The sequence below is a fragment of the Streptomyces cinerochromogenes genome, from assembly GCF_014648635.1.
GTDB classification, from domain to species: Bacteria; Actinomycetota; Actinomycetes; order Streptomycetales; family Streptomycetaceae; genus Streptomyces; species Streptomyces cinerochromogenes.
In genome coordinates, this window is the sequence record NZ_BMRM01000008.1 from 57,672 (window position 1) to 281,178 (window position 223,507).

The 223,507-nt window shown below is 73.5% G+C and carries 206 protein-coding genes and 4 pseudogenes (2 of these 210 only partly in view); 111 read left to right on the forward strand and 99 right to left on the reverse strand.

The genetic code is table 11. The features are described from left to right. From IEZ20_RS16950 to IEZ20_RS16960, 3 genes are all read right to left on the reverse strand, one after another. Nucleotides 1–7,148, reverse strand: partial view of a non-ribosomal peptide synthetase gene (locus IEZ20_RS16950; protein ID WP_189299299.1) — the beginning only. 11,464 nt of this gene lie to the left of the window's left edge; the window shows 7,148 of its 18,612 coding nt (coding positions 1–7,148); the start codon lies at nt 7,146–7,148; its stop codon lies off the left edge, out of view. A 485-nt stretch (nt 7,149–7,633) separates the two neighbouring features. Continuing rightward, nucleotides 7,634–8,995, reverse strand: a complete 1,362-nt coding sequence (locus tag IEZ20_RS16955) for a serine hydrolase domain-containing protein (protein ID WP_189299301.1) — start codon at nt 8,993–8,995, stop codon at nt 7,634–7,636. Between the two features lie 101 nt (nt 8,996–9,096). Then, the gene (locus tag IEZ20_RS16960; RefSeq protein ID WP_189299303.1) at nt 9,097–10,305 is read right to left on the reverse strand and encodes a cytochrome P450; all 1,209 of its coding nucleotides are present in this window, start codon (nt 10,303–10,305) and stop codon (nt 9,097–9,099) included. Nucleotides 10,306–11,819: 1,514 nt separating this feature from the next. Between IEZ20_RS16960 and IEZ20_RS16965 the strand changes: the two genes are divergently transcribed. After that, the gene (locus tag IEZ20_RS16965; RefSeq protein WP_189299305.1) at nt 11,820–13,952 is read left to right on the forward strand and encodes a SpoIIE family protein phosphatase; all 2,133 of its coding nucleotides are present in this window, start codon (nt 11,820–11,822) and stop codon (nt 13,950–13,952) included. Nucleotides 13,953–14,164: 212 nt separating this feature from the next. On the opposite strand, the gene IEZ20_RS16970 is transcribed toward IEZ20_RS16965, so the two are convergent. Continuing rightward, nucleotides 14,165–15,631 carry a S1 family peptidase gene (locus IEZ20_RS16970; protein ID WP_189299863.1) on the reverse strand — a complete coding sequence of 489 codons (1,467 nt, stop codon included), beginning with the start codon at nt 15,629–15,631 and terminating at the stop codon, nt 14,165–14,167. 259 nt (nt 15,632–15,890) lie between these two features. On the opposite strand from IEZ20_RS16970, the gene IEZ20_RS16975 reads away from it, so the two are divergent. The 5 genes from IEZ20_RS16975 (at nt 15,891) to IEZ20_RS16995 (ending at nt 22,920) form a co-directional block, all read left to right on the forward strand. Then, nucleotides 15,891–16,304 carry a PaaI family thioesterase gene (locus IEZ20_RS16975; protein WP_189299307.1) on the forward strand — a complete coding sequence of 138 codons (414 nt, stop codon included), beginning with the start codon at nt 15,891–15,893 and terminating at the stop codon, nt 16,302–16,304. Between the two features lie 452 nt (nt 16,305–16,756). Then, the gene (locus tag IEZ20_RS16980; protein WP_189299309.1) at nt 16,757–16,975 is read left to right on the forward strand and encodes a type A2 lantipeptide; all 219 of its coding nucleotides are present in this window, start codon (nt 16,757–16,759) and stop codon (nt 16,973–16,975) included. Nucleotides 16,976–17,076: 101 nt separating this feature from the next. Further along, complete coding sequence (locus IEZ20_RS16985; RefSeq protein WP_189299311.1) at nt 17,077–17,883, forward strand: HlyD family efflux transporter periplasmic adaptor subunit; 807 nt, start codon at nt 17,077–17,079, stop codon at nt 17,881–17,883. Further along, a complete protein-coding gene (locus IEZ20_RS16990) occupies nt 17,880–20,102 on the forward strand; it encodes an NHLP family bacteriocin export ABC transporter peptidase/permease/ATPase subunit (RefSeq protein ID WP_189299313.1) in 2,223 nt (740 codons plus the stop codon). Before IEZ20_RS16985 ends, IEZ20_RS16990 begins: the two co-directional genes overlap by 4 nt. 1 nt (nt 20,103) lies before the next feature. Then, nucleotides 20,104–22,920, forward strand: a complete 2,817-nt coding sequence (locus tag IEZ20_RS16995; protein WP_189299315.1) for an NHLP bacteriocin export ABC transporter permease/ATPase subunit — start codon at nt 20,104–20,106, stop codon at nt 22,918–22,920. Here the strand turns inward: IEZ20_RS16995 and IEZ20_RS17000 are convergent. Next, nucleotides 22,917–23,738 (reverse strand): YhjD/YihY/BrkB family envelope integrity protein, encoded by an 822-nt coding sequence (locus IEZ20_RS17000; protein WP_189299317.1) that lies wholly within the window; start codon nt 23,736–23,738, stop codon nt 22,917–22,919. The two genes, IEZ20_RS16995 and IEZ20_RS17000, sit on opposite strands and share 4 nt — an antisense overlap. A 188-nt stretch (nt 23,739–23,926) precedes the next feature. On the opposite strand from IEZ20_RS17000, the gene IEZ20_RS17005 reads away from it, so the two are divergent. Then, on the forward strand, nt 23,927–25,036 hold the full coding sequence (locus tag IEZ20_RS17005) for an MGDG synthase family glycosyltransferase (RefSeq protein WP_229896111.1): 1,110 nt from the start codon (nt 23,927–23,929) through the stop codon (nt 25,034–25,036). 420 nt (nt 25,037–25,456) lie between these two features. Here the strand turns inward: IEZ20_RS17005 and IEZ20_RS17010 are convergent, their stop codons facing one another. The 3 genes from IEZ20_RS17010 to IEZ20_RS17020 are packed head-to-tail and all read right to left on the reverse strand — an operon-like array spanning nt 25,457 to nt 28,075. Continuing rightward, the gene (locus tag IEZ20_RS17010; protein ID WP_189299319.1) at nt 25,457–26,224 is read right to left on the reverse strand and encodes a polysaccharide deacetylase family protein; all 768 of its coding nucleotides are present in this window, start codon (nt 26,222–26,224) and stop codon (nt 25,457–25,459) included. 7 nt (nt 26,225–26,231) lie between these two features. Then, nucleotides 26,232–27,221 carry a DMT family transporter gene (locus tag IEZ20_RS17015; RefSeq protein ID WP_189299867.1) on the reverse strand — a complete coding sequence of 330 codons (990 nt, stop codon included), beginning with the start codon at nt 27,219–27,221 and terminating at the stop codon, nt 26,232–26,234. A gap of 14 nt (nt 27,222–27,235) precedes the next feature. Further along, nucleotides 27,236–28,075 carry an SDR family NAD(P)-dependent oxidoreductase gene (locus IEZ20_RS17020; protein ID WP_189299321.1) on the reverse strand — a complete coding sequence of 280 codons (840 nt, stop codon included), beginning with the start codon at nt 28,073–28,075 and terminating at the stop codon, nt 27,236–27,238. Nucleotides 28,076–28,294: 219 nt separating this feature from the next. Between IEZ20_RS17020 and IEZ20_RS17025 the strand changes: the two genes are divergently transcribed. The 5 genes from IEZ20_RS17025 (at nt 28,295) to IEZ20_RS17045 (ending at nt 32,193) form a co-directional block, all read left to right on the forward strand. Beyond that, on the forward strand, nt 28,295–29,800 hold the full coding sequence (locus IEZ20_RS17025) for an MFS transporter (protein ID WP_189299323.1): 1,506 nt from the start codon (nt 28,295–28,297) through the stop codon (nt 29,798–29,800). A gap of 139 nt (nt 29,801–29,939) precedes the next feature. Beyond that, nucleotides 29,940–30,158 (forward strand): hypothetical protein, encoded by a 219-nt coding sequence (locus tag IEZ20_RS17030; RefSeq protein ID WP_189299325.1) that lies wholly within the window; start codon nt 29,940–29,942, stop codon nt 30,156–30,158. 78 nt (nt 30,159–30,236) lie between these two features. Further along, nucleotides 30,237–31,292: an iron-containing redox enzyme family protein gene (locus tag IEZ20_RS17035; protein WP_189299328.1), complete on the forward strand. Its 1,056-nt coding sequence runs from the start codon at nt 30,237–30,239 to the stop codon at nt 31,290–31,292. 33 nt (nt 31,293–31,325) lie between these two features. Continuing rightward, on the forward strand, nt 31,326–31,967 hold the full coding sequence (locus IEZ20_RS17040; protein WP_189299870.1) for a HemK2/MTQ2 family protein methyltransferase: 642 nt from the start codon (nt 31,326–31,328) through the stop codon (nt 31,965–31,967). Beyond that, the gene (locus tag IEZ20_RS17045; protein ID WP_373303939.1) at nt 31,948–32,193 is read left to right on the forward strand and encodes a CDGSH iron-sulfur domain-containing protein; all 246 of its coding nucleotides are present in this window, start codon (nt 31,948–31,950) and stop codon (nt 32,191–32,193) included. Before IEZ20_RS17040 ends, IEZ20_RS17045 begins: the two co-directional genes overlap by 20 nt. Before the next feature lie 208 nt (nt 32,194–32,401). Here IEZ20_RS17045 and IEZ20_RS17050 read toward each other — a convergent pair whose 3' ends face one another. After that, nucleotides 32,402–32,836 (reverse strand): protease inhibitor, encoded by a 435-nt coding sequence (locus IEZ20_RS17050; protein WP_189299330.1) that lies wholly within the window; start codon nt 32,834–32,836, stop codon nt 32,402–32,404. 430 nt (nt 32,837–33,266) lie between these two features. On the opposite strand from IEZ20_RS17050, the gene IEZ20_RS17055 reads away from it, so the two are divergent. Beyond that, the gene (locus IEZ20_RS17055) at nt 33,267–34,445 is read left to right on the forward strand and encodes a lactate 2-monooxygenase (RefSeq protein ID WP_189299332.1); all 1,179 of its coding nucleotides are present in this window, start codon (nt 33,267–33,269) and stop codon (nt 34,443–34,445) included. An 18-nt stretch (nt 34,446–34,463) separates the two neighbouring features. On the opposite strand, the gene IEZ20_RS17060 is transcribed toward IEZ20_RS17055, so the two are convergent. The 4 genes from IEZ20_RS17060 to IEZ20_RS17075 form a co-directional block, all read right to left on the reverse strand. Continuing rightward, nucleotides 34,464–36,002 carry an RICIN domain-containing protein gene (locus IEZ20_RS17060; RefSeq protein ID WP_189299334.1) on the reverse strand — a complete coding sequence of 513 codons (1,539 nt, stop codon included), beginning with the start codon at nt 36,000–36,002 and terminating at the stop codon, nt 34,464–34,466. Between the two features lie 337 nt (nt 36,003–36,339). Then, entirely contained in the window at nt 36,340–36,717 is a 378-nt protein-coding gene (locus IEZ20_RS17065; protein WP_041666033.1) for a toxin Doc, read from the reverse strand. Between the two features lie 3 nt (nt 36,718–36,720). Beyond that, a complete protein-coding gene (locus tag IEZ20_RS17070; protein ID WP_189299337.1) occupies nt 36,721–36,960 on the reverse strand; it encodes a hypothetical protein in 240 nt (79 codons plus the stop codon). A 79-nt stretch (nt 36,961–37,039) separates the two neighbouring features. Beyond that, complete coding sequence (locus tag IEZ20_RS17075) at nt 37,040–40,132, reverse strand: glycoside hydrolase family 2 TIM barrel-domain containing protein (RefSeq protein WP_189299339.1); 3,093 nt, start codon at nt 40,130–40,132, stop codon at nt 37,040–37,042. Between the two features lie 277 nt (nt 40,133–40,409). Between IEZ20_RS17075 and IEZ20_RS17080 the strand changes: the two genes are divergently transcribed. Then, a complete protein-coding gene (locus tag IEZ20_RS17080; RefSeq protein WP_189299341.1) occupies nt 40,410–42,809 on the forward strand; it encodes a SpoIIE family protein phosphatase in 2,400 nt (799 codons plus the stop codon). Between the two features lie 15 nt (nt 42,810–42,824). Here the strand turns inward: IEZ20_RS17080 and IEZ20_RS17085 are convergent, their stop codons facing one another. Next, the gene (locus tag IEZ20_RS17085; protein WP_189299343.1) at nt 42,825–43,373 is read right to left on the reverse strand and encodes an RNA polymerase sigma factor; all 549 of its coding nucleotides are present in this window, start codon (nt 43,371–43,373) and stop codon (nt 42,825–42,827) included. 46 nt (nt 43,374–43,419) lie between these two features. On the opposite strand from IEZ20_RS17085, the gene IEZ20_RS17090 reads away from it, so the two are divergent. The 5 genes from IEZ20_RS17090 (at nt 43,420) to IEZ20_RS17110 (ending at nt 48,996) form a co-directional block, all read left to right on the forward strand. Further along, nucleotides 43,420–44,838 (forward strand): serine/threonine-protein kinase, encoded by a 1,419-nt coding sequence (locus IEZ20_RS17090; RefSeq protein WP_189299345.1) that lies wholly within the window; start codon nt 43,420–43,422, stop codon nt 44,836–44,838. Nucleotides 44,839–44,999: 161 nt separating this feature from the next. Continuing rightward, nucleotides 45,000–45,704 (forward strand): DUF4232 domain-containing protein, encoded by a 705-nt coding sequence (locus IEZ20_RS17095; RefSeq protein WP_189299347.1) that lies wholly within the window; start codon nt 45,000–45,002, stop codon nt 45,702–45,704. 197 nt (nt 45,705–45,901) lie between these two features. Further along, nucleotides 45,902–47,143 carry a polysaccharide deacetylase family protein gene (locus IEZ20_RS17100; protein WP_189299349.1) on the forward strand — a complete coding sequence of 414 codons (1,242 nt, stop codon included), beginning with the start codon at nt 45,902–45,904 and terminating at the stop codon, nt 47,141–47,143. A gap of 63 nt (nt 47,144–47,206) precedes the next feature. After that, entirely contained in the window at nt 47,207–48,460 is a 1,254-nt protein-coding gene (locus IEZ20_RS17105) for an SLC13 family permease (RefSeq protein WP_189299875.1), read from the forward strand. A gap of 17 nt (nt 48,461–48,477) precedes the next feature. Beyond that, nucleotides 48,478–48,996: an adenine nucleotide alpha hydrolase family protein gene (locus IEZ20_RS17110; protein WP_189299877.1), complete on the forward strand. Its 519-nt coding sequence runs from the start codon at nt 48,478–48,480 to the stop codon at nt 48,994–48,996. A 1-nt stretch (nt 48,997) separates the two neighbouring features. Here IEZ20_RS17110 and IEZ20_RS17115 read toward each other — a convergent pair whose 3' ends face one another. Beyond that, nucleotides 48,998–50,947 (reverse strand): RICIN domain-containing protein, encoded by a 1,950-nt coding sequence (locus tag IEZ20_RS17115; RefSeq protein ID WP_189299351.1) that lies wholly within the window; start codon nt 50,945–50,947, stop codon nt 48,998–49,000. Nucleotides 50,948–51,170: 223 nt separating this feature from the next. Here IEZ20_RS17115 and IEZ20_RS39725 point away from each other — a divergent pair. Beyond that, nucleotides 51,171–51,278, forward strand: a pseudogene (locus tag IEZ20_RS39725) (phytanoyl-CoA dioxygenase family protein); the annotation flags it as partial. A 76-nt stretch (nt 51,279–51,354) separates the two neighbouring features. On the opposite strand, the gene IEZ20_RS17120 reads toward IEZ20_RS39725, so the two are convergent. Beyond that, nucleotides 51,355–52,323: an aldo/keto reductase gene (locus IEZ20_RS17120; RefSeq protein ID WP_189299353.1), complete on the reverse strand. Its 969-nt coding sequence runs from the start codon at nt 52,321–52,323 to the stop codon at nt 51,355–51,357. Between the two features lie 140 nt (nt 52,324–52,463). On the opposite strand from IEZ20_RS17120, the gene IEZ20_RS17125 reads away from it, so the two are divergent. Next, nucleotides 52,464–53,315, forward strand: coding sequence for an endo alpha-1,4 polygalactosaminidase (locus IEZ20_RS17125; protein WP_189299355.1), 852 nt, complete (start codon nt 52,464–52,466; stop codon nt 53,313–53,315). 64 nt (nt 53,316–53,379) lie between these two features. Here the strand turns inward: IEZ20_RS17125 and IEZ20_RS17130 are convergent, their stop codons facing one another. Continuing rightward, on the reverse strand, nt 53,380–53,580 hold the full coding sequence (locus IEZ20_RS17130) for a ferredoxin (protein ID WP_189299357.1): 201 nt from the start codon (nt 53,578–53,580) through the stop codon (nt 53,380–53,382). A 12-nt stretch (nt 53,581–53,592) separates the two neighbouring features. Then, nucleotides 53,593–54,822, reverse strand: coding sequence for a cytochrome P450 (locus tag IEZ20_RS17135; protein WP_189299359.1), 1,230 nt, complete (start codon nt 54,820–54,822; stop codon nt 53,593–53,595). A 239-nt stretch (nt 54,823–55,061) separates the two neighbouring features. Here IEZ20_RS17135 and IEZ20_RS17140 point away from each other — a divergent pair, with 239 nt between their 5' ends. Beyond that, nucleotides 55,062–55,511, forward strand: a complete 450-nt coding sequence (locus tag IEZ20_RS17140) for a nitroreductase family deazaflavin-dependent oxidoreductase (protein WP_189299361.1) — start codon at nt 55,062–55,064, stop codon at nt 55,509–55,511. Between the two features lie 79 nt (nt 55,512–55,590). Here the strand turns inward: IEZ20_RS17140 and IEZ20_RS17145 are convergent, their stop codons facing one another. Beyond that, nucleotides 55,591–56,505, reverse strand: coding sequence for a cation diffusion facilitator family transporter (locus tag IEZ20_RS17145; protein ID WP_229896127.1), 915 nt, complete (start codon nt 56,503–56,505; stop codon nt 55,591–55,593). 299 nt (nt 56,506–56,804) lie between these two features. On the opposite strand from IEZ20_RS17145, the gene IEZ20_RS17150 reads away from it, so the two are divergent. Then, on the forward strand, nt 56,805–57,821 hold the full coding sequence (locus tag IEZ20_RS17150) for a glutathione S-transferase family protein (protein WP_189299365.1): 1,017 nt from the start codon (nt 56,805–56,807) through the stop codon (nt 57,819–57,821). A gap of 28 nt (nt 57,822–57,849) precedes the next feature. After that, nucleotides 57,850–58,152: a DUF4235 domain-containing protein gene (locus IEZ20_RS17155; RefSeq protein WP_189299367.1), complete on the forward strand. Its 303-nt coding sequence runs from the start codon at nt 57,850–57,852 to the stop codon at nt 58,150–58,152. A gap of 78 nt (nt 58,153–58,230) precedes the next feature. Here the strand turns inward: IEZ20_RS17155 and IEZ20_RS17160 are convergent, their stop codons facing one another. The 3 genes from IEZ20_RS17160 to IEZ20_RS17170 all read right to left on the reverse strand — a co-directional run bounded on the left by IEZ20_RS17160 (nt 58,231) and on the right by IEZ20_RS17170 (nt 59,936). Continuing rightward, on the reverse strand, nt 58,231–58,623 hold the full coding sequence (locus tag IEZ20_RS17160) for a VOC family protein (protein WP_189299369.1): 393 nt from the start codon (nt 58,621–58,623) through the stop codon (nt 58,231–58,233). 84 nt (nt 58,624–58,707) lie between these two features. Continuing rightward, nucleotides 58,708–59,172 (reverse strand): pyridoxamine 5'-phosphate oxidase family protein, encoded by a 465-nt coding sequence (locus IEZ20_RS17165; RefSeq protein ID WP_189299371.1) that lies wholly within the window; start codon nt 59,170–59,172, stop codon nt 58,708–58,710. Nucleotides 59,173–59,204: 32 nt separating this feature from the next. Beyond that, a complete protein-coding gene (locus IEZ20_RS17170) occupies nt 59,205–59,936 on the reverse strand; it encodes a TetR/AcrR family transcriptional regulator (RefSeq protein ID WP_189299373.1) in 732 nt (243 codons plus the stop codon). Nucleotides 59,937–60,062: 126 nt separating this feature from the next. On the opposite strand from IEZ20_RS17170, the gene IEZ20_RS17175 reads away from it, so the two are divergent. After that, on the forward strand, nt 60,063–61,565 hold the full coding sequence (locus tag IEZ20_RS17175; protein WP_189299375.1) for an APC family permease: 1,503 nt from the start codon (nt 60,063–60,065) through the stop codon (nt 61,563–61,565). Between the two features lie 18 nt (nt 61,566–61,583). Further along, nucleotides 61,584–63,209, forward strand: coding sequence for an amidohydrolase (locus IEZ20_RS17180; protein ID WP_189299377.1), 1,626 nt, complete (start codon nt 61,584–61,586; stop codon nt 63,207–63,209). A gap of 12 nt (nt 63,210–63,221) precedes the next feature. Here the strand turns inward: IEZ20_RS17180 and IEZ20_RS17185 are convergent, their stop codons facing one another. Both IEZ20_RS17185 and IEZ20_RS17190 read right to left on the reverse strand, forming a co-directional pair. Further along, nucleotides 63,222–64,070, reverse strand: coding sequence for a hypothetical protein (locus IEZ20_RS17185; RefSeq protein WP_189299380.1), 849 nt, complete (start codon nt 64,068–64,070; stop codon nt 63,222–63,224). A 69-nt stretch (nt 64,071–64,139) separates the two neighbouring features. Then, the gene (locus IEZ20_RS17190) at nt 64,140–65,108 is read right to left on the reverse strand and encodes a GlxA family transcriptional regulator (RefSeq protein ID WP_189299382.1); all 969 of its coding nucleotides are present in this window, start codon (nt 65,106–65,108) and stop codon (nt 64,140–64,142) included. 71 nt (nt 65,109–65,179) lie between these two features. Here IEZ20_RS17190 and IEZ20_RS17195 point away from each other — a divergent pair, with 71 nt between their 5' ends. The 3 genes from IEZ20_RS17195 to IEZ20_RS17205 all read left to right on the forward strand — a co-directional run bounded on the left by IEZ20_RS17195 (nt 65,180) and on the right by IEZ20_RS17205 (nt 67,389). Further along, a complete protein-coding gene (locus IEZ20_RS17195) occupies nt 65,180–66,130 on the forward strand; it encodes an NADP-dependent oxidoreductase (protein WP_189299384.1) in 951 nt (316 codons plus the stop codon). 155 nt (nt 66,131–66,285) lie between these two features. Then, the gene (locus tag IEZ20_RS17200; protein WP_189299386.1) at nt 66,286–66,666 is read left to right on the forward strand and encodes an anti-sigma factor antagonist; all 381 of its coding nucleotides are present in this window, start codon (nt 66,286–66,288) and stop codon (nt 66,664–66,666) included. Between the two features lie 60 nt (nt 66,667–66,726). Next, the gene (locus IEZ20_RS17205; RefSeq protein ID WP_189299388.1) at nt 66,727–67,389 is read left to right on the forward strand and encodes a DUF4230 domain-containing protein; all 663 of its coding nucleotides are present in this window, start codon (nt 66,727–66,729) and stop codon (nt 67,387–67,389) included. On the opposite strand, the gene IEZ20_RS17210 is transcribed toward IEZ20_RS17205, so the two are convergent. From IEZ20_RS17210 to IEZ20_RS17235, 6 genes are all read right to left on the reverse strand, one after another. Beyond that, on the reverse strand, nt 67,390–69,153 hold the full coding sequence (locus IEZ20_RS17210) for a complex I subunit 5 family protein (RefSeq protein ID WP_189299390.1): 1,764 nt from the start codon (nt 69,151–69,153) through the stop codon (nt 67,390–67,392). Next, complete coding sequence (locus IEZ20_RS17215; protein WP_189299392.1) at nt 69,153–69,500, reverse strand: sodium:proton antiporter; 348 nt, start codon at nt 69,498–69,500, stop codon at nt 69,153–69,155. Before IEZ20_RS17215 ends, IEZ20_RS17210 begins: the two co-directional genes overlap by 1 nt. Before the next feature lie 8 nt (nt 69,501–69,508). Then, nucleotides 69,509–70,270 carry an MnhB domain-containing protein gene (locus tag IEZ20_RS17220; RefSeq protein WP_189299394.1) on the reverse strand — a complete coding sequence of 254 codons (762 nt, stop codon included), beginning with the start codon at nt 70,268–70,270 and terminating at the stop codon, nt 69,509–69,511. Further along, on the reverse strand, nt 70,267–70,527 hold the full coding sequence (locus IEZ20_RS17225) for a Na(+)/H(+) antiporter subunit B (RefSeq protein WP_189299396.1): 261 nt from the start codon (nt 70,525–70,527) through the stop codon (nt 70,267–70,269). Before IEZ20_RS17225 ends, IEZ20_RS17220 begins: the two co-directional genes overlap by 4 nt. Before the next feature lie 231 nt (nt 70,528–70,758). Continuing rightward, complete coding sequence (locus IEZ20_RS17230) at nt 70,759–71,211, reverse strand: MrpF/PhaF family protein (RefSeq protein WP_189299398.1); 453 nt, start codon at nt 71,209–71,211, stop codon at nt 70,759–70,761. After that, on the reverse strand, nt 71,208–71,399 hold the full coding sequence (locus IEZ20_RS17235) for a hypothetical protein (RefSeq protein WP_189299400.1): 192 nt from the start codon (nt 71,397–71,399) through the stop codon (nt 71,208–71,210). Before IEZ20_RS17235 ends, IEZ20_RS17230 begins: the two co-directional genes overlap by 4 nt. 248 nt (nt 71,400–71,647) lie before the next feature. Here IEZ20_RS17235 and IEZ20_RS17240 point away from each other — a divergent pair, with 248 nt between their 5' ends. Both IEZ20_RS17240 and IEZ20_RS17245 read left to right on the forward strand, forming a co-directional pair. Continuing rightward, nucleotides 71,648–72,202, forward strand: coding sequence for a VanZ family protein (locus tag IEZ20_RS17240; protein ID WP_189299402.1), 555 nt, complete (start codon nt 71,648–71,650; stop codon nt 72,200–72,202). A 98-nt stretch (nt 72,203–72,300) separates the two neighbouring features. After that, nucleotides 72,301–73,536 (forward strand): lectin, encoded by a 1,236-nt coding sequence (locus tag IEZ20_RS17245; RefSeq protein WP_189299404.1) that lies wholly within the window; start codon nt 72,301–72,303, stop codon nt 73,534–73,536. 18 nt (nt 73,537–73,554) lie between these two features. On the opposite strand, the gene IEZ20_RS17250 is transcribed toward IEZ20_RS17245, so the two are convergent. Then, nucleotides 73,555–73,800: a hypothetical protein gene (locus tag IEZ20_RS17250; RefSeq protein ID WP_189299406.1), complete on the reverse strand. Its 246-nt coding sequence runs from the start codon at nt 73,798–73,800 to the stop codon at nt 73,555–73,557. A gap of 64 nt (nt 73,801–73,864) precedes the next feature. Then, nucleotides 73,865–74,653: an SDR family oxidoreductase gene (locus IEZ20_RS17255; protein WP_189299408.1), complete on the reverse strand. Its 789-nt coding sequence runs from the start codon at nt 74,651–74,653 to the stop codon at nt 73,865–73,867. 185 nt (nt 74,654–74,838) lie between these two features. Here IEZ20_RS17255 and IEZ20_RS17260 point away from each other — a divergent pair, with 185 nt between their 5' ends. From IEZ20_RS17260 to IEZ20_RS17275, 4 genes are all read left to right on the forward strand, one after another. After that, entirely contained in the window at nt 74,839–75,927 is a 1,089-nt protein-coding gene (locus tag IEZ20_RS17260) for a PHP domain-containing protein (RefSeq protein WP_189299410.1), read from the forward strand. A 13-nt stretch (nt 75,928–75,940) separates the two neighbouring features. Continuing rightward, on the forward strand, nt 75,941–76,612 hold the full coding sequence (locus IEZ20_RS17265; RefSeq protein WP_189299412.1) for an HAD family hydrolase: 672 nt from the start codon (nt 75,941–75,943) through the stop codon (nt 76,610–76,612). Nucleotides 76,613–76,988: 376 nt separating this feature from the next. Next, nucleotides 76,989–78,020 (forward strand): SDR family oxidoreductase, encoded by a 1,032-nt coding sequence (locus IEZ20_RS17270; RefSeq protein ID WP_189299414.1) that lies wholly within the window; start codon nt 76,989–76,991, stop codon nt 78,018–78,020. 24 nt (nt 78,021–78,044) lie between these two features. After that, a complete protein-coding gene (locus IEZ20_RS17275; protein WP_189299416.1) occupies nt 78,045–78,284 on the forward strand; it encodes a hypothetical protein in 240 nt (79 codons plus the stop codon). A 94-nt stretch (nt 78,285–78,378) separates the two neighbouring features. Here the strand turns inward: IEZ20_RS17275 and IEZ20_RS17280 are convergent, their stop codons facing one another. Together IEZ20_RS17280 and IEZ20_RS17285 are read right to left on the reverse strand one after the other, a co-directional pair. Beyond that, on the reverse strand, nt 78,379–79,668 hold the full coding sequence (locus IEZ20_RS17280; RefSeq protein ID WP_189299418.1) for an ROK family transcriptional regulator: 1,290 nt from the start codon (nt 79,666–79,668) through the stop codon (nt 78,379–78,381). A gap of 457 nt (nt 79,669–80,125) precedes the next feature. Then, a complete protein-coding gene (locus IEZ20_RS17285) occupies nt 80,126–83,305 on the reverse strand; it encodes a cytochrome P450 (RefSeq protein ID WP_189299428.1) in 3,180 nt (1,059 codons plus the stop codon). Nucleotides 83,306–83,782: 477 nt separating this feature from the next. Between IEZ20_RS17285 and IEZ20_RS17290 the strand changes: the two genes are divergently transcribed. The 5 genes from IEZ20_RS17290 (at nt 83,783) to IEZ20_RS17310 (ending at nt 88,961) form a co-directional block, all read left to right on the forward strand. After that, entirely contained in the window at nt 83,783–84,424 is a 642-nt protein-coding gene (locus IEZ20_RS17290) for a PAS domain-containing protein (protein ID WP_189299441.1), read from the forward strand. Between the two features lie 118 nt (nt 84,425–84,542). Beyond that, complete coding sequence (locus IEZ20_RS17295) at nt 84,543–85,037, forward strand: FBP domain-containing protein (RefSeq protein WP_189299443.1); 495 nt, start codon at nt 84,543–84,545, stop codon at nt 85,035–85,037. A 79-nt stretch (nt 85,038–85,116) separates the two neighbouring features. Continuing rightward, on the forward strand, nt 85,117–86,370 hold the full coding sequence (locus tag IEZ20_RS17300; RefSeq protein ID WP_189299445.1) for an aromatic acid exporter family protein: 1,254 nt from the start codon (nt 85,117–85,119) through the stop codon (nt 86,368–86,370). Between the two features lie 46 nt (nt 86,371–86,416). Further along, nucleotides 86,417–87,520 carry a hypothetical protein gene (locus tag IEZ20_RS17305; protein ID WP_189299447.1) on the forward strand — a complete coding sequence of 368 codons (1,104 nt, stop codon included), beginning with the start codon at nt 86,417–86,419 and terminating at the stop codon, nt 87,518–87,520. Nucleotides 87,521–87,725: 205 nt separating this feature from the next. After that, nucleotides 87,726–88,961 carry a lactonase family protein gene (locus IEZ20_RS17310; RefSeq protein ID WP_373303940.1) on the forward strand — a complete coding sequence of 412 codons (1,236 nt, stop codon included), beginning with the start codon at nt 87,726–87,728 and terminating at the stop codon, nt 88,959–88,961. On the opposite strand, the gene IEZ20_RS17315 is transcribed toward IEZ20_RS17310, so the two are convergent. Continuing rightward, nucleotides 88,929–89,654 (reverse strand): DUF2470 domain-containing protein, encoded by a 726-nt coding sequence (locus IEZ20_RS17315; RefSeq protein ID WP_189299449.1) that lies wholly within the window; start codon nt 89,652–89,654, stop codon nt 88,929–88,931. The genes IEZ20_RS17310 and IEZ20_RS17315 overlap by 33 nt on opposite strands. A gap of 108 nt (nt 89,655–89,762) precedes the next feature. Beyond that, nucleotides 89,763–90,371, reverse strand: a complete 609-nt coding sequence (locus IEZ20_RS17320) for a TetR/AcrR family transcriptional regulator (protein ID WP_189299450.1) — start codon at nt 90,369–90,371, stop codon at nt 89,763–89,765. Nucleotides 90,372–90,492: 121 nt separating this feature from the next. On the opposite strand from IEZ20_RS17320, the gene IEZ20_RS17325 reads away from it, so the two are divergent. Continuing rightward, nucleotides 90,493–92,109, forward strand: a complete 1,617-nt coding sequence (locus IEZ20_RS17325; RefSeq protein ID WP_189299461.1) for a cytochrome P450 — start codon at nt 90,493–90,495, stop codon at nt 92,107–92,109. A gap of 40 nt (nt 92,110–92,149) precedes the next feature. On the opposite strand, the gene IEZ20_RS17330 is transcribed toward IEZ20_RS17325, so the two are convergent. The 5 genes from IEZ20_RS17330 to IEZ20_RS17350 all read right to left on the reverse strand — a co-directional run bounded on the left by IEZ20_RS17330 (nt 92,150) and on the right by IEZ20_RS17350 (nt 97,228). Continuing rightward, nucleotides 92,150–92,893 (reverse strand): PIG-L deacetylase family protein, encoded by a 744-nt coding sequence (locus IEZ20_RS17330; protein ID WP_189299463.1) that lies wholly within the window; start codon nt 92,891–92,893, stop codon nt 92,150–92,152. Between the two features lie 87 nt (nt 92,894–92,980). Further along, on the reverse strand, nt 92,981–94,282 hold the full coding sequence (locus IEZ20_RS17335) for an alpha/beta fold hydrolase (RefSeq protein WP_189299465.1): 1,302 nt from the start codon (nt 94,280–94,282) through the stop codon (nt 92,981–92,983). 109 nt (nt 94,283–94,391) lie between these two features. Then, nucleotides 94,392–95,423 (reverse strand): LacI family DNA-binding transcriptional regulator, encoded by a 1,032-nt coding sequence (locus tag IEZ20_RS17340; protein ID WP_189299467.1) that lies wholly within the window; start codon nt 95,421–95,423, stop codon nt 94,392–94,394. Between the two features lie 55 nt (nt 95,424–95,478). Next, a complete protein-coding gene (locus IEZ20_RS17345) occupies nt 95,479–96,891 on the reverse strand; it encodes a BNR repeat-containing protein (RefSeq protein ID WP_189299469.1) in 1,413 nt (470 codons plus the stop codon). A gap of 16 nt (nt 96,892–96,907) precedes the next feature. Beyond that, nucleotides 96,908–97,228 (reverse strand): L-rhamnose mutarotase, encoded by a 321-nt coding sequence (locus tag IEZ20_RS17350; protein WP_189299471.1) that lies wholly within the window; start codon nt 97,226–97,228, stop codon nt 96,908–96,910. Nucleotides 97,229–97,466: 238 nt separating this feature from the next. Here IEZ20_RS17350 and rhaI point away from each other — a divergent pair, with 238 nt between their 5' ends. From rhaI to IEZ20_RS17390, 8 genes are all read left to right on the forward strand, one after another. Continuing rightward, nucleotides 97,467–98,627: an L-rhamnose isomerase gene (rhaI, locus tag IEZ20_RS17355; RefSeq protein ID WP_189299473.1), complete on the forward strand. Its 1,161-nt coding sequence runs from the start codon at nt 97,467–97,469 to the stop codon at nt 98,625–98,627. Nucleotides 98,628–98,736: 109 nt separating this feature from the next. Further along, entirely contained in the window at nt 98,737–100,776 is a 2,040-nt protein-coding gene (locus IEZ20_RS17360; protein ID WP_189299475.1) for a bifunctional aldolase/short-chain dehydrogenase, read from the forward strand. After that, nucleotides 100,773–102,239, forward strand: a complete 1,467-nt coding sequence (locus tag IEZ20_RS17365) for a rhamnulokinase (protein ID WP_189299477.1) — start codon at nt 100,773–100,775, stop codon at nt 102,237–102,239. Before IEZ20_RS17360 ends, IEZ20_RS17365 begins: the two co-directional genes overlap by 4 nt. 72 nt (nt 102,240–102,311) lie before the next feature. Continuing rightward, a complete protein-coding gene (locus tag IEZ20_RS17370; protein ID WP_189299479.1) occupies nt 102,312–103,067 on the forward strand; it encodes a (Fe-S)-binding protein in 756 nt (251 codons plus the stop codon). Between the two features lie 25 nt (nt 103,068–103,092). Beyond that, nucleotides 103,093–104,571, forward strand: a complete 1,479-nt coding sequence (locus IEZ20_RS17375) for a LutB/LldF family L-lactate oxidation iron-sulfur protein (RefSeq protein WP_189299481.1) — start codon at nt 103,093–103,095, stop codon at nt 104,569–104,571. Continuing rightward, complete coding sequence (locus IEZ20_RS17380; RefSeq protein ID WP_189299483.1) at nt 104,568–105,209, forward strand: LutC/YkgG family protein; 642 nt, start codon at nt 104,568–104,570, stop codon at nt 105,207–105,209. Before IEZ20_RS17375 ends, IEZ20_RS17380 begins: the two co-directional genes overlap by 4 nt. 95 nt (nt 105,210–105,304) lie before the next feature. Further along, a complete protein-coding gene (locus IEZ20_RS17385) occupies nt 105,305–106,306 on the forward strand; it encodes a zinc-dependent alcohol dehydrogenase family protein (protein WP_189299485.1) in 1,002 nt (333 codons plus the stop codon). Between the two features lie 69 nt (nt 106,307–106,375). After that, on the forward strand, nt 106,376–107,530 hold the full coding sequence (locus tag IEZ20_RS17390; RefSeq protein WP_189299487.1) for a betaine/proline/choline family ABC transporter ATP-binding protein: 1,155 nt from the start codon (nt 106,376–106,378) through the stop codon (nt 107,528–107,530). Nucleotides 107,531–107,561: 31 nt separating this feature from the next. Here IEZ20_RS17390 and IEZ20_RS17395 read toward each other — a convergent pair whose 3' ends face one another. The 4 genes from IEZ20_RS17395 to IEZ20_RS17410 are packed head-to-tail and all read right to left on the reverse strand — an operon-like array spanning nt 107,562 to nt 110,603. After that, on the reverse strand, nt 107,562–108,503 hold the full coding sequence (locus IEZ20_RS17395) for an ABC transporter substrate-binding protein (protein ID WP_189299489.1): 942 nt from the start codon (nt 108,501–108,503) through the stop codon (nt 107,562–107,564). After that, entirely contained in the window at nt 108,500–109,171 is a 672-nt protein-coding gene (locus IEZ20_RS17400) for an ABC transporter permease (protein WP_189299491.1), read from the reverse strand. The genes IEZ20_RS17395 and IEZ20_RS17400 overlap by 4 nt, the downstream gene beginning before the upstream one ends. 28 nt (nt 109,172–109,199) lie before the next feature. Then, the gene (locus IEZ20_RS17405) at nt 109,200–109,970 is read right to left on the reverse strand and encodes an ABC transporter permease (protein WP_189299492.1); all 771 of its coding nucleotides are present in this window, start codon (nt 109,968–109,970) and stop codon (nt 109,200–109,202) included. A 60-nt stretch (nt 109,971–110,030) separates the two neighbouring features. Next, a complete protein-coding gene (locus IEZ20_RS17410) occupies nt 110,031–110,603 on the reverse strand; it encodes a TetR/AcrR family transcriptional regulator (protein WP_189299494.1) in 573 nt (190 codons plus the stop codon). A gap of 153 nt (nt 110,604–110,756) precedes the next feature. Here IEZ20_RS17410 and IEZ20_RS17415 point away from each other — a divergent pair, with 153 nt between their 5' ends. From IEZ20_RS17415 to IEZ20_RS17425, 3 genes are all read left to right on the forward strand, one after another. Then, nucleotides 110,757–111,614 (forward strand): AAA family ATPase, encoded by an 858-nt coding sequence (locus IEZ20_RS17415; RefSeq protein WP_189299496.1) that lies wholly within the window; start codon nt 110,757–110,759, stop codon nt 111,612–111,614. After that, nucleotides 111,611–112,993 (forward strand): vWA domain-containing protein, encoded by a 1,383-nt coding sequence (locus tag IEZ20_RS17420; RefSeq protein WP_189299498.1) that lies wholly within the window; start codon nt 111,611–111,613, stop codon nt 112,991–112,993. Before IEZ20_RS17415 ends, IEZ20_RS17420 begins: the two co-directional genes overlap by 4 nt. 129 nt (nt 112,994–113,122) lie before the next feature. Continuing rightward, nucleotides 113,123–114,097 carry a D-cysteine desulfhydrase family protein gene (locus tag IEZ20_RS17425; RefSeq protein WP_189299500.1) on the forward strand — a complete coding sequence of 325 codons (975 nt, stop codon included), beginning with the start codon at nt 113,123–113,125 and terminating at the stop codon, nt 114,095–114,097. Nucleotides 114,098–114,318: 221 nt separating this feature from the next. Here the strand turns inward: IEZ20_RS17425 and IEZ20_RS17430 are convergent, their stop codons facing one another. The 3 genes and pseudogenes from IEZ20_RS17430 to IEZ20_RS40885 all read right to left on the reverse strand — a co-directional run. Further along, the gene (locus IEZ20_RS17430) at nt 114,319–114,675 is read right to left on the reverse strand and encodes a cupin domain-containing protein (RefSeq protein WP_189299502.1); all 357 of its coding nucleotides are present in this window, start codon (nt 114,673–114,675) and stop codon (nt 114,319–114,321) included. Between the two features lie 159 nt (nt 114,676–114,834). After that, on the reverse strand, nt 114,835–114,969 hold the full coding sequence (locus tag IEZ20_RS40385) for a hypothetical protein (RefSeq protein WP_256464651.1): 135 nt from the start codon (nt 114,967–114,969) through the stop codon (nt 114,835–114,837). A 106-nt stretch (nt 114,970–115,075) separates the two neighbouring features. Beyond that, nucleotides 115,076–115,135 (reverse strand): annotated as a pseudogene (locus tag IEZ20_RS40885) (hypothetical protein); the annotation flags it as partial. Between the two features lie 80 nt (nt 115,136–115,215). Between IEZ20_RS40885 and IEZ20_RS17440 the strand changes: the two are divergent. Beyond that, nucleotides 115,216–115,815: an HD domain-containing protein gene (locus tag IEZ20_RS17440; RefSeq protein WP_189299504.1), complete on the forward strand. Its 600-nt coding sequence runs from the start codon at nt 115,216–115,218 to the stop codon at nt 115,813–115,815. 2 nt (nt 115,816–115,817) lie between these two features. Next, entirely contained in the window at nt 115,818–116,384 is a 567-nt protein-coding gene (locus IEZ20_RS17445; protein ID WP_189299506.1) for a GNAT family N-acetyltransferase, read from the forward strand. Between the two features lie 49 nt (nt 116,385–116,433). On the opposite strand, the gene IEZ20_RS17450 is transcribed toward IEZ20_RS17445, so the two are convergent. Then, nucleotides 116,434–117,414: a LysR family transcriptional regulator gene (locus IEZ20_RS17450; protein ID WP_189299508.1), complete on the reverse strand. Its 981-nt coding sequence runs from the start codon at nt 117,412–117,414 to the stop codon at nt 116,434–116,436. A 126-nt stretch (nt 117,415–117,540) separates the two neighbouring features. On the opposite strand from IEZ20_RS17450, the gene IEZ20_RS17455 reads away from it, so the two are divergent. From IEZ20_RS17455 to IEZ20_RS17485, 7 genes are all read left to right on the forward strand, one after another. Then, nucleotides 117,541–118,506 (forward strand): pirin family protein, encoded by a 966-nt coding sequence (locus IEZ20_RS17455; RefSeq protein WP_189299509.1) that lies wholly within the window; start codon nt 117,541–117,543, stop codon nt 118,504–118,506. 906 nt (nt 118,507–119,412) lie between these two features. Continuing rightward, nucleotides 119,413–119,961, forward strand: a complete 549-nt coding sequence (locus IEZ20_RS17460) for a DUF5994 family protein (RefSeq protein ID WP_189299511.1) — start codon at nt 119,413–119,415, stop codon at nt 119,959–119,961. 223 nt (nt 119,962–120,184) lie between these two features. Beyond that, nucleotides 120,185–120,430 carry a hypothetical protein gene (locus IEZ20_RS17465; protein WP_189299881.1) on the forward strand — a complete coding sequence of 82 codons (246 nt, stop codon included), beginning with the start codon at nt 120,185–120,187 and terminating at the stop codon, nt 120,428–120,430. 94 nt (nt 120,431–120,524) lie between these two features. Continuing rightward, nucleotides 120,525–120,794 (forward strand): hypothetical protein, encoded by a 270-nt coding sequence (locus tag IEZ20_RS17470; protein WP_189299513.1) that lies wholly within the window; start codon nt 120,525–120,527, stop codon nt 120,792–120,794. Nucleotides 120,795–121,100: 306 nt separating this feature from the next. Continuing rightward, the gene (locus IEZ20_RS17475; protein ID WP_189299515.1) at nt 121,101–122,072 is read left to right on the forward strand and encodes an STAS domain-containing protein; all 972 of its coding nucleotides are present in this window, start codon (nt 121,101–121,103) and stop codon (nt 122,070–122,072) included. A gap of 202 nt (nt 122,073–122,274) precedes the next feature. Next, on the forward strand, nt 122,275–122,736 hold the full coding sequence (locus IEZ20_RS17480; protein ID WP_229896113.1) for a DUF5994 family protein: 462 nt from the start codon (nt 122,275–122,277) through the stop codon (nt 122,734–122,736). Nucleotides 122,737–122,875: 139 nt separating this feature from the next. Next, on the forward strand, nt 122,876–124,069 hold the full coding sequence (locus tag IEZ20_RS17485) for a PP2C family protein-serine/threonine phosphatase (RefSeq protein ID WP_189299517.1): 1,194 nt from the start codon (nt 122,876–122,878) through the stop codon (nt 124,067–124,069). A 30-nt stretch (nt 124,070–124,099) separates the two neighbouring features. Here IEZ20_RS17485 and IEZ20_RS17490 read toward each other — a convergent pair whose 3' ends face one another. Further along, the gene (locus IEZ20_RS17490; protein WP_189299885.1) at nt 124,100–124,582 is read right to left on the reverse strand and encodes a DUF5994 family protein; all 483 of its coding nucleotides are present in this window, start codon (nt 124,580–124,582) and stop codon (nt 124,100–124,102) included. Nucleotides 124,583–124,881: 299 nt separating this feature from the next. Between IEZ20_RS17490 and IEZ20_RS17495 the strand changes: the two are divergent. The 3 genes and pseudogenes from IEZ20_RS17495 to IEZ20_RS17505 form a co-directional block, all read left to right on the forward strand. Beyond that, nucleotides 124,882–125,010, forward strand: a pseudogene (locus IEZ20_RS17495) (pirin family protein); the annotation flags it as partial. A 626-nt stretch (nt 125,011–125,636) separates the two neighbouring features. Continuing rightward, the gene (locus IEZ20_RS17500; protein WP_229896114.1) at nt 125,637–128,501 is read left to right on the forward strand and encodes a LodA/GoxA family CTQ-dependent oxidase; all 2,865 of its coding nucleotides are present in this window, start codon (nt 125,637–125,639) and stop codon (nt 128,499–128,501) included. Then, nucleotides 128,498–129,667 (forward strand): tryptophan 7-halogenase, encoded by a 1,170-nt coding sequence (locus IEZ20_RS17505; protein WP_189299519.1) that lies wholly within the window; start codon nt 128,498–128,500, stop codon nt 129,665–129,667. The genes IEZ20_RS17500 and IEZ20_RS17505 overlap by 4 nt, the downstream gene beginning before the upstream one ends. Nucleotides 129,668–129,686: 19 nt before the next feature. Here IEZ20_RS17505 and IEZ20_RS17510 read toward each other — a convergent pair whose 3' ends face one another. From IEZ20_RS17510 to IEZ20_RS17520, 3 genes are read right to left on the reverse strand one after another with little or no spacing between them, the layout of a single operon-like run. Then, nucleotides 129,687–130,619: a DUF6895 family protein gene (locus IEZ20_RS17510; RefSeq protein WP_189299521.1), complete on the reverse strand. Its 933-nt coding sequence runs from the start codon at nt 130,617–130,619 to the stop codon at nt 129,687–129,689. After that, on the reverse strand, nt 130,613–131,212 hold the full coding sequence (locus IEZ20_RS17515; protein WP_189299523.1) for a hypothetical protein: 600 nt from the start codon (nt 131,210–131,212) through the stop codon (nt 130,613–130,615). Before IEZ20_RS17515 ends, IEZ20_RS17510 begins: the two co-directional genes overlap by 7 nt. A 12-nt stretch (nt 131,213–131,224) precedes the next feature. Then, nucleotides 131,225–131,548: a hypothetical protein gene (locus tag IEZ20_RS17520; protein ID WP_189299525.1), complete on the reverse strand. Its 324-nt coding sequence runs from the start codon at nt 131,546–131,548 to the stop codon at nt 131,225–131,227. A gap of 176 nt (nt 131,549–131,724) precedes the next feature. Between IEZ20_RS17520 and IEZ20_RS17525 the strand changes: the two genes are divergently transcribed. Continuing rightward, entirely contained in the window at nt 131,725–132,357 is a 633-nt protein-coding gene (locus IEZ20_RS17525) for a class I SAM-dependent methyltransferase (RefSeq protein WP_189299527.1), read from the forward strand. Here IEZ20_RS17525 and IEZ20_RS17530 read toward each other — a convergent pair. Genes IEZ20_RS17530 through IEZ20_RS17545 form a run of 4 tightly spaced genes read right to left on the reverse strand, consistent with a single transcriptional unit; the run spans nt 132,344 to nt 137,009 of the window. Continuing rightward, nucleotides 132,344–135,541 carry a lantibiotic dehydratase gene (locus IEZ20_RS17530; protein WP_189299529.1) on the reverse strand — a complete coding sequence of 1,066 codons (3,198 nt, stop codon included), beginning with the start codon at nt 135,539–135,541 and terminating at the stop codon, nt 132,344–132,346. The genes IEZ20_RS17525 and IEZ20_RS17530 overlap by 14 nt on opposite strands. A 1-nt stretch (nt 135,542) precedes the next feature. Continuing rightward, nucleotides 135,543–136,439 carry a cupin-like domain-containing protein gene (locus IEZ20_RS17535; protein ID WP_189299531.1) on the reverse strand — a complete coding sequence of 299 codons (897 nt, stop codon included), beginning with the start codon at nt 136,437–136,439 and terminating at the stop codon, nt 135,543–135,545. After that, entirely contained in the window at nt 136,402–136,590 is a 189-nt protein-coding gene (locus IEZ20_RS17540; RefSeq protein ID WP_189299533.1) for a hypothetical protein, read from the reverse strand. Before IEZ20_RS17540 ends, IEZ20_RS17535 begins: the two co-directional genes overlap by 38 nt. A 17-nt stretch (nt 136,591–136,607) precedes the next feature. Next, the gene (locus IEZ20_RS17545) at nt 136,608–137,009 is read right to left on the reverse strand and encodes a hypothetical protein (RefSeq protein ID WP_189299535.1); all 402 of its coding nucleotides are present in this window, start codon (nt 137,007–137,009) and stop codon (nt 136,608–136,610) included. A 212-nt stretch (nt 137,010–137,221) separates the two neighbouring features. Here IEZ20_RS17545 and IEZ20_RS17550 point away from each other — a divergent pair, with 212 nt between their 5' ends. The 4 genes from IEZ20_RS17550 (at nt 137,222) to IEZ20_RS17565 (ending at nt 140,674) form a co-directional block, all read left to right on the forward strand. Continuing rightward, on the forward strand, nt 137,222–137,545 hold the full coding sequence (locus IEZ20_RS17550; protein ID WP_189299537.1) for a hypothetical protein: 324 nt from the start codon (nt 137,222–137,224) through the stop codon (nt 137,543–137,545). A 482-nt stretch (nt 137,546–138,027) separates the two neighbouring features. Further along, nucleotides 138,028–138,672 carry a hypothetical protein gene (locus tag IEZ20_RS17555; protein WP_189299539.1) on the forward strand — a complete coding sequence of 215 codons (645 nt, stop codon included), beginning with the start codon at nt 138,028–138,030 and terminating at the stop codon, nt 138,670–138,672. A gap of 5 nt (nt 138,673–138,677) precedes the next feature. Continuing rightward, on the forward strand, nt 138,678–140,000 hold the full coding sequence (locus IEZ20_RS17560; protein WP_189299541.1) for a tetratricopeptide repeat protein: 1,323 nt from the start codon (nt 138,678–138,680) through the stop codon (nt 139,998–140,000). A 215-nt stretch (nt 140,001–140,215) separates the two neighbouring features. Then, nucleotides 140,216–140,674, forward strand: coding sequence for a hypothetical protein (locus IEZ20_RS17565; protein ID WP_189299543.1), 459 nt, complete (start codon nt 140,216–140,218; stop codon nt 140,672–140,674). Nucleotides 140,675–140,822: 148 nt separating this feature from the next. On the opposite strand, the gene IEZ20_RS17570 is transcribed toward IEZ20_RS17565, so the two are convergent. Together IEZ20_RS17570 and IEZ20_RS17575 are read right to left on the reverse strand one after the other, a co-directional pair. Continuing rightward, nucleotides 140,823–141,467 carry a LysE family translocator gene (locus IEZ20_RS17570; RefSeq protein WP_189299545.1) on the reverse strand — a complete coding sequence of 215 codons (645 nt, stop codon included), beginning with the start codon at nt 141,465–141,467 and terminating at the stop codon, nt 140,823–140,825. 260 nt (nt 141,468–141,727) lie between these two features. Then, on the reverse strand, nt 141,728–142,174 hold the full coding sequence (locus IEZ20_RS17575) for a hypothetical protein (RefSeq protein ID WP_189299547.1): 447 nt from the start codon (nt 142,172–142,174) through the stop codon (nt 141,728–141,730). A 417-nt stretch (nt 142,175–142,591) separates the two neighbouring features. Here IEZ20_RS17575 and IEZ20_RS17580 point away from each other — a divergent pair, with 417 nt between their 5' ends. Then, on the forward strand, nt 142,592–142,732 hold the full coding sequence (locus IEZ20_RS17580) for a hypothetical protein (protein ID WP_189299549.1): 141 nt from the start codon (nt 142,592–142,594) through the stop codon (nt 142,730–142,732). A 284-nt stretch (nt 142,733–143,016) separates the two neighbouring features. Further along, nucleotides 143,017–144,231 (forward strand): cytochrome P450, encoded by a 1,215-nt coding sequence (locus tag IEZ20_RS17585; RefSeq protein ID WP_189299551.1) that lies wholly within the window; start codon nt 143,017–143,019, stop codon nt 144,229–144,231. 14 nt (nt 144,232–144,245) lie between these two features. On the opposite strand, the gene IEZ20_RS17590 is transcribed toward IEZ20_RS17585, so the two are convergent. Next, entirely contained in the window at nt 144,246–145,220 is a 975-nt protein-coding gene (locus tag IEZ20_RS17590) for a phosphotransferase family protein (RefSeq protein WP_229896115.1), read from the reverse strand. A 220-nt stretch (nt 145,221–145,440) separates the two neighbouring features. On the opposite strand from IEZ20_RS17590, the gene IEZ20_RS17595 reads away from it, so the two are divergent. Both IEZ20_RS17595 and IEZ20_RS17600 read left to right on the forward strand, forming a co-directional pair. Continuing rightward, nucleotides 145,441–146,430 carry an NAD-dependent epimerase/dehydratase family protein gene (locus tag IEZ20_RS17595; protein WP_189299553.1) on the forward strand — a complete coding sequence of 330 codons (990 nt, stop codon included), beginning with the start codon at nt 145,441–145,443 and terminating at the stop codon, nt 146,428–146,430. Between the two features lie 39 nt (nt 146,431–146,469). Continuing rightward, nucleotides 146,470–146,916, forward strand: coding sequence for a GNAT family N-acetyltransferase (locus IEZ20_RS17600; protein ID WP_189299555.1), 447 nt, complete (start codon nt 146,470–146,472; stop codon nt 146,914–146,916). Here IEZ20_RS17600 and IEZ20_RS17605 read toward each other — a convergent pair. Next, nucleotides 146,888–148,003, reverse strand: a complete 1,116-nt coding sequence (locus tag IEZ20_RS17605) for a sensor histidine kinase (protein WP_189299557.1) — start codon at nt 148,001–148,003, stop codon at nt 146,888–146,890. The genes IEZ20_RS17600 and IEZ20_RS17605 overlap by 29 nt on opposite strands. 1 nt (nt 148,004) lies before the next feature. After that, nucleotides 148,005–148,799: a response regulator transcription factor gene (locus IEZ20_RS17610; RefSeq protein ID WP_229896116.1), complete on the reverse strand. Its 795-nt coding sequence runs from the start codon at nt 148,797–148,799 to the stop codon at nt 148,005–148,007. A gap of 115 nt (nt 148,800–148,914) precedes the next feature. Here IEZ20_RS17610 and IEZ20_RS17615 point away from each other — a divergent pair, with 115 nt between their 5' ends. From IEZ20_RS17615 to IEZ20_RS39735, 3 genes are read left to right on the forward strand one after another with little or no spacing between them, the layout of a single operon-like run. Further along, nucleotides 148,915–149,628, forward strand: coding sequence for a glycosyltransferase family 2 protein (locus IEZ20_RS17615; protein WP_189299559.1), 714 nt, complete (start codon nt 148,915–148,917; stop codon nt 149,626–149,628). Next, complete coding sequence (locus IEZ20_RS17620; RefSeq protein WP_189299561.1) at nt 149,625–150,254, forward strand: TIGR04282 family arsenosugar biosynthesis glycosyltransferase; 630 nt, start codon at nt 149,625–149,627, stop codon at nt 150,252–150,254. Before IEZ20_RS17615 ends, IEZ20_RS17620 begins: the two co-directional genes overlap by 4 nt. After that, complete coding sequence (locus tag IEZ20_RS39735; RefSeq protein ID WP_229896117.1) at nt 150,251–151,270, forward strand: class I SAM-dependent methyltransferase; 1,020 nt, start codon at nt 150,251–150,253, stop codon at nt 151,268–151,270. Before IEZ20_RS17620 ends, IEZ20_RS39735 begins: the two co-directional genes overlap by 4 nt. Before the next feature lie 313 nt (nt 151,271–151,583). Here IEZ20_RS39735 and IEZ20_RS17635 read toward each other — a convergent pair whose 3' ends face one another. Next, nucleotides 151,584–152,819, reverse strand: coding sequence for a molybdopterin-dependent oxidoreductase (locus IEZ20_RS17635; protein ID WP_229896118.1), 1,236 nt, complete (start codon nt 152,817–152,819; stop codon nt 151,584–151,586). Between the two features lie 113 nt (nt 152,820–152,932). Between IEZ20_RS17635 and IEZ20_RS17640 the strand changes: the two genes are divergently transcribed. Continuing rightward, entirely contained in the window at nt 152,933–154,498 is a 1,566-nt protein-coding gene (locus IEZ20_RS17640) for a hypothetical protein (protein ID WP_229896119.1), read from the forward strand. 144 nt (nt 154,499–154,642) lie between these two features. On the opposite strand, the gene IEZ20_RS17645 is transcribed toward IEZ20_RS17640, so the two are convergent. Then, nucleotides 154,643–155,359, reverse strand: a complete 717-nt coding sequence (locus IEZ20_RS17645; protein WP_268253065.1) for a chaplin — start codon at nt 155,357–155,359, stop codon at nt 154,643–154,645. Nucleotides 155,360–155,628: 269 nt separating this feature from the next. Here IEZ20_RS17645 and IEZ20_RS17650 point away from each other — a divergent pair, with 269 nt between their 5' ends. The 3 genes from IEZ20_RS17650 (at nt 155,629) to IEZ20_RS17660 (ending at nt 157,465) form a co-directional block, all read left to right on the forward strand. Then, nucleotides 155,629–156,189, forward strand: a complete 561-nt coding sequence (locus tag IEZ20_RS17650; protein ID WP_189299566.1) for a DUF2243 domain-containing protein — start codon at nt 155,629–155,631, stop codon at nt 156,187–156,189. Beyond that, the gene (locus tag IEZ20_RS17655; protein ID WP_229896120.1) at nt 156,189–157,055 is read left to right on the forward strand and encodes a cytochrome c oxidase assembly protein; all 867 of its coding nucleotides are present in this window, start codon (nt 156,189–156,191) and stop codon (nt 157,053–157,055) included. The genes IEZ20_RS17650 and IEZ20_RS17655 overlap by 1 nt, the downstream gene beginning before the upstream one ends. A gap of 62 nt (nt 157,056–157,117) precedes the next feature. Then, complete coding sequence (locus IEZ20_RS17660) at nt 157,118–157,465, forward strand: tetratricopeptide repeat protein (protein ID WP_189299904.1); 348 nt, start codon at nt 157,118–157,120, stop codon at nt 157,463–157,465. Between the two features lie 60 nt (nt 157,466–157,525). On the opposite strand, the gene IEZ20_RS17665 is transcribed toward IEZ20_RS17660, so the two are convergent. The 3 genes from IEZ20_RS17665 to IEZ20_RS17675 are packed head-to-tail and all read right to left on the reverse strand — an operon-like array spanning nt 157,526 to nt 160,338. Next, nucleotides 157,526–158,455 (reverse strand): M56 family metallopeptidase, encoded by a 930-nt coding sequence (locus tag IEZ20_RS17665; RefSeq protein WP_189299568.1) that lies wholly within the window; start codon nt 158,453–158,455, stop codon nt 157,526–157,528. Nucleotides 158,456–158,461: 6 nt separating this feature from the next. Beyond that, nucleotides 158,462–158,872: a BlaI/MecI/CopY family transcriptional regulator gene (locus IEZ20_RS17670; RefSeq protein ID WP_189299570.1), complete on the reverse strand. Its 411-nt coding sequence runs from the start codon at nt 158,870–158,872 to the stop codon at nt 158,462–158,464. 50 nt (nt 158,873–158,922) lie between these two features. Beyond that, nucleotides 158,923–160,338: a PepSY-associated TM helix domain-containing protein gene (locus tag IEZ20_RS17675; RefSeq protein ID WP_189299571.1), complete on the reverse strand. Its 1,416-nt coding sequence runs from the start codon at nt 160,336–160,338 to the stop codon at nt 158,923–158,925. 151 nt (nt 160,339–160,489) lie between these two features. Between IEZ20_RS17675 and IEZ20_RS17680 the strand changes: the two genes are divergently transcribed. Beyond that, nucleotides 160,490–161,134, forward strand: a complete 645-nt coding sequence (locus tag IEZ20_RS17680) for a peptide deformylase (protein ID WP_189299573.1) — start codon at nt 160,490–160,492, stop codon at nt 161,132–161,134. Nucleotides 161,135–161,142: 8 nt separating this feature from the next. On the opposite strand, the gene IEZ20_RS17685 is transcribed toward IEZ20_RS17680, so the two are convergent. After that, a complete protein-coding gene (locus tag IEZ20_RS17685) occupies nt 161,143–162,573 on the reverse strand; it encodes a dihydrolipoyl dehydrogenase family protein (RefSeq protein WP_189299576.1) in 1,431 nt (476 codons plus the stop codon). 142 nt (nt 162,574–162,715) lie between these two features. Here IEZ20_RS17685 and IEZ20_RS17690 point away from each other — a divergent pair, with 142 nt between their 5' ends. Further along, on the forward strand, nt 162,716–163,093 hold the full coding sequence (locus IEZ20_RS17690; protein WP_189299578.1) for a thioredoxin family protein: 378 nt from the start codon (nt 162,716–162,718) through the stop codon (nt 163,091–163,093). 25 nt (nt 163,094–163,118) lie between these two features. Here the strand turns inward: IEZ20_RS17690 and IEZ20_RS17695 are convergent, their stop codons facing one another. Beyond that, nucleotides 163,119–164,132: a LacI family DNA-binding transcriptional regulator gene (locus tag IEZ20_RS17695; RefSeq protein ID WP_189299906.1), complete on the reverse strand. Its 1,014-nt coding sequence runs from the start codon at nt 164,130–164,132 to the stop codon at nt 163,119–163,121. A 137-nt stretch (nt 164,133–164,269) separates the two neighbouring features. Between IEZ20_RS17695 and IEZ20_RS17700 the strand changes: the two genes are divergently transcribed. Both IEZ20_RS17700 and IEZ20_RS17705 read left to right on the forward strand, forming a co-directional pair. Continuing rightward, nucleotides 164,270–164,962: a TetR/AcrR family transcriptional regulator gene (locus IEZ20_RS17700; protein WP_189299580.1), complete on the forward strand. Its 693-nt coding sequence runs from the start codon at nt 164,270–164,272 to the stop codon at nt 164,960–164,962. Next, a complete protein-coding gene (locus IEZ20_RS17705; RefSeq protein ID WP_189299582.1) occupies nt 164,959–166,107 on the forward strand; it encodes an FAD-dependent oxidoreductase in 1,149 nt (382 codons plus the stop codon). The genes IEZ20_RS17700 and IEZ20_RS17705 overlap by 4 nt, the downstream gene beginning before the upstream one ends. Before the next feature lie 188 nt (nt 166,108–166,295). Here the strand turns inward: IEZ20_RS17705 and IEZ20_RS17710 are convergent, their stop codons facing one another. After that, entirely contained in the window at nt 166,296–166,976 is a 681-nt protein-coding gene (locus IEZ20_RS17710) for a TetR/AcrR family transcriptional regulator (protein ID WP_189299584.1), read from the reverse strand. Between the two features lie 99 nt (nt 166,977–167,075). Between IEZ20_RS17710 and IEZ20_RS17715 the strand changes: the two genes are divergently transcribed. From IEZ20_RS17715 to IEZ20_RS17735, 5 genes are all read left to right on the forward strand, one after another. Then, nucleotides 167,076–167,633 (forward strand): NAD(P)H-dependent oxidoreductase, encoded by a 558-nt coding sequence (locus tag IEZ20_RS17715; protein WP_189299586.1) that lies wholly within the window; start codon nt 167,076–167,078, stop codon nt 167,631–167,633. A 316-nt stretch (nt 167,634–167,949) separates the two neighbouring features. Continuing rightward, nucleotides 167,950–168,918, forward strand: a complete 969-nt coding sequence (locus tag IEZ20_RS17720; RefSeq protein ID WP_189299588.1) for an alpha/beta hydrolase — start codon at nt 167,950–167,952, stop codon at nt 168,916–168,918. 128 nt (nt 168,919–169,046) lie between these two features. Beyond that, nucleotides 169,047–170,480, forward strand: a complete 1,434-nt coding sequence (locus IEZ20_RS17725) for an amidase (protein ID WP_189299590.1) — start codon at nt 169,047–169,049, stop codon at nt 170,478–170,480. Nucleotides 170,481–170,506: 26 nt separating this feature from the next. Then, a complete protein-coding gene (locus tag IEZ20_RS17730; RefSeq protein WP_189299592.1) occupies nt 170,507–170,725 on the forward strand; it encodes an NfeD C-terminal domain-containing protein in 219 nt (72 codons plus the stop codon). A gap of 133 nt (nt 170,726–170,858) precedes the next feature. Beyond that, nucleotides 170,859–172,346: an SPFH domain-containing protein gene (locus IEZ20_RS17735; protein ID WP_189299594.1), complete on the forward strand. Its 1,488-nt coding sequence runs from the start codon at nt 170,859–170,861 to the stop codon at nt 172,344–172,346. Nucleotides 172,347–172,405: 59 nt separating this feature from the next. On the opposite strand, the pseudogene IEZ20_RS39740 reads toward IEZ20_RS17735, so the two are convergent. Next, nucleotides 172,406–172,615, reverse strand: a pseudogene (locus tag IEZ20_RS39740) (hypothetical protein); the annotation flags it as partial. Between the two features lie 75 nt (nt 172,616–172,690). Continuing rightward, the gene (locus IEZ20_RS17740) at nt 172,691–173,356 is read right to left on the reverse strand and encodes a helix-turn-helix transcriptional regulator (protein WP_189299596.1); all 666 of its coding nucleotides are present in this window, start codon (nt 173,354–173,356) and stop codon (nt 172,691–172,693) included. 103 nt (nt 173,357–173,459) lie between these two features. Here IEZ20_RS17740 and IEZ20_RS17745 point away from each other — a divergent pair, with 103 nt between their 5' ends. Both IEZ20_RS17745 and IEZ20_RS17750 read left to right on the forward strand, forming a co-directional pair. Then, nucleotides 173,460–173,906, forward strand: a complete 447-nt coding sequence (locus IEZ20_RS17745; RefSeq protein ID WP_189299598.1) for a cupin domain-containing protein — start codon at nt 173,460–173,462, stop codon at nt 173,904–173,906. A 65-nt stretch (nt 173,907–173,971) separates the two neighbouring features. Further along, nucleotides 173,972–174,418 (forward strand): type II toxin-antitoxin system PemK/MazF family toxin, encoded by a 447-nt coding sequence (locus tag IEZ20_RS17750; RefSeq protein ID WP_189299600.1) that lies wholly within the window; start codon nt 173,972–173,974, stop codon nt 174,416–174,418. Between the two features lie 91 nt (nt 174,419–174,509). On the opposite strand, the gene IEZ20_RS17755 is transcribed toward IEZ20_RS17750, so the two are convergent. Beyond that, the gene (locus IEZ20_RS17755) at nt 174,510–175,361 is read right to left on the reverse strand and encodes a TIGR02452 family protein (RefSeq protein WP_189299602.1); all 852 of its coding nucleotides are present in this window, start codon (nt 175,359–175,361) and stop codon (nt 174,510–174,512) included. A gap of 280 nt (nt 175,362–175,641) precedes the next feature. Here IEZ20_RS17755 and egtA point away from each other — a divergent pair, with 280 nt between their 5' ends. From egtA to egtD, 4 genes are read left to right on the forward strand one after another with little or no spacing between them, the layout of a single operon-like run. After that, nucleotides 175,642–176,985, forward strand: a complete 1,344-nt coding sequence (gene egtA / locus IEZ20_RS17760) for an ergothioneine biosynthesis glutamate--cysteine ligase EgtA (RefSeq protein ID WP_189299604.1) — start codon at nt 175,642–175,644, stop codon at nt 176,983–176,985. Continuing rightward, a complete protein-coding gene (gene egtB / locus IEZ20_RS17765; protein WP_189299606.1) occupies nt 176,982–178,328 on the forward strand; it encodes an ergothioneine biosynthesis protein EgtB in 1,347 nt (448 codons plus the stop codon). The genes egtA and egtB overlap by 4 nt, the downstream gene beginning before the upstream one ends. Further along, nucleotides 178,328–179,107 carry an ergothioneine biosynthesis protein EgtC gene (gene egtC, locus IEZ20_RS17770; RefSeq protein WP_189299608.1) on the forward strand — a complete coding sequence of 260 codons (780 nt, stop codon included), beginning with the start codon at nt 178,328–178,330 and terminating at the stop codon, nt 179,105–179,107. The genes egtB and egtC overlap by 1 nt, the downstream gene beginning before the upstream one ends. After that, complete coding sequence (gene egtD, locus IEZ20_RS17775; protein WP_189299610.1) at nt 179,104–180,066, forward strand: L-histidine N(alpha)-methyltransferase; 963 nt, start codon at nt 179,104–179,106, stop codon at nt 180,064–180,066. Before egtC ends, egtD begins: the two co-directional genes overlap by 4 nt. Nucleotides 180,067–180,145: 79 nt before the next feature. Here the strand turns inward: egtD and IEZ20_RS17780 are convergent, their stop codons facing one another. Beyond that, nucleotides 180,146–181,402 carry an extracellular solute-binding protein gene (locus IEZ20_RS17780; protein WP_189299612.1) on the reverse strand — a complete coding sequence of 419 codons (1,257 nt, stop codon included), beginning with the start codon at nt 181,400–181,402 and terminating at the stop codon, nt 180,146–180,148. Between the two features lie 217 nt (nt 181,403–181,619). On the opposite strand from IEZ20_RS17780, the gene IEZ20_RS17785 reads away from it, so the two are divergent. Then, the gene (locus tag IEZ20_RS17785; RefSeq protein WP_189299614.1) at nt 181,620–181,835 is read left to right on the forward strand and encodes a dodecin; all 216 of its coding nucleotides are present in this window, start codon (nt 181,620–181,622) and stop codon (nt 181,833–181,835) included. Between the two features lie 41 nt (nt 181,836–181,876). Here the strand turns inward: IEZ20_RS17785 and IEZ20_RS17790 are convergent, their stop codons facing one another. Continuing rightward, nucleotides 181,877–182,368 (reverse strand): phosphatase domain-containing protein, encoded by a 492-nt coding sequence (locus IEZ20_RS17790; protein WP_189299616.1) that lies wholly within the window; start codon nt 182,366–182,368, stop codon nt 181,877–181,879. A gap of 160 nt (nt 182,369–182,528) precedes the next feature. Between IEZ20_RS17790 and IEZ20_RS17795 the strand changes: the two genes are divergently transcribed. The 3 genes from IEZ20_RS17795 (at nt 182,529) to IEZ20_RS17805 (ending at nt 186,159) form a co-directional block, all read left to right on the forward strand. Next, complete coding sequence (locus IEZ20_RS17795) at nt 182,529–183,536, forward strand: LLM class flavin-dependent oxidoreductase (RefSeq protein WP_189299618.1); 1,008 nt, start codon at nt 182,529–182,531, stop codon at nt 183,534–183,536. Nucleotides 183,537–183,611: 75 nt separating this feature from the next. Further along, complete coding sequence (locus IEZ20_RS17800; RefSeq protein WP_189299620.1) at nt 183,612–183,800, forward strand: antitoxin; 189 nt, start codon at nt 183,612–183,614, stop codon at nt 183,798–183,800. 28 nt (nt 183,801–183,828) lie between these two features. Beyond that, nucleotides 183,829–186,159, forward strand: coding sequence for an ATP-binding cassette domain-containing protein (locus tag IEZ20_RS17805; RefSeq protein WP_189299622.1), 2,331 nt, complete (start codon nt 183,829–183,831; stop codon nt 186,157–186,159). 23 nt (nt 186,160–186,182) lie between these two features. On the opposite strand, the gene IEZ20_RS17810 is transcribed toward IEZ20_RS17805, so the two are convergent. The 6 genes from IEZ20_RS17810 to IEZ20_RS17835 all read right to left on the reverse strand — a co-directional run bounded on the left by IEZ20_RS17810 (nt 186,183) and on the right by IEZ20_RS17835 (nt 192,496). Next, nucleotides 186,183–187,079, reverse strand: a complete 897-nt coding sequence (locus IEZ20_RS17810) for a lysophospholipid acyltransferase family protein (RefSeq protein ID WP_189299624.1) — start codon at nt 187,077–187,079, stop codon at nt 186,183–186,185. Beyond that, on the reverse strand, nt 187,079–187,849 hold the full coding sequence (locus IEZ20_RS17815; protein ID WP_189299626.1) for a GNAT family N-acetyltransferase: 771 nt from the start codon (nt 187,847–187,849) through the stop codon (nt 187,079–187,081). Before IEZ20_RS17815 ends, IEZ20_RS17810 begins: the two co-directional genes overlap by 1 nt. A 144-nt stretch (nt 187,850–187,993) precedes the next feature. Then, a complete protein-coding gene (locus IEZ20_RS17820) occupies nt 187,994–189,022 on the reverse strand; it encodes a hypothetical protein (RefSeq protein ID WP_189299628.1) in 1,029 nt (342 codons plus the stop codon). A 105-nt stretch (nt 189,023–189,127) separates the two neighbouring features. After that, a complete protein-coding gene (locus IEZ20_RS17825; RefSeq protein WP_189299630.1) occupies nt 189,128–189,877 on the reverse strand; it encodes a succinate dehydrogenase/fumarate reductase iron-sulfur subunit in 750 nt (249 codons plus the stop codon). Further along, nucleotides 189,874–191,823, reverse strand: a complete 1,950-nt coding sequence (locus tag IEZ20_RS17830; protein WP_189299632.1) for a fumarate reductase/succinate dehydrogenase flavoprotein subunit — start codon at nt 191,821–191,823, stop codon at nt 189,874–189,876. The genes IEZ20_RS17825 and IEZ20_RS17830 overlap by 4 nt, the downstream gene beginning before the upstream one ends. A 1-nt stretch (nt 191,824) precedes the next feature. Next, nucleotides 191,825–192,496 (reverse strand): succinate dehydrogenase, encoded by a 672-nt coding sequence (locus IEZ20_RS17835; protein ID WP_189299908.1) that lies wholly within the window; start codon nt 192,494–192,496, stop codon nt 191,825–191,827. A 120-nt stretch (nt 192,497–192,616) separates the two neighbouring features. Between IEZ20_RS17835 and IEZ20_RS17840 the strand changes: the two genes are divergently transcribed. Then, the gene (locus tag IEZ20_RS17840; protein ID WP_189299634.1) at nt 192,617–193,501 is read left to right on the forward strand and encodes a LysR family transcriptional regulator; all 885 of its coding nucleotides are present in this window, start codon (nt 192,617–192,619) and stop codon (nt 193,499–193,501) included. A gap of 86 nt (nt 193,502–193,587) precedes the next feature. On the opposite strand, the gene IEZ20_RS17845 is transcribed toward IEZ20_RS17840, so the two are convergent. After that, a complete protein-coding gene (locus IEZ20_RS17845) occupies nt 193,588–194,478 on the reverse strand; it encodes an NAD(P)H-binding protein (protein ID WP_189299636.1) in 891 nt (296 codons plus the stop codon). A 140-nt stretch (nt 194,479–194,618) separates the two neighbouring features. Here IEZ20_RS17845 and IEZ20_RS17850 point away from each other — a divergent pair, with 140 nt between their 5' ends. Next, the gene (locus IEZ20_RS17850) at nt 194,619–195,578 is read left to right on the forward strand and encodes a LysR family transcriptional regulator (protein ID WP_189299638.1); all 960 of its coding nucleotides are present in this window, start codon (nt 194,619–194,621) and stop codon (nt 195,576–195,578) included. Here the strand turns inward: IEZ20_RS17850 and IEZ20_RS17855 are convergent. The 4 genes from IEZ20_RS17855 to IEZ20_RS17870 form a co-directional block, all read right to left on the reverse strand. Next, nucleotides 195,515–197,659, reverse strand: a complete 2,145-nt coding sequence (locus tag IEZ20_RS17855; RefSeq protein ID WP_189299641.1) for a putative bifunctional diguanylate cyclase/phosphodiesterase — start codon at nt 197,657–197,659, stop codon at nt 195,515–195,517. The genes IEZ20_RS17850 and IEZ20_RS17855 overlap by 64 nt on opposite strands. Further along, nucleotides 197,656–198,468, reverse strand: coding sequence for an SAM-dependent methyltransferase (locus tag IEZ20_RS17860; RefSeq protein ID WP_189299643.1), 813 nt, complete (start codon nt 198,466–198,468; stop codon nt 197,656–197,658). Before IEZ20_RS17860 ends, IEZ20_RS17855 begins: the two co-directional genes overlap by 4 nt. A 274-nt stretch (nt 198,469–198,742) precedes the next feature. Then, nucleotides 198,743–199,708, reverse strand: coding sequence for an SCO0930 family lipoprotein (locus IEZ20_RS17865; RefSeq protein WP_189299645.1), 966 nt, complete (start codon nt 199,706–199,708; stop codon nt 198,743–198,745). 376 nt (nt 199,709–200,084) lie between these two features. Next, on the reverse strand, nt 200,085–200,357 hold the full coding sequence (locus IEZ20_RS17870; protein ID WP_189299647.1) for a hypothetical protein: 273 nt from the start codon (nt 200,355–200,357) through the stop codon (nt 200,085–200,087). 28 nt (nt 200,358–200,385) lie between these two features. Between IEZ20_RS17870 and IEZ20_RS40390 the strand changes: the two genes are divergently transcribed. Beyond that, nucleotides 200,386–200,514, forward strand: a complete 129-nt coding sequence (locus IEZ20_RS40390) for a hypothetical protein (RefSeq protein WP_268253066.1) — start codon at nt 200,386–200,388, stop codon at nt 200,512–200,514. A 32-nt stretch (nt 200,515–200,546) separates the two neighbouring features. Next, nucleotides 200,547–201,311 carry a bestrophin-like domain gene (locus tag IEZ20_RS17875; RefSeq protein ID WP_189299648.1) on the forward strand — a complete coding sequence of 255 codons (765 nt, stop codon included), beginning with the start codon at nt 200,547–200,549 and terminating at the stop codon, nt 201,309–201,311. Between the two features lie 176 nt (nt 201,312–201,487). Here the strand turns inward: IEZ20_RS17875 and IEZ20_RS17880 are convergent, their stop codons facing one another. Then, complete coding sequence (locus tag IEZ20_RS17880; RefSeq protein WP_189299650.1) at nt 201,488–202,420, reverse strand: hypothetical protein; 933 nt, start codon at nt 202,418–202,420, stop codon at nt 201,488–201,490. A gap of 332 nt (nt 202,421–202,752) precedes the next feature. Here IEZ20_RS17880 and IEZ20_RS17885 point away from each other — a divergent pair, with 332 nt between their 5' ends. Beyond that, on the forward strand, nt 202,753–203,424 hold the full coding sequence (locus IEZ20_RS17885) for a class F sortase (protein ID WP_189299652.1): 672 nt from the start codon (nt 202,753–202,755) through the stop codon (nt 203,422–203,424). A 25-nt stretch (nt 203,425–203,449) separates the two neighbouring features. On the opposite strand, the gene IEZ20_RS17890 is transcribed toward IEZ20_RS17885, so the two are convergent. Continuing rightward, complete coding sequence (locus IEZ20_RS17890) at nt 203,450–204,286, reverse strand: polysaccharide deacetylase family protein (protein ID WP_189299654.1); 837 nt, start codon at nt 204,284–204,286, stop codon at nt 203,450–203,452. 368 nt (nt 204,287–204,654) lie between these two features. On the opposite strand from IEZ20_RS17890, the gene IEZ20_RS17895 reads away from it, so the two are divergent. Both IEZ20_RS17895 and IEZ20_RS17900 read left to right on the forward strand, forming a co-directional pair. Then, complete coding sequence (locus IEZ20_RS17895; RefSeq protein ID WP_189299656.1) at nt 204,655–205,125, forward strand: universal stress protein; 471 nt, start codon at nt 204,655–204,657, stop codon at nt 205,123–205,125. A gap of 127 nt (nt 205,126–205,252) precedes the next feature. Further along, nucleotides 205,253–206,677: an amino acid permease gene (locus IEZ20_RS17900; protein WP_189299658.1), complete on the forward strand. Its 1,425-nt coding sequence runs from the start codon at nt 205,253–205,255 to the stop codon at nt 206,675–206,677. 12 nt (nt 206,678–206,689) lie between these two features. Here IEZ20_RS17900 and IEZ20_RS17905 read toward each other — a convergent pair whose 3' ends face one another. Next, a complete protein-coding gene (locus IEZ20_RS17905; protein ID WP_189299660.1) occupies nt 206,690–207,838 on the reverse strand; it encodes a CapA family protein in 1,149 nt (382 codons plus the stop codon). 216 nt (nt 207,839–208,054) lie between these two features. On the opposite strand from IEZ20_RS17905, the gene IEZ20_RS17910 reads away from it, so the two are divergent. The 3 genes from IEZ20_RS17910 (at nt 208,055) to IEZ20_RS17920 (ending at nt 210,064) form a co-directional block, all read left to right on the forward strand. After that, complete coding sequence (locus IEZ20_RS17910) at nt 208,055–208,603, forward strand: sigma-70 family RNA polymerase sigma factor (protein WP_189299662.1); 549 nt, start codon at nt 208,055–208,057, stop codon at nt 208,601–208,603. A 143-nt stretch (nt 208,604–208,746) separates the two neighbouring features. Next, nucleotides 208,747–209,259: a hypothetical protein gene (locus IEZ20_RS17915; RefSeq protein ID WP_189299664.1), complete on the forward strand. Its 513-nt coding sequence runs from the start codon at nt 208,747–208,749 to the stop codon at nt 209,257–209,259. Between the two features lie 151 nt (nt 209,260–209,410). Beyond that, complete coding sequence (locus IEZ20_RS17920; protein WP_189299666.1) at nt 209,411–210,064, forward strand: zf-HC2 domain-containing protein; 654 nt, start codon at nt 209,411–209,413, stop codon at nt 210,062–210,064. A gap of 16 nt (nt 210,065–210,080) precedes the next feature. Here IEZ20_RS17920 and IEZ20_RS17925 read toward each other — a convergent pair whose 3' ends face one another. From IEZ20_RS17925 to IEZ20_RS17935, 3 genes are read right to left on the reverse strand one after another with little or no spacing between them, the layout of a single operon-like run. Next, on the reverse strand, nt 210,081–210,944 hold the full coding sequence (locus tag IEZ20_RS17925) for an Fpg/Nei family DNA glycosylase (protein ID WP_189299668.1): 864 nt from the start codon (nt 210,942–210,944) through the stop codon (nt 210,081–210,083). Nucleotides 210,945–210,978: 34 nt separating this feature from the next. Next, nucleotides 210,979–213,048 (reverse strand): SpoIIE family protein phosphatase, encoded by a 2,070-nt coding sequence (locus IEZ20_RS17930; protein WP_189299670.1) that lies wholly within the window; start codon nt 213,046–213,048, stop codon nt 210,979–210,981. A 28-nt stretch (nt 213,049–213,076) separates the two neighbouring features. After that, nucleotides 213,077–214,111 carry a DUF6777 domain-containing protein gene (locus IEZ20_RS17935; RefSeq protein ID WP_229896121.1) on the reverse strand — a complete coding sequence of 345 codons (1,035 nt, stop codon included), beginning with the start codon at nt 214,109–214,111 and terminating at the stop codon, nt 213,077–213,079. A gap of 126 nt (nt 214,112–214,237) precedes the next feature. Between IEZ20_RS17935 and IEZ20_RS17940 the strand changes: the two genes are divergently transcribed. Beyond that, nucleotides 214,238–215,659 (forward strand): lipase maturation factor family protein, encoded by a 1,422-nt coding sequence (locus tag IEZ20_RS17940; RefSeq protein ID WP_189299672.1) that lies wholly within the window; start codon nt 214,238–214,240, stop codon nt 215,657–215,659. Here the strand turns inward: IEZ20_RS17940 and IEZ20_RS17945 are convergent. The 7 genes from IEZ20_RS17945 to IEZ20_RS17975 are packed head-to-tail and all read right to left on the reverse strand — an operon-like array spanning nt 215,647 to nt 223,181. Next, the gene (locus tag IEZ20_RS17945) at nt 215,647–216,486 is read right to left on the reverse strand and encodes an amidohydrolase family protein (protein WP_189299674.1); all 840 of its coding nucleotides are present in this window, start codon (nt 216,484–216,486) and stop codon (nt 215,647–215,649) included. The genes IEZ20_RS17940 and IEZ20_RS17945 overlap by 13 nt on opposite strands. Further along, on the reverse strand, nt 216,483–217,466 hold the full coding sequence (locus IEZ20_RS17950; protein WP_189299677.1) for an aldo/keto reductase: 984 nt from the start codon (nt 217,464–217,466) through the stop codon (nt 216,483–216,485). The genes IEZ20_RS17945 and IEZ20_RS17950 overlap by 4 nt, the downstream gene beginning before the upstream one ends. Beyond that, nucleotides 217,463–218,236, reverse strand: a complete 774-nt coding sequence (locus IEZ20_RS17955; protein ID WP_189299679.1) for an SDR family NAD(P)-dependent oxidoreductase — start codon at nt 218,234–218,236, stop codon at nt 217,463–217,465. The genes IEZ20_RS17950 and IEZ20_RS17955 overlap by 4 nt, the downstream gene beginning before the upstream one ends. Then, nucleotides 218,233–219,573 (reverse strand): L-fuconate dehydratase, encoded by a 1,341-nt coding sequence (locus IEZ20_RS17960; protein ID WP_189299681.1) that lies wholly within the window; start codon nt 219,571–219,573, stop codon nt 218,233–218,235. Before IEZ20_RS17960 ends, IEZ20_RS17955 begins: the two co-directional genes overlap by 4 nt. A 35-nt stretch (nt 219,574–219,608) precedes the next feature. After that, the gene (locus IEZ20_RS17965; RefSeq protein WP_189299682.1) at nt 219,609–220,634 is read right to left on the reverse strand and encodes an ABC transporter permease; all 1,026 of its coding nucleotides are present in this window, start codon (nt 220,632–220,634) and stop codon (nt 219,609–219,611) included. After that, nucleotides 220,627–222,117: a sugar ABC transporter ATP-binding protein gene (locus tag IEZ20_RS17970; RefSeq protein ID WP_189299685.1), complete on the reverse strand. Its 1,491-nt coding sequence runs from the start codon at nt 222,115–222,117 to the stop codon at nt 220,627–220,629. The genes IEZ20_RS17965 and IEZ20_RS17970 overlap by 8 nt, the downstream gene beginning before the upstream one ends. Beyond that, nucleotides 222,114–223,181: a sugar ABC transporter substrate-binding protein gene (locus IEZ20_RS17975; protein WP_189299687.1), complete on the reverse strand. Its 1,068-nt coding sequence runs from the start codon at nt 223,179–223,181 to the stop codon at nt 222,114–222,116. The genes IEZ20_RS17970 and IEZ20_RS17975 overlap by 4 nt, the downstream gene beginning before the upstream one ends. Nucleotides 223,182–223,344: 163 nt before the next feature. On the opposite strand from IEZ20_RS17975, the gene IEZ20_RS17980 reads away from it, so the two are divergent. Next, nucleotides 223,345–223,507: the start of a FadR/GntR family transcriptional regulator gene (locus tag IEZ20_RS17980; protein WP_189299690.1), read on the forward strand. Its footprint extends 539 nt past the window's final position; the window shows 163 of its 702 coding nt (coding positions 1–163); its start codon is at nt 223,345–223,347; its stop codon lies beyond the right edge, outside the window.

The window sequence follows — 223,507 nt, forward strand, 5'->3', positions numbered from 1 at the left end:
TGCCGGGCCAGCAGCAGTGCCCAGGCGCCCTGCACGAGCGTGTTCAGGGTCAGGCCGGACGTCCGCGCCAGCTCCTGGAGCGCCCGGCTCGCGTCCGCGGGCAGCGTGGTCCGGACCGCGTGCGTGGACTCGGCGCGGTGCGCCTCGCGCGGCTCGCGGTCGTACGGCAGCGGTGTGGCCTCGGCCAGGCCGGACAGGCGCTGCCGCCAGTGCCGTTCGGCGGCGGCCGGGTCGCGCTGCCGCAGCCAGGCGACGTAGTCGCGGTAGGGCGGGCGGTCCGGGAGGGCGTCGGGGGCCGTTCCGGCGTGGTGGGCGAAGACGTCGGAGAGGACCTGGAACAGGCTCCAGCCGTCCAGGAGCAGATGGTGGAAGGACCAGACGACACGCACCGCGGTGTCGGAGACCCGGGCCAGGAACAGGCGCTGGAGCGGGGCCCGCCCCAGGTCGATGCCGTCGGTGCGGTCGCGGGCCAGCACGTCGTCCAGCCGGGCGCGGCGCTCCTCGTCGGTCAGGTCCCGCCAGTCCAGGTGGGTGACCGGCACGGCCGCGTGGCGCTGGACGACCAGCAGGGGTTCGGACACGTCCTGCCAGACGGCCCGGCCGCGCAGGACCTCGGTGCGGTCGGTGACGTGCTGCCAGGCGGCGGCGAGGGCCCGCGGGTCGGGGACGCCGTCCAGGACGAACGTCAGCTGCTGGAAGTAGACCCCGCGGTCGTCCTGGGAGAGGCCGTGGAAGAGCATGCCGGCCTGGGTGGGGGTGAGCGGGTACACGTCGGCGACCGCCGCCGGGTCCGCGCCCGTGATCCGGTCGACGGCGGCCTGGTCGAGGCGGGCCAGCGGGAAGTCGGAGGGGGTGCGTCCGGCGGCGCCGGGCCGGGCGGCGTAGCGGGCGAGGTCGGCGAGCGCGTCGGCGAAACGGCCGGCCAGGTCCGCGACCGTGCCCTCCCGGTGCAGCCGGTCCGAGGAGAACCAGGTGAACTCCAGGCAGTCGCCGTCCAGCCGGCCGACGACCTCCAGGGCGTGCGGGCGTGCGGCAGCCGGGTCGGCGTCCAGCTCCAGGGGCCGGACCGTGCCCCGGTACAGGCCGTCGGGGTCCTCGGAGAACCCCATCCGGCCCAGGTAGTTGAAGCTGATCTGCGCGGCCGGGGTGCGCGGCCCCGCCTGCGGGCCGGCCAGGTGGCGCAGCGCGTCATGGCCCAGGCCGTGCCGGGGTACGGCACGCAGCTGCTCCTTGACCCGCTTCAGTACGGCGTCCCAGCCGGCGTCCTCGGGGACGGCGAGCGCGACGGGGTGCCGGGTGGTGAACCAGCCGACCGTGCGGCTGAGGTCCAGCTCCGGGAAGAGTTCCTCGCGGCCGTGCCCCTCGACGTCGACCACGACCCGGTCCCGTCCGGTCCCGGCGCACAGGGCCCGGCCGAGGGCGCCGAGCAGGACGTCGTTGGCCTGGGTGCGGTAGGTGTCGGGCAGGGTGCGCAGCAGGGCCGCGGTGTCCTCGGCGCCGAGCCGCACGGTCACCGCGCGCTGTCCGCCGTAGGTGTCGGGGCCCGCGGCCGGCACGGCGGGCTCCGTCTCCGGGACCGCCCGGGCCCAGTACTCCCGTTCGTCGTCGAAGCCGCCGTCGGCCGCGTGGGCGTTCAGCCGGCGGGTCCAGGCGCGCAGCGGCGAGGACTTCGCGGGCAGGGCCGCCGTGCCGTCCTCGCCGGCGCGGCGGGCCCGGTAGGCGCGGTCGAGGTCCTCCAGCAGCACCCGCCAGGAGACGCCGTCGACCACGAGGTGGTGGACGGCGAGGTGGAGGACGGGAGGCCGGCCGGCTCCCCGGTCGTGCAGCACGGCCCGCAGCAGCGGCCCGTGCGCGAGGTCGAAGGGCCCGAAGTGGGGGGTGTCCGTGTCCGGGCCGGTGTGGCGGGCCAGGCGGAGGCGGGGCGCCCGGTCGTCGATGTGCCAGCGGACGCCGGGGGCGGCGCCGTCGGGGACGAAGCGGGAGCGCAGGGCGTCGTGCTGGGCGACCAGGTCGTTCAGCGCGTCCTCCAGCGCGGCGGCGTCCAGGTCGTCGGGCACCTGGACGGACAGCGCCTGCGCGTAGTGTCCGGCGCGCTCGGCCAGGGCGTCGAAGAACCAGCGCTGGATCGGGGTCAGGGGGGCCGTGCCGGTGGCGGCCTCCGGTGCGGGGGCGGCCTGGCGGGGGCCCTGGGCGGCGTCCGCGCAGCGGGCGAGGGCGGCGACCGTCTGGTGCCGGTAGACGTCCCGGGAGGTCAGCGGCAGGCCCTCCTGCCGGGCGCGGGCCACCACCTGGATGCTGAGGATCGAGTCGCCGCCGAGTTCGAAGAAGTTGTCGTCCACGCCGACGCGTTCGGCCCGCAGCACCTCGGCCCAGATGGCGGCGAGGGTGCGCTCGGTGGGGGTGCGGGGGGCGACGTGCCGTACGGCGCGCACGGCGGGGCCGGGGTCGGGGAGCCGGCCACGGTCGAGCTTGCCGTTCGGGCTGAGCGGCAGGCTGTCCAGCACCAGCACGGTCGACGGGACCATGTAGTCGGGCAGTGTGCGGCCGAGTTCGCGGCGTACGGCCTCGGGTTCCACCCGCTGCCCGGCGGCCGGGACGACGTACCCGGCCAGGCGGCGGTGGCCGTCGCCGTCCGTGGTGGCGGTGGCCGCGGCCTCGGCCACTCCGGCGCAGCCGCGCAACGCCTCCTCGACCTCGCCGAGTTCGATGCGGAAACCGCGCACCTTGACCTGCTGGTCGATCCGGCCCACGTACTCCAGGGCGCCGTCGGCGCGGCGGCGCACCAGGTCGCCGGTGCGGTACATGCGCTCCCCCGGCGCGCCGAACGGGTCGGCGACGAACCGGGCCGCGGTCAGCCCGGGCCGGTTCAGGTATCCGCGGGCCAGGCCGCCGCCCCCGAGGTACAACTCGCCGGTGACGCCCGGGGGTTGTGCCCGCAGGGAGCGGTCCAGGACGTAGGCCCGGGTGTGTGCCACCGGCCCGCCGATCGGCGGGGCCTGGTCCGGCAGCCGGTCGCCGGCGAACCAGCCGGTGGCGTACACGGTGGCCTCGGTGGGCCCGTAGATGTTGGCGATCCGGCACCCGGGCAGGGCGGCGCGCAGGTCGTGCAGTGTCTGGGCGGGCAGGGCCTCACCGGCGAGGACGACGGTGTCCGCGGCCACGGGTGCCGTACCGCCCGCGATCAGGCGGGAGACGACGGACGGCACTCCGCTGAGCAGACCGGCCCGCCGGGGGCCGGTGCCGTCGGCGAGGGCCGGCAGGTCGGCGACCACCTCGACGGTGCCGCCCGCGGTCAGGGGGCACAGCAACTCGAAGACGGAGACGTCGAAGTTGAGGGAGGTGGAGGCGATCACGTGGTCCAGCCCCGCGGCAGCGAACCGTTCCTCCGTCCACGCGGCCAGCGCGACGACACTGCGGTGGGTGACCACGACCCCCTTGGGGCGGCCGGTGGAACCGGAGGTGTAGATGACGTACGCGGGGTGGTCCGGCAGCAGCGGGCGGGGCCGGTCGGCGTCGGTGAGGTCGGTGTCGGTGAGGTCCGTGTCGGGTACGGCCGGGGCGGCGCAGTCCTCCAGGATCAGCGGGTCGCAGTCCGCGGGCAGGGCGGAGGCGGTCTCCCGGGTGGCGATCACGAGAGCGGGCCGGGCGTCGGCGAGCATGAGACGGACACGCTCGGCGGGATAGGCGGGGTCGACGGGGAGATAGCCCGCACCGGAGGTGAGCACCGCCCACAGCACCGGCACCAGGTCGGCGGTACGCGGCAGGCACAGCGCGACGAGGGTCTCCGGGCCCGCCCCGCGCGCGAGGAGCAGCCGGGCCAGCCGGTTGGCGCGCCGGGCGACCTCGGCGTAGTCCAGGCGGACCGGACCGCAGATCACGGCGGTTCGGTCGGGGGTGCGGGCCGCCTGGGCGTGGAACAGGCCGGGCAGCGTTGCGCCGCGGGTGTCCCGGGCCCGGCGGGCGGGCGGGTTCCAGGTGTCCACCAGGGTGCGCTGCTCCTCGGCGGAGAGCATGGGCAGCTCGGCCAGCCTGCGCCCCGGGCCGTCCGCCATGCCCTCCAGCAGGCGGTGCAGATGGGCGGCCATGCGGGCCACGGTGGGGGCGTCGAACAGGTCGGTGTTGAACTCGGCGGTCAGCACGCAGCCGCCGTCCGTGTCCGGGGTGAACTCCAGCACCAGGTCGAAGCGGGCGGCCGGGCGGGGCAGCGGGTGCTCGGTGAAGCGCACCCCGCCGGAGAGCGGCGGCTCGGGGAGCGCGGTCTGCTGCACGACGAGCGCCTGCACCAGCGGGGTGCGGCTCGGGTCGCGGGGCGGGGCGAGCTCCTCCACGACCCGGTCGAACGGCACCCCGTCGTGGGCGAAGGCGTCCAGCACCGTCGTCCGCATGCTCTCCACGAACCGGTCCACGGTCGCCCGCTCGTCCACCTCGCCGCGCAGCACCACCGTGTTGGCGAAGAACCCCGGCACGTCCTCCAGGTCCCGCCGGCCGCGGCCGGTGGTGACGGTGCCGAACGCGACGTCCCGCTGGCCGGAGTACCGGGAGAACAGCAGCGCGCAGGCGCCCGCGAACAGGGTGAACACGGTGGTGCCGCGCCCGGCGGCGAGCTGCCGCAGCCGGCTCACCAACTCCGCGGGGAGCAGGTGCCGGTGGGCGGCTCCGGCGGTGGTGCGGACGGCGGGACGGGGCCGGTCGGTGGGCAGCTCGAGCTGCTGGAGGTCCGCCAGGTGCCGTTTCCAGTAGGCCAGATCGGCGCGGTCGGCGTCACCGCCCCGCTGCCGCCGCTCCCACACCGCGAAGTCGGGGTACTGCACGAGGAGTTGGGGCAGGCCGTCGGGCTCGCCGGTGGTCTCCGCGTGGTGGAGGGCGGCGAGTTCCCGGGTGAGGACGCCCACGGACCAGCCGTCGGTGACGATGTGGTGCTGGGCGAGGAGCAGCAGGTGGTCCTCTTCGGCGAGCCGGACGAGCAGGGCCCGGCTCAGCGGGCCGGCCGCCAGGTCGAAGGGGCGGCTCAGCTCCTCGGTGAGCAGCGCCTCGGCGGTTTCGGTGCGGCGCGCCTCGGGTACGTCGGTGAGGTCGGCGGTCCGCAGCGGCAGGTCCGGTTCCGGGGCGACACGCTGGACGCCCTGGCCGTCGGCGGTGGCGAAGGTGGTGCGCAGGGAGGCGTGGCGGGCCGCGAGGCGGTGCAGGGCGCGGCGCAGCGCGTCCGCGTCCAGGGGGCCGCGCAGCCGCAGGGACAGGCCGGTGTTGTACTCGGTGCCGCCCGGGTTCAGCTCGTCGAGGTACCACAGCCGCCGCTGCGCGCTGGACAACGGCAGGGTGCCGTCCGCGGGTGCCGGGGGTATCGGCTCCGGCGGTACGGCGGCCGACGGGTCGCCCAGCAGCGGGGTCAGGCCGGCGACCGTCCGCGCGGTGAACACGTCCCGCACCGTCAGCCGCACGCCCAGCTCGTCCCGGATCCGGGCCAGGACACGGGCGGCGAGAATCGATTCACCGCCCAGCTCGAAGAAGTCGTCCGTCACCCCGACCGCGTCGACACCGAGGGTCTCGGCCCAGATCTCCGCGAGCGCCCGCTCCTCGTCCGACCTGGGAGCCACCTGCCCGCCCGGGACGGCCCGCTCGGGCACCGGCAGCGCCCTCCGGTCGATCTTGTTCTGCGGGGTGAGCGGCATCCGCTCCAGCACCACGATGGCCGACGGCACCATGTGAGCGGGAAGCAGAGCGGCCAGCGCGGCACGGAGGGCCGCGGGGTCCAGGGGGCTTGGGGAGGGGGCGGGGGTGACTGCGGGGGCCGGGCCGGTGACGGGGGGAGCCGACGGGGTGACGTAGGCGACGAGGCGCTGGTGGCCGGGCTCGTCCTCGCGGACCACGACCACCGCCTCGCCCACGCTCCCGGCGCCGGCGCGGCGCAGGGCGGCCTCGATCTCCCCCGGCTCGACACGGAAGCCGCGGATCTTCACCTGCCGGTCCAGCCGGCCCAGGAACTCCAGTTCCCCGTCGGCCGTCCAGCGCGCCCGGTCCCCGGTGCGGTACAGCCGGGCGCCGGGCGGGCCGAAGGGATCGGCGACGAAGCGGGCGGCGGTCAGCCCCGGGCGGCCCAGATAGCCGCGGGCCACCGCGTCGCCGCCGACGAACAGCTCACCGTCCGCCCCGGGCGCGACCGGACGCAGCGCGGCGTCGAGGACGTACACCCGGGTGTGCGGCAGGGCACCGCCGATCGTCGGGGTACCCCGGCCGGCGGTGAGCGGTCCGGTCCAGGTCGAGACGATGGTGGCCTCGGTCGGGCCGTAGGAGTTGATCATGCGGCGGCCGGGTGCCCAGCGGTCGACCAGCCCCGCCGGGCAGGCCTCGGCGCCCACGATCAGCGTGCGCAGACGGCGCGCGGTGCCCTGCGCCGGGTCGGGCAGGGTGGCCAGCGCGGCCGGCGGGATCAGGGCGTGGGTGATGCGGTGCTCGTCCAGGACCGCGGCGAGTTCGTCACCCAGCCAGGGACCGTGCGGCGGTACGACGAGTGTGGCGCCGGACAGCACGGAGACGAACAGCTCCAGCACGGAGGCGTCGAAGCTCGGCGAGGAGAACTGGAGCACGCGGTCGCCCGGACCCACCGCGTACCGTTCCGCGGCGGCCGTGGTGAAGCCGCCGATGCCCCGGTGGGTGACGGTCACGCCCTTGGGGGTGCCGGTGGAGCCGGAGGTGTAGATGACGTAGGCGGCGTGGTCGGCGTGGACCCGGGCCTCGGGCACCGCCCCGTCCGCGGCCTCCAGCAGCTCGCGGACCCGGTGCGGGTCGTCGAGGGTGACGGCGGGCGCGGCGTCGGCGAGCATCAGCGCGCGGCGCTCGGCGGGGTAGGCGGGGTCGACCGGGAGGAAGGCGGCGCCCGCCCGGGCGACGGCCAGCTCGGCCGCTATCAGCTCCATGGAGCGCGGCAGGACCAGGGCGACGATCCGGTCCGGGCCGGCCCCGCGTCTGGCCAGGTGTACGGCCAACCGCTCGGCCCGGTCGGCCAGTTCGCGGTAGGTCCAGGTCTGCCGGCCGTCGGTGAGGGCCGGTGCGTCCGGGGTGCGGGCCACCCACGCGGTGAACAGCTCGCCGAGCGTCGGATGCGGCGGCAGGGAGGACGCCTGTGCGGGCTTGTCGTGCAGGTCCGTCATGGGTGAAGTCCTTCGGAGAGCGGAACGATGCGGCGTCGGGGCCCGGCAAGGGGGCGGTGCACTGGATCGGGGTGGCACACCGGATGCGCGTGACGGTGCGGTGGTACGGCGGTGCGGGGCGCCCTGCCGGGGGCGGCGACGGCGACCCGGCGCGGGCGGGCGGGCGGGCGACGGGTGACGGGTGACGCGCAGAGCGGGTGGAACGGGGGAGGAAAGCCGGCAGTGACGGCCGGGCGGAGCCGACCGCGGGACCGGTCCGGCCCCCTGTTCGGGGCGCCCGCTCCGCCCGCGGAGGCGACGAGGCGATCCGGCCCGGCCCCACGCCGGGTGACGACCACCGTCCCGGGCAACCGGAGCGAGCCGAGCCCGGCCGAGCCAGACCGAACCGACCGAACCAACCGAACAAAGTCCAGCCAAGTCCAGTTCGGGCAAACCCAGCCGGCCGGCCGGCGACGGCCACCCCCGGCGCGTCCGCACCCCCCGGCTCAGCCGTCGGCCACCCGGCAGGCCATGCGCCCGGAGATCTGCACCCGGTCCACCCGGCCGGAGGCCGGATCGCGGTGGAAGCGTCCGCCGGGTTCGACACGCCCGGTGTCCGGATCGAGCAGGTCGCAGGAGAGGTCGGCGTAGCAGACCAGCGGGATGGGAAGGTCGCCGTCCACCGACAGGGCCGGCGAGCCGTCCGGTCCGGGCGCGACGCGGTACGTCATGGCGCCGTTGCGGTAGGTGCCCATGCAGTCGGGCGGCGCGACGGGCCGGCCCCGGTCAGCGGAGCGCGCGCCGGCGGGTACGGCGGGCACCCGGACGCCGGCCAGCCGGTCCAGTTCCCCGGCGAGGTCGCGCCACAGCGCGGTGGCGCCCGCGGAGTTGCCCGTGAAGGCGACCACGACCCCGCTCTCCGGGTCGGCCCGCAGATGGCAGGACGTACCCTGGGCGTTGCCGTCGTGCCCGCACCACACGCGGTCGTCCCGCTGGTACAGGGCGACTCCGGCGCCCCAGCCGTCGGCCAGTGCGCCCGGGCGGGCGGCGGTCTCGGCGCGGCGCATCTCCTTGGCGACGGCGGGCGGCAGCAGGTCCGCGCGGCCGATCAGCGCGGCGCCGAACGCGGCCAGGTCCCGGGCGCTCGCGAGCAGCGCACCGGCCGGGGCTTCCAGCGGCGCCAGGTTCTGCCGGGCCGGCAGGGCCTGCCCGGTCGCGGTGTTGACGGCGTGCCCGGCGGCCACGGGGCGGGTGGGCGCGCTGTCGCCGGTGAACGCGGGTATGACACCGAGGGGTTCGAGGAGCAGCGTACCGACCGCCTCGGTCCACGGCATGCCGGTGACCGCCTCGACCAGGCGCCCGGCGGCGACGTAACCGGCGTTGGAGTAGGAGAAGTCGGTGCCCGGCGCGAACAGCGCGTCGCGGGCGGTGCAGACGGCCGCGAGATAGCGGGCGGCGGTGGACGTGGCGGCGGTGTCCGAGTCCCAACCGGTGGGTAACCCTCCTGTGTGGCTCAGGAGTTGTCGGACCGTCACCTCGGGTGTTCCGCTCAGCTCCGGGAGGTGCGCGGCGGCGGGCTCGTCCGGGTCGAGGTCGCCGTCGTCGGCCAGGAGCATGACGAGTGCGGCGGTGTAGGGCTTGGTGAGCGAGCCCAGCGGGACCGCCGTGTCGGCGGTGAAGGGGGCGCCGGTGGCGGTGTCGGCCGTGCCGGTGTGCACGGAGAGGACGTCCGTGCCGGTGTCCAGGGCGAGTTGGGCGCCGGGTACCCGGTGGGTCCGGGCGAGGGCGTCGAGACGGTGCTGCAGTTCCCGGTGGAGCGGGGACGGCGTCCGGGAGGCGGCCGGAGCTGCGGGGATGGTGTACGGCATGAGAAGGGGACTCCCGTTGGGTGGGTCTCATGTGCGGGTGCGCCGGCCCGGCCCCGCACGAGCGGTGTGGGGGCCGGCCGGGGGCGCAGGCGGCGCCCGGGCTACGGTCTGCCGACCTCGACGGGCAGGTGCCGTACGCCGATGATGACGGCCGGGTTCTGGTAGGCGATGTCCTCGTACGAGGGGATCGCCAGGATGCGGAATCGTTCATGCAACATGCGCAGGGCGATCCGCGCCTCCAGCCGGGCCAGCGGCGCGCCGAAACAGAAGTGGATGCCGTGCCCGAACGTCAGATGGGGGTTCGGGTTCCGGGTCGCGTCGAAGGCGTCGGGCGTGTCGAAGCGGGCGGGGTCCCGGTTGGCGGCGCCCAGGTGCGCCATCAGAAGGGCGTCGGCCGGGAGGTCGTGGCCGCCGAGGGTCACGGGCCGGGTGACCCGGCGGCCCAGCTCCGGGAAGGGCGGCAGCCAGCGCAGCACCTCCTCGACGGCGGCCGGGATCCGTGCGGGGTCGGCACGCAGCGCGGCGTCGGCGCCGGGGTGCCGGTCGAAGGTGACGACGGCGTTGCCCAGCAGCGCGGTCGTGGTGATGTGCCCGGCGACCAGCAGCAGGGCCACGAACCCGACCATCTCCTGGTCGGCGAGGCGGACGCCGTCCACCTCGGCGGCGATGAGCCTGCTGGTGAGGTCGTCACCGGGGTGGGCGCGGCGGGCGCGGATGTGGTCGAGCATGTAGTCGTTCATCTCGCGCACGGTGGGGGCGATGGCCTCCAGGGCCCGCTCCAGGTCGGCCATGTCGGGCGCCTCGCCGAGCTGGTCGCCGCCGAACAGGACGCTCGCCCACTCCTGGAAGAGCCGGTGTTCCTCGGCGGGGATGCCGAGCAGTTCGGCGATCACGATGATCGGCAGGGGGTAGGCCAGCGCGTCGACCAGGTCGAAGCGGTCGCGGTCGGCGACCTCGTCCAGCAGCCGGGCGGTCACGGCCTCGATGCGCGGGCCGAGCCCCTGGACCACCCGCGGGGTGAACGCCTGGCTGACCAGGGTGCGGAGCTTGCGGTGTTCCGGCGGGTCCATGCCGACGAAGTTGCCCTGCCGGAAGGTCTCGAAGTCGGACTGGGTCGGAGCGAGGGCGGACAGGTCCGAGGAGTACGTCGCCGGGTCGGCGAGCACGGTGGCGACGGTCTCGTGGTCCAGCACCTGCCAGACCCCCTGCTTCTCGTCGTACCGCACCGGCCCGGCCTCGCGTAAGCCCCGCCAGCGGTCGGGTAACTCCTCCAGGAGAAGCCGTTCGCCGGTCGGTTGCCTGCTGGTCACCTTGTCTCCTTGCTAGCGAGTACGGGCATGGAGGAGTCGCACACCGGGGGCTGCCACAAGCCGGTGCGGCACGGCCGGGGCCGTGGCTGGTTCCGGGCACGGTGATGTCCCCGCTGCCGGGGCATCCGGACCTACGGCGCGAGCGCGCGACCCGTGTGGCCTCGTCGTGCGCGGCGGGACGGACGGTCGCCGTCGGTCCGCCGTCGGGGTGGGCCCGAGGCCTCAGCACCGGGACTGCTGGAGCCTCAGCACGTGAGGCGCCTCGACACGTGGTGCGTCAGCACATACGGCGCATCGGCACATGGAGCCTCAGCACATGGAGCCTCAGCACATGCGGTGAAGGACGCGGCAGCCACGCGGCCGGCCACGGCCCCGCAGCGAGCCCGGTCGTGCGGCGCGCCAACCCGACATAACCCATCCCCTCGGCGATACCTCCCGCGCGGCATGCGCACGGGACCCTCCCGGCTCGTGGAAGGACAGCGGGGCACGCGGCCCCGGGTCCTGCGAACGAGGTGTGAGAATACGCAGTCGCAGCGCATGCCGCCCCGCGATTGGCATGATGCGCACTCGGCAACACCTTCGTTTCGATGGAACTCGGCCACAGTCTTCACGGTGCGTCACGCGCAAGCAACCCCCTGAAGTTGAACGCAGCGTATTCCGACGGTGCTTTTGCGTCACAGTCCGGCCACTTCTCGATGCCGCTCGCGCGCACGAGACCACGGCCGGATCGCCGCCCCCGCGTGTGCCCCGGCGCTCCGTCCGCAAACCAGGCTCGCGGCAGAAATGTCGCCGCCGGGCGGTGGCCGACGGTCCGTCCCCGCGTCGCGCCTTCGTTCGCCGACGCGGGGCCCCGCTGTTCGGCCGGCTGGCCGGACTGCCCCTGATCTGGGGGGATGATTCGGCCAGCGGGCACCTTGGGACCGCCGCCCGGCACCCCGACGACACGCGCGGCGCGCCGCCCCGGCCCACCGCCGACACGCCCGGACCACCCTTCGGCCTCCGTTCCGGTACCCGCCCCCCGCACCGGCCGGACGGCCGGGAACCTCGCCCCGTGGGTATGAATTTGGCCATCCCGGCGCGACAGGGGCGCACACGAGAAACCCGTACACCACCCGTGCTTCCGCACCGAGCGCGGCACGTCCGGCGAGAGGCGCCGGAGAGCCGAGGCCGGACAGCCGCGCCCGCGGAGCCGCGCCCGGACAGCCGCGCCCGCAGAGCCGGCAGGACGGCGCCGCCGGTCCGGGCCGGCCCCGTCCGCCTCCCCCGCCCTCCCCTCCGACGGCTCCGGCCACTCCCGCGACTCCGGCGACTCCCGCGGCTCGGGTGACTCCTGCGGCTCCGGCTGCTTCGGCGGCTCCGGCGCACGGACACCGCATGGGGACGCCGGACCGGGGTATTCGGAGCCATCCGAGGCGCAGGGCGACCGGCGGAGTCCCGTGCACGCTCGCCGTGCGCCGGGCGCCGCCGCGAGGGAGTCTTGTGCCCGGGTATGCGACGCGCGGCCGTACGAGGAGGTGGTCGGCGTGTCCGACGGGCCAGGGCCCAGGCGGGCGGCGTCGCCCGGGCAGCCGGTGCTGTCGCTCGCGCTGACCGCGCTGCTGGAGGAGGTGGGGGCGCACTCCGGCGCGGTCTACCTGCTCAGGCCCGAGGAACCGGTCCTGGAGATGGCCGTGATGGCGGGCATGCCGCGGGCCTTCGCGGCCCCGTGGCAACGGGTCGGGCTGAGCGCGCCGATCCCGGTGGCGGAGGCGGCGCGCGAGAGACGGCTGGTGTGGGTGAGCGGCGAGGAGGAGATGGCCCGCCGCTATCCGCGGATCTCGGTGGTACTGCCGTACCCGTTCGCACTGGCCGCGGCGCCGGTGGCGACGGAGCCCACGGTGTACGGCGCGGTGTTCGTGACCTGGCCGGGCGCGCATCCCCCGCAGCTGTCGGACCGGGAGCGGGACCATCTGACGGCGGCCTGCGAACGGCTGGCGCTGCGGCTGGAGCGGGCCGCCCGGGAGGAACGGCCGCTCGGCCACGAACCGGACGTGCTCGCGGTGCCGGTGTCGGGCGTGGCGGGTGACCTGGGCACGGTGGAGGCGGCACGGCTGGTGTCCCGGCTGCCGTACGGTCTGTTGTCGCTGGATCTGCACGGCCGGATCGGCTTCGCGAACCCGGCCGCCTGCGAGCTGCTCGGCCGGCCGGCCGGGGAACTGCTGGGCACGCTGCCCTGGGTCTCGGTGCCCTGGCTGAACGACCCGATGTACGAGGACCGGTACCGCGCCGCGCTGATGAGCCAGCAGGTCACCTCGTTCGTGGCGCTGCGTCCGCCCGGTGAGTGGCTGTCGTTCCGGCTGTACCCGAGCACCACCGGGCTGAGCGTGCGCATCAGCCGGGCGCGGGCGGTGGCGGACATGGCGCGCGGGACTCCGCAGGCGGGGCCGGGTCCGTCCCGGCTGGTGACGATCTCCCAGGTGCTGAGTCTCGCGGGCGCGCTGACCGAGGCGGTCGGGGTGCAGGACGTGGTGCAGCTGGTGTGGGACGAGGTGGCACCGGCCGTCGGCAGCCAGGCGGTGGTGCTGCTGCGGGCGCAGGGCGGCCGGCTGCACGTGCTGGGGCACCGCGGTTACCCGGACGCGCATGTCGTGCGGCGGTTCGACGGGCTGCCGCTGTCCGAGCGGACCCCGGGCACCCGGGCCCTCAGCAGCGGGGTGCCCGCGTTCTTCGACTCCCGGGAGCAGCTGGAGCGGCTGTATCCGGACCGGCAGGAGACCCCGGACGGCTTCGCGGCCTGGGCGTACCTGCCGCTGATCGCGTCCGGACGGCCGGTCGGCACCTGTGTGCTCGCCTACGCCGAGCCGCACGCCTTCCCCGCCGACGAGCGCGCGGTGCTCACCTCGCTCGGCGGACTGATCGCGCAGGCCCTGGAGCGGGCCCTGCTCTACGACGCCAAGCACCGCCTGGCGCACGGACTGCAACAGGCCCTGCTGCCCAGCTCCCTGACACCGCCGCCCGGCATCGAGGCGGCGGCCCGCTATCTCCCGGCCACCCACGGCATGGAGATCGGCGGCGACTTCTACGACCTGGTGCCGTCCCGCCCGCTGGCGGCGGCGGTGATCGGGGACGTGCAGGGGCACAACGTGACCGCGGCGGGCCTGATGGGCCAGATCCGCACGGGCGTGCGGGCGTACACCACGGTGGGGCAGGCCCCGCACGAGGTGATGAGCAGCACCAACCGGCTGCTGATCGATCTGGGTGCGGACCTGTTCGCCAGCTGCCTGTATCTGCGGCTGGACCCGGCGCGGGGGCGGGCCGTGATGGCCCGGGCGGGGCATCCGCCGCCGCTGCTGCGCCGGCCGGACGGGCGGGTGCGGGTGCTGGACCTGGCCGGGGGGCCGCTGCTGGGAATCGAGGCCGAGGCCGTGTACCCGACGACCGAGGTGCCCCTGGCTCCCGGCGCGGTCCTGGTCCTCTACACCGACGGACTGGTGGAATCACCCGGCGTCGACATCGAGGACGCGCTGGCCGGCCTCGGCGCGCTGCTCGCGGACGTGGGCCACCAGCCGCTGGAGTGCCTGGCGGACGAGGTGCTCCGGCACAGCGTGGCGGCGCGGCAGCGGGTGGACGACGTGGCGGTACTGCTGCTGCGGGCCCACGACGCCTGACACCCGCGTGACACCCGCCTGACACCCACGAACGCCTCGCCGCCCGCCCTCGCTCATCCGCGATCCGGCCGCCCGGCCCGCTCACCCGCGGATCGGACCGTCCGTCCCCGCTCAGCCGTGGTCCGGCCCTCCCGCCGGAGGGCCGGACCACTCCCCGGCGGCCGGGACCGAGGGGGAGGCCGGCCGGGGAGTCTCAGGGTGTGGCGGTCCGCTCAGCGCGTGCCGGTGAGGGACGACGATCCGTCGTGCGCCGCGCCGGAGCCGGAGGCGTCGGACGGTGCGGACGGGTCGGCACCGCCACCGATCTGGTCGCCGCCGGCCCCTGCCTCGTCCCCGGCACCGGACTGATCCCCGGCACCGGACTGGTCACCGGCACCGGACTGATCGCCGGCACCGGCACCGGACTGGTCACCGGCCCCCGCCTGGTCACCCGCGCCGGACTGGTCACCCGCGCCGGACTGATCGCCGGCGCCCGCGCCGGACTGGTCACCGGCCCCCGCCTGGTCACCCGCGCCGGCCTGGCCGCCCGCTCCCGCGCCGCCGTCGCCGAGCGTGGCGCCGGTGGCCTGCAGGGCGGTGGTGACCGGCTGGAAGAAGGTCTCGCCGCCGTTGGTGCAGTCGCCGCTGCCGCCGGAGGTGAGGCCGAGGGCGCTGCCGTCCTGGGTGAACAGCGAGCCGCCGCTGTCGCCGGCTTCGGCGCACACGTTGGTCTGGATGAGGCCGGTGACGGTGTCGACGCCGTTCGGGTCGGTCTCGCTCTGGAAGTTGACGGTGGCGTCGAGGCCGGTGACCTGGCCGTCGTGCAGCCCGGTGGTGGAGCCCATGCGGAACACGGTCGCGCCGACGGTGGCGTCGGCGGCCTGCTTGATCTGCACGGTCCGGCCGTTGCCGACGTTGACCTCGCTGGGCGCCTGGGTGTTCGGGTCGTTGTACTTGACGAGGGAGAAGTCGCCCTGGCCCGGGAAGGTGGCCTGGTCGACGGTGGCGATGGGCTGGCCGTTCTGCGAGTCGGACCAGTCCTTGGCGGCGACACCGCAGTGACCGGCCGTCAGGAAGGCGGGGCTGCCGTCGGAGGCGGTGACGTTGAAGCCGAGGGAGCAGCGGACGTTGCCGCCCTGCACCTGGGAGAAGATGGCATCGCCGCCGGAGACGAACGTCTTGAAGGTGCCGGAGGACTTCTTCAGGGTCGCCATGTCCGCGCCGAGGCTCTTCACCGTCGACTGCAGTCTGTCCCACTTGGCGCCGGTCACGGTGGAGTCGGCGGTGACGAGGACCTTGTCGGTGCGCGGGTCGACGGCCCAGGAGGTGCCCGGGATCGTGGCCTTGGTCTTCAGCGTCCGTGCGGCGGCCTTGAGTTCGGCGGCGCTGTTCTCCACCTGCCGGACGATCGCGCCGGCCTTCTTCGCCTGGAGGATGACGTTGTTGTCGCCGCTGACCACGTTGACGACGAGCTGCTGCTTGCCGCTGTCGTAGTACGACCCGGCGAAGGCGTCGCCGAGGATCTTCTGCAGCTGGGCGGCGAGGCCGGAGGCGTCCGCGGCCTTCAGGGTCTTGGCGCTGCCGGTGGTGCCCGACGCCTGGTTGTCGTCCTGGGACGCGTTGGCGTTGGGCAGCAGGAGGGCCGCCGCTCCGAGCGCCGCGACACCGCCCACCGCTATCGCGGCCTTGCGCTTGGGCATTCGCTTGTGACTCAAACTTCTCGACCTCCTGGGACGGGGGGTCTGCCGTTCAACGGGCAGTTCGTGAGGGGGGGATGGGACATGGGGGGATGGGACATGGGGGGATGGGACATGGGGGGTGGGTATCGCGGCGCCTGGATGGCCGTAGGTACGCGCCGGCCGCGTGGTGTGTTCAATTCCGGTTCCGTACGGCCGTATCCGGGTGGCGAATCGGCCACGCCGGGCGTGTCGCGGCGGGCGGGCGGGAACAATCCCCCATATGACGATGACCACCGTCGAAGCCGACAAGATCCTCTTGGCCAACTTCGCACCCTGGGTGCTCGATCTGGGGCTGACCGTCGAGGCGGTGGGCGAGGACCGGGCGGTACTGCGGCTGCCCTGGTCGGAGCGGCTGGCCCGGGAGGGCGGCGGGCTGTCCGGGCAGGCGCTGATGGCCGCGGCCGACACGGCGACGGTGATCGCGGTGTCCGCCGCGCGGGGCGGGTTCGTGCCGATGACGACGGTGCAGCAGTCGACCTCGTTCCAGCGCGCGGTGACCGGTACGGATGTCCGGATCGAAGCGGTCCTGACGAAGCTGGGCCGCCGGATGGCTTTCGCGGACGTCACGTTGAGCGATGCCGCCTCGGGCGCTCTCGCCGCCCGGGCGAGCACGGTCTATGCGATTCTCGGCTGACACGGACAGCTACCGATCGGTAACAGTCAGTTCCGAACAAGAAGCGGAATCCCCCCTTCAGCGAATCTGCACATCCACTACTCGGCCACCTCACCGGCCCCCGGGCTTCTGCACATTCGCGCGCCCCCTGACACGCCTTTGGCGAGGAGTGCCGGATTCGCGGTCCGGCGGGCAAGGCAGCCGACGCGACGATGCCGTGCGGCATGTGAAGGAGTCGCCGACACCCCGTGCGCACGCCTGCACGGATGAACCCCTTCGTGAGGCAAGTTCCCAGGTGAGGGCCCTCGTTGGATTGGAAGCGCGCCCCGCGTGCGTGCTTTGATCCATCGCACCGCGGGGTCCGGCGGGCCCGTCGCAGACGGCGCCCGGCGCCCGCGGTCGCGGCCGTCCGTCTGTCCCCAGAGGGGGCCGCTCCCCCCTTGTGAAATATCCATACGAAGGGAAGTTCCACCATGAACTCCACCCCCCAGGTTGAGACCGTCGAGATCTCGGACGCCGAGCTGGACAACGTCTCCGGTGGCCTGTCCTCCAACACCCTCAACAGCACCCTCGGCACCGTGAACGAGATCGCCCCGGGCGTGACCGGTCTGGTCAACACGGTCGTCGGCACCGTCGAGGGCGTCTCCGGCCTGAACACCGCCCCGATCAACGGCCTGGTCGCCGGTCTCTGATCGCACCCCGGTGTCGCCGAAGTCCCGGAGCCGTCCCTCGGCTCCGGGACTCTCGGATGCCCTGAACCCCATGCGCCCGACCCCCAGGTGAGGGAAGTTCCGTGCAGTTCCGCCAACAGGCCCTCGCCAAGCTCCAGTCGCCGGAAGAGCTGGACCTCCCGGTGCGGCTCGCCCGCCCGCAGGGCTGGCTCGCGCTCGGCGTCACCGTCGTCGTCATGGCCGCCGCCTCCGTGTGGGCGGTGACCGGCTCGGTCGCCTCCACGGTGAGCGCACCCGCCATCCTCACCCACGGCCAGGGCAGTTACGTCCTCCAGAGCCCGGTGGCCGGACAGGTGACGGCCGTCCTCGCCCGGCAGGGCCAACGGCTGCCCGCGAACGCGCCCGTCCTCAAGGTCCGTACGGAGCGAGGCGACACGGTCGTCCGGACCGTCGCCGCCGGCCGCGTCACCACACTCGCCGCGACCATCGGCCAGATCGTCCAGACCGGCACCGACGTCGCCGCGGTCGAGAAGGTCGCCCACGGCTCCGACCCGCTGTACGCGACCGTGTACGTGCCCGCCGAGAACGCCGCCGCCATCCCCGCGCACGCCTCGGTCGACCTGACCGTCTCCTCCGTCCCGGCACAGCGGTACGGCGTGCTGCGCGGCGAGGTGAAGTCGGTGGACCGCACCGCGCAGTCCGCCCAGTCGATCTCCGCGTTCCTCGGCGACAGCCAGCTCGGCGAACAGTTCACCCGCAAGGGCCGGCCGGTGGCCGTCCTGGTGGAACTGGACAAGTCGTCGTCCACCAGGAGCGGTTACCGCTGGTCCACCTCCGACGGGCCGCCGTTCCGGCTCGACTCCATGACCCTCGCCACCGGCTCCGTCCGGCTCGCCGACCAGCGTCCCGTCGATTGGCTGCTCCCGTGACCACCGCCCAGGAAACCCGTGGCCGCAGACGGGCGGCGCCCGCCAAACGGCCCGCCCCGAAGTCCCGCACCGGCACGGTCCGTACCCCCACCGTGCTCCAGATGGAGGCCGTCGAGTGCGGCGCCGCCTCCCTCGCGATGGTCCTCGGCCACTACGGCCGGCACGTCCCGCTGGAGGAGCTGCGGATCGCCTGCGGTGTCTCCCGCGACGGCTCCCGCGCCTCCAACCTGCTCAAAGCGGCCCGCAGTTACGGCCTGACGGCCAAGGGCATGCAGATGGACCTGGCCGCCCTCGCCGAGGTGCGGGCCCCCGCCATCCTGTTCTGGGAGTTCAACCACTACGTCGTCTACGACGGCATGGGCCGCCGCTTCGGCCGGCGCGGGGTGTACGTCAACGACCCCGCCAAGGGCCGCCGTTTCGTGCCCATGGAGGAGTTCGACGGCAGCTTCACCGGTGTCGTGCTGGTCCTGGAACCCGGTGAGAACTTCACCAGGGGCGGGCGCAGGCCCGGTGTGCTCGGCGCGATGCCGGCCCGGCTGCGCGGCACCGCGGGCACCCTGCCCGCCGCCGTCCTGGCCAGTCTGCTGCTGGTCGCGGTCGGCGCGGCCGTGCCCGCGCTCAGCCGCACCTACATCGACACGTTCCTCATCGGCGGCCAGACCTCGCTGCTGGGCGTGCTGTTCACGTCGATGGCCGCCTGTGTGCTGCTCAGCCTGGTGCTGACCTGGCTCCAGCAGGCCAACCTGCTGCACGGCCGGATCATCTCCTCCACCCTCTCCAGCGCCCGCTTCCTGCGGCACCTGCTGCGGCTGCCGGTGACGTTCTTCGCCCAGCGCTCCCCCGCCGACCTGGTGCAGCGCCTGCAGTCCAACGACCAGGTCGCCGAGACCCTGGCCCGCGACCTCGCGGCGGCCGGCGTCGACGCGATCGTGGTCGTGCTGTACGCGGTCCTGCTCTACACCTACGACCCGCAGCTGACGTTCGTCGGCATCTCCGTGGCCCTGCTGAACGTGGTCGCCATGCGGCTCGTCGTACGGCTGCGCGCGACCCGGACGGCGAAGCTGCGCGCGGACACCGCGCGGCTCACCAACACCTCGTACACCGGCCTGCAGCTGATCGAGACGCTCAAGGCGACCGGCGGCGAGGACGGCTACTTCCGCAAGTGGGCCGGGCAGCACGCCACCACGCTGGAGGAGCAGCAGCGGCTCGGTGTGCCGAGCGCCTGGCTCGGTGTGGTCGCGCCGACGCTCGCCACCTTCAACAGCGCGCTCATCCTGTGGATCGGCGGGCTGCGCGCGGTCGAGGGGCACATCTCGGTCGGACTGCTGGTCGCGTTCCAGGCGCTGGTCACCCGCTTCACCGCGCCGCTGACCCGGCTCAACGGTGTGGCGGGCCGGATCCAGGACTTCGCGGCCGACGTGGCCCGGCTGAAGGACGTGGAGAACTTCCAGGCCGACCCGCTGTACGCCCGCCCCGGCGAGGGCGAGTCGACCCGGCGGCTGCACGGGCACGTCGAGCTGGAGAACATCACCTTCGGCTACAGCCCGCTCGACAAGCCGCTGCTGACCGACTTCGACCTGACCGTCGGCCCCGGGCAGCAGGTGGCGCTGGTCGGCGGCTCGGGCAGCGGCAAGTCCACGGTCTCCCGGCTGATCTCGGGCCTGTACGCGCCGTGGGACGGGGTGATCCGCATCGACGGCCGCCGGCTGGAGGACATCCCGCGCGGCGCGCTCGCCGCCTCCGTCTCCTTCGTCGACCAGGACGTCTTCCTCTTCGAGGGCTCGGTCCGCGACAACGTCGCCCTGTGGGATCCCTCGATCCCCGACGAGGCCGTGGTGGAGGCGCTGAAGGACGCGGCGCTGTACGACGTGGTGATGCGCCGGCCCGGCGGCATCCACAGCAGGGTGGAGCAGGACGGCCGGAACTTCTCCGGCGGGCAGCGCCAGCGCCTGGAGATCGCGCGGGCGCTGGTGCGCCGGCCGAGCATCCTCGTGCTGGACGAGGTGACCAGCGCGCTGGACGCGGAGACCGAGCAGGTCGTGATGGACAACCTGCGCCGGCGCGGCTGCGCCTGCGTGGTGATCGCGCACCGGCTGAGCACGGTCCGCGACAGCGACGAGATCGTCGTCCTCCAGCACGGCACGGTGGTGGAGCGCGGGCGGCACGAGGAGCTGGTGGCGCGCGGCGGCGCGTACGCGGCGCTGGTCAGGGAGCGGTGAGATGACCTCCGTACACGAAGGGGACCTCGTCCTCGGCGCGCTCGGCTCGCTGGGCACGCGCCTGGACTGCACCGGTCTGGGCCGGCTGGACCTGGAGGGTCCGCAGGTGCTGTGGCTGGTCGCGGCCGGCGCCCTGGACCTGTTCGCGGTGGACGCCGCCCAGCAGGGCCACTGGCACCACCTCGGCCGGCTGGAGGCGGGCACGCTGCTGCTCGGCCCGGTCGCGGGGCCCCAGCACACCCTGGTGGCCCGCCCGGTCCGGGACTGTGTGGTGCACCGCGTCAACCTGCGCGAGCTGTACCAGCCGGCGCAGACCCAGACCTGGTCGTACGACGAGTACGGCAACCCGCAGTACGTGCCGCCGACGTCGAGCCCGCTGGAGTACGCGCTCGCCCTGGGCGTCGGCCGCGGCCTGTCCGTGCTGTTCCAGGCGCCGATGGCCGAGGAGCGGGCCGAGGCACCGGGCGACGACGACGTGTTCTGGATGCAGGTGCCGCCGGGCAGCGTGCAGTACGGCTCGTTGTACGGCGCGGAGGCCGCCGCGGACCTGCTGATGGACCCCGCGCTGTGGCAGAGCATGGTGGACCAGCAGTACCGGCTGCTGACCGCGCTGGACCGGTGGATCGAGCAGTTGGAGCGCACCCACGAGACGCGCACCGCCGCCGGGATCAAGGCCGGTGAGGCGGTCCGCGCCCAGGCCGACCGGACCCTGCTGGCCGCCATCGGCAAGCGCTCCTCGCGCCGCACGACGGCCGCCGACGCCGACGCCACCCACGCGGCCTGCCGGCTCGTCGCGGAGGCCGCCGGGATCCGGCTGGCCGAGCCGGCGCAGAGCGGCACGGAGAGCGACCGGCTGGACCCGGTGGAGCGGGTCGCGCTGGCCTCCCGGGTCCGCACCCGGGCCGTCCGCCTGGACGGGCGCTGGTGGCGGGAGAACGTGGGCCCGCTGGTCGGCCACCGGGCGCTGTCCGGGGCACCGGTGGCGCTGCTGTGGCGGCGCGGCGGCTATGTGGCCGTCCACCCCGGGACGGGGCGGGAGACGCCCGTCGAGAAGGCGAACGCGGAGGAGTTCGAGCCGCGTGCGGTGATGTTCTACCGGCCGCTGCCCGACAAGGGCCTGGGACCGCTCGGGCTGCTGCGGTTCAGCCTGCGCGGCACCCGCGCCGACCTGCTGGGCCTGCTGCTCGCGGGGCTGGTGACGGTGGCGATCGGCGCGCTGGTGCCGATCGCGACCGGCAAGGTGCTCGGCGAGTACGTGCCGAGGGCGCAGGAGGGCCTGATCGTCCAGGTGTGCCTGGCGGTCATGGTCAGCGGGGTGGTCGCGGCCGCGTTCACCCTGCTGGAGAACCTGTCCATCCTGCGTCTGGAGGGCCGGATCGAGGCGGCGCTCCAGCCGGCCGTCTGGGACCGGCTGCTGCGGCTGCCCACCCGCTTCTTCACCCAGCGCTCCACCGGTGAGCTGGCCAGTGCGGCCATGGGCATCAGCGCGATCCGCCGGCTGCTGGCGGGCGTCGGCCCGGTCGTCGCCCAGTCGGTGACGGTCGGCGCGATGAACCTCGCCCTGCTGTTCTGGTACAGCCCCGCGATGGCGATGGCGGCGATCGGGATGCTCACCGTCATCGCCGCGGTGTTCGGCGGGCTCGGGCTGTGGCAGGTGCGCTGGCAGCGGCGGCTGGTGACGCTCGGCAACAAGCTGAACAACCAGGCGTTCCAGACCCTGCGCGGGCTGCCCAAGCTACGGGTGGCGGCGGCCGAGAACTACGCGTACGCGGCCTGGGCGCGCGAGTTCGCGCGCAGCCGGGAACTCCAGCAGAAGGTCGGCCGCATCAAGAACCTGACCACGGTCCTCGGCGCGGTCTACCTGCCCGTGTGCACCCTGCTGATGTTCATGCTGCTGGCGGGACCGGCCAAGGGGGCGATGTCGGCGGCGGACTTCCTGGCCTTCAACACGTCGGTGACCATGGTGCTGACCTCGGTCACCCAGCTGACCGGCGCGTTCGTGTCGGCGGTGGCGGCGCTGCCGCTGTTCGAGGAGATCAAGCCGGTGCTCGAGACCACGCCCGAGGTGCGCACGGCCAGCACCCGCCCCGGCCCGCTGTCGGGCGCGCTGGAGGCCCGCCGGCTCTCCTTCCGGTACGCCGACGACGGCCCGCTCGTCCTGGACGACGTGTCCTTCGCCGTGCGGCCGGGCGAGTTCGTGGCGGTCGTCGGCCCGAGCGGCTGCGGCAAGTCCACGCTGCTGCGCCTGCTCATCGGCTTCGACCGGCCGGTCTCCGGCAGTGTCCTGTACGACGGCCAGGACCTGGGGGCGCTCGACCAGTCGGCGGTGCGCCGGCAGTGCGGGGTGGTCCTCCAGCACGCCCAGCCGTTCACCGGGTCGATCATGGACGTCATCTGCGGTGCGGAGCCGTACACGCCGGAGGAGGTGATGGCGGCGGCCGAGCTGGCGGGGCTCGCGGAGGACATCCAGCGGATGCCGATGGGACTGCACACGATCGTCGCGGGCAACGGGGCGATCTCCGGTGGCCAGCGGCAGCGCCTGATGATCGCCCAGGCGCTGATCCGGCGCCCGCGGATCCTCTTCTTCGACGAGGCGACCAGCGCCCTGGACAACGACACCCAGCGCATCGTCATCGACAGCACCCGCAAGCTGAACGCCACCCGGATCGTCATCGCCCACCGGCTGTCGACCGTCCTGGACGCCGACCGGGTGATCGTGATGGAGGACGGCAAGGTCGTCCAGCAGGGCACCCCGGCCGAACTGCTCGCGGACACCGGGGGCCGGCTGCACGAGCTGGTGCGCCGGCAGCTGGCCTAGGGCGTCTCCTCCCGCTCCCCCGGCTCGTCGTGGTGGTGGGACGGCATCCAGTGGTGCTCGGTGAACCAGCGGCCGAACATGGCGCCGCCGTAGATGACGAACCCGACGCCGATGAGCCAGGACTCGACGACGAGGACGGTGCCGACGGCGCCGTAGCTGAGCGCGTTGGTCACGATGAGCGGGGTGAAGACCAGGTAGGAGAAGGCGCGCAGACCGGCCAGGCCGATGACGGTGGCCACCGCGCCGGGCAGCAGTGAGCGCCAGTGCACCTGCCCGCCGAGCAGGAAGCGCTGCCCCCACCAGAAGAACAGCACACCGCTCAGCGTGGACAGCGTGATCCGCTGCGCGCCGTGCAGCGTCGACTTCGTCGCCACCTCCTGGTAGAGGTACGCCGTCAGCACCACCAGCCAGGTCGCCTGCCGCCACACCCGGTGCCAGGGGCCGGAGGCCAGGCCCCAGATCCGCTCGTAGGCGTTCTGCACGCTGCCGCCGAAGGACACTCCGAACACGGCGAGCAGGACGCCACCGAAGACGCTGGTGGTGCCGATGACCTTGCGCGGGGGGCTGACGACGTCGGTGATCACGTGGGCGGACCGGCCGGACAGCCCCATCCCGTCGGTGAGCCAGGAGGCGAAGCCGCCGCGCACCAGGGGGTCGGCCGCCGCGACCACGATGAGCAGCGGTGCCAGCGTCACCAGGGCCAGGGTGGCGAACCCCATGGCCCGGTGCATCAGCTCCAGCTCGCGACCGTGCTCGAACAGGGCCCGCAGGCGTACCCACTCCCACGCGCGGTGCAGGCCGCGCCGCAACCGCCTCACGGCTCCTCCCGTGCTCGCCGCCCACACGCTGTGCTGTGATGCATCCAGCCTGGCACGCACCGGGCGCCTCGCAGCCCGAGGAGGGCCAGGGACGCGGCGCGCTGCTGCGCACGGGTGACCGCCGGGTGCGGCGACACGACGGGGCGGGTCCGCCGTTTGCGGCCGGGACGAGCGGAGAATCGGGCTCCGTGCCTACCACCGACCCTCACGCGCCGGGCGGCCGGCGGCGGACGCTGATCGTGAGCGCGAGCATGGGAGCCGGCCACGACACCGTGGCCGCCGAACTCGCCCGGCGGGCCGCGGCCCGGGGCCACGAGGCCCATGTGATCGACGTACTGCGACTGCTGCCGTGCGGCCTGGGCTCGGGGCTGCGCCGCGGCTACCAGGCGTCGGTACGGCATCTGCCCTGGGTGTACGCCGGGATCTACGGCGCGTTCCTGCGCGGCGGGCCCGGCCGGCGGCCGAGCGGGGTCCCGCTGGCCCGGCTGGCCGGGGACCGGCTGGCGGAACTGGTGGAGCGGACGGACGCCGACGTGGTGGTGCCGGTGTTCCATCTGGCGGCACAGCTGACCGGCCATCTGCGGGAGCGGGGCGCGCTGCGCGTGCCGAGCGCCGTCTTCCTGCTGGACTTCGCGGTGCACCGGCAGTGGCTGCATCCGGGCAACGACCGGTACCTGTGCCTCACGGACGCGGCGGCGCGGGAGGTGCGCCGGTTCCTGGCCGTGCCGGTGGTGACGACCGGCCCGGTGGTCGCGCCCGCCTTCCGCGCGCCGGCCCCCGGGGCGGCCCGGTGGCGGGAGCGGTTCGCCGCGCGGGCGCCCGGCCGTCCGCCGGTGCTGCTGTCCGCCGGCGCGTGGGGCGCGGCGTCCCGCCCGGCCGCCACCGCCCGGCTGCTGGCGGCGGCCGGGTACCTGCCGGTGGTGCTGTGCGGCCGCAACGAGCGGCTCCTCGCCGGCCTCTCCCGGGAGCCGGCGGGGCTCCCCCTCGGCTGGGTCGACGACATGCCCGGCCTGCTGGCCGCGTGCCACGCCCTGGTGGACAACGCGGCCGGCCAGACCGCCGTCCAGGCCCTCGCCACGGGCCTGCCCGTCATCGGCCACCGTCCGCTGCCCGGCCACGGCACGGACGGCGTCCGCCGCATGGCCGCCCTCGGCCTGTCCGAACTCGCCCCGGACGGCCCCGCCCTGCTGGCGGCGCTCGGCCGGCTCGACGAGAACACCCGGGAACGCGACGAACGGGTGGCCCGCGGCAAGGCCCTGTTCCGCCGCGACCCGCTGGACTGCGCGACGGACCTGTGAGCCGGCGAGGCCTGCTGCGGCCCGGGCCGGAAGCCTTGGCCGGGGCGGGGCGGGACGGCGTACGCACCGCGCGGGACGGCGGCTCCCCCCGCTGGCAGCCGTGTGCGGCACCGGGCCCGACCCGCGACCGCCGTGCGCGACACCGGCCCCGGCCGCTCGCCCTCGGCCTGTGCGCGGAGTCGCGGCGTGCCCGCCACGCCTCCACGACGGTCCCTGCGGCCTTCCGGGCCCCGTCCCTCACGCGCCCCTGTCGCACCGGTCGCCCCGGTCGCGCCCGTACGCCCCGTGCGGCAGCCGCTCGCCCTCCCGCCCGGTGACGGCCAGCGGCGCACCCGCCACACCTCCACGACGGTCCGTACGGCCTTCCGGGGCCCCGTCCCTCACCCACCCCGTTCGCCCCGGTCACCCAGGTCACCGCGGTCACCCCGGCGCGGCAGCGCTCCCGTCCGGCTCCGGGATCGGGCCGTGCTCGCGGAGCGGGCCGACCGTGAGGCCCGCCTCGCGGCAGTCCTGGACGATGGCCGGCAGGGCCGCCAGGGTGGCGTGCCAGCAGTCGGGGGCCGAGTGGCGGTCGGAGTCGTGCAGCAGGATGGTGCCGCCGCCGCGGAGGTCCGCGGCGACCCGGGCCCGCACGGACTCCGGTGTGGCGTCGGCCGTCCAGTCCCTGCCCCACGCCGACCACAGCACCGTCCGCAGTCCGGCCCGCCGGGCGGCCAGCCAGCGGCTGGTGGTGAGGATGCCGTACGGGGGGCGGTACCACTGCGGGCGGTGACCGCTGAGGTCGTGCACCGTGCGGACCGTCCGGGCGATGTCCTCGGCGTCCCGGGCGAACGCGGGGCGCCAGGGCCGGTCGTGGGTCCAGCCGTGCACGCCCAGCTCGTGCCCGCGCCGTACCGTCTCCCGGACCACGCCGGGGTGGCGGAGCGCGTGCCGGCCGAGGACGAAGAAGGTGGCCCGCACCCCGAGCGCGTCCAGCGCGTCGAGGAAGCGCGGGGTCGAGGCGGGGTCCGGTCCGTCGTCGAAGGTGAGCGCGATGTGCCCGGGGCGGCCGGTACCGGCGAGGCCGGGGAGGAGCAGCAGCCGTACGCCCGGGAGCCAGCCGGCCGCCGGGCCGATGTGGGCCAGGACGACACCGGCCGGCAGCAGGACGGCGGCCGTCCGCCGGGCGCGGCCGGACACGGAGGACATCGGTGACCTACCTCCTCGGGGTGCGTGGCACGGCGGGGGCGGATCCGGGGGACGTCCCCGGGTCCGTGGCGTCCCACTCCCCGCCGACGGACGAGGCGTGGGCCAGGCCGATGCTGCCCGCCCCGATCAGGGCGACACCGATCGCCTCCGGCAGCACGTTCAGGCCCAGGCGGATCGACTCGGCGAACAGCACCCAGCCGAGGACGACGCTGGTGAGCGCGTCGCCGAGGGTGAGCGCGGGCTGGGAGGCGGTCAGCGAGCCGGCCCCGAACGCGCCCTGGAGCAGCAGGAAGGCGACGAGCCCGGCGGCCCCCGTGGCGTACAGCGACCAGTGGCCGAACATCGCCGCGGGGCCCTGCCCGAGCCGTCCCACGGCCTCCTTGAGCAGCGCGGCGGTGAGGGCGAAGGACACGGCGGAGGCGAGACCGAGCAGTGCGGCCCGGGAGGCGCCCCGGGCCGGGCGCGCGACCGTCACGAGCAGTACGACGGTGCCGAGCGCCCCGCCGCCGCCGAGCAGCCAGTCCCCCGGCCGCGCGGTGGGCCGGCCCGGGGACGGCGCGGCGGCGAGCAGGAACAGGGCGAGCCCGCCGCCGAGCGCGGCGAACGCCAGCCAGGTCCGGCCGTCCGGGCGGCGCCGGAAGACGACGCTGCCCACGGCCAGGGTGAACAGCAGCTCGGCGGCGAGCAGGGGCTGGACCAGCGACAGGCTGCCCACGGCCAGCGCCCCGGCCTGCAGCAGGCTGGACAGGGCCAGCAGCCCGGCGCCCGCCAGCCAGTAGGGGCGGCGCAGCAGATGGGCGTACCGGCGCACGGCGGACCGCTCCGGGCCGGCCGCCCCGCCGGCCGGCTCCGGCCCCTGCCCGCGCCCCTGCCCGCGCCTCTGCTCGTGCTCCTGCTCTCGCTCCTGCTCCTGTACGGCGGCCCGGCGCTGGAGCACCGAGGCGGACGCGTTGGACAGGGCGGCGAGCAGGGCGAGCAGCACCGTGAGGGCGGTCATGGCGGTCATGACGGTCATCCGAAGCGGGCGGCGAGCCGCCGGTACAGCCCGGGCACCGCACCGCGCACCCGGACGGGCAGCCGTAGCCACCCGGGGACGTACACCTCGTCCTTGCCGTGCAGGGCGGCGGCGCAGACCGCGGCCGCGACGCGTTCGACGGGGACGGGCCGCGGCCAGGCGCGGGTGTAGGGGGTGCCGCGCCGGTCGAAGAAGGGCGTGTCGACGACGCCGGGGACGACGAGGCCGACGCCCACCCCGGTGCCGCGCAGCTCGTAGCGCAGGGAGTCGGCGAAGGCGGCCAGGGCGGCCTTGGCCGCGGAGTAGACGGCCTCGCCGCGCACGCCCACGCTGCCGGCGAGGGACCCGATGAGCACGACGCGTCCGGAGCCGGCGGCGACCATGTGCGGCAGCACGGTCCGCACCAGGTGCACGGTGGCCAGCAGGTCGACGCCCACGACCTCGTCGATGCGCGCGGCGGGCATACCGGTGAACTCCCCCGCCCAGCCCACGCCGGCGCCCGCGACCAGCAGGTCGAGTCCGCCGAGGTGGTCCAGGGCGAGCGCGGTGAGCCGGCGGCCGGCGCCGGGGCGGGTCAGGTCGGCGGGCAGCGGGATCGCTCCGGACTGGGCGGCCACCTGCTCCAGTCGGGTGACGTCGCGCCCGTTCAGCGCCAGCCGCCAGCCGCCCTCGGCGGCCAGCCGACGGGCCACGGCCGCGCCGATGCCGGAGGAGGCACCCGTCACCAGGGCGGTGCCGCCCCGGCCGGGGCGCGGGGCGGTGGCCGCCGTTCCGGCCGGGGCCGGGAGCGGCCGGGTGTCGTTCGACGGACCTGCGGGGGACGGGGCATGGGACATGGTGACGACCTCACTGCGACGGCGTGCACGGGCTCGCGAATGCCGGGGCCGAACCTTCGCGGTGTTTCCAGGGCGCCACACCCTGAAACGCCGCGCACGGCGGAGAGGGCCGCAATAAAGAAACGTTGCCGTTTCGCTCGCGGTGACCTAGGCTCGATGTGTACGAAACAGTTTCGTTTACGAGCTGTTTGCCGTCCCGCTTCCCCGGAGTGGTTCCGCATGCCCGAGAAGACCCTGGCCGAAAGCTCCCGCACCGGAGCGGCGGCCACAGCGCACGCCGAGGCCTCGCCCAAGCGCTGGTGGATCCTCGCGGTCATCGCCATCGCCCAGCTGATGGTGGTGCTGGACGCGACGATCGTGAACATCGCCCTGCCGTCCGCCCAGACCGACCTCGGCTTCTCCGACGGCAACCGCCAGTGGATCGTGACGGCGTACGCCCTCGCCTTCGCCTCCCTGCTGCTCCTCGGCGGCCGGATCGCCGACCTGTTCGGCCGCAAGCCCGCCTTCCTCGTCGGCGTCGTCGGCTTCGCCGCGGCCTCGGCACTCGGCGGCGCCGCGAACGGCTTCACCATGCTGGTCGTCGCCCGCGCCCTGCAGGGGGCCTTCGGCGCGCTCCTCGCCCCGGCGGCGCTGTCGCTGCTGAACACCACGTTCACCGACGCCCGGGAGCGGGCGCGCGCGTTCAGCGTCTACGGCGCGATCGCCGGCGCCGGCGGCGCGGTCGGCCTGCTGCTGGGCGGTGTACTGACCGACGCGCTGGACTGGCGCTGGACGCTGTACGTCAACGTCGCCATCGCGGTCGTCGCCTTCGCGGGCGGCTGGATTCTGCTGGGCAACCACCGCGACGCGGCGAACGCCAAGCTGGACGTGCCGGGCACGGTGCTGGTGGCCGCCGGTCTGTTCGGCCTGGTCTACGGCTTCTCCAACGCCGAGACGCACGACTGGGACTCCCCGCTGACCTGGGGCTTCCTGATCGCGGGCGGGGTACTGCTGGCAGCCTTCGCCTGGTGGCAGACCCGGGCCGCGCACCCGCTGCTGCCGATGCGCATCCTGCTGGACCGGGACCGTGCGGCCTCCTTCCTCGCCGTGCTGATCACCGGCGCGGGCATGTTCGGCGTGTTCCTCTTCCTGACCTACTACCTCCAGCTCATCCTCGGCTTCAGCCCCACGAAAACCGGCGTGGCGTTCCTGCCGATGGTCGGCGCGCTGATGGTGACCGCGCAGGCCGGCACCACGGTGCTGCTGCCCCGGCTCGGCCCGAAGGTGGTCATCCCGATGGGCTTCGCGATCGCCACGGCCGGCATGGCCTGGCTGACCGGCATCGGCCTCGACTCGGGCTACCTCGGCGCGGTGCTGCCGCAGCTGATCGTGATCGGCGTGGGCCTCGGCCTGGTCATGCCGCCGGCGATGCAGCTGGCCACCGGCGGGGTCGCGGCCGAGGACGCCGGCGTGGCCTCCGCGACCGTCAACGCCATGCAGCAGGTCGGCGGTTCGATCGGCACGGCGCTGCTCAACACCCTCGCGTCGAGCGCCGCCACCTCGTACCTGACCGGCCGGGACGCCACCAGCAAGCTGGTGCGGGCGCAGGCCACGATCGAGAGCTACACCACCGCGTTCGGGTGGTCGGCGGCCCTCTTCGGCGCGGGCACGGTCATCGCGCTCCTCTCCTACCGGCGCGGAGTGCCCCGGCAGGACGCGGGTGCCGCACCCGTCGTCCACATGTGACCGCCACCGGGCCCACCACGGCCGAGGGGCCGCCGTCCGCAGGGAGACGGCGGCCCCTCGCCCGTCCGGCGGGGCGCTTGAGACCGCGCCCGCGGGTAACTCGCAGGGGAGATCACGACCACGGCGGAAGGAGACGACCATGCCGGGCGGGAACGACCACGAGCAGCGGCCGGAGTCGGCCCTGGAGGAGGTGCTCCGGGAGGTCGAGGAAGCCGAGAAACGCGACGAGGAGAAGGCCGCCACGGGCACGGCCGGCCACGGCACGGACGACGCCGGCCAAGCGGACGACGGCACGGGCGAGGCCGGCGACGCCATCACCCCGAACACCGGAGCCCAGGAACAGGCGAACGGCGACTGAGACCGGCGGCCCGGGCCGACCGGGGACGGCGACAGGCGCCCCCCCGGTGCATTCGCGCAGGCCGGGTACCCGAGCCCCATGAACCAGCACGCGCGAGGACCCCTGCTGCCCCCGGACCGCGGCCCGCTCTCCGCCGCAGTCGCCGCGTACCTGCGCGGCACGGGCCCCCTGCCCCGCCCCGCGGACGCCGAGGCCGCGGACCCGTACGGGGACGACCTCCAGCTCGCCCTGTACCTCTGCTACGAACTGCACTACCGCGGCTTCGCCGGGGTCCCGCCGGACACCGAGTGGGACCCGGGGCTGCTGCGCGTCCGCGCGGCGCTGGAGCGGCGCTTCCGGTCCGCGTTGCGCGCCGACACCCCCGTCCACGACAGTCTGGACGAGGCGATCGCCGCCCTCCTGGTCGAGCCGGCCGAGGGCACGGGCGTCACCCACTTCCTGTGTGCCGAGGGCGAGCTGTGGCAGCTGCGGGAGTACGCGGCGGTGCGCTCGCTGTACCACCTGAAGGAGGCCGACCCGCACGCCTGGGTGCTGCCGCGGCTGTGGGGCCGGGCCAAGGCGGCGATGGCCGCGGTGGAGTACGACGAGTTCGGCGGCGGCCGCCCCGAACGGGTGCACGCCCGCCTGTTCGCCGACCTGATGACGGACCTGGGCCTGGACACGGCGTACGGCCGCCACCTGGACGCGGCCCCGGCCGAGATGCTCGCCGTGGTGAACCTGATGTCCCTGTTCGGTCTGCACCGCGAGCTGCGCGGCGCGCTGGTGGGTCACTTCGCCGAGGTGGAGATCACCTCGTCGCCCGGTTCCCGCCGGCTGGCCGAGGCGATGCGCCGCACCGGCGCCGGCCCGGCCGCGGAGTTCTTCTACGACGAGCACGTGGAGGCGGACGCGGTGCACGAGCAGGTCGTCCGGCACGAGGTGATCGGCGGGCTGCTCGCCGAGGAGCCGGAGCTGGCACCGGACATCGCCTTCGGGATCGACGCGACCGAGTACCTGGAGGAGCGGCTGGCCCGACGGCTGCTCGCCGACTGGCGTGCGGGACGGTCGTGCCTGCGGGCCCCGCTGGAGGCACCCCTGCGGACACCCGCGCAACAGCCGGCACCGCCGGCACGGGAGGCATCCCATACATCCTGATTCCCCGGGTATCCGGACGGTGTGATCGCAGTGATGCTTCCGGGTGTGTACGCCCCGCAGGACGACACGGAACTGCTGGCCGAGGCCCTGCGCGAGGTGGCCCCGCCACCCGGCGCCCGTGTGCTGGACGTGGGTACCGGAAGCGGTGCGCTCGCCCTGGAGGCGGCCCGCCTGGGCGCCGAGGTGACCGCGGTGGACGTGTCCCGGCGGGCGGTGTGGACGGTCCGGCTGAACGCCTGGCTGCGGCGGCTGCCGGTACGCATCCGACGCGGCAACCTGTTCGCACCGGTGCGGGGCCGCACCTACGACCTCATCCTGGCGAACCCGCCCTATGTGCCGGCACCCGACGCCGGGCGCGGGCCGCGCGGCCGGTCCCTCGCCTGGGACGCGGGACGTGACGGGCGCCTGCTGCTCGACCCGATCTGCCGGGACGCGCCGGCGCTGCTGAACCCCGGGGGCACGCTGCTGGTCGTGCACTCGGCGCTGAGCGGTCCGGACCGCACCCTGGAGCTGCTGCGGGCGGCGGGGCTGAAGGCCGCCGTGATCCGGCGCCGCTGGATCCCCCTGGGGCCGGTGCTGCGCTCCCGGGCGGACTGGCTGCGCCGGCGCGGGCTGCTCGCGCCGGCCGAGGACAGGGAGGAACTGGTGGTCATCCGTGCCGAACGACCCTGCTGACCGCGCGGCGGACACCCCCGCCCGCCCGGCGCCGGACTCCGCTGCCGGGCGGCCCCGCCGGATCACCGTGCAACGGCGCGGGCCCCTCCTGGTGGAAGGGCCCGTGGAGATCGAGTTGGAGGACGGGACCACGGTCTTCTCGGACCGGTTCCGCGTCGCTCTCTGTACCTGCCGGCGCAGTCGCCGCTACCCCTGGTGCGACACGAGCCACCGGCGCAGGTCCTGAACACTCCGTTGAAACGGATGGTTTTTCGCCGCTCCCCGGAAGGCCCCCCACGGGCCTGCCGGGGAGCGGCTGTGTGACCGGGTCCGGCGGGCGGCCCCACTCCGCCCGCCGGTCCCGGTACGAGATCGCAGGTTCCCCGCTGCAGGGGCCGCACTCCCCAGTTGCGGGCCTGATCCGGCGTCCACGGGGACCCGTTGCGATCCCGGTCCTAGAACGCGAACAGGGTGCCGCCGACGGCGTCCCTCATGCACGCGTTGCCGAAGGTGCGCTCGTAGGAGACGCGCTTGCCCTGCCAGACACCCTGGACGGTGACGACGACGGGGTCGTAGACCTTGGTGCACATCACGTCGCCGGCGGGCTTCAGGGCGTCGAGTTCGCCGCCGACGCCGCGCAGTTCGGCGCAGGCCTCGGCCGCTGCCGGGTGGGTGCCCGAGGCCGTGGGGGCGCAGTTCAGGGTGACGGCGCGCTCCGGTGTGGCCGTGGCCGCGTCGTTGCCGTGGCCGGTGGTGAGCACCAGCGCCGAGGGGGCGTACAGCGACGACGGGGCGGCGCCCGGTGCAGCGACGGCGGCCCCGGTCAGGGGTCCGCAGACGGCGGCGGCCGTCAGGCCGATGGCCGCTGCCCAGCGCGCGGTGTTCCGCATTGTGTGCATCCTTCCGCTCGAACGGACGAGGTGCCGGCTCCGGTCCGGTCGGGCACCGGAGCGGCGTGCGCCACTCTGCCGAGTCCACCGCCGAAACTCACATCGAACCCATGGGTTTCAGTAACCTTTCGTGTTGAATCAGTGGCGTGAAGTCACGGAAATCGAACGACGTGACCCCGGAACAGAGCCGTTCCCCCGCCCCGGAGGCGACTGGCTGGCCGAAAATCAGCGGTTCGTTAATCGTCCTGAAACATTCCGGCTACGCCCACCGGAAGTCCCTTGATGACTCCTTGTGTTCATGAAGTGATCACCAGGAGCGGGTGCCTCCGCCACCCCGGAGCCGCGCCGGCCCTGCGCGGACCCTGCCGCTACTGACTTACCAGTCGGTATGGTCGGCTGCGCACGCGGCCGGCGACCTCGGGAGGGACGAATGGCACCGCACTGGGCGGACTTCCAGTACGAGATCTATCTGAACGGGACGACCGGGGCGGTGCCCCGGCTCCCCACCGATCTGACCCGGCTGGAGGAACTGGCCGGGCACCGGCTGGGCCCGGGACCGGTGGGCTATGTGGCGGGCAGCGCGGGGGACGGCAGCACGGCCCGCGCCAACCGGGCGGCCCTCGCCCGGCACCGGATCGTGCCGCGCATGCTGCGGGACGTGCAGCTGCGCGACCTCACGACGGAGGTGCTCGGCCGGACCCTGCCGGCGCCGCTCGCCCTGGCGCCGGTCGGCGTGCTGTCGATCATGCACCCGGACGCGGAGTCCGCCGCCGCCCGGGCCGCGGCCGCGCGGGGCGTGCCGTACATCCTGTCCTCGGCGTCGAGCACCCCGCTGGAGCGGGTGGCGGAGGCGATGGGGGACGCCGAGCGGTGGTTCCAGCTGTACTGGGGCAAGGACCGCGAGGTGACCCGGAGCTTCCTCGCCCGGGCGAGGGCGGCCGGGTTCTCGGTGCTCGTGGTCACCCTGGACACCCCGCTGCTGGCGTGGCGGCCGCGCGACCTGGACCAGGCGTACCTGCCGTTCCTGCACGGCGTGGGCACGGCGAACTACTTCACCGACCCCGCGTTCCGGGCGGGACTCGCCAAGCCGGTGGACGAGGACCCGAACGCGGCGGTGCTGCACTTCCTCGGCCTGTTCGGGGACGCCGGACACACCTGGCCGGACCTGGCCTTCCTGCGCGAGCACTGGGACGGCCCGATCGTCCTCAAGGGCGTGCTGCACCCGGACGACGCCCGGCTCGCCGCCGACGCTGGGATGGACGGCGTGGTGGTCTCCAACCACGGCGGCCGGCAGGTGGCCGGCTCCGTCGCCGCGGCCGACGCGCTCCCCCGCGTCGCGGACGCGGTCGGCGACCGTCTCATCGTGCTGTTCGACAGCGGGGTCCGCACCGGCGCCGACGTCTTCAAGGCCCTCGCCCTCGGCGCCCGCGCGGTCCTGCTGGGCCGCCCGTACGTCTACGGCCTCGGTCTGGACGGCGAGGCGGGCGTGGACCACGTGATCCGCTGCCTCCTCGCGGAGTTCGACCTCACGCTGGCCCTGTCGGGCCACGCGAGCCCGGGTACGGTGGCCCGGTCGGACCTGGAGACGGACGGCACGGCGACTCCCTGAGGGGGAGCCGCCGGTGGCCTACGCCGCGCTCCACCTCTGGCCGGCCGACCCGTCCCGGACCTTGACCACGAGGTCGGCGCCGGGCCCCTCCCCGCCGGCGGCGAGCGCCAGGGTCCGGTCCCACCGCGGCAGCAACTCGCCCTGGGGAGTGAGGTCGTAGCGCACGTCGTCCGCCCGCCCCGAACCGGCGTCGGCGCAGTCGCCGAGCACCACCACGCCGGCGTCGGCATGCGAGTCCAGGCACAGACCGGCGCCGGCGCCGCTGCGCAGCAGTCCGTCGGCCTCGTACGTCCACCGCTGCGTGGCCGCGCTCGAGCACACCGCGAGGACGGTGCTCGCGCCGGCCGCCGGGCGGCCCTTGACGTCCAGGCACAGCCCGGCGGCGTTGCGCAGCGGGCCCGGCCGGCCGACGGCGGGCGGGCCCGGGGTGCCGGACGGAGCCGACGTGCCGGGGACGGCGCCGGTGGAGACGACCGGTTCGGTGCCGTCGCCGCCGTCCGGCCAGGCGCTGATCGCCAGGACGGTCGCGAGCAGCCCGGCCGAGGCCACGCCGACACCGGTCAGCAGCGTCCGCGACGACCAGGCGGTGCCGGGTGCGCGGCGCGCGGTCACCCCGGCGAGGAACCGGGCCGGCGGCCCGGATCCGCCGTCCCCGGCACGGCGCCTCCCGCCGCCGCGCCGGCGTCCGCCGGAGCGTCGGGAGCCGGAGCCGGCGGGGCCCGGGCGGCGGCCGGGGCGGGAGTCGAGGTAGCGGCGGGCGCCCCAGCCGAGCACGGCCTCGGCGAGCAGCACGCCCAGGGCGGCGTCGGCGTGGCCGAGTTGCTCGGCCGCGTGCCGGCAGTAGGCGCAGCCGGCCAGGTGCTCCTGGACGTCCGGCAGCAGCGTGCCGCCACGGCGGATCGGGACGTCCAGCAGACGGTTGTAGTAGCGGCACTCCTTGCCGGGCGCGAGTTCCCGGTGGGCGCGCACCAGGCCCTCCCGGAATTTCTCCCGGGCCTGTTCGAGTGCGGCCGTGGCGCTCCGGAGGTCCATGCCGAGCAATCCGGCGGGCACCTCCGGCGGTTCGGCCTCGACCTCGGTGTGCCACAGCAGTGCCTGTTCCAGCCGGGAAAGGGCGTGGAACGCGCGGTCGGTCAGGGCGCGGTTCTCGGGTGTCAGCGGCTGCGCGGTGCGCATTCCGCGGGCCCCGGCGGGTTTTCCGAGTCCGGGCAGTACGGCGGTGATCCGGTCGGTGCCGGACCAGTTGACGACCGTGTCCCGGACGGCCACCAGCAGGCGCGGGCGCAGCGCGTCGGCGCCTTCGCCGAGCGCCAGCCTGCCGAGGACCTGGTGGAAGGCGGTGGCGGTGACCATGTGGGCGAGGGGTCCGGAGGCGGCCAGGCAGATGACCGCGTACTCCTGGGCCGACTGCCAGTGCCGGGCCATCAGGAGGGCGGCCGACCGGGAGGCCTCCGCGTCGGAGCCGGCCCGCAGCGGACCGGCGAGGAACTCGTCGGATTCCCCGGGTTCGGCGCCCGGCGGCGGATAGGGAGGACGAGGGGGGTGGGGGGTGAGCACGGAGCGGATTCCTTTTGGCGCGTGGTGCGAGCGGAAATTCACCGCGTTTGAACCCTTGCACACCTGCCGCACGGGCAACAAGGCGGACGGACGACTTCGGCCGGATTGACAGAAAGTCAGAAAGGCGGGTGCCGACCGGGGTTGGCGAAAAGCCGACCCGTTCCGCGTGCGCCCCGTGTGAAGTGCGCGCACACACCGGCCGGGCGCGCACGCTCCCGCGACGGGCGCGCCGGTAGTGGACTGGGAGCCGGTCCTCCCCGGATGGCCCCGCTCCCGGCCGGCGGTCCCGGCGGCTTCCCCCCGCCGGCCGGGACGGGGCCGGCCGCCCGGCGTCCGGTCAGATCTGCCAGGAGCGGAGCCGGTCGGCGGCGCCGTACACGTCGGTCTTGCCGGAGATCAGGTCGCGGGCCAGGTCGACGAGCGCGCCGTAGGGCGGGTCGATGCCGACGCCGCTGACGAACATGTAGGCCACGGCGGTCGCGCAGGCGAAGCGGGCGTTGGCCGCGGGCAGCGGCTTGAGCACGGCGAGGGTGTGCAGCAGCGCGGCGGCGCGCCAGGCCGCGTCGGAGTCCACGCCGAGCCGGGGCGGGTCCACCCGGTGCCGGGCGACGGCGGCGACCAGGGCGGAGAAGTCGTCCACCGCGGGCTGGTCGGGCAGGACCTCCTCGTGCCGCTGGAGCAGCCACGGGACGTCGATGTGGATGACGGAGGGCATCGCTCAGGCGGCCTCGTCCTTGCCGGGACGCTCGTCGTCGGGGAAGGCCGCCGCGAATTCCTCGGCGTGCCCGGCGAAGAAGCGGCGGAACGCCTCGGCGCCCTCCTGCAGGGCGCGGTGCCGGGCGATGTCGGCGGCGGCGGCCTCACGCACGAGGGCCTTCATCGACGTACCGCGCTCCTTGGCGATCTGCCGCAGGTCCTCTAGTTCCCGTTCGCTGAACTCCACGTTGAGAGCTGGCATGCCCCACACGGTACCGCGCGGGTACTCGCCCGTAAATAGCCGCAGGTCAGGCGGTACCCGCTGCGGTACCAGGCGGGGTTCAGACGTCCAGTCGGCTGATCCGCACCGCTCCCTTCGCCAGGCCCGGGTACGCGCTGGTGAGGGTCAGGCGGAGGCGGGAGCCGCGGGCCGGGTCGAAGGTGAGGACCGTCGGGGTGTCGGAGGCGGTGGCCCACTCGGTCCTCGCGCCGGTCACCGGGGTGTAGGCGTGCCCGTCCCAGACCGCGGCCTCCACCCGGGCGGGCAGGCTGTGGCGGTCGTCGACGGTGAAGGAGACCGCGACCCGGTCGAAGCTCCGGGTGCGCCCGAAGTCGACCGACACCCAGTCCTCGGTCCGGGCTCCGTCGAAGGCGGGGAGCAGCGCGGTCGCCGACTTGGTGAACGCGTTGGACCAGCCGGTGGCGGGGTCGCCGTCGAGCATGGCGGCGGGCAGGGTGTCCGGACGGCCGGAGTAACCGGCGTCGGCGTGCGGGTAGGCGGGCGGCGCCGGGTGATCGGGCCGGAAGGCGGCGGGTCCGGTGGTCACGGCCGGGCGGGCCGGGGTCGCGGTCAGGCGGACCGTGTCCGGGCGGAGGCCGTCCGCCCGGGCGGTCAGCTTCAGCGTGCCGGGCCGCGGGCCGGACCGGACGATGGCGAGGGCCTTGCCGTGGAAGGCGGTGCGGGTGCTCGCCTGGTAGCGCTCGGCGCTCTCCTGGCGGCCGTTGTCGACGCCGGCCAGGGAGCCGCCGGTGACGTCGAAGGCGATGAGGTGCCCGGCGTCGGGCACGACCACGCCGTGCGCGTCCACGATCTCGGCGGTGACGAAGGCGAGCGAACGGCCGTCGGCGGCCAGGGACGTGCGGTCCGCGGTGAGGCGTACGGCGTGCGGGGCACCGGCGGTGCGCAGCACGTCGGTGGCGACGACCTTGCCGTCCCGGCGCGCCACCGCCTTCAGCTCGCCGGGCCGGTAGGGCACCTTCCAGGTCAGGTGGAGCTTGCCCGCGCTGCCGTTGGGACTGGTGTAGCTGCCCGGGTGGGGGCCGTCGGTGAAGGTCTTGTCGTCGCCGGTGGGCTCGGTGGTCTCCAGGTAGGTGCGGCCGTCGGTGGTCTTCTTGACGTCGAACTCCCGTACTCCGAGGGACTGTCCGTCGAGGAACAGCTCGACGGTGGGCACGTTGGCGTACGCCCAGACCTCGACGGTGTCGCCCTCCTCGTGGTTCCAGGTCATCGGCAGCAGGTGGACCATCGGCTCGGTCGTCCACTGGCTCCTGAAGAGGTGGTACATGTCCTTGGGGAAGCCGGCCGTGTCGACCGCGCCGAAGAAGGACGCCTTCACCGGGAAGACGTCGTACGGCGTCGGCTCGCCGATGTAGTCGATGCCCGACCACAGGAACTGGCCCGCGAACCACTTCCGGTCCCGGTCCTTCTTGTGCCCGTACTCGCCGCTCATCGTCCAGGAGGCGAGGTTGTTGTCGTAGGACGAGACCTCCCGTCGGCCGGGCGTGTGGTTCTCGCCGGTGTTCAGATGCTCCGGCTCCTGGTACGTGCCCCGGGTCGAGGTCTCCGAGGAGGACTCGGACTCGAAGAGGAACAGGTGCGGGTACTTCGCGTGCAGGGCGTCGACCGACCTGGCCGTGTTGTAGTTCAGGCCGAGGCCGTCCAGCTTGGCGAGCATGCGGTCGGCCGCGGAACCGGTGGCGGGCACACCGTGGTACTTGTCCGAGCCGATGACGAGCGGCCGGGTGTCGTCGGCGGCCTTGATCGCGCCGATGATCCGGTCCGCCATGGCGAGCCCCGCGGTGGAGGTGGAGTCGGGGATCTCGTTGCCGATGGACCACAGCACCACGGCGGGCGAGTTGCGGGCGGCGAGGACCATCTCGGTGGCGTCCTTCTCGCACCACTCGTCGAAGAACCGGCCGTAGTCGTACCTCGTCTTGCCGGTGCGCCAGCAGTCGAAGGCCTCCACCATCATCACGATGCCCAGCTCCTCGCAGACCCGGATCATCTCCGGCGAGGGCGGGTTGTGCGAGGTGCGGAGGGCGTTGACGCCCATCGACTTCATGATCCGCATCTGGCGTCGCACGGCGTCGATGCTGATCGCCGCGCCGAGGGCGCCCTGGTCGTGGTGGAGGTCGACGCCCTTGATCTTGGTGTACGTGCCGTTGAGGGAGAAGCCCTCGTCGGGGTCGAACCGGAAGGTGCGGATGCCGAAGGGGGTGCGGTAGGTGTCGGTGGTGCGGCCCCCGACGCGCAGCTCGGTGTGCAGGGTGTAGCGGTGCTCCGGGGTCGCGAAGTCCCACAACAGGGGCCCGGGGACGGTGAGTTCGTGGGTCTCGGCGGCCTCCTCCGACACGGCGGCCGTGGTGGCCGCGCGGGCGACGGTCCGGCCGTCGGGTGCGGTGATCCGGGAGCGGATCTCCACGTCCGCGCCGGTGCCGGACTCGTTGCGCACGGTCGTCCGCACCCGGACCAGCGCCCGGTCGGCCGAGACCTCCGGGGTGGTGACGTACGTGCCCCAGCGGGCCACGTGCACCGGCTCGGTGATCACCAGACGGGCCTCGCGGTAGATGCCGCTGCCGGAGTACCAGCGGCTGCTCGGCAGCTGGTTGCGCACCTCGACGGCGAGCACGTTGGGCGTGGTGCCGTCGGTGTGGACGAGACCGGTGAGGTCGAGGGCGAAGCCGGTGTAGCCGTAGGGGTGGCGGCCGGCCTCGGTGCCGTTGCAGGAGACGTACGCGTCCATGTAGACGCCGTCGAACTCCACCGCGATCCGTTTGCCGGCGCAGTCCTCCGGGAGCGTGAAGGCGATCCGGTACCAGCCGAGGCCGCCCGGGAGGAAGCCGGTGCCGCTGGTGGTGCCGTGCTCGGTGGTGGGGGTCTGCTCGATGCTCCAGTCGTGCGGCACGGCGACCTCGCGCCAGGCCGAGTCGTCGTAGGCGGGGTCGGCGGCCCGCGCGTAGGCGCCGGTCGGGTCGGTGAGGCCGCCGGGGTCGACCAGGGCGAACCGCCAGCCGTCCCGCAGCGGCACCGTACGGCGTCCCCCGGCGCCGGACCCGGCGGCGAGGGCGGCCGGGGCCGCGGGAAGGCTCAGGAGCGTTCCGGCCGCGGGCGCTGCCGTGGCTGCGACCAGAACCGATCTGCGCGTGACCGTCATGGGCGGCTCTCCCTCATCAGGGCCCAGAAGTACTCACAACTGATCGTGAACAAACAGATTCTGACGTCCCGCCGCACACGATCGTCAAGAGTCCGGACTCCGGCACCTGCCCCTGGCCGAAGGTCGGCCTGAATTCCCCCTTGACCGTGCCCCGACCATGTTCGACCGGTCGGCCGGGGAGGCGGGAGTCGGCGTTCAGGGGAGGACGCGACGCACTACGCTGGAACACGGCTGGTGTCACCTGTTCACTGTGAGTGTGCGTTGGGGAGCGGCGAGGATGAGCCGGGTCTATCCGTTCGACGATGCGGCGACGGCCCGGGCTGCCATCGACGACGACGGCACGCTGACGGAGTGGAACGAAGGCGCCCGCCGGCTGCTCGGCCACCCGGCCGCCGCCGTGCTGGGCCGCCCCGCCGCCGAACTGCTGGCCGACGCCGGCCCGCCGGCCCCGCCCCGGGGCCCGCGCTGGGCGGGCACGGTCGGATTGCGCCACCAGGACGGCCGTACCGTCCCCGTGTGGGTGCTCGCCCACCGCCGCCCGCACCGCGACGAGCAGCCGGGCGGCTGGCTCCTGGTCAGCCCGCTCACCGACGCGCGGCCCCCCGCCGCGGACGACCCGCTCGCCGAGGCCGGCCTGATGCAGTCGCCGTGCGCGGTCGCGGTGTACGACGACCGGCTGCGGCTGTGCGGGATGAACGCGGCGATGGCCCGCGTCGTCGGGCTGCCCGCGGAGCGGCTGCGCGGACTCCGGCTCCCGGAGATCAGCGGCAGCCCCCGGAGCGAGGAACTGGAGCGGGGCATGCTCCGGGTGCTGGCCTCGGGCGAGCCGCTGGACGTGGAGACCTTCCTGCGCACCGGCGGGGAGGACCGCGCCCACGCCTGGCTCGCCCGCATGGCGCCGGTCCGCGACGGGACGGGCCGGGTGCGGGGGGTGTGCCTGGCCGCGCACGACGTCACCGACAACCACCGGGCCCGGCAGCGCCTGCACCTGGTCAACGAGGCCAGCGTGCGCATCGGGAGCACGCTCGACGTCACCCGGACCGCGCAGGAGCTGGCGGACGTGTGCGTGCCCGCGCTCGCCGACTTCGTCACCATCGACCTGCTGGACCCGCAGGAGTACGGCGGCGAGCCCCCCGCCCGCGTCACCGCGCCGGTACGGCTGCGCCGCGCCGCCCACCGGTCCGTGCTCGGCGGTGTGCCGGAGGCGGTGACCGAGCCGGGCGCGGCGGAGGAGTACCCGGCCTGCTCCCCGCAGGCCGACTCGCTGACCGCCGGCCGTACGATCACCACCTCGGTGGCCGCCGGCGACATGGACCAGTGGCTGCACTGGCACCCGGAGCGCGGCGAGCGGGTGCGGCGGCTCGGCATCCACTCGTCGATGTCGGTGCCGATCCAGGCGCGCGGGCTGACCCTGGGGGTCGCCGTGCTCACCCGGCACCGCCGGCCGGACCCCTTCACCGCGGACGACGTGCTGCTGGCCGAGGAGATCACCGCGCGGGCCGCCGTCTGCATCGACAACGCCCGCCGGTACTCGCGCGAGCGGGAGACCGCGCTCGCGCTCCAGCGCAGCCTGCTGCCGCGGTCCCTGCCGCGCACGGCCGCGCTGGAGGTCTCCTCGCGCTATCTGCCGGCCGCGCGGGCCGGGGTGGGCGGGGACTGGTTCGACGTGATCCCGCTGTCCGGGATGCGCGTCGCGATGGTGGTCGGGGACGTCGTGGGGCACGGCATCCAGGCCTCGGCCACCATGGGCCGGCTGCGCACCGCCGTCCGCACCCTCGCCGACATCGACCTGGCCCCGGACGAGTTGCTCACCCACCTCGACGACCTGGTGGTCCGGCTGTCGGAGGAGTCCGGGCCCGACGCCGGCCCCGGCGAGGCCGGAAGCCCGGGCGAGGTCGGCGCGACCTGCCTGTACGCCGTGTACGACCCGGTGTCCCGGCGGTGCACCCTGGCCCGCGCCGGGCATCCGCCGCCCGTGGTACTGCCGCCGGGCGGCACGCCGCACGTCCTGGACGTGCCCGCCGGTCCCCCGCTGGGGCTGGGCGGGCTGCCCTTCGAGGCCGCCGAGGTGGAACTGCCCGAGGGGACCGTCCTCGCGCTGTACACGAACGGGCTGGTGTGGTGCCGGGACCGGGACCCGGAGGCCGGCCGGGAGCTGCTGCACCGGGCGCTCGGTGCGTACGCGGACTCCCTGGACGCGACCTGCGACCGGGTCCTGCACACGCTGCTCCCGTCCGGCGGCGCACCCGACGACGTCGCACTGCTCCTCGCCCGCACCCTGGGCCTGCCCGCCTCGCAGGTGGCGACCTGGGACATCCCCGCCGACCCGGCGCTGGTCGCGCCGATCCGCAAGCAGGTCGTGGAGCAGCTGGACACCTGGTCGCTGAGCGAGGCGGCGTTCACGGCCGAGCTGGTGGTCAGCGAACTGGTCACCAACGCCATCCGGTACGGCGCGCGGCCGATCCGGCTCCGGCTGATCCACGAGGAGGCCACCCTGATCTGCGAGGTCTCCGACAGCAGCCACACCGCCCCGCACCTGCGCCGGGCCAAGACCTTCGACGAGGGCGGCCGGGGACTGCTGCTGGTCGCCCAGCTCACCCAGCGCTGGGGCAGCCGGCACCACGCGGAGGGCAAGACGATCTGGGCGGAGCTGCCGCTGTTCGAGGAGGACCAGTAGGCCCCGGGCGACGCGTCAGGAGGCCGTGAGCCAGGGCCGTACCTGCTTGCGGGCCTCGTGCAGCCGGGACTTGAAGGTGCCGAGCGGGATGCCGGCGCGTTCGGCCGCCTCGGCGTAGTCGAGCTGGCAGATGTCCCGGTAGACCAGCGGTGCGACCAGGTGCGGATGCTGACGCTCCAGGCGGTCCAGGGCCTCCAGCAGGTCCACCCGCGAGCCGGCGATCACGCTGGTCGTGCGCGGGTCGACGGCGTGCGCCGGCTCGATGGCCGCGGGCTGTTCGGCGGCCCGCCGCTTCAGCTCCCGGTACTTCTGCCGGCAGCAGTTGGCGACGACGGTGTACAGCCAGGTGCCGAAGCGGCTGCGTCCCTCGAAGCCGGAGAGGTGCCGGGCCACCTGGAGCAGCACGTCCTGGGCGGCCTCCTCGGCGTCCTCCCGGCACGGCAGGAAGCGCGCGCAGCGGCGCACGACCTCCGGCCGGATCTCGGTCAGCAGCCGGTCCAGGGCCGCGCTGTCGCCGGCCGCGGCCCGCCGGGCGAACTCCTCCATCGGCGCCGGGTCCTGCACGGACGGCCCCCCTCCCAGTCGATCTCAGGCCAGGCATGATAGTCGTATGCACCCCCTGGAGCGGATCGGCCGCCACCGCCTCGAACGGCCGCTGGGCAGCGGCGCCTTCGCCACGGTGTGGCTCGCCCACGACCCCGAGCTCCAGGCCCCGGTGGCGGTGAAGGTCCTCGCCGAGAACTGGGCGCACCGGCTCGACGTCCGGGAGCGCTTCCTGTCCGAGGCGCGGCTGCTGCGCCGGGCCGGCTCCGGCCGGGTGGTGCAGGTCTACGACATCGGGGAACTCCCGGACGGCAGGCCGTACTTCGTGATGGAGTACGCGGGCGGCGGGACCCTCGCCGATCTGCTGGCGGACGGTCCGCTGCCGGTGCGGGAGGCGCTCGCGCTGACCGCCGAGGCCGCGCGCGGTGCCGCCGCGCTGCACGAGGCGGGCATCGTGCACCGTGACATCAAGCCGACCAACGTGCTGCTGCACACCGCACCGGACGGCACCCGGCGGGTGCTGCTGGCCGACCTCGGCCTGGCCAAGAGCCTCGCGCAGGCCTCGGTGCTGACGCTGGCGGCGGGTTCGGCGGGCTACCGGCCGCCGGAGCAGGCCGAACCCGGGGCGGGCATCGACGAGCGGGCGGACGTCTACAGCCTGGGCGCGGTCGGCTACGAACTGCTGACCGGGACGGTGCCCGGCCCGCCGGGCCGGGTGACACCGCCCCGCCGGCTGCGGCCGGACCTCGGCGAGGACGTGGAGCGGGCCCTGCTGCGCGCGCTGGAGCCGGACCGGGCGCGGCGCTGGCCGGGCGCCCAGGCCTTCGCGGACGAGCTGGACCGGCTGGCCGCGGCACCGCACGCGCTGCCGGCCGGGTCGGCGGTGCCGGCGCGGTCCCTGCGGCGCCTGGACGGGGTGCGCGGCCGGCTCAACACCGTGACGCTGGCCGTCGCCGCGGTCCTCGCCGCCACCGCCGCCGCGGTCACGGTGACCGTGGCCCTGCACCGGGACGGCACCGCGGACGGCGGGGTGCGGGTCGCGGACGCCACCGGGAGGGTCACCCTGCGCGTGCCGGACGCGTTCGGCCGCGAGCTGCGCGACTCCGGCTGGGACCCGGGAGCGCTCGGACTGGCGTCCGGGCACGCGCCGGGCCTCGTGGTGGCCGGCGACCTGTCCCGCTGGTCCGACCCGAAGTCCGCCGTGGACGGGGTGTTCGTCGGGGTCAGCGCGGACGGTGACGTCGGCGCGAAAGTGAAGGCCCTCGCCCACTCCGGCTGCCGGTACACGGGCGCCCGCACCTTCGCGGACGCCCACTGGCGGGGGCTGGTCCGGTCCTGGAGCGGCTGCCCGGACGGCGGTTCGGTCACCGAGTCCGCGCTGCTCCCGGCGGGCGGCGCCGCGCACCCGCAGGTGTACGTGCAGGTGCGTCAACAAGACGGCGAGGACGCGACCGACACCGTACTCCGTTCGCTGCGGGTGGCCTGACGGGCGCCTGCCGAGGGCCGGAACGGGGAAAAGAACCCGACAGAATCCGCCGCGTCCCGAACTTTTCCGGCGGTCCGTGCATCGGACGGAGAGAACGGCGCACCCGGCGCCGTAGGCACGCGTCCCGGTCGCGTGCCGTGACCCTCCAGGAGCGTGGAGACATGGTGTACACCCCCCGGTCCGCGCGGCCCGGTGCCCTGCTCGTGGGCACGGTCGCCGTGCTGGGCCTCCTGACCGCCTGCGGCACCGACTCCGGCGCGCACAGCGCCGGACCGGCCACCGTCTCGGGTACGGCCGCGCCCGCGCGGGACACCCCGACGGCCCCGCCGACGGCCCCGGCCTCCTCCCCCGCCGGCAGCGGCCCGGTGTCCCTGCCGGAGGCGACCGGCTCCCCGGGCGGCGCCACGGCCTCGGCCGGCCGGGCCTCGACCACGCCGGCCGCGGCGAGCACCCGCTGCCACACCTCCGAGCTGCGGGCCTCCGTGGGCCGCAACGACCCGGGCGCCGGCCAGGAGAACTTCCCGGTGGTGCTCACCAACACCTCCGCGCGCACCTGCACCGTGCGCGGCTACCCGGGCGCGGCCTTCGTCAACGGCTCCGGCACCCAGCTCGGCCCGGACCCGAAGCGGGAACCGGGCACCCCGGTGACCGTGACCCTCCGGCCCGGGAAGAGCGCCTGGGCGGGGCTGACCTTCTCCAACCCGGAGATCAGCGGCGCGAAGACGGCCCGGCCGGCCGCGCTGGTGGTCACCCCGCCGGACGAGCGGGACCCGTTGAAGGCGGCCTGGTCGGGCGGGCCGGTGCCGGTTTCCGGGAACTCCTCGGCCGTCCGGCTGACGGTGCTCAGCCCCGGCACCGGTCCCTGAGCCGGAGCCCCCTGCACGCGAACCCCGCTGTCATCTCCCCCGAGGCAGCGGGGTTCGTCATGACGGCGCCACAACTGTCACAGGACGGCAACAGGCGCCGCCGGCCGCGATCTTTCCCCCGCCCCCCGTCATCGAACCCGGTCGACCGCACGACGCGCAGGCCCCGCGAGGGCCATGACCAGGGAATCGGGGAGAAGATGAGCGGGATCTCACGCAGGCGGGTGCTGACGGCCGGGGCGGCGGCGGGTGCCCTCGGAACTCTGGCCGCCTGCTCCTCCGGCACCGGCCTCCGGGTCGGCGGGCCGGACCCGGCGGACGGGAAGGGCACCGAGCAGGCCCGGCCGGTGAAGCCCATCGGCGACGGCTCCACCGCCGACACCGGCGCCCAGCCGCACCAGCCGAAGCCGGAGCGGCTGAAGGAGGGACAGCAGCCGCCGCAGTTCGTGGTGTTCTCGTGGGACGGCGCGGGCGAGGTGAGCAACAAGCTGTTCTCCCGGTTCCGCAAGGTGGCCGCCGACCACGGCGCGAAGATGACGTTCTTCCTCAGCGGCATCTACACCCTGCCCGAGTCCAAGAAGCACCTCTACCGGCCCCCGCAGCACCCGGTCGGCGCCTCCGCGATCGGCTACCTCGCCGACCGGCACATCCACGCCACGCTCCAGCAGGTGCGCGCGGCCTGGCTGGAGGGCCACGAGATCGGCACCCACTTCAACGGGCACTTCTGCGGCGCGACCGGCGTGCGCAGGTGGTCCCCGGCCGAGTGGCGCAGCGAGATCGAGCAGGCCGTCGGTTTCGTGACGCGGTGGAAGACCAACACCGGCTTCACCGACCTCGACCCGCTCCCCTTCGACTACCGCAAGGAGCTGACCGGGGGCCGCACCCCCTGCCTGGAGGGCCAGGCGAACCTGCTGCCGACGGCCGCCGCGCTCGGCTGGAAGTACGACGCCAGCTCCCCCGGCGGACTCCAGGTCTGGCCGGGCAAGGTGCAGGGCGGGAGGATCTGGGACTTCCCGCTGCAGTCCATACCGTTCGCCGGGCACTCCTTCCAGGTGCTCTCGATGGACTACAACATGATGTTCAACCAGTCCGGCGGCAACCCGCTCGGCGACCGCGCGCAGTACGACACCTGGCGCGCCCAGGCCCGCGACACCTACCTGGCCGGTTTCCGGCGGGCCTACGAGACCAACCGGGCCCCCCTCTTCATCGGCAACCACTTCGAACGCTGGAACGGCGGCATCTACATGGACGCCGTCGAGGAGGCCGTCGGGAAGATGGCCGCCCACGACGACGTGCGCTTCGTGTCCTTCAAGCAGCTCGTCGCCTGGCTGGAGGCGCAGGATCCGGCGGTGCTGCGCAAACTGCGCACGCTCCCGCCCGGGCAGTCCCCGGCGGGCGGCTGGGCGGAGTTCCTCGGCGCGGCCGGCAGCCGGTCGTCGTAGAGCGTCGCCGGTCGTCTGTTTTCATGGGCGTGCACCCTGTGACCGCCTCCGGAAGGATCCGCCCTGAACACCCCGCTCGCCGAGGCCCTGTCCGCCGCTCTGCTGGTCGCCGTGCTGGCCTGGGCCGTCGTACGGCCCTTCGGGTGGCCGGAGGCGGTGATGGCCGTACCCGCCGCCGGGATCGCGGTGGCGACCGGCGCGATCCCGCTCGCACACGCCCGGGCCGAGGCCGAACGGCTCGGTCCGGTGGTCGGGTTCCTGGCGGCGGTCCTGGTGCTCGCCCACTTCTGCGATGTCGAGGGGCTGTTCCGGGCGTGCGGGGCGTGGACGGCCCGGTGGGCGGCGGGCCGGCCGGTGCGGCTGCTGACGGCGGTGTTCGCGCTGGCCTCGGCCATCACCGCGGTCCTCAGCCTGGACGCCACGATCGTGCTGCTCACCCCGGTGGTCTTCGCGACGGCCGCGCGGACGGGCGTACGGCCCAAGCCGCACGTGTACGCCTGCACGCACCTGTCGAACACGGCGTCGCTGCTGCTGCCGGTGTCCAACCTGACGAACCTGCTGGCGTTCGCGGCGAGCGGGCTGAGCTTCACCCGGTTCGCGGCGCTGATGGCGCTGCCGTGGCTGGCCGCGATCGGCGTCGAGTACCTGGTGTTCCGGCGGTTCTTCGCCCGGGACCTCACCGCGGCCGCGCCGGCGGGCCGGGACACCGCCGAGGTGCCGCCGCTGCCGCTGTTCGCGCTGGTGACCGTGGGCTGCACGCTGGCCGGGTTCGTGGTGGCGTCGGCGTTCGGCGTGGACCCCGCCTGGGTGGCCGCGGCCGGCGCGCTGGTGCTGGCCGGGCGGGCGCTGGTGCGCCGGCAGGCGGGCCCGCTGACCGTGGTCCGGGCGGCGGCCCCGGGGTTCCTCGCGTTCGTGCTGGCGCTGGGCGTCGTGGTGCGGGCGGTCGTGGACAACGGGCTGGCGGACGTGCTCGGGCACGTCATGCCGGACGGCACCGGGCTGCCCGCGCTGCTCGGCATCGCCGCGCTGGCCGCGCTGCTGGCCAACCTGATCAACAACCTGCCCGCGGTGCTGGTGCTGCTGCCGCTGGCGGTGCCCGCCGGGCCGGGGGCGGTCCTCGCCGTGCTGCTGGGCGTGAACATCGGCCCCAACCTCACCTACGCCGGGTCGCTGGCCACGCTGCTGTGGCGGCGTATCGTGCACCAGCACGAGCACGACGTGGACCTCGGGGAGTTCACCCGGCTCGGTCTGCTCGCCGTGCCGTCCTCCCTCGCGGTCGCGGTGGTGGCACTGTGGGGATCGCTGCTGATGCTGTGACGCGGGAGGCATGGAAGATGCGGGTGATCGCCTGGCTCGTGGAGGGCACCTGGCCCGCCTGCGTGGACGCGGTGCGCGCCCATGCTCCGGACGACGCCGAGGTGGTGCTGCTCCATGTGAGCGGTCCGGACGTGCCCGCGGTGGCCCACGGGGCCTTCGCGGGGCTGCTCGGACGCGGTCACCCGCGGGGGCACCACCCGGCCGAGGGCTGGGGGACGGATCCGGGTGACCGGCTGGAGACGCTCGGCGGCACGTCGGCGGCCTCGCTCCTCGACGCCGCCGCCGAACGGCTGGGCCGGCCGTGCGCACGCGAGGAGCGGTCGGGCCGGGTCGAGCGGGAGGTGGTGGCCGCCGCCGAGGGGGCCGGGCTGCTGGTGCTGGCCCGGGACGGGGACCGGTCCCGGCTCGGACCGAAGAGTCTCGGCCCGGCCGTCCGGTTCGCCGTCGACCACGCGCCCTGCCCGGTGCTGCTGGTGTGGCCGGAACCGGCCCCGGACCTGGGGACGATCCCGCCTCCGCCGCCGCACCACCCCTGACTCAGCGTCGATGCCGCCGGGGGGTGGCCGTGGCGGCCGGGGGCGCGGGCGGTGCGGTGGCGGTGGGTACCGGGGTGCTGTCGCCGTCCCAGTTGACGTTCTCCATGCGCAGGTCCGGGTGGGCGGTGTCGACGGACCAGCGCTGGGCGGTGCCCGGGGCGCGGGTCTTGAGCACGAGGGCGCCGGAGCCGTCGGTGGCGGCCGGGGTGAGGGCCAGCCCCTGGTCCGAGCGCGGTACCAGAACGCCCTGGAGGGTGAAGTCGTAGCGGATGTCGCGGGCGGCCCGGCCGGTGGCCGTACAGGGGGCGAGGCGCACGGAGTAGCCGAGGCCGGAGTCCAGGCACAGGTCGGGGGCGGCGGCGTTGCGCATCAGCCCGTCGGTCTCGTACGTCCACTGCTGGGCCGGGGCCGCGGAACAGTCGGCGAGTTCCGTCTCGGCGCCCTCGACGGCCTTCTCCCCGACGACACCGACGCACAGGCCGGAGGCGAGGTTGCGCAGCCTGCCGTGCAGGGTGCCCTGGCCCGGCGCGGTCCGCCCGGCCCAGGAGGGGCCCGGGGAGGCCGCGTCCCGGCCCGGCGTGCGGGACGGCGTGCCGGAGGGGCCGGGCGCCGGACTCCCGCCGGAGCCGAGCGCCGACCACAGCGTGAGCGGCAGGACGACGAGACCGCTGACGGTGACGACGGCGAGCGTGAGGTTCCGCCGCCGCGTCCGCCGCGCGGCGCGGTGCACGGAGCGGGGGGAGGTGGGTGCGGCGGCGGGGGCGGAGGCCGTGCGGGGCGTGACTTCGGCTCCGGTGCCTCGAACCCCTTGGGGATCTCGGGGGCCCTGGGGGCCTTGGGGGCTTTCGGTGACGGCGGGGGCGCCGGCCGTCCTGCGGCGGGCCGCGAAGGCGCCGCGGCCGGCCGCCCGGCGGCGGGGTGCGGCTCGGGGCGGGGCCGGCGCGGTGGGGTCGGCCGGGGCGGCGAGGCCGGCGGGGTCCGTGGGCTCGGCGGGTGCGGAAGGCTCCCCCGTCAGGGGCGCGAAGGACTCCCCGACCCGTGGTGCGAAGGTGTCTTTGCCCTGGGCTGCGAAGGCGTCCTCGCCCTCGGGAGCGACCCCGTCGCCGACCGCCGCGACGGCGGCGGCGGCCGGGGCCGGTGCGGTGGGCTCCTCCGCGCGGGCCGCCCGGGACGCGACGTAGTCGCGGGCGCCCCAGCCGAGGACCGCCTCGGCGAGCGCGAGGCCGAGGCCGTCGTTGAACCGGGTGAGCTGGCCGGCGGTGCGTCCGCAGTGACCGCAGCCGGCCAGGTGCTCGCGCAGGTCCGGGTCGATGTCGGTGCCGCCGCGCCGGAAGGTCACGTCGAGCATGCGCAGATAGCGCCGGCACTCGGCGTCGGGGGCGAGTTCGCGGTGCACCTGGAGGCACTCCTCGCGCAGCCGCTCCCGGGCCCGGCGCAGCTCGACGCGGACGTCCTCCTCCTCCAGGCCGAGCAGCGCGGCGGGCACGGCCAGGGGCTCGGCCTCGACCTCGGTGTGCCACAGCACGGCGCGGGAGATCTCGGGGACGCGCTGGAACGCGCGGGACAGCAACCGCCGGTCGGGCGGCGGCAGCAGCCGGGCCGCCGCGCGCTCGCCGGTTCCGTCGCCGGGGCGCAGGTCGGGGTGGAGGAGTTCCCGGCGGCCGTCGGTGTCCCACTCGGCCGCGATCCGGCGGACGGCGACCAGCACCTGGGGCCGCCAGGCGGCGGTCGGACCGGTCTGCCGGAGGGACGCGCCGAACAGCCGGGTGAAGGCGGCCGTGGTGAGCATGCCCGCGGCGCGCGGCCCGTCGGTGCACAGCCGGGCGTAGGCGAAGGCCGCCGCCCAGTGCCGGTCCAGGAGTTCACCGACGGGATGCAACGCGGGTGACGCTCCCGTCCACTTCTTCAGCTCGGCGCTCAGCTGTTCGTCCGACGGGCCTGCCTCGGTCACAGCCGAATTCCTCCAGACGCACTACGGGGAATTAGTCCATACCAATCAGTATGGCGAGGTCATGAGGCAGCTCGAACGTCCACCTGAGGCGGCACTTTTGCACAGCCGAACACATCCGAACAAGAGATCTTGCGATTCTCGGGAGGCGCCGCGTCCGTTTTCTCATTGACATTTCGTCAACGACAGCCATTGGTTCCCTTTACTGCCGCTCGCCCGCCCGGTAGTCGGCGCGTACCACCGGACCCTGACGATGTCCGGTGCGCCGGTGGCGGTGCCGGAGAGCGAGGGCGGCGGGCCGTGCGGCACGGACTTCGCACCGCACGGCCCGCACCAGGTGCTCCGCGGGCCGGGACCGCGGGTCGTCCGTGGCCGGTCGCGCAGTTCCCCGCGCCCGTTCGGGGCGCGGTTCAGTGGCCGCTGATCGCGTGCGGGGTGTACGGCTGCTCCAGCTCCTCGATCTCCTTCTCGGTCAGCTCCAGTTCCACCGCTGCCACCGCGTCCTCGATGTGCTGCGGCTTGGCGACGCCGACGATCGGGGCCGCCACGGTGTCCTGGTGCAGGAGCCAGGCGAGGGCCACCCGGGCGCGCGGGACGCCACGCTCGCCCGCGATCCGGCCGACGGCCTCGACGATCGCGCGGTCGCTCTCCAGGTACAGCCGGCTGCCGAAGTCGTCGGTGGCACTGCGGTCGGTGACCGTGCCCCAGTCGCGGGTGAGCCGGCCGCGGGCGAGCGGGCTCCACGGCAGCACGCCGACGCCCTGGTCGGCGCAGAGGGGCAGCATCTCCCGCTCCTCCTCGCGGTAGAGCAGGTTGTAGTGGTTCTGCATGGACACGAACCGGGTCCAGCCGTGCCGCTCGGCCGTGTACTGCGCCTTGGAGAACTCCCACGCGTACATCGAACTCGCCCCGATGTAGCGCACCTTGCCCGCCTTGACCAGGTCGTGCAGCGCCTCCATCGTCTCCTCGATCGGCGTCGCGTGGTCGTAGCGGTGGATCTGGTAGAGGTCGACGTAGTCGGTGCCGAGCCGGCGCAGGCTGTGGTCGATCTCGCTCATGATGGCCTTGCGGGACAGCCCCGCCCCGTTGGGCCCCGGCCGCATCCGGCCGTTCACCTTGGTGGCGAGCACGATCTCGTCGCGGTTCGCGAAGTCCCGCAGGGCCTTGCCGACGATCTCCTCGCTGGTGCCGTCGGAGTAGACGTTCGCGGTGTCGAAGAAGGTGATGCCCGCCTCCAGCGCCTGCCGGATCAGCGGGCGGGACGCCTCCTCGTCGAGGGTCCACTCGTGGACGCCGCGGTCGGGCAGGCCGTACGTCATGCAGCCCAGACAGATCCGCGAGACGTCCAGGCCCGTCGAACCGAGCTTCACGTACTGCATCGTTGCTGCTCCTGCCTTCGGGACGATGGTCACCGCAGAGCCTACGACGGTGCTCGGGGACCGACTTGACGCCGCATCGGTGCGGAGGATTTGATCCTGACACGTACCGCGCCGCCCGGCGTGGGCAGGACGGAGCGGACGTGTCCCCCTCGGGTGTGCACCGCGCCACCGGGCCGCGCGCGGCCCTCGGCGCCCTGGCGGCGACGCTGCTGGTCACGGTGACGGCACTGGCCGGCTGCGCCTCCGGCACGCGGGAGGAGAACGGCGCGGCGCGGCCCGCCACGGTGCGGCTGCCGCCGCGGCACGCCGGGTTCGACTACCAGATCGGCGGCGCCTATCCGCCGCCCGCGGGCGTGCGGATCGTCAGCCGCGACCGGTCCGACTCCCCCGCACCGGGCCTGTACAACATCTGCTACGTCAACGCGTTCCAGGCGCAGCCCGCCGAACGCTCCTCCTGGCCGGCCGACCTGCTGCTGCGCGACGCGCGGGGCGGGGTCGTCATCGACCGGGACTGGAACGAGCCGCTGCTCGACCTCCGCACCCCGGCCAAGCGGGAGCGCGTGGCCCGGCGCGTCGAGCAGTGGATCGACGGCTGCGCGGACCGGGGCTACGACGCCGTCGAACCCGACAACTACGACAGCTACACCCGTTCCCACGGGCTGCTCACCGCGGCCGACGCCACCGCGTTCATGGCCCTGCTCTCCCGGCACGCGCACGCCCGGCACCTGGCGATCGGGCAGAAGAACACCGCGGAGCTGGCCGGCCGGCGCGCGCGGGCCGGGCTGGACTTCGCGGTCACGGAGGAGTGCGGGCAGTACGACGAGTGCGAGGTCTACGCGAAGGCGTTCGACGACCGGGTGGTGGACATCGAGTACACCGACGGCGGCCTGTGCGCGGCCCGCGCCCGCTGGGGCGACCGGCTGAGCATCGTCCGCCGCGACCGCGACGTGTCCACCCCGGACGCCGCCGGGTACGTCCGCAAGGTGCGCTAGGTCCGGGCGGTACGGGGGTACGGCGCGCCCTGGTCGCCGTACCCCCGTACCGCCGTACCGCCCGTCAGCCCGTGCTGTCCCGCACGGTGATCGCACTCACCGGGCAGGCGCGGGCCGCCTCCCGGACGTTCGCGTCGCCCGCGCCGTCCTCGCGGCCGGGCAGGAGGGTGCTGTAGCCGTCGTCGTCCTGGGTGAAGACGCCCGGCGCGGCCAGCGCGCACTGTCCGGCGCCGATACAGACGTCCTTGTCGATGTCGATATGCATGAGCAGAGCCTCTTACCAGGTCACCGGGAGTTCCAGCATCCCCTGGATCGTGTCGCCGGGTTTGAAGGGAATCTCCTCCGCCGGGACGGCCGGCCTGAGTCCGGGCAGCCGGGTGAAGAGGCTGCCGAGGGCGATCTCCAGTTCCGCGCGGGCCAGGTTCTGGCCCAGGCACTGGTGGATGCCGAACCCGAACGCGATGTGGTGGCGGTCGGGGCGGTGGAAGTCCAGGGCGTCGGGGTCGTCGTAGACGGAGGTGTCGCGGTTGATCACCGACGTGGAGAAGAGCACGCCGTCGCCGGCCCGGATCGTGGTCCCGGCGATCTCGATGTCCTCCAGCGCCACCCGCTGCAGCCCCTCCGCGATGGACAGCATCCGCATCAGCTCCTCCACGGCGGCGGGCAGCAGCGAGGGGTCGGCGCGCAGCTCGGCCAGCCGGTCGGGGTGCTGGAGCAGGGTGTAGGTGCCGAGGGAGATCATGTTGGCCGTGGTCTCGTGGCCGGCGACCAGCAGGATGATGGCGAGCGACACGGCGTCGGTGCGGTCCAGCTCACCCGTGCGGAGCCGTTGGTGGACCAGCTCGTCGAGGATGCCGTCGCCGGGCTCGGCCTCCTTGGCCTTGGCGTCGATCAGCCCGCCGAGGTACTCCTCCAGCCGCTCGCGGGCGGCCACGGTGTCGGCGCCGGTCGGGCCGCGCAGCAGCCTGCGGGACTGCTCCTCGAAGAACTCGTGGTCGGCGTAGGGCACTCCGAGCAGGCCGCAGATCACCATGGAGGGCACGGGCAGCGCGAAGGCGGAGACCAGCTCGGCGGGCGGTCCCTGGGCGATCATCGTGTCCAGCAGTCCGTCCACGATCCGCTGGATCCAGGGGCGCAGGGCCGCCGCCCGCTTCACGGTGAACGACGGGATCAGCATCCGCCGCTGCCGGTGGTGCTCGGGGTCGTCCAGGCCGAGCAGGGCCACCCTGCGGTTGCGGGCCGCCTCGAACCGGGGCGTGGGCACGGGGAAACCGGGGCGGCGGCGCTCGGTGGACAGCCGGGGGTCGGCGAGCAGGGCACGGGCGGTGGTGTGGGCGGTGACCGCCCAGACCTCGCGGCCGTCGTAGAGGGTGACGCGGGACAGGGGTCGCCCGTCGCGCAGCGGGTCGTAGCCGGTGGGCGGGTGGTAGGGGCAGGTGCGGTCCTGGGGGAAGGCGACGGGGCCGGCCGGGGCAGCCGGGCCAGTGGTGTCCGTCAGTTCCGTCATGGAAAGACCTCGCAGACGAAGAAGTGCGTCGTGCCGATCTTCATTAGATGCCCCAGGCATCTATGGGTCGACGTCAAGTTCGGCCACTTCGGTGACCTTCGTCATCTGGCCGAAGTACCCCGGTTGGGACGATCGGATCCGGCCACCGCCCGTTCGGCGCGCAAGGGATCTTTTCCCGTCCGGGCGGGCAGTGATCGGGTGGCACGGATTCGTTGGACCGAGGAAAGGAAGCAGGACCCATGCCTCTTGAGGGCGAGTACGAGCCCAGCCCGACGCAGTGGGTGCGCGAGCAGGTCGAGCTGTACGAGAGCTCCGGCGGGACGAAGGGGACGACGCTGCTCGACACCGGGATGCCGGTGATCGTGCTGACCACGCGGGGCGCGAAGAGCGGGAAGATCCGCAAGACACCGCTGATGCGGGTGGAGCACGAGGGCCGGTACGCGGCGGTCGCCTCCCTGGGCGGCGCGCCCAAGCACCCGGTCTGGTACTTCAACGTGAAGTCGGACCCGCACGTCGAGCTGCAGGACGGGCCGGAGAAGCGGGACATGCGGGCCCGCGAGGTCACGGGGGCGGAGAAGGCCGAGTGGTGGGAGCGGGCGGTGGCCGCGTACCCGCCCTACGCCGACTACCAGGAGAAGACCTCCCGGGAGATCCCGGTCTTCGTGCTGGAGCCGCTCGACGAGAGCTGATTCCGGCCGGACACCGCCCCGTTTCAGAAAAATCTGTTTCCGGGGCGTGTGAACCGGATTCCGGGCGGGCACTCGTGCGTCAGGCCCCGCCGCGTTCCCCCGTCGCGGCGGGGCCCTGTCGTGCCTCGCCCGCCGGCCGGTCGGTGACGTCCAGGAAGATCTGGCCGACGTCGGGGAACATCCGGGTCAGGGACCGCTTGATGCGTACGGCGACCTCCTCGACACGCTCGCTGTCCAGGCCCGGCACCAGGTCGACGCGGACGGCCACCAGGGCGCAGTCGAGGCCCATCTTCATGGTGAACACCGCCTCCACGCTGTCGATCTCCGGCTGCGCCCGCAGCAGCGCCCGGATCCTGCCGGTCAGCTCCGGGTCGGCGGCCTCCCCGATCAGCTGGGCCCGGGCGTCGCGGCCCAGCCGGTAGGCGACGTAGACCAGCAGCAGGCCGATCGCCAGCGAGGCGGAGGCCTCCCAGACCACCTGCCCGGTCGCCATGTGCAGGCCCATCCCGATGAGGGCCAGGGTCACGCCGAGCACCGCGGTGCCGTCCTCGGCGACCACCGTGCGCAGCGCGGGATCGCGCAGGGCGCCGAGGCCGCCGCCCTGCCGGCGCACCTGGTGCAGCGCCCGCAGCAGCGAGACCCCCTCGGCGACCAGGGCCACCCCGAGCACGATCAGGCCCGCCACATAGCCGCTGAACTTCTCCTCCGCGCCACCGCGGAGGGCCTCCACGCCCTGGAAGAAGGAGAAGCAGCCGCCCATGACGAAGATGCCCACGGCGGCGAGCAGGGACCAGAAGAAGCGCTCCTTGCCGTAGCCGAAGGGGTGCCGGGCGTCGGCGGGGCGGCGGCTGCGGCGCAGCGCGGCCAGCAGGAAGACCTCGTTGAGGCTGTCGGCGACCGAGTGCGCGGCCTCCGAGAGCAGCGCGGGCGAGCCCGCGAGGACTCCCCCGGCCGCCTTGGCGACGGCGATCACCAGATTGGCGCCGAGGGCCACGAGGACGGTGACCCGGGTGTGCCGGTCGGCCCGGGCGTCGGCCGCGGTACCGGAGGGCGCATGGGGCGGGGTACCGGCCGCGGTACCGGGAGGCGCGGGGGACGGGGCACCGTCCGGGGCGCCTGCTGGGGCATGGGCATCATCTGCGACGTCGGCCGTCCGGGCGGCCGTCTCCCGTTCCGAGGATGTCTCGCTCACCTTTGGCCGACTGCCCCCGACCGGACGGCTCACACCGTGCGGGCCGCGCCAAACGGGGAACGCGGGGGCGAGGAGGACTGGCGTGCGACGAGGAGGAGAGCATGGGCGGCGACGGCAACAGCGCCTACGGGCACCGGGCCTTCACCCGGTCCAGGAGCCACTTCACGGACCGGATCACCGCCGACGGCCGGGACGGCTGGCCGGTCGAGGCGGGCCATTACCGGCTGGTGGTCTCCCGCGCCTGCCCCTGGGCGAGCCGGGCGGTGATCTCACGCCGGCTGCTGGGACTGGAGGAGGCGCTGCCCATGGCGGTGGCCGATCCGGTCCAGGACGACCGCAGTTGGCGGTTCACCCTGGACCCCGGCGGCCGGGACCCGGTGCTCGGCATCCGGTTCCTGAGCGAGGCCTACGACCAGCGGGAGACCGGCTATCCGGGCGGGGTGAGCGTGCCCGCGGTGGTGGACATGCCGAGCGGACGGCTGGTCACCAACGACTACCAGCGGATCACCCTCGACCTGGCCACCGAGTGGGCGGCGCTGCACCGCGCCGGCGCGCCGGACCTGTACCCGTCGGACCGGCGCGAGGAGATCGACCGGGTGATGGCCGAGGTCTACGAGGACGTGAACAACGGTGTGTACCGCGCCGGGTTCGCCACGCGGCAGGAGGAGTACGAGGAGGCGTGCGCGGCCGTGTTCCGGCGGCTGGAACTGCTCGGCGAGCGGCTGTCCGGACAGCGGTATCTGGTCGGCGACACCCTCACGGAAGCGGACATCCGGCTGTTCACCACGCTGGTCCGGTTCGACGCGGTGTACCACGGGCACTTCAAGTGCAATCGCTGGAAGCTGGCGGAGCACCCGGTGCTCTGGGCGTACGCGCGGGATCTGTTCCAGACCCCGGGCTTCGGCGACACGGTCGACTTCGACCACATCAAGCGGCACTACTACCAGGTGCACTCCGGCATCAACCCCACCGGCATCGTGCCGCTCGGCCCGGATCTCGCGGGCTGGCTGAGCCCGCACCACCGCGCCGGGCTGGGCGGCCGGCCGTTCGGGGACGGGACACCGCCGGGTCCGGTGCCCGCGGGCGAACGGGTGTCGCCGCAAGGACGCCCCGCATGAGGGACGCCTCACGAGGAAGTAGTCACCCATGGTCAAGAACAAGAAGAAGAAGCTCCCTCTCGTCTACCAGCCGGTCGGATTCGTGCTCAGCTGGGCGGGCGGTGCGCTGGCCAGTATGGCCTTCCGCAAGGCGTGGACGGGCATCCGGCACGAGGAGGACGCGCCCGACGCGCTGGACCCGGACCGTGGCTGGGGCGAGATCCTGCTGGCCGCGGCGGTCCAGGGCGCGATCTTCGCGGTGGTGCGCAGCGCGGTGGACCGCACCGGTGCGAAGGCCATCGCCCGCTCGACGGGCGTATGGCCGGCCACGGACAAGACCGGCCGCGACTGACCCCCTCGGCCCCGGCGCCGCGGCCCCCCCTCCCCGCGGCGCCCCGGACCGCTTCCCCCGACGGCACCGTCGCGCCCTTCACCCTTGCTTGGGTGCCGTCCGGGGCAGGAGGCGCAGGGTGAAGGAGTGGCCGGCGGGGTCGGCGTAGGCGCGGTGTTCCTGGGGGCCCGTGGTGGTCCTCGTCTCGATGGGGCGACCGCCCAGGGACACCACGCGCCGCTCGGCCTCGTCCAAGTCGTCGACCAGGAAGTCGAGATGCAGCTGGAGGGAGTTCTCGGGGCGGGGCCAGCTGGGCGGGGTGGCGTTGATGTCGCGCCGGAAGGCCAGCCGGACCCCGTCGGCGCCGCGGACCTGCACCAGGTTGGCGGACGCGGCGGTCCGCTCGCCGTCCAGTAACCCGCGGTAGAACTCGGCGAGTTCCTCCGGCTCGGCGCAGTCCAGCACCACCATGCCCGCCTTCACCAGTGTCATGGGTCCTCCCGGGATCGAGGAAGTGTCCTCCAGGCCTCTCGGCCTGTGAGCCTCTTCCCACGCGGATATCCCGGGCCGCCGGATTCAGTCGGCCGGCAGCCACTGCCCGTCGCGCATCAGCTCGCGCCCGCGCAGTTCGTTCTCCTCGCGCCACGCCTGGATCCGCTGCGGCAGGACCCTGAAGTACAGGTGGGGCGCGGCCAGTCGGCGCGGGTCGAAGCCGGTCTTCCCGGCGAACACCTCGGCGTCCTCCTCCGGCAGGTCCTCCGGCGTCACCGCCCGCACGACTCCGTCGACCAGGACGACGTCCCGCGTGGGACCGATGCCGAGCCGGGCCCGGCCGGTGGCCACAAGGTTGCGGCCGGTGGGGCTGTCGGCCGCAGTGGCGAACAGCAGCGAGCTGCCGTCCCACACGAAGGACAGCGGGACGAGGTACGGGGCCGCGCAGTCGGGTCCGGCGGTGGCGACCCACGCGTCGACGTCGTTCTCCAGCCGGTGGAGGGTGTCCTTCTTGCGCTGCTCGGCGCTGCGGGCGGGGGGCGGGGTCATGGCGTGCGGCCTCCTCGGAGTGATCGTTGCGATCAGTGTGGCCGTGCGTCCCCGGTCCGCGCACGGAGCTGCCCCAGGCGTGTCCGGGCGGCGGCGAGGAACAGGTCCAGGGCGGCCGGGTAGGAGCTGGTACGCATGCTGGCGACGAGATGACGGGCGGTGGCGGCGATGTGCGGGTGGGTCTCGGCGGGCAGCCGGCCGTAGGTGGTCCGCCACACCTCCGCCTCGGCCTCGCGCGCGGCCCGCGGCAGGGCGGTGCCCGCGGAGTCGAGGGCACCGAAGGCGAGGGCCTGGTCCACGAACGCGTGGTAGATCCGCACCGCCTCCGCGTCCGGGAACCCGGCCCGGCGCAGCACACCGAGGATGCTCTCCACGGCCTGGATCTCGTGCGCGCGGCCGGTGACGCGGTGGGCGCTGAGCGTCGCGGCCCGCGGATGGGCGAGGGCACCGGCGTGCATGCGCAGCCCGAGGTCGCGCAGGTCGGCGGCCCAGTCGCCGGTGGGCCTCCAGGAGCGCAGGCTCCGGCCGATCAGTTCGTCGGCGACGGCGAGCATCAGGTCGTCGGTGTGCCGGAAGTACCGGTAGAGCGCGCTGGGGTCGGCGCCCAGGGCCCGGCCGAGGCGGCGCACGGAGAGGGCGTCGGCGCCGTGCTCCTCGATCAGCCGCAGCGCGGTGCCGACGATCAGCTCGGCGGAGAGGACGACCCCCTGTTTCGTGGGGCGGCGGCGCTGCCGGGCGGCGGGCGGGACGACGCGGTCGCTCATGGTGGCCTCCTGGGGCGGGTGCCCGGACCTTATGACAACACCGTTGACCTGTTAAGTCCCCCGGCAGTTTCATGTCCGCTCACCGGGGCCGACCGGGGCCCCCGCGGCAGGAGCGGAGAGCCGGCCATGAACGACAGACCCCCCGCGGCGGACGATCCGGCGCGGCCCGCGCTGCGCAGGTCCCTGGGCGTGCTGGACGGCGTGGCCGTCGCCGCGTCCAGCACGGCGGCCACCACCAGCATCGGCATCGGACTCGGGGTCACCGCCGGAGTGGTCGGCCCGCATCTTCCGGCGATCATGCTGCTGGCCTTCCTGCCGGTGCTGGGCATCGCCGGCGCCTACGCCCGGCTCGACCGGGTGGAGCCGAACGCGGGCAACGGCTACGTATGGGTGGGCCGCTCGCTCAGTCCCTGGCTGGGCTTCACGGTCGGCTGGGTGAACCTGGTGGCGAGCGTGGCGTTCCTCGCCTACACCACAGCGGTCACCGGTTCGGCCCTGCTGCAGCTGGCCGGCCTGGCGGGCCTGCACCGGATCGGCCCGCTCGGCCTCGACCCGGACTCGACCGCCCAGACGACGGCCGTGGGTGTGCTGGTGCTGGCCGCGGTCACCGTGACCGCGGTGACCGGGGTGCGTACGGCGGCCCGGTTGCAGACCTGGCTGCTGGTCTTCGAGTACGCCGTCCTGCTCGGCTTCTGCGGCTACGGCGTCGTCACCGGACCGCACCCCTTCCGGCTGTCCTGGTTCGACCCGTTCGCCGTCCCCTCGGCGACCGCGCTGGCGCAGGGGCTGCTGCTGGCGGTGTTCTGCTACTGGGGGTTCGAGGCCGCGTTCACCGTCACCGAGGAGGTGCGCGCACCGCGGGACGCCTCACGGGCCGGGCTGATCACCCTGGTGACGATGCTCGGCCTGTTCCTGCTCGGCTCGGTCGCCTTCCAGCGGGTGCTGTCCGGGCCGGAGCTGGCCGGGCACGGCGCGCGGGGGCTGGCGTACTACGGCGACCGGCTCGCCGGACAGCCGCTGGCCGCGCTGCCCCTGGTGGCGCTGATGTTCTCGGCCGTGGCCTCGCTGCAGGCCGGGGTCATCCCGACGGCCCGCGGGGCGTTCGCGATGAGCCGGGACCGTACGCTCGGGCCGGTGTGGTCCCGGGTCAGCGCCCGGTACGGGACCCCGGCGGCGGGCACGCTGCTGATCGGGGCGCTGGCGTTGACGGTGGCGGTGGGTGCCCTGGTGATCCCGCGCCTCGCCGACCTGATCACGGCGACGGTGAACGCGGTCGGGATCGTGGTCGCCCTGTCGTACGCGCTCACCGCGCTCGCCGCGGCCGTACGGTTCCGCTCGCTGCTGCGCACGGACCGGCGCCAGGCGCTGCGGGCGGTGGTGTCGCCCGCGCTGGGCGCGCTGGCCCTGCTGGCTCTCGGCGGCTACCTCGGCTGGTCCTTCTACACCTCCGCCGACCACCTGGAGGTCAGCGCGGACAACGGCTGGTTCCTGCTGCTCATGCCGCTTGTGATGATCGTGTCCGGGTTCTTCGTGGCCGGCTGGGCGAAGTGGGTGCGCAAGTCGCCGTACTTCACCACCGGTGCGGGCACCGACGCCGACTCACCGAAGCTGCTCACCTCCTCCAACTGACCGACCAGGAAAGGCATCATGCACGCTGACCTGCTCTTCACCGGCGGCCCCGTCCTCACCCCCGAGGGCCGTACCGCCACCGCCGTGGCCGTCACCGGGGACCGGATCACCGCCGTCGGGCACGCGGAGGTGCGCGGACTCGCCGGTCCCCGCACGGAGGTGGTGGACCTGGCCGGGCGGCTGCTGCTGCCCGGCTTCCAGGACGCGCACGTCCATCCGGTGCCGGCCGGGCTGGAGCTGTCCCGGTGCGATCTGACGGGCCGGACCACGGCCGAGGAGACCGTGGCCGCCGTACGCGCCTACGCCGACGCGCACCCGGAGCGGGAGTGGATCCTCGGCGGCGGCTGGTCGATGGAGGCGTTCACGGGCGGTACGCCGACGAAGGAACTGCTCGACGCGGTCGTCCCGGACCGGCCGGTGTACCTGCCCAACCGCGACCATCACGGCGCGTGGGTGAACAGCCGGGCGCTGGAGCTGGCCGGGATCGGCCGGGACACGCCGGACCCGGCGGACGGGCGGATCGAGCGGGACGCCTCCGGGGAGCCCAGCGGCACGCTCCAGGAGGGCGCGATGCAGCTGGTCGGCCGGCTGGCCCCGCCCGCCACCCCCGCCGACCGGCTGGCGGCGCTGCTGCACGCCCAGCGGCATCTGCACGCGCTCGGCATCACCGCCTGGCAGGACGCGCTGGTCGGTGACTTCCTCGGCATGGACGACCCGGCGGAGGCGTACCTCGCCGCCGCCGGGGACGGTTCCCTCACCGCCCGGGTCGTGGGCGCCCTGTGGTGGGACCGGGAGCGGGGGGCCGAGCAGATCCCGGAACTCGTCGAGAGGCGGGCCGCGTCGAGCCGGGGGCGCTTCCGGGCGGGCACGGTGAAGCTGATGCTGGACGGCGTCGCCGAGAACCACACCGCCGCGCTGCTCGAACCGTACCTGGACCGGTGCGGCTGCAGCACGGCCAACCGCGGCACGAGCTTCATCGACCCGGCGCGGCTCCCCCGGTACGTCACCGAGTTGGACGCGCTCGGCTTCCAGTGCCACTTCCACGCGCTGGGCGACCGGGCCGTACGGGACGCGCTGGACGCGGTCGAGGCGGCCCGGGCGGCCAACGGGCCGAACGACACCCGTCCGCACCTCGCGCACCTCCAGGTCGTGCACCCGGACGACGTGCCCCGGTTCGCCCGGCTCGGCGCCACCGCGAACATCCAGCCGCTGTGGGCCGCCCACGAGCCGCAGATGGACGAGCTGACGATCCCGTTCCTGGGACCCGAACGGGCCCGGCAGCAGTACCCGTTCGGGGCGCTGCTGCGCTCCGGGGCGCGGCTCGCGGCGGGCAGCGACTGGCCGGTCAGCAGCCCCGATCCGCTCCAGGGCATCCATGTCGCGGTCAACCGGGTCGAGCCGGGCGGCACCGGGCCGGTGTTCCTGCCGGACGAACGGCTCTCCCTCGCCGACGCGCTGACGGCCTACACGGCCGGGTCGGCGTACGTGAACCACCTGGACGACACCGGGCGGGTGGCCGTCGGGGCGCTCGCCGACCTGGTGGTCCTGGACCGGGACCCGCTCTCGGGGCCGCCGGAGGCGATCGCGGAGACCCGTGTGGCGCTGACCTACGTGGGAGGCGCGTGCGTGTACGCCGCGCGGTGAGCGCGCCACCGGTCAGGCGCAGCCGACGCCCTCCTCGACCAGCGGCCACGCCTCCACGCCGTGGTCCGTGCGGACGTACGCCGTCGCCCGGCCGGGCGCCAGCCACAGCCGCCGGCCACGGTGGCGGTATCCGGTGTCCCGGGCGTCGGCGGGCATGCGGACCGCCGCCCGGTACGGCGCCCGGAGCAGACCGTCCCGGCCCAGCACCCCCTCGGGGTCACGGGCGTAGGTCCGCTTGCCCAGGGCGAGGAAGTCGGCGGACTGCCAGCCGCAGTGCTCCGGCCCCGTCGAGCTGTGCACGGTGGTGACCGGGACCCGGCGGCCCGCGCGGTCGGTCCAGATCTGCCAACCGGTGGTGGCCGTGAAGCTCTCCGGGAGTTCGGCCGGGTCGCAGGAGGCGTTGGTCTCCGGGCCCCAGCCGGGCCGGTCCTTCTGGTCCCTGGCCACCACGACGGCCACCTTCGTGCGGCCGTGCACGTCGTACGAGTAGAGGACCCGGTCCCGCTCCTCGCGCTCCGCGCGGTAGCCGTGGTCGGGCTGCTCCGGCTGGACCATGTCGAAGTAGAGGGCGAGGCCCTCCTCCGGGGTGTCCCCGCCGTCGGACCCGCTCCACCCGTCGGGTCCGGAGCCGTCGAAGATCTCCCCGTCGCACTCCAGCGCCCGGCCGGCCGCACCGGAGGCCAGCCGGATCGCGTCGGGGGTGTTCTCGTCGAGCTGCCTGGTGGGGAGGTGGAGGGGGCCGCTGTAGGGGGACGCCGGAGGGGTGCCCCGTACCACCAGGCCGGGCCGGGGTCCGTCGTCGCACCCCGCCACGGCCACCACGGCCAGCACCGCCCCCGCCGCCACGAGCCCTCTGCGCATGCCCCGCCCCGTTCTCCCGCTCTCCTGCTGTTGTCCGCGCTCCTTCGACGCCGGGTCGGGCCGGAACGTTCAGCGGGTCTGCTGGAAGGTTCTGCGGTAGGCCTGCGGGGAGACGCCGATCGCCGCGTGCAGGTGCTGGCGCAGCGAGGCGCCGGTGGCGAAGCCGACCTCGGCGGCGATCCGGTCCACCGGCATGTCGCTGGCCTCCAGCAGGTGCCGGGCGCGCGTCACCCGCTGCTGGATGAGCCAGCGGCCGGGGCTGAGGCCGACCTCGTCGTTGAAGCGGCGGGCGAAGGTGCGCAGGCTCATCCGGGCGTGGTCGGCGAGGTCGGCCAGGGTCAGCGGCTCGTCCAGGCGCTGAAGCGCCCAGGCGCGGGTCGCGGCCGTACTGGCGGCGCCGCTCTCGGGGACCGGCTGCTCGATGTACTGGGCCTGTCCGCCGTCCCGGAACGGGGGCACGACGCAGCGGCGGGCGACGGCGTTCGCCAGCTCGCTGCCGTGGTCGGTGCGGACGATGTGCAGGCAGATGTCGACGCCGGAGGCCGCCCCGGCCGAGGTGAGGACGCGTCCGTCGGCGACGAAGAGGACGTCCGGGTCGAGGTCCACCCGGGGGTAGCGGCGGCGGAACAGGTCGGCCACCTGCCAGTGGGTGGTGGCCCTGCGGCCGTCGAGGAGGCCGGCCTCGGCGAGCACGAAGGCGGCCGTGCAGATGGAGACGATCCGGGCGTCCGGGCGGATCCGGGCGAGCGCGTCGCGGACCTCGGCGGACAGCTCGGCGGGGATGTGGACGGGTGCCATGGAGGTGATCACGACCGTGTCGGCCGTCGGAAGGATCTCGGGTCCGTGGGCGACGCCGATGGTGAAGTCGGCGTTGGTGCGCACCGGACGGCCGTCGACCGAGCAGGTGAGCACCTCGTAGTGGCCGTCGGCCGCGCCGAAGATGCGGCTGGGGATGCCCAGCTCGAAGGGGTAGGCGCCGTCGAGGGCCAGGACGACGACCCGTTCCGGGCGCCGGGGGCGCAGCTCCACATCAGACATGGCACGATCTTATCGAAGGTTGGCGTTCGTGCCATTTCCCGGCCGGGCGGACTCCGGCAGGCTGGGGGACCATGAGCGATGTGAACACGATGCGAGCCATCAGCCAGGACGTCCTCGGCGGTCCCGAGGTCTTGAAGGAAGTGCGGGTCGAGCGGCCGAAGCCGCGCCCGAACGAGGTGCTGGTCCGGGTGCGGGCCGCCGGAGTGAACCCCACCGACTGGAAGCACCGGGCCACCGGCGGATTCCTGGGCGAGCCCCCGTTCGTCCTCGGCTGGGACGTCTCCGGCGAGGTCGCGGAGACCGGGATCGGCGTGGCCGCCTTCCGGCCCGGCGACGAGGTCTTCGGCATGCTGCCCTACCCCTTCGGCCACGGCTCGCACGCCGAGTACGTCACCGTGCCGGCCCGCGCCCTGGTGCACAAGCCGGCCTCCCTCGACCACGTCCAGGCGGGCGCGCTGCCGCTCGTCTCCCTGACCGCCTGGCAGGCGCTGACCGAGCACGCGGACGTCCAGCCCGGGCAGCGGGTGCTGATCCACGCGGCGGCCGGCGGCGTCGGCCATGTGGCCGTGCAGATCGCCAAGGCGCGCGGGGCGTACGTGATCGGTACGGCGAGCGCGGGCAAGCACGACTTCCTGCGGGAGATCGGCGTGGACGAGCCGGTCGACTACCGGTCCACCGATGTCACGGAGACGGTCCGGGACGTCGACGTGGTCCTGGACACGCTCGGCGGCGAGACCTCCGTGCGCTCCCTGCGGGTGCTGCGGCCGGGTGGTGTGGTGGTGTCGATCCTGCCGGTGGGCGACGACGACTTCTACGAGGAGGCCGAGCGGCTGGGTGTGCGGGCGGTGCGCATGCTGGTCGACGCGGACCGGTCGGGGATGCGGGCGATCGCGGAACTGGCGGAGTCCGGGCGGCTGAAGGCGACGATCGCGGGGACGTTCCCGCTGTCCGACGCGGCGAAGGCGCACGAGCTGGGCGACACCGGCCGGACCACCGGGAAGCTGGTGCTGCTGGCGGACTGAACGGCACGGCCGGCCCGCGCGGGCCGAGCGACACGGGCCGACACGCGGCAAACCCGAAGACATATGTCAATCGAACATGCTCAAATTCCTTCCATCGAGGGTAACTTGGCGATCGGGAAGCGACGTCGGGGCGCGGGGTGGGAGGTGGTGCCGAGGTGCGACACGAACCCGTACCTCTCACCCGGCAACTGGGCGTGTACGACCACCGCGGGCACACGGTGGTGGAGTTCCGGGGCGAGATCGACATCGCCGCGGCGACGGAGATCGGCCCGTTCCTCGACCGGGTCACCGACCGGCCCGGCGCCCGGGTCGTCATCGACCTGCGGCCGGTGGAGTTCTTCGACTGCTCGGGGCTGCGGCTGCTGTACCGGGCGCGCGTCCGGGTGCTGGAACGCGGCGGGCAGTTGCACCTGGTGTGCACGCACCTGTTGACCCTGCGGGTGTTCCGGGTCACCGGGCTGACGCGTCTGCTGCCCCCGCAGCCGGACCTGGACGCGGCCCTGGCCCGCTCGGAGGCCGCGTCCGGTTCCCTGTGACGGACCGGTCTGTTCCTGCCGTCCGCGGGCATCCGGACGGCAGGAAGGAGGACCGTCGCGATGACGACTTCCGTGAGGCGCCTGCCGGGCTGGGCCAGGTTCACGGCCATGGCCGTGGCGGCGATCGTGCTGGTGCTCGCCCTGCTGTTCGCCGGGATCCGGCTGGCGGTACTGCCGGGCATCAAGGACCTGTTCGGCACCGAGACCCACGACCGCTCCGGACCCGCGCTGCTCAAGTCCATCCAGGACATGAGCCGTTACGACGCGGCCTCGGGCAACTTCCAGGTCGTCGTGGACCTGGACAAGGACGCGAAGTTCCTGCCCGACGCCATCCGCGGCACCCGCACCCTGTACGTCGGCGCGGGCACCGTGGACGCCTACGTCGACCTCGGCCGGGTCGGCGAGAAGGACGTGACGGTCGACGGCGACCGTACGTCCGCGACCATCCGGCTGCCGCACGCACGGCTCGGCAGGCCGGCCCTGGATCCCGACCACTCCTACGCCGTGGCCAAGCAGCGCGGCCTGCTGGACCGGCTCGGCGACCTGTTCTCGGACAACCCCAACAGCGAACAGGCCGTGCAGCGGCTCGCCGTGCGGCACATCGGCGACGCCGCGAAACGCAGCGGGCTGACCGCGCGCGCCGAGAGCAACACCACCGGCATGCTCCAGGGACTGCTGCGCTCCCTCGGCTTCACGGAGGTGCACATCGCGTACGGCCCCTGATCAGAGGCCCGGCACCCCGGGCAGGGCCAGCGCCCCCAGGACGGTCGTGCCCACCAGCAGCCAGGCCACGTAGTCGCCGACGTGCCCGGACTGCAGGCGCCTGAGGGGTGCGGCCCAGCCGGGGGCGGCCACCCAGCCCGGGCGGGTGACGGCGAGGCCGGCCAGCGCCGCGGCCAGCGCGGTGGAGGCCACGCCCAGCAGCACACCGTGCGCGGTCCAGTGCGCGGAGGCGTGCGCGCCGCCCGAGCCGGCCTCGTTGACGGACCGGGCCACCAGGGCGCCGAAGCCGGGCACCACCCCGACCGCGAGGGCGGCGGCGAGCAGGACGGCGGGCACGGTCGTCATGGTGTCCGGGATCCGGCGCAGCAGCCCGGAGGTCTCCGGTTCCTCGTCGGAGCCGCTGGTCTCGTACTCGGCGTCCTTCGGGCGCGGACCGAGGCCCAGGAAGACGCGGGCGGTGACCCGCAGCACCGCGCCCGCGGTGATCGCGGAGGCGGCCACGTACACCACGGTGAGCGGTCCGCCGACCGCCTCCTCGGTGACCGCCTTGCCCAGCGCCGTACCGAACGGCGGCAGGCCGGCGAGGCCGAGGCCGCCGACGGCGAACATGACCGCGGTGGCCCGCAGGGACCGGCCCCGGCCGTGCAGCGCGTGCTCGTCGACGCTGGCGAACCGGTCCAGCAGGACGCCCGCGCAGGCGAACAGCGCGGCCTTCACCCCGGCGTGGCCGAGCAGGTACAGGGCCACGCCGTCGTCGCCCTCGGGGCTGAGGACGCCGAGCCCGACGAGGAACAGGCCGGTGTGGGCGACGGTGGAGTACGCGAGGAGCCGTTTGATGTGCCGCTGGTACCAGCACATGACGGCGCCGGTCACGGCCGTGAGGGCGCCGAGGGTCACCAGGGCCCGGGTGAGGTCGGCGGCGGGGATGCCGCCGGGTCCGGCGAAGACGGTGCCGTACACCCGCCACACGCCGTAGGCGCCGAGTTCGACCATGACGCCGGACAGGAGCATGCAGACCGGGGTGGGGGCGACGGCGTGCGCGTCCGGGAGCCAGAAGTGGAAGGGCACGGCCGCCGCCTTCACCAGCAGCCCGGTGAGCACCAGCACGAAGGAGGCGAGGACCAGCGCGTCCGGGCCGCCCTGCCCGGCGGCGGCGAGTCCCCGGCCGATCTTCGCCATGGCCAGTTCGCCGGTGCGGGCGTAGAGCAGGGCGATGCCCATCAGCAGGGCGTACGCGCCGAGGGAGTTGACGACACCGAAGGTCAGGGCGCCCTGCACGGCCTTCGCCTCGTCGATGCGGTAGCCGGTCAGGGCGTACGCCACCACGCTCATCAGCTCGAAGAACACGAACGCGTTGAACAGGTCGCCGGCGACGGCGAATCCGCACATGGCGCCCTGGAAGACCAGCATCAGCGCGGTGAAGGAGCCGGCGCGGCCCGGCGGGGGCTCGTCGAAGTAGCGCCAGGAGTAGGCGAGGGCGGCCAGGGTCAGCAGGGAGGCCAGCAAGGCCATGCCGAGCGCCGGGCCGTCCCCCACCACCAGGATGCCGACGCTCTCGCCGTCGACGGGCAGCCAGCCGCCGACCCACTCGACCATCGGCGGCGCGGAGTTCAGCAGCAGCACGAGCGCCAGGGCGGCGGTACCGCCGGAGACGGTGAACCCGGTGATCTCGACGGCGATCCGGGGCAGACGGCGGCCCACGGCCACCAGCAGGGCGGCGCCGAGCAGCGGGACGGCGACGAGCAGCGGGATCAGGTGGTGCATCAGCCGCGCAGCTCCCGCAGTTCGTCGGGGTCGATCGTGCCGTGCCGTTTGGCGATCTGCAGGACCAGGGCGAGCAGCAGCGCGGTGACGGTGGCGCCGACGACGATGTCGGTGAGGGTGAGGGCCTGCACCACCGGGTCGACCACCGGCCGGGAGCCGGGCCGCATGTCGGAGAAGACGGGCGCGGTGCCGCCGTCGCGGTAGCCGACCGCCAGCAGCAGCACGTAGGTGGCGGACTGGCAGACCGCGAGGCAGCCGACGGCGTGGATGAGGTTCCGGCTGGTGGCGAGGCCGTAGCAGCCCGTCAGGAAGATGTAGGCGGCGATCAGGTACGGAAGGACGTGCATCGCGGAGTTCACCTCTCGTGCGCCCCCTCGGTCCGTTCGCCGGTCGTCTCCTCGATCTCCACGGCCTGGTCGAGGAAGTGGGCGAGCAGGACGACGGCCGCGCTGGCCACCTCCATGCCGATGGCCGCGTTCAGCAGCGGGACGGTGCCGCCGGAGGACAGCGTGTTGAAGGTGCCGTACGGCAGCAGGGTGTTGGCCAGGAAGGCGGTGCCGGCCAGGACTCCGGCGGTGCCCAGCACGAGGTAGGCGGCGACCGCGAGGGAGTCGGTGGTCTCGTAGACGCCGAGCGGGCGGACGCGTTCCAGTGCGCGGTAGTCGGCGCCGAGGTACAGCAGGTGCAGGGCGGTCGCGGCCACGACCCCGCCCTGGAAGCCGCCGCCGGGGCTGAGCTGGCCGTGGGCGATGACGTACAGGCCGGTGAGCAGGGCGACGGGCAGCACGAGCAGGGCGTAGCGGCGGACCGGGCGGGCCACCTCGGCGGGTTCGGGCCGCGCCCGGCGCTCGTCGCCGGCCTGGCGCAGCAGCACCACGCAGCCGAGGACGGCGGCGAACAGGATGCTCATCTCGCCGAGGGTGTCGTAGGCGCGCTGGTCGAAGTTGACCGAGGCGATCGTGTTGGCGGTGTGCCGGCTGAGGGAGGCGTGCACGGCCCGGTCGCCGTACGGGTGCCGGCGGCCGCCGAAGTCCGGCAGGCGGAGGCAGGCGGCGACGAGCAGGGCGGCCAGGCCGGCGCCGCCGACGGTCAGCAGGACCAGCCGCAGCCGGTTCACTCGGGCCCTTCCTTCGAACGGCCCCGGCGTCTGACCTTGCGTACCGACAGCATGATCAGCAGCGGGGTGAGGGCGGAGCCGACGGCGAGCTGGGACAGGCCGACGTCGGGGGCCTGGAGCACGGTGAACAGCGCGGCCAGCAGCACGCCGAGGAAGGACAGCACCAGCGCCTGGCGGGCGGGGTCGCGCTGGGCCACGGCCGCGGTGGCGGCGGCGGCCACGAGCACGAGGACGACGACGGTCAGCGCGTCGGACACACGGCACCCGCCTTCGGCCCGCCACCCGGCGCCCGCCCGCCGCACGGAACTCCCCCGGCACCCGCCAGCTCCCGCGCACCGCCGGGGACTCCCCCCACACCCGCCAGAACCCGCACCCCGCCGGCCACGGCACACCCGACCGTCCCGCCGCCCGTCACCGGACCGGTGACCCGGCGGGCGCCCGGGACTTCCCCGGAAGCGGTACCGGCACCGGCGGTGCTCCGCGCCCCGTCAGCCACCTGCCACCCCCCGGAACCCGCCCGCCAGCGCTCGGGAGGCGATCAGGTTGCCGCCGATCAGCAGGGCGCCGATCACCAGGAGCTTCACGGTCGCCCGGCCCGGATCGCCGGCCACGCACAGGGCGACGACGACCGCGGCGCCCAGTGCCGCCGCCGCCCAGGTCAGCGCCCACGCGCTCGGGCTGTCCCCGGCCAGGTCGTCGGAGAGGAGGCGGGCGAAGACCAGGGTGCCGACCGGGCCGAGGAGGGCGAGGAGCAGGGCGAGGTCGACGTAGGACGGGCGGCCGTAGCCCTGGGCGAGGAGCAGCAGGGCCGGGCAGACGGCGGAGGTGGTCAGGTTCTGGGCGATCACCCTGCGGGCCGGCGGTCCGGTGGTCACGCCCCACAGGGCGGCCGCGCCTGCCCCGCCCAGCTCGACGGTCGCCGCGAGGATCCAGCCGTTCACCGCCAGGTCACCGCCCGCCGGCCGGCCCGGGCCAGCAGGGCGCCCGCGGCGGCGCAGCTCGCTCCCACGATCCGTTCCAGGGTGTCGACCGTGCTGATGAGCACCAGCCACAGCAGCGCCAGCGCCGCCCACCAGGCGAGGAGTTCACCGGCGGCGAGGAGGGCCGCGCGGGCCGTACGGCGGGTCATGCAGCACCTCCTCGGCTCCGCTGAGCCCTGGTCCGCTGTGCTCGGGTACGCGGCGATGTGTCCGGAGTGCCGCTGGGGGCATCCAAGCACCGCCGGACCCGGGCCGGAGCGGCGGCACGCGGGTCCGCACCCGGAGTGCCCCGGAGGCGTGAACGGAAACCGCAGGGGTGCGTGCCGGGCGGCGCATCCTCGGCCGGGGTGCGGGTAACCGACTCTCCGACCACCCGAGTTGACGACTGGAGGACCGCATGGCCCGGACCGTCCCGCGACTGCCGGAGTTGCTGCGCGCCACCCGGAGGCGACAGCCGGCCGAGCCGGTCCCCCGGCCCGCGCGGCACGCGCTGCCGCTTCCCGTCCGGCTGCTGGCGGTGCTGGTCGCATTCGCGGCGATGGTGGCGTTCGCCGTCGTCCTGGCCCGCGTCACGCTCCAGCCGTCGCCCGCATCGGTGCCGTTGACGCACAGCAACCTGCACCCGGGCCGCTCGCTCCACGCCTATCTGGAGCAGGCGTCGGCGCGGGAGGCGCTCCGGCAGGTCGGCGGGAACCTGCTGCTCGGCGTGCCGTTCGGGGTGCTCGTGCCGGTCCTCGCGCCACGCGCCCGGGGTGCGCTGCAGGTGCTGGCGCTGACCGCGCTGGTGATGCTCATGGTGGAGCTGGTCCAGGGGGCGGTGGTCACCGGGCGGGCCTTCGACATCGACGACGTCATCCTCAACACGGCCGGCGCGCTGGTGGGTTGGGCGCTGCTGGGGCGGCGGCTCGGGCGGGGGGTGCACCGGCGGGTGCGGGAGCCGTCGGCTGAGTGATCGTCATCACCAGGTACGTACCAGAGTATTGACTCCCCCTTATCTCACTCCTTAAATCAAGAGGCGCACAGCTCCCGCCCCCCACCGAACGGAGAGCCATGGCCTCCCCCCGCCTGCTCCGCAGATGTCTCCTCGCCGCACTGTCCGCCGCTCTGGTCGGTTCGGTCGCCGTCGGCCCGGCCCGGGCCGCCCAGTCCCCCGCTCCGGCGGCAGCGGCCGTCACCACCTTCTCCGACTCCTTCGACGGGCCCGCCGGCGCCGCGGTCGACTCCTCGAAGTGGACCCTGGAGACCGGGGACAACGTCAACAACCACGAGCGGCAGTACTACACCTCCGGCACGAAGAACGCCGCCCTGGACGGCCAGGGCCACCTGGTGATCACGGCCCGGAAGGAGAACCCGGCCGGCTACCAGTGCTGGTACGGCAGCTGCCAGTACACCTCGGCCCGGCTGAACACGGCCGGGAAGTTCACCGCCCAGTACGGCCATGTCGAGGCCCGGATGAAGATCCCGCGCGGGCAGGGCATGTGGCCCGCGTTCTGGATGCTCGGCACGCCGGTCAACTGGCCGGACTCGGGCGAGATCGACGTGATGGAGAACGTCGGCTTCGAGCCGTCGACGGTGCACGGCACGATCCACGGCCCCGGCTACTCCGGCTCGGGCGGCATAGGCGCCGGCTACACCCTGCCGAACGGGCAGGCCTTCGCGGACGCCTTCCACACCTTCGCCGTCGACTGGGCCCCCGACTCCCTCACCTGGTCGGTGGACGGGAACGTCTACCAGCGCCGCACCCCCGCCGACCTGGGCGGGAAGACCTGGGTCTTCAACAAGCCGTTCTTCCTGATCCTGAACCTCGCGGTCGGCGGCTACTGGCCCGGCGACCCGGACGGCTCGACGCAGTTCCCCCAGACGCTGGTGGTGGACTCGGTGTCGGTGACCACGAGCGACAGCGCCGCCGGTGTGCCGATCCGGGGGCTGGCGGGCAAGTGCGTGGACGTGGCCGGCGCGAACCCCGCGAACGGCACCCCGGTCCAGCTCTACGACTGCAACGGCACGGGCGCGCAGTCCTGGACCGTCGGCTCCGACGGCACGCTGCGGGCGCTCGGCAAGTGCCTGGACGTCACGGGCAACGGTACGGCGGACGGCTCGACCGTCCAGCTGTGGGACTGCACCGGCGGCCCCAACCAGAAGTGGACCGTCACCGGGGCGCACGACATCGTCAACCCGCAGGCCGACAAGTGCCTCGACGTCACCGGCAACAACGCGGCCAACGGGACGCGGCTGCAGATCTGGACCTGCACGGGCGGCGCCAACCAGAAGTGGACGGTGGGCTGAGCCGGACGTGCCGACCGGTCAGTGCAGCGTCCAGGTGTACTTGTCCCCGCCCACGAAGCGGACCACGTCCGGGTCGTCGAGATCGTGGATGGGGATGCCGTAGGCGGCCGCCGTCTCCAGCACGTCCGTGACGGTCCTGGCCTCACCGACCACCTGACCGTCGATCTCCATGATCCGGAAGGGCGGCTCACCGTGCCTGCCCGGGCACACCCCGAGGACCAGGACCCGCGGGTGGGAGATGTAGGGAGCTGCTTGTTCGGTCATGCAATCGAGGGTAGAACGCAACCCGCGCGGACGGGCGTCCACCGGTACCGTTCAGCGGACCGGCTCAGGGGCGGCGCCAGTCGTCGCTGGTCAGGTGGGAGCCGGCCTGCGGGCCCATACGGAGCATGCCGCCGTCGACGCTCCAGGAGGCGCCGGTGACGTAGGAGGCGTCGGGGCTCGCGAGGAACGCGATCACCGCGGCGACCTCGCGGGCGTCGCCGGGGCGGCCGAGCGGCACGCCGGGGCGGCGCTCGGTACGGACGTCGGTGTCCTCCTGGCCGGTCATCGGGGTGGCGATCTCGCCCGGCGCGACCGCGTTCACGGTGATGCCGTGCTCGGCCAGTTCCAGGGCCATCACCTGGGTGAGCAGCCCGAGACCGCCCTTGGCCGCGCAGTACGGGGCCGCGCCGACCCGGGGCTGGTGCTCGTGCACGGAGGTGACGTTGACGATCCGGCCGCCCTCGCCCTGCCGGATCATCCGCCGCGCGGCCCGCTGGCCCAGCAGGAACGGGCCGACGAGGTCGACGTCCAGGACCCGGCGCACCTCCGTCAGGGTCAGGTCGAGGTACGGGGTCATGGTGCCGGTACCGGCGTTGTTGACCAGGACGTCGATCCGGCCCAGCTCGGCGCACAGCTCGTCCACGGTGTCGGCGGCCTCGGGCAGCCGGGTGAGGTCCAGCCGGGCCACGGCGGCTCGGCGGCCGGCGCGGCGGACCTCTTCCGCGGTCTCCTCGGCGCCCTTCTCGTCCGAGTGCCAGGTGATGCCGACGTCCAGGCCCGCCTCGGCCAGGCGTACGGCGGTGGCCCGGCCGATGCCGGAGTCCGAACCGGTGACGATCGCTGCGCGGGGCATGGCCGACCTCCTCTGGTGAGCGTGGGCATCGCAGTACCCGGGGGTGTGGGGGGCAAACGGAGGCTCCTCCTTCGGAGCGCAGGGGGTTCCTCCTCCGGGGTCACCGAGCATGGCGGGGGTGGGTGACCGGTGGCCCGCGCGGTTCCCCGCGCCCCTTCGGGGCGCCTGGTGCACCCTTGGTGTGCATGGACCCCGTCGCCGCTCTCGACCGGATCGCCTTTCTCCTGGAGCGGGCGCTCGCGCCCACCTACCGGGTACGGGCCTTCCGCACCGCTTCGCGGACGCTGGCCGCGCTGCCGGAGGGGGAGGTGGCCGAGCGGGCCGCGGCCGGGACGCTGGAGTCGCTGAAGGGGGTCGGGCCGAAGACCGCGCAGGTGGTGCGGGAGGCGCTGGCCGGGGAGGTGCCCGGGTACCTGCGCAGGCTGGAGGAGGAGGCGGGGGCGCCGGTCGGTGCCGGGGGTGCCGGTACCGAGCTGCGGGCGCTGATCCGCGGGGACTGCCACACGCACTCCGACTGGTCCGACGGGGGCAGCCCGATCGAGGAGATGGGGCGGGCGGCGGCCGAGCTGGGGCACGAGTGGACCGCGCTCACCGACCACTCGCCCCGGCTGACCGTGGCCCGCGGGCTGTCGCCGGAGCGGCTGCGGGAGCAGCTCGCGGTGGTGGCCGGGCTGAACGCGCGGTGGGCGCCGTTCCGGCTGCTCACCGGCATCGAGTGCGACATCCTGGAGGACGGCTCGCTGGACCAGGAACCGGAGCTGCTGGAGCAGCTGGACGTGGTCGTGGTGTCGGTCCACTCCAAGCTCCGGATGGACGCGCGGTCCATGACCCGCCGGATGGTGGCCGCCGTGCGCGATCCGCACGCGGACGTCCTGGGGCACTGCACCGGACGCCTGGTCACGGGCCGGGGGCGGCCCGAGTCGCAGTTCGACGCGGACGAGGTCTTCGCCGCGTGCGCCGAGGCGGGCACCGCCGTGGAGATCAACAGCCGCCCGGAACGGCTGGACCCGCCGCGGCGGCTGCTGCGCCGGGCGGTGGAGGCGGGGGTGCTGTTCTCGGTCGACACCGACGCGCACGCGCCCGGCCAGCTGGACTGGCAGATCCTCGGCTGCGCCCGGGCCGAGGAGTGCGGGGTGCCGCCCGAGCGGGTGGTGACCACCTGGTCGGCCGAGGAGCTGCTGGGCTGGACCCGTGAAGGCCGGCTGCCGGCGCGCGTGACGGCGTCCGGACGTGGTACCCGGGCCGGAAGCCGACAGATCGCCGACAGGGGCTGAGAGAGGACCTGGGATGGACCGTGCCGCCGTGTTCGACGTCGACGGAACCCTCGTCGACACCAATCACCTGCATGTCGTCACCTGGTGGGAGGCGTTCCGGCAGGCGGGGCACGACGTCCCCATGCACGCCGTGCACCGGGCCGTCGGGCTCGGCTCGACGGACCTGGTCGCCCATCTGCTCGGCGACGACCGGGACCAGGACCAGGACGCACGGCTGAGCGCGGCGCACACGGCGCTGTACGGGCAGTACTTCGACCGGCTCCCGGCGCTTCCGGGGGCCGGTGAGCTGCTGCGGCGGCTGCACGGGGACGGCTGGACGGTGGTCCTCGCCACCTCCGCGAGCGGTGCGGAGCTGGGCGCGCTGCGCCGGGCGATCGACGCGGACGACGCCATCACGGCCACGGCGAGCGCGGACGACGTGACGCGGGGCAAGCCGGCCCCGGAGCCCGTGGAACACGCGCTGGAGCTGGCCGGGGTGCCGGCCTCGCGGGCGGTGTTCGTCGGGGACACCGTGTGGGACATGCAGGCGGGCAGCAAGGCGGGGGCACGCTGTGTGGGGGTCCTGTGCGGCGGGATCCCGCGCGCCGACCTGGAGCAGGCCGGGGCGGAGGCGGTGTACGCCGACCCCGCCGACCTCCTGGCGCGGCTGGACGGCAGCCCGCTGGGCCGAGCGCGGCGGTGGTGACACAGGTCACGTACGGGGACGGAACACCCGGATGTGGTTGCCCGTTGAACCAACCGTGGGTGTGGATGGGACAGTGTCCCCGGGCCTCACCTTTTGCCCACAGGGACGATCGTTCGGCTGAAGCCCTGTGGAGCGTCTCGCCGAGAGGCGACCGCCATCCGCACCCACCACCCGACCGCCCCGGTCGTGATTCCCCCGTCACGGCCGGGGCTTTCCCCTGCCTGCTGCCGGCTGCTTGCCGCCCGCGGCCCGCTGCCCGTTCCGCTGTCCGCTGCCTGCTGTCCGCCGTCCGGGGGGCGCCGCGTGTGCGGCTCCGGCCGCCGGGTACCCGGCCGCTCGTCGCAACCTCCGCCGATGCCGACGTAAGGAGCCGAAGGTGAGCAGCTCAGCGGGCAGCAGGGTGGTCGTGACAGGCGCCACGGGCAACGTCGGGACGAGTGTGGTGCGGCTGCTCTCGGAGGATCCCGGGGTGAAGTCGGTGCGGGGGCTGGCCCGGCGGATTCCCGCGTGGTCGCCGCCCAAGACCGAGTGGTCCGCCGTCGACCTGGCCTCGGACGAGGACAACCTCGCCGAGCGGTTCGAGGGTGCCGACGCCGTGATCCATCTGGCCTGGGCGTTCCAGCCGACGCACGATCCGGCCACCACCTGGCGGACGAACGTGCTCGGGAGCATCCGGGTCTTCGAGGCCGTCGCCGCGGCCCGGGTACCGGTGCTGGTGCACGCGTCCTCCGTCGGGGCGTACTCGCCGGGCCCGAAGGACCGGCCGGTGGACGAGTCCTGGCCGACACACGGCTGGCCCGATGCGGCGTACTGCCGGGAGAAGGCCTATCTGGAACGCACGCTGGACGTGTTCGAGCGGGACCACCCGGAGGTGCGGGTGGTCCGGATGCGCCCGGCGTTCCTGTTCAAGTGGGAGTCGGCGAGCGAGCAGCGGCGGATCTTCGGCGGGCGGTTCCTGCCCGGCCCGCTGGCCCGGCCGGAGCTGCTGCCGGTCCTGCCGGACATCCCGGGGCTGAGGGTGCAGGCGCTGCACACGGACGACGCGGCCGAGGCCTACCGGCTCGCGGTACGCACGGACAGCGCCCGGGGCGCCTTCAACCTGGCCGCCGACCCCCCGCTCGACGCGGGTGTCCTCTCCGAACTGCTCGGCTCCCGGCCGCTGCGGCTGCCGCGCGCGGCGGCCCGCTCGGCGATCGCCGCCGCGTGGGGACTGCGCCTGCTGCCCGCGTCCCCGCACCTGTTCGACGCGGTGCTGCGGCTGCCCCTGATGGACTGCGCACGGGCGCGCGCCGAGCTGGGCTGGGAGCCCCGGCGCACGGCGACCGAGGTGCTCCAGGAGTTCCTGGACGGGCTGCAGAAGGGCGGCGGGATGGAGACCGAGCCGATGCGTGGACGGAAGGTCGGCTGAGCCGCGGGAGGAAGGAAGAACGCCATGTCTGTGCAGAAACCCGGGTCCGGATCCGGGCGACGGCCGGTCCCCCGGGACATGCCCGACCAGCAGGCCCGCGACGACAAGGACCCGTGGGACGTCAGCCCGGCCCGCCCGCGCGACGACGAACCGGACGAGGACGCCGTACCGGACACGGACGAGGCCGGCACCGGCCCCCGCGGCTCCCCCCGCAGCGGCACGGTCCACCCGGAACATCCGGGACCGCAGGAGCCGTCGGCCTGAGGGGAGGGCCTGTCCCGGCTCGGTGCGTCTGCCCGAGCCGAGACATACGCACCGAGCCGGGGAAGACGCACCGCTCAGCGGGGAGACGCCCCGTTCACTGGGGAGCGCGGTCCTGGAGGGCGGTCCGCCAGGCGGGCAGGCGGGGCTCGGTGGTGGGTTCGGGACGGCGGCCGCCGGCGGCGAAGAACTCCGCCAGGGGGAGGATCGCGGCCCCGACCGTGACCGCGTCCGGGCCGAGCAGGCCGAGGTCGATGGTGACCTTGTCGGCCGGGTGTCGCAGGGCATACGTGGCCGCGTGCCGGCGTACGGCGGGCAGGAAGCGGCTGCCCAGCTGGAGGCCCGCCCAGCCGCCGATCAGGATCCGCTCGGGCTGGAAGAGGTTGATCAGGTCGGACAGGCCGGCGCCCAGGTACTCCGCGGTCTCCTCCAGGACGGCCAGCGCGACCGGGTCGGGCGTACCGTCCCCGGACGGGTAGGCGGCGGCGAGCATCGCGGTGAGCGCGGTCTCCTCGTCGGTGCCCTCGGGCGGCCGGCCGCCCTCCTCGCGCCAGCGGGCGAGCAGCGACTCCGCGCCCGCGTAGGCCTCCAGGCAGCCCGGCGCACCGCAGCGGCAGCGGCGCCCGCGCACCCGGACCGTCAGGTGCCCCCACTCCACCGCCCGCCCGTGCTCCACCTCGGGCGTGACCAGGCAGGCACCGACACCGGAGCCGAAGAGCACCACGACGGCGTTGCGGGCGCCGCGCCCGGCGCCGAACCACATCTCGGCCTGGCCGAGGGTCTTGGCTCCGTTGTCGATGAAGTACGGCACCCCGTCCGGGAGCGGCGAGGCCGAGCGGAGCAGCTGCTCCAGGGGCACCGCGTCCCAGCCGATGGTCTGCCCGTGGACGACGGCGCCCCGGTCCGGGGTGTGCTCCACGATGCCCGGGACGCCGACACCGGCACCGAGCAGCCGCCCCGGGTCGGCCTGTTCGGCGGTGAGGACCTCGGCGACGCCGTCGCGGATGTGGCCGGCGATGACGTCGACGTCGTAACCCTGCGGGGTCAAAGGCCGTTCCACGCGGGCCAGTTCGGTGAGGGCCAGGTCGAACAGCTCCACCCGCACGCGGGTCTCGCCGACGTCGACGCCGATCATCTGGCCGCTGTCCGGGGCGACCCGCAGCAGGGTGCGGGGCCGGCCGCCGTCGGAGTCGACGCTGCCGGCCTCCTCGACCAGTCCGTCGGCGATCAGGTCCGCGACCACGTTGCTGACCGAGCCGGAGCTGAGTCCGGTGGCCGGGCCCAGTTCGAACCGGCTGAGCGGCCCGTCGAAGTACAGCCGCTGGAGCACCGCCGTACGGTTGCCTCGTCTCAGGTCGCGTACCGTGCGCCCGTTGCGCCCCGCCATGTGGCTCCCTTCACGAACCGTGCCCGACCTGCAACATACCCCTTCGGGCAGCTGGAACGCGACATTCTGCCAACCCTTAGTTCACGATGTGAGCTAAGGCCGAGGCGCTCGATGCCGCCCGGCGCGGCGACCGGCGCCGGCGCGACGGTCTCCTGGGTCCGCCGCTGCCGGTCCGCGTCGACCGCCCGGGGCACCGTCCCGACCAGCATGATCAGGCGGAGGCAGGCGCGCTGGAGGGCGTACCGCAGCCGCTGCGACCGGTCGGAACGGGCCCGGCCTCCCCCGTCCTGGTAGCCGACGAGGAAGTCCTGGTCCTCTCGACGTCGTCCGGGCAGGGCCAGGGAGACGAAGCCGGCGACCGGGGGCCCCCGCCTGGTCCCGCGCGCCGGAACCCCCCGTCCCCACCCCCGCCCCCGCGCCGGAGTCCGCCATCACGTGCCCCCTCCCCGGCGGCGCCTCAGCCCGCCGCGTACACGTCCTCCACGTAACGCCCGTCCGCCACCAGCGCGTCGAGCCACCGCTCGGCCGCCGCCCGGTCGGCGCCGGGGGTGTGCTCGCGGTACAGGGCACGGAAGGCCTCGCGGACGCCGGGGGCCATGCGGGCGCCGTCGCCGCAGACGTACACCCGGGCGCCGGCGGTCAGCAGCCGCCACACCTCGGCGCCCTCGGCGGCGATCCGGTGCTGCACGAAGGCGGCCCCGTTCTCGGGGGCGGCGCTGAAGGCCGGGCGCAGGGACACCGCTCCGGCCCGCTCGGCCGCCCGCAGCTCCTCGGCGTGCAGGTAGTCCGCGTCGGGAGCGTCACAGCCGAAGTAGAGGAGCGCCTGCGGAAGTCGGGTGCCTGCCTGGCGGGCGGCCAGGCGATCGGCGACGGCACCCCGGAACGGGGCGAGTCCGGTGCCCGCGGCGACCATCACGACCGGTGCCGAGCCGTCGATCCGGAACGCCTCGCGGCAGGGCTGGACACGGGCGTACACGGTGTCGCCGGGGCGCAGGGAGGCGAGGTGTCCGGAGCCGGTGCCCCGGTAGCGGCCCTTGCCCGACCGGGCCGGGGCGTCGAGCACGGACACCATGAGGTCGGCGTGGCGCGGGTCGGCCGCCGGTGCCGAGGAGATGGAGTAGTGGCGGGGCCGCAGCGGGGTCAGCAGGTCGAGCAGGAGCGGCCAGCCGAGGGCTCCGCGCAGGGCGGGGTGGTCCTCGGCCAGCTCCACCAGGGTGCGCGGGTCGTCGCCGGTCGGGGCGGCGAGGGCGGCACGCTCGGGCGGGCAGGGGTTGGCCTCGGCGAGGAGGGCCCGCTGCCGGTCCGTCGGCCGCTCCTGCAACTCCACGTGGTGGGTCAGGAGTTCGCGCACCGTCAGCGGCCGGTCGACGGCGAGTCCGTCGCGGCGCGGGCGGGTGGCCCGGATGTCCAGGACCGCGTCGGCGTCCAGGCCGAACGCGACGAGGGCGCGCTCCACCAGGTCGGGGGCGTTGGCGGGCAGCACGGTCAGGTGGTCGGCGGTGCGGTAGGTGACGCCCTCGGGCAGCGCGATGCGCAGGAACCGCTTGGTGCGGGGGTGGTCCGGGGCGGTGAGGTCGTGGGCCTCGGTGACCGTCATCGGGACCAGACCGTGCCGTTCGGCGAGGGCGTCCAGCGGGCCGCCCGTCAGGGTGCGCACCGTGTAGGCGTGGGCGGGCTCGGCGGGGCCGTCGTTCCCGGCGTCCGGGTCGCCGTACTCGGTCAGCAGCGCGGCGCGCAGCCGGCCCGTGAACTCGCGTACCGCGCCGGTGAGATCGCCGGATGCGTCGGCGGCGGCGCGCTCGGTGAGCCGGGTGGCGCCGAGTTCGGCGAGGCGGGCGTCGACGCGGGTCGGGACCTGCTGGTAGGTGGCGGCCCAGTTGCGGTCGCCGACGCCGAGGACGGCGTAGGTCACGCCGGTCAGGTCGGGGGTGCCGTCGAGCCAGGCGGCGAAGGCGACGGCGTCGTCGGTGGGGCGGCCGTTGTAGGAGGCGGCGGTGATGACGACGGGACGGTCCGTGGGCAGGCCGTCCGCGTACGCGTCCAGGGCGGCGACCTCGGTGGCGCAGCCCACGGCGGCGGCCTCGTCGGCGAGCTGGGCGGCGAAGTCCCGGCAGGTGCCGTAGTTGCTGCCGTGCAGGAAGAGGGCGCGGGTGCCGGGGCGGACGCGGGCCGGGAGGGCGTCCGGGGCGGGGGTGCCGGCGGCCGGCGCGGGGGCGGCACCGGGCAGGGGGGCGTGCACGCGGTCGGCGGGGGTGCGCGGCGCGAGCGTGAGGGTGAAGCCCTCGGGCTTGAGGGTGAGGGTCTCCTTCACGGTGAGCCGGTAGCCGGCGTGGTCGTGCAGCCGGTAGCGGTGGACCAGCAGGGCGAGCAGCATGGTCGCCTCGTGCAGCGCGAACTGCCGTCCGATGCAGGCGCGTTCACCGGTGCCGAACGGCTTGAAGGCGTGCACCGGGCGGGCCGCCTCGGCCTCGGGAGTGAAGCGCTCGGGGTCGAACAGCTCCGGGTTGTCACCCCACACGGGCTGGCGGTGGAGCATCGGCGCGAGCACGGTGACGGCCTGTCCGGCGCGCAGCGGGATCCGGCCGCCGAGCAGGGTGTCCTCGCGGGCGTGGCGGCTGAACGCGGCGGCCGTCGGCCACAGCCGCAGCGCCTCGTTCAGTACCTGGCGGGTGTAGGTGAGCCGGCCGACGTCCTCGTACGTCGGCTCCGGGTCGGGGGTGTCGCCCCACAGCGCGTCGGCCTCGCGCTGCACGAGCCGGAGGACGGCGGGGTGCTTGGCGAGGTAGTACAGGGCGAAGGACATCGCGCCGGAGGTGGTCTCGTGGCCGGCGATCAGGAAGGTGATGACCTGGTTGCGGATGTTGGCCGGGTCGAGGGTGGTGCCGTCGGCGGGGTGCGGGGCACTGAGCATGAGACCGAGGAGGTCCTCGGCGCCGCTCTGGTCGGTGCCGGTGCGGGCGGCGATCACGTCGTCCACGACCCGGGCGAGGTAGTCGGCGTCGCGGCGGAAGGCCGCGTCGGCCGCGGAGTGGTCCGCGTCCGGGGTGCGGGCCAGGCGGGTCATGCTCCACTCCAGGCAGCGGACCATCGACTCCACGAAGGGGTGCGGCTCGTCGCGCTCGAAGGAGCCGAAGTCGTAGTCGAACCCGGCCAGCCCGATGGTGTCGAGCGTCATCCGGGTCATGTCGTCGGGCACGTCGACGGGCCGGCCGTCCCGCGCCGCACGGTCCCAGGAGTCGATGAGCCGCCGGGCCACCTTCAGCATCACCGGGTGGTAGGTGCGCATGGAGCCGAGCGCGAAGGCGGGCATCAGGATGTCGTGCGCCCTGGCCCAGTTGGGCTCGTCGTTGTACGCCGTGAACAGGCCGTCGGCGGCGAACTCGCGCACGTTCTCCAGGGCGGGCCCGATGTGCTTGGCGAAGCGCTCCTCGTCGGCCAGGTCGGCGACCAGGCCGGCGTCGGCGACGAACATCGCGTCCCGGCCGTGCAGCCGGCGCACCAGCACCGGCCCGTGCTCCCGCATCAGCCCCATGACCTGCTGGATCGGGGTGCGGCCGGGACCGGTGGCGGTGATGTCGACGACGGGGACGCCGGCCAGGGGTGCGGCCGGTCCGGAGTGCAGTGCGGTGGGGGGCATGACGCGCCAACTGCCTTTCGCGGTAGCGGGTTACTGCGTCCCAGGGTGGTCGACGGGCGGGTGGTGCCCGTGCCAGGGCACTACACGTTCGTGCAGTGGAAAGTCGGCACCGGGGCTTGCGCGTGACCGCCCGCGCCGCACGCTTCGGGGGAGCCCGCCGGACTGTGCGAAGGGGTGGCGAGGCGGGCCGCGACGCCCGTTCCGCGGCCCGTCTCGACGCACTCCTCGCACTCCTCGCACTCCTCGACGGACCCGGCCTCCCGGCGGTCGCCGCCCGCCGCACCGTGACGAGCGCGGAGGCGCGGGGGCACGGAGGCACGGAGGCACGGAGGCGCGCCGGTCGGCGGCGGGCCCGGGCGGCCTGGCGACGGCCGGCGACGGGCACGGGTGGCCTGACGTCGACCCCCGCTCCCCCGAGTTGCCGCTGACCTGCCACTTCCTCTTGGATGGCAGTCGGCCGGCGAACCGGGAGGTGCCATGGAAACGGGTGGGGCCGACGCGGTGGTGTGGCGCAACCGTGCGCTGATGCTGTTCGACCGGGTGGCGGTGCCGGTGGCGGTGTGCGACGTGTACGGCCAGGTGGTGCTGGCGAACCCGGCGATGGCCGCGGAGTGCGGTACGACCCCGGGCCGGCTGTGCGGCCGGCACGTGCTGGAGCTGTTCCGGCCGCAGGAGGCCGGACAGGTGGAGCGGATCGCCGAGGCGCTGCGGCTGCGGCACCGCTCCCGCTACCAGGTGTCGGTGTGCTGGCCGGCGCCCGGCGGGGGCGAGCGGCACGGGGAGCTGACGGCGGATCCGGTCAGCGACAGCGTGGAGGAGACACCGGCGCTGCTGGTGATGCTGCGGGTGGACGGCGAGCGGGCCGCGCCGGAGCCGGAGCCGGTGCGGACCACTGAGGTGGAGCGGCGGGTGCTGGCCCTGCTGGCCGGCGGCGCCACCACCGCCCGCGCCGCCCGTGAACTGGGCCTCAGCAGGGACGGCGTCACCTATCACCTGCGTCGGCTGTCGGCCCGCTGGGGCGCCGCCAACCGCACCGAGCTGGTCGCCCGCGCCTACGCCCAGGGCGTCCTGGCCGCGGGCGTGTGGCCACCGGAGCCGAGGGTCACCGAGGGGTCGTAGGGGGCCGGGAAATTCATTGGCCCACCCTTCCGTTGGCTAAATAGGATAGCCGAGAACCTAGGGCCCCTAGGTTTCAGCGCCCAGGCTTCAGGCCCCCGATTCCGGAAGGACTCCCCTCATGAGACCGCTCACCGAGCAGGACATCCGCACCTCGTTCGTCAACTGCTCCAAGGGCGAGGCCAAGCGGCTGGCCGTCCCGCGCGATCTCGGGGAACGCCCCTGGGACGACCTGGACTTCCTCGGATGGCGCGATCCCGGCGCCCCGGACCGCAGTTATCTGGTCACCGAGCGGGACGGCCGGCTCACCGGCGTCGCCCTGCGCTTCCCCGCCTCCCAGCGGGGTTTCCTGCACCGCAGCATGTGCTCGGTGTGCCTGACCACCCATCCCGGCGGTGGGGTGTCCCTGATGACCGCGCGGAAGGCGGGCGCGGCGGGCCGCGAGGGCAACTCGGTCGGGCTGTACATGTGCACGGACCTGGCGTGTTCGCTGTACGTGCGCGGCAGGAAGGTCCCGGAGTCCGGCGCCCGGTTCGAGGAGAGCCTGACCCTGGAGGAGCAGATCGCCCGCACGCGCGGCAATCTCTCCGCGTTCCTCGACAAGCTGTACGCGTAAGCACCTGGCCGGAAACAGACAGAAGCAGTCCGCAAACGGCCACGTTCGATGCTCCCGAGGACGGGGAACAGGCCAAGGGATGCACGACGTACGAGAGTGGACCACGGGGCTGCTGCGTCTGGCGAAACGCCGCCGGGAGCCGGTGGTCGTCCAGACGCTGCGGTCGGCCGCGGCCGCGACGGTCGCCTACGTCATCGCGCTCCGGCTGAGTCCCGAGCCGGCCCCGCTCACCGCGCCGCTGACCGCGCTGCTGGTCGTCCAGGTGACCTTCTACGCCACCCTCACCAACGGCATCCGCCGGGTGAACTCGGTGGTCGCCGGAGTGCTGGTGGCGATCGCCTTCAGTGTGCTGGTGGGCCTGACCTGGTGGAGCCTCGCGCTGCTGATCGTCGCCGCGCTCGCCGTCGGGCACCTGGTGCGCGTCGACGAGTACGTGGCCGAGGTGGCGATCAGCGCCATGCTGGTGCTCGGGGTGACCACGGTCGGGTTCACGGCGTGGGCGCGGATCGTGGAGACGCTGATCGGCGCGGTCGTCGGCACCGCCTGCAACCTGCTGCTTCCGCCCCCGGTATGGGTGGAGGAGGCGGGCCGGTCCATCGAGGACCTGGCCCGGCGGGTGCGGCAGCTGATGCTGCGGATGGGCGAGGAGGCCGCCGGCCGGATCCCGTGGGAGCGGGCCGCCGAGCGACTGCACGAGGCACGCCGGCTCGACCACGACATCGTGCAGGTGGACGCGGCGCTGCGGCAGGCCGAGGACAGCCTGCGGCTCAATCCGAGGGTGAAGGAGGGGCTGCTGCACCGGGTGGTGCTGCGCACCGGTCTGGACACGCTGGAGATCTGCACGGTGGTGCTGCGGGTGCTGGCCCGCTCCTTCACGGACCTGGCGAAGGCCCGCGGGCCCCAGGAGCTGTTCCCGCCCCGGGTGGGGGCGACCGTGGAGCAGCTGCTGTCGGAGATCGCCGACGCCATCGTCAGCTTCGCCGTGCTGGTGACCACCCATCTGAGCGAGAACGCCGAGTCGGCGGAGGAGCGGCTGAGTGCCGAACTGCGCACCGCGGCCGGCACCCGGGACCGGCTGGCCGAGCTGCTGCAGGAGGAGATCCGCAAGGACTGGGCGCACTGGCAGCTGCTCGGCGCCGTCCTGACCGAGACCACCCGGATCATCGACGAGCTGAACACCGAGCACCGCGCCCGCCGCCTGATGGAGGAGCTGGACCGGGTCTCGCGCCGGCAGCGGACCAAGCTGCCCCGGCTGGCCTGGCTGCGCGACCGGCTGGGGGTGCAGGAGGAGCTGTGGCGGAACCGCGCGGGGTTCGGCGAGCGTTATCGCTGAGGAAGCGGCCGGAGCGGGCCGGCGCCGAGGGCGAGGGAGCGTACGGATGACCGGTGGCGGGGTCCGGATCGACGGGAACACACTGCGGCTGCCCGGCGGGGTGGCGGTGCGGTTCGTCCGCACGCTGCGGCTGCCGGAGAGCGGCACCCATCCGCTGCCGCCGGGCCTGGGCGAGTTCCCGGTCCGCCGGGTGGCCGACCACGCCGACCGGGTGCCGGAACGGATGCGGGCACGGGGCGGCGTGATGCTGCCGGTGTACCTGCGCGAGGCGATGTGGCTGGGCTTCGGCGGCACGACGGAGCCGGCCGCCCTCCAGGTCGGCGTGGGCAAGGTGTGCGCGGTCTCCGGCAAGCCGTGGCGCGACCGGCTGTCCCGGCGCCCGCAGAACTACGTGGTGCTGCCCCGCCAGCCGTGGCTGGACGGCATCAACTCCGGCAGGGGCACGGTCCGCCAGTTCGTGGCCGTACCGCTGGGGCTGGGCGCGACCGTCGAGGGACAGGTCACCGGCGAGGAGGTGTGGGGCGGGGTCCAGCTCCAGTCCTTCCCGCTGAGGGAGGAGGCCCTCGCCGAGTGGCGGCGCCGGGAGCAGGAGCGTGCGCGGGCGCGGCAGCAGGCCCCGGCCGGCCCGCCCGGCGGCTACGGGGGGTACGGCGGCGGGTACGGCGCGGCGCCGCCCCTGGCCGCGGCGGCCCCCGGTGGAGCGCCGCCGCCCCCGCCCGGCGCGTCCTTCGGCGCCCCCGCTCCCCCGGCTGCCGCCCCGCGGCGCGCCGCGGCCATGGGACTCGGTGCGGGCGGCTCGATGCGGCAGGAGGTCTACCGGGACGACCGGCCGCTCGGCGACTGGTCCGAGGTCCCGGCCGGGCGGGTGTTCGTGCACCTGGTCACGCCCCCTGAGTGGCGCCGGATCACCGGCGAGGAGCCCCCGCCGTCGCCGGTCGACCGGGCCGCGTACACCCGGGCGGGCCTGCCCTGGTACGACTACTACGACGAGGACTCCGAGGACCTCGCCCCCGCGGACACCCTGGAGGCGGTCAAACCGGTCGGCGAGTGGCTCGGGAACGACCTGGACCCGTGGCAGGCGCCGTCCGCCGGGCAGGTGACACCGCTCAAGGACGCGCCGGGCAGGCCGGTCGAGGACGGCGAGTGGTAGCCGCGCCGGCACCACGGCCGAAGCCTCCGCCGGCACCACGGCCCGACCCACCGACGGCACCAGCGTCTGAGCCGCCGTTGGCGCCACCGCCACCGCGGGTTGCAGCACACGCAACGCCCGTTGCCCGGCTTGCCCTCGGTGGCGTGCTCGGGCCAAGGTGGCTGTCACGAGCGGGGCGAGCGCGACCGACGACCTGAGGTGCGGCATGGACACGGAGGCACGGACGGAGGGCCGGGGGTCTTCCCCGGCCCGGCGGGACCGCGAGCGCGGCGGCTGGACCAGGCGCCGGTTCGTCGGGGCGGTGGCCGGCACGGCGGCCGTCGTGGCGGTGCCGTCCCCGGCGGCCCCGCCGGCGGACCGCGAGGCGCCCGAGCACCGTCCGGAGGCGGCCCCACCGCCCCGCGGGCCGTCCGGTCCGCGCCCGCTGTACGTGGGCACCTACACCTCCGTCGAGGGCGGCGGCACCGGCATCGGTCTCGCGTCGTACGACCCCGAGTCGGGCCGGATCACCGGGTCGGGCACGCTCGGCGGGGTCCCCGACCCGTCGTACCTCGCCGTGCATCCGGACGGCCGCACGCTGTACGCGGTGGACGAGCGGCAGGACGGCGGGGTGACGGCCGTACGCCTGGCGGACCGGCGGGTCCTCGGCACCCGGAGCACGGGCGGCGCCGGGCCCTGTCACCTGTCGGTGCACCCGAGCGGGCGCTGGCTGCTGAGCGCCAACTACGGCTCGGGCAGTGTCGCCGTGCACCCGGTCGACGCCACGGGCGCCCTCGGCGAGCGCACCGACCTGGTCACGCACGGTTCTCCGCCGCCCGGCCCCGGGCAGCAGGGCCCGCACGCCCACCAGGTCCTCACGAGTCCCGACGGCGGGCACGTCCTCGCCGTGGACCTGGGCACCGACACCGTCTACACCTACCGCCTCGACCAGGCGAAGGGCACGCTCAGCGAGGTCGCGCAGGCGCACACCCGGCCCGGTGCGGGGCCGCGCCATCTGACCTTCCACCCGGGCGGCCGGTACGCCTACCTGGCCAACGAGGTGGACGACACCGTCGCCGTGTGCGGCTACGACCCGGGGACCGGACGCCTGACGATCGGCGAGCCGCAGCCCACGGGGTCGCGGGGCGGGACGAACTATCCGGCGCAGATCCTGGTGACGGCGGACGGCCGGTACGCCTTCCTCGCCAACCGCGGCCACAACAGCCTCGCCCGGTACGCCGTCGAGGCGGGCGGAGCACGGCTGCGGCTGCTCGGCACGGTGCCGGTGGGCGGGGACTTCCCGCGGCAGATCGCGTTCGCGCCGGACGGCCGGCTGCTGTTCGCGGCGAACCAGCGCTCCGGCACGGTCACCGTGTTCCACGTCGACCCCGACAGCGGTGGACTCCGCCCGGCGGGCGAGCCGTTCGTGTCACCCGTCGCCGTCTGCGCGCTGCCGCTGTAGCGCGCGGGGGCAGGCGGCCGCACCGGCCTGGGCCAGCAGGGCGTGGACGCGCTCGGTGAGCTGGGCGACGTCGTCGGCGGGCGTGTGGAAGGGCAGCCGTACGTCGCCGTGGGCGCGGGTGCGTTCGATGCGCAGGGTCAGTCCGTGCCGGTCGACGGCGAGCGGCGCCACCCGGGTCGCGGCGTGCAGGCTCTCGGGCCGGACCAGGCGGGTGAGCCGTTCGACGGCGTCCGGGTGGGCGTCGGCGAGGTGGGTGAGCAGCCGGGCCTCGGCGCCGGCGAGGGGGTCGGGCCGGGCGGTGGTGAACTCGTCCGGGTCCACCACCACGGCCCCGGAGGCTCGGCGCAGCACCACGCGGGTGGGCCGGAAGAGGAGGGTGCCCTCACAGGGGGCGAGCCAGCCGGAGAGCCAGAGCCGGGCACGGATGCGGTGGCGCACCGGTACGGGGGCGACGTCGGCGAACTCCAGCAGGGCGGGGGGCTCCTGGCGCGGGGCGCACAGGACCGCGCCGAACAGGGCGCTGTCGTCGGGCACCGCCAGCCGCACCGCGCCGTCCTCGGTCACGGAGTGCGCGCCGACGTACTCCTCGCGGGCGCCGTCCGCGGTCACCGCGCACGACCACGCGGTGGCCAGCACCGAGCGTGCCCGTTCCGCCGCGCCGGGGGCGGCCGTCCAGTCCTGCGTGTCACCCATCCGAGACCTCCTTAGGTAAGCCTTGCCTAACCTATCGGAGATCGGAGCGCACGCCAACCACGCCCCACCGACCGCCACGACAGAGGTACGGCGACACCCGCGACGGGCCTACGGCAGGACGCCCAGCAGCGCGCGGGCACACAGGTCGCGCACCTGCTCCCGGCTCAGCCCGCCCTCCCCGCGCAGCCACTCGAGACACACCGCGGTGGTGAAGGCGAGCCAGCCGCGCACCGCCAGCCGCACCTGGGGAGCGGTCTGGACGACGGGACCGAACTCGGGGTCGGCGGCGAGCGCGGCCAGGATCTGCTTCTCCTGCGCGGCCAGCGCCCGCTGGTAGACCCGGCGCACGGCCTGGTCACCGGCCGCGTCGGCCCGGTGGAAGGCGCGGAAGCCGTGGGCGTGGGCCTGGACGTAGCCGAGGTAGGTGTCGAGGCCGGCGGCGAGCTGCTCGCGCACCGGGACCCCGGGCTCGGCGGCCGTCATGCGCAGCATGCGCGCGCTCTCCCGCTCCACGACGGCGGCGAAGAAGTCCCGCTTGGTCGGGAAGTAGTGGTACAGCAGCCCGCGCGACACCCCGGCGATCTCGGCGACCTGCTCGATCCACACCTCGTCGTAGGGGCTCTCCGAGAACAGCTTCGCGCCGACCGACAGCAGCTGCTCACGGCGTTCCCCGGTGCTGAGTCTGCGCCGGGCACGCTCCCCCTGGTTCGCGGGCATGGCGTCACTTTACTTGACGCGGATTCAACAAGGGGACCACACTGAAACACGTTATTGAACCCACGTACAACACGCGCGCGCCGCTGCTTCAACCGTCCGCTGGATCAAGGGAGATCGCGTCATGGCGGGGACGACGGAGACCATGGGGACCGGGCTGCCGAGGGGTTTCCGGAGCGCCGAGCAGGGCTGGCCCGAGCTGCACCGCATCCCGCATCCGCCGCGCCGGCTGCCGCTGCTCGGCGATGTGCTGGGCGCCGACCGGCACCGGCCGCTGCAGGACTCGATGCGCTTCGCGCGCGAGCTGGGACCGGTCTTCCGGCGCCGGGCGTTCGGCAAGGAGTTCGTGTTCGTGTGGGGGTCACGGTTCGTCGCCGACCTCGCCGACGAGTCCCGGTTCGCCAAGCACGTCGGCCTCGGTGTCGCCAACCTGCGGCCGCTGGCCGGCGACGGCCTGTTCACCGCCTACAACCACGAGCCCAACTGGCAGCTGGCGCACGACGTGCTGGCGCCCGGGTTCGGCCGGGAGGCCATGGAGGGCTACCACGGCATGATGCTGGCCGTCGCCGGCCGGCTGACCGACCACTGGGACCGGCAGCTGGCGGCCGGGCGCACGGTGGACGTTCCCGGCGACATGACCCGGCTGACCCTGGAGACGATCGCGCGGACCGGCTTCGGGCACGACTTCGGCTCCTTCGAGCGGGAGCGCCCGCACCCCTTCGTCACGGCGATGGTCGGCACGCTCAGCTACGCCCAGCAGCTGAACAGCGTGCCCGGACCGCTGGCCCCGCTGCTGCTGCGGGCCGCCGCACGGCGCAACGCGGCCGACATGGCGTACCTCAACCGCACGGTGGACGGCCTGGTCGCCGCCCGGCGCCGGTCCGGCGGCGGCGAGGGGGACCTGCTGGACCGCATGCTGGCCACCGCACACCCGGAGACCGGGGAGCGGCTCTCGACGGAGAACGTCCGCAAGCAGGTGATCACGTTCCTGGTGGCGGGTCACGAGACCACCTCGGGCGCGCTCTCCTTCGCCCTGTACTACCTCGCCCGGCACCCCGGGATCGCCGCCCGGGCCCGCGCCGAGGTGGACCGTGTCTGGGGTGACACCGAGCGGCCGGCCTACGACCGGATAGCCAAGCTGCGCTATGTCCGCCGGGTGCTGGACGAGTCGCTGCGGCTGTGGCCGACCGCGCCCGCCTTCGCCCGTGAGGCCCGCCAGGACACGGTCCTCGCCGGCGAGCACCCGATGCGCCGGGGCGCGTGGGCCATGGTGCTGACCCCGATGCTGCACCGCGAGCCGGAGGTGTGGGGCGAGGACGCCGAGCGCTTCGACCCGGACCGCTTCACCGCGCCGGCCGTACGGGCCCGTCCCCCACACGTCTTCAAGCCGTTCGGGACCGGCGCCCGGGCCTGCATCGGCCGCCAGTTCGCCCTGCACGAGGCGACCCTGGTCCTGGGGCTGCTGCTGCGCCGCTACGACCTGTCGGCCGACCCCGGCTACCGCCTGACGGTCGCCGAACGCCTGACGCTGATGCCGGAGGGACTGCGACTGCGGCTGGAGCGGCGGCCGGTTCCCGGGGACGTCGGCGAGAGGGGCCCCGAAGGGGCACGGGGACCTGCGCGACCGGCCCGCGACCGCGCCGCGGACGACCGGCGGAACACCACGGCACACGCCGACCCGGCCGGACCGGCGGAGCCCCTGTCGGCGAACCGCTGCCCGGTGCACAGGGCGAACAGCTGACGCCGGCAGCCGAGTACCGCGGTGGACGGCCCGGGCCGCGTCACCGGCCGAACACCTCGAAGGCCACCGCCGGTGTTCCGCCGAAGCGCTTGCCGGTGGCGGTGGTGGTCTCCGTCAGGAAGTCACGGACGTAGACCTCCGGGTCCTGGTCGGTCAACGCCTCGATGTAGGTGCGGTGTTCGAGCAGCGAGCGCACCGCCCGGTCCAGGCCGGGTGTGGCGTCGACGGCGTGGGTGGGGCTGCTGGAGCCGGCGACGGCCACCCAGCGGACGCCGTTCCAGGGCTCAAGGCCCTGCTCGGCGAGTTCCGGGAAGATCCAGCGGTTGCCGGCGTCGGCCGCGGCGTCCAGGGTGGCGCGGCCGACGGCGACGTGGTCGGGGGTGTTCCAGGCGACCCCGCCCCAGGTGTCGCGGTGGTTGAGGGTGACCACGAGTTCGGGGCGGTGGCGGCGGATCGCGGCGGCGATGTCGCGGCGCAGCGCGGTGCCGTACTCGATCACGCCGTCCCGGTGGTCGAGGAACTCCACGGTGGTGACGCCGACCACGGCGGCACCGGCCCGCTGCTCGCGCTCGCGCAGCGGGCCGCAGACGGCGGGGTCCAGGGTGTCGATGCCCGCCTCGCCGCGGGTGGCCAGCACATAGGCGACCTCCCGGCCGGCGTCGGTCCAGGCGGCGACGGCCGCGGAGCAGCCGTACTCCAGGTCGTCGGGGTGCGCCACCACGGCGAGGGCCCGCTGCCAGTCGCCGGGCAGGGGCTGGAGCTGAGTGATCTTGGACTCCGTCATGGGTGGCACCCTAGTTGTTCCGGTGTCCCGGAGGGGGCGCGGGGACCCGCGCGACCAGCCACGACGGGCCCGCGGACGGACGACGGCTCACACCTCGTCGCGCACCAGCGCCAGCAGCCGGTCCAGCACCCGGGACGCGCCCACGCGCAGGCCGTCGTGCTCGTACTCGTTGGTGACCCAGGGGCGCAGCCCGCGGATCGCGGCGGCGGTCTCCAGCGAGTGGGCGGTGTCGACGAACATGTCGTCGTGGTAGACGGCCGCGGCGACCGGGACCTCGTTGGCGGCGAGGCGGGCCGGGTCGTACAGCGGGCGCCAGTCGGTGCGGGCGGCGAGCAGGTCGGCGGTCTCGCGCAGGGGCCGCAGGGCCGGGTCGGTCTCGAACATCCAGGGGTGGACCGTCTCGCCGGTGAAGAGCACGGGGCCGTCGCCGGTGAGCGCCTTGGCCGCGTCGAACCGGGGGAACTCGGCGCGGACGCGTTCGGCGGCCCAGGCGGTGGGGCGGGCGTCCTGGCCGTAGATGGTCTCGTGGACGAGGGCGTAGAGGGGGTGGCCGGTGTACGACAGCAGGGCCTGCGCCTGTTCCTGGAAGGCGTCGGACAGTTCGAGGCCGGCCGGGGTGCGGACGAAGGCGTCCTCCAGCAGGAGGTGCAGCCGGTGGCTGCCGTCGCTCGTGCCGAGCATCAGGCCGAGGGACTGGAAGGCCTCCACCGTGAAGCGGTAGCCGTTCGGCAGGACCACGTCGTGGCTGAGGAGGTGGTCGGCGATCCGGCGGGCCCGCTCCACGTCCTGCGGGTAGCGGTCGTAGTGGGCGGCGACCTTGCGCTCGATGCGCGGGTAGGCGGCCCGGTAGACGTCGTCGGCGTGGGCGTGCAGGGAGGGCAGGCCGCCCGTGATGATCGCGGTGTGGACGCCCTCGGGGGCGAGGGAGAGGTACGACACCGTGCAGAAGCCGCCGAAGCTCTGGCCGAGCACGGTCCACGGGGCGCCGCCGGTGAGCCGCGGCCGGATGGCCTCGCAGTCGCGGACGATGGAGTCGGCGCGGAAGTGGGTGAGGTAGTCGGCCTGTGCGGCGGGGCCGCCGCGCAGCGGCAGGGTCTGCCGGGTGGCGGGGGTGGAGCGGCCGGTGCCGCGCTGGTCGAGCAGCAGGACGCGGTACTCCTGCAGGGCCCGGTCGAGCCAGGACTGACGTCCGACGAAACGATTCGCTCCGAAGCCGGGGCCGCCCGTGAGGTACACCAGCCACGGCAGGTCCTGCCCCGCCTTGTCGCTCGCCACCGCCTCGCGGGCGTACAGCTCGATGGTCTCGCCCCCGGGGTCGGCGTGGTCGAGGGGCACGGTGAAGTGGTGGTCGGTGAGGACGACGCCGGGCTGACGGTAGCTGAGGCTCAACGGGTCTCCTGGGACGGACGGTCCGGACGGGTCCCAGTTGAGCACATGGACGGGCGCGGGCCGAGCCCGGGATCAGGGACGGCCGCTGGACCTCCGGCCGGTGCGGTGCTCAGCGTGCGGCGAGGCTGGAGCGGCGCACCACCAGCTCCGGCTGGAGCACCACGCGCCGGTGCTCGTGCGTCCGCCTCCCCCCGCCCTCGCCCTGCTCGGTCTCCTCCAGCAGCAGTTCGGCGGCGAGGGCGCCCATGGTGACGGCGGGCTGGCGTACGGAGGTGAGGGGTACGGCGGCAGCGGCGGCGAACTCGATGTCGTCGTAGCCGACGATCGCCAGGTCGTCCGGGACGGTGACGCCCGCCGCGTACATCGCCTGGAGCACGCCGAGGGCGAGCAGGTCGTTGGCGCAGAAGACGGCGGTGGGCCGGTCGGCGAGGCCGAGCAGCCGGGCACCGGCGTCCCGGCCGGCGGCCACGTCGAGCCGTTCGGTGGGCAGTTCACGCAGCGCCTCCGGGGCGAGCCCGGCCTCGGCGAGCGCGCGCAGCGCGCCGGTGCGCCGGTCGCGGACCTGGTTGAGGCCGGGCGGCCCGCTGACGTAGGCGATGGTGCGGTGCCCGGCGTCCACCAGATGCCGGACCGCGAGCGCGCCGCCCGCGACGTCGTCCACGGAGACCGAGCACTCGGTGGTGCCCTCGGCGACCCGGTCGACCAGCACGAACGGGATGCCGTGCCGGCGGAAGCCCTCGATGTTGCGGCCGCTGGCGTCGGCCGGGGTGAGCAGGACGCCCCGCACCCGCTGCTCGGCGAAGAGCGACAGGTATTCCGCCTCCTCGGCGGCGTTCTGCGCGCTGTTGCACACCATCACGCCGAGCCCCGCCTGCCGGGCCGCCCGCTCGGCGCCGCGCGCGACGTCCACGAAGAACGGGTTGCCCATGTCCAGCACGAGCAGCCCCATGATCCGGCTGCGGCCCGCCCGCAGCTGACGCGCCGACTCGCTGCGGACGTAGCCGAGCCGGTCGATCGCGGACAGCACCCGGGCGCGGGTCTCGCCGGCCACGGTGTCCGGGCGGTTGATGACGTTGGACACGGTGCCCACCGACACTCCGGCGGCGCGGGCGACGTCCTTGATACCCACCGACTGGGCCATCGGGGTTCGGACCTCCAGGGAACGGGGATGCGGCGGGACGACCTTCACATTACCGTCACGCCGGCAGGGCGAAGTCGGCCACGTGCAGTGCCGAGGGCGTGGTGCCGGCGGACTTCTCCTGGTACAGGAAGGACAGCACGTTGTCCGCCCTCACCCGGGTCTCGTCGATGACGACCTCGCCGAAGGCGTTCAGTCCGCCGCCGTCGTACAGCAGCCTCCAGTCGGTGTACCCGGAGGCCTGCGACGCGGCGGCGATGCGGCCGTACGGGAGGACGGCGTAGGCGTTGTCGTACCGGTCCAGGACCAGCCTGGTGCGCTGGCTGGAGGCGAGCGGGACAGGGATCTCGGTCTTCCGCCAGCCGCCGGAGGCCGTCTTGCGCAGGTGGAAGGCGCGTCCGTGGGCGGTGCGGTCGGTGACGTAGTCGGTGGTGCACCGGCCGAAGCGGCCGGGGACGTAGCTGATGACGGCGTGCGGCCGGCCGGCGGAGTCGGTGGCCTGGCTCTCCTGGTTCATCAGCGAGTGGTCCGGGCCCAGCGGGTCGACCACGAGGCCGCCGTCGCCGGCACAGACCTTGTCCGGGCCGCCGGTGGTGCCGACGACGGTGCCCGCGTCGTTGCGCCAGGTACGGCCGCGGTCGTCGGACCAGACGTAGCCGGTGTCGTGGTTGGCGATGCCGCCGCCGCTGCGCATGACGGCCGCGTTCTGCTCCCGCCAGGTGAACAGGGCGTGCAGCCGTCCCCGCGTGTCGTAGTCGATGCCGTGCAGGTACATGTTCCGGGCCGTGCTGGAGCCGTGCTCACCGGTGTACGTGCCGGTCGCGCTGGTCCACTCCCCGAGCGCGGTCCAGCGCGTACCGTCGTACTCGGCCAGCGCGTTGCGGCCGTTGCCGGAGATCCCGGCGCGGTAGCTGAGCTGGAGCCGGCCCTCCGGGGTGGCGACGAACTGCGGGTAGGTGAACTGCGGGGTGAGCGCGAGCCCGTCCAGGGTCGTCCGTACGGCGCCGAAGACGGACGGGGTCCAGGCCGTGCCGGCCGGGTCGTCCAGGAGCCCGGCGGCGGACTTGACGTAGAAGAAGCCGTCGCTGTGGGAGTCCATGTTCAGGTGGAGGCGGCCGTCCGCCGCGGAGACGCCCATGGAGATGACGTTGTGGGAGTCGTCGGCCTTGAGCCGGTGCGGCAGGGTCACCGTCGACCAGATGGCGGACCCGAGGGCCCGGCGGGCGACGACCGCGTCGCGGCTCGCCGTGTACCAGGCGGCGTACTGGTGGCCCTTGTGGGTCAACAGGCCGTTCTTCTGGAAGGAGTTGTTGTTGACCAGGCCGTCGTAGGAGACGAAGTAGACGGCCCGGGCGTCCAGTTCGGTGGTGCCCTTGCTCGTGACCGACGGGCCCGGGACGGCCGCCCGCGCTGGTCCGGCGGCCGTGGCGGAGGCGGCGGGGACGCCGGCCGGCACGGTGCGTCGTCTCATGTTCGGCTCCAGGTGGTCAGGCGAGGTGGAACACCTCGGTGAGCGGATTCATGGCTTCGTCGGGGCGGGCGCCGTCCGGGGACTCGAAGAACGGCGCCATCTCCCGCTGCCAGCGGGCGTTGACGTCGGTGGCCGCCATGCCCGCCCGGGCGGCGGCGAAGTCCTCCGTCTCCAGGTAGCCGACGAGCAGGCCGTCCTCGCGCAGGAACAGCGAGTAGTTGTGCCAGCCGGTCGCCCTGAGGGCCTCCAGCATCTCCGGCCAGACGGCGGCGTGCCGCTCCCGGTACTCGGCGAGCCGGTCCGCCCGGACCTTCAGCAGGAAACACACGCGCTGCATCGGCAGCTCCCACCACGGGTTGTGAAAGGTTTCAAGTGGATGGCCGGGACGGTAGGCACCACAGCCATGTCACGTCAATGGGTCCGTATCGAAAAAGTTTCGATAGCCGAAGGTCGCGGCGGAGTCGCGAAGGGCCGGGGCCGTCGGACTGCTTGACACCCCTTCGGGCGGCCCCTAGCTTGCCGTCCTGAATCGTTTCACACGCTCAGTCGTCCACCGACTTCACAGGAGCCCCGAAGTGACCGACCTCGCCGCGGTGAAGGCCGCGCTCAGGACCCAGGCCGTCGAGACGCCGTCGTGGGCGTACGGGAACTCCGGGACCCGCTTCAAGGTCTTCGCCCAGGCCGGGGTGCCGCGCTCGCCGTGGGAGAAGCTTCAGGACGCGGCACAGGTGCACGCCTTCACCGGCGTCGCGCCGACCGTCGCCCTGCACATCCCCTGGGACACGGTGGAGGACTACGCGGCGCTCGCGAAGTACGCCGAGGAGCGGGGCGTGCGGCTGGGCGCGGTCAACTCCAACACCTTCCAGGACGACGACTACAGGCTGGGCAGCGTCTGCCACCCGGACGCGGCGGTGCGGCGCAAGGCCGTGGACCACCTGCTGCGCTGCGTCGACATCATGGACGCCACCGGGTCGCGGGACCTGAAGCTGTGGTTCGCCGACGGCACGAACTACCCCGGGCAGGACGACATCCGCGCCCGGCAGGACCGGCTCGCCGAGGGGCTGGCCGAGGTGTACGCGCGGCTCGGCGAGGGGCAGCGGATGCTGCTGGAGTACAAGTTCTTCGAGCCGGCGTTCTACACCACGGACGTACCGGACTGGGGGACCGCGTACGTGCACTGCCTCAAGCTCGGCGACAGGGCCCAGGTGGTCGTCGACACCGGGCACCACGCTCCGGGGACCAACATCGAGTTCATCGTGGCGACGCTGCTGCGGGAGGGGAAGCTCGGCGGGTTCGACTTCAACTCGCGCTTCTACGCCGACGACGACCTGATGGTGGGGGCGGCGGACCCGTTCCAGTTGTTCCGGATCATGTTCGAGGTGGTCCGGGGCGGGGGGTTCACCTCCGCGGTCGCGTTCATGCTCGACCAGTGCCACAACATCGAGCCGAAGATCCCGGCGATCATCCGGTCGGTGATGAACGTCCAGGAGGCCACGGCCAAGGCGCTGCTGGTCGACCGTGCGGCCTTGGCCGCGGCTCAGGCCGCCGGGGACGTCCTCGGTGCCAACGCCGTGCTGATGGACGCCTACAACACCGATGTGCGGGGGCTTCTCGCCGAGGTCAGGGAGGAGTCGGGGCTGGATCCCGATCCCATGGCCGCGTATGCCCGGTCCGGGTGGGCCGAACGGATCGTCGCCGAGCGGGTCGGTGGGGAGCAGGCCGGCTGGGGGGCGTGAAGCGTCCGCCTCCCGAGCGCCGTCGCGGGGTGCGGGTCCGTCGTGGTGTCCCGCGCAGTTCCCCGCGCCCCTTCGACACGTCCCTCTTTACGGAAAAGGAACCGTACTCATGACCACGCACCCCGAAGTCGCCGCACTCCTCGGCCGTTCCCACCGCCTGGGCTCCGACCCCCGCACCACCAACTACGCCGGCGGCAACGCCTCCGCGAAAGGCACCGCCACCGACCCCGTCACGGGCGGTGACGTGGAGCTGATGTGGGTCAAGGGGTCCGGTGGCGACCTCGGCACGCTCACCGAGGGCGGGCTGGCCGTGTTGCGGCTGGACCGGCTGCGGGCGCTCGCGGAGGTGTACCCGGGGGTCGAGCGCGAGGACGAGATGGTTGCCGCGTTCGACTACTGCCTGCACGGCAGGGGCGGGGCCGCGCCCTCCATCGACACCGCCATGCACGGCCTGGTGGACGCCCCGCACGTGGATCACCTGCACCCCGACTCCGGTATCGCGCTGGCCTGTGCGGCCGACGGGGAGAAGCTGACCGCCGAGTGTTTCGGGGACAGCGTGGTGTGGGTGCCGTGGCGGCGGCCCGGGTTCCAGCTCGGGCTGGACATCGCCGCGATCAAGGCCGCCCACCCGCGCGCCGTCGGGTGCGTCCTCGGCGGGCACGGGATCACCGCCTGGGGCGACTCGTCCGAGGAGTGCGAGCGGAACTCGCTGCACATCATCCGCACCGCCGAGGCGTTCCTCGCCGAGCGGGGGAAGGCGGAGCCGTTCGGACCGGTCGTCGAGGGGTACGAGGCGCTGCCCGAGGCCGCGCGGAGGGAGCGGGCGGCGGCTCTCGCGCCGTACGTCCGCGCGCTGGCCTCGCGGGACAGGCCCCAGGTCGGGCACTTCGACGACTCGGACGTCGTCCTCGACTTCCTCGCGCGTGCCGGGCATCCCCGGCTGGCCGCCCTCGGCACCTCCTGCCCCGACCACTTCCTGCGGACGAAGGTACGGCCGCTCGTGCTGGACCTGCCGCCGACGGCGCCGCTGGACGAGGCCGTGGCCCGGCTGAAGGAGCTGCACACCGCCTACCGCGAGGAGTACGCCGCCTACTACCGGCGGCACGCGCTGCCCGACTCCCCCGCCATGCGCGGCGCCGACCCGGCCGTCGTGCTCGTCCCGGGCGTCGGCATGTTCTCCTTCGGCAAGGACAAGCAGACCGCTCGGGTGGCCGGCGAGTTCTACGTCAACGCCGTCCACGTGATGCGCGGGGCCGAGGCCGTCTCGTCGTACGCGCCGATCGAGGAAGCCGAGAAGTTCCGCATCGAGTACTGGGCGCTGGAGGAGGCCAAGCTGCGGCGGATGCCCGCGCCGAAGCCGCTCGCCACGCGCGTCGCGCTCGTGACGGGGGCCGGCAGCGGGATCGGGAAGGCGATCGCGCACCGGCTGGCGGCCGAGGGGGCGTGTGTCGTCGTCGCCGATGTGAACGGGGAGAACGCCTCGGCCGTCGCCGAGGAGCTGGGCGGTCCGGACACGGCGGTCGCCGTCACCGTGGACGTGACGTCCGAGGAGCAGATCGTCGCCGCGTTCCGGGCGGCCGTGCTCGCCTTCGGCGGGGTGGACCTCGTCGTGAACAACGCCGGGATCTCCGTCTCCAAGCCGCTGCTGGAGACGTCGGCGGACGACTGGGACCTCCAGCACGACGTCATGGCCCGCGGGTCCTTCCTCGTGTCGAGGGAGGCGGCGCGGGTGATGACCGCGCAGGGGCTGGGCGGTGACATCGTCTACATCGCCTCGAAGAACGCCGTCTTCGCCGGGCCGGACAACATCGCCTACTCCGCCACCAAGGCCGACCAGGCCCATCAGGTGCGGCTGCTCGCCGCCGAGCTGGGCGAGCACGGGATCCGGGTGAACGGGGTCAACCCGGACGGGGTGGTGCGCGGGTCCGGGATCTTCGCCGGGGGCTGGGGGGCGCAGCGGGCCGCGGTGTACGGGGTGCCGGAGGAGAAGCTGGGCGAGTTCTACGCGCAGCGGACCCTGCTGAAGCGGGAGGTGCTGCCCGAGCACGTGGCGAACGCGGTGTTCGCGCTCACCGGCGGGGACCTCACCCACACCACCGGGCTGCACATCCCGGTCGACGCGGGTGTGGCGGCCGCGTTCCTGCGATGAGCGCGGGCGTGAAGTCGTACGCCGCCGTCGATCTCGGCGCCTCCAGCGGGCGGGTGATGGTGGGGCGGGTGGGCCCGGACTCGGTGGAGCTGAGCGAGGCGCACCGGTTCCCCAACCGGCCGGTGCGGGTACCGGAGGGGCTGCGCTGGGACGTGCTCGCCCTGTACGCGGGTGTGCTGGACGGGTTGCGGGCGGCCGGTGCCCACTGCGGTGGACGGCTCGCCTCGGTGGGCGTCGACAGCTGGGCCGTCGACTACGGACTGCTGGACGCCGACGGGGCCCTGCTCGGCAACCCGGTGCACTACCGCGACGCCCGCACGGAGGGCGTGGCGGAGAAGGTGTGGGCGAGCGTGCCGGCGGCGGAGCTGTACGCGGCGACCGGCATCCAGTACGCCCCGTTCAACACCCTGTACCAGCTCACGGCCGCCCGATCGACCGCACAACCGGCCGGTGCGCGGCGGCTGCTGCTCATCCCGGACCTGCTGACGTACTGGCTCACCGGCGAGCAGGGCACCGAGCTGACCAACGCCTCCACCACCCAGCTGATCGACCCCCGCACCCGTGACTGGGCGTACGGGGTCGCCGAGCGGCTCGGCGTCGACCTCGGCCTGTTCGCGCCGCTGCGGCGGCCGGGCGATCCGGCCGGGACGCTGCGCCCGGAGGTGCTGGCGGAGACGGACCTGGCGGGACCGGTGCCGGTGACGGCCGTCGGCTCGCACGACACCGCCTCCGCGGTGGCCGCGATCCCGGCGGCGGCCGGTGAGCGCTTCGCCTACATCTGCACCGGCACCTGGTCCCTGGCCGGGCTGGAGCTGGACGCGCCCGTGCTCACCGAGGAGAGCCGGGCCGCGAACTTCACCAACGAGCTGGGGCTCGACGGCACCGTGCGCTATCTGCGCAACATCATGGGGCTGTGGCTGCTCCAGGAGTGCGTACGGGCCTGGGGCGAGCCGGATCTGGGGGTACTGCTGCGGGAGGCGGCCACCGTGCCGGCGCTGCGCTCGGTGGTGGACGCCGGGGACGAGGCGTTCCTGGCGCCGGGGCGGATGCCGGAGCGGATCGCCGAGGCGTGCCGGGTGGCGGGGCAGCCGGTGCCGAAGACCCGGGCCGAGACCACCCGGTGCATCCTCGACTCGCTGGCCCTCGCCCACCGGCGGGCCGTGCTGGAGGCCCAGCGGCTGGCCGACCGTCCGGTGGACGTGGTCCACCTGGTCGGGGGCGGCACCCGCAACGCGCTGCTGTGCCAGCTGACGGCCGACGCCTGCGGTCTGCCGGTGGTGGCCGGCGCGACCGAGGCGGCGGCCCTCGGCAACGTCCTCGTGCAGGCCCGCGCGCACGGACTCGTCGGCGACCTGGCCGCACAGCGCCGGCTGCTGGCCCGGACCCAGCCGCTCACCCGGTACACGCCTCGCGGCGACACCGGCCGCTGGCGGGCGGCCGAGGCCCGGCTCGCCGCGCGGTGAGCCGCGCCCTCCCCTCGGCGTGACTCGCCGACTACCCTGCACTCGTCCGATGACCGACACCGAGGAGCCGCGATGCGTGTCGCCCTGTTCCTGACCTGTGTCAACGACACGCTGTATCCGGACACCGGGCGTGCCGTGGTGAAGCTGCTGACCAGACTGGGTGTCGACGTCGACTTCCCGATGGGCCAGAGCTGCTGCGGGCAGGCGCACTACAACACCGGCTACCGCCATGAGGCCGAACCGTTGGCCCGCCACTTCTCCGATGTCTTCCGGGAGTACGACGCGATCGTGACGCCGTCCGGTTCGTGCGGGGCGATGGTGCGGGAGCTGTATCCGCGGATGGGGGAACGGGCGCGGGCCGAGGGGCGCGGGGACGGCCTCGCGCGGACGCTGGCGCCGGTGGTGCCGAAGACGTACGAGCTGACCGAGTTCCTGGTGGACGTGCTCGGGGTGACGGATGTCGGCGCCCACTATCCGCACAAGGTGACGTACCACCCGACCTGCCACGGGCTGCGCGGGCTGGGGCTCGGCGACCGGCCGCGCCGGCTGCTCCGGGCGGTCAGGGGACTGGAACTGGTCGAGCTGCCGGGCGCCGAGGAGTGCTGCGGGTTCGGCGGGACGTTCGCGCTGAAGAACGCGGAGGTGTCGGCGGCGATGGGCGCGGACAAGGTGCGCAACGCCGAGTCGACGGGCGCGGAGGTGCTGTGCGCGGCCGACAACTCCTGTCTGATGCACCTCGGTGGCACGATGAGCCGGCTGCGGACGGGCATGCGGCCGGTGCACATCGCGGAGATCCTGGCGAGCACGGAGGAGGAACCGGCGGTATGACCGCGACGACGGAGGAGGGACCGGCATGACCGGAACGTTCGTGGGCATGCCGGCCTTCCCGAAGGCCGCGCACGACGCCGTCCACGACCCCACCCTGCGCGGCAACCTGCGCCACGCCACCCACACCATCCGGGCCAAACGGGCCAGGGCGGTGGGCGAGTTGTCCGACTGGGCGGCGCTGCGCGAGGCGGGCAGGCGGATCAAGGACCACACGCTGCGCCATCTCGACCGGTACCTCCTCCAGTTGGAGGAGTCGGTCACCGCGGCCGGCGGTACGGTCCACTGGGCCGCCGACGCCGACGAGGCCAACCGGATCGTCGCCCGGCTGGTCAGGGAGACGGGCGAGTCGGAGGTCGTCAAGGTCAAGTCGATGGCCACCCAGGAGATCGGCCTCAACGAGGCCCTGGAGGCCGAGGGCATCCGCGCCTACGAGACCGATCTCGCCGAGCTGATCGTCCAGTTGGGCGAGGACCGCCCCTCGCACATCCTGGTCCCGGCCATCCACCGCAACCGGGGCGAGATCCGGGACATCTTCCGGAAGGAGATGGGCCGGTGGGGCCGTCCCGCGCCGGACGACCTCACGGACACGCCCGCCGAACTCGCCGAGGCGGCCCGGCTGCACCTGCGGGAGAAGTTCCTGCGCGCCAAGGTCGGCATCTCCGGCGCCAACTTCATGGTCGCCGAGACCGGCACGCTCGTGGTGGTGGAGTCCGAGGGCAACGGCCGGATGTGCCTGACCCTGCCGGAGACCCTCATCTCGGTCGTCGGCATCGAGAAGGTCGTCCCCGCCTGGCGGGACCTGGAGGTCTTCCTCCAGACCCTCCCCCGCTCCTCCACCGCCGAGCGCATGAACCCGTACACCAGCATGTGGACGGGCACCACGGACGAGGACGGGCCCCGCGCCTTCCACCTGGTCCTGCTGGACAACGGCCGCACCGACACCCTCGCCGACCGGGTCGGCCGCCAGGCGCTGCGCTGCATCCGCTGCTCGGCCTGCCTGAACGTGTGCCCGGTGTACGAGCGGGCCGGAGGGCACGCGTACGGCTCCGTCTACCCCGGCCCCATCGGCGCCATCCTCAGCCCCCAGCTCCGGGGTACGGCGAGCGAGATCGACGCCTCCCTGCCGTACGCGTCGAGCCTGTGCGGGGCCTGCTACGAGGTGTGCCCCGTCGCCATCGACATCCCGGAGGTGCTGGTGCACCTGCGGGAGCGGGTGGTGGAGGGGGGTCCGGCGGTGCGGCAGGGCAACAAGGTGGTGCTCCGGCCGGCGAAGGGACACGCCGCCGAACGGGCGGCGATGCGGGCGGCGCGCTGGGCGTTCGGCCACCCGGGCGCCCTGCGCGCGGGCCAGCGGCTGGCCTCGCGGACCCGCCGGCTGCACCCGCGTACCCTGCCGGGCCCCGGCCGGGCGTGGAGCGGCACCCGGGACCTGCCGGCCGTGCCGGCGGAGCCCTTCCGGGACTGGTGGCAGCGCACGCGGGGCGGAAAGGACGGTGCCGAGTGAGCGGCAGGGAGCGGATCCTGGGCCGGGTGCGGCGCGCGCTCGCCGATGTGGCGCCGGACGACCGGCCGTACGGTGAGGCCGTGCCGCGGGACTACCTGCGCGAGCACGGGCGGCGGACCGTCGAGGAGACGGTGGAGCTGCTGGCGGAGAACCTGGCGGACTACCGGGCGGTCGTGCACCGCGGCACGGAAGACCGGCTGCCCGCGCTGATCGGGAGGCTGCTGGCCGAGCGGGGCTCCCGGGAGGTGCTGGTGCCGGCCGGGCTGCCACCGGCGTGGACGGCCGCCGCGGACGCCGTGCGGGTCGACGACCGGGCGGCGGACACCCCGCAGCGGCTGGACCGGGTCGACAGCGTGGTGACGGGGTGCGCCGTGGCGGTCGCCGAGACCGGCACGATCGTCCTCGACGGTTCCCCGGACCAGGGCCGGCGCCGTATCTCGCTCGTCCCCGACCACCACATCTGTGTCGTCCGCGTCCCGGACCAGGTCGTGTCCTCGGTCCCGCAGGCCCTCGAACGCCTCGATCCGGGCCGCCCGCTGACGTGGATCTCCGGCCCCTCGGCCACCAGCGACATCGAACTGGACCGGGTGGAGGGCGTGCACGGCCCACGCACCCTGGAGGTGATCCTGCTCGGCTGACGACCCCGCTTGTACGAAAACCTTCGTAGTTTGACAGCTCTCGTACTTTGTCGGAGAGTGGTCCGCGATCACCGGTGCGACAAGGGGGAGTTGACATGGCGAAGACGGTGCGGTTCCACGAGACCGGCGGGCCGGAGGTGCTGCGGCTGGAGGATCTGGAGCCGGGTGAGCCGGGCCCCGGAGAGGTGCTGCTGCGCATCGAGGCGATCGGGGTGAACCGGGCCGACGGGCTGTTCCGCAGCGGCCGGTACATCGAACCGGTCAAGCGGTTCCCGGCCCGGCTCGGCAACGAGGCGGCGGGCGTGGTGGAGGCCGTCGGCCCCGGGGTGACCGGAGTCGTGCCCGGGCAGCCGGTCGGTGTCGTGCCGAACTTCTCGCACAACGACTACGGCGTCTACGCCGAACGCGCGCTCGTCCCCGCCTCCGCGCTGCTCCCCCGCTCCCCCGGGACGGACCCGGTCAGCGGGGCGGCCGTGTGGATGCCCTACCTGACCGCGTACGGCGCGATGGCGGAGGTCGGCGGGATCCGGCCCGGGGACGTGGCCGTGGTGAACGCGGCCTCCAGCGGTCTGGGTCTGGCCGCGATCCAGACGGCGAACCGGCTCGGCGCCACGCCCGTCGCCGTCACCCGGACCCGCGCCAAGCGGCGACGGCTGCTGGACGACGGCGCCGCCGAGGTGATCGTCTCCGACGAGGAGGACGTGGCCGCCCGGGTGCTGGAGCTGACCGGCGGCCGGGGCGCCGAGCACGTCCTCGACGCCGTCGCCGGGCCGGGCGTGCGGGAACTGGCCCGGGCCGTGGCCGCCGACGGCACGCTGCTGCTGTGGGGGATGCAGAGCGGCGAACCCACCCCCTTCCCCGGGTTCGACCTGGGCATGCCCCCGCTGAACATGCGCACCTACACGGTGACCCGGGAGGTCCTTGCGATCCCGGAACGGATGCGGCGCGCCGTCGCCTTCGTCGACTCGGGGCTGCGCACCGGCACCCTGCGCCCGGTGGTGGACCGGACCTTCCCGCTGGAGGACGTCGTCGAGGCCCACCGGTACATGGAGGCGGGCACGCAGTACGGCAAGATCGTGCTGACGGCCGGGCGCTGACCGCCCCGCCGTCCGCCGGTCGGGGCACGGCGGGATGAGGCCCGGGCCATGCTGCCGTAGCGTGAGGGAATGGTCCGGTTCGAGCAGGTCACCAAGCGGTACCCGGACGGGACGACGGCCGTGGACGACCTCTCCTTCGAGGTGTCCGAGGGCGAACTGGTCACGCTCGTCGGCCCCTCCGGGTGCGGCAAGACGACCACCATGATGATGGTGAACCGGCTCATCGAGCCGACCTCCGGCCGGATCCTCGTCGGCGGCGAGGACATCGCGACCGTCGACCCGGTGCGGCTGCGCCGCCGGATCGGGTACGTCATCCAGCAGGTGGGCCTCTTCCCGCACCGCACCGTCCTGGACAACACCGCGACCGTGCCCGCGCTGCTCGGCTGGAAGCGGGCGAAGGCGCGGGCGCGGGCGGCCGAGCTGCTGGACCTGGTGGGCCTCGATCCGAAGACGTACGGGCCGCGCTACCCGCAGCAGTTGTCCGGCGGGCAGCGGCAGCGGGTCGGCGTGGCGCGGGCGCTGGCCGCGGATCCGCCGGTGCTGCTGATGGACGAGCCGTTCGGCGCCGTCGACCCGGTGGTGCGCGAGCAGTTGCAGGACGAGTTCCTGCGGATGCAGGCCGCCGTGCGCAAGACGGTGCTGCTGGTCACGCACGACATCGAGGAGGCCGTCCGGCTCGGCGACCGGATCGCCGTGTACGGGCAGGGCCGCATCGAGCAGTTCGACACGCCGGGCGCGGTGCTCGGGGCGCCCGCGACGCCGTACGTCGCCGGTTTCGTGGGCACGGACCGCGGGCTGAAGCGGCTGTCGGTCACCGCGATCGAGCGGGACGACCTGGAGCAGCCGCCGGTGGCCCGGCTGGACGAGCCCGCGGGGCGGGCGCGGGAGCGGCTGCGCGCCGAGGGCGCCCGCTGGGCGGTGGTCCTGGACGCGGGCGGCGACCTGCACGGCTGGGTCGGCATCGACGAACTGGTGGCGGGCGGCACGGTCGGGGACCTCACCCACCGGATGACCGCCTGGGTGCCGGTCGGCGCACCGCTGAAGCAGGCGTTCGGGGTGATGCTCCAGTACGACGCCGGGTGGGTCGCGGTGCTGGAGGGGGCCCGGTTCCTCGGCGTGCTGACCCCGGCCAAGCTGCACGAGGCGCTGCGCCGCTCGGTGGACGCGGACGCGCGCGGGGTGACGCGGGGACAGGTGCCGTTCGACTCGGTGGCGGACGCCTGACCGGGTTCGGGTGGCGGAGGCCTGGCCTGGATCACTTCAGCAGGCCCTTGTCCTTCAGATAGGTGCGGGCCACGTCGGCCGGCAGTCGCCGCCAGCTGTCGACCTGCTGGTTCATGGCGGCCAGGTCGCCTGTGGTGAGGACGTCGTTGAGCCTGCCGAGCGCCTTCGCCACACCGGGGCCGCCCGCGCGGGAACGGTTGACGACCGGGACGACGTAGTCGGCGTTCTGCAGGTGCCGGTCGTCGGCGAGCAGGACCAGTCCGAAGGAGCCGAGGGTGGCGTCGGTGGTGGTGGTCAGCACCATCTGGTCCCGGCCGGCCTGCACCGCCCGCTTGGCCTGGGTGGTGCCGACGCCCTTGGGGTCGACGCCGGTGACGTCGATGCCGTACACCTTCCGCAGGCCCGGCGCGCAGTACGGCCGTTGCACGCACTCGTCGCCCGCCGCGAGCCGTACCCGCAGTCCGGAGGCGCCGAGGTCGCTCAGGGTCCTCAGCCGGTGCCGGCGGGCGTAGGCGGCGGTCACCGCGAAGGCGTTCTGGTCGACGGCCCGGCCCGGCGGGAGCACGGTGAGGCCGCGGGGCGCGGTGAGGGCACGCAGCGCCCGCATGGTGGCGCCGAGGTCGGGTGAGCCGACCGGGGCGGCGTCGGCACCGTGCGTCTTGGCACCCAGCCAGTCGGCGAAGGTGGCCGCGTACTCGGGGACGACGTCGATCTGGCCGGACTCCAGGGCCGGTTCGTACAGTTCCCGGTTGGCGACGGTCAGGAGGGACGTCCGGTAGCCGGCCCGGTTCAGCAACTGGGCGTACAGCTGGGCGAGCAGATCGCTCTCGGTGAAGCCGGCCGAGCCGACGGTCAGGTGGCGGCTGTCGCCGGGCGGTGCGGTGACCCGGCCGCGGTTCTCCAGGGACGGTCCGGTGGCACAGGCGCCCAGCGCGAGGAGCGCGAGCGCGGCCAGGGCCGTACGGCCCCTCACCGGCCGCTCCTGGCCCAGGCCGGTGCCAGCCGCTCGGCGATCTCGAAGACGCCCTCGACGACGAGCGCGAAGACGGCGACGAGCAGCGCACCCGCGACCACCATGGGTGTGCTGGCCAGGTTGAAGCCGGCCGTGATGATCCGGCCGAGGCCGCCGCCGCCCGCGAGCGCGGCGATGGTGGCGGTGGCGACGAGCTGGACGGCGGCGATCCGCACCCCGTTCAGCAGCAGGGGGAACGAAAGGGGCAGTTCCACGTGGAACAGCAGCTGCCGGCCGGTCATGCCCATGCCCCGCGCGGCCCGGACCACACCGCGGTCGACCTCGCGCATCCCGACGTAGGCGTTGGTGAGCAGCGGCGGTATGGCGAACAGCACCAGGGCGACCACCGTCGGCCCCTCGCCCCACCTGCCGACCGGTGTCAGGAGCAGCAGGACCAGCACGGCGAAGGTGGGGACGGCCCGGCCGACGTTGGAGATGTTCACGGCGAGCGCGCCGCCCCTGCCGAGGTGGCCGAGGACGAGGGCGACGGGCAGGGCGATCAGGCAGCTGAGGAGCAGGCAGACGACGGTGAGCCCGAGATGCTGGAGCAGCCGGCGCCGGATGCCGTCGTCGCCCGACCAGTGCGCGGGGTCGGTGAGCCAGTCCCAGGCGGCGGTGAGGGTGTTCATCCGCGGACCGTCCGCGGCCGGGCGGGGCTCATCGGCGCGCCTTCCACGGCCGGGGGGCCGGTCCCGCGGCCGCCCACGGCCGGGAGGCTGATCCGGGAGCCTTCCACGGCCGGCGGGCTCTTCCTCGGGCGGGCCGTGTCCAGGGGGTGATCAGCCGCTGCACACCGAGCAGGAGGAGGTCGGCGGCGACGGCGATCAGCACGCACAGCACGGACGCGGTGAGCACCTGGGCCTTGAAGTAGGTGTTCATGCCCGCGTAGATGAGGTTGCCGAGCCCGCCGAAGCCGACGATCGCGCCCACGGTGACCAGGGAGACCGCCGAGACGGTGGCGATGCGCAGGCCGGCCGTCGCGGCGGGCAGGGCGAGGGGCAGCTCGACGGTGAGCAGCAGGCGGACCGGGCCGTAGCCGAGGCCGCGCGCGGCCTGCCGGGTCTCCTCCGGGACCGCGCGCAGGCCCGCGAGGATGTTCCGGACCAGCAGGGTGAGCGAGTACAGCACCAGCCCGGCGACGACCAGGGTGGCCGAGAGGCCGTAGAGGGGCAGGAGCAGGGAGAACATGGCGAGCGACGGGATGGTGTACAGGATCGTCGTGACCGCGAGCACCGGGCCGGCCGCCCAGGCCCAGCGGCGGGCCAGCACCGCGAGCGGCAGCGCGACGGCCAGGCCGATCAGCACTGACAGGAAGGTCAGTTGGAGGTGCTGGACGACCGCGTCCAGCAGGATCTGGCGGCGGGTGCTCAGATAGGCGCCGCAGATCCATTCGTTGCGCGCGAGGCAGTCGTCGGGGGGCGCGGTCACGGTTTCATTGGACCGGGCGGGCGACCGGATCGGCGCGCTGGGCTGGCCCGTCCGGGGGGGCTACCGGACCCCCGCCGCGTCCAGCAGGGCGGTCGCCGTCGCCGTGGCGAGCCCGTCGTCCAGGTGCTCGATCCTCGCGCCGGCCCGGGCGCTGGCACCGTCGAAGACCAGCAGGAGCTGGCGGGCGAGCAGCCCGGGATCGCGGGCACCGCCCCGCTCCGCCTCGGCGCGGAAGCTCTTCTCCAGGCCTTCCTTGACCTCGCGCGCGACCACGCTCGCCGGGTGCCCGGGGTCCTTCAGTTCGACCAGCGCGGCCAGGTAGGGGCAGCCGTGGTAGCCGGGGTCCGCGGCACCCTTCTCCAGCTGTTCGAAGACGTACAGGATGCGCTCGCGCGGGCTCGCGGCCTCCGGGTCGGGGTGCGTGAACAGGGTCAGGTACCGCGGGACCCGTCGCTCCAGGCTCGCGGCCAGCATCTCGTCCTTGCTGTCGAAGAGCTGGTACATCGACCGCTTGGAGACACCCGCTTCCCGGCAGAGCGCCTCGACGCCGATGGACACGCCGTCGCGGTACGAGAGCCGCGCGGCGGCGTCGAGGAGCCTCTCGCGCGGGGACGCCTTCTGTGTGCCGGCCATACGGCGAGGTTACCGCGCGGTGAAACCGATCGGTGTGTTCCCTGGCCCGCACCCCTTGGCGCCGGAGCTGAACAAGCGCTTAGATAGGAGGGCGGGACCTGCGACCGCACACCCGACGAACCGTCCACGCCCCCCGAACCGCCGGAGGCCCCGTTGTTCACGTCCGTCGACGACGTCTCCGCCCGCCTCGCCGAGACCGGCTACCTCGCCTCGCCCGCCGTCGCCACCACCGTCTTCCTCGCCGCCCGGCTGGGCAAGCCGCTGCTGGTCGAAGGCCCCGCCGGGGTCGGCAAGACCGAGCTGGCCAAGGCCGTCGCCCAGGTCGCCGGCGCACGCCTGGTCCGGCTCCAGTGCTACGAGGGCGTCGACGAGTCCCGGGCCCTGTACGAGTGGAACCACGCCAAGCAGCTGCTGCGCATCAGCGCGGGCCGCGACGAGAGCTGGGACGAGACCCGCACCGACATCTTCAGCGAGGAGTTCCTGCTCCCCCGCCCGCTGCTCACCGCCATCCGCGGCGACGAGCCGACCGTGCTGCTCATCGACGAGACCGACAAGGCCGACGTCGAGATGGAGGGGCTGCTGCTGGAGGTGCTCAGCGACTTCCAGGTCACGGTCCCCGAGCTGGGCACGGTCACCGCGACCCGCCGGCCGTTCGTCGTGCTCACCTCCAACGCCGGCCGCGAGCTGTCCGAGGCACTGCGCCGCCGCTGCCTGTTCCTGCACATCGGCTTCCCGGAGGAGGAGCTGGAGCGGCGGATCGTACGGCTGAAGGTGCCGGGCCTCGGCGAGGCGCTGACCGAGTCCGTGGTCCGGGTGGTCGGGGCGCTGCGCGCGATGGACCTGCGCAAGGCGCCGTCCGTCGCCGAGACCGTCGACTGGGCGCGCACCCTGCTCGCCCTGGGCGCCGGCACTCTGGACGAGACCGTCGTGCGGGACACCCTCGGGGTGATCCTCAAGCACCAGGACGACATACAGAAGGCGGCGGCCAAGCTCGACCTGGACGCGCTGTGACCGCCGTCGCCGACCGGATCGCCGGCCTGGCCGCGGCGCTGCGCGCGCACGGGGTGCGGATCGGCACCGGCGAGACCGTGGACGCGGCCCGCGCGGCGGAGGCGCTGGGCCTCGCGGACCGCGAGCTGCTGCGCGAGGGGCTGGCCGCGACCCTGCTGCACGGTCCGGGCCAACGCGCCCTGTTCGACGCGGTCTTCGACCTGTACTTCCCGCGCGGTGTCGGCGGCCCGCAGGACGCCCCACGGGACCGGGAGGCGCTGCGCGACCGGCTCGCGGACGCGCTGGCCGCCGACGACCGGGCCCTGATGGCTCGGTTGGCGGCGGAGGCGGTCGACGGCCTGGGCGGGTACGGCAGTTCACCGGGCTCGGACGGCTTCTCGGCGTACCAGACCCTGGAGCGGCTGCGGCCCCAGACCCTGCTGGCCCGGGTCCGGGCCGACGTCCGGGGCCGGGGCGGCGGCGGCAGCGGCAGCGGCAGCGGCAGCGGCAGCGGCGACGGGTTCGCGGACCGGCTGTTGGACGACGAGATCAGGCGCCGCATCGAGGAGTTCCGGCGGATGGTCGGCGCGGAGGCACGCCGCCGGGTCGCGGAGCGGCGCGGGCGGGACGAGATCGCGCGGCGCGGTGTCCGGCCCACCGCCGACCGGGTCGACTTCCTGTACGCCAACCGGGACCAGCTCGCCGAGCTGCGCAGGGCGGTCCAGCCGCTGGCGCGCAAACTGGCCACCCGGCTCGCCGCGCGGCGCCGCCGGGCCGCGCGCGGCACGATCGACCTGCGCCGCACCCTGCGCTCCTCGCTGTCCACGGGCGGGGTGCCGATGCGGCCGGTGCTGCGCCGGCGCCGCCCCGTCCGCCCCGAACTCGTCCTGCTCTGCGACGTCTCCGGCTCCGTGTCCGGCTTCTCCAACTTCACCATGCTCCTCGTGCAGGCCCTGCACGACCAGTTCAGCAAGGTCCGCGTGTTCGCCTTCGTCAACCGGCTGGACGAGGTCACCGGCCTGCTCGGCCACGGCCGTGCCGACCCCGACGGACTCGGCGCCCGGATCCGCGCCGAGGCCACGCTCACCGGCTGGCACGGCAGCAGCGACTACGGCATGGCGCTGGGCGAGTTCGCCGAGCGGTACGGCGGTGCGGTCGGCCCGCGTACGACGGTGTTCGTGCTCGGTGACGCGCGGACCAACATGAGCGACCCGAACCTCCCCGCCGTACGCGAACTCGCCCGGCGGGCCCGGCGCGTCTACTGGCTGAACCCCGAACCGCGCGACCGCTGGGGCACCGGCGACTCGGCCGCGCCGGCCTACGCCGAACTGGTCGAGATGCACGAGTGCCGCACGGCACGACAGCTCAGCGGGCTGATCGCGGCACTGCTGCCGGTGTGACGCCGGGCGCCCGGACGTGGTCCACTGTCCGGCGACGCCGCGATCCGCCGGCCGACGACACCGAGACCACCGGCCGACAACACCGAGATCCACAGCCGACGACACCGAGACCGCCCCGAGGACGCCGCCATGCACCACCCTCCCGTGCCACTGGGCACCTTTCCCACCCCACTGGAACCGGCGCCCCGGCTGGCCGCCGCACTCGGGCTCGGCCCGGACGACCTGTGGGTGAAGCGGGACGACCTGACCGGCCTCGGCGGGGGCGGCAACAAGATCCGCAAGCTGGAGTGGACGGTGGGCGCGGCGCTCGCCGAGGGCGCGGACACGGTCGTGACCACGGGTGCCCCGCAGAGCAACCACGCCCGGCTGACCGCCGCCGCGGGCGCCCGGCTCGGCCTGGACGTCGTCCTCGTGCTGCGCGGCACCCCGGGCACCTCACGCTCCGGGAACCTGGCCCTGGACGGCCTCTTCGGCGCCCGGCTCGCCTGGGCCGGCGAGGTGGACCAGGCAGGGCTGGACACCGCGGCGGCCGAGGTCTGCGCGCGCCTGCGGTCCGGCGGCGCCCGCCCGGCGCTGATCCCGTTCGGCGGTTCCAGCGTCCTGGGCGCACGCGGCTACGTGCGCTGCGGCGAGGAACTGCGCGGGCAACTCCCGGACCTGCGGACGGCGGTGGTGGCGCTCGGCTCGGGCGGCACCATGGCGGGCCTGGTCGCGGCCCTCGGCAGCGGGTCGGTGCTGGGCGTCGACGTGGGCGCGCTGACCGACCCGGCCGCGGCGGTGTCGGACCTCGCCGCGGCCCTCACGGACGCGGAGGTCACGCCGGAGGGGCTGCGGATCCGCCGGGACCAGGTGGGCGCCGGGTACGCCACCCTGACCGCCCCGGTGCGCGAAGCCCTCCGGCTCGCCGCCCGCACCGAGGGTCTGGCCCTGGACCCGATCTACACGGGCCGTGCCCTGGCCGGACTCCGGGCAGCCGTCCAGGACGGCGACATCCTCCCCGGTGAGAGGACGGTCTTCCTCCACACCGGCGGCCTGCCCGGCCTGTTCGGCCACCCGGACGCGGTCGCGTTCGCGGAGGAACAAGCGGGGGTCTTCGACGCGTGAGGCGGGGCCGGCGCCCGGCCCCGGACGGCCCGGGGCACCCGCACAGGCCACGGCAACCGACCCACACCGCCCACGGCACTCGCCCCGCACAGGCCACCGGGCCGCACCAGGCGCGACCCGATGCGACCCGGCGCGGCCCGGTGCGGCCCGGTGCGGCCCGAGGGGGAGATCTCGCGGCCCGGGACCCGGCGCTCCGGTGCCGGCGCTCTCCTCACCCCTCGCTAACCCTTCGCGTACTCCTTCGCCATCATCCCGGCGAAGTCGTACACCACGACCTGCTCGTCACCGACCACCCAGGCGTCGTGGCCGGGCGGGCAGACGAAGACGTCGCCCGGGCCGACCTCGGACTCGCCGCCGTCGTCCATGCGCAGGTGCATGCGTCCCTGCACCACGAACCCGTTGTGGTGGACCATGCAGCTCTCGGTGCCCGCGATCGGTGCCACGCACTCCGACCAGCGCCACCCCGGTTCGAACGTGCCCACCGCGAAGTCGAGCCCGGTCAGGTGGAGCGCTTCGAGGTGGCCGCGGGGGAAGTCGCGCCGTTCGTCGGGCTTCTCGACCGTCTTCACTTCCAGCATGACGGTGTCCTCCCTTCCGGCCGCCGACCGCGGCCGGGGCCGGCCCCCGTCCCCGGTGGCCTCGGGCGGCACCGGTGCTGCGGCGGTGGCCGTACCCCACGCCACCATCGTCGGCCCCGCAACCGGGCCACGCCATCCAGGCCGTGCGGGACAACGATGTCAGGTCCGGACCGCCGCCCGGCGCGCGGTCCGCAGGGCGGCGAGGTAGACGAGGTCCAGCAGCAGGCAGCCCGCGTAGAGGCAGTGCAGGAGAGCGGTGTCGTGGCGGGGCGCCGGGCCGGGATCGGTGAGCATCGCCAGGGAGGCGCAGGCCGTGTCCAGCAGCTTGGCCAGGGCAGCCGATGGCGAGGTCGAAGCAGAACCAGACGATGTCGACGACGTGCATGACGCCGGAGGGAGGCCGCACGAACGCGAACGTGAACTTCCAGCTGATGTTGGTGGCGAAGGCGACGACCGGCATCCCGAAGGCGCGCTCCCGCAGTCCCGTGCGGATGAGCAGCACGTAGCCCTGGGGTGCGCGTCGTTGACTACTCTGGCACGGTGACAGCCGGCGACACACCGTCGATCGCGACGGACGACACCGCGGACCCGCCCCTGCGTCCCCTGCCCCGGCGGGCCGTTCCGCTGCTGGAGCGGGTGGACGCACCGCCGCGCCTGGTGGCGCACCTGAGGGCGGTGCACGACGTCGCCGCCCAGGTCGTGGCGTGGGTGCGGGAGCACTGTCCCCGGCTGGAGTTCGACGCGGAGGCGGTGCTCTTCGGCGCGGCCACGCACGACATCGGCAAGGCCCTGCACCCGGCCGAGCTGTCCGGGCCCGGCGCCCGGCACGAGGCGGCCGGGCGGGAGTTGCTGCTGGCGCACGGGGTGCCCGCGGAACTCGCCCGGTTCGCCGGCACGCACGCCTCCTGGACGGCTCCCGGCACCGGCGTGGAGGACCTGCTGGTGAGCCTGGCCGACAAGGTCTGGAAGAACAGGCGCGTCGCGGAGCTGGAGGACCTGGTGGTGGCGCGGCTGGCCGAGGCCGACGGACGCCCGGCCTGGCAGTGGTTCATGGAGCTGGACGAGGTTCTCACCGCCCTCGGGGAGGGTGCCGACCGTAGGCTGGCGTACCAGATGGCCCACCCCCTCACGCGAAGGTGACCATGTTCGCGCTCCCTCTCGGTGCCGACGGCGCCGCGTTGTGCCCGCTCCCGCCCTGGCGGGCCGAGGAGTTCCTGGCCCACATGGATCGGGGGCGGGAGTTCATCGGGCGGTTCAACGGACTGCCGGACGTGGTCACGGACCTGGCCTCGAGCCGGGCGTTCCTGGAGGCCTACGCCGCGAAGGAGGCGGCCGACGCGGGCCTCATCCGGGCGATCCGCCTCGACGGCGTCCTGGTGGGTGCGGTGATCCTGCGTCAGATGGATGTGCCGCAGGGTACGGCGGAGGCGGGCTGCTGGCTTGAGCCGGCCGCGGTGGGCCGGGGCCTGGTGACCCGGGCGGCCCGGACGCTCATCGACTGGGCGATCCGGGAGCGGGGCGTCCACCGCGTCGAGTGGTGGGTGGCGGCCGGCAACGCGCCCAGCATCGCGGTCGCCCGCCGGCTCGGCATGCGCAAGGAGGCCGTGCTGCGCGGGAGTCACCCGCACCGGGGCGAGCGGCACGACGAGGAGATCTGGGCGGTGCTGGCACCGGAGTGGCCGGCCGCGCCCGCAACCGGCAGGGCCTGAACCCCGCCACACCCGCAACCGGCACCGCCTCAGCGCCGCCGCCCCGCCGCTACCACGTGCGCGCCGCCCGCAGCAGCAGAGCGCGGACGCGGGCGACGTCGGGGTTGTCGACGGCTCCGGGACGCTGGACCAGGAAGCCGGTGTTGATCGGCGGGTCCTCCGGTTCCAGCAGCGCGACGAGCGCGCCGGAGTCCAGCAGGTCCTGGCACAGATAGCGGGGCAGCACGCTGAACCCGGCGCCCGCGGCCACCGCCGCCAGGACCCCGCGCAGGTCGGGCACGGTCACCGCGGCGGTACGGGACAGGCGCCGGCCGAAGACGTGCCGCCAGTAGCGGCGGGCGATCGGCAGGTCCTCGGCGTAGGTGATGAGCGGAACCCCCTGCAGGACGCCGGGATCCAAGGCACCCTGTACCGCGGCCCCACCCCGTACCGCGACCCCGCCCCGTACGGGGGCCTCTCGTCCCTCCGGGTCCTGGGCGCTCCGGCGGTCCGCCAGCCGCTCGGCCCAGACCGGGGCCGCGACCAGCACGAACTCCTCGTCGCTCAGCGGCACGGCGTGCAGGGTGCGGCCGCGCGGGCGGTGGGTGGCGACCACCAGGTCGTGCCGGCCGGCGCGCAGTTCGTCCAGCAGCGGATCGGTCAGCCCGGTCGCCACCCGCAGCCGTACGCCCTCGGCGACCAGGGGGGCGAGCGCCGGCAGGGCCAGGGTGCACAGGAGTTCCGCCGGTCCGGCCAGATGGACGGGCTCGGCCCGGGTGCCGGCGGCCGGGGTGGGACGGGCGACCGCGGCCAGTTCGTCCAGGGGCGCGGCGATCCGGGCCGCCAGTTCGTCGGCCACCGGCGTCGGCGTCACCCCGCGCGGCAGCCGTTCGAACAGCTCCCGCCCGGTCTGCCGCTCCAGCGCCCGCATCTGCGTCGTCACCGTCGGCTGCGACAGGCCCAGCAGGCGGGCGGCGCCGGTGAACGACCCGGAGCGGTACACCGCGAGGAAGGTGCGCAGCAGGTTCAGGTCCAGGGAAGCGGTCTCCACGCTCCGAGTATCACCGCCTCTGCCCGCGAGACCGGCGGGGGCCGGCGGCGCGGAGCGTTCATCGACCGGAGGAACGCCGTCCGCACTGCTCCTCCCGCACGGAGTGCGGGCGCTAGGTTGGGCGGCATGAGCAACCTTGACCGCGCGCCCGTGCCCAGTGTCTGCGGCGGCCGTGGATTCGTCGTCGCCGAGCCGGTCCGCGAACTGCTGAGTCCCCGTCGGGTGACGCTGGGCGGGTCGGCCGAGGTGCGGCGGCTGCTGCCGAACCTCGGCCGGCGCATGATCGGCGCGTGGGCCTTCGTCGACCACTACGGCCCGGACGACATCGCCGACGAGCCCGGCATGCAGGTCCCGCCGCACCCGCACACCGGGCTGCAGACGGTCAGCTGGCTGCACGAGGGCGAGGTGCTGCACCGGGACTCCACCGGCAGCCTGCAGACGATCGGGCCCCGGCAGCTCGGCCTGATGACCTCGGGCCGCGCGATCAGCCACTCCGAGGAGAGCCCCCGCCCGCACGCCCGCTTCCTGCACGGCGCCCAGCTGTGGGTGGCGCTGCCCGGCGAACACCGGCACACGGAACCCTCGTTCGAGTACCACCCCGAGCTGCCCACGGTGACCGCGCCCGGGCTGACCGCCACCGTGATCCTCGGCGACCTGGACGGCTCCCGCTCCCCCGGTACGGCGTACACCCCGATCGTCGGCGCCGACCTGGCCCTGCGCCGGGGCGCCGAGGCCCGGCTGCCGCTGGAGCCCGACTTCGAGTACGGCGTGCTGGCCATGTCCGGCGAGGTGCGCGTGGACGGTGTGCCGGTGCTGCCCGGCTCGCTCCTCTACCTGGGCTGCGGCCGGTCCGCCCTCCCGCTGCGCGCCGAGTCCGACGCCGGGATCATGCTGCTGGGCGGCGAGCCGTTCGCCGAGGAGCTGCTCATGTGGTGGAACTTCATCGCCCGCTCCCAAGAGGAGATCGTACAGGCCCGCGAGGACTGGACGAAGGGCACCCGCTTCGGCGAGGTGACGGGGTACGACGGAGCTCCGCTGCCCGCGCCGGATTTGCCGGGAGTACCGCTGAAACCACACGGAAGGGTGCGCTGACCTGCGGAAACATGGGCTGCTGCCCCCAGCCCTTCGCACAGGGTCTCCGCTTGGCATCCAACCAACACTTTCGTGCCGCGAGCACCCTCGAACGCTTCCACAAAGCGCCTCCAGGGATGCCCGCGATTCCAAGGTGTGGCCATCTGCGAGCAGCTTTGGTCGGACGAATGCTGACCCAATGCTGACTTTCCTGACAGGCCGTCAGCAGACAGTGAGGTGGTTGCTTTACCGCTGCGAGCCCAACAAGGAGGCCGTCTTCCGGACGCCGTCGCCAGCCGGGGCTGGTTCTGAAGTGAACGGGCTTCACCGCGACAGCTGTCACAGGGCCGACCAGGGAGGTGACTGTAGGGATCCCACAGACACGGGTGCCCGTCGACGTGGGCGAAGCCTTCGCCGCGCTCGGTCGGCGGCGGGTCCGCCCTCGCCTTCGGGACAAGAGGGTGGTCGGGCCCGCGCTGGGAGGACCCGCCCGGGACCGACCCGCACCCAGGTCAGTGGATCGTGACCGGTGCATCGGCGCCTCCCAGCGGGAGGACACTACGGGCGCCGTACCTCCAGACGTCATTCCCTGGGCGTGCGGTGTTCCCGGCCCGTCCGAGGGGCTTTCGTGGGACCCCGTGCACCTGATGACTGCTGGTGTCGGCCGGGATCTGTTCGGTCTGGATGACGGTGCCGGTCCGCACAGCCCTGGCCATCGCGGCACGGGCCGCGCCGCCGCCGCTCACCGGCGGCTCCGGACAGCGCCCTCTCGGGAAAATGCCTGGTCACGTACACGTTTGGGGGCATCGCAACGGCGTAGAGTGAAAGCACCGGGAGTACTTCGCACACCGGCCGCCATGTCGGTGTCGTTCCTGGCGAGCAACAACACCGGGACGTCGAAGACAGCCCCGGGGACAGGTCCGCGTCATGACTGCGACCATCGACCATGCGATCATCGAAGAGCGGCTGTCCTCAGCGCCGGCCCGGCTGTCCCTGACCCCGCCGGCCTCGGCTCCAGGTCTCCTGGACGGTGCCTGGTGGCCCCGCTCCCGCGATCTCCTCCGGGAGATCCCCGGCCTGACGGACGCGCTGGACGCACGCTGGGGCCGGATCACCCGCGTCATCGTGAACCCGGCCCACTGGCCCGTCATCCCGCACAAGGTGCCTGTCACCGGGCACATCGTGCACGTCGGCTGGTTCGCCGCCGAGCAGGACCCGAACAAACTGATCCTCCTCTCCTACACGGTGGGCCGCCTGGACCTGCTGGTGATCCCACCGGAGACGGAGCCGACCGCCGCCGCCCGGCTGATGGCGGCAGCAGCCGTTCCGGGAAGCCTCTGCACCGCCAGCGGTCTGATGGCCGACGAGGCCATGAGCCGCAACGCGGCAGAGGTCCGGAGCCGGGAAGAGGAATGGGAGACCGACGGCGGAGCCGCTTCGGCGGCTGGGCTCTTGAGTTCCTACCCGAGGAGGTGAGGACGTGGAGACAGTCGTCATGATCGCCGTGCTCATCGTCGTGATCAGCGCGGGAATGTTCGTGATCCACCGGCTCAACGCTCAGCATGCCGAAAGGATCGGTGGCTTCCACTACAGCGACGCCCTACCGGGAATCGGTCGGCGGAACCGGAAGAGCCCGGGGGCGGCCGCCTCGAGTGGGTCCCCTGGCGGCGCCCCACTCCGTGAGGACCAAGAGGGCACCATGAAGTCACCGGAGTGGCCGCCGACCGGGCACGCGCAGGTCCGGATCCTCGCCGCGACCCCGGAGGCGGCTCGCCCTGTCGCGGAGGTCCTCCGCCGTTGCTTCGACGCCACCGAACAGCGCAGCTACCCAGCAGGCGCCGACGGCGGAACATGTCTCCACCTCACGGTGGACACCACGCGCATGGCAGAGCCGGCGCGCTCCTGGCTGGTGACCAGCCGGTCCTCCTCGGGCGATCACACTTAGCCGGACGAAATCCGAGGCGAAGGCCCTCGACGGAGGCCAAGGAACGCCCTGGCCAGACGTTGTGCGGAGATGCCGGCACGAAAGGCAGGCAGCCATGGCGACACTCCAAGAGCGGAAGCACTACCGCGAGGCGATCATGCAGACCCTGTATGAGGCCGTGGAAGGTAATCGCCTCCTCGGCACCACCGGGGTGAAGCTGTGCCACGATCTCGCCATGCCCTCGGAGGACCTGGCGGCGGCCTGCACGTACTTGGCGGTCGAAGGGCTGATCGAGGTCGACTGGGCACGCGGAAACACACCCGCGATGGTCACACCGACGCACAAGGGGATCCAGTTCATGGAGGCCGAGGAGGCGCGGGGCTGACGCGGCGCGGAGGTGCTGTGCGTGGACTTGGTTTCCTGCGTGGTGGGGGCCGTGACGGGGTGCTCGCGGCACGTCGAGGTGGGGTGCGGGCGGCGTATGGTGGAGGTACCGAGGGCATCACGCACTCCGGCTGCCACGCCGAGGTCGTCCTCGGCTAGAGATAAACCCCGGGCCGTCCGAGCGGTCGGTGCGGAGACGGGTTGGGCTCATGTCCGCCGCGGTCGAAGCAACTTTGCGCACGTTCACCGTAGCTGCGCTCGCTCCGCGCGCCCTCGCTGGCGTGTGCCCCTGCCGAGGAGAGGCGTGATGGTCCTTTCCCGGCTGGACATCCACCGGCGGAACCGCGGGGAGCAGGCGCTCGTCACACTCGCCGGTACGATCGGACCGGCAACGGTGCCGCTGCTGCGGGCCGCACTGGAGCAGTGTCTGCGCGACGGAGTCACCGTCATCGACATCGACCTGACCACGGTCAACTCCTGCGACTCCAAGGGCCTGGACGTCTTCCTGGGGGCGTCCCATCGCGCCGGCCGGGTGCACGCCTCCCTGCAGCTGCACCACCCGTGCGCACAAATCACCCGGCTCCTCTCCGCAACCGGATCCACTTTGCTCCTCGCGCCCCCCACCAGTCCCGCGCCACCGGAGCTGCTCGGCGACCTCATGCGTACCGGGACGCGGACGCCTGATGAACCCGCTCGTGGGCCGGATCAGCCGGCTCTCAAGGACGGGATCCGTCTGCGCCGGCTGACCCGTTGGCAGGTCGAGGGGGTGCGGGAGGACATCGCGGACCTGGCCATGGCGTCCGTCGCGGGCACCCCTGGTGAGGCGTTCCACGACCGTGGGGACTTCGTGCACCGCCTGGCGGTCAGTGCCCTCCGTCCCGGCTTCGCCCTGTTGGTCGCCGAGACGACGGTGCTGGTCGGTTGCTCCTTCGGATTTCCGGTGGGCCCTGACGGCCCCGGCCGCGGAGGGCTCGACCGAACGCTGCAGGAGAGCATCCAACGGCTCACCGCCTGCGCACGATTCGTCGTACTCACTCAGGTCGTCGCCCGTCCGCACACTCAGCACCGCGACATCGCCCGCCGCCTGCAGCAGCGCCTGCTCACCGACCGGCACGCAGCCCTGGGAGTCGCCCTGCTCCATCCGTTCGACCAGGCTGGACAAGCCGCCCTCGAGTCCTGGGGCTGGCAGAACCTCGGAGAGATCGTCGGGCTGCCCGGCCCGGTCGCCCCGTGCGTGCTGATCCTGCCCGTGGAAAGGCCGTCCCCGGCGAGCCGGTGATCAAGCAAAGGGACGATGAGCCGGCAGCCGGGACGGCCGAGCCCCTTGCCACCTACACGACGGTTGAGCGCCGCACCGTGTGCCGTGGCCGGAGTAGGCTGATGTGCACCGAGAGCTATTCGGCCGCGCGACCATGGCGGAGCCGTTCCCGGCGAGTGACAGACGCGGGCAGCCGTAGGCCGCCCGGGACGGGGATCGCACGATGGACGCTGTCAGCAAGCCCGCCGAGGGTACATCACCAGGTGACGCACATAGCTATCGGATGCCTTTGCCCCGGCTGAGTGTCACACCGGACATCAGCCACGGCACCGCGCTGGTCGGCTCCTTGGACCCGGCTGTCGGCACCGTCATCCGCGTCACCGTGGACACCGCGTCCTGGCCCGATGCCCCGCAGACGGTGCTTGCGCCCGGCCACGTGATCGAGGTGTCCCTGACCGGCCTCGCCGCCGAAGCGCATGCCATCACCCTGGACTGCGGCACGGTGGGTCGCTGGGAACTGCTGGTGATCCCACCCGAAGAGCCGGCCGGAGCGGCCAGCCGGCTGCTGTCCGCCGCCGCTGACCCCGAGAACCCGCTGTCGGCGCCGCGCATCCTGGCACTCGCCGAGAATGGCCTCGACGGAGAAGCCACATGGGAGTCGGAGGGAGGCCCCGGATTCAGGTGAGGGCCTGATGCCGTCGGGCCCATGTGACCGGTCGGCCGCTTCGGTCGTCGACGTCCCCCGGTGGAGCGATGGCACGAGAAATCTCTTCGTCGTCCAACCCCTCCGCAACCGGTACGTGCGGATCATGGCGGGTGAGCGGATGACGTCCGAACGGCGCGCGGACCGCTCCGAGAGCTTCGGGGAAGCGCTGCTGGGAGCGGTTCTCGATCGCGCGCACGAGCTGCCTCCCCATCTGATCGGGCCGCTTGTCGCCGAGGTGGTGGAGAAGTTGGGGGGCCGCCGTCCGCAGGTGCTGCTGCAGGACTACGGCCAGCTGCTACTCGTGCCCCTGCCCGGTGAGGGCCTCACGGACGGGGAGCCACACATGATCGACGGCTCCGAGGCGGGCCGCTGCTTTCTCGACGCGATCCCCGTCGAGCTGCCCGAGGAGGACGGCGTCCGGGTCCATATGCCGCTGCTGGATGGCGGCGACCAGGTGGGGGTCATGGCGGTGACCCTGGACAGCGTCGATGACGACGACCGCCGCCTGCTGCACCGGATCTCCGGCCTGGTGGCCGACCTATTGGTGACCAAGCACGGCTATTCCGATTTGTTCTTCCGTGTCCGACGTGGTGAGGCGATGAGCGCCGCCGCGGAGATTCAGTGGTCTCTGCTGCCGCCGCTGGCGATGATCATGCCCAGGGTCGCCGTGGCCGGGATCCTGGAACCCGCCTATGACGTGGCCGGCGACAGCTTCGACTACGCCCTCAACGGCGACGTCCTCCACGTGGTCATGATCGATGCGATGGGCCACGGACTGGACGCGGCCACGATGGCCACCGTGGCCATCGGCGCCTACCGCCACGCCCGCCGCCTCGGCATCGGACTGTCGGAGATCTACGACTTCATGGACCGCGCCGTGGCGGAGCAGTTCGGTCCCGAGCACTTCGTCACCGCGCAGATGATGCAGCTGGACACGACGATGGGACGGGTGCAGTGGGTCAATGCCGGGCACCCGCCCCCGATCCTCGTCCGCGACCACCGCGTCGCGAAGCGCCTGGTCGCCCCGACGACCCTCCCGGTCGGCCTGGGCGGTTCACAGCCGCGGATCAGCGAACTGGGGCTGGAGCGCGGTGACCGCATCCTCTGCTTCACCGATGGAGTGGTCGAGGAGCACAAGTCCGGCGGGGAGGAGTTCGGGGAGGACCAGCTGATCGACTGTGTGAACCATCTGGAGAGGACCGGCCGCGGGGTCCGGGCGGTGACCCGTTCCCTGTCCCACACGCTCAAGCGGGCGCGGGGCGGACACACCACGGATGACGCGACGCTGCTCATGGTGGAGTGGCGCGGCTGACCTCACCGGCCTCGGTCGAGGTGCGGCGCATCAGTCCGACGGCTCCTGCCCGCGTCCGGTATCGATGAGGATCTGCTCAGCCTGGCTGATGTTGTCTGCCCGAACGGCCTGGGCCATCGCGACGCGGGCGGCCTCGGGTGTCGCGCTCGGCGGGACCACCAGCAGCGAGAAGAGGTCCCGGTCGCCCCGGGTGATCAGGACGGTGTCGTCACCCACGGGGAAGGAGTCGATGTGCACCACCCGGTCGTCGACGACGATCCGCGTCGGGAGCCCTGCCCAGGCCGCGGTGTCCAGCCCGACGCGGGTGACGGGGCCGAGGTGCCTGGTGAGGGCGCTCAGCAGCTCGGGCAGCTCGGCAGCGATGTCGCGCGACCGCGGCCACCACGCACCATCCAGCACACCTTCCCGCGACTCCGTCGTCTCCAGCCGGAGGAGCGCGCACCCCGGACGCACAGCCTGATGAACGCCGCTCGGCAGATGCAGGGAATCAAGGGGTGAATCAGAGCCGACCATGAGGACCACCCGTCTTCGGGGGCCGGTGCGAACACGGGACTCGCCTCGCCCCTCCCACGCTACTCTTCCCGTGGCGATGGCTGCGGGAACGGGCACTGAATTCCGGCGAGTCCGTAGGCCCCAGGCGCCCTCATGCCTAACCCACCGGGGCCGTACGCCCAGTCCGCGACGAGATCAAGAAGCGCGTCGAGGCAGCGGTCCGTGGCTTCGCTGGGCGGGTGACTTCAGGGGAGACCGACATCGTTACCCTGGCGGTTCTTCGTAGTCGGATCGGGGGCATCCGGACCGCGCCCGCTGGCGTGGAGCAGGCCCGCGCGGACTGGATGACGGGCAGCCGCGTCGGCGAGGTGAAGGGCTACGACGGGAAACCGCTGCCCGCACCGGAGCTGCCGGCCCTGCCGCTGAAGCCCCGGGGAAGGACGCGCTGACCTCGGAAAACCCAGGGTTCCGGTCCAGGGCGTTCGGGACCGTCTCCTCTCCTGTCCGGCCACGAGGAACCCTGGTGGCGCGGGTCCTTGGGTGCTGCCTCTCCGAGGCTGCCCGTGTTTCCAAGGCTCCGCTCGCGTCCCGCCCCGAAAAGCGCCGAATTGCCGGTCCGTCGCCCGTGGGCCGACGCAAGCCGGGCTCCCCACAGAATTCCTTCATTCGGCCCCAGTGCACAGCTCGGTGACCTTCCTCGGATCTGGCGGGAGAGAGCTGTCCGTTCCCGGAGCCGGACGCTCACATACGCGCAGCCGCCTCGGTTCTCAGGGTCACTCCAGGGGTACTCCGGCGTGCTGGTCCCTACATGTTCGTGCACGCTGGTTCGGAGGCGGATGGGCGGGAGGGGGCGTTCGCCGGGCCACTGGATCAGCAGACTGGTCACTGACGGGAGCATGACATGATGGGGACCCCCGAACCCTTCACCGAAGGCGCAGGACAGCCGCAGCTTCCAGGGTGCGCCGAAGGAGCGGCCGTCGCGCTGAAGCAGATGTTCGTCGATATGACCCAGGGCGAGCGCATATCCCGCGGTCAGGAACCAGCGAAACGGCCGGTATTCCTCAAACCGCACGGCGTGGCCCGTGGAATGCTGACGGTCTCCCCCGACCTTCCGCCCGAACTACGGCTCGGCTTCCTGCAACGCGCCCATGAACAGGCCGACGGGCTGACCGCGTGGGTACGTTTCTCGAGCGACACCGTTCCCGGTGCTCCCGATTTGAAGACCACCCTCGGCCTCGGCATCAAGCTGTTCGGAGTGCCCGGCCCGAAGCTGCTGGAAGGCGACAACGAGGCCACCACCCAGGACCTGCTGCTGCAGAACCACGACGTCTTCTTCGTCGACACGGCCCAGGACATGTGCGAGTTCACCAAGGCCGGTGTCGTCGACGGGAGCTACGAGCCGTATCTGCGGGACCACCCGGTCACCCGGGAGATCCTCGACGCGATGGCCAAGTTCGAGGAGAGCACGCTGACGGCGACGTACTGGGGCGTACTGCCCTACGCCTTCGGCTCTGAACGCTTCGTCAAGTACAAGCTGGTGCCCGCGGGTTGTGAACCCGGCGACCCGGCGGCGGTGCCGGCGGACGAGGATCCCACGTATCTGAGCGCTGACCTGCGACACCGACTCGCGGCGGGAACTGCGGCCTTCGACCTGATGCTGCAGTTCCGTACCGACCCCGAGCGCATGCCGCTGGACAAGGCCACCGTGCGCTGGGAGGAATCCGGGAGCGCACCGGTGAAGGTGGCCCGGCTGACCCTCCAGAAACAGGACATCACCGCCCGGGGCCAGGCCGCCTACGGTGAGAACCTCGCCTACAACCCCTGGCACAGCCTCGTGGAGCACCGCCCCGTGGGCAGCATCGCCGAAGTACGGAAAACCGTCTACCGTGCCTCGGCCGAACAGCGCCGCGACGTGAACGGCATCCCGGCGACCGAGCCCGGCCCCGCTCGCCCGCAGATCACACCGCCGCCCGGCCGCGACACCCGGATCGTCAGAGCCGCCGTGCACCCCGCGATCGGAGTAGCCCGGGTCGGCGACAGCGCGCAAGAGTACTTCCTCGGCCCCGAGGTCGACCATCCGGCCGCGCAGCCCACCGGGAGCTACAAGGACGACACCGGCGCCCTGAAGCGCCAGGCAGTCCGGTTCCGGGTCTACGGTTACAACGCCGCCGGCGAGCCGGTCGCCGAACTGACAGCCGACAACGCGGATCTGCGCTGGACCGTGCATGTCGCCAACTCGAAGGCCGCGTGGTACCAGTTCCAGCTTGCCCTCGACATCCCTGAAGCGGCCGACGCCATGGAGAGCAACCTGCGCAACCCCGACGTCCCGGCCGCTCAGCGCAGCCGCTTGGTCATCGACCCCGGTTCCCGGTCAGTGCGCGGCCGTAACCGCTCCGGCAAGCCTGAGTACCGATTCGACACGGGCACCTTCATGGAGCGGCCCGTCTACCTGGGCGAGCTGCGCACCGACGACAGTGGTCGGCTGATCTTCCTGGGCGGCCGGGGTGTCTCGGCGACGGTCACCGGAAAACCCGCCGAGGACTTCGCCAACAACGACGGCTGGCACGACGACGTCTCGGACGGACCGGTCACTGCAGAAGTCAGCATCGCCGGGCGGTCGATCCCGGTCGATCCGGGCTGGGTGGTGACCGCACCGCCCAACTACGCTCCGGAACTGACCTCGGTGCGCACCATGTACGACCTGATGCGCGACGTCTTCGTCACCAATGGCCTCCTGCCCGAACCACAACAGGTCTCATTCACTCAAGAGGTGCTGCCCGTGCTGCGCCGGCTGTGCGAGCTTCAGTGGGTCAACCAGGGGCTGGCCGCCCAGTTCGGGCACGGTGGACGTGAGCACTTCCTCGATCCTGACAGACTCGTCGCCCTGGCGGATCCCTCACCCGCCTGCCGGGAACTGCGTCGTCAGGTCTGGCTCATGATGCGCGACTACGACCGTGACGGGACGTCGCCCGTGCCGTGGCCGGCGGTCTACGGCGACGGAATGAGCCTGCCGCCCCAGACCCCGCGCCACCACGTGACGCTCTCCTCGCTCCAGTACCGCCTCTTGGAACGATGGGCCCGCGGTGACTTCGTCGCCGACTACGACCCGCAGGCCGTGCCGCCCGCCTCCCTCGACGACGTCCCGCTCTCCCAGAGACCTCAGACCCTCGACCGGTCGGCCCTTTCGTTCTGCCTGGCCGACGCCTTCCACCCCGGCTGCGAGCTCACCTGGCCGATGCGCCACACCAGCTTGTACAGCGGTCCGTTCAGGGTGCGTCACCGCGATCCGTCCGCGCCGCGCCCGCGCCCCTACGGACCGACACTCACCCAGGATGCCATCCGCTCCTTCGACGGCCCGCTCCACTCCCAGGGGCCGGGCGACCTGACCCGTTGGATGGCCGTGCCCTGGCAGACCGACACCGCGAGTTGCAAGTCCGGCTACGAGTTCCTCGCCCTTACCTACGGGTTCGGCCCCTACGACCCGTACCTTCCCACCTTCTGGCCGGCCCGGGTGCCCAACCAGGTACTCGCCGAGGAGGAGTACGAGATCGTCGTCGACACCTCCCGCCCCATGACGGAGCGACTGGCCGCGTTCAACAAGCGGCGCAGCTGGCTCCGCTGGCTTCCCGGCGACTACTCCGGATCCATCAACGCCATGGTGACGGACTTCGGCAAGCTCGGTGTCGTCGAGCGCCGCCCCGGGCCGACCGACGATCCCCGCTTCCCGGCGGAGCTACTCGTCGAGTCCGAGGTCAGCTTCCCACGTGAGCCTGCCCCGCCGGCCCTGCGCAACCTGGTCAGCGTGCACGTCCCCCTCGGCGCCGATCCGGTACGCGGTCCGGCTGCCATGGCCACCGCGGTCACCATGGCGGACCTGCCCGACGAGGAGGTTTCGGCAGGCTTCATCTCGAAGGTCAAGCGCTTCCGGCACAGCCGGTGACCCCGTCCGTGCGCCCGGCCGGGCAGGTGGACGTCACCGTGGCGGGCGGCGGCCCGGCGGGTTCCGTGGCGGCACTCATCATGGCGAGTGCCGGGTACCGCGTCCTGCTTTTCGACGACGGCCCGCATTCCATACCGCGATCTGGTCGAACCGCGTTCAAGATCGGGGAGTCCCTGCCGCCCGCCGCCCACCCGCTCTTGCGCGACCTCGGGCTGCTGGACGGCTTCCTGGCTGCCGGGCACCCCAGGTCCACCGGCACCTACAGTGCCTGGGGATCGGAGGAACTGCGGGGCCACAGCCACCTGTTCGATCCGTACGGGCACGGCTGGCACCTGGACAGGCTCCGCTTCGACGCCTTTCTGCGGGACGCGGCCGTAGCAGCAGGCGCCGAACTACGGCGAGCCACAGTGCTCGAGCAGCTCGGCAGCCGCCTCATCGTCCGCGAGCGGGGCTCGGCTGCCGTGACGGAGTTGCACAGCCGTTGGACGGTCGACGCCACCGGCCGGCGTTGCGTCATCGGCCGCCGACACGGCCGTCGCCGTCGGCAGGATCGGCTCATCACCGCGTACGCCGTGTTCCGGGACCGTCACCCCGCGCACCCGGAGGGCCAGGAGGACGTCGAGGCGCGCACCCTCGTCGAGGCCGCACCCCACGGCTGGTGGTACACCACCCGGATCCCGGCCGGGCGCCTGGTTGCCTATCTGACCGACCGCGACCTCGTGGAACCGTCTCTTCGTACCCCTGAAGGATTCTGGCGCGACCTTGCCCGAACCGGGCACGTGTACCACCGGCTGGAAGGCTACGACCCCGCTTCAGCTCCCGTGCCGCGCTGGGCACCTGCGCACGGTCTGCAGCTCACCCCCGCCGCCGGCCCGGGTTGGGTGGCGGCCGGGGATGCCGCCCTCGCCTTCGACCCACTCTCCTCGCAGGGCATCCTCACTGCGCTGCTCACCGGTGCCCGTGCCGGACAGACCGTGGCCGCGTGCCTGGCCGACGCGGGCCGGACGGGCGCTGCGCTCGCCACCTACACACAGTTCCTGGAGGGCATCGCCGCAGCGTACCGCAGGCACCATGCGTACGCGTACGACCAGGAGCAGCGTTGGCCCTCCAGCCCCTTTTGGCAGCGTCGCCGAAGAGTCGTGAAGACCGTGCCCGGCATGGCCTGAGGAACGGCGTCCCGTCTCGTCAGACGGCCTGACCGCTGTCTGACGAGACGGGGCTCAGGCCGCCCGGGCAGCGGCATGGTGCCCAGCTGTCGGCGGTAAGTGCGAGGAGCGCCACCAAAGTGGTGTGGTAAGTCGACAGAAAACGCCGTCGGGCCGTGTCACCGTCTCGACACGGCAGGCCACTGCCAGCGCCACTGGGACCAGGAAAACTGCCGTCTGTCCGCTGCCATGCTTTCAGTTCCGACAGGCCTTGACGCCCAACGGGTTCTGCCATGCACGTGCCGACCATGAGCAGCTCTGCGGCGAGGTCCTGGTTGCCGACCTCTTGCGCGCACTTGAGCCAGGTGGGAAGCCAGAAGGCAAGGTAGGCCGAGACACCGGGAGTCGTCAGCGCCTCTGGACGCCTGCCGAAGTCGGTGAGGTAGAAGACTTCGTGGGTCATCGGATAGCCAGTGGTGTCTGAAAAAGTCCAGGGCTCGGGCATGGCGCTGAGCCAGCTGCCCGCTGCGGGCTTCACTGGTGGGGGCGAAAGTTCGAGGCGGCCCAAGTTGTACCGCAATGCCGTGTGCCGCCAGGCCGGGAGCTCCATTCCCTGCATCAAGGCCGAGTTCGAGAGGTACGATACCCAAGCGTCCAACCGATTACTGCGGTAACCCATTGTGTACAGACTCGCGTAAAGACTGATGGCCTCGATCAACTCCGGCCTGGCACATGTAAGCCGCACCAGGTCGTCGCCTGAGCCGATCTCTTCCCATATCCAGTCGGCGAGTGGGCTGCAGCGCTCCGCGCATCCAGGGTCCCGGGCGAGCAACGAGGACACAAGGGCCAGTTCCGAGAGGGGCTTCAGCAGCAGGAAGCGGTCGAACTCGTCGGTCGCGTGGCGGGCCACTCCAAAGTGACTCAGGTGGCTTTCGATCCATGACAGAGCCGCGTTGGCCGATTCGTTCAGCATGCAGGTGAGACCTCGGAAGCCGGCACGTGGCGTTTCACGTGATCAAACAAGCGAAGCTCCCAGAAGAGTTGTTGCGAGTTGCAAGCTTGGGCCAGAGCAGTCAGGTGACCAATGGCCTGGTCGATGAATCTGTGAACGACGGGCTCCGCCCAAGGAGGCGCACCCGCGCAAGAGCCTCCGACCATCACGGTCAGCCCGCGTGCCGCCTCCACGTAGCGACACCTGTGGATGAGCAGGCAGACGTCCTCCGCCACCGTACGCACGTTCCGGTCGACCTGGTAGGCGATCCCGGAAGCCGCAGCCCGGCTCAGCACCCGGTACTCATCCTGCTCAGGAGCGTCGACAGCAGCCTCCACCTGAGGGGGCACCAAGAGGTGCGCCTTCAATACGGCCTCGACGAGTACCTGTAGGGTGCGCCATTCCAGACCGCACATTTTCAGGTCTGGTCGCTCCAAGCCCCGGGTGACGACTGCCAGGGCCACGTCCGGCGGGACCTGATGGCCGTCGAGACGCCAGTGAAGCATGGTGTCGATGAGCGACGTGCTGACTGCATCGATACCGAACGGACAGCGGGAGGCCTCCGACTCACCCACACGAGCTCCCTCTCACCGGGGGACGCGGACCACGTGCAGACAGAAGTCGACGATCGGCCCGGAGGCAGCCAGTCTGTCCGCGGAAGTATCCGCGGGCTGCAGGTGTACCTTCAATTGCCGTACCGCTTCGAACTCATCTGGTTCCAGTACCGCCTGAGCCGGGCACTCGTTGTCGTCGTCTCGGCATTCCTCAGCCAGCTCGCCGGAAAGTTCGACGAGCTTGTTCAAGGACCGCTCCTGCTCGTCGGTCATCTCCAGCCTGGACAGGTCCACCTGAAGCTGGACACCAGTCGGGAAGTGCAGAGACATGTGCTGGCCATCACGAGTGAGTCGCATGGCGGGACCTCTTTCCCAACAGGGGTTTCCCTTCCCTCACCTCTTCAATTCCATCACATACGGAAGTTCGAGGCATCCGGGGGCCGCGTCGGTCGTGTGCAGCGATCGACGCGGACGGCCCAGCCTCCTGGTGGGCGGGGTGACGAACAGGCTGCGCGGGGTACTCGGCGGCTGTCATGCGCAGCAAACCGCCAGGCCGACTGGCACTCGTTGCGGCTTCCTTGCCCAAGGTGTGCCGTCGGCACGGCGTTCCCCGGGCACTGCGGCTCGCGGCGAGCGAGCTGCTGTTCGACCTGCGAAACGGCACCGACACCTCACTCGACCCGCCGCGCCACGAAGGAAGCAGTCCCTTGCTCTTCCAGGAACTGGTTCGGGACCTGCCCGCACAGACCCTGCAAGGCCGTTTTCTGGACTTCGGCGCCGGCAAGGGGCGGGTCCTGCTGCTGGCGGCACGACACGGCTACTCCAGGGTCCTGGGAGTTGAGCTGTCCGCGGAGCTGTGCGCGATCGCGGAACAGAACATCGCACACTTCCGCAGGCGTGCTCCTGACGCGGTCATCGGCGTGTGTCACGCCGACGCCGCCGACTTCGAGGTCCCCGACGACACCAGCGTGGGGTACTTCTTCAATCCGTTCGGCGACGAGGTCATGTGCCCGGTGGTTGACCGCATCACCGCGTCCTTGACCCGGGTCCCGCGGCGGTTCCACGTCGTCTACCTGTGTCCGCTGTACGTGGAGGTGTTCCTGCGGGCAGGCTTCACGCCGGTGCACCGATGTGGTGATCACGGGGTGCTTCTCAGTCGTGGCTGAGGTGCGCCGAGGCCTCGTACAACCGGCACAGGAAGTCGCAGATCAGCAGTTCCTGCGGACGGGCGTGGGAACGCAGCAGCCGGTTGGCGTGCATGTGCAGGAACGTGCTTGCCAGCACGGGCAGGGGCCGAGTGAGCCGTCCCGCGCCCGCTTCGGCACGCAGTCGCTCCGCCAAGGGGCGAACGACATGCGACCGTGCCCGCAGCGCGGACTCTCCCAGCGTCGACGAGTGGGCGGACTCCAGCAGGGCCCGAAGGTCTGCGCGTTCGGCGCGGTAGCGCGCACCGATCCTGCTCCGGGCTCGGCCGTCCAGCCCGAGCTGCGCGCTCAGCCAGCCGCGGGCGGCAGCCACCACGGCGTGCTTGTCGGCCGTGGCAAAGCCGAAGTCCGTCAACAGACGATCATAGCCGACGAGCGCCACACGCCAACGGTCGTCGGCGGGCACGGATGCGACGATGTCCAGGGCGGCGTCGCTGTCCGCGTGGAAGATACGTTCAGCAGTGCGGATGGCGCCGCCGTAGCGTTCAATCTCCCGTTCGTACGTGTCGAGTTGCAGGCTGCGGACCAGCGCGCGGCCCTCGGTGCCGGCGACCGCGTCGTGCAGCGTCGGAAGCACCTCGTTCAGCAGGCGGGCTGGCTCGCCGTGCATCCTCAGCCGAATGTGCCAGTCCGGGTCCGAGTATCGGACGAAGAACCATTCGTCGATGGCTCCGCTCTCCAGGAAGCGGGTGACGAGCGGAGGCACGATGTGCCGCAATACGGCGTCGGCTCGTGCCGTACCCGTGTACAGCTTGGCGTACAGCCACTCCGAGCTGGGACCGAAGGTCCGTCGGAAGGCCCGCACCGGCACCGGTCTTCCGCACGCAGGCGGGTGGAAAGGCGTGGGCCGTGGGCGTGTGCTCTTCACCTGCGAGAACGGGAGCACGATCTCGTGCAGGAAGCGGCCCTCGGGCCCGGTGACCAGCACCTGATCGGGTTCGAGGAACACCTCCACCAACGATGCTCTCGAGCAGTTCCCGACCATGTGCGCCAGCGTCTCCACACACAGCACATTGTCGAGGTCGAGCGGTAGGAGCTGGTCGCCCTCGGCCAGAGCTACCCACCGCGGCAGGCGCACACGTCGCCGCAGGGACTGCACCGCGGTGAACAGGGCGGCTCCTTGGAGCTTCCTGAACGGGGAGAGCTGGTCCGCCGAGAGGTTCCAGCGGGCACGCGACAGCACCAGCCGCCCCGCGGTGACCCGCGGCAGGAAAGGAGCGCCGGAGAGATCGCCGAAGGAGAAGAACAGGGAACCGGTCCCGTCCTGTCCCTGGAGCCGTCCGAGGAACCGGTAGAGGGCGAGGTTGCCGGCGCCTCGGAAGTCGTGCGCGGTCGTGATGCGCGGGACGACTTCCCGGTCCAGACGGGCGGACCACAGGACAACCCGGTCCTGAACGATGGAGACGAGGAGGTCCGTCACCGGGATCTGCCGCTCCGGTGACACGACGGACCGGCCGAGGTATGGAATCTCGTGGTCCCGCAGCCGGGGCCTGGCCAGCACGTTGCCGGCACGCCCCGTGGGCAGATGCACCACTTCCGCGAAGACAGCATCGGGCCGCAGGCCTTCCTCGGCCCGGAGATGGGCCCGCACCCGTTCCCTCAGTCTGTCTTCGGCGTGGCAGAAACGTCCGAAGGAGTTCGCGCCGGAGGGGCCTCCGACACCGGAGAGGAGGACACGGAATCTGCCCTGTTCCAGTGCCTGTCGGCTGCCGGCGAGCACCACGGCCCGCACACTGAACGCCTCGGGCAGAACGGCCGGTGCACCTGCGGCCGCCAAGGACTCCACCTCCCGCTCTCCCAGGAAGATCACCTGGGAGCCGTCGCGGTACGCTTCGGCAAGCCACCGCAGCAGCAGCGCTTCGCGGCGTGGGGGCGGGGGCTCGCCAGCCCGTTCCGCGGCGCCGGAGGGATCGCCGTGGTGCGCGACCGGGAAGCCGATGCCCGTGTCTTCGTCCAGAACCTCGCACAGCGGGACGGAGCGGTGCCCGTAGCGCCGCCGGAATGCCTCCCGGAACTCGGCGAGGGGGTCCGATGTTCGTGTACCGCCCACACGTTGGAGCAGCGACAGACCTTCGGTGATCTCATCGATCACCTCGCTCCCCAGGTCTGCCGTCACGGCCGGTTTGATCAGATCGACGTGGAAAAGACCGGCGCGTTCGCAGGGGGCCGGCAACGCGGCGGCGACGCTTGTGCCGAGCCGGTCGTAAGCCGTGGGGTGGGTGCCCGGTGGCGCTGAGTCGAGCACTGCGAGCTCGTCCCGCACGCGCTTCAACCGGGTGGCGACGCGGTGGGCCGGAGGGCACCCGGGGATCCCGTCCAGTGCGTCGACCACCCCGTGGAGGGGCTCGGGACCGCTCACCGTGGGCTGGAGCCGCGACACCAGGATGTCGTGGTGGATCAGCTCCTCGACGAATTCCTGCGCCTCTTCGCGGCTGACGGCGGGTTCCGCGGCCCTGACCGCTTCGACAAGTTCGGCTTGGCGGGCTCCGGCCCCGGCCCGCTCGAGCACCGCCTCCAGCGGATCGAGGCACGCCACCGCGACCAACGTGTAGACCGTGCCCTCGTCCGACGCATGGGATGCGGCGTAGCGGAACCCGCCGCCCGCCCGGTACAGGCTGGAGTTGGGGGCGAACGCCAGGCACCTTTTGATGTCCGGGTCACCATGCAGCGCGTCGCAGAGTGCTGCCAGGTAGCGGCAGTCGAGGCGGGTACGGCGCCTATACTGCTCCGCCGGGGCCAGGCGCAGCGCGGTCCGGACCGCACCGGTCGATCCGACTGAAACGCCGGCGAAGAGGCCGAACGGGGTGGGCCGACCGGACATTCGCGCCGCATAGCGCAGCAGGCTCCGCTCCACCTTCCGGCCCCGCCGCCCGTCCGGACTTCGGCGCCACCGGGAGACACCGGCCATCAGCGAAGGCGAGGCGACAGCCAATGCCTCGCGCACCTCCGGGCGCTCGCACCAGGTCCGCAACCGTTCCCGCACACGACCGCGATCGCGCTCCAGCGCCGCCTCGAGGAGACAGGGGTCGGTACAGGACGCGGCCTCCAGGCCTTCCCCCAAGGAATGCAGGGTCTCGACGGGAAGATAGGGCGTGCGCAGGACGAAGAAGTCGTCCGCTCTCCACGGCGTGCTCGCCGGACACATGTCAGTCTCGCCGGCCGGCTCCCGGAAGGGGAAGCCGGGAGCGGAGAGATTGGGGGACAGTACGGAGCCTGACGCAGCCACGTCGCAGCAGCAGCCGCCACAGGCTGCGGTTGACGAGCCCCTGCGGGAAGGGTCGCGGCCAGAAGAAGTTCACGTTCACCGCCCAAGCGGAGACCACGGTGACCTGGTGAAACCAACCGACGGGGATGTAGAGGGACTCGCCGGGGCGCAGGATGCACCGCAGGCCAGTGGCCTGACGCGCCAGGGGAAACCTGTCGAAGTCCGGCCTGTTGGGGTCGAAGCGGCAGTGGGTGATGCCCCGGACGCGGTAGACGAAGCGTGACTGCGACGGCGGAAAGAGCACGAACTCTTTGCGGCCTACGACCTGCGTATTGCAGTTGGGCGTCACGTCGGAATGGAGTCCGCAGGACGTCCCCAGCACTCCGCACCAGAAATTGGTGTCGACCGGTGCCCTCCGGTACCAGCCGGGGGCGGGCAGGCTCGCCTCGAGGTCCTTGGAGAGTCGCTTCAGCCTGGCGTCGAGGTAATAGAACCGATCCGGCTGGACACGGCTGATCGCTCTGGTTGCTTCCTGCGCGTCCCACGGCTCCCCGACGACGCCACGGATGGTCTCGGCGGTTTCGACGACCCAGTCCATGTAGCGGTGAAACGAGATGTACCCGCCCTCGTCCAGGTTCTGGAAAACATTGATCGGCGGCCCCGCGACCTCGCGGACCGCCACCTCCCGTTCCCCCGCCACTGATTTGAGATAGTCGGCGCTCCACAGCCGTGGGGCCGCTTGCGCGGCCGGCCAGCCAACGACCACTCTGGGCTCGCCACCCCAGCGGGGGGGCTGGAAATCAGCCCACGGTACGCGGAGTACCGGAGCCAGCTTCATCGCGGTCGTCCTCGTGTGCGGTCTCGTCGTCGATGTCGCACGTCCAGAGACTGTGGCCCTGTGTGGTGAGCACCGCGTCGATCAGGTCGCCGACGACCTCTCTCCTGAGGTCCAGCCGCTTCAGGGGGACTGGTTCTTCGTTCGTGTCCATGGGTGGCCAGACATCTCCTATTTCAGAACAGCTTCGCGCAGCAGCTTCATTCCCACCAGCTCCGAGTGCTGAGAACAGCGCGGTTTCTCGGCACCGAGGCTGGTGGCCAGGGCGCGCATCTTCTCGTTGTAACCGTCCAGCGCCGCCATGTTCGGTAGTTCGACGAGGAGCATGAAGTCCCAGTCCTCAGGGGTGTTGAGTGGTGCCATCAGCACCCGATAGCCGAGGATGATGCCCTGCTGCTTGGCGGCCTCCATCAGAGGCTTCCACTGAGTCCCCAGACAGGACAGGTAGGAAGGCGTCTGCCCCCTCTTGGCACGAATGAACTGGACGGACCAGACCGAACCCTCCGAATAGGCGGCATCATTTGCGATCGCCTCTTCCGGGGTTTTCGTCGACGGTGCTCTCGAATCGGCCACTGACGCTCCTCCACCCCGACCGTTCAACTGGGCTCTCCCATGCTCCTGCGACGGCCGGTCGGGCGCAAGTCGAGTGTGCAGGAGAAGCCGGGTACCGCAACGACATAGAGCTTCCCGAATTGCCATTCGAGTGAAGATCGCGTTGCGGGTCTCCGGCGTGTTGTCTTCTACTGAGGATCGGCTCCCGATACCCCCTCCGAAAGGACCGAACCATGGCAGCGCAAGCGAGCGGCACAGCTCGGTGGACGATGATTGACGAGGTCTCGGAAGAGATCCGATCCGAGCCGTGGAGCATGTACTGGCGTGAGTGGAAGAGCGACAGCGAGGAGTTCGCACGCTTCCTGCGCGAACCGATCGCTGTGCTCGCAAAAGAGATCAGCGAGGTCGAGCAGGACTGGACAGTGACCTCCACGATCGCCAACCATCACGTGGGTATGGGCCACAGCGGCATCTGCATCGTCGCGACCTCCGTGCCGAGCGAGCGCCGAGTCTATCTGTGGATGTACAAGCACGCCCCGGACGAAGAAGGCGCGTAAGGCTTCCCCCGGTTCATTGGCTCGCCTTCATCCGCGTGAAATTCACCGCGGGACGAGGAGGCAATCCACGGCCGGGGAGGGAACCCCGGCCGTGGGCGGAACCACCGCGGCGGCGCCCGGCGCGTGAATCGTCTTCGAGGCCGTATCCGGCTTCTCGAGGCCGCCCACCCTACGCGCATGGGCTCGCCGCGGTCACACCCCCGTCGCCCTCGTATGACCGTGTCCCGTTCGGACCACGGCCCGGCCGGTGTGTGAGCGCCTGCCCGGGGGCAGTGGGTGGCGTGGGGCAGCCTCCACGGGCCAAAGGTGTGAACCCGGGCCACGCCCCTTGAGCTGCGGCGTGCCGCACACATTTCGTAGCGGCTTCCCTCTTAGCTAGGAACCGGGTCGCGGTCAGCACCTGCCGGCCTACCTGATCGACGCGACCGGAGGAGAGGGCATTGGGCACGCAACGATCCACTGTGATGTCCCGCGCTGCGACCGTGCGCCGTATCGACGCACTGTTCCAGGCCATGGAGACAGACTTCCTGCTGCGAGAACAGTTCATCACCGGTCCGTCCCAGGTCCTGGTGGAGTACCTTGCGGGCCCATCCGTTTCACGGGAGCAAGCGGCCCTCACCGACAGGCTCATCTACTCGGTCTTCGCCAACCCGAAGCTGCTGGAGTGGTTCCAGAAGTACGTGCACCGTCACACGGACAAGGTGCCCACTAGGGGGCAGTTCCTCGCCGACTTCTGCGAGGCGACTGTCAGCCATGGTGGCCGGGACGTCGTGGCCGTTCTACTGGAAGGGTGTGTGGCAGAAACCGGAATCTACGTGCTGACCGATGAACTGCTGCATTACTTCGTCAACCTCCATATCGCCCAGACACAACTCTGCGAGGACGGGGACGGCAGGGCGAACGGGGAGCCGGCAGTGGACCAGGAGCACCTCGGCATGCAGGCCCGAGCCGGCACCACCCCGTTCGTGACCAACATCACCTGGGAAACGTACATCCGCATCCAGCAGCCAGACGATGACCAGGCGTTCAGCGCACACTTCGTGCCCCCGTACGTCGCAGTGACCCTCAACGGTCTGGCCCGGTACGCAGTGGAGCTTCAGGCACACGACGCCTTCCAGCTCGGGTGATCCACGTGGGCACGTCGTGGAACGCCGGATCGGCCGTCGCCCGTGCGAGGGCGACTGTCATTGCCGGACGTGCGGAGGAAGCGGCGCGACTTCTCAGCAACGCCCTGCAGGCCGGCCCGGAAGACTGGGCGGCCCGACGCGAGTTGGCGCTCTTGCTGGCCGCCTCGGAACGCTGGGACGAGGTGCTGCCGTTGCTGCGTGACGACATGCGCACGCGCGCCGACGACTTGGCGTGGGCACCGGACGTGCTCAATGCGGCCTTGGAGCACGGCGACTTCCCGCTCGCCGAGAGGTGGGCCTCGCTTTTCGCCCAGTTGCGCTGGGGCGCTTCCTCGAGTCCGGCTGAGCGCTCGACCATCGCACTGAGCGTTCCCAAGTTGCAGCACGACATCCACCAGATGCAGTATCTCCAACGCTTGGGTGTGTTGGGCACGGAGTACAGCCGGGTTGTCGATGCCTACCAAGCCGTGCGCGACCGGCTGGTGGCCAAAGGCCCCGAAGCTCGGGAACCCCTAGACTCCGATGCCAACCGGTGTATCGCCGCCACCTACAACCGTCTGCTGCATGTCCGCCACACACCGCGCGTGGCGCGTGCCCTGTCACATCGCTGGGACCCCGCAACCGTTGAGGAGCAGTACCTGGCGAACGCACCCGGCGTGGTGTACGTGGACGACTTCCTCACCGAGGAGGCGCTGAGCGAGCTGTATCGGTTCTGTCTGGAGTCGACGGTGTGGTTCGGCAACCGCTATGCGCACGGCCGGCTGGGCGCGCTCATGCAGGACGGGTTCGTCTGCCCCCTGCTCATGCAGATCGCCCAGGAACTGCGAGACGCTCTGCCTCGGCTCATCGGCGATCGATACCCGCTGCGCCAGATGTGGGGCTTCAAGTGCGGCCCCCACGTACCCGCTGACGTCACCACGCACGCGGACTTCGCCGCCGTCAACGTCAACTTCTGGGTCACTCCGGACGACGCGAATGCCGACGAGCACTCAGGGGGCCTGGTGGTCCACGACATCGACGCCCCCTTGTCCTGGGGCTTCGACACCTACAACGGCTGCCAGGACGTCATCCGGCCCTTCCTGCAACGCCGACGGGCCCGCAGCATGACCATCCCCTACCGGCAGAACCGGGCGGTGATCTTCAACTCCGACCTTTTTCACGCGTCGGACGCGATCTGCTTCCGCCCTGGCTACGAGAACCTCCGCATCAATGTGACAATGCTTTACGGCGACCGCGAAGAGGAAATCCACCATCCCCGGCTATCAGGACCCGGAACAGCCGGGGTCAGGCCGGCCTGGCGGTCGGCGGCATTCACACGACGGGTATGAAAGGTGCCCCTTCACGGGTGTCACGCGGTGGCGGGTAGCCAGAGGATTCCGGTGAGGGCACGGCTTGCATTTCGGGTCGACGTGACAGGCCGAGGGACGCGCGCCGCCGTCTGGTTGCCCCGTGGTCGTGGACGCCTTCCGATTCGAAGGCCCTCTTCCCCAGGACGAAATTTCGCGGGAAAGTAGGACATCCTTCCACTGAGAGGACCTCCCCCATGCGCCTGACGCGCACCGCAGTCCTGACCGCCACCACCATGCTCACCCTGCTGCTTCCCGCCACCGACGCCCGCGCCGCCGCCATCGCCTGCGGCGGCTCCGTCTCCACCCAGGGCATCGCCGCCAACGGCTGCATCAGCGCCGAAAAGGGCAAGGAAGGACGCGTCTACACCCGCGAGATCAAAGCCCACGTCGTCCTGACCAACACCCGCCCCCACGCCGCCTACGTCGACTACGAAGCCTTCTTCCGCATCGTCTCCGGCGGCCACTGGGTCAAAATCGGCAACGGACGCACCCTCGTCCCCCGCCGCACCACCACCGGCCCCATCGAAATCGGCAGCACCACCCGCGTCTGCTTCGTCGTCAACGCCAAGGCCGAGATCCGCGTTCACGTCAAACCCGCAGGAGGTGCCTGGAGCAACTGGACCGGCGCCGCGACCTCCCAGTGCCAGACCTGACCGCATGGCGCCCTGCGCACGGCGTCCCCGTGAAACCCAGGCAGACATTCTCGCGGGGACGACGTGCCCGCCCACGGTCCCCAGTGCTCACCCAGCGGCTCCCTGCCCGGCCCCGGCAGGACCGGCGTCACAGGCGCGCGGGCATGGCTCAGGCCGAGACAGGCGTACGTGACAGGGCGGTGCGCAGCGCGAAGACACCGAGCAAGCCGCCTGAAGCGAACCGCTGAGCGGTCATCACGCGGGGCCGGCCACCCAGAAACCCCGACACCCGTGCTGCGCCCAGCATGATCAGAGCGTTCACGGAGATCCCGACGATGATCTGCACACCACCGAGCTGGAGCAGCTGCGCCCAGTCCGGGCCCGCCTGCGCATCCATGAACTGGGGCAGAAGAGCGGCGTACATGAGAGCGATCTTGGGGTTGAGCAGATTGGTCAGGAGCCCCATCGAGAACAGGCGGGCGTCAGAGACCGGAGGCAGGTCCTGGGCCGGGGCGAAGGGCGAGCGGCCACCGGGCTTGAGCATGGCCCAGGCCAGGTAGGCCAGATAGGCGGCCCCGGCGAGCTTGACCACCGTGAACGCCAGCGGCACGGCGGCGAACAACGCGGACAGACCCGCGGCCGCGGCCAGCAGGTAGCACAGAAATCCCACGGCGGTCCCGCTCAAGCTGACCAGGCCCGCCCTGCGGCCTTGGGTGATCGCGCGAGAGGCGAGGTGGATCATGTTCGGTCCGGGAGTCAGGGCCATGCCCAGTTCGACCAGGGCCACTCCCCCCACTGCGGCCAGACTGATCACCGGTCAACTCCCGTTCGGTTGCCGGGTACCTGGACCCGGAGTGGGGCGGCGCCCGGCTGCGCCGGGCGGCTGCGACGCATCGACAGTGCCTGCATCGCCTGCCTCAGGATACGGCCCTGCCGTTCGGTGTCCGCGCACCCTCACAGATTACGGCGCCCTCCCGAACAGCATCCGGCATACGAACCCGTTCCACCATAGTAATGAGGAACTTCTGTCCCTCCGACGATCCTTTCTTCAAGCTTGAGACCACCCTCTGTGATTCACCCATTGCAGTTCGGGCAAACGGAGACTTCGGACGGGTTGACTCGGATGAGAACAGCCTCTTTCAGTTCCAGAACCGCTTCCACCGCCTCCCGGCCGTGTGCTCGGATCCCTTGCGCAACAAATTCGTAGGCACCATACACGTGCCCGCAGTTCTCACATGGTGTGCGGTTTGCAAAATGAATCACATCCTTCAGGCCGAGATCCGTTTCGATCCTCTTCAGCTCATCAGAAGACACTACCTCGACCTTGAGCGCCTCGATTCGCTCAGGAGTCCAGTACCATGCCATTACCGTGTCAGCAACGCCACGGGGGACGTAAAATGACGCCGACACTCCACCGTCGACTGCCTTCTTGATTATCTCGACGATTGCCTCATCGTCTGCCGAGATGACCGTGCCCCCGCTAGCCGCAACCTCGTCGATGCTCGCGATCCTGCGCTCCATGAGCGGTGACCTCCAGAAGCGTGAAGAAACGTACAACCGGGCGGAGTGGCCACTTGAAGAAAAGCGCGAAGGGAACGACATCCCACGTTCGGTTACTCAGCGGCGTAAACACCGGCGACTCCAGTTTTGCACCCCTGAACCGACACGCAAGTCGACCATGCGGGCGACGATATTTCTCGTGCTGGTGCAGCCCCGCTCATCGGGTCACCCAAGGCAAACCGCAATGGCTTTGGGCAACCGACGTGACCATCGCCCTGGCCGCAATGACCTTGCAGTCAGCAGTTCAAAACGCAGATACGACCCAGCCGAGGTCGACAAAGGCGACCAACGGACGTGTCCACGCCTGCCCCTCGGCCCTAGAAGCCCCAGGCGCGAGGCGCCTGCTCTCCTCCCGAAGCGGGGCTTGGCGGAGAGCCCGTGCGCGACCAGGCCGTCGAGCCGAACCGAAGGGACCGCCCGGCGGGCTTCTCGAAGACGGTCAACAGGGCTTCAGGACACGGCGTCGTCTACGCCACGCAGAACGGGGACCTGCCGGTCGACGGACGCACGCCCCGGTGAGGAAGAGGATGCACGTGGAGGACGAACTGGCCGCGCTCGCGGGAGCCGGAGCCACCGTCCTGGTCGCCGCGGTGATACGTAAGGCCGAGAGGTTGCCCCGGGCGTCCGTTCTGCGGGGCCGGCCGATCTCCCGCATAGTGGTCGCGGTGGCCTCTTCCAGGGGCAGCCCGCCGGCGGGATCAGCGCCTTCGTGCCCTGACATCGTTGTCCGGCGCTCGGCGGCCGGCACGGGAAGGACCCGCACCTCGGAAGCGACGCGCCCGACGGCGCGCAAAGGAGGCTGTATGTCGTTCCACGACACGGAAGTGCCCGTCTGCCCCTTCGACTTCGCCGACGCGCTGGAGTTCGATCCCGCGCTGGCCGCGCTGGCGCAGCGCGGCCCGGTCAGCAGGATCCGGTTGCCCTACGGCGAGGCCGAGGCGTGGCTGGTGACCAGCTTCGCCGGAGTGCGTCAGGTGACCTGCGATCCCAGGTTCAGCCGGGCGGCCATCGTGGGGCGCGACTATCCGAGGATGACACCGGAGCCCATCGTGTCCCCGGAGTCGATCAACGTGACGGACCCCCCGCACGTCACCCGGTTGCGGCATGTGACGGCCCAGGCGTTCACCCGGGAGCGGGTGGCGGCCATGCGGCCGGCCGTGGATCGGGTGGTGGCCGGGCTGCTCACGGCGATGGCCGAGGAGGGGCCGCCCGCGGACCTGGTGACCCATCTGTCGGTCCCGCTGCCCCACCTGACGATCTGCGAGCTGCTCGCCGTCCCCGAGACCGACCGCGACGAGCTGCGCGCGTACACCATGCGGCTGCTGGCCACGTCGCCGGACGCCCGGCAGGACGCGGCCGACGCCAAGGCCAGCCTCCGGAAGTACTTCGCCGAGCTCATCCCGGCCCGCCGGAGCGCGCCCGGCGAGGACCTGCTCAGCGCGATGGCCACCGCCGAGGTCCCGGAGGGCGAGGAGCCGCTGAGCGACGACGAGTTGGCGGTCCTGGCGGTGACGCTGATCCTCAGCGGCAACGACACCGCGACCTGTCAGATCAGCAACATCGCCTATCTGCTGCTGACCCGGACCGAGGAGCGCGCGGCGCTCGCGCGCGACCCGGAGCGGTTCCCCGGTGCCCTGGAGGAGCTGCTGCGGTTCATCCCCTTCCGCAAGGGCGTGGGCATCCCGCGGATCGCCCTGGAGGACGCGGAGATCGAGGGGACCGCCATCAAGGCCGGCGACTACGTGCACGTGTCCTATCTGGCGGCCAACCGCGACCCGGCCGTCTTCCCCGACCCGCACGCGCTCGACCTCGAACGGCCCGTGCGCCCGCACATGACGTTCGGCTGGGGCGGGCACCACTGCCTCGCCGCCCCGCTCGCCCGGGCGGAACTGGACAGCGCGGTCACCGGCCTGCTGGCCCGCTTCCCCGGCCTGCGTCTCGACGTCGATCCCGACGACATCGAGTGGGACACCGGCACCATCCGCCGTTTCCCGCTGCGGCTGCCGGTCACCTGGTAGGGCCGGGGCGGGCGTCAGCCGTACGACGCGAAGAGCGCCTGGAGGTACGCCTCCAGGCGCTCGGTGAGGACGGCGGGCGTCAGGTCGTGCCTGCCCAGTTCCCGCCAGGGCTCGGCGACCTTCTCGGCGTCCGGCGCGAAGGCCAGCGCGTCGAGGACCCGCCAGTACAGGTGGTCGGCCGGCTTCTCGGCGAGTGTCCCGCCGGCCGCGACGTAGTGCTCCGCCAGGCTCATGCCGGCGGGCACTCCGTGCAGCAGGGCGAGCGCCGTGGAGCAGTGGGCCACGTCCAGGTCGGCGGGGCCCCAGGACGTCTCCACCCAGTCCACGACACCCGTGACGGCCAGGCCGGCGCCCGTGCCGGAGAAGAGCACGTTCCCCGGGTGGAAGTCGCGGTGCAGGAAGCAGGGACGGTGTGCCGGGGGCGGGCGGCGGATCACGTCCACGGCACGCCGCCACACCTCCGGTCGTCCCGGGCTCACGGGGAGCCGCACCCGCTCCGGGCCGGTCCACGCCTCGTAGGCGCGGGGCCGGGCTCCCTCCGGCACGGACAGCGCGTGGACCGCGACGAGTTGCCGGGCGAGGAGTCGTGTCGTCCGTTCGAGGTCCTCGCCGGTCAGCCGGAGGGTACCGGGAAGCAGCGACATCAGCAGGGACGGGTGGTCGCAGTGCTCGGCCGTGGCGTCGACCGCGTGCAGCCGGGCGGCCGGGACGCCGGTGTCCGCGAGCAGCCGGAGGATGTCCGCCTCCCGCGTCAGCAGTCCCTGGGCGTGCCTGACGTAGAACGGCTTGACGAACGACCGCAGGACGAGGGAGTACCGCTCGCCGTTCCCTTCGACGTCGATCCGCCGCATCCGTGAGGTCCAGCCCCCGCGCAGCCGCACCACACCGCGGATCCGGTCGCCGGGGCGCAGGCTGCGCTCCACCCACAGACGCGTCCTGGACCCCTCCGTGCCGGCCTCGCCCACTGCCGTGCTCCCGCCCTCGGTCACGGCAGCAGCCTAACGATCGCAGCCGTGCGCGGGTCGTGTGACGGGCGTCACCCACCCTGGGTCACAGGTCGGCGGGCGCCGGCGTCCGGTGGGCGTGGCAGGGCCGGGAGCGGACGGGCGGGAGCCAGACACGAGCGGGGAGCGCGGGCACGGCTTACGGAGTCGTGACGTGCGGGCGCGGCCCCGCCGTCCGCCGCCGCGGCGGGCCTAGCGTGGGCGTATGCGGGTTCTGGTCACCGGCGGTGCCGGGTTCATCGGGTCTCATGTCGTCGAGGCGCTGCGGGCGCGCGGGCACGAGGCGGTGGTGTTCGACGTACGGGAGGATACGGGCGCGGACGTACGCGATCCGGTGGCGGTCGCGCGGGCCCTGGCCGGTGTGGACGCCGTCTGCCACCAGGCCGCGATGGTCGGACTCGGGACGGGGTTCGGGGACGCGGCCGAGTACGTCTCCCGCAACGACCTGGGCACCGCCGTGCTGCTCTCCGCCATGGCCGAGGCGGGGGTACGGCGTCTGGTGCTGGCCGGGTCGATGGTGGTCTACGGGGAGGGGCGGTACGTGTGCCCGCGCGACGGGGTCGTCCGGCCGGGGCCGCGGAGGGTCGCCGATCTGGACGCGGGGCGGTTCGAGCCGAGGTGCCCGGCGTGCGGCGCGGAACCGGCTCCCGGGCTGGTCGGCGAGGACGCGCCGGCCGATCCGCGCAACGTGTACGCCACGACCAAGCTCGCGCAGGAGCACCTGGCCGCCGCCTGGGCCCGGGCGACCGGCGGGTCCGCGGTGTCGCTGCGCTACCACAACGTGTACGGGCCCGGGATGCCCCGCGACACCCCGTACGCCGGTGTCGCCTCCTTCTTCCGGTCCGCGCTCGCCCGCGGTGAGGCGCCGCGGGTGTTCGAGGACGGGCGGCAGCGGCGGGACTTCGTCCATGTGCGGGACGTGGCGGCCGCCGACGTCGTCGCGCTGGAGGCGGGGTCCGCCCCGGGGCTGCTGACCGTGTACAACACCGGCAGCGGTGAGCCGCACACCGTCGGGGAGATGGCCCGCGCCCTGGCCGACGCCCACGGCGGGCCCGCGCCGGTCGTCACCGGGGAGTACCGGCTGGGGGACGTACGGCACATCACGGCCGACTCCGCACGGCTGCGGGCCGAGCTGGGCTGGAAACCGGAGGTCGGATTCGCGGAGGGGATGCGGGAGTTCGCGGCCGACGGATGAACGAGTGCGCCGGGTGTGCGCCCCGCTAATGTGACGATCATGGCGGACTGGAGGATCCGTCCGGCTTCGCCGGCGGACGTCGAGGCGGTGGCCGAGTTGCGGGCCGTGGTACTGCGGGCGGACCTGGAGCGGCTCGGGCGGTACGACGAGAAGCGGGTGCGGCAACGGCTGCGGGACGGGTTCGCTCCGGCGCACACCCGGGTGATCGAGGTGGACGGCGCGTTCGCCGGCTGTGTGGCGCTGCGCCCGGCCGCGGACGCCCACTGGCTGGAGCACTTCTACCTGGCCCCGCGCCTCCAGGGCAGCGGCATCGGTTCGGCCGTGCTGCGCCGGCTGCTGGAGCGGTGTGACCGCGACGGCGTCCCGGTCCGGCTCGACGTCCTGCAGGGCAGTCCGGCCCGACGGCTGTACGAGCGGCACGGCTTCACCTGCGAGACCGAGGACGCGGTGGACGTGTTCATGGTGCGGGAGCCGCGGGCAGGGTGACCTCGAAGCGGCAGCCGCCGGGGATGTTGCGTACGGTGGCCCGGCCCCGGTGGGCCTCGACGATGCCGCGCACGATGGCGAGGCCCAGGCCGGCCCCGGCCGGCGGGGTGCGGGCGTGGGTGCCGCGCCAGCCGGTGTCGAAGACGCGCGGCAGGTCCTCCTCCGGAATGCCGCCGCAGCCGTCCGTCACGGACAGGACCACGCCGTCGGGCGAGCGCTCGGCGGCGACGGCCACCGTGCCGTCGGCGGGCGTCCGGCGGATGGCGTTGACCAGCAGGTTGCCCAGGACGCGGCTCATCTCCTTGGCGTCGACCTCCACCGGGACCGGCTCCACGCGGTCGCCGACCAGCCGTACGCCGTGGGCGCGGGCGAGCGGGTCGGCCCCCGCGAGGGCGTCGCCGACGAGGTCGTACAGGGAGATCCGGGACGGTGCCAGGGGGAGGGTGCCGGCGTGGATACGGGAGAGTTCGAACAGGTCGCCGACCATGTCGTTGAGGCGCTCCACCTCGGTGCGCATCTGCTTCAGATAGCGCTCCGGGTCGGCCGCGACACCGTCCTCCAGGGCCTCCGACATGGCGCGCAGACCGGCGAGCGGGGTGCGCAGGTCGTGCGAGATCCAGGCGACGAGTTCCCGGCGGGAGGTCTCCAGCAGGCGTTCCCGCTCCCGGGATTCGGCGAGCCGCGCACTGGTGGCCGCCAACTCGCGGCTCAGCGCGGCCAGTTCGGCGGTGGCCGGACTCGCGGGGGCGGCGAAGTCGCCGGCCTCCCCGAACGAGCGTGCCGCCAGGGTGAGTTCGTGGCTGCGGGCGACGACCCAGCGGCCCAGTGCGAGCGCGGTGGCCAGGGAGACCACGGCCGCCATCGCGACGACCGTCGTCACCACGGTCAGGTCGTGCGGGGACAGGAACATCGCCCAGGCGACCGCGAGGGTGCCGGCGAGGACGCCGCCCACGCCGACCGCGGCGACGACGGCGAGGGACACGGTGAGCGTGCGGCGCCGCAGCAGCCGTAGCGCGGCGGCCCCCGCGAGGCCCGTGGCAGCGGCCCCCGCGAAGGCGTACAGGGCGATGAGGAGGGTGTCGCGCATGTCAGTCCTCCCCCGCCCGGCCGCTCGGGTCGAAGCGGTAGCCGACGCCCCACACGGTCTGGATCAGGCGCGGCCGGGCCGGGTCGTCCTCGACCTTGCCGCGCAGCCGGCGGATGTGGACCGTCACGGTGGAGAGGTCGCCGAAGTCCCAGCCCCACACCTCGCGCATCAGGTCCTCCCGGCTGTACGCCCGGCCCGGGTGCCGCAGGAAGAAGGCGAGGAGGTCGAACTCGCGGAGGGTGAGGGCGAGTCCGGTGCCGTTCTTGGTGGCGCGGCGGGCGGCGGGGTCGACGGTGAGGCCGGCCGCGGCCAGCGGGCCCGCGGGCGTGCCCGGGCGGGCGCGGCGGAGCACCGACTGCACCCGCAGGACCAGTTCACGGGGGCTGAACGGCTTGGTCACGTAGTCGTCGGCACCGACCTCCAGGCCGAGGATGCGGTCGTCCTCGTCGCCGCGGGCGGTGAGCATGACGACCGGCACGGAGGCCCGGGCGCGCAACCGGCGGCAGACCTCCAGACCGTCCATGCCGGGCAGCATCAGGTCGAGCACCACGAGGTCGGGCCAGTGGGCGGCGGCGCGGGTCAGCGCGCCGGGGCCGTCGTCGGCCCGGTCCACGACATAGCCGGCACGGCCGAGGTATCCGGCGACGACCTCGGCGACGGTCGCGTCGTCGTCCACGACCAGGACCCGGGCGGACGCGGGGGCCGGGGCGGTGGTGTGGGGGGCGGGCGTGGGGGCCGGGGCGGTGGTGTGGGGGGTGGGTCCGTCCAGGGCTCCGGGCAGGTGCGGCTGTTGCATGGTCCCAGCCTCGCACCGGCCCCTCACGGGTGTCGCACCCCTGGCACCGCCCCGCCCCCGACGTCCGCGTTTCGTAAGGAGCGCCGGTCCGGAATGTCCGCTTCGCGTTCGTAGGGTGAACGGCGTGACCACCTCATCTCCCTCATCACCGGCGAGCGTGGACGTCGTGCTGCCCTGCCTGGACGAGGCGGCGGCCCTGCCCTGGGTGCTCGCCCGGATCCCGGCGGGCTGGCGCGCCCTCGTGGTCGACAACGGCTCCACCGACGGCTCGGCGGACATCGCGAGGGCCCTCGGCGCGACCGTCGTCCACGAGCCGCGGCGCGGTTTCGGTGCCGCCTGCCACGCCGGGCTGACCGCCGCCACCGCCGACGTCGTCTGCTTCTGCGACTGCGACGCCTCCCTCGACCCCGGCCACCTGGTGCCCTTCGTCCGGGACGTCCTCGACGGCCGGGCCGACCTGGTCCTGGGGCGGCGGCGGACGCGGGGCCGGGGTGCCTGGCCCGCGCACGCCCGAGCCGGCAACTTCGCGCTCGCGCGGCTGTTGCGCCGCCGTACCGGAGTGCGGCTGCACGACCTCGGCCCGCTGCGCGCCGCCCGCCGGGAGCCACTGCTCGCGCTCGGTCTCAGCGACCGGCGCAGCGGCTATCCGCTGCAGATGGTGGTGCGCGCGGCCGACGCGGGCTGGCGGATCGCCGAGCGCGACGTGCCGTACCTGCCGCGCTCCGGCGCCTCCAAGGTGACGGGCACCTGGCGGGGTACCTGGCAGGCGGTGCGGGACATGAGCCGGGTCCTGGCCGAGCCCCCGGCCGACGGGAGGACGGCATCGTGACCACACTGCTCGTCATCGCCAAGGAACCGCTGCCGGGGCGGGTCAAGACGCGCCTCACCCCGCCGTTCACTCCCGCGGAGGCGGCGGCACTCGCGGAGGCGGCGCTCGCCGACACCCTGCGCGCCGTGGCGGCCGCTCCCGCCACCCGGCGCGTCCTGGTGCTGGACGGGGCTCCCGGCCCCTGGCTGCCTCCCGGTTTCGACGTCGTACCGCAGTGCGCGGGCGGTCTGGACCGGCGGCTCGCCGACGCGTTCGCCGGGTGCGAGGGTCCCGCCCTGCTCATCGGGATGGACACCCCCCAGGTGACGCCGGAGCTGCTCACCGTGGACTTCTCCGGCCACGACGCGCTTTTCGGGCCCGCGGAGGACGGCGGTTTCTGGGCGCTGGGGCTCGCCGAACCCGATCCGGCCCTGCTGCGGGGCGTACCCATGTCGACACCGCGGACCGGTGCCGTCCAGCGGGAGCGCCTGGTGGCGGCCGGGCTGCGGGTGCGTGACCTGCCCCGGCTGCGGGACGTGGACACCGCCGCCGACGCCGCCGCGGTCGCCGCCCTGGCGCCGCACGGCCGGTTCGCCGCCCGGCTGGCCCGCTGCACCGCACGCTCCGGATCCGGGGCCGGGCGGTGAGCACACGGGCGGCCGTCGCCTGGGCGGGGGCCGATCCCTACGCCGCCGCGCTGCGCACCGGGCGCGGCCCGCTGTTCCTGCGCCGTACCGACGGCTGGCTGCTGCCGCTGGAGGTCGAACGGTGGTGCGCGCGGGCGGATGCGGTGGACCGCGCGGTGCTGGACCGGTGCGAGGGCGCCGTCCTCGACGTCGGCTGCGGGCCGGGGCGGCTGGTGGCGGAACTCGCCGCCCGGGGCCGTACCGTCCTCGGCATCGACGTCAGCGCGGCCGCCGTCGACCACACCGTGCGCACCGGCGGCCAGGCGCTGCGGCGCTCGGTGTTCGATCCGCTGCCCGGCGAGGGACGCTGGGGCACGGTGCTGCTCATGGACGGCAACATCGGCATCGGCGGCGATCCGCGCGCCCTGTTGGACCGGGTGGCCCGGCTGCTGCGCCCCGGCGGTCTCCTGATCGCCGAGACGGCGGCGGTGGACGTGGACGAGCGGTCGGAAGTACAGGTCGTCGCCGGGATCGGGGGTGGGGATGGGGGTGGGACGGGTGACGGCGGCGCCGAGGCGGGGACGGCCGGCGGCGGCGCGGCCGGGCCGGCCGGAGGGCGGGCGGGCCCCGACGGCGGGACGGGCAGGGGCGCCTTCGGCCGAGGCACGAGCCGCGGAGGCCCCGACGGCGGGACGAAGGGTGGCGGCTCCCACGCCGGGACAAGCCGGCTCGGCCCCGACGGCGGGACGACGGGCGATGGCCCCCACGGCGGAACCAGGGGTGACGACCCTCACCCCGGGACGATCGACGGCGGCGGCGCCTTCCTCTGGGCGCGGCTCGGCACTCCCGCCCTGCTGCGGTACGCGGGCCGGGCGGGCTGGCGGGCCGTCGGTCAGTGGGCGGCCGGCGGGCGGCGTTTCGTGGCCCTGCGCACCCTCAGCCCCCACAGCAGCGCCGAGCCGCCGAAGAGGACGGCGCTGATCAGCAGCCAGCGGGCGAGGAAGCCGTCCGTCGACAGGCCCGTGGCGGACCGGTAGCGCCGGTCCGCCATCCCGCTGATCAGCGGGAACCACACCAGCAGGAGCAGCCCGGACAGGGCGGCCGGGACACGGACGTACAGCGTCCCCTCCCGGCGCCCGGCGGCGCCGAGCCCGCGGACGACGGCCCGGTCCGCGAGCGTGTACAGCGGCAGCAGCACCAGGTCGTGCAGCAGGGCCGCCCCCACCAGCCACAGGGCGACGGCCCGCCAGTCACCCGCGAGCAGCCGCACCCCGGCATACCCGGCGAGCGCGAACGAGCAGGCCAGCAGCAGGATCTGGAAGGGGTTGCCGAGCGGCGGACGCGGACGCATCACAGGTCTCCGAAGGTCAGCCGGGCCACCCACTTGGTGTTGAGCACACCGGGCGCGGCGGGCACGATGATCCGCGCCGGGTAGCCGTGGTCGGGGGACAGGGTCTCGCCGTTGACGTACAGGGCGAGCAGGGAGCGCGGGTCGGCCACCTGGTTGGCGCGCAGGGCGGCGCGGCGGAAGGCGCCGTGCCGCTGGAGCGACTCCACGAACACGTCCGGCGGGTCGCCGTCGTGGCCGACGAGCGCCGCGAGGTCGCCGAGCCGCACCCCGCGCCACCACTGGTCCGCCGTGGACCAGCCCTCGACGCAGGCGATCGGCAACGACGAACTGTGCAGCGGCATGCGGAGCAGGTCGGCGCGGCTGAGCCGCACGGTTCCGGTGCGCCCGGTGACGACGAGCCGCCAGGCGTCCTGGTGGGTGTCGGCCGGGGTGATCCCCGCGTACGCGGCCGTCTTGTTGATCTGGAACCCGTTCGGCCCGCCGCCGGGGTCGGCCCCGCCGTGCGGCGCGAGCAGGGCCGTACGGCGGAACGGGCCGCCCAGGCTCTGCCCCACCGTGGTCAGGAACAGCAGCAGCGAGCCTCCGCCGACCAGCGCCAGCGCCCCGCGCCGGGAGACGGTGGGCGCGTCCGGGCGCGGGGCGACCAGGTCGCCCTCCTCGCGCACGTGCCGCCGCAGGTTCCGCACCGCCGTCGGCGCCTTGAGCACGGCGTGCGCCACGAACGCGGCGAAGAACACCCACGCGCCGTAGAAGTGCAGCGGGTAGAAGGAGCCAGGGAAGACGTAGTCCAGCTGGACGTTGAGCACCCCGGTCGTGAACTCGAACAGCCCGCCGCCGACGAGCAGCAGCAGCGAGATCCGCTCCAGCGCGTGGGCGAGGGAGCGGGCCGGGGGCAGGGCGAACAGCCTCGGCACCACCGACCACAGCTTGGCCAGCAGCACCGGGATCAGGACGATGCCGAGGGTGACGTGGACGCCCTGGGTGAGCCGGTACAGCCACACCGGACCGGTGGGCCAGGCGAAGAGGTAGAAGCCGAGGAGTCCCTTGTCCGGGGTCTGGTCGTTCACCGGGGAGAGGTCCGGGTTGTACGCCGCGTACGACACCAGGCCGGTCACGAACAGCACGGTGATGCCGACGAGCAGCACCGTGCCGAGCACCGAGGTGAACCAGGGGCCGCGCAGCGGGCTGCGCCAGAAGCCGGGTGAGCTGGGGAGCAGTGGGCGGTCGTCGCGCATGCCCCGACGGTAGGCCGGAAGAACGCCCGGACCGGGGCCACGACCCATGACGAAACGCTGACGTCCGTCCACCGGTCCACCCGTTCCCCCGGTCGCCGCCCTAGCGTTCCGGTGTGACCCAGGCTCCCCTCCGCGACCGGTACGCCGGCCTGCGCGCCGACCTCGGTGCCGCTGCGGCCGCCGCCCTGCTCGTCCTCGTCGCCGTGCTCGTCGGCCGGCACATCCAGGACACCCGCCGCACCCTGTTCGTCCACTGGCCCCCGCTGTTCGCGGACTGGGACCCGCACCTGGGTCCGGGCACGCCGGCCGCCGTCCTGGTGGCGGGTGCCGTGGCGGTCCACGGGCCGTCCGCCGCCGCCCGGCTGCGGTGGCGGCGGCTGCTCCTCGCGGCCTGGGCGGCGGCACTGGCCTGGACGTGGTCGCTGGCGCTGGTCGACGGGTGGCAGCGGGGGGTGGCCGGGCGGCTCACCACCCGCAACGAGTACCTGACGGTCATCGGGCGCTTCCACGACGTCCCCGCCGCCCTGCGCGACTTCACCCACCACATCGTCAGCGGCTCCCCGGACCCCTGGCCGGCCCATGTCGCCGGGCATCCCCCGGCGGCCACCCTCACCTTCGTCCTTCTGGACCGCATCGGCCTGCACGGCGGCGGCTGGGCCGGCGCCTGGTGCGTCACCGCCGGCTCGACCGCCTGTCTGGCGGTGCTGGTGACGGTCCGGGCCCTGGCCGGCGAGCACCTGGCCCGGCGGGCGGCGCCGTTCCTGGTGCTGGCCCCGGCCGCCGTGTGGGTGGGCGCCTCGGCCGACGGGTACTTCGCGGCGGTCGCCGCCTGGTCCGTGGCCCTGCTGGCCCTCGCGGTCACCGGACGGTCCTTGGCGTGGGCGGCGGGCAGCGGGCTGCTGTACGGCCTGACCTGCTACCTCTCCTACGGCCTCACGCTTGTCGCGCTGATCGGAGCGGCGGTGCTGGTGACAGGGCGGCGCGGGCTCCGCGAGCGACCGGCCCTGCTGCTCCTCGTCCCGGCCGGTGCGGCGATCGTCCCGCTGGCCTTCACCCTCGCCGGCTTCGGCTGGGCGGACGGGTACCGGCTCCTGGTCACGCGCTACTACCAGGGCGTCGGCGGCACCCGCCCGTACGGCTACTGGGTCTGGGCCAACCTGGCCTGCACGGCCCTGACCACCGGCCTGGCCACGGCCGCGGGCCTACGGCGGGCCGCCACGGCCCTCGCCCGCCGCCGCAGCGCACCCCGGCCCGACGCCCGCCCCACCGCGCCGGACCCCCCGCCCGCCCTGACCGGGAACCGCCCCGCTCTCACCGAGGGCCGGCCCACCCCGGACGAAGGCCGGCCCCTCCCGTCCGGAGCAGGACCCACCCACGTGGAAGGCCCCTCCACCCCGGCCGGGAAAGGGGCGGCCCCGTCCGAAGGCCGGCCCGCCCCGGCCGAGGCCCAACCCGCCTCGGCCGAAGCTCGGCTCGCCTTCCTCGTCGCGGCAGCCCTCGTCGCCGTACTCGTCGCGGATCTGTCCGGGATGAGCAAGGCCGAGACGGAGCGGATCTGGCTGCCGTTCGCGATGTGGCTGCTCGCGGCCGGCGCGCTGCTGCCGCGGCCGCGCGTCTGGCTGGCCGCCCAGGCGGTGCTCGCGCTCCTGCTGAACCATCTGCTGTTCACCGGGTGGTGACCCGGCCGGCGCGGCCCGCCCGGCCGGCGCCCCCGCGCGACGGGCGGCCGCTGCCCGGTATGGCATGGGCAACGGCCGCCCCGGTGGACGGGCGTGCGGTGACCGGCCCGGTCGGGGCCGGGGCCGCGCCGCCCGTCCCGTGGCTCAGCCCTCCCGGCCGGACACCCGGGACCGGAAGCGCCGGTGCAGCACGGTTCCGCCGATCAGCGACGCCACGCTCGCCGCGGCCACCGCCCACGCGCTGTCCGTTCCGGTCTGCGCGAGGGTGCCGGGCGGCCGCGGCACGACGACCGGGGTCGGCTCGGGCGGGGTGTGCGCCTTCGGAGGGTGGTGCGGCCGGGGCGCCCGCGGTGGCGGGGTGACCCGGGTCGGCGGCTTCGGTGCGGGCGGTGTGGTCCGGCCGGGCTCCTCCGGGTGGCCGCCCGACCCGTTCACGGACGTGTTGCCGAAGACGGGGTTGCCGATGCCCACCACGTTGACGGTGTTGCCGCTGACGTTGACCGGCAGATCGACCGGGAGCTGGATGCCGTTGCCGGAGACGAGGCCCGGGGAGTTCTGTGTGCTGGAGTGGGCCGTCGCCCCGCCCGGCGCCGCGGGCTCCTCCTTCCCGGTGGCGTGGTCGCCGGTGTTGGCGCAGCGGTTGCCCATCGCGGGGTTGAGCAGCCCGGCCACGTTCACGGTGTTCCCGCACACGTTCACCGGGAGGTGCACCGGCAGCTGGATGCCGTTGCCGGAGATCAGCCCGGGCGAGCCGGCCGCGGAGCCGTCCGCGGCGGAGTCGGCGTGCACCGGCCCCGCCACCGCCATCGCACCGGAGGCGGCGGCGACTGCGATCACACTGTTTCGGGTAACCCGTTTCATCGGTTCCCTGTCCTTCCACATACGGTCGCGGGCACTCACCCGCATCCGGTGAAACGCTGGCCAAACCGTGCAAGTTATGGCTTATCAACCTTTCGCCGGTACGAAAGGCGCATGCGCCGCGCCCTCCGCCCCGGGTACCAGCCGCTCCGCAGCCGTTCCCGCACACATGGCCGAGCGTGCGGCAGCGGTGGAGCCGGGGAACTGGTAGCTGTCGTACGGCAGCCGCTGCCGTGATCCGGCGACCGAGGAACCGACCGAGACGAGGAGCGATGGCAACCACCGTGCGCGACACCAGGGCCACGACCGCACCCGCCAGTCTGCAACTGCCCGGCCTCCTGCTGGGAGTGGGGCTCGGCGGATTCCTCGACGGGATCCTGCTGCACCAGCTCCTGCGCTGGCACCACATGCTCAGCAGCACCGATCACGACCGTATCGGCGTGCGGTACTACGACCCCCACACCGTCTCCGGGCTGCAGATGAACACCCTGTGGGACGGCGTCTTCCACACGGTGTGCTGGCTCGCCGTCCTCGGCGGGCTCGCCGTCCTGTACGCGCGGGTGACCACCGGCCGGCGGCAGGTGTGGGCCTCGCGGGTGCTGTGGGGCTGGATCCTGGCCGGGTGGGGGCTGTTCAACCTCGTGGAGGGCGTGCTGGACCACCACGTCCTGGGCATCCACCACGTGCGCGGCGGCCCGCACCAGATGTGGTGGGACCTCGCCTTCCTGGCCCTGGGCGCCCTGCTGCTGGCCGGGGGATGGCTGCTGCAGCGCGGCGGGCGGTCCTTCGATCCCTCGGCAGCCGGCGCCGGACGGGACGGACGCGTCGCCTGATGGGCCACCACATGCCCCACGCCCACCACCAGGAGGGCGGCGGCACCCTGGGGGTGCTGCTGCCGGCCCTGGCGCTGCTCGTGTGCGCGGGCGGCTATCTGCTGCTGGCCCGCCGGGCGAGTCGCCGGAACCCGGCGCGGGTCTGGAACCCCTGGCGCACCGTCGCCTTCGGCGCCGGTGTGGCCCTGCTGGCGGTGGCGCTGCTGCCGCCGCTCGCCCCCTTCGCCCACCGCGACTTCCGCGGCCACATGACCCAGCACCTGCTGATCGGCATGTACGCGCCTCTCGCGCTGGTGCTCGGCGCCCCGGTCACCCTCCTGCTGCGTGTCCTGCCCGCGCCGCGCGCCCGCCGTCTCACCGCGCTGCTGCACAGCGGCCCGGCCCGCCTGCTCACCCACCCGGCCGTGGCGCTGCTGCTGTCCGCGGGGACGCTTCCGGTCGTGTACTTCACCCCGCTCTACGACACCGTGACGGCCCACCCGGCCGGACACTGGCTGCTGCACGCGCACTTCCTGCTGTCGGGGTGCCTGTTCGCGCACTCCGTCGCGGGCCCCGACCCGGCCCCGGCCCGTCCCGGCGTACGGGCCCGGCTGGTCTGCCTGGGGTGTGCCATCGCCGTGCACGCGGTCGTCGCGCAGCTGATGTACGGCGGGTTCTGGGTGGACGTCCAGGCCCCGGTCCCGCAGGTCCAGGGCGGCGCGGAGATCATGTACTACGGCGGTGACCTCGCCGAGCTCCTGCTCGCGGCGGCGCTCGTGGCGACCTGGCGTCCGGAGCGGCACCGGATCGGGAAGCCCTCCCCGGGCCGTGCGGGGAAGCCGTCGCCGGCCTCGCTGTACGGCACGTCGGCCACCGCCCCCGAGTAGTGGAATATTGAACAACTGCGTGCGGTTGTGCCCCGCGAAGGAGGTCACGAGTGGAGACGCAAGTGAAGCCCACGTACTACGACCACGGGACCCCGGCCGAGCGCTGGGAGCGCGCGCAGCGGTACTTCGACGCGAAGGACTACGCGGACGCGGCCCGGGTGCTGGCCGCTCTGGTCGAGGAGGTGCCGGAGCAGACGGGACCGCGGCTGCTGCTCGCCCGCGCCTACTACCACTCGGCCCAGCTGCGCCGCGCCGAAGCCGAGTTGCGGACCATCGTGGAGCGCGACCCGGTGGAGCACTACGCCCGGCTGATGCTGGGCCGCACGCTCGAACGGCAGGCCCGGCACGAGGAGGCGGAGCAGCACCTGCGGATCGCCGCGGCGCTCGCGGGTGACTTCCCGCAGGAGTGAGCACACACACCCCATCCGGCCGAGGGCCCGGTCCCCGAGGGGACCGGGCCCTCGGCCGGTTCACAGCGGGGTCGCCGCGTGCAGGATCAGGAAGAGGGTGACGGCCGAGTTCGCCGACGACATCGCGGAGACCAGTGCGCCCGCGGCGGCGCCCCAGGCGGCCAGGCCGACCGAGGTGAACGCCGACGGCCAGGTGCGGGCCGCGGGGGCGGGGGCCAGGAGTGCGGCCACCCGGCGCGGCACGGGACCGGTCGCCGCGAGGGCGGCCAGGGTCGGTGCCGGGGTGCCCGGGGACAGCAGGGCCGCCTTGCCGATGGCGCGGGCGACCGTGCGCCGGTCGCCGACCGCGCGGGCCGCCTCCTCGTCCGCCCACCGCTCGGCCGTGTAGACGACGGCGGTGCGCAGCGGTCTGAGGAACGGGTTGGCGCGGGCCGCCAGGTGCGCGGCGAGCAGGTGGCGGTGGTGACGGGCGGTCAGGTGGGCCCGCTCGTGGGCGAACAGCGCACGCCGCTCGGCGGGTGCGAGCCCGGCCAGCAGCGCCGTGGTGACGACGATCCGGCCCCGGCCGCCGGGGAGGGCGTACGCGTACGGCGTCCGGTCGGGCAGGACCGCGACCGTGCGCCCCGGCACGCCGGCCAGCGCACGGCGGGCGCGGCGGGTGACCCGGCGGTGCCGCCACAGGGTGCGGGCGCAGGCGGCGGTGACCAGGGCGAGCGCGGGGATGGCGGCCCGGCCGGCCACCTCGTCGTGCGGCACGGCGGCCCGCACCTCCGGGTCGGACCAGCCGTCCGGCAGCGGGTTGCCGGGCAGCTGGGCGGTGCCGACCACCATGAGCAGGGCCAGGCACAGCGTGCTGCACACGGCCATGACGACGGCGACCGCGGTCAGCAGCCGGGTGGCGGTGCGCGGGTGCAGCCGGGTCTCGGCGAGCCGGGCGACCGGCCACGCGGACAGCGGCAGCACCAGCGGCAGGAAGACGAAGACCCCCATGAGCGGTCAGTCCTCCGGACCGCCGGCGTCCGGACCCGGGATGTCGAGCAGGGCCCGCAGGACCTGTTCGTCGCCGGGCGGCAGGGCGGTGACGAAGCTGGCGAGGACCGCCTCCCGGTCCCGTTCGCCGTCGAGCAGGCGGCGCATGCGCAGCGCCGCCAGCCGGGCGACATCGGCGGTCGGCGTCCACACGAAGGACCGGCCGTGCCGCTCGCGGGCGACGACGTCCTTGGCGAGCAGCCGGGTCAGGATGGTGACGACGGTGGTGTAGGCGAGGTCGCCGCCGAGGCGCTGCTGCACCCAGGCCGCGGTGACCGGTCCGTCCGCCTCCCGCAGCGCGCCGAGGACCTGGCCCTCCAGTTCGCCCTGGCCGCGCCGCCGGGCCCGGCCGCCCTCCGGTGCCGTCTCCGGTGTCATCCCCGGTTCCCTCCCCCGTCTTCCCTCGCTCGCTCACCTGCCGTTCCACGCTACTTCACGCCACTGACACTCCCGTACCCGCGGCGCCCGCGCCGGTGTGCGATCTCGCCGAGGACGATGTCGACGGCGAGGAAGCCGGCCAGCGGGATGCCGAGCAGCGGCACGAACCAGCCGAGCACGGCGACGGCCGCGAGCGCCGGTACGAGCAGGTACGGCGGCACGTCCGCCCAGGCGCCGCGCGGGATCGGCCGGCCGAAGGCGGAGCCCCGGCCGCGCTGCCACCACAGGCGGTAGCCCCACAGGACGAGCAGGACCAGGGCGAGGGCGAGCAGTGCGAGGCCGATCTGGTTGACGAGTCCGAAGAGGGAGCCGGTGTGCAGGTCGATGCCCCAGCGGGTGAGCTTGGCGAGCACCGGGTAGTCGGCGAAGCGCAGTTCGTCGGTGACCTGTCCGGTGGCCGGGTCGACGGCGACGGAGTCCTGTTTCTCGGGCCAGCTGCGCTGGATCTGGCGGACGACGTAGGCGCTGTCCGTGTCCGCGGGCGGCACGATCTCGACCGGATCGCCGAGCCCCTTCGCGCGGGCCGCCGCGAGCACCTGGTCCAGCCCCACGCCGTGCTCCGCCGAGCCGTCGGCGGAGCCCGCCGTACCCCGGCCCGCGTGACCGTGGCCCGCGTGCTCGCCGCCGGCCACGGCCGCCGAGACGGACGGGGTGGCCTGGCCCAGCGAGGTGCGCAGCTCGTCGATGTTCGCGCCGGCGTACGCCGACCAGGTCAGACCGGTCGCCGACAGGAACAGGAACCCGGCGGCCGTCCAGACGCCGACCGTGCCGTGCAGGCCGAGGGTGCGGCGCCGGCCGCTGGTGCCGCGCACCCTGCGCAGGGCGCGGCGCCGGGAGAACCACAGCACCAGGCCGCCGCCCGCGATCACCCACAGCCAGCTGGCGGCCAGCTCGCTGTAGAGCCGGCCGGTCTCGCCCAGGTGCAGATCGCGGTGGAGCCCGTCGATCCAGGTGCGCAGGGGCAGCGCGCCGGTCGCGCCGTACTGTTCGAGCGCGCCGCGGACCGTGCCGGTGTACGGGTCCACGAACACGGCGAGGGTGTGGCCGGGGTCGACGCCCCTGGCGCCGGAGAGCAGCACCCGGGTGGTGGCGCCGGCCTCGGGTGAGGGGCGTACGGCCGTGACGGTGCCCTCCGGGTGGGCCTCGCGGGCGGCGGCCACCTGGGCGGAGACGGGCAGCTCGCGCTCACCGGCCGGGACGGTCAGCTCATGGTCGTACACGAGCCTCTCGGTCTGGAAGGAGCCCGCGTACAGCAGGCCGGTGACGGCGGCGACCAGCAGGAAGGGGGCGACGAGCAGGCCTGCGTAGAAGTGCAGGCGCAGCACGAGGGGGCGCAGGGGTGCAAAGGGGCCGCGGGCGGCGGGGCGGGACGCCTCGGCCGGGGTGGCCGGGGGAGCGGTGGTCATCGGCGGGCTTCTCCGGGGACTCGGTGCCGAGGGGCGGGCCGTCGGCAGGGAGACGGGGGTACACCGGTAGTCGGTCCGGTGAAGGGCGGAGTTCCCCGGGGTGTCGGTGACCTGTGCCACAGCGGGCGGGCGGGCATGGCATCCTGACGCGATGGCACCTCCCCGTGATCACGCACCGCTCGCCGAGCGGGTCGAGGAACTCCTCGCCGCCGGCGGCCCCTTGCCCATCGTCGCGGCCGGCCGGCCCGTGCTGCGGCGCCCCGCCGAGCCGTACGAGGGCCAGCTCGGCCCCGCGCTGCTGGCCCGGTTCGTCGAGGCCCTGCGCGTCACCATGCACGCGGCCCCCGGTGTGGGGCTCGCCGCGCCGCAGGTGGGCGTTCCGCTGCGGATCGCGGTCATCGAGGACCCGGCCCCCGTGCCGGAGGAGGTCGCGGTGGCCCGGGGCCGGGTCCCGCAGCCGTTCCGGGTGCTGGTCAACCCGTCGTACGAGCCGGTCGGCACCGCCCGGGCCGCGTTCTTCGAGGGCTGCCTGAGCGTGCCGGGCTGGCAGGCGGTGGTGGCCCGGCACGCCGAGGTGCGGCTGCGCGGAGAGGACGAGACGGGCCGCGCCCTGGACGAGGTGTTCGGCGGCTGGCCGGCCCGGATCGTGCAGCACGAGACGGACCACCTCGACGGCACGCTCTACCTGGACCGGGCGGAGCTGCGCTCCCTGTCGACCAACGAGGCGGTGGCGGCCCTGTGGGCCCAGCCGGCACCCCGGGCGGCGGCCGAGGCCCTGGGGTTCGAACTCCCCTAGGCACTCCGTCAGTTGTCCCGGTACGCCTCCAGCAGCCGCAGCCACACCTCGCTCAGCGTCGGGTAGGACGGGACCGCGTGCCACAGCCGGTCGACCGGGACGCGGCCGGCGACCGCGATGGTGGCCGAGTGGATCAGTTCGCCGACGCCGGGGCCGACGAAGGTGACGCCGCGCAGGATCTCGTCCTCCAGGTCCACGACCATCCGGGCGCGGCCCTTGTAGCCGTCGCCGTACAGGCCGGCGCCCGCGACGGAGGAGAACTCGACGTCGACGGCGCGCACCCGGTGGCCGGCCTGTTCCGCCTCGGCGAGGGAGAGCCCGACCGCGGCGGCCTCCGGGTCGGCGAAGACGACCTGGGGTACGGCGTGGTGGTCGGCGGTGGCGGCGTGGGCGCCCCAGGGCTCCTCCGCGACCGTGCCGCCGGTGGCGCGGGCGGCGATCGCGGCACCCGCGATGCGGGCCTGGTACTTGCCCTGGTGGGTGAGGAGGGCACGGTGGTTGACGTCGCCGACCGCGTACAGCCAGTCGGTGCCGGTGACGCGCAGGCTGTCGTCGACGTCGAGCCAGGAGCCGGGTTCCAGGCCGACGGTCTCCAGGCCGAGGTCGTCGGTGTGCGGGACGCGGCCGGTGGCGAAGAGGATCTCGTCGGCCTCGATCCGGTCGCCGGCGGAGGTGACGGCCACGACCGTGCCGTTCTCCCGGCTGACGGAGTCCACGGAGGTGCCGGTACGGATGTCGGCGCCCGCCTCGGCGAGGGCCTCGGCGACGAGTTCCCCGGCGAACGGTTCCATGCGGTTCAGCAGGCCCTTGCCGCGCACCAGCAGGGTGACCCGGGAGCCGAGGGCCTGCCAGGCGGTGGCCATCTCGGTGGCGACGACACCGCCGCCCACGACGATCAGCCGGCCGGGGGCGGCCTTGGCGCTGGTGGCCTCGCGGCTGGTCCACGGCTTGACGTCGGTGAGGCCGGGCAGGTCGGGCAGCTGGGCGCGGGTGCCGGTGGAGACGGCGACGGCGTGCCGTGCGGTGAGGGTGGTGACCGTACCGTCGGGGGCGGTGACGGTGACCGTACGGGGGCCGGCGAGGCGGCCGTGGCCGCGGTAGAAGTCGGTTCCGGTGCCGTTCAGCCAGGCGACCTGGCCCCCGTCCTGCCAGTGCGAGGTGTACTCGTCCCGGCGGGCCAGGACGGCGGGGGTGTCGAGCGGGCCCTGGACCGCCTGGGCGAGGCCGGGCAGCCGGCGGGCGTCGGCCTGCGCGATGACCGGCCTGAGCAGCGCCTTGCTGGGCATGCAGGCCCAGTACGAGCACTCGCCGCCGAGCAGTTCGCTCTCCACGAGGGCGGTGGTCAGTCCGGCCGCGCGGGTGCGGTCGGCGACGTTCTCCCCCACGGGACCGCCCCCGATCACCACGACGTCGTACGCGATGGATTCCGTTTCCGTCATGGGGTCAGTCTGGTGGGTGGTGTGCGCCGTGGCCACACGGGTACGCGCGCGGAACACAGGCGTGCACGGGTGGAATAGGCAGCCCGGCGGCTGTGTTTCCGCCGTCGGCACACCCCCTACACCAGGAAGTGGGAATCACGCCATGAGCAGCACCGTGGAGCTGACCAAGGAGAACTTCGACCAGACGGTCAGCGAGAACGAGTTCGTTCTCATCGACTTCTGGGCGGAGTGGTGCCCTCCGTGCCGGCAGTTCGCGCCCGTCTACGAGAAGGCCGCGGCGGACAATCCCGATCTGGTGTTCGGCAAGGTGGACACCGAGGCGCAGCCGGAGCTGGCCGCGGCCTTCGAGGTCCAGTCGATCCCGACGCTGATGATCATCCGCGACCAGGTGGCGGTCTTCGCCCAGCCGGGCGCGCTGCCCGCGCCGGTGCTGGAGGACCTCATCGGCCAGGCCCGCAACCTCGACATGGACGAGGTCCGCAAGAGCATCGCCGCCCAGCAGGGCGGGGCGCAGAAGTAGCCCGTACGGGGGCCGCGGTACCCGGTCAGCTGGACTCGCGCCGGATCACCGAGGCCCCCAGCACGGTGTGCACCTCCGGCTCACCGCCGGGGTCGCGCACGGCGCGGTCGACCAGCCCGGCGAGGTCGCGGCCCGAGGGCAGGTCGATGCGGACGGTGCTGAGCCGGGGCCGCAGCAGCCGGCCCAGCATCAGGTCGTCGGCGCCGATCACGGCGACGTCCTCCGGGATGCGCACTCCCTCGTCCTGCAGGGCACGCATCAGCAGCATCGCGTACTCGTCGTTGTAGGCGAACACTCCGTCCAGGCCCAACCGGGGCCAGCGGGCGGCGAGTTCGGCGGCGGACTCCTCGGTGTAGCCGAGGGGCAGCCCGCTCACCGCGGCGTCCGTGCCGCGCAGCGCCTCGCGTACGCCGGCGAGCCGGGGCCGCGCGTAGACGTCGAGCCCCGGTTCCTCGGGCAGGACGACACCGATCCGGCGCCGACCCCGCTCGTACAGGTGGGCGCCCGCGCAGCGGCCGACGGCGTCGTGGTCCATCAGCAGGGCGTGCGCCCCGTCGACGCGGGCGGGACCGAGGGTGACGACGGCCCGGACGCCGGAGCGCTTGAGGAGGGCGACGCCCTGGGGGCCGAGGCCGGTGCCGGGCACCAGGACGGCGACCGGCCTCAACTCGGCCCAGGCGCGGGCGGCTTCGTCGCCCTGGAGGCCGACGCTGCCGTACTGGACGACGGTGTAGTCGAGCCGGCCGAGCGCCCACTGGAGTTCGTTGAGGAACCCGCTGTAGAGCGGGCCCACCGGGATGGCCGGGGCGGGCATGAGGACCGTACGGCTGTGTCCGGCGCGCAGGCTGCGGGCGGCGGCGTGGGGGACGTACCCCAGCTCCCGGGCGGCCTCGTGCACGCGCCGGCGGGTCGCGTCGCTGATCCGTACGGCGCTGGTGTTGTTGAGGACGTAGGAGACGGTCGCGCGCGAGACGCCGGCGAGACGGGCCACATCGGCGCTCGTGGGCGTGTTCGGTATCTGCACCATGACGGACCGCATCTTGGCAGAGGGGCGGGGGCCGGGGACGGGCGGGGCGAGGTGGTTCATCGTTCGACGAACTCGGCATATGTCTGCCGCGTGACGAACATGTTCGTTACGAACTTGTCCGGAACGAACATGTTCGTTAGCGTGAGGTCATGACCGCAGCGCCACGCTCCCCGCGGGAGCGCCCCGCCAAGCCCGCCCTCACCCGGGAGGGCATCGTCGCCGCCGCCGTCGCGATCCTGCGGGCGGAAGGGCTCCGCAAGGTGACCATGCGACGGCTCGCCCAGGAACTCGACACCGGCCCCGCCTCGCTCTACGTCTACGTCCGCAACACCGACGAACTGCACGCGGCGGTGCTGGACGAGCTGCTCGGCGCGGTCGTCCCGGCGCCGGCCGGGGGCAGCTGGCGGGAGCGGCTGGAGGCGGTGCTCACCGCCTACACCGCCGTACTCCTGGAGCACCCGTCCCTGGCCCGCTCGGCACTGACCGCCTGGCCGAGCGGCCCCCACTACCTGCGCCTCATCGAGACCCTGCTCGACCTGCTGGACGCGGGCGGGGTGCCGCCCGCGCAGGCGGCCTGGGGCGTGGACCTGCTGCTCCAGCACGCCACGGCGACCGCCGCCGAGCACGCCGGGGAGGACCCCACGGGCGACTTCCCGGCGCTGGCCCGGGCCCTGCGCGAGGCGCCCGCCGCCACGTATCCGCACATCGCCGCCCGCACCGGAGCGCTGCTCTCCGGCGCCCCCGAAGCCCGCCTGTCCTGGGCGATCCGGGCCCTGGTCAACGGCATCGAGCGGACCGCCGTACCGACCGACTCCCCCACCGAAGGCCAGGAGGCCCCGTGACCCCCGCTCCCCTCCCCCACCACCCCGTCGCCGTCGTCGGCGCCGGCCTCGGCGGGCTCACGCTCGCCCGCGTGCTGCACGTGCACGGCATCGCGGCGGCGCTGTTCGACCTGGAGGCGTCGGCGGACGCCCGCACCCAGGGCGGCATGCTCGACATCCACGAGGACTCCGGCCAGGAGGCGCTGCGGGCGGCCGGGCTGCACGAGCGGTTCCTGGCCCGGGTCCACCCCGGCGGCCAGGCCGCGCGGATCCTCGGCCGGGACGGCACCGTTCGCCTGGAGCAGCCCGACGACGGCACCGGCGGGCGCCCCGAGATGGACCGGGGCGAACTGCGCGACCTGCTGCTCGGCTCGCTGCCCGCGGGCACGGTCCGCTGGGGCGCCAAGGTCACCGACGCGCGCCCGCTGGAGGACGGCCGGCACCGGGTGACGCTCGCCGACGGCTCGGCGTTCACCACCGATGTGCTGGTCGGCGCGGACGGCGCCTGGTCGCGGGTGCGCCCCCTGGTCTCCCCGGCCCGGCCCGCGTACACGGGCGTGTCGTTCGTGGAGGCGGACCTGTTCCGGGCGGACGAACGCCACCCGGTGAGCGCCCGGGTGGTCGGCGGCGGCATGCTCTTCGCGCTCGGCCCGGGGCGCGGCTTCCTCGCCCACCGCGAGACCGACGGCAGCCTGCACGTGTACACCGCCGTGTCGGCGCCCGAGGACTGGCTGGACGGCATCGACTTCACCGACACCGAGGCGGCGAAGACGGCCGTACTGAAGGAGTTCGACGGCTGGGACGACAGCCTGCGGGCGCTGGTCGCGGACGCCGACGGGCCGCTGGTGCCCCGCCGGATCCACGCCCTGCCGGTCGGCCACCGCTGGGACCGGGTGCCCGGGGTCACCCTGCTCGGGGACGCCGCCCACCTGATGTCGCCGTTCGCCGGCGAGGGCGCCAACCTGGCCCTGATCGACGGCGCCGACCTGGGCCTCGCCCTGGCCGCGCACCCCGGCGACACCGAGGCCGCGCTGGCCGCCTACGAGAGCCGGATGTTCCCGCGCGCGGAGGCGTCCGCGAGGGAGTCCGCCCGCAGCCAGACCCTGCTGTTCCGCGCGGACGCGCCGCAGGGGGTGGTGGAGATGTTCACGGGCGGGGAGGGCTGACGGGGGAGGCCTGACCGGGCGCCCGAGGCTGTGGGGGGGCATCGGGTGTCCGCGTGAGACACCCAGCGCCCCGCTGACCGCCCGGCATCCAGCGCCCCGCGAGGGGCATCCCAGCGCCCCGCCGACCGCCCGGCCCGCGCGAGGCCAGCAGCGCCCCGGCAGGCCCTCCGGTGCCGTCCGGGCCCGTCTCAGCGCGGCGGATCGGTGCGGGTCACCCTGGCCACCAGGTCGAGCCAGCCGGCTTCCAGGCGTTCCATGGGCATGCCCCGCTGACGGGTCAGGTGGTGGATCAGGGCGGGGTCCAGCGAGGCCAGCAGGGTGTGGGCGAGCAGGTCGCAGTCGGCGCCCGGCACGATCTGGCGGAGCAGCACCGTGAGGTGCATGCGCAGGGACCCGGCCGCGGGGTGGGCGAACCGGCGGGTCGGCTCCGGCTGGGCGGCCAGTTGCAGGTCCAGCTGCTCGGCCGTGCGGTACAGCACCGCCACGCCGAACGCCCGCAGCCGCTCCAGGGGCGGCGAGCCGGGGCCCAGCGGCGGGGGCCCGCTGAGGAAGTCGGCCTGGAGCTGCTTGGCCGAGTGGTCGAGGAGGGCCGTCAGGAGTCCGGTGCGGTCGCCGAAGCGGCGGAAGACGGTGCCCTTGCCCACGTTGGCCGCCGCGGCCACCGCCTCCATCGTGACCCCCGCCACCCCGTGCTCGGCGATCAGCCGGGCGGCGGCCTCCAGCAGCCGGGCCCGGTTGCGGGCCGCGTCGGCGCGCAGGCACGGCTCGTCGGAAGCCGGACCGATCTCCAGCAAGTGGGATGATTCGAGGGGCTCTTGAGGCTTCGGGAGGGGCGGCAGAGCGCTGGACATGACGACAGCGTAAAGCATCGGGAAGAAAACTGGACCGCGGTCCGTTTGGGGTGATACAAAATTAAACGGACCCCGGTCCGGATCGTGACAGCGATGTTTCAGCCCCTTGGAGTAGTCATGTCTGTTCGCATCCTCGCGCTCGTCGGCAGCCTTCGCGCCGGTTCGCACAACCGCCAGCTCGCCGAGGCGGCCGTGAAGCTCGCGCCGGAGGGCGCCGAGGTCGAGCTGTTCGAGGGCCTGGCCGACGTCCCGTTCTACAACGAGGACATCGACGTGGAGGGCAGCGTCCCGGCCGCCGCCGCCAAGCTGCGTGAGGCCGCGCAGGCCGCCGACGCCTTCCTGTTCTTCTCCCCCGAGTACAACGGCACCATCCCGGCCGTCCTGAAGAACGCCATCGACTGGCTGTCCCGCCCGTACGGCGCCGGCGCCTTCGGCGGCAAGCCCGTCGCCGTGATCGGCACCGCCTTCGGCCAGTACGGCGGCGTGTGGGCCCAGGACGACACCCGCAAGGCCGTGGGCATCGCCGGCGGCAAGGTGATCGAGGACATCAAGCTGTCCATCCCCGGCTCCGTGACCCGCTTCGCCGAGACCCACCCGGCCGACGACGCCGAGGTCGCCGCCCAGCTGACCGAGGTCGTGGCCCGCCTGCACGGCAACGTGCCCGCGGCGGCCTGAGCCGTACGACTGCTCGCGAGGGTCTGAACACGCCAGCCCGCAGGGGGCCGGAGCCGACGAGGCTCCGGCCCCCTGTCGTGTGCGTGCGCGAGGACCACGGTGTCCGGTCCGGGCCCGGTGCGGCCCGGCCGCCCGGCCGCCCGGCACTCGGCCCCGCCCGGCGCACCGCCGTTGCGGCCGCTGGGGCCGCTGGGGCCGCTGGGGCCGCTGGGGCAGGTCACCCTCCGGGCCTCAGGGGGTAGACGGCAGAGGACCGCGTGCGTGGTGCGCGCCTGCTCGGGCAACGGATCACCGGGCGTCACGGAGAGGAGCTGCCATGTCCCTGGTCCCGCCGCCGTTCGACCCGGAACTCGCCGCCGTACTGGAGTCGTTCCGGGGCGTGATCCCGCCCGGGTTCACGCCGGCCGACGTCGAGGCCGCCCGGCGCGGCGCGGCGGCCGGCGAGCTGATCGACGTCACGCTGGAGGGCGCCTTCGAGGCGGAGGACCGTACGGTGCCCGGCCCGGAGGGCGCCCCCGGTGTCTCCCTGCTCCTGTGCCGGCCGACGGCCGCTCCCGCATCGGCCGGACTGCCGGTGATCTACCACGTGCACGGCGGCGGCCTGGTGGCCGGCACCAACCGGGCGGGCGTGACCGAAGCCCTGGTGTGGGCGCGGGAGCTGGGCGCGGTCGTGGTGTCGGTGGAGTACCGGCTGGCACCCGAACACCCGCATCCGGCGCCGGTCGAGGACGTGTACGCGGGACTGCTGTGGACCGCGGAGCACGCGCGGGAGATCGGCGGCCACCCGGACCGGATCGTCGTCGCGGGCGCCAGCGCGGGCGGCGGTCTCACCGCTGCGCTCGCCCTCCTCGCCCGGGACCGGCGGGGCCCGCGCCCGCTCGGTCAGCTGCTGATGTGCCCGATGCTGGACGACCGCAACGACACCGTCTCCAGCCGCCAGATGGCCGGCCGGGGCCTGTGGGACCGCACGGCCAACGAGACGGCCTGGACGGCCCTGCTCGGCGACCGCCGGGGCGGCCCCCGGGTCTCCCCGTACGCGGCGCCGGCCCGCGCCGCCGACCTGTCCGGCCTGCCCCCGGCCTTCCTGGACGTCGGCTCGGCGGAGACCTTCCGGGACGAGGTGGTCGGCTACGCGTCCCGGATCTGGCAGGCCGGCGGCGTGGCCGAACTCCACGTCTGGCCGGGCGGCTGCCACGGCTTCGACGCCCTCGCCCCGGACGCGGCCCTGTCCCGCACGGCCCGCGCGGCCCGGATCGCGTGGCTGCGCCGGCTGCTGGCGCGGTGAGGCCGCGGTCCGGACATCCGGGCATCCGCGCATCCGCGCATCCGCAGTACGAAAACCGTACGCCGACCCCCCTCTGAGGTTACCGTTCGGTAGACATCGTGCCCGGAGTCTCCCGGAGGTGCTCCCCCATGACGCCCGACCGTGCCGACCGTGCCGCAGGACTCGTGGAGACCCGGCGTGCCCTTGCCGGCGGGGAGGTGACCTCCCGGGCCCTGGTGGAGGAGGCGCTGGCCCGGATCGAGGCCACGCAGCCGACGCTGAACGCCTTCCGGATCGTACGGGCCGAGGCCGCGCTCGCCGAAGCGGACGCCGCCGACCGGGAGTTGGCCGCCGGGGTGCGAAAGCCGCTGCTCGGGGTGCCGGTGGCGGTGAAGGACGACATGGACGTGGCGGGCGAGCCGACCGCGTTCGGCTGCCCGGGTTCGTTTCCGCCGGTGACCGCGGACGGGGAGGCGGTACGGCGGCTGCGCGCGGCCGGCGCGGTGATCGTCGGCAAGACGAACACGTGTGAGCTGGGGCAGTGGCCGTTCACCGAGGGGTCCGCGTTCGGGGAGACCCGCAACCCGTGGGACACCGGGCACACGCCCGGCGGCTCCTCGGGGGGTTCGGCCGCCGCCGTCGCCGCGGGGCTCGTCCCGGCCGCGCTCGGTTCCGACGGAGCCGGCTCGGTGCGCATCCCCGCCTCCTGGACCCGTCTGATCGGCATCAAACCGCAGCGCGGGCGGATCTCGACCTGGCCGTGGGGCGAGTCCTTCCACGGCATCACGGTCAACGGCACCCTGGCCCGGACGGTCGCCGACGCAGCCCTGCTGCTGGACGCGGCGAGCGGCAACCACGATCGCGACCCGCACCGGCCGCCCGCGCTGACCGTGGCGGACGCGGTCGGCCGCGACCCGGGCCGGCTGCGCGTCGCCCTGTCCCTGAAGCCGCCGTTCACCGCCGTACCCGTCCGGCTGGACCCGGAGATCCGCGCCAGGGTCGTCGAACTCGCCGAGAAACTGGCGGAGTTGGGGCATGTGGTGGAGGAGGCCGACCCGCCGTACGGGCGGATCGGGCTGACCTTCGTGCCCCGGGCCACCGCCGGGATCGCCGAGCGGGTCCGCGAGACTCCCGACCCCGCGCTGCTCGACCCGCGCACCCGGGGGGCGGCCCGGCTCGGCCGGCTGCTGGGCGGGGCCCCGCTGCGGGCGGCCCGGCGCGCCGAGGCGGTGCTCCAGCGGCGGATCGGCGCGTTCTTCGGGTCGTACGACGTGGTCCTCGCGCCGACGACGGCCGTGCCCCCGCCCCGGATCGGCGCCTTCTCCCGGCTCGGCGGGCTGGCCACGGACCGTGCCATCATCGCCGCCTGCCCGTACGCCTGGCCGTGGAACGTCCTCGGCTGGCCGGGCGTGAACGTGCCCGCCGGGTTCGCCGGTCCCGGACTCCCGGTGGGCGCGCAGCTGCTGGGCCCGGCCCACAGCGAGCCGCTCCTGGTCTCCCTGGCCGCGCAGCTGGAGGCGGAGCTGCGCTGGCACGAGCTGTGGCCGCCGCTGCGGGCGGACGCGGACAGGCCGGTCGCGTGACGAAGTTCCGCCCGTACGCTGGGGCCATGGAAGACGCGTCGATGGTCGGGCTGATGGGGCGGGTGACGGGGACGGTCGGGCCCGGGCTGGTCGGCGAGGTGATCGTGCGGGTGCGCGGTGGCGCGGAGCACTTCCTCGCCTACCCGGCCGACGGCACGGCCCGGATCGTGACCGGGACGGTGGTGATGGTCGTGGAGCACCTGCCGCCGAGGACGGTCTACGTCACGGCCGCGTACGACAGTTGAGCAGCCGTCGCCCCAGGTGAGGGCGGTCCGCGTCAAGATTGTGACAAGGTGTCGCCGGTGTCTTCACCCCGGGCCCCGGCAGGCGCACACTCCCTTCGTTCGGTGCCGAACGGGCACCATGCAAAGGGGGCGTATGCCGATGGTTGTCGGCGTCGTTGCGGGGACGGTCGTCGTGGCCGTCCTCGTGTTGATCGGTCTGTTCAAGCTGATGTGGCGGGTCGCCGAGCCGAACGAGGCGCTCGTCATCTCCGGGTCCAAGCACCGTACCGAGGGCCTTGAGGAGGGCATGGGCTTCCGCATCGTCACGGGACGGGGCACGCTCGTGCTGCCCGGGATCCAGGCGGTGCGCAGGCTCTCGCTGGACCTGAACGAGACCGAGCTGCACGTGGACTGCGTGACGCACCAGGGCATTCCGCTGAAGGTGCGGGGCGTGGTCATCTTCAAGGTGGGCGACGACTTCGTGTCGATCGCGAACGCGGCCCGCCGGTTCCTGGACCAGCAGCGGCTGATGGCGGAGCGGGTGCACAACGTCTTCGCCGGTCATCTGCGGTCCATCGTGGGCGGGTTGACGGTCGAGGACATGATCCGCGACCGGGAGAAGCTGACCGGGCAGACCCGGGCGGCCTGCGGCACGGAGATGGAGAAGCTCGGCCTGATCGTGGACTCGCTGCAGATCCACGAGATCGAGGACCCGACCGGGTACATCCAGAACCTGGCCATGCCGCACGCGGCGGCCGTGCAGCGGGACGCGCGGATCGCGCAGGCGGAGGCGAACCGGCTGGCCACGGAGGCCGAGCAGCAGTCGTTCGCGCGGATGGCCGAGGCCACCCGGGACAGCGAGATCCTGCAGGCCGGCTACCAGGCCGAGCGGGACAAGGCGGCGGCGAAGGCCCAGCAGGCCGGGCCGCTCGCCGCGGCGGCGGCCCGCCAGGAGGTCGTCGTGCAGGAGACCCGGGTCGCCGAGCTGGAGGCGCACCGGCGGGAACAGCAGCTCCAGGCGGACGTCCGCAAGCCGGCCGACGCCAAGGCGTACGAGAAGCGGACGCTGGCCGAGGCCGAGCGCGACGCGCGGATCTCGGCGGCGCAGGCGAAGGCGAAGGAGACGGAGCTGGCCGCGGCGGCCGAGGCGACCCGGGTGAAGGCCGCCGCGGCGGCCGAGGCGGAGGCGACCAAGAGCCGGGGCGCGGCGACCGCCGACGCCACCCGGGCCACCGGTGAGGCCGAGGCCGCTGCCGCGCAGGCGAAGGGTCTGGCGGAGGCCGAGGCGACCCGGGCGCAGGGTCTGGCCGAGGCGGAGGCCATCAAGGCCCGGGCCGCGGCCCTCGCGGAGAACCAGGAGGCGGTCGTCGCCCAGCAACTCGCGGAGAAGTGGCCGGAGATCGTCCAGGCCGGCGCGTCCGCCTTCGGCAACGTCGACAACATGGTGCTGCTCAACGGCGCCGACGGCATGGGCGAGTTGTTCGCCAAGGCGCTCACCATGGGCGGCACGGGACTGGGCCTGGCCCGGAAGCTGCTCGCCACGATGGACGGCAACGGACAGCCGGTGAACGGCGGTTCCCCCTCCCTCAACGGCGTGGCGTCGCCCCCGCCGCAGAAGGTGCCGGTGGACCGGGAGAGCTGAGGAAGCGCTGTCACACGCGGCCGGGGCCCCTCACCAGGGGCCCCGGCCGCACGTCTGCACCCCAGGGCGATCAGGGCACCGGCCTTGAGCACCTCCAGCGCCACGTACCCCAGGTGGCTGCGCGAGCGGGGCGGGTCCTCGCCCGCGAGGACCCGGTCCGACCTGCGGTTGAGGCGGGGGCGGACGACGGCCGGCTGGGCGACGAGCAGCGCCGCCACCGCCGCGGTCGGGCCGAAGACCCCGGCCGGTGCGTCCCCCACGGCGACGGCGGGGGGCATGGGCGGGGGCCTTCCTGCGGTGGGGGCGGAGTGGTGGAGAGGGGGTCGCGGCGGGGTCGGCGTGGGTCAGCCGTCCGGCGCTCCGGCCAGGTGGGCCACGCAGGAGTCGGGTTCGGCGAACGGTTCCAGCGCGGTGGCCGTCACGGGTGCGCCCAGCCGCGCCAGTGCCCCCTGCATCAGGCCCAGGTGGAGCGGACACACCAACCGGCTTTGCTCCTCGGCGAGTTCGAGGAAGGGGCAGTGCCGCAGCCGGATCCGCTCCGGCGGCCCGTGCTCGCCCCCTTCCGGCTGCGGTGCGAAGCCCAGGCCGTCCAGCAGGCCGAGCAGCCGGGCGACCGACCGCTCGGGCGTCGGGGGTTCGTCCGGCGGGAGGGGATCGGTCAGGAAGCGGCCCCAGGAACGGCCCGCCTCCGTCAGCTCCGCCCGGGCCTCGGCCGGGTCGGCGGTCGCCCACCGGCTGAGCAGCATGCGGGCGAGCAGCCGGTAGTCGCGCGGGCCGCCGCGGTCCATGCCGGGCCGCGCGGTGTAGACGGTACGGGGCCGGCCGCGGCCCGAGGGCGCCTCGGTACGGCGCTCCACCCGGCCGTCGGCCACCAGGGCGTCCAGGTGGAACCGCACGCTGTTGGGGTGCAGCCCCATCCGCTCGGCGGTCTCCGCGACGCCGAGCGGCGCGGGCGCGGCACGCAGCACGTCCAGCACTTCCCGGCGGCGCGGGCTCTCCCGCGTGCTCACGTCCGGTACCCCTCTCCCACCGCCCCTTTTTCACGAATCCTACTTGTATTAATTGTAAAGTGGGCGGTGTGGGGCAGGACAGCAGGAGCGAGAGGAACACCAGATGACGTCGCCGTCCGCGATGGACACCATGCCGGCCGGCCGCACGGCGACCGACCCGCGCGTCCTGTGCGACATCCGCGCGCTGGCCGAGGCGCCGCCGGCGGCGTCCGGCGTGCTGTGGAAGCTCGCGGAGAGCGGACGTCAGCTCGACGCGAACGTGGTCCGGCTGGCCCCCGGCGCGCGGATCGCGGCGCACACCGAGGCGCAGCTGGACGTGCTGGTCCTGGTCGTCGCCGGGGACGGGACGCTCGGCAACGGCACCCCGGACGCGGCGGAGCCGGTCGCCGAGGGCGCCCTGGTCTGGCTGCCGCACGGCGCCGCCCGCAGCATCACCGCCGGTACGGCCGGACTGACGTACGTGACCGTGCACGGCCGGCGTCCGGGCATGCGGATCGGTCCGCGCCCCGGCATGACACCGGCCCTGACCCCCGGCGCCGCCGCCGAGTGACGCTCGGGCAGCCGCGCAAGGCACGGGCGCCCGGCGCGAGTTGCGCGGACCACTAAGGTGCCCCCGTGAGCACGTTTACCGAAGAGACCGTTCCCGGCCGCCGCGGCCCGCACGCCACCACCGAGGCCGACCCGCGCGAGGTCGGCCGGGTGCGCACCGAGTACTCCCCGGCCCACGACGGCGACCCGGATCCCGGGGAGATCGTGTGGACCTGGGTGCCCTTCGAGGAGAACGACGGCCGGGGCAAGGACCGCCCGGTGCTGGTCGTGGCCCGGGAGGCGGCGGGGACGTTCCTCGCCGTGCAGCTCTCCAGCAAGCGGCACGACGGGGACCGCGAGTGGGTGGCGATCGGCAGCGGGCCCTGGGACCGTTCGGGCCGGGACTCGTGGGTGGACGTGGACCGGGTGCTGCGGCTGCACGAGGAGGGTATGCGCCGGGAGGCGTGCGCCCTGGACCGTATGCGCTTCGACCTGGTCCGCAGGCGCCTGCACGAGCGCTACGGCTGGACCTGACCGGCCCGGCCACCGGCCACCGCCGTCGGGCACCGGCGACCGGCATAGGGCACCGGCCACCGGCCACCGGCCACCGGCCACCGGCCGGACGCTACGGAAAGGCCCGCACGAACGCCTCCCGGACGACGGCCCCCCGCGTCCGGTCGAGCACCCCGAACACCACGTGCTCGAAGGTGCGGGCGAACCGCCCGCCGGGCCCCAGCAGCGTCCGGAAGGCGCCCGCGACCTGCGCCGGGTCGTTCTGGAAGACGCCACAGCCCCAGGCCCCCAGGACCAGGCGCCGGTAGCCGTGGGCCGCGGCGGTCTCCAGGACGCGCTCGGCGCGTTCGGCCAGGGCGCCGGGGATCGCGGCGGCCCGCTCCGGCGCCGTACGCCGGATGACGCCCGCGTTGGGGGCGGCGGCCGTCAGGAAGCCGGCCGGGAACGGCTCGGCGAGCAGCCGGCCCCGGTCGTCGCGGAAGACGGGGACGGCCGGGGAGTGGATCACCCGGTCCGTGTAGAACGGGTCGCGGTCGGCGCGGTGGTGGTCGTAGAAGGCACGGGCCGTCAGCAGGCAGGTGTGCAGCGCGGAGGCGCGGCACAGGGCCTCCTCCTGGGCCTGCGCGCCGTTGAGATACCCGCCGCCCGGGTTCCGGGCGGAGGCGAAGTTCAGGACGGCGACGGGGGCGGACGCGTCGGCCAGGCGGCGGGCCGCCTCCAGGCTGCTCTCGCCGGTGACCTCGAAGACCGTGCCGCTCACGGGCGGTGCCGCCGGCACCGGGACCGGTGCGGGCCCGAACATCCGGGTGCCCGCCCGCGCGGCCTCGACCGCGTCCGCGAGCACCACCTCCCGACCGCCCGTCTCCGGGCCGCCCCTCTCCCGACCGTCCACCGGCGCCCGGTACCGGCCCGCGGCCACGATCCGTTCCGTCTCCTCGGCGATCCCGCGCAGGCGCGCGCTCACGGCGCCACCCCCGTGGGCGCCACGACCGCGGCCCGCGCGGTCTCCCCCGTCGTGCTCATGCAGGCATCCTGGGTGATGCTGGTGATGCGGTGCAACGGAGTTTCCCGCGCCCGGAACGGTCAACGGCCCGGAAAACACACGGGGAAACGGAGGTGGCGGATCCGGAACGTCCGGGTTGGCACCCTTGTGCGAATCGGCTCGAGGGTTTTGGGTGGGACGAGCGCATGCCCGGCCCACACCCCGGGCCGATGGCATGGTGGAACTTCAGGAGGATCCCGACATGTCCGATACGCAGAGCGACGGCGGTGACTGTACGGAGCACCGCACCGCCGTCACCGAGGCCGAGGTGGAGGCCCTGGTCCGGGGCATCTGCTTCAAGACCGGGCCGCCCCGCACCCTCGGTGTCGAGCTGGAGTGGCTGGTCCACTCGCTGGAGCTGCCGCAGCTCCCGGTCTCACCCGAACGGCTCGAAGCGGCCTACGCCGCCGTGCGGGCCGTACCCCTCGGTTCGGCGCTCACCGTCGAACCCGGAGGCCAGCTGGAGCTGAGTTCGCCGCCCGCCGCCTCCCTCATGGAGTGCGTCGACACCGTCTCCGCCGACCTGGACGCCGTCCGGGCCGTGCTGGCGGAGGACGGGCTGGGCCTCGCGGGCATCGGCCACGACCCCTGGCACGCCCCGCGCAGGTTCCTGCACGAGCCCCGCTACGACGCCATGGAGACCTGCCTGGACCGCACCGGTCCGGCCGGCCGGCACATGATGTGCGCCTCGGCGTCCGTCCAGGTCTGCGTGGACGCCGGCCACGAGGAGCCCGGCCCGCTGGGGCACGCCCGGCGCTGGCGGCTGGCGCACCTGCTGGGCGCGGTCCTGGTGGCCGCGTTCGCCAACTCGCCGCTGGTCGGCGGGCGGCCCACGGGCTGGCAGTCCACCCGGCAGCTGATATGGAGGGAGATCGGTGCCGGCCGGGCCGGCGCTCCCCCGCTGGACGGCGAGCCCCGGGCCGCCTGGGCCCGGCACGTGCTGGACTCGCCGGTGATGTGCGTCCGCCGGGACAGCGGGCCCTGGGAGGTGCCCGAGGGACTCACCTTCCGGGAGTGGACCCGCTCCGGCGGGCCCCGGCCGCCCACCCGGGCGGACCTGGACTACCACCTGACCACCCTGTTCCCGCCGGTCCGGCCCCGCGGCCATCTGGAGCTGCGGATGATCGACGCGCAGCCCGGCGAGGACGGCTGGCTCGTGCCGCTCGCGGTGACGGCGGCGCTGTTCGACGACCCGCAGGCCACCGAGACCGCCTACCGGGCCGTGAAACCGCTGGCCGAACGGGCCCTGCACATCCCCGCACCGCACAACCCGCTGTGGGTGGACGCGGCCCGGCACGGGCTCGCCGACCCGGAGCTGCGCGAGGCCGCCGACACCTGTTTCGCGGCGGCCCTGGAGGCGCTGCCCCGGCTCGGTGCCACCACCCGCATCACCGACGCGGTGGCGGCCCACCGGGACCGCTACGTCGCCCGGGGCCGCTGCCCGGCCGACGACCTGCTGGACCGGCTGCCCGCCGCGGACCCGCCCCGTTCCGGCCCGGCCGGGGGCACCCCCACCGCCCACCGGAGGAAGGACATCCGTACATGACCGCCCCCGAGACGGAGACCACGGCGACGGAGACCACGGCGACGGACACGGAGGCGCTGCGGGAGCGCGCGCTGGCCTCCCTGACCACCGCCCGGGACCGCACCACGCTGCTGACCTCCTGCGTCGACGAGCCGGACCTCACCGCCCAGCACTCCCCGCTGATGTCCCCGCTGGTGTGGGACCTGGCGCACATCGGCAACCAGGAGGAGCTGTGGCTGCTGCGGGCCGTCGGCGGCCGGGAGGCGATGCGGCCCGAGATCGACGGCCTGTACGACGCCTTCGAGCATCCGCGGGCCGAACGTCCCTCGCTGCCGCTGCTGCCACCCGCCGAGGCCCGCCGTTACGCGGCCGAGGTGCGCGGCCGGGCGCTGGACCTGCTGGAGGCGGTGGACTTCCACGGCGCCCGGCTGACCGAGGCCGGCTTCGCCTTCGGCATGATCGCCCAGCACGAACAGCAGCACGACGAGACCATGCTGATCACCCATCAGCTGCGGAAGGGGCCGCAGGCCCTGACCGCCCCGGACCCGGAGCCGGTCCCGCTGTTCACCGGTCCGGCCGAAGTCCTCGTCCCCGGCGGCCCGTTCACCATGGGCACCTCCAGTGAGCCCTGGGCGCTGGACAACGAACGCCCGGCGCACCCGCGGGACGTGGCGCCGTTCTGGATCGACACCACCCCGGTGACGAACGCGGCGTACCAGGCGTTCATCGAGGACGGCGGCTACGACACCGAACGCTGGTGGACGCCGGAGGGCTGGGCGCACATCAGGCAGCACTCCATCACGGCCCCGCTGTTCTGGCGGCGGGACGGCGGCCAGTGGCTCAGGCGCCGGTTCGGGATCACGGAGCCGGTCCCGCCGGACGAGCCGGTGCTGCACGTGTGCTGGTACGAGGCGGACGCCTACGCCCGCTGGGCCGGCCGGCGGCTGCCCACCGAGACGGAGTGGGAGAAGGCGGCCCGCTTCGACCCGGCGACCGGCCGCTCGCGGCGCTACCCGTGGGGTGACGCCGACCCGGCACCGGAGCACGCCAACCTGGGCCAGCGGCACCTGAGGCCCGCCCCGGCCGGCAGCTACCCGGCCGGTGAGTCACCGCTCGGGGTACGCCAGTTGATCGGCGACGTGTGGGAGTGGACGGCGAGCGACTTCCTGCCGTACCCGGGCTTCAGGGCCTTCCCGTACAAGGAGTACTCCGAGGTGTTCTTCGGCCCGGAGCACAAGGTGCTGCGCGGCGGTTCGTTCGCCGTGGACCCGGTGGCCTGCCGGGGCACGTTCCGCAACTGGGACTACCCGATCCGCCGGCAGATCTTCTCCGGTTTCCGCACCGCCCGTTCGGAGGCCGTCTGATGTGCCGTCACCTCGCCTATCTGGGACCGGAAGAGCCGCTCGGCCGGGTCCTCGCGGAGCCCCCGCACAGTCTGGTCCGCCAGTCGTGGGCGCCGCGCCGGCAGCGGCACGGCACGGTCAACGCCGACGGTTTCGGCGTGGGCTGGTACACCGCGGAGGACCCCGTCCCGGCCCGCTACCGGCGGGCCGGGCCGATCTGGGCCGACCTGTCCTTCGCCGACCTGGCCCGGGTCGTGCGCTCGGGTGCCGTGCTCGCGGCCGTCCGGGACGCGACCCTCGCCGGGGCGGACGCCGAGGCCGCGGCGGCTCCGTTCGCGGCCGGGCGGTGGCTGTTCAGCCACAACGGGGCGATCGCGGGCTGGCCGGAGTCGGCCGCGCCCCTGGTCCCCGCGCTGCCGCCGGTCGACCTGCTGTCGCTCCAGGCCCGCACCGACTCGGCGTTCGTCTGGGCGCTCGTCCTGCACCGGCTGCGCTGCGGCGACGAACCCGACCAGGCCCTGGGCGAAACGGTGCGCCGGCTGGCCGTCGCCGCCCCCGCCTCCCGTCTCAACCTGCTGCTGACCGACGGAACCACGATCGCCGCCACCGCCTGGGGCGACTCGCTCTGGTACCGCACGGAGCCCGGCCGGAGCACGGTCGTCGCCTCGGAGCCGTACGACGACGACCCGCTCTGGCAGGAGGTCCCCGACCGCACCGTGCTCACCGCGAGCCGCGCCGGCGTGCTGCTCGCTCCGCTGGAGGAACCGGCGGCCGTAACCCCGAAGGAGCCCTGCCGTTGAGCCCCCTGCACGTCACCCGTACCCTCCCCGAGGACGCGACGGACGCCGCGCTGCGCGCCGACGTCCTGAACGGCCTCACCGCCTCCCCGAAGTGGCTGCCGCCGAAGTGGTTCTACGACGCCCGCGGCAGCGAGCTGTTCGAGCAGATCACCGGACTGCCCGAGTACTACCCCACGCGCGCCGAACGGGAGATCCTCGCCGCCCGCTCCGGTGAGATCGCCGCGGCGAGCGGTGCCCGCACCCTGGTCGAACTGGGCTCGGGCTCCTCGGAGAAGACCCGCTATCTGATCGAGGCCCTCCCCTCGCTCGCCGTCTACGTCCCGGTCGACGTCAGCGAGAGCGCCCTCGTCCAGGCCGGACAGGCCCTGATCGAGGAACGCCCGGACCTCGACGTCCACGCGCTGATCGCCGACTTCACCGCCCCGATGACCCTGCCCGCGACGCCGGGGCCCCGGCTGGTGGCGTTCCTCGGCGGCACGATCGGCAACCTGCTGCCCGCCGAACGCGCCGCGTTCCTGGCCTCGGTGCGCTCGCTGCTCGCCCCGGGCGACGGGCTGCTGCTCGGCACGGACCTGGTCAAGGACGAGTCGGTGCTGGTCCGGGCCTACGACGACGCGGCCGGGGTGACGGCCGCGTTCAACAAGAACGTGCTGGCCGTGGTCGACCGGGAACTGGGCGCCGACTTCGACCCGGACGCCTTCGACCACGTGGCTCTGTGGGACGCCGAGCGGGAGTGGATCGAGATGCGGCTGCGCTCCCGGACCGCGCAGACGGTGAAGGTGCCCGCCCTGGATCTCGCCGTGGACTTCGCGGCGGGCGAGGAGCTGCGCACCGAGGTGTCGGCCAAGTTCCGCAAGGAGGGTGTGACGGCGGAACTGGCCGCGGCCGGACTGGGGTTGACCCACTGGTGGACGGACGCACAGGACCGCTTCGCGCTGTCGCTGAGCGTGGCCCGATGACCCCATGACCCGGTGATCCGGTGACCGGTGATCCGGTGACCGGGTGACCGGGGTCCGAACGGTGGCCGGGGCCGTGCGGTCAGCCCACGTCCGGGGCGAGCGCCTCGGTGATCTTCCGTGAGGCGCGGCGGGCCTCGGTCGCCGGGTCCGCGCCGTTCAGCACGCGGGTCATGTACTCCTTGATCGGGTTGTCGGCCTCCACGTCGGCCCACTGAGGGGTGTGGGGGGTCGCCCTGCCGTGCGCCGCGCCCGCGGCCATGGCGGCGACCCCCTCCTCGCCCGCGACCGCGCCGGCCAGTGTGGTCTTGTTGGGCACGTAGTTCATGGTGCGGGCGAGTTCGGTGTCCCATGTGGCTCCGGTGAGCGCCGCGACGACGGCGGTCGCGGCGAACTGGTCGTCGGTGTTGCGCGGGACGACCAGGTCGGAACCGCCGGTGAAGACGGCGCCGGGCCGCCCGGCGGTCCTGCCGGGCACGGGGAAGAAGCCGAGCCTGCCCTTCAGTTCCGGGTTCTTCCGCACGATCGACTGGGCGAGCCCTGGCACGGCGACGATCTGCGCGACCCGGCCCTCGGCGAACACCCCGGCCTGGGGCGGGTGTTCCTCGTCGGCGTCCGCGGGTCCCCGGCCGAGCGCCTGGAGCCTGCGGTAGAAGTCCATGCCGCGCAGGGCGGCCGGGGTGTCCAGGGTGCCCTGCCAGGCGTAGTCCTTCTCCCGGGCGAGGTCGCCGCCCTCGTCCCAGATGAAGCCGGAGAGCGTGTACCAGTCCTGTCCGGCGAGATAGATGCCCTGGTTGCCGCCGGAGTCGAGCTTCTCGGTGGCGGTGAGCCATGCGTCGCGGGTCTCGGGCGGGCGGGTGATGCCGGCCTGCTCGAACAGGTCCTTGCGGTAGATGACGACGCGGTTGGCCGCGTACCAGGGGATGCCGTACTGCTTGTTGCCGTCCTTGCCGGGCTGGGCGAGGCCGGGCAGCCACTTCTCCTTGCCCCAGTCCCGCATCGACTCCAGGGTGAGGTCCACGAGCCGGCCGCCGTCCGCGTACAGCGGCACCTGGGTGTTGCCGACCTCGATGACGTCCGGGCCGTCGCCGGAGTCCGCCTTGAGCGCGGTGCGGACCTTCTCGACGATGCCGGTCCAGTCCTGGATGCGGATGTCGAGACGCAGGTCCTCGTGGGTGCGTTCGAAGTCCTCGGTGAACCGCTGCAGGAACTCCCGGGAGGCGCTGTCCTTCATCAGCCACACGGTGACGGTCTTCCGCTCGTGGTCGCCGGGGAGCATCCCGCAGGCGCTGACGAGGGTTCCGGTGACACAGACGAGGGCGAGCAGACGACGTCTCACGAGGGGTCCTGTTCTGTCTGGCGGGAGTGCTGGGACAGGGAAGGGGGGCCCGACGTGGGGGGACGAGCGTGGGGCTCGTACGGGTGTGCTGGATTTTGGTATGGACCAATGCGGAGGTCAAGGGCTACCGGCGGTTCGGCCGTGACGCCGTGCGGGCCGGGCGGGGATGCGGCACGGTGGAGTACGGCGTGACACACGCGCGGAGAGGAGCCCCCTCATGACCCACCACACCTACCGGCTCACCGAGATCGTCGGCAGCTCCCACGAGGGCGTCGACCAGGCCATCCGCAACGGCATCGAACGCGCCGGCCAGACCCTGCGCAACCTCGACTGGTTCGAGGTGACGCAGATCCGCGGCCAGCTGGCGAACGGGCAGGTCGAGCACTGGCAGGTGTGCCTCAAGGTGGGCTTCCGCATCGAGGACGGCGAGTGACCCGGCCGGTCAGAATCGAGGACGGCGAGTGACCCGCCCGGTCAGGTACGCCCCTCCCGCTCCTGCGCCTCCTGGAGCGCGGCCGACCGCGCCGCCCAGCGGGCCCGTACGACGGTGAACCCGGCGCGTTCCGCGTCGTCGCACACCAGCTCGTCGTCGTCCACGAACACCCGGATCTCCCGGTCCCGGGCGAGCCGGCGCAGGATCTCCAGCTTGGTGAACCGGGCCGGCCGGCGGTCGGCGTTGCTCCGCATGAACACGCGCCCCTCGGGCAGGCCGTGGGCAGCGAGCCAGTCCAGCGTGTCCCGGCGGCACCGCTCGGGGCGGCCGGTGAGGTAGAGGACCTCGCACGCGCGGGCGCTCTCCACGGCCATCGCCACGCCCTCGGCGATCGGCGGGTCCTGGGGCGCGGCGGCGAAGAACGCGTCCCAGTCGCGCGGCCGGCTCTCCAGGAAGTGCTGGCGGTGCGCGGTGTCGGCCAGCGTGTTGTCGAGGTCGAACACGGCGAGCGGGCGCCGGCTGCTGTCTGTCACACCGGTCACCCTAGCCAGCCCGGAGATCCCGGCAACCTCCGCGCCGCCGACGGCGACCGGAGGACGACGGAGCCGTCGAACATTCTGGAGGCCTCATGCCCAACACCTCGATCTGGACCTGCGCGGGAATCCCCGGCCCGTCAGGGCGTTGAACCCTTGCGTGAGCAGCTCAGTGATCAGCCGGACCCGGTTCTCCGTCCTCGACCGCTCCCGCACCCGTGAGGGCCACCCGCCCGCCGAGGCGCTGCGGGACACCGTCGCGCTGGCCCGGGAGGCGGAGGCGCTGGGCTACCACCGGTTCTGGGTCTCCGAGCACCACGGGGTGCCGGGGGTGGCCGGCTCCGCGCCGACCGTGCTGGCCGCCGCGGTCGCCGCGGCCACCCGCACCATCCGGGTCGGCACCGGCGGGGTCATGCTCCCCAACCACCGGCCCCTGGTCGTCGCCGAGCAGTTCGGGGTGCTGGAGGCGCTGTTCCCGGGGCGCATCGACATGGGGCTCGGCCGCTCCGTCGGCTTCACGGACGGGGTGCGCAGGGCGCTCGGCCGGGACAAGGGGGACGCCGAGGACTTCGCGGCACAGCTCGGGGAACTGCTGGACTGGTTCACGGGCGGCTCGCCGGCCGGGGTGCACGCGCGTCCCGCGGAGGGCCTGAGCGTGCCGCCGTTCGTGCTGGCCATGGGCGAGGGCGCGAAGATCGCGGCCCGCGCGGGCCTGCCCGTGGTCATCGGCGACCTGCGCGGCCGCGAGAAGATGCTGCGCGGGATCGACCAGTACCGTTCCCTGTTCCGCCCCTCCCCCTGGGCCGCCGAGCCGTACGTGGTGGTCTCCGGCACGGTCGCCGTCGCCGGCACCGCGGCCGAGGCGCGCCGGCTGCTGGTCCCCGAGGCCTGGTCGATGGCGTACTCCCGCACGCACGGCACCTTCCCGCCGCTCGCCCCCGCCGAGGAGGTCGAGGCCCGCACGATGACCGCGAGGGAACGGGGCTTCTACGAGTCCGCTCTCGCCGGACACATCGCCGGCACCGCGGAGCAGGTCGCCCACGAGCTGGAGACGGTGCTGAAGGAGACGGGCGCGGAGGAGGTGCTCGTCACCACCAGCACCTACGACCGTACGGCCCTGCTGGACTCCTACCGGCGGCTCGCCGCGCTCTTCGCGCCCGGGCGGTGAGCGGCCCGAGATGCGATCCCGGCCGGCGGCGGTGACCCTGGGAGGGCAAGCCTGGAAGCGACGAGGAGGGCTGCCATGTCCGTGATGGACAAGCTCAAGCAGATGCTCAAGGGGCACGAGGACGAGGCCGGCAAGGGCATCGACAGGTCCGGGGACTTCGTGGACGACAGGACGCAGGGCAAGTACAGCTCTCAGGTCGACACGGCGCAGGAGCAGCTGAAGAGGCAGCTCGGGGAAGACCGGGACACCCCTCCGCAGTCGTGACGCGGGGGGCGGTTAGAGTCTCCCCCCTATGCACAGCCCACATGATCCGTACGTCCGCGTCCGCGGCGCCCGTGAGCACAACCTCAAGGGCGTCGACGTGGACATCCCCCGCGACGTACTGGCCGTGTTCACCGGCGTCTCCGGCTCCGGCAAGTCCTCCCTGGCGTTCGGCACGGTCTACGCCGAGGCCCAGCGGCGGTACTTCGAGTCGGTCGCGCCGTACGCACGCCGGCTGATCCACCAGGTCGGGGCCCCCAAGGTCGGTGAGATCACCGGGCTGCCGCCCGCGGTCTCGCTGCAGCAGCGCCGCGCGGCCCCCACCTCGCGTTCCTCGGTGGGCACGGTCACCAACCTCTCCAACTCGCTGCGCATGCTGTTCTCGCGCGCCGGCACCTATCCGCCCGGCGCCGAACGGCTCGATTCGGACGCGTTCTCGCCGAACACGGCCGCCGGCGCCTGCCCCGGGTGCCACGGTCTGGGCCGGGTGCACGAGACCACCGAGGAGCTGCTGGTCCCCGACCCCTCGCTGTCCGTCCGCGAGGGCGCGGTCGCGGCCTGGCCGGGCGCCTGGCAGGGCAAGAACCTGCGGGACATCCTGGACACGCTCGGCTACGACGTGGACCGGCCCTGGCGGGACCTGCCCGCCGAGCAGCGCGAGTGGATCCTGTTCACCGACGAGCAGCCGGTCGTCACCGTGCACCCGGTCCGGGACGCGGACCGCATCCAACGGCCCTACCAGGGCACCTACATGAGCGCCCGCCGGTACGTCCTCAAGACCTTCTCCGACACCAGGTCGGCGACCCTCAGGGCGAAGGCGGAACGCTTCCTGACCAGCGCGCCCTGCCCGGCCTGCGGGGGCAGCCGGCTGCGGCCGGAGGCGCTTGCGGTGACCTTCGGCGGCCGGACCATCGCCGAGCTGGCCGCGCTGCCGCTGACCGACCTGGCGGGGCTGCTCGACGGCGGCGGCGAGACGGCCCGGGTGCTGACGGCCGACCTGAAGTCCCGGATCGCGCCGGTGGTCGAACTGGGCCTCGGCTACCTCAGTCTGGACCGGGCCGCTCCCACCCTCTCGGCGGGCGAGCTGCAACGGCTGCGGCTCGCCACCCAGTTGCGGTCCGGGCTGTTCGGCGTGGTGTACGTGCTGGACGAGCCGTCCGCCGGACTGCACCCTGCGGACACCGAGGCGCTGCTGACCGTGCTGGAGCGGCTCAAGGCGGCCGGGAACTCGGTGTTCGTGGTGGAACACCACCTGGACGTGGTGCGCGGTGCGGACTGGGTGGTCGACGTGGGCCCCGGGGCGGGCGAGCACGGCGGACGGGTGCTGTACAGCGGGCCGCCGGCCGAGCTGGCCTCGGTGGCGGAGTCGGCGACGGCCGTGTTCCTCTTCGACGAGTCGCCCGGGCCGGCCCGCGAGGTCCGGGAGCCGCGCGGCTGGCTGACGGTGGGTCCGGTGACCCGGCACAACCTGCGCGGGGTGACGGCCCGGTTCCCCGTCGGCGCGTTCACCGCGGTCACCGGCGTCTCCGGGTCCGGGAAGTCCACGCTCATCGGCGAGTTGACCGAGGACGTGCCGGGTGTCGAGCGCCTGGTCCGGGTCGACCAGAAGCCCATCGGACGTACCCCGCGGTCCAACCTGGCCACCTACACGGGCCTGTTCGACGTCGTACGGAAGGTGTTCGCCGGCACCGAGGAGGCGCGGGCACGCGGGTACGGGGTGGGGCGGTTCTCCTTCAACGTGGCCGGCGGACGCTGCGAGACCTGCCAGGGCGAGGGATTCGTCAGCGTGGAGCTGCTGTTCCTGCCCAGCACCTACGCGCCGTGCCCCGACTGCGGCGGCGCCCGCTACAACCCGCGGACGCTCCAGGTGGAATACCGGGGGCACAGCATCGCCGACGTGCTGGACCTGACCGTGGAGGCCGCCGCGGAGTTCTTCGCGGACACACCGGCCGCCGCCCGCAGCCTCGGCACCCTGCTCGACGTGGGCCTCGGCTATCTGCGGCTCGGCCAGCCCGCGACCGAGCTGTCCGGCGGGGAGGCGCAGCGGATCAAGCTGGCGAGCGAACTCCAGCGCGGGCGCCGGGGCCACACCCTGTACGTGCTGGACGAACCGACGACCGGACTGCACCCGGCCGATGTGGACGTGCTGATGGACCGGCTGCACGGGCTGGTCGACGCCGGGCACACGGTCGTCGTGGTGGAACACGACATGACGGTGGTCGCGGGCGCCGACTGGGTGATCGACCTCGGCCCGGGCGGCGGCGACCGGGGCGGGCGGATCGTGGCGGCCGGCCCGCCGGCCCGGGTGGCCCGCGCGGAGGGCAGCGCCACCGGGCCGTATCTGGCACGGGTCATGCCCTGAGCCCCTGGTGGTCCACGCTCCCGTCAGCGCACGGGGAGCTGAAGGACCGGCGTCCGGCCGTCGTGCGGGCCTGTGGACGGCCGGCCGAGCCGGTCGTCCGAGCCCTGGAGCGCGCTCGCGACCAGGGCGGTATGGGTCCAGGCGGGTTCGGGGGCGGTCGGCTGGGCCGCACGGGCGAGGGAGCGGCGGTCGGGGTGGGTGCCCGGCCGGATCAGCGGGTGGACCTCCACCTCGGCGACCAGCCTCCGGGTCCGGGCCACCCGCCACAGGGAGGCCAGCAGGGTGTCCTCGCCGACGAAGGCCGCCGCGGTGCCGGGGCCGCCGCCCTGCTGCCGGTAGCGCAGGCCGACCGGCTGGACGGGCACACCCGCGTCCAGCGCGGCCTGGAACACGGCCCGGCGGAAGCGGCCGTGGGCGCGCCCGCACCAGGTGCTGCCCTCGGGGAAGGCGGTCACGGCCGCGCCCGCGCCGAGGGCGCCGGCGATCTCGGCGACCGTGCCGGGCAGGGCGCGCAGCCGGTCCCGTTCGATGAACAGGGCCCCGCCGCGCGCCGCGAGCGCGCCCGCCACCGGCCACTGCCGCACCTCGGTCTTGGCGAGCATCCGGGCCGGGCGTACGGCGGTGAGCAGCGGGATGTCCAGCCAGGACACGTGGTTGGCGACCAGCAGCAGCCCGCCGTCCGGCGGGGCGGCGCCGGTGACGCGGACCCGGACCCCCATGGCCCGCACGATCATCCGGCACCAGCGCCCGACCCACTCGGCGGGGATCCTCCCGCCGAGCGGGGACAGCGCGACCCCGGCCAGCAGCAGGACCGCGACCGCGGTCAGCCGCAGCACGGCACGGGGTACGGCCGCGGCGGCCCCGGCCGGCTCCACGCAGGCGCCCGGGGTGCAGGGCGCGGTGGGCAGCCAGACGCTCATCAGGCCGGGACGAGGGAGAGGAAGTGCCGCAGGTAGCGCGGGTTGACCCGGCGCATCGACAGCAGGACGTACAGGTCGGCGACCCCGAAGTCGGGGTCGTGCGCGGGTTCCCCGCAGACCCAGGCGCCCAGCCGGAGGTAGCCGCGCAGCAGCGCCGGGAGGTCGGTGCGGCCGGCCGGGGCCCCGGCGTTCGGGACCCAGGGCAGCAGCGGGCGGACCCGGAACTCCTCGGGCGCCAGGTGCTTGCCGCGCACCCGCTCCCAGGTACCGGCGGCGAGAGTGCCGCCGTCGGCGAGCGGTACGGAGCAGCAGCCCGCCAGCCACTCGTGGCCGCGGTCGGTCATGTAGCGGGCTATGCCGGCCCAGATCAGGCCGATGACGGCGCCGTCGCGGTGGCCGGGGTGGACGCAGGAGCGGCCGACCTCGACCAGGCCGGGCCGGATCGCGTCGAGCGCGGTGAGGTCGAACTCGCCCTCGGAGTAGAGCCGGCCGGCGACCGCGGCCCGCTCCGGGGGCAGCAGCCGGTAGGTGCCGACGACCTGCCCGGTCACCTCCTCGCGGACGAGGAGGTGGTCGCAGTAGGCATCGAAGGCGTCGACGTCGTGCCCCGGCTCGGCGGTGGCCAGCAGGGCCCCCATCTCCCCGGCGAAGACGTCGTGCCGCAGCCGCTGCGCGGCACGCACGTCGGCCTCGTCACGGGCGAGGGTGACGGTGTAGCGGGTGGGTGCCGCGGGCTGCGGGGGGCGGTCGAGGGTGGTCACGCCGGTCATGGCTCTCTCCTGGGCACGGGCCGGGTCGGCGACGGGAGCGGCGGACCGGGTGCGTACGGCCCGCCGCTCCTGTTCTTCCGAGGCCGGTTGGCGTGCGCGTGACGGGTGCCGGGAGAGCGGATGTGGGGGTGGTGAACGCCGGGGTCAGCCGTCCTTGGTCACGCACCCGGCGAGCAGCCGCGCGGAGTCCTCCGCGTCCAGCACCCGCTCCAGGACGAGGTCGCCCGTCATGTGCGGGAAGAACCGGCCCGCGGGCCAGCTCCGCTCGTACGGCGGCGGGTCCAGGACGAGCAGTCGTACGCCGTCCACGACGGGGATGTCCGAGGGGGTGCCCTCGTTCCACACCCAGTCGCCGGAGGGTGTGACGAGGTTGAAGGAGCTGGTGGTGTGCACGTGTCCGGGCTGGTCGCGGCAGACGGCCGCCTCCTCGGCGGAGGGGGCGCGGCCGGGCAGGTGGCCGCCGCCGATCAGGACGTCGGCGAGCAGGGTGTGCAGCTGGAAGGTGTCGCCGATACCGCTCATGCGCAGCGCGTAACCGGTGCCGGTGGGGCGGTCCAGCACGACCAGCGGTTCGTCGTCCAGGACGAGCAGGGCGTAGGCCAGGCACTTGAAGTCGTGCCCGGAGGCCTCCTCCACCGAGCGCAGCGTCCGGAAGAGGCGGGCGCGCGTGTCGGCGTCGAGGGCGGTGCGGACCGCGGCGTGGTTGAGCATGGCGACGGAGGCCATCTCCCACTGGTGCAGGGTGAGCCAGGCGACGGCCGCGTCCTCGCCCACCCGGTCGAAGAGGTCCGGGTGGGCTTCCCCGGCCTCCGGGTCGGGGAACTCCCCGCCGCCGGTCGCCTCCCACCGCTCGCAGGCCTCCCGGGCGCCGTCGAGCGTCTCGGCCAGCCCGGCGAGGACGTACGGCCCGCACGCGGAGGGGTCGGCGCCGCGCTCGACGCAGGCGCCGACGATCACGGCGACGGTGGCGCGGGGGCCGGGCGGCACCTCGTCGAGGATTCCGGCGAGCCGTGGCCCGGCCTGGTGGAACTCCTGGTCGGCCGCCTCGCCGAAGAACCGGTGCAGGTCCTGGAAGCACTGCTGCGACCGGTCGGCGTCCCGTGCGCGGACAGCGGCCTCGAAACCGGCTACGGCGTCGAGGAACCGCTCCCTCCCCTTGTTTCCGAAGATCATGCGCGGAGCCTACAAGGGCCCGGGACACCAGACGGGGCCGGGGAGCACCACTCCCGGCCCCGCCCGCCCGCCTCCGTCCGGCGAACGTCCTTGAGGTGGTGACCGCTACCGCTTGCCCGCCTTCCGGGTGGCCCGCAGCCACTCCTTGTTCATGCTGGTGATCGACATCAGCGGAATGCCCTTGGGGCAGGCGGTGGCGCACTCACCGGTCAGCGTGCACCCGCCGAATCCCTCCGCGTCCATCCGGGCCACCATGTCCAGCACCCGCGTCTCCCGCTCGGGCGCCCCCTGGGGCAGCACGTTGAGATGGTTGACCTTGGCGGAGGTGAACAGCATCGCCGCCCCGTTCGGGCAGGCGGCCACGCACGCCCCGCACCCGATGCACTCGGCGTGCTCGAACGCGAAGTCGGCGTCGGCCTTCGGCACCGGCGTGGCGTGGGCCTCCGGCGCGGATCCGGTCGGCGCGGTGATGTAGCCGCCGGCCTGGATGATCCGGTCGAACGCCGACCGGTCCACCACCAGGTCCTTGATCACCGGGAAGGCGGACGCCCGCCACGGCTCGATGTCGATCGTGTCGCCGTCCCGGAAGGACCGCATGTGCAGCTGGCAGGTCGTGGTGCGCTCCGGCCCGTGCGCGTCGCCGTTGATGACCAGGCTGCACGCGCCGCAGATGCCCTCGCGGCAGTCGTGGTCGAAGGCGACCGGCTCCTCCCCGGCGAGGATGAGCTGTTCGTTGAGGACGTCCAGCATCTCCAGGAAGGACATGTCGGGCGAGATGTCGTCCACCTCGTAGGTGGACATCGCTCCTTCGGCGTCGGCGTTCTTCTGCCGCCAGACGCGCAGGGTGAGCTTCATGCGTAGCTCCGCTGGGTGGGGTGGACGTACTCGAAGACCAGGTCTTCCCTGTGCAGGACGGGTGCCTCGCCGGTGCCGGTGAACTCCCAGGCGGCGGCGTAGGAGAACGCGTCGTCCTTGCGGGCGGCCTCGCCGTCCGGGGTCTGGGACTCCTCGCGGAAGTGGCCGCCGCAGGACTCGGTGCGGTGCAGTGCGTCGAGGCACATCAGCTCGGCGAGCTCCAGGTAGTCGACGATGCGGTTGGCCTTCTCCAGGGACTGGTTGAACTCCTCGCCGGAGCCGGGCACCTTGATGCGCCGCCAGAACTCCTCGCGGATCTGGGGGATGCGTTCCAGGGCCTTGCGCAGGCCCGTGTCGGAGCGGGCCATGCCGCAGAACTCCCACATCAGTTCGCCGAGTTCGCGGTGGAAGGAGTCGGGGGTGCGGTCGCCGTCGACGGCCAGCAGCAGGTTGATCCGGTCCTCGGTCTCGGCCAGCACCTCCTGGACGACGGGGTGTGCGTCGGTGACCGGGTCCTGGTGCGGGTTGCGGGCCAGGTAGTCGTTGATGGTGGCCGGCAGCACGAAGTAGCCGTCGGCGAGGCCCTGCATCAGCGCGGACGCGCCGAGCCGGTTGGCGCCGTGGTCGGAGAAGTTGGCCTCGCCGATGGCGAACAGGCCGGGGATGGTGGTCTGGAGGTCGTAGTCGACCCACAGGCCGCCCATCGTGTAGTGCACGGCCGGGTAGATCCGCATCGGCACCTCGTACGGATCCTCGTCGGTGATCCGCTGGTACATGTCGAAGAGGTTGCCGTACCTGGCCTCGACGGCCTTGCGGCCCATGCGCCGGATGGCGTCGGCGAAGTCCAGGTAGACGCCCTGTCCGCCGGGGCCCACTCCCCTGCCCTCGTCGCAGACGTTCTTCGCGGCGCGGGAGGCGATGTCGCGGGGCACGAGGTTGCCGAAGGACGGGTAGATGCGCTCCAGGTAGTAGTCGCGCTCGTCCTCGGGGATCTCGTTCGGCGGGCGGGTGTCGCCCTGGGCCTTCGGCACCCAGATGCGGCCGTCGTTGCGCAGCGACTCGCTCATCAGCGTGAGCTTGGACTGGTGGTCGCCGGTGCGCGGGATGCAGGTCGGGTGGATCTGGGTGAAGCAGGGGTTGGCGAAGTAGGCGCCTCGCCGGTGCGCCCGCCAGACGGCGGTCGCGTTGGAGTTCATGGCGTTGGTCGACAGGTAGAAGACGTTGCCGTAGCCGCCGGAGGCGAGGACGACGGCGTCCGCGAAGTACGTGTCGATCTTCCCGGTGATCAGGTCCCGGGCGACGATTCCGCGGGCCCGCCCGTCGACGACGATCAGGTCGAGCATCTCGGTGCGCGGGTGCATCTCCACGTTGCCCGCGGCGATCTGCCTGCTGAGGGCCTGGTAGGCGCCGAGGAGCAGCTGCTGCCCCGTCTGGCCGCGGGCGTAGAAGGTGCGGGAGACCTGGACGCCGCCGAAGGAGCGGGTGTCGAGCAGGCCGCCGTACTCGCGGGCGAACGGCACGCCCTGGGCCACGCACTGGTCGATGATCTCGACCGAGATCTGGGCGAGCCGGTGCACGTTGGACTCGCGGGCCCGGAAGTCGCCGCCCTTGACGGTGTCGTAGAACAGGCGGTGGATGGAGTCGCCGTCGTTGCGGTAGTTCTTCGCCGCGTTGATGCCGCCCTGCGCGGCGATGGAGTGGGCGCGGCGCGGGGAGTCCTGGTAGCAGAACTGGACGACGCGGTAGCCCTGTTCGGCGAGGGTGGCGCCCGCGGAGCCGCCGGCGAGGCCGGTGCCCACGACGATGACCGTGTGCTTGCGGCGGTTGGCGGGGTTGACCAGCTTGGCCTCGAAGCGGCGCTTGTCCCAGCGTTCGTGGATCGGGCCGGCGGGGGCCTTGGTGTCGGTGACCGGCGTGCCGGTCGCGTAGTCGGCGTAGGTCGTCATGTCAGCTCACCACTCCGGTCATGACGCCCACGGGTACGGCGACGAAGCCGGCCGTGAGCAGCAGCGCGAGGACGTTCGCGAGGGTCTTCAGGGCGCGGTCGCGCCTCCGGCTGCCGACACCGAGGGTCTGGGCGGCGCTCCAGAATCCGTGCCGGATGTGCAGGCCGAGCGCCAGCATCGCGACGATGTAGACGACGTTGCCGTACCAGGTGGAGAAGGTGTCCACGACGTTCTGGTACGGGTGGCCCTCCTGGAAGCCGCCGGGGTGCACGGTGCCGGTGGTCAGGTCGAGGACGTGCCAGACGATGAACAGACCGAGGATGACGCCGCCCCAGCGCATGGTGCGGGTCGCGTAGCCGGCCCGGGGCTTCTTGTGCACGTACTTGCTGGGCCGTGCCCTGATGTCGCGGCGGCTGAGCTGGTAGGCGGAGGTGGCGTGGGCGACCACGGCGGCGAGGAGGACGACCCGGATCAGCCAGAGCGTCCACTCGTAGTGCATGAAGGGTTCGCCGACCGTGCGCAGCCAGTGCCCGTAGTGGTTGAACTCCCCCGCGCCGAAGAAGATCTTCAGGTTCCCGATGACGTGGGCGACCAGGTACAGGAGCATGATCACGCCGCTGACGGCCATCACGGTCTTCTTGCCGACGGAGGAGTCCCACATCGTGCGCGCCATGGACGGCCGTCGGTCCGTCCGCGTTGCCAGAGCCATGGCACAAGACGCTAGGGCCGAACGGGCCAATCGGTCCAAGACATGGTCCAGCTGGATTCCATAGGAGGAAGCTATCGTGAGGCCATGCAGTTCCAGCAGCTCCAGTACTTCGTGGCCGTCGCCGAGACCCGGCACTTCACCCGGGCCGCCGAGCTGGTCCACGTCGCCCAGCCGTCGCTGTCCCAGCAGATCAAGGCGCTGGAGCGGGAGCTGGGCGCGGACCTCTTCCTGCGCGCCCGGGGCAACATCACGCTCACCGACGCCGGGGAGGCGCTGCTGCCGCTGGCCCGGCGCATCCTGGCCGACGCGGACACCGCACGGCACGAGGTGCAGGAACTGGTCCAGCTGCGGCGGGGGCGGGTCCGGCTGGGGGCCACGCCGAGCCTGTGCACGGGGTTGCTGCCGGACGTGCTGCGCGCCTTCCACGACCGGTATCCGGGGATCCGGCTGCTGATCGAGGAAGGCGGCTCGCACGACCTGGTGCGGGAGCTGGCGCGCGGCGCGCTCGACCTCGCGCTGGTCGTGCTGCCGCTGCCGACGCCGGCGCCCGCGCTGACGACGGTGGAGCTGCTGCGGGAGGACCTCGTGGTGGTGTCCTCGCCGGAGGCGCCGGTCCCCGGCCGGGGCGGGCGGGCGGTGGAGATCCCCGACCTGGAGGGGGAACGGCTGGTGATGTTCCGGCACGGCTACGACCTGCGGGAACTGACCGTCGCCGCGTGCCGCTCCGCGGGGTTCGAGCCGGACTTCGCCGTGGAGGGCGGCGAGATGGACGCGGTGCTGGGGTTCGTCCGGGCGGGGCTCGGCGTGGCCGTCGTACCGCGGATGGTGGCCGCCCGGGCGGGCCGCGGGCTACGGGTCACCCCCCTGGCCCGCCCCGGCCTGCACCGCACCATCGCCCTCGCCCACCGCAGCGACGTGGCTCCGCCCCGGGCTGCCCGGGAACTGCAGCGGATGCTGTTGGAGCGGTAGGCGGCGGGGGAGACGGGGCCGGCGAGGCTCGCGGGGCCGGACGAGGCTTCGGGCCGGCAGGGCCGGGGGTGCGCACACGGTGCCGGTCAGCCCGCGACGGCCGGCTTGAGCACCTCCTCGCACCAGCGGCGGAAGGACGTGGGCGCGGTCTCGGGTGTGGTGGGCGCGGCGCTGCCGTAGAAGCCCTGCTCGGCGCTCGCGGACGCGAGGTCGGTCACGCCGCGCGCCCAGTCCTCGCTCGCGCCGTGCCGCAGCAGCGTCGCCTTGTACTCCGCCTCGCCGAGCCGCCGGAAGCGGACCGGACGGTCCAGCACCTCGGAGACCACGCGCGCCATGTCCTCGGGTGTCAGCGCGTCGGGGCCGACCGTCGGGACGTCCTCCTGGCCGGTCCAGGAGCCGTCGAGCAGCAGCCGCGCCGCCACGGCGCCGATGTCCCGGGTGGTGCAGGTGCGCAGCACCCGGTCGCCGTACGTCGCCATGGCGATGACACCGCTGTCGCGGATCGCCGAAGCCTGGTGGAGCAGGTTCTCCATGAGGTACGGCGGGCACAGCGCCCGGTGGTGGACACCGGTGGCCCGGATCTCGTCGTCCATGGCCAGCGAGGCCGAGATCTGCCCGGCGTTCCGGGCGACGCCGCGGCCCAGGGTGGAGACGCCGACGACCCGCTCGACGCCCTCGGTGCGGACCGCGTCGACCAGGGGCCGGGTGAAGGCGCGGAAGTGTCCCTCGACGCTGTCGGCGGTGGGCACCGGCGGCGCCAGCCAGAACACCCGGTCGACGCCCGCGCACGCCTTCGCGGTGACGTCGGGGTCGGCGTGCGAGCCGGTGACGGTCTCGACGCGGGCGCGCACCCGGGGGGACAGGCGCGCCGGGTCCCGGACGATCACGCGGACCTCTCCCGCCGCGTCCCCGGCGTCGAGGAGGTTGTCGAGGACCTGGCTGCCGATCTGGCCGGTCGGGGTGGTGACGAGGATCACGGAAGGCTCCTGGGAGGTGGGGAGTCGGGCAGGGTCGAGCCTGCCGTCCGGCCTCCGGCAACTGAAGGACCGCTTCGCTCGCGGTTGTTACCCTCAGGGCAATACCACCCTCAGGGCACTGCCGGAAGGAGGGCCAGGCCGTGGAGTCCCGCCCGCTGCGCTACTTCGTCGCCGTCGCCGAGGAACTCAACTTCGCCCGCGCGGCCGAACGGCTGGGCATCTCCGCCCCGCCCCTGTCCCGGGCGATCCGCCGGCTGGAGACCGATCTCGGGGTCACCCTCTTCGAACGGACCACCCACAGCGTCGCGCTGACCCGGGCCGGCGAAGTGCTCCTCACCGAGGCGCGGTTCGCGCTGGACGCCCTGGAGGCGGCCGGCCGGCGGGCCCGGCGCGCGGCGGGCCCGGACCGGAAGCTGGTCCTGGCGGTCAAGGCCGACGGCGACGCCGGCCTGCTGGAGCCGGTCCTGGAGCACTACGCCACCGACCCCGCCGCCGTACCGGTGACGGTCCGGCTGTGCGGCTGGCTGGAGCAGCCGCGGCTGCTGCGCCGCGGCGAGGCCGACGCCGCGCTGATCCACGAACCCTTCGACCGCACCGGTCTGGACAGCGAGACCCTGGTCGCCGAGGCGCGGGTCGCGGTGCTCGGCGCGGCCCACCCGCTCGCCGCCCGCGACCACGTCCTGCTCGCCGACCTGGGGCTGCGCCCCGGGGATCTGCACCGGTTCCTGGAGGAGACGCGGCGCGAGGGCCGCGATCTCGCCCAGGTGCTCACCCGCGTCGCCCTGGGCGAACTGGTCACCCTGCTGCCGGCGTCCGTCGCCGACCGCTACCCGCGTCCGGGCGTCGTCTACCGGCCCGTCCCGGACGCGCCGCCCTCGCTGCTGGCGATCGCCTGGCCGCAGCAGTCCCGCTCCACCGCCACCGCGGCACTCGTCCGCGCGGCCGCCGCCGTGGCCGCCCGGGAGGGGAACGACGCCGTCGCCGCCCGGGAGGGGAACGACGCCGTCGCCGCCCGGGAGGGGGACGACGGCGCGGCTCAGCCCGTGGCGTCGACCAGGGCCAGGTCGTGGAGCCTCTCCGGCGGGCCCGGGCGGGCGTAGTACCAGCCCTGGGCCGTGTCGCAGCCCAGTATCCGCAGTTGTTCGGCCTGGGCTCCGGTCTCCACGCCCTCGACGGTGACCGCGAGATCGAGGCTGTGGGCCAGCGTGACGATGCCCTCCACGATCTTGAGGTCGACGGGGTCGGCCGGGAACTGCTGCATGCCCTGGGTGAAGGACCGGTCGAGTTTGAGGATGCTCACCGGCAGGCGGCGCAGGTTGGCGAGGTTGGAGTAACCGGTGCCGAAGTCGTCCAGGGCGATGTCGACGCCCATCTCGGCCAGCCGGCGCAGGGGTTTGAGCAGGTCGTCGTCGGCGCCGATGAGCGCGGACTCGGTGACCTCCAGGCAGAGGGCGTCCGGGGTGACGCCCGACCGTTCGAGGATGTCGATCGTGTCCTGCACCAGCCCGGGGTGACTGAGCTGGCACGGGGACAGGTTGACGTTGATGCGCAGCGGGCCGGCGGCGGTCTCCTCGCCGTAGCGCTCGCGCCAGGCGCGGGCCTGGCGGATCGACTCCTCCAGGACCCAGCGGCCGAGCGGCACGATCAGTCCGGTGTGCTCGGCGAGCGGGATGAAGCGGTCGGGGCCGAGGACGCCGTGCTGCGGGTGCAGCCAGCGCACCAGGGCCTCGGCACCACGCACGCTGCCGTCGCCGAGGTGGACCAGGGGCTGGTACTCGATGAAGAACTCGCCGCGTTCCAGGGCCGTCGGCAGGGCCGTGGTCAGGCCGTGGCGGGTGATCGCGCGGGCGTCGGCCTCGGGGTCGGCGAGTTCGGAGCGGTTGCCGCCGGCCGACTTGGCCCGGTACATGGTGATGTCGGCGCTGCGCAGCACCTCCGCCGCGGTGCGCTCGCCGGCCGGGCCCTCCACGATGCCGAGGCTGCCGCGCACCATGAGGTCGCGGCCGTCGATGCTGATCGGGGTGACCAGCGCGTTCATGATGCGCTCGGCGAGTTCGTCCACCGTGCGCTCGGTGCCGGGGCCGGTGGTCAGGGCCACGAACTCGTCGCCGCCGAGCCGGGCGACCATCTCGCCGGGCGCGGTCGCGCAGGACTGGAGCCGGTCGGCGACCTCCACCAGCAGCCGGTCGCCGGCCGCGTGGCCGAGGCTGTCGTTGACGGTCTTGAAGCCGTCCAGGTCGAGGTAGCACAGGCCGAAGCGCTGGCCCTCGCCCGCGTTCAGGGCCTTCTCCAGCCGTTCGAAGAACAGGGAGCGGTTGGGCAGGCCGGTGAGGGCGTCGTGCGTGGCCTCGTAGCGCAGCCGGAGGTTGAGCAGGCGGCGCTCGGTGGTGTCCTCCATCAGGGCGAGCTGGTACTGCGGGGCGCCGTCGGCGTCGCGCAGCAGGGAGACGGTCAGGTTGGTCCACAGGACCGTGCCGTCGGTGCGGTTGAAGGCCTTCTCCACGTGGTAGTGCTCGCGCTCGCCGCGCACGAGTTCGTCGTAGAGCCGCCAGGTCTGCGGGGCGTCCTCGGGGTGCACCCAGTCCTGGACGCGCCGGCCGCGCAGCGCCTGTTCGGAGAGGCCGAACATGCGCAGCAGCGCCTTGTTGACCTGGAGGACGTTGCCGTCGAGGTCGGCGATGCCGATCCCTATCGCGGCGCCCTCGAAGACCGCGCGGAAGCGGGCCTCGCTCGCGTGCAGCGCCTGGGCCACCACGCCCTGGGCCTGCAACGCGGCCTGGGCGATGGCCTCCTGCTCGGCGAGGGTGCGCTCGCGCAGCGCCTGGGCGTAGCCGGCGGCCATCGCGTGCTGCAGGCGTGAGGAGCGCATGCGCAGTGCGTCCTGGGGGCCGTCCTCGCCGCAGTACAGGACGAGGTAGGCGTCCACGCAGTCCAGGGTGCGGGCGAGGGCTTCGGGGTCGGTGCAGTGCGCCTCGACCAGGGCGGCGCCCACGGCCTTCGCCGCGTCCGCGTCGAAGCTGCGGGCGCGCAGCAGCTCGCTCAACCGGCGTGCGAGCGGCAGGAGCTGTTCCTCGAACTCGGCGCGGGTCAGCGACGTGGAGGTCACCGGGAAGAGGGCCCGGCTCCAGATCGTCGTCAGCCGGCGCAGTCTGTCCTCCGGCCCGTCCGGCTCCGCGCTCACGCCGTACGCCCCACGCCGGCGAATCCGGAGAAGGCGTACGGATCCTCGTCCTCCGGTGCCGATTCCGGGCGCCAGTGCGGCATCGGCACCAGTCCGGGTTCCACCATGTCGTACCCCTCGAAGAACCGCGCGATCTCGTCGCGCGAGCGCATGATCAGCGGGTTGCGAATGTCCTTGTACACGTCCACCGCGCCCTCGGCCCGCTCGGCGGGCAGCGGGATTCCCTCGTACGAGGCATGGGTGAGGATCAGCAGGCTGCCGGGCGCGAGCGCCTTGCACAGCTCGGCCACCGCACCGTACGGGTCGTCCGCGTCTTCCACGAAGTGCAGTATGGCAACGAGGAGCAGGGCCACTGGCCGATTCAGGTCGATCAGCCGCTCCAGTTGGGGGCTCGCGAGGATCTCCTGGGGCTTGCGGAGGTCGGCCGCGACCACGTCCGCGTCGTCGTTGCCCGCCAGGACGGCCTGGCTGTGGGCCACCGCCACCGGGTCGTGGTCGACGTAGACGACGCGGGCGCCCGGTACGGCCGTCTGCGCCACCTCGTGGACGTTGCCGAAGGTCGGGATGCCGGAACCGATGTCGAGGAACTGGGTGATGCCCTCGCCGGCCGCGAACCGCACGGCGCGGCGCATGAACGCCCGGTTGGCCTGCATGACCTTCGGGAGGCCCGGCATGAACTCCATCGCCTTGCGGGCCGCTTCCCGGTCGACCTCGAAGTTGTGCGAACCGCCCAGGTAGTAGTCGTAGATCCGCGAGACGCTGGGCACCGTGATGTCGATGCTCCGTGGGGCCCAGGCGGGACGCTCCATGTGACTCTCCAAGGCGTGGACAGGTGTAGGCGATCCGGTGTTCGAGCTGAGGCTACTGATCGCCTGCCAAAGGAGCGACCCGAACCGGAAATTGACCGTCCGTTCCCGGTCACTGCCTGCGGCAAGTGCCCGTATGACCCCGCTGTGTGACGGCTGTCCGGCCGTGCGCGCGGCCACCGCGCACAGCGATCCGCCCCCTCCGTGCGGTGCGGAGGGGGCGGATCTTCGGCCGCGCGTCGGGCGGGGGGCGGGGCGATCGACCTGGGGAGGTGATCTACTTGCCCGGCGCGCCGACCGGCTTTCCGTCGGGCGAGACGGCGTACCAGGTGCCGCCCACGCCCTGACCGTTGGTGTCGCCGGGGGCCTTGTCCCCGGAGAAGGTGTAGATCGGCCAGCAGTTGACCGTCATCTGCTTGACGCCGTCGGGACGGGAGAAGGACATCAGGCCCTTCTTCTTCACGCCCTCCGTGTCGTCGGTGTTGACCGGTCCGACGGCCGGCCACTTCTCCAGGCAGGCCCCGGTGCAGTGGGAGACGGGCTTCGGCCAGGCCTGGTCCTTCAGGAAGCGGTAGACCGTCATGCCGTTCTTGTCGACGACGACCTCGCCCAGCTTGGGGTCCTTGCGGACGGAGAGACCGGGCAGGTCGGACAGCTTGGCCTTCTTCCCGGAGGGGGCGAGGGCGAACCACTTGCCGCCCACGCCCTGGCCGTTGACGTCCCCGGCGTTGACGTCCTTGGCGTAGCGGTAGGCGGGCCAGCCGCCGATGGTGAGCTGCTTGGAGCCGTCGGCGCGGGTGACCTCGCCGAGCAGCGCCTTGTCGATGCCGGCGCCGGCGGAGGCGTCGTCGGCGGGAACCGGCGGCCAGGTGGTGGCGCAGTCGCCGTCGCAGTTGGACTTGGGCGGGTTGGCGGTGTCCTTGTCGAACCGGTAGAGGGTGAGGCCGGAGCCGTCGGTCAGCACGTTCCCCAGTTCGGGGTTGCTCGCCACGGCGAGCTTGCCCGCGGGGGTGGCCGGCGCCGCGGAGGCGGAGGCCTGGTTGCCGTCGGCGCCGTACCCGTTGCCCGCGCCGGTCTGGGTACCGCTGCCCGGGTTGCCGTAGTCGCCGGCCGCGGCCGTGGCCCCGACGTTCTGGGCCGCCGACGCGGGAGTGGTGGTGTTGTCCTGACCGCACGCCGTCGTCAGCGCCAGCACCGAAGCGGCTGTGGCCACCAGTGAGGCGGTCCGCCAGGAGGTCTTCATCGTCAAACTCCCCATTTTCGCCTGGATATTGCAGCGCCCTGCTGCGCCGCCGCACGGTCATGGGTACGCACCGAAGGGGCCGGCGCGTTCAACGGCGGCCGGAATTTCTTTCCGGCGGTCCGTTCCGCTCGTCAAACCTCCGACCGCACCAACTCCCTCATTCGGATCAACCTCGGCGCACTACGGCGTACGGGAGCCGTCCGCGCCTCATGATCTGCGTCGTGCATGGACCCGAAGTGACCCGATGCGCGCCCGCCACAAGGGTCGTGGCCCTGTTGACGCTGACCTGGGCCCTGGTGGGCTGTCCGGCCGGCATCGCGTCGGCCGACGCCTGCGCGTACGCCTCGACGGGACCGGACGGCACGGTGGCGGTGGCCTACGCCGGCGGCCACCACTGGCCCGACCCGCCCTGCCCGAAGCCGCCGCCTCCGCCGTGTCCGCCCACACCGACACCGACGCCGACACCGCCTCCCAAGCCGACACCCCCGCCGGAACCGACGCCGAAGCCGACGCCCACACCCAGGCCGACCCCCACGCCCAGGCCGAAGCCGACACCCACGCCGCGGCCGCCCGCCCGGCCCGCTCCGCCGCCCCCGCCGTCACCCACGCCCACCCCACCGCCGGCGCCGAAGCCGAAGCCGAAGCCCAAGCCCGCCCCGCGTCCCTCCGTGACCCCGGTGAGCTACCCGGCGTACCAACCCCACGCCATCAGCCACCCACCGCGCGGCCGCACCAAGCCCGTCACCTACGTCCTGCTCATCACCGTTCCCGCGATCGTCGCCGTCGCGGCGCTGCGTCCGCGCTGACGCGCCGGCCCGCTCACCTCTGGAGGCACCTGTTGTCGGATTGGCTTGTTCTCGTCCTCGCGATGCTGGGGGCCTGTGCCGTGGTGGTGGTCATCACGCTGCTACGGCACCGGACGGCCGCCGAGGACGAGGATCCGAGCGAGACCCCGGACGTCATCGAGTACATGACGATGTGGATCGGTGTCATCTACGCCATCGTGCTGGGCCTGGCCATCGCGGGCGTGTGGGAGGCCCGCAACGCCGCCCAGGACTACGTGCAGACCGAGGCCCAGGCGCTGCACGAGATCTCCGAACGGGTCCGGGTCTACCCGCCCGACGTCCGGGACGGCATCCGCGCGGACCTGGACGCCTACGTGACCTACGTCGTCCACTCCGAGTGGCGGACGATGGCGCACGAGGAACGCGTCACGGACCGCGGCACCGAACTGCTGCGGCAGGTCCGGGCGGACGTCACCGACTACCGTCCGAAGAACGACTTCGAGGCACAGGCCTACCAGCCCCTGCTGGACCAGCTCGCCACCGCCGACCAGGCGCGCAACGCGCGGGCCGACTCCACCGGGGCCACCATGCCGCCGGTGGTGTGGTGGGGGCTGCTCACCGGGGCGCTGATCACCATCGGCATGGTCTTCGCGCTCCAGATCCGGCGCACCGGACGTGAGCTGATCCTGGCCGGGCTGTTCTCCGCGACCATCGCCTTCATGCTGTTCCTCATCTGGGACTTCGACGCGCCCTACAGCCGGGGCATCGCGGTGACCGCGGAACCGTTCCTGAGCCTGTTCCCTGGCGCCGGCGGATAGCCCGGCCACCGCCTCGGCACCCGCCACCGCCTCGGCGCCCGACGCCTCGGCGGTACGGCCGCCACGACAGGCCTTCGCCCCCGCTTCCGTGCGGAATCGGGGCGAAGGCCTGTCGGTGTGCGAGGGCTCGGGGGCGCGGGGACGGCTCCGGTGGCCCCGGCGGCGCACCGGGGCGCTCAGACGCGCTTCTCGTGCCGGCGACGCATCCAGAGGGCACCACCGCCGACCAGGGCCGCGGTGACCAGGCCGCCGCCGATGGCCACGTCGGCGGGCGTGGCGCCGGTGGTCCTGCTTCCGCCGATGCCGCCGTTGACACCGCCGAGCACGGTGAAGGCGTCCCTGCGGGTCAGGGTGCGGCCGTCGCAGCGCACGGTGACGTCGTAGCGGCCGCGGCGGGCGGCGCGGTCGACGGTGGCGACACCCCGTGCGGTGTCGTCGCGGAACGACTCCAGCCGGACGGTGCCGAAGGCGTCGGAACTCGCCGTACCGAACGTGCAGCCGTTGACGATGATGGTGAGGCGGCCTCCGGCGGGCAGGACGTCGGGCGTGACGAAGATGTCGCGCGAGTTCACGCCGTCACCGTGGCCCTCGCCCTCGCCTCCGTTCCCGCGGCCGAAGTCGCCGCCTCGGTCGCCGCCTTCACCCCCGTGGCCGTTGCCCCCGCGGCCGTTGCCCTCGCCCCCGCGACCGTTGCCCTCGCCCCCGCGACCGTTGCCCTCACCGCCGCGGCCGTTGCCCTCGCCCCCGCGGCCGTTCCCGTTCCCGTTGCCTCCGTGGCCGTTGCCGTTCCCGAAGCCCTCGCCCCCGCGGCCGTTGCCGTTGAAGTTCCCGTTGCCGTTCCCGTTGCCGTTCCCGTTGAAGTTCCCGTTGCCGTTGAAGTTCCCGTTCCCGTTGAAGTGGCCGTTGCCGTTGATGTTGCCGTTCCCCGGGAAGACGCCGTTCCCGCTGAAGGTGCCGATGTTGCCGGTGCCGGGGACGATGACGGTGGTGTTGTCGGTGCCGCTCGGTCCGCCCCCGTTGCCCATGCCGTCCGCGACGGCCACCGGGGCGGCGAGCCCGAGCACGGCGACTGTGGTGCACGCCGCCGCCAGGGCACGTTGGTTGCGCATGTGATCCTCCGCGGGAGGTCACCGGGTCCCGTCCCCGGTGGATCGGCGAGAAACACCTCCCAGGGAAGACCCTCGGACGCGCGGAACACGCCCGCATGTCGAGAATGGTCCGTCCCGGTGATCCGACACGCCGACGGACAACCGGACAATCTGATATTGCCGCAGGTCACGGACCGTCAGAAAATTCCTGGGAACGGCAACTCGGATGGCTCACCGGACGGGCGGCCCGCCACCCGTTCGCCGATCGCCCCGTCGCCCGTGGCCCGCGCGGGATTTAGCGTTTTCCCATGCGCGACGGACGTGGGGACGACCGCGTCGAGAGGGGATGGCGAATGTCTGCGTCCAAGCTGTCCGAGCTTGCCGAGGAGGAAGCGCGGCGGAGGAAACGCGCCCCGTGGGGCGTCATAGCGCTTGCTCTGCTTTCCGGCCTGGCGCTCATCCGGAACGGTTCCGGAGAATTCGACGTCGGCCCGCCGCAGCCCGCCTCGGCGGCGGCCCCGGACATCCGTGCCACCCAGGGCTCCCTCGCGCCCGCACCCACGGCGCTGCCGTTCTCCCCCGTGCAGCGGGTGCGGATCCCGGCGATCCGGGTGGACGCCCCCGTGGTGCAGGTCGGACTGGACACGGACGGCTGGGTCGCCGCACCGCCGCCGGACAACCCCAACCTGGCCGGCTGGTTCACCGGCGCCGTCTCCCCGGGGGAGAAGGGCACCGCGGTCGTCGTCGGCCATGTCGACAACAAGCAGGGCCCCGCCGTGTTCTACGGTCTCGGGGCGCTGCAGAAGGGGAACCAGGTCGAGGTCCTGCGCCAGGACGGGAAGACCGCGGTGTTCGAGATCTACGGCGTCGAGGTCTTCGCGAAGAACAACTTCCCCGGCGACCGCGTGTACGGCTCGAAGGGCACACCGGAACTCCGGGTCATCACCTGCGGGGGCGGATTCTCGAAGCAGAACGGCTACGAAGGGAACGTCGTCGTCTTCGCCCGTCTGGCCGCGGTGGTCTGAGCCGCCGCGGCCGGGACGGTGACCGTCACACGCGCCGGCGCGGCACGCTGATGCGGTATCCGGAGTCGATCAGATAGGGCAGCCATTCCCGGATGGCGTGGACGGTCTGCGAGCGGTCGCCCCCGGCGTCGTGGGAGAGCACCACGACCCCGGGGGCGGCGCCCTCCTCGACCCGGTCCACGATGGTGTCGGTGCCGGGCTCCGACCAGTCGGTGGTGTCCACGGTCCACGCCATGGGCTCCATGCCCATGTCGGCCCCCAGTTGGAAGGCGGCGCGGTTCCAGGCGCCGTAGGGGGCGCGGAACCACTGCGGGCGCTCGCCGTAGGCGTCCTCGATGGCGTCGCTGGTGCTCTCCATCTCGTCCCGGATCTCCCCCCGGTCGAGTTCGGTCAGCAGCGGGTGCGTCCAGGTGTGGTTGCCGACGACATGGCCCTCGTCGGCCATCCGGGCCAGCAGTTCCTTGTTCTCGACCACGCACTCGCCGCACACGAAGAACATCGCCCGTACGCCGTAGTGGGCGAGGGTGTCCAGGATGTGCGGGGTGTACTCCGGGTGGGGGCCGTCGTCGAAGGTCAGCACCATGCGCCGGCCGCGCCCGGAGATCCGCAGGATGGGCTCCTCGCGCACCTTCAGCTTGCGGGGCGCGGCGCGCGGCGGGCCGTACCCGGTGAGGGGCTGGAGCCGGAAGGCGGAGGGCGCCAGCGCCTGGCGGGCCTGCGGGCCGGCGACGGGTGCCGCGGCGGTCGGGGCGGTCTCCTCGGTGCCGGCCAGGACGACTCCGGCGGTACCCGCGGCTCCCAGGGCGGCGGCCCCGCCGGCGAGGAGGATCCGGCGGCGCGTGAACAACTGATCCTTCTGCATGACCCATCAGTCGCCCCGCCGGACTCCGGCGCACCCCAACGACACCGGTGCGACTGCGGGAATGCACCCGGACAGCGGAGTGGACACGGGTTCGGGCGGGGCCGTGCGGCGGGGCCGGCCGGTTCCGGGTTCCGGACCCGTCCTGGCGCGGGTCCGGCCCCGTCCCCTCCGGCGAGGCCGGACACCGGCACGGACGGCGGGCCCGCCGTGGTGGCGGGCCGCCGTCCGGTCTCCGAGTGCCCCCTCCACGTACATGAACTCCACGTGCCCCGCGCGGAACCACGGGTCCCCTGCACGCCGGTCACGGTGCATCAGGTCCGGGACCCCGGACAGCCGGGGGAATCGCTGATTCCGATAGCCTCACGGCCGTGACGGAACAGCACGAGCAGCACTCTCACCGGTTCGAACGGGGTACGGACGGGCCGAAGGTCATCCTGGTCGGCGTGGACGGCTCCGACTCCTCGATGCGCGCCGCCGCGTACGCGAGCGGACTGGCCCGGCGCCAGCACGCGCTGCTGGCGGTGGTGTACGTCCAGCCGGTGCTCGCGGCGGGGGCGGCGCTCGGGGCCCCGGTGGCGGAGACCACCGACGAGATCGCCGAGGACCTGGTCGCGCAGATCCGGGAGGCGGCCGAGCGGGTCAGGGGGATCTTCGAGGTGCGCTGGGAGTTCCACACCTTCCGCGGGGATCCCTACAACGGGCTGGTGCAGGCGGCGGACGAGCTGAAGGCGGACGCGGTGGTGGTGGGCGCCTCGGAGCAGGCCGGGCACCGGATCATCGGCTCGGTGGCGGTCCGGCTGGTGAAGGCGGGACGCTGGCCGGTGACGGTGGTGCCGTAGGGCGGCGGGACGGCCGGCGGCGGGCACCGGACCCCGGGCCGGCCGTGCGTGGCGTCTTCCCTGGGCGGCGGCCCTGAGCCATCATGATCGGCCGTCAGCCGTTGCCGTGGGCGAAGAGGTGAGACGCATGGCCGGGATCCGCGCGGGTGAGGGAATTCTCCGCCGCAAACCCATCGAGCACATCGAGGAGACCGAGGTCGGCGAGGGCACCCGGCTGGACAAGTCGCTGGGGCTCTGGCAGCTCACCGCCATCGGCGTGGGCGGCATCATCGGCGCGGGCATCTTCACGCTGGCCGGCACGGTGGCGAACGGTACGGCCGGGCCCGCGGTGCTGGTGTCGTTCCTGATCGCCGGTGTCGCGAGCGCGTGCGCGGCGCTGTCGTACGCCGAGTTCGCGGGCCTGATCCCGAAGGCGGGGTCGGCCTACACGTACGGGTACGCGGTGCTCGGCGAGTTCGCGGGCTGGTTCATCGGCTGGGACCTGCTGCTGGAGTACACCGCGATCGTGGCCGTGGTCGCCATCGGCATCTCCGGCTACTTCAGCTTCCTGGTCGAGGAGATGGGTGCCGATCTGCCGCGGTGGATGCTGGGCGCGCCCGGCACCGGGTCCGGGCACCGGGTCGACCTGTTCGCGGCCCTGCTGTGTCTGCTGATCGCCTGGCTGCTGAACCAGGGCATCCGCAGCGCGGCCCGGTTCGAGACGTTCGTGGTCGCGCTGAAGGTGCTGGTGGTGCTGCTGGTGATCGGGGTGGGCGCCTTCCACATCAACACGGGCAACTACCACCCCTTCTTCCCGTTCGGCATCACCGGCGCGTTCACCGGCGCCGCCACGGTGTTCTTCGCGGTGTTCGGCTACGACGCGATGTCGACGGCGGCCGAGGAGTCGAAGGACGCCCAGCGGCACATGCCGAAGGCGATCATCTACTCGCTGGTGATCTCCATGGTGCTGTACGCGGCGGCCTGTCTGGTGCTGACGGGCATGCAGAACTACAAGGACATCGACAAGGAGAGCGGCTTCTCCACGGCGTTCAAGTCGGTGGGCCTGGGCGCGCTGGCGGACGTGATCGCGGTCGGTGCGATCATCGGCATCCTCACGGTGATGTTCACGTTCATGCTGGGCGTGACCCGGGTGTGGTTCTCGATGTCCCGGGACGGACTGCTGCCCCGGTGGTTCGCGAAGACGCACCCGACGCGGCACGTGCCGACCCGGGTGACCTGGATCGTGGGGCTGGCCTCGGCCGTCATCGCCGGGTTCGTACCGATCGGCGAGGCGGCCGAGCTGACCAACATCGGCATCCTGCTGGCGTTCGTGGTGGTGTGCGTGGCGGTGATCGTGCTGCGCTACCGGCAGCCGGAGCTGCCGCGCACCTTCCGGACGCCGGGGATGCCGGTCGTGCCCGCGCTGGGTGTCCTCTTCTCGATCTGGCTGATCACGTTCCTGCAGTGGCAGACCTGGGTGCGGTTCGCGGTGTGGTTCGTGATCGGCTGCGTGATCTACTTCGGCTACTCCTACCGGCGCTCGGTGCTGGCCGTCCGGCGGCCCGCCGAGTGAGCGGGACGCCGGTCACTCCCCCATGACCAGGCCGTCCTGGGCGGCTCCGCGGCTGAGCACCACCTGCCTGATCCGGTCGCGCCGGGCCTGCAGTTCGGCGCCCCGGTCGATGGCCTGGTTGAGGTTGACGACCCGGCCGGCGTCGAGGTCGTACAGCTGCGGGACGAACTCGGCCTTGGTGACCCGCCAGGCCTCGCCGGGCCGGGCGGGCGGGGCGAAGGTGAAGCGGCCGAGGGTGGACTCGTTGCCCCGCGGGTCCTGGGCGCCGTCGCCGTTGTACATCTCGCCGGCGATCTGGTCGCCCATCCCGTAGATCACCCAGGTGCCGTTGACCTTCTCGTACGCCTGCGGGACGTGGGCGTGGGTGCCGAGGATCAGGTCGATGTCCCGGTGGCCGTCGGTGGCGGAGGCGGTGAGCCGCTGGGCGAGGGAGAGCTGGAGCCGGTCGGGCTGGTCCTGCCACTCGGTGCCCCAGTGCACGGAGAGCACGACCACGTCGGCGCCGGCCTTCCGGGCGGCACGGGCGTCGGCGATCATCCGGTCGGCGTCGATCAGGTTGACCGCCCAGGGCTGTCCGGGCGGCAGCGGGTTGCCGTTGGTGCCGAAGGTGTACGACAGGTGGGCGACCCTGGCCGCGCCGGCCCGCAGCATCGTGACCGTACGGGCCTCGGCCTCGCTGCGGGCGGTACCGGCGTGCCGGAGGCCGGCCCCGTCCATGGCGTCGAGGGTGCGCCGGATGCCGGCGGCGCCGTCGTCGAGGGCGTGGTTGGAGGCGGTGGAGCAGCCGTCGTAGCCGGTGGCGGCGAGGCCGTCGGCGATCTGCGGCGGGGACTTGAAGACCGGGTAGCCGGCGTAGTCGCCGTCGGCGCCGTAGACGGTCTCCATGTGACACAGCGCCAGGTCGGCGCGGGAGACGACCGGTTGGACGCCGGCCAGCATGGGACGGAAGTCGTGGCCGCCGCCGTCGGCGTCGTAGGCGGCCCGTTCGATGACGGAGGTGTGCGGCAGGACGTCCCCGGAGGCGACGAGGGTGAAGCCGCGGGCCTCGGTGGGCGCCGCGCCTGACTGGGCGCCGGAGTCCCGGTGCTGGTTCTGGCAGGCCGCCCCGGCCGCGAGGACGGCGGTCAGGGCCAGGGCCACCTGCTGTCTGCGTCCGATCATCAGCTCACCCCAGGATTGTCGTATATACAGACGAAGCCGTGACGGGCATATGGGTATGAAGCTGATGTGCCGGATAAACAGACCGGGTGGGGTCATTAGCCCGTCCGGTGTCCTGTCGGCCCGCTCGGCCGACCGTTCGCCGACGCGATCGACCGTCCGTCGCAGGGCCGGGTCCGCCCCCTGTCCGCCGGCCGCGCCCTGCGCTGCGATACGGCCATGACGGCCGGAACCTCACTCACCCACCGGGCGACGACCGCCGAGCACGAGCTGGCCGCGCTCCAGCGCGAGCACGGCGGATTCCTGTTCGCCCTGCTGTTCAGGCTCTGCGACGGAGACCGGCAGCGCGCCGAGGACCTCGTGCAGGAGACCCTGGTGCGCGCCTGGCAGCATCCCGAGGCGCTGCACGCCGACGACTACGACTCCGTACGGCCCTGGCTGCTCACCGTGGCCCGGCGGCTCGCCATCGACGCCCGGCGGGCCCGGGACGCGCGGCCGCCCGAGACCGGCGACGAGGTCCCCGAGAACGCGCGGGTGACCGCCGACCACGCCGAACGGGCCGCGGCGATGCTCGATGTCCGGGAGGCTGTGAAGACACTCACGCCGGAGCACCGTGACGTCCTGGTACTCGTGTACTTCCTCGGGGCCAGTGTGGCGGAAGCGGCGCGGACCCTGGGGATTCCACCCGGTACCGTGAAATCCCGGGCGTACTACGCGCTGCGCGCCCTGCGCCGGGTCCTTCCGGGTTACGCCGCCGACCTGCGGTGAAACCGGAGCCTGAGCAAAGCCTTGGTAAAGCGCCTTGCTGCGGCCCCCGTTCGGGCAATGGGCTGTCCTCATGCGCGTTCCGGTCGGGGGCCGGGCCCGGGATTCGGGCGACGCGCGGGTACCGGAGGAAGGGCAGGAAGGGCATGCCGCACAGAGGTCACGAGAGCACGGACGGCACCGGCGGCGGTGAACTGGCCGTCCCGATGGCCTGGTTGTACGCCGAGTACATCGCCGACGAACTGCTGCGCACCGGCGATCTGATGCCGCCGACGTCCTTCGAGTTCCGGGCCGGCCGGGACGCCCTGGCGCTGACCGTCTTCCTGTCCGACACCGACGGGGAGCTGTCCGGCATCCGGGTGATCTCCCAACTGGAGAACTGGCTGTCCCTGACCGCCTACGACCAGCCGTGGCGGGACTGGGTGCGCGAACGGATGGCCGAGCTGACGGACCGGGCGGCCCGCGCCGGCACCCCCAGCCCCGACCTGGCGCTGGCGGAGGACGCCTGGCGGTGGCTGGAGGAGACCGAGCTGCTCGCCCCGGACCTGGACGCGGTGCCCGGCGGCGGGGCCCTCGGGGAGGACGACGGACCGAAGGTGTGGACCCCGGCCTGGCGGCTCGGCCTGCCCCTCGGCCACCTCGCGATCCACCTCTTCTGAACGTCCCGGAATTCACACCAATCCGCGGGCCGGACCGCTCCGAATCTCTTGTCCGTGATTCTTTGCGCGGCTTGAGTGATTCGGCGGTCGGCTGCGTACGGGTGGGAGCAACGAGTAACCCTTCCCCCACCCTTCGGCACGAGGATTCGGCATGAGGTCCCTGGAAAGGCATCGCGACGTCGGCGCGTACGCGCTCGGCGTGCTGGACGAGGCGGAGGCCTTCCGCTTCGAGGACCACCTCATGGAGTGCCCTCAGTGCGCGGCACGCGTGACCGAGTTCGGGCCCGCGACCCGGCAGTTGATGCTGTACCGCCGGGCCACGCCGCGTTTCGTGCACCCCATGGCACAGCCCGGTCCCCGGCTGCTGGACCGGCTGCTCGGCGACCTGGCACGCCGGCAGCGGGCACGGCGCCGCCGGCTGCTGTACGGCCTGGCCGCCTCGGTGGTGCTGGCCGTGGCCGGTCCCGGGATCGTGGCCTTCGCCGGCCACGAGGAGCCGGCCGCCCGGGTCACGGCGGCCACCGATCCGCGGACCGGGGTGTGGGCGCGGGTCACCTCCGCCGACCAGGACTGGGGCAGCGATCTGCGGCTGGAGGTCAAGGACGGCTCCGGGGCGCACACCTGCCGGCTGGTCGCGGTCGGCCGCGACGGCACGGAACAGGTCGTCGCGGGCTGGACCAACCCCGGCGAGGGCGCCCGGCCCACCACCACGATGGGCGCCGCCTCGATGCACCCGGACCAGATCGCCCGCTACGAGATCCGCACGGCGGAGGGAAAGCTGCTGGTCACCGTCGGGGCACGGTGACGGCACCAGCCGGGGCTCACTTCAGCAGGCGGGACAGCCTGCGGTCGGCCAACGGCTTGCCGCCCGTCTGGCAGGTCGCGCAGTACTGGAGCGAGGAGTCGCTGAAGGAGACCTCCCGGATGGTGTCGCCGCACACCGGGCAGGGCTCGCCGGTACGGCCGTGGACGCGCAGGCCGCTCTTCTTCTCCGTCTTCAGGCGGCCGGCCGCCACTCCCCGGGACCGCTCGACCGCTTCGGCCAGCGTGTCGCGCAGCGCCGTGTACAGCCGGTGGGTCTCCTCCGGGGTCAGGGAGGCGGCGAGCTTGAACGGGGACATCCTCGCGGCGTGCAGGATCTCGTCGCTGTAGGCGTTGCCGACGCCCGCGATCAGGGACTGGTCGCGCAGGGCGCCCTTCAGCTGCCGCCGCTCCTCCCGGAGCAGGGCGGCGAAGCGGTGCTCGTCGAAGTCGGCGGCGAGCGGGTCGGGGCCGAGGCGGGCGACGCCCGGGACCTCCCGGGGGTCCCGGACCACGTACACGGCGAGGCGCTTCTGGGTGCCGGCCTCGGTCAGGTCGAAGCCCTCGCCGGTCTCCAGCGCCACCCGCAGCGCCAGCGGCCCCTTGCCCGGCTTGGGCGGGCCGTCGGGCAGCCGGTCCCTCCACTGGAGCCAGCCCGCGCGGGCCAGATGGGTCACCAGGTGCAGGCCGGTGTCCGTCTCGACGTCCAGGAACTTGCCGTGCCGGCGCACGGCCGTCACCTCGGCGCCCTCGACGGCGGTGACCGGGGGGTCGTAGGTCTTCAGAACGCTGACGGCGACCGGCAGTACCCGCACCAGCCGCCGTCCGACCAGGTGCTCGGTGAGGAAGTCCGTCAGCGCTTCTACCTCGGGCAGTTCCGGCATACGTCCAGAGTGCCATCCGGCACCGACAACGGTCCTAGGGCAGCCGGAACTCGCACCAGACCGCCTTGCCGCCGCCGCGGGCCTCCACGCCCCAGACGTCGGCGAGCCGGTCCACGAGGAGCAGACCGCGGCCGGAGACGCCGTCCTGCCCCGCCTCGCGGCGGCGCGGCAGGGCGCTGGAGGAGTCCTCGACCTCGATGCGCAGCCGGCGGTCGCTGCCGACCAGGGCCCGCAGGGTGACGATCGCGGAGCCCTCGGTGTGCAGCAGCGCGTTGGTGATCAGCTCGTCGGCGGCCAGCTCGATCTCGTCGGCGCGGTCACGGGCGCCCCAGGCGCGCACCGCGGCGCGGATCATGTGCCGGGCCCGGATGAGCGCCTCGGGATCGCCTGCCGCGACGTGCTGCCGGAGCCGGCCGGCGGCGCGCGCGGTCCCGGGGGCGTTGCGGCGCAGCAGGAGCAGGGCCACGTCGTCGTCGCCGCCCTGCTCCTCGGACCGCCGGATCAGCAGGTCGGCGAGTTCGTCCACCTCGTCCGGGCCGTCCCCGATGAGCGCGGCGAGGCCGCGCATGCCGTCGTCGAGATCGGTCCCGGGCTGTTCGACGAGGCCGTCGGTGCACAGCAGCAGGGTGTGCCCGGGGTCGAGTTCCAGGGTGGCGACCGGGTACTCCAGTCGGCCGAACTCGGCGGACAGGCCGAGCGGCAGCCCGCCCTCGACGGGGACCCGGGTGCAGCTGCCGTCGCTGTGCCGGACCAGCGGGTCGATGTGCCCGGCGCGGACCATCTGGACGACTCCGGTGGACAGGTCGGCCTCGGCGTACAGGCAGGTGGCGAACCGGTCGGTGTCGAGTTCGTGCAGGAAGACCGAGGCGCGGGCCATCACGGTGGCCGGGGTGTGGCCCTCGGCGGCGTAGGCCCGCAGCACGATCCGCAGCTGGCCCATGACGGCCGCCGCGTGCGTGTCGTGGCCCTGGACGTCCCCGATGACCGCGCCGACCCGGCCGCCGGGCAGCGGGATCAGGTCGTACCAGTCCCCGCCGATGTCCCGGCCGAGGGCCGCCGAGCGGTAGCGGACCGCGACGTCGGCGCCGCGGACGCGGGGGATGGTGCGGGGCAGCATGGCCTGCTGGAGGCCCTGGGCGAGGTCCTTCTCCTGTTCGTAGAGCATGGCCCGCATGAGGCTCTGGGCGATGCTGCTGCCCAGCGCGACGAGGACGGCGCGCTCCTCCGCGGAGAAGCCGCGCCGGTCGTCGTAGAGCAGGCCCATCCCGCCGATCGGGCGGGCCTGGGCGATCAGGGGCAGATAGGCGGCCGAGGTGATGTGCAGGTCGGTGATGTGCGGCCAGAGGATCGGGTAGCACGCGGCGAACTCCTCCGGGGACTCGATGAACCGCGGGGTGAGCGTGCGGACGACCTCGCTCATCGGGTACGGCTCGTCGATCCGGGTGATGCGGGTGCCGGGGACGGAGCTGCCCGCGGGTCCCTCGGCCACCAGCCGGATCCGGCCCGCCTCCACCAGGCCCATCACCAGGCTGGCCGCGCCCAGGTGGCGGACGCCGTGGGTGTCCTTGAGGACGTCGATGACGTCCTGGACGCTGCGGGCGTGGGCGAGGGCGGCGGAGATCACCTGGACGACGCCGGTCTGCTGCCGGAAGGCCTGGTCCTGGGCGGCCCGCAGGCTGCGGGCCGAGCTGTCGGCGAGTTCCTCGGTGGCGTCGCGGACGATGCCGACGACCCGGCGCGGGCGGCCGGTGTCGTCGCGCCGGATGTAGCCCTGGGTGTGCGTCCAGCGCATGGTGCCGTCGCGGCAGCGGATGCGGAAGTAGGCGCCGTAGTTCTCACTGCCGTCCTTGATCGCCCGGGCGACCGCCGCGTCCAGCCGGGCGGCCTCCGGCGGCGGCACCCGGAGGGCCAGGGTCTCGGGGCGCCCGTCGTACTCCTCGGGCCGCAGGTCGAACACGGCGAAGGCCTGGGCGTCCATGTGGAAGAGACCGGCGTCCAGGTCCCAGTCGAAGCTGCCCATGCGGTTGAGCGCGAGGATCGGGTCCGGGTGTGCGGGCCAGTCCTCCGGGAGGGACAGGGCGGCGCTCGCTCCCTGGTGGGCCATGGGGCCCAGACTGCCAGGGTCCGGCCGATTATTCGACCTGGTCGGCGAGCCGGTCCGCTGGGGCCGCCCCGGAAGCCGTCCCGGGAGCTGTCCGGGGGGCTGCCCCGGGATCCGTCCCGGGAGCGGCGAGCGCGGTGCCGGTCGGGGCGGGCCCCGGGGGACCGGGGCCGGCCGGACCGGTGCCCGTGGCGCCGGGGGCGGGGCCGGCCGGGCCGGGGGTGGTGGCGGCGCCGGTGGTGGCCGGGGCGGTCGTGGCCGGGTGGGGGGTGGCCGGGGTGGCGGTGGCCGGTGCCGGCGGGGGTACGACCCGGTCCCTGCGCACGTCGGGGCCGATCCGGCGCTCGATCCAGGTGCGCCCGGCGGCGTCGACCAGGGTGATGCTGGTGACAGGCCGGGACGCCGGGGTCACCACGACCACCTGGTTCGGCCGGTAGCCGGCCCACGGGGTGCCGCGGGCGCCCGCCCCGCCGCGGGTCGGCGCGGGCGGCTCCAGCGGGTTGCCGCAGGCGCAGCGGACCCGGGGCAGGCCCCGGTCGTCGACCAGGACGGCGGTCCCGGCCTGCAGCACGGCCTGGTAGCGGGCCGCCCGGCCGTCGCGGTAGGCGTGGCTGGTGACACGGGTGTCGGCGCCGAGCACGACCGGGGTCAGGCCGCGCAGATAGCCGGGGAGCGCCGACCGGGGGACGCCGGCCGCCTGGGCGAAGGCCTCGGCCTTGGCCTCGTCCGCCGCCAGGTACCGCACGTGCCGCTCGACGTCGCAGCCGGCGACGCGGGGGGTGCCCCGGTACAGACCGGGTGTCGCGCCGGACACGCTGCGGGTCGCGCGCAGGGGCGCCTCGACGTCACCGGACTGGACCCGGGCGGTGCTCCGGGGGGACCCCGTCCTGAAGGCGCCGGTGTCCGTGGGTTCGGTGAAGGGCTCGGGTCCTCGCTCGCCGGCGGCCTGCAGCCAGACCAGTTCCCCCGTCCTGGTCTGCTTGACGCCGGAGCCGGCGCAGCCCGCGGCCAGCAGCGCCATGATGAGCGCGCAGACCGTGGGGATGGATCGGGTGGGTATCCGCACCGCACACTCCGCATCACTGTGGGTGATTACGCCCTATTGTTGGCATTGCTCAGGTTTGCCTGGCAACTCGGGGAACGTCGTGACGACAGCCGCGCCGGTGTACCCGCACAGGAGGCACGCACAGCCGTGGACTGGTTCACCGCACCCGACTACTGGCTGAGCCGGCTGGTTCTGCAGCGGGCTCTGGCGGCCGTGTACCTGGTCGCGTTCCTGACGGCGGCCCTGCAGTTCCGGGCCCTGCTGGGCGAGCGCGGGATGCTGCCGATCCCCCGCTTCACCGCCCGGGTGCGCTTCCGGCGCGCGCCGAGCCTGTTCCACCTGCGCTACTCCGACCGCTTCTTCGCGGCCTGCGCCTGGACGGGCTGCGCGGTGTCGGCGGCCCTGCTGGCCGGCGCGGACTCCGCGCTGCCGCTGTGGGCGGGGATCCTGCTGTGGCTGGTGCCGTGGGCGCTGTACCTGTCGATCGTCAACGTGGGCCAGACGTGGTACGCGTTCGGCTGGGAGTCGCTGCTGCTGGAGACGGGTTTCCTCGCCGCGTTCCTCGGCAACGACGAGGTGGCGCCGCCGGTCGTCGTGCTGTTCCTGCTGCGCTGGATCCTGTTCCGGGTCGAGTTCGGGGCCGGACTGATCAAGCTGCGGGGCGACGCCTGCTGGCGGAAGCTGACCTGCCTCGACTACCACCACGAGACCCAGCCGATGCCGGGCCCGCTGAGCTGGTTCTTCCACCATCTGCCGAGGCCCCTGCACCGGGTGGAGGTGGCCGCCAACCACGTCACCCAGCTGGCCGTGCCGGTCCTGCTGTTCACCCCGCAGCCGATCGCCTCGGCCGCCGCCGCCCTGATGATCGTCACCCAGCTGTGGCTGGTGCTCTCCGGGAACTTCTCCTGGCTGAACTGGATCACCATCGTGCTGGCCGTGTCCGCGCTCCGGCTGCCGGCGACCGCGCCGCCGGTGCCGGCGGCGCCGCTGTGGTACGAGGTGCTGGTGCTCGCGGTCGCCGCGCTGCTGGTCCTCCTGAGCTACCGCCCGGTGGCGAACATGGTCTCCCGCCGCCAGATCATGAACCGCTCCTTCGACCCGCTGCACCTGGTGAACACCTACGGCGCGTTCGGCAGCGTCAGCCGGATCCGCTACGAGGTGGTGGTCGAGGGCACCCTGGACGACACCCCGCGCGCGGACTCCGACTGGCGGGAGTACGCGTTCCGGGGCAAGCCCGGGGATCCCCGGCGCTGGCCGCGCCAGTTCGCCCCCTACCACCTGCGCCTGGACTGGCTGATGTGGTTCGCGGCGCTGTCGCCCGGCTATGCGGGGGAATGGTTCGGGGCGCTGGTGGAACGCCTGCTGGAGAACGACCGGGACACGCTCAGGCTGCTGCGCCGCTCCCCGTTCCCGCCGGACACCCCGCCCCGCTATGTCCGGGCCCGGCTGTTCCGGTACCGGTACACGAGCTGGCGGGAGCTGCGGGAGACGGGGGCGTGCTGGGAGCGGACGTTCGTGCGGGAGTACCTGCCGCCGACGCGGCTGGCGGGCGTGGCTCAGAGGTCGTAGACCCGGGCCGCGGTGGTCTCGAACAACGCGGTGCGCTCGGCCGGGCCGAGCGCCGAGGTCAGCTCCCGTGCGACGTCGTGCACCCGCGTGTAGGTGGCGGCCGTCGTGCACACGGGCCAGTCCGATCCGAACATCAGACGGCCGGGGCCGAAGGCCTCCAGGGCGGCGTCGGTGTACGGGCGGAGGTCCTCGGTCGTCCAGGAGGCGGGGTCGGCCTCGGTGACCAGGCCGGAGAGTTTGGCGACGGTGTTCGGGAGGGCGGCGAGGGCACGGAGGCCCGAGGCCCAGGGTTCCCGGTCCCCGGAGGCGACGGGGGGCTTGCCCAGGTGGTCGAGGACGAAGGTGAGCCGGGGCAGCGCCGCGGCCGCCCTCACGCAGGCCGGCAGCTGGTGGGGCAGGACCACGAGGTCGTAGACCAGGCCGGCGTCGGCCACCGCGGCCAGGCCGCGCAGGACGTCGGGGCGCAGCAGCCACTCGGGGTCGGGTTCGCCCTGCACCTGGTGCCGGACGCCCTTGAGGAAGGAGCCGCCGGGGAGCGCGCGCAGCCGGGCGAGTTCGTCGGCGACGTCGGGGCGGGTGAGGTCGGTCCAGCCGACGACGCCGGCGACCAGGCCGTGCCCGGCGGCGAGGGCGAGGAACTCGGGGGTCTCCTCGGCGGCGGTGACGGTCTGCACGAGGACGGTACGGTCGACCCCCGCGGACCGGGCCTCCGGCTCCAGGTCGGCGAGGCCGAAGTTCTTCCGCAGCGCGGCGAGTTCGGGCCCCCGGATCCAGTCCTGGTCGCGGACGGCGAGGTCCCAGACGTGGTGGTGGGCGTCCACGGTCACGGCAGCTCCCGTACGACGGGCAGGGCGGGGGGCAGCAGGCCGGCCTCGTGCAGTTCCCGCCAGAAGGCGTCCGGGACCGTCGCCTCGAACTGGTCGGCGCAGTCGTGGACTTCGGCGGCGGTACGGGCGCCGGCCAGGACGCTCGCCACGGCCGGGTGGGCCGAGCAGAAGGCCAGGGCGGCGGCGCGCAGGGTGGTGCCGTGGCGTTCGGCGACCTCCTTGATGCGCACGGCACGGTCCAGCAACTCCTGCGGCGCCCGTGTGTAGTCGTACGTCGCCCGGGGCGTCGGGTCCGCCAGCAGGCCGGAGTTGAAGGGGCCGCCGACGACCACCGACACGCCCCGGCGTTCGGCCTCGGGCAGCAGCTCCGTCGCCGCGCCCTGGTCGAGGAGGGTGTACCGGCCCGCGCAGAGCACCACGTCCACGTCGGTGTCGCGGACGAACCGGGTGAGCATCTCCGCCTGGTTCATGCCCGCGCCGATCGCCCCCACCACGCCCTCCGCGCGGAGCTTCTCCAGGGCCGGGTAGCCCTCACGGAAGGCCTGTTCGGCGTGGTCGTCGGGGTCGTGGAGGTGGACGAGGTCGACCCGGTCGAGGCCGAGGCGCTCCAGGCTCGCCTCCAGGGTGCGGCGGACGCCGTCGGCGGTGAAGTCCCAGACGCGGTGGTGGGTGGCGGGTACGGCGAAGCCGTGGGCGAGGTCGTCGCCGGTGCCGTCGGCGGGGTCGAGGCGGCGGCCGACTTTGGTGGAGACCGTGTACCGGGCGCGGTCGTAGGCGCGCAGGGCCGCGCCGAGGCGGCGTTCGGAGAGGCCGAGGCCGTAGTGGGGGGCGGTGTCGAAGTAGCGGATGCCGCGCTGCCAGGCGGCCCGGACCGCGGCATGGGCCTGTTCGTCGCTCACCGGGGTGTAGAGGTTGCCGAGGGCAGCGGCGCCGAAGCCCAGGGGGGTGACCTCGACGCCGCTGCGTCCCAGCCGGGTCACCGGTCCGCCGCCGGCCGCAGCCGCAGGCCCTGCATGCCGCCGTCGACGGCGAGGGCGGTGCCGGTGGTGGCTCCGGACAGGGGGCCGGCCAGGTAGGCGATGGCGCCCGCGACTTCGGCGGCGGAGACCAGTCGTCCGAGGGGCTGGCGGGCCTCCAGGGCGGCGCGTTCGGCGGCCGGGTCCTCGGCCGCGTCCAGCAGCCGGCCGATCCAGGGGGTGTCCGCCGTACCGGGGTTGACGCAGTTGACGCGGATGCCCTCGCGGACGTGGTCGGCGGCCATGGCGAGGGTGAGGGAGTACACGGCGCCCTTGGTGGCGCTGTACAGGGCGCGCTGGGGGAGGCCCGCGGTGGCCGCGATGGAGCAGGTGTTGACGATGGCCACGGTGCCCGGACGGGCGGTGGCGGCGCGGCGCAGGTACGGCAGGCAGGCGCGGGCGGTGCGGACCATGCCGAGGACGTTGACGTCGAAGACGTGCCGCCACTCGGTGTCGTCGTTGTCCTCGACGGTGCCCTGGGCGCCGATGCCCGCGTTGTTCACGAGGATGTCGAGTCCGCCCAGTGCCTCGGCGGCCTCGGTCACGGCCGCACGCACCGAGGCGTCGTCGGTGACGTCGGCGCGCAGGCCGAGGAGCGGTTTCTCCACACGGGCCGGGTCCAGGTCGAGGACGGCGACCTGGGCGCCGCGCTCGGCGAGGAGGTCGGCGGTGGCCCGGCCGATGCCGGACGCGCCACCGGTGACCAGGGCGCGCAGCCCCGTGAAGTCGCTCATGCGGCCTGTCCCTTCCGGGTGTCGGGGTCGGCGGCCCAGTAGGTGCCGCCGGGGTAGGTGTAGCGCGCGATGGACTCCGGGCGCAGGGCGGCGGAGAAGCCGGGCGCGGTGGGTGCCGTGTAGTGGCCGTCGCGGATGACGACCGGGGTGACGAAGTGCTCGTGGAGGTGGTCGACGTACTCGATGACCCGGTCCTCGGTGCTGCCGGAGACGGCGAGGTAGTCGAACATCGACAGGTGCTGGACGAGTTCGCACAGGCCGACCCCGCCGGCGTGGGGGCAGACGGGGACGCCGAACCTGGCGGCGAGGAGCAGGATGGCGAGGTTCTCGTTGACCCCGCCGACGCGGGCCGCGTCGATCTGCACGATGTCGAGGGCTCCGGCCTGGAGCATCTGTTTGAAGATGATCCGGTTGTGGACGTGTTCGCCGGTGGCGACCTTCACCGGGTGGACGGCGCGGCGGATGGCGGCGTGGCCGAGGACGTCGTCGGGGCTGGTGGGCTCCTCGATCCAGTAGGGGCCGAACTCGGCGAGGGCGTTGGTCCAGCGGATCGCCTCGTCCACGTTCCAGCGCTGGTTGGCGTCGATCGCCAGCCGCACGTCGGGGCCGATGACGGCGCGGGCCGCCCGGCAGCGGCGGATGTCGTCGGCGAGGTCGGCGCCGACCTTGAGTTTGATCTGCCGGAAGCCGTCGGTGACGGCCTGCGCGGCGAGCCGGCCGAGCTTGTCGTCGTCGTAGCCGAGCCAGCCCGGCGAGGTGGTGTAGGCGGGGAAACCGTGCTCCAGCAGCCGCGCCCGGCGCTCCTCGGCGCCTGCCCGTCCGCGTCGGAGCAGGGCGAGGGCCTCGTCGGGGGTGAGCGCGTCGGTGATGTACCGGAAGTCGATCTGGCGGACCAGCCAGGCGGGGTCGGCGTCGGCGAGCAGCTGCCACAGCGGCTTGCCGGCCCGCCGGGCGGCGAGGTCCCAGACGGCGTTGACGACGGCCCCGACCGCCATGTGCATCACGCCCTTCTCGGGGCCGAGCCAGCGCAGCTGGCTGTCGGCGATCAGGTCCCGGAAGAGCGAGCCGGGGTCGGCGCACAGCTCCTCGACGTCGCGGCCCAGGACGTGGCCCCGCAGCGCGTCGATCGCGGCGACCTGGACGTTGTTGCCCCGCCCGATGGTGAAGGTGAAGCCGTGTCCCCGGAGTCCGTCGGCGGCGTCGGTGTGCAGCACGACGTAGGCCGCCGAGTAGTCGGGGTCCGGGTTCATCGCGTCGGAGCCGTCCAGCTCGCGCGAGGTGGGGAAGCGGATGTCGTGGGTGTCGACCGCGGTGATGCGGGCGGGGGCGTCGGACACGGATGCCCTTTCTGGTAGGCGGGTTTGACGGCATGTCAGTCCTGGGCGCGGCCCGTCGTCACGCGGGCGATCACGAGGGCGACGAGGATGATGCCGCCGTAGATGGCCTGGATCCAGAACGACGGCACCTGGGCGAGGGTGAGCAGGTTCTGTACGACGCCGAGGAGGACGACGCCGGTCAGGGCGCCGAACATGGTGCCCTTGCCGCCGTCCAGGCCGATGCCGCCGATCACCGCCGCCGCGAACACCGTGAAGATCATGTTCTGGCCCTGGTTGGCGCTGATCGCGCCGACGTACCCGGTCTGCAGGAGGCCGCCCAGGGAGGCGAGGACGCCGGCGGTCACGAACACGCCGAGCATCACGCGTTCCACGCGGATGCCGGCGGCGCGGGCGGCGTCCGCGTTGCCGCCGATGGCGTAGAGGGCGCGGCCGACGCGGTGGTACCTGAGCACGCCCCCGGCGACGGTGAAGGCGACGGCTGCGAGCCACACGGACAGCGGGACGTGCAGGAAGGTGGTGGTGGCGAGCGCGTAGAAGCTGTCGGGCATGCCGAAGAGGGTCTTGCCCTTGGTGGCGCCGACCAGCAGGCCGCGCAGCACGATCAGCATGGCCAGCGTGACGATGAACGCGTTGAGCCCGAACCGCACGACCAGGATGCCGTTGAAGGCGCCGACGGCCGCGCCGGCGGCGAGGACCGCGAGCAGGGCGACGGGCGCCGGGACCTCGGTGCCCCAGCCGGACTGGGCCGCGGGCAGCACGAGGAGCGCCCCGACGGCCGGCGCGATGCCGACGACCGACTCCAGGGAGAGGTCGATCCTGCCGGTGATGAGCACGAGGGACTCGGCGAGGACCACCAGGGCGAGGGCGGCGGAGGCGCCCAGGATCGAGATGATGTTCCGTTCGGTGAGGAACGAGTCGTTGACCACCGCGCCCAGCACCAGGAGCAGCAACAGCGCGGGGACGAGGGCGAGTTCGCGGGCGCGGCGGAGCAGCACCGTCCGGGTCGCGCGCTGGTCGGGGACCCGGGGCGGGGTGAGCGGCGGGGCCGTGGTGTCAGCCATGGTCCACTCCTTCGATGGAGGCGATCAGCTCGTGGTCGTGCCAGCCGGCCGGGTGCTCGGCGACGACGCGCCCGTGGAAGAGGACGAGGACGCGGTCGCAGCGGCGCAGGTCGTCGAGTTCGTCGGAGACGACGAGCACCGCGGTGCCGTCCTCGCGGGCGCTGTCCACGCGGGCCAGCAGGGACTCCTTGGACTTCACGTCGACGCCCGCGGTGGGGTTGATCAGGACGAGCAGGCGGGGGTCGCGGGCCAGGGCGCGGGCCATGACGACCTTCTGCGCGTTGCCGCCGGACAGGTCGGAGACGGGCTGCCCGGGGCCCTCGGTCTGGATGCCGAGGCGGTCGATCAGCTCGGTGGCGAGGCCGCGCCGGCGGTCGGTGCCGACGAAGCCGAAGCGGCCGAGCCGGTCGAGGACGCTCAGGGTGGTGTTGTCGCCGACGGTCATGCCGGGGACCAGGCCCTGCTCGTGCCGGTCGCGGGGCACGCAGCCCACGCCCGCGTCCAGCGCCGCCCGGACGTCGCCGAACGGCAGCGGTTCGCCGTCGAGCCGGGCCGTTCCGCCGGCCGGGGTGTGGAGTCCGGCCAGGGTCTCGGCCAGCTCGGCCTTGCCGCTGCCGCTGGTCCCGGCGAGGCCGACGACCTCGCCGCTGCGGACGGTGAGGTCGATGCCGTGGTACGCGGCGGAGGTGAGTCCGCGGACGTCGAGCACGACAGGTGCGGCGGCGGTCACCGTGGCGCGCGGCCGTGCGGGCTCGGCGACGGATTCGCCGGCCATGGCCTCGACCAGGGCGGCCCTGGGCAGCTCGGCGACGGGGGCCGTGGTGATCCAGCGGGCGTCGCGCAGCACGGTGACGGTCTGGCAGACCTCGTACACCTCCTGCAGGTGGTGGGAGATGAACAGGAAGGTGACCCCGGAGTCCTGCAGCGTCCGCATGCGGGTGAACAGCCGCTCGATCTCGCGGTTGTCGAGCTGGGCGGTGGGTTCGTCCAGGACGATGAACCGGGCGCCGAGGCTCAGCGCCCGGGCGATCTCCACCATCTGGCGGTCCTCGACCCTCAGTTCGGCGGTGCGGGCGTCGGGGTCGACACGGACGTCCCAGGTGGCGAGGAGTGCGGCGGCCTCGGTGCGCAGCCGGCGCCAGCTGATCCGGCCCCGGACCCGGGGCTGCCGGTTGAGGAAGAGGTTCTCGGCGACGGTCAGCTCCGGTACGACGGTGGGTCTCTGGTAGACGCAGGCGACCCTGCGGCGCCAGGCGTCCCGGTCGGCGAGCGGGGGCGCGGGGTCGCCGTCGAAGCGGACGGTGCCGGCGTCCGGTGCCTGGAGGCCGGTGAGGATGGTCACCAGGGTGGACTTTCCGGCGCCGTTGCGGCCGACCAGGGCGTGGGACTCGCCGGGCAGCACGGTGAGCCGGCCGTCGGCGAGGGCGGTGGTGGGGCCGTACCGCTTGACGATCCCCTGTGCCTCCACGAGTGGTGTGCTCATCGGACCGTGTTGCCCCACAGCTGGGGGTCGTCGACGTTGTCCTTGGTGACCAGCGGGGCGGGAAGCTGGTCCTCCAGGATGCCGCTGGGAAGCCGGACGATCGTGGAGCCGTGGTCGGTGGGGCCGGGCTTGAACGTCTTCCCCTCCATCGCCGCCCTGATGTAGGAGAGGCCGTACTTGGCGTAGGCGTCGGCCGGCTGGGAGACGGTGGCGTCGATCTGGCCCTTGCGGAGGGCGTCGAGCTCCTGCGGGATGCCGTCGTTGGAGACGATCGCGATGTGCCCCTTCCGCCCGGCCGTCCTGAGCATGTTCTTCGATTTCAGGGTCTGCAGGGTCGGGGCGAGGTAGACACCGCCGGCCTGCAGGTAGATGCCCTTGATGTCGGGGTTGGCGTTGAGCAGGGTGTCGAGTTTGGCGGCGGCCGTGTCGGACTCCCACCTGGCGGGGATCTCCAGCACCTTCAGGTCGGGGTACTTCTCCCGTACGCAGGTGCGGAAGGCCTCGGAGCGGTCGCGGCCGTTGACCGAGGCGAGGTCGCCCATGATCTGCACGACCTTGCCGCTGCGCACGTGCTGTCCGAGGTAGTCGCAGGCCTTCCTGCCGTAGGCGACGTTGTCGGCGCGCACCACCATGGCGACCTTGCCCTTGTCGGGGGCGACGTCCACGGCGACGACCGGTACGCCCCTGCGTTCGGCCTGGTCGAGCCCGGCCTGGATGGCGGCGCTGTCCAGCGGGGCGACGACCAGTCCCTTGACGCCCTGGGTGAGTTCGTTGTCGATGTCGGTGATCTGCTGCGAGGGGTCGCTGTTGGAGTTGACCGTCTTCAGCACCTCGACCCCCTCGGACCTGGCCATCCTGGGCACGTAGTCGTTGTACGACTGCCAGAACGGCGAGGTCAGCAGCGGCAGGATCACGCCCACCTTGCCGGTGCCGCCGCTGCCCGCGCTCGCGGTGTCCTTGGTGCTGCCGCAGGCGGCGAGCAGAAGCGAGGCGCAGACGGCCAGGGCCGCCGTGCCGGTGGTGATCGTGGACCTGCTGCGTTTCCTCACTGTGCGGACGGGCATCTGGCGGCTCCTCGTCGAGGGTGTTCGAGCAGACGCCGCATACTTATCAGACCACTTGGACGCCAGGACAGCCTCGTGCACCGAGAAATCCGGAATCCGCCTCGTAGTGGTCGGACCACTTGACTGGCTAGACTGCGACGCACCCGGTGACTGGAGGAATGGCGTGGACGAGGGAGCCCCGCAGAAGGGCACGGTGACCCAGCGCGCCATCGAGGAGATCAAGGCGATGATCGCCGAGGGCCGGCTGGAGCCGGGCCAGCGGCTGCCCACCGAACGGGAACTCGCCGCCCGGCTGGGCATCTCCCGCAGCTCGATGCGGGAGGCGG

What these genes read in the sequence shown, in the direction of transcription:
- IEZ20_RS16955 (WP_189299301.1), bottom strand. Translation starts at nt 8,995, where the DNA reads ATGCCGTACACCATCCCCGCAGCTCCGGCCGCCTCCCGGACGCCGTCC.
- IEZ20_RS16970 (WP_189299863.1), bottom strand. Translation starts at nt 15,631, where the DNA reads ATGCCCAAGCGCAAGGCCGCGATAGCGGTGGGCGGTGTCGCGGCGCTC.
- IEZ20_RS16975 (WP_189299307.1), top strand. Translation starts at nt 15,891, where the DNA reads ATGACGATGACCACCGTCGAAGCCGACAAGATCCTCTTGGCCAACTTC.
- IEZ20_RS16980 (WP_189299309.1), top strand. Translation starts at nt 16,757, where the DNA reads ATGAACTCCACCCCCCAGGTTGAGACCGTCGAGATCTCGGACGCCGAG.
- IEZ20_RS16995 (WP_189299315.1), top strand. Translation starts at nt 20,104, where the DNA reads ATGACCTCCGTACACGAAGGGGACCTCGTCCTCGGCGCGCTCGGCTCG.
- IEZ20_RS17010 (WP_189299319.1), bottom strand. Translation starts at nt 26,224, where the DNA reads ATGTCCTCCGTGTCCGGCCGCGCCCGGCGGACGGCCGCCGTCCTGCTG.
- IEZ20_RS17015 (WP_189299867.1), bottom strand. Translation starts at nt 27,221, where the DNA reads ATGACCGCCCTCACGGTGCTGCTCGCCCTGCTCGCCGCCCTGTCCAAC.
- IEZ20_RS17020 (WP_189299321.1), bottom strand. Translation starts at nt 28,075, where the DNA reads ATGTCCCATGCCCCGTCCCCCGCAGGTCCGTCGAACGACACCCGGCCG.
- IEZ20_RS17025 (WP_189299323.1), top strand. Translation starts at nt 28,295, where the DNA reads ATGCCCGAGAAGACCCTGGCCGAAAGCTCCCGCACCGGAGCGGCGGCC.
- IEZ20_RS17030 (WP_189299325.1), top strand. Translation starts at nt 29,940, where the DNA reads ATGCCGGGCGGGAACGACCACGAGCAGCGGCCGGAGTCGGCCCTGGAG.
- IEZ20_RS17035 (WP_189299328.1), top strand. Translation starts at nt 30,237, where the DNA reads ATGAACCAGCACGCGCGAGGACCCCTGCTGCCCCCGGACCGCGGCCCG.
- IEZ20_RS17040 (WP_189299870.1), top strand. Translation starts at nt 31,326, where the DNA reads ATGCTTCCGGGTGTGTACGCCCCGCAGGACGACACGGAACTGCTGGCC.
- IEZ20_RS17050 (WP_189299330.1), bottom strand. Translation starts at nt 32,836, where the DNA reads ATGCGGAACACCGCGCGCTGGGCAGCGGCCATCGGCCTGACGGCCGCC.
- IEZ20_RS17055 (WP_189299332.1), top strand. Translation starts at nt 33,267, where the DNA reads ATGGCACCGCACTGGGCGGACTTCCAGTACGAGATCTATCTGAACGGG.
- IEZ20_RS17065 (WP_041666033.1), bottom strand. Translation starts at nt 36,717, where the DNA reads ATGCCCTCCGTCATCCACATCGACGTCCCGTGGCTGCTCCAGCGGCAC.
- IEZ20_RS17070 (WP_189299337.1), bottom strand. Translation starts at nt 36,960, where the DNA reads ATGCCAGCTCTCAACGTGGAGTTCAGCGAACGGGAACTAGAGGACCTG.
- IEZ20_RS17075 (WP_189299339.1), bottom strand. Translation starts at nt 40,132, where the DNA reads ATGACGGTCACGCGCAGATCGGTTCTGGTCGCAGCCACGGCAGCGCCC.
- IEZ20_RS17080 (WP_189299341.1), top strand. Translation starts at nt 40,410, where the DNA reads ATGAGCCGGGTCTATCCGTTCGACGATGCGGCGACGGCCCGGGCTGCC.
- IEZ20_RS17090 (WP_189299345.1), top strand. Translation starts at nt 43,420, where the DNA reads ATGCACCCCCTGGAGCGGATCGGCCGCCACCGCCTCGAACGGCCGCTG.
- IEZ20_RS17095 (WP_189299347.1), top strand. Translation starts at nt 45,000, where the DNA reads ATGGTGTACACCCCCCGGTCCGCGCGGCCCGGTGCCCTGCTCGTGGGC.
- IEZ20_RS17100 (WP_189299349.1), top strand. Translation starts at nt 45,902, where the DNA reads ATGAGCGGGATCTCACGCAGGCGGGTGCTGACGGCCGGGGCGGCGGCG.
- IEZ20_RS17110 (WP_189299877.1), top strand. Translation starts at nt 48,478, where the DNA reads ATGCGGGTGATCGCCTGGCTCGTGGAGGGCACCTGGCCCGCCTGCGTG.
- IEZ20_RS17120 (WP_189299353.1), bottom strand. Translation starts at nt 52,323, where the DNA reads ATGCAGTACGTGAAGCTCGGTTCGACGGGCCTGGACGTCTCGCGGATC.
- IEZ20_RS17130 (WP_189299357.1), bottom strand. Translation starts at nt 53,580, where the DNA reads ATGCATATCGACATCGACAAGGACGTCTGTATCGGCGCCGGACAGTGC.
- IEZ20_RS17135 (WP_189299359.1), bottom strand. Translation starts at nt 54,822, where the DNA reads ATGACGGAACTGACGGACACCACTGGCCCGGCTGCCCCGGCCGGCCCC.
- IEZ20_RS17140 (WP_189299361.1), top strand. Translation starts at nt 55,062, where the DNA reads ATGCCTCTTGAGGGCGAGTACGAGCCCAGCCCGACGCAGTGGGTGCGC.
- IEZ20_RS17150 (WP_189299365.1), top strand. Translation starts at nt 56,805, where the DNA reads ATGGGCGGCGACGGCAACAGCGCCTACGGGCACCGGGCCTTCACCCGG.
- IEZ20_RS17155 (WP_189299367.1), top strand. Translation starts at nt 57,850, where the DNA reads ATGGTCAAGAACAAGAAGAAGAAGCTCCCTCTCGTCTACCAGCCGGTC.
- IEZ20_RS17160 (WP_189299369.1), bottom strand. Translation starts at nt 58,623, where the DNA reads ATGACACTGGTGAAGGCGGGCATGGTGGTGCTGGACTGCGCCGAGCCG.
- IEZ20_RS17165 (WP_189299371.1), bottom strand. Translation starts at nt 59,172, where the DNA reads ATGACCCCGCCCCCCGCCCGCAGCGCCGAGCAGCGCAAGAAGGACACC.
- IEZ20_RS17170 (WP_189299373.1), bottom strand. Translation starts at nt 59,936, where the DNA reads ATGAGCGACCGCGTCGTCCCGCCCGCCGCCCGGCAGCGCCGCCGCCCC.
- IEZ20_RS17175 (WP_189299375.1), top strand. Translation starts at nt 60,063, where the DNA reads ATGAACGACAGACCCCCCGCGGCGGACGATCCGGCGCGGCCCGCGCTG.
- IEZ20_RS17180 (WP_189299377.1), top strand. Translation starts at nt 61,584, where the DNA reads ATGCACGCTGACCTGCTCTTCACCGGCGGCCCCGTCCTCACCCCCGAG.
- IEZ20_RS17185 (WP_189299380.1), bottom strand. Translation starts at nt 64,070, where the DNA reads ATGCGCAGAGGGCTCGTGGCGGCGGGGGCGGTGCTGGCCGTGGTGGCC.
- IEZ20_RS17190 (WP_189299382.1), bottom strand. Translation starts at nt 65,108, where the DNA reads ATGTCTGATGTGGAGCTGCGCCCCCGGCGCCCGGAACGGGTCGTCGTC.
- IEZ20_RS17195 (WP_189299384.1), top strand. Translation starts at nt 65,180, where the DNA reads ATGAGCGATGTGAACACGATGCGAGCCATCAGCCAGGACGTCCTCGGC.
- IEZ20_RS17205 (WP_189299388.1), top strand. Translation starts at nt 66,727, where the DNA reads ATGACGACTTCCGTGAGGCGCCTGCCGGGCTGGGCCAGGTTCACGGCC.
- IEZ20_RS17210 (WP_189299390.1), bottom strand. Translation starts at nt 69,153, where the DNA reads ATGCACCACCTGATCCCGCTGCTCGTCGCCGTCCCGCTGCTCGGCGCC.
- IEZ20_RS17215 (WP_189299392.1), bottom strand. Translation starts at nt 69,500, where the DNA reads ATGCACGTCCTTCCGTACCTGATCGCCGCCTACATCTTCCTGACGGGC.
- IEZ20_RS17235 (WP_189299400.1), bottom strand. Translation starts at nt 71,399, where the DNA reads ATGACCCGCCGTACGGCCCGCGCGGCCCTCCTCGCCGCCGGTGAACTC.
- IEZ20_RS17240 (WP_189299402.1), top strand. Translation starts at nt 71,648, where the DNA reads ATGGCCCGGACCGTCCCGCGACTGCCGGAGTTGCTGCGCGCCACCCGG.
- IEZ20_RS17245 (WP_189299404.1), top strand. Translation starts at nt 72,301, where the DNA reads ATGGCCTCCCCCCGCCTGCTCCGCAGATGTCTCCTCGCCGCACTGTCC.
- IEZ20_RS17250 (WP_189299406.1), bottom strand. Translation starts at nt 73,800, where the DNA reads ATGACCGAACAAGCAGCTCCCTACATCTCCCACCCGCGGGTCCTGGTC.
- IEZ20_RS17255 (WP_189299408.1), bottom strand. Translation starts at nt 74,653, where the DNA reads ATGCCCCGCGCAGCGATCGTCACCGGTTCGGACTCCGGCATCGGCCGG.
- IEZ20_RS17260 (WP_189299410.1), top strand. Translation starts at nt 74,839, where the DNA reads ATGGACCCCGTCGCCGCTCTCGACCGGATCGCCTTTCTCCTGGAGCGG.
- IEZ20_RS17265 (WP_189299412.1), top strand. Translation starts at nt 75,941, where the DNA reads ATGGACCGTGCCGCCGTGTTCGACGTCGACGGAACCCTCGTCGACACC.
- IEZ20_RS17275 (WP_189299416.1), top strand. Translation starts at nt 78,045, where the DNA reads ATGTCTGTGCAGAAACCCGGGTCCGGATCCGGGCGACGGCCGGTCCCC.
- IEZ20_RS17280 (WP_189299418.1), bottom strand. Translation starts at nt 79,668, where the DNA reads ATGGCGGGGCGCAACGGGCGCACGGTACGCGACCTGAGACGAGGCAAC.
- IEZ20_RS17285 (WP_189299428.1), bottom strand. Translation starts at nt 83,305, where the DNA reads ATGCCCCCCACCGCACTGCACTCCGGACCGGCCGCACCCCTGGCCGGC.
- IEZ20_RS17290 (WP_189299441.1), top strand. Translation starts at nt 83,783, where the DNA reads ATGGAAACGGGTGGGGCCGACGCGGTGGTGTGGCGCAACCGTGCGCTG.
- IEZ20_RS17295 (WP_189299443.1), top strand. Translation starts at nt 84,543, where the DNA reads ATGAGACCGCTCACCGAGCAGGACATCCGCACCTCGTTCGTCAACTGC.
- IEZ20_RS17300 (WP_189299445.1), top strand. Translation starts at nt 85,117, where the DNA reads ATGCACGACGTACGAGAGTGGACCACGGGGCTGCTGCGTCTGGCGAAA.
- IEZ20_RS17305 (WP_189299447.1), top strand. Translation starts at nt 86,417, where the DNA reads ATGACCGGTGGCGGGGTCCGGATCGACGGGAACACACTGCGGCTGCCC.
- IEZ20_RS17310 (WP_373303940.1), top strand. Translation starts at nt 87,726, where the DNA reads ATGGACACGGAGGCACGGACGGAGGGCCGGGGGTCTTCCCCGGCCCGG.
- IEZ20_RS17315 (WP_189299449.1), bottom strand. Translation starts at nt 89,654, where the DNA reads ATGGGTGACACGCAGGACTGGACGGCCGCCCCCGGCGCGGCGGAACGG.
- IEZ20_RS17320 (WP_189299450.1), bottom strand. Translation starts at nt 90,371, where the DNA reads ATGCCCGCGAACCAGGGGGAGCGTGCCCGGCGCAGACTCAGCACCGGG.
- IEZ20_RS17325 (WP_189299461.1), top strand. Translation starts at nt 90,493, where the DNA reads ATGGCGGGGACGACGGAGACCATGGGGACCGGGCTGCCGAGGGGTTTC.
- IEZ20_RS17330 (WP_189299463.1), bottom strand. Translation starts at nt 92,893, where the DNA reads ATGACGGAGTCCAAGATCACTCAGCTCCAGCCCCTGCCCGGCGACTGG.
- IEZ20_RS17340 (WP_189299467.1), bottom strand. Translation starts at nt 95,423, where the DNA reads ATGGCCCAGTCGGTGGGTATCAAGGACGTCGCCCGCGCCGCCGGAGTG.
- IEZ20_RS17345 (WP_189299469.1), bottom strand. Translation starts at nt 96,891, where the DNA reads ATGAGACGACGCACCGTGCCGGCCGGCGTCCCCGCCGCCTCCGCCACG.
- IEZ20_RS17350 (WP_189299471.1), bottom strand. Translation starts at nt 97,228, where the DNA reads ATGCAGCGCGTGTGTTTCCTGCTGAAGGTCCGGGCGGACCGGCTCGCC.
- IEZ20_RS17360 (WP_189299475.1), top strand. Translation starts at nt 98,737, where the DNA reads ATGACCACGCACCCCGAAGTCGCCGCACTCCTCGGCCGTTCCCACCGC.
- IEZ20_RS17365 (WP_189299477.1), top strand. Translation starts at nt 100,773, where the DNA reads ATGAGCGCGGGCGTGAAGTCGTACGCCGCCGTCGATCTCGGCGCCTCC.
- IEZ20_RS17370 (WP_189299479.1), top strand. Translation starts at nt 102,312, where the DNA reads ATGCGTGTCGCCCTGTTCCTGACCTGTGTCAACGACACGCTGTATCCG.
- IEZ20_RS17375 (WP_189299481.1), top strand. Translation starts at nt 103,093, where the DNA reads ATGACCGGAACGTTCGTGGGCATGCCGGCCTTCCCGAAGGCCGCGCAC.
- IEZ20_RS17385 (WP_189299485.1), top strand. Translation starts at nt 105,305, where the DNA reads ATGGCGAAGACGGTGCGGTTCCACGAGACCGGCGGGCCGGAGGTGCTG.
- IEZ20_RS17390 (WP_189299487.1), top strand. Translation starts at nt 106,376, where the DNA reads ATGGTCCGGTTCGAGCAGGTCACCAAGCGGTACCCGGACGGGACGACG.
- IEZ20_RS17400 (WP_189299491.1), bottom strand. Translation starts at nt 109,171, where the DNA reads ATGAACACCCTCACCGCCGCCTGGGACTGGCTCACCGACCCCGCGCAC.
- IEZ20_RS17410 (WP_189299494.1), bottom strand. Translation starts at nt 110,603, where the DNA reads ATGGCCGGCACACAGAAGGCGTCCCCGCGCGAGAGGCTCCTCGACGCC.
- IEZ20_RS17425 (WP_189299500.1), top strand. Translation starts at nt 113,123, where the DNA reads ATGCACCACCCTCCCGTGCCACTGGGCACCTTTCCCACCCCACTGGAA.
- IEZ20_RS17430 (WP_189299502.1), bottom strand. Translation starts at nt 114,675, where the DNA reads ATGCTGGAAGTGAAGACGGTCGAGAAGCCCGACGAACGGCGCGACTTC.
- IEZ20_RS40385 (WP_256464651.1), bottom strand. Translation starts at nt 114,969, where the DNA reads ATGCTCACCGATCCCGGCCCGGCGCCCCGCCACGACACCGCTCTCCTG.
- IEZ20_RS17445 (WP_189299506.1), top strand. Translation starts at nt 115,818, where the DNA reads ATGTTCGCGCTCCCTCTCGGTGCCGACGGCGCCGCGTTGTGCCCGCTC.
- IEZ20_RS17455 (WP_189299509.1), top strand. Translation starts at nt 117,541, where the DNA reads ATGAGCAACCTTGACCGCGCGCCCGTGCCCAGTGTCTGCGGCGGCCGT.
- IEZ20_RS17460 (WP_189299511.1), top strand. Translation starts at nt 119,413, where the DNA reads ATGACTGCGACCATCGACCATGCGATCATCGAAGAGCGGCTGTCCTCA.
- IEZ20_RS17465 (WP_189299881.1), top strand. Translation starts at nt 120,185, where the DNA reads ATGAAGTCACCGGAGTGGCCGCCGACCGGGCACGCGCAGGTCCGGATC.
- IEZ20_RS17470 (WP_189299513.1), top strand. Translation starts at nt 120,525, where the DNA reads ATGGCGACACTCCAAGAGCGGAAGCACTACCGCGAGGCGATCATGCAG.
- IEZ20_RS17475 (WP_189299515.1), top strand. Translation starts at nt 121,101, where the DNA reads ATGGTCCTTTCCCGGCTGGACATCCACCGGCGGAACCGCGGGGAGCAG.
- IEZ20_RS17480 (WP_229896113.1), top strand. Translation starts at nt 122,275, where the DNA reads ATGGACGCTGTCAGCAAGCCCGCCGAGGGTACATCACCAGGTGACGCA.
- IEZ20_RS17485 (WP_189299517.1), top strand. Translation starts at nt 122,876, where the DNA reads ATGACGTCCGAACGGCGCGCGGACCGCTCCGAGAGCTTCGGGGAAGCG.
- IEZ20_RS17490 (WP_189299885.1), bottom strand. Translation starts at nt 124,582, where the DNA reads ATGGTCGGCTCTGATTCACCCCTTGATTCCCTGCATCTGCCGAGCGGC.
- IEZ20_RS17510 (WP_189299521.1), bottom strand. Translation starts at nt 130,619, where the DNA reads ATGCTGAACGAATCGGCCAACGCGGCTCTGTCATGGATCGAAAGCCAC.
- IEZ20_RS17520 (WP_189299525.1), bottom strand. Translation starts at nt 131,548, where the DNA reads ATGCGACTCACTCGTGATGGCCAGCACATGTCTCTGCACTTCCCGACT.
- IEZ20_RS17525 (WP_189299527.1), top strand. Translation starts at nt 131,725, where the DNA reads ATGCGCAGCAAACCGCCAGGCCGACTGGCACTCGTTGCGGCTTCCTTG.
- IEZ20_RS17530 (WP_189299529.1), bottom strand. Translation starts at nt 135,541, where the DNA reads ATGTGTCCGGCGAGCACGCCGTGGAGAGCGGACGACTTCTTCGTCCTG.
- IEZ20_RS17535 (WP_189299531.1), bottom strand. Translation starts at nt 136,439, where the DNA reads ATGAAGCTGGCTCCGGTACTCCGCGTACCGTGGGCTGATTTCCAGCCC.
- IEZ20_RS17540 (WP_189299533.1), bottom strand. Translation starts at nt 136,590, where the DNA reads ATGGACACGAACGAAGAACCAGTCCCCCTGAAGCGGCTGGACCTCAGG.
- IEZ20_RS17550 (WP_189299537.1), top strand. Translation starts at nt 137,222, where the DNA reads ATGGCAGCGCAAGCGAGCGGCACAGCTCGGTGGACGATGATTGACGAG.
- IEZ20_RS17565 (WP_189299543.1), top strand. Translation starts at nt 140,216, where the DNA reads ATGCGCCTGACGCGCACCGCAGTCCTGACCGCCACCACCATGCTCACC.
- IEZ20_RS17575 (WP_189299547.1), bottom strand. Translation starts at nt 142,174, where the DNA reads ATGGAGCGCAGGATCGCGAGCATCGACGAGGTTGCGGCTAGCGGGGGC.
- IEZ20_RS17585 (WP_189299551.1), top strand. Translation starts at nt 143,017, where the DNA reads ATGTCGTTCCACGACACGGAAGTGCCCGTCTGCCCCTTCGACTTCGCC.
- IEZ20_RS17595 (WP_189299553.1), top strand. Translation starts at nt 145,441, where the DNA reads ATGCGGGTTCTGGTCACCGGCGGTGCCGGGTTCATCGGGTCTCATGTC.
- IEZ20_RS17600 (WP_189299555.1), top strand. Translation starts at nt 146,470, where the DNA reads ATGGCGGACTGGAGGATCCGTCCGGCTTCGCCGGCGGACGTCGAGGCG.
- IEZ20_RS17605 (WP_189299557.1), bottom strand. Translation starts at nt 148,003, where the DNA reads ATGCGCGACACCCTCCTCATCGCCCTGTACGCCTTCGCGGGGGCCGCT.
- IEZ20_RS17610 (WP_229896116.1), bottom strand. Translation starts at nt 148,799, where the DNA reads ATGCAACAGCCGCACCTGCCCGGAGCCCTGGACGGACCCACCCCCCAC.
- IEZ20_RS17635 (WP_229896118.1), bottom strand. Translation starts at nt 152,819, where the DNA reads ATGCGCGACGACCGCCCACTGCTCCCCAGCTCACCCGGCTTCTGGCGC.
- IEZ20_RS17645 (WP_268253065.1), bottom strand. Translation starts at nt 155,359, where the DNA reads ATGAAACGGGTTACCCGAAACAGTGTGATCGCAGTCGCCGCCGCCTCC.
- IEZ20_RS17650 (WP_189299566.1), top strand. Translation starts at nt 155,629, where the DNA reads ATGGCAACCACCGTGCGCGACACCAGGGCCACGACCGCACCCGCCAGT.
- IEZ20_RS17655 (WP_229896120.1), top strand. Translation starts at nt 156,189, where the DNA reads ATGGGCCACCACATGCCCCACGCCCACCACCAGGAGGGCGGCGGCACC.
- IEZ20_RS17665 (WP_189299568.1), bottom strand. Translation starts at nt 158,455, where the DNA reads ATGGGGGTCTTCGTCTTCCTGCCGCTGGTGCTGCCGCTGTCCGCGTGG.
- IEZ20_RS17670 (WP_189299570.1), bottom strand. Translation starts at nt 158,872, where the DNA reads ATGACACCGGAGACGGCACCGGAGGGCGGCCGGGCCCGGCGGCGCGGC.
- IEZ20_RS17675 (WP_189299571.1), bottom strand. Translation starts at nt 160,338, where the DNA reads ATGACCACCGCTCCCCCGGCCACCCCGGCCGAGGCGTCCCGCCCCGCC.
- IEZ20_RS17680 (WP_189299573.1), top strand. Translation starts at nt 160,490, where the DNA reads ATGGCACCTCCCCGTGATCACGCACCGCTCGCCGAGCGGGTCGAGGAA.
- IEZ20_RS17685 (WP_189299576.1), bottom strand. Translation starts at nt 162,573, where the DNA reads ATGACGGAAACGGAATCCATCGCGTACGACGTCGTGGTGATCGGGGGC.
- IEZ20_RS17690 (WP_189299578.1), top strand. Translation starts at nt 162,716, where the DNA reads ATGAGCAGCACCGTGGAGCTGACCAAGGAGAACTTCGACCAGACGGTC.
- IEZ20_RS17695 (WP_189299906.1), bottom strand. Translation starts at nt 164,132, where the DNA reads ATGCGGTCCGTCATGGTGCAGATACCGAACACGCCCACGAGCGCCGAT.
- IEZ20_RS17700 (WP_189299580.1), top strand. Translation starts at nt 164,270, where the DNA reads ATGACCGCAGCGCCACGCTCCCCGCGGGAGCGCCCCGCCAAGCCCGCC.
- IEZ20_RS17710 (WP_189299584.1), bottom strand. Translation starts at nt 166,976, where the DNA reads ATGCTTTACGCTGTCGTCATGTCCAGCGCTCTGCCGCCCCTCCCGAAG.
- IEZ20_RS17715 (WP_189299586.1), top strand. Translation starts at nt 167,076, where the DNA reads ATGTCTGTTCGCATCCTCGCGCTCGTCGGCAGCCTTCGCGCCGGTTCG.
- IEZ20_RS17720 (WP_189299588.1), top strand. Translation starts at nt 167,950, where the DNA reads ATGTCCCTGGTCCCGCCGCCGTTCGACCCGGAACTCGCCGCCGTACTG.
- IEZ20_RS17725 (WP_189299590.1), top strand. Translation starts at nt 169,047, where the DNA reads ATGACGCCCGACCGTGCCGACCGTGCCGCAGGACTCGTGGAGACCCGG.
- IEZ20_RS17730 (WP_189299592.1), top strand. Translation starts at nt 170,507, where the DNA reads ATGGAAGACGCGTCGATGGTCGGGCTGATGGGGCGGGTGACGGGGACG.
- IEZ20_RS17735 (WP_189299594.1), top strand. Translation starts at nt 170,859, where the DNA reads ATGCCGATGGTTGTCGGCGTCGTTGCGGGGACGGTCGTCGTGGCCGTC.
- IEZ20_RS17745 (WP_189299598.1), top strand. Translation starts at nt 173,460, where the DNA reads ATGACGTCGCCGTCCGCGATGGACACCATGCCGGCCGGCCGCACGGCG.
- egtA (WP_189299604.1), top strand. Translation starts at nt 175,642, where the DNA reads ATGTCCGATACGCAGAGCGACGGCGGTGACTGTACGGAGCACCGCACC.
- egtB (WP_189299606.1), top strand. Translation starts at nt 176,982, where the DNA reads ATGACCGCCCCCGAGACGGAGACCACGGCGACGGAGACCACGGCGACG.
- egtC (WP_189299608.1), top strand. Translation starts at nt 178,328, where the DNA reads ATGTGCCGTCACCTCGCCTATCTGGGACCGGAAGAGCCGCTCGGCCGG.
- IEZ20_RS17785 (WP_189299614.1), top strand. Translation starts at nt 181,620, where the DNA reads ATGACCCACCACACCTACCGGCTCACCGAGATCGTCGGCAGCTCCCAC.
- IEZ20_RS17800 (WP_189299620.1), top strand. Translation starts at nt 183,612, where the DNA reads ATGTCCGTGATGGACAAGCTCAAGCAGATGCTCAAGGGGCACGAGGAC.
- IEZ20_RS17805 (WP_189299622.1), top strand. Translation starts at nt 183,829, where the DNA reads ATGCACAGCCCACATGATCCGTACGTCCGCGTCCGCGGCGCCCGTGAG.
- IEZ20_RS17810 (WP_189299624.1), bottom strand. Translation starts at nt 187,079, where the DNA reads ATGAGCGTCTGGCTGCCCACCGCGCCCTGCACCCCGGGCGCCTGCGTG.
- IEZ20_RS17815 (WP_189299626.1), bottom strand. Translation starts at nt 187,849, where the DNA reads ATGACCGGCGTGACCACCCTCGACCGCCCCCCGCAGCCCGCGGCACCC.
- IEZ20_RS17820 (WP_189299628.1), bottom strand. Translation starts at nt 189,022, where the DNA reads ATGATCTTCGGAAACAAGGGGAGGGAGCGGTTCCTCGACGCCGTAGCC.
- IEZ20_RS17825 (WP_189299630.1), bottom strand. Translation starts at nt 189,877, where the DNA reads ATGAAGCTCACCCTGCGCGTCTGGCGGCAGAAGAACGCCGACGCCGAA.
- IEZ20_RS17830 (WP_189299632.1), bottom strand. Translation starts at nt 191,823, where the DNA reads ATGACGACCTACGCCGACTACGCGACCGGCACGCCGGTCACCGACACC.
- IEZ20_RS17835 (WP_189299908.1), bottom strand. Translation starts at nt 192,496, where the DNA reads ATGGCGCGCACGATGTGGGACTCCTCCGTCGGCAAGAAGACCGTGATG.
- IEZ20_RS17840 (WP_189299634.1), top strand. Translation starts at nt 192,617, where the DNA reads ATGCAGTTCCAGCAGCTCCAGTACTTCGTGGCCGTCGCCGAGACCCGG.
- IEZ20_RS17860 (WP_189299643.1), bottom strand. Translation starts at nt 198,468, where the DNA reads ATGGAGCGTCCCGCCTGGGCCCCACGGAGCATCGACATCACGGTGCCC.
- IEZ20_RS17865 (WP_189299645.1), bottom strand. Translation starts at nt 199,708, where the DNA reads ATGAAGACCTCCTGGCGGACCGCCTCACTGGTGGCCACAGCCGCTTCG.
- IEZ20_RS17880 (WP_189299650.1), bottom strand. Translation starts at nt 202,420, where the DNA reads ATGCGCAACCAACGTGCCCTGGCGGCGGCGTGCACCACAGTCGCCGTG.
- IEZ20_RS17885 (WP_189299652.1), top strand. Translation starts at nt 202,753, where the DNA reads ATGTCTGCGTCCAAGCTGTCCGAGCTTGCCGAGGAGGAAGCGCGGCGG.
- IEZ20_RS17890 (WP_189299654.1), bottom strand. Translation starts at nt 204,286, where the DNA reads ATGCAGAAGGATCAGTTGTTCACGCGCCGCCGGATCCTCCTCGCCGGC.
- IEZ20_RS17900 (WP_189299658.1), top strand. Translation starts at nt 205,253, where the DNA reads ATGGCCGGGATCCGCGCGGGTGAGGGAATTCTCCGCCGCAAACCCATC.
- IEZ20_RS17905 (WP_189299660.1), bottom strand. Translation starts at nt 207,838, where the DNA reads ATGATCGGACGCAGACAGCAGGTGGCCCTGGCCCTGACCGCCGTCCTC.
- IEZ20_RS17910 (WP_189299662.1), top strand. Translation starts at nt 208,055, where the DNA reads ATGACGGCCGGAACCTCACTCACCCACCGGGCGACGACCGCCGAGCAC.
- IEZ20_RS17915 (WP_189299664.1), top strand. Translation starts at nt 208,747, where the DNA reads ATGCCGCACAGAGGTCACGAGAGCACGGACGGCACCGGCGGCGGTGAA.
- IEZ20_RS17920 (WP_189299666.1), top strand. Translation starts at nt 209,411, where the DNA reads ATGAGGTCCCTGGAAAGGCATCGCGACGTCGGCGCGTACGCGCTCGGC.
- IEZ20_RS17925 (WP_189299668.1), bottom strand. Translation starts at nt 210,944, where the DNA reads ATGCCGGAACTGCCCGAGGTAGAAGCGCTGACGGACTTCCTCACCGAG.
- IEZ20_RS17930 (WP_189299670.1), bottom strand. Translation starts at nt 213,048, where the DNA reads ATGGCCCACCAGGGAGCGAGCGCCGCCCTGTCCCTCCCGGAGGACTGG.
- IEZ20_RS17955 (WP_189299679.1), bottom strand. Translation starts at nt 218,236, where the DNA reads ATGAGCGACTTCACGGGGCTGCGCGCCCTGGTCACCGGTGGCGCGTCC.
- IEZ20_RS17965 (WP_189299682.1), bottom strand. Translation starts at nt 220,634, where the DNA reads ATGGCTGACACCACGGCCCCGCCGCTCACCCCGCCCCGGGTCCCCGAC.
- IEZ20_RS17970 (WP_189299685.1), bottom strand. Translation starts at nt 222,117, where the DNA reads ATGAGCACACCACTCGTGGAGGCACAGGGGATCGTCAAGCGGTACGGC.
- IEZ20_RS17975 (WP_189299687.1), bottom strand. Translation starts at nt 223,181, where the DNA reads ATGCCCGTCCGCACAGTGAGGAAACGCAGCAGGTCCACGATCACCACC.